At 63.2% G+C, this 223,990-nt stretch carries 215 protein-coding genes, 1 tRNA gene and 1 pseudogene (2 of these 217 running past the window's edge); 83 read left to right on the top strand and 134 right to left on the bottom strand.

Annotated features, from left to right (window positions below; translation table 11 throughout):
* The 5 genes in view from QYQ99_RS14830 to QYQ99_RS14810 are tightly spaced (at most 57 nt apart) and all read right to left on the bottom strand, a layout consistent with a single transcriptional unit that may run on beyond the window.
* Positions 1-142 carry the 5' end (the start) of an ABC transporter permease gene (locus QYQ99_RS14830; RefSeq protein ID WP_003068629.1) on the bottom strand. Its footprint begins 629 nt before the window's first position, so the window shows 142 of its 771 coding nt (coding positions 1-142); it begins with the start codon at positions 140-142; the stop codon falls past the left edge of the window.
* 8 nt (positions 143-150) lie between these two features.
* The gene (locus tag QYQ99_RS14825) at positions 151-999 is read right to left on the bottom strand and encodes an ABC transporter ATP-binding protein (RefSeq protein WP_302088870.1); all 849 of its coding nucleotides are present in this window, start codon (positions 997-999) and stop codon (positions 151-153) included.
* Positions 1,000-1,056: 57 nt separating this feature from the next.
* The gene (locus QYQ99_RS14820) at positions 1,057-2,085 is read right to left on the bottom strand and encodes an ABC transporter substrate-binding protein (protein WP_302088869.1); all 1,029 of its coding nucleotides are present in this window, start codon (positions 2,083-2,085) and stop codon (positions 1,057-1,059) included.
* Positions 2,086-2,138: 53 nt separating this feature from the next.
* The gene (locus QYQ99_RS14815) at positions 2,139-2,639 is read right to left on the bottom strand and encodes a nucleoside deaminase (protein ID WP_302088868.1); all 501 of its coding nucleotides are present in this window, start codon (positions 2,637-2,639) and stop codon (positions 2,139-2,141) included.
* A 13-nt stretch (positions 2,640-2,652) separates the two neighbouring features.
* Complete coding sequence (locus QYQ99_RS14810) at positions 2,653-3,669, bottom strand: ABC transporter substrate-binding protein (protein ID WP_302088867.1); 1,017 nt, start codon at positions 3,667-3,669, stop codon at positions 2,653-2,655.
* A 474-nt stretch (positions 3,670-4,143) separates the two neighbouring features.
* Between QYQ99_RS14810 and QYQ99_RS14805 the strand changes: the two genes are divergently transcribed.
* On the top strand, positions 4,144-5,142 hold the full coding sequence (locus QYQ99_RS14805; protein ID WP_302088866.1) for an isopenicillin N synthase family dioxygenase: 999 nt from the start codon (positions 4,144-4,146) through the stop codon (positions 5,140-5,142).
* Positions 5,143-5,334: 192 nt separating this feature from the next.
* On the opposite strand, the gene QYQ99_RS14800 is transcribed toward QYQ99_RS14805, so the two are convergent.
* The 6 genes from QYQ99_RS14800 to QYQ99_RS14775 all read right to left on the bottom strand — a co-directional run bounded on the left by QYQ99_RS14800 (position 5,335) and on the right by QYQ99_RS14775 (position 11,326).
* Positions 5,335-5,589 (bottom strand): acyl-CoA-binding protein, encoded by a 255-nt coding sequence (locus QYQ99_RS14800; RefSeq protein WP_003050754.1) that lies wholly within the window; start codon positions 5,587-5,589, stop codon positions 5,335-5,337.
* Positions 5,590-5,772: 183 nt separating this feature from the next.
* Positions 5,773-6,978: a porin gene (locus tag QYQ99_RS14795; RefSeq protein ID WP_302088865.1), complete on the bottom strand. Its 1,206-nt coding sequence runs from the start codon at positions 6,976-6,978 to the stop codon at positions 5,773-5,775.
* Between the two features lie 250 nt (positions 6,979-7,228).
* Complete coding sequence (locus QYQ99_RS14790; RefSeq protein ID WP_302088864.1) at positions 7,229-8,200, bottom strand: quinone oxidoreductase family protein; 972 nt, start codon at positions 8,198-8,200, stop codon at positions 7,229-7,231.
* A 106-nt stretch (positions 8,201-8,306) separates the two neighbouring features.
* The gene (locus QYQ99_RS14785; RefSeq protein ID WP_302088863.1) at positions 8,307-9,275 is read right to left on the bottom strand and encodes a Bug family tripartite tricarboxylate transporter substrate binding protein; all 969 of its coding nucleotides are present in this window, start codon (positions 9,273-9,275) and stop codon (positions 8,307-8,309) included.
* Between the two features lie 17 nt (positions 9,276-9,292).
* Positions 9,293-10,351 (bottom strand): 3-keto-5-aminohexanoate cleavage protein, encoded by a 1,059-nt coding sequence (locus tag QYQ99_RS14780; RefSeq protein ID WP_302088862.1) that lies wholly within the window; start codon positions 10,349-10,351, stop codon positions 9,293-9,295.
* Positions 10,352-10,477: 126 nt separating this feature from the next.
* Positions 10,478-11,326, bottom strand: a complete 849-nt coding sequence (locus QYQ99_RS14775; RefSeq protein WP_012840018.1) for a TauD/TfdA dioxygenase family protein — start codon at positions 11,324-11,326, stop codon at positions 10,478-10,480.
* 156 nt (positions 11,327-11,482) lie between these two features.
* On the opposite strand from QYQ99_RS14775, the gene QYQ99_RS14770 reads away from it, so the two are divergent.
* Positions 11,483-12,505 (top strand): AraC family transcriptional regulator, encoded by a 1,023-nt coding sequence (locus tag QYQ99_RS14770; protein ID WP_302088861.1) that lies wholly within the window; start codon positions 11,483-11,485, stop codon positions 12,503-12,505.
* On the opposite strand, the gene QYQ99_RS14765 is transcribed toward QYQ99_RS14770, so the two are convergent.
* Both QYQ99_RS14765 and QYQ99_RS14760 read right to left on the bottom strand, forming a co-directional pair.
* Entirely contained in the window at positions 12,492-13,703 is a 1,212-nt protein-coding gene (locus QYQ99_RS14765) for a M20 aminoacylase family protein (RefSeq protein ID WP_302088860.1), read from the bottom strand. The genes QYQ99_RS14770 and QYQ99_RS14765 overlap by 14 nt on opposite strands.
* 84 nt (positions 13,704-13,787) lie before the next feature.
* Positions 13,788-14,948, bottom strand: a complete 1,161-nt coding sequence (locus tag QYQ99_RS14760) for an ABC transporter substrate-binding protein (RefSeq protein WP_302088859.1) — start codon at positions 14,946-14,948, stop codon at positions 13,788-13,790.
* A 161-nt stretch (positions 14,949-15,109) separates the two neighbouring features.
* On the opposite strand from QYQ99_RS14760, the gene QYQ99_RS14755 reads away from it, so the two are divergent.
* From QYQ99_RS14755 to QYQ99_RS14735, 5 genes are all read left to right on the top strand, one after another.
* Positions 15,110-17,173, top strand: a complete 2,064-nt coding sequence (locus QYQ99_RS14755; RefSeq protein WP_302088858.1) for a molybdopterin-containing oxidoreductase family protein — start codon at positions 15,110-15,112, stop codon at positions 17,171-17,173.
* Between the two features lie 195 nt (positions 17,174-17,368).
* Complete coding sequence (locus tag QYQ99_RS14750; protein ID WP_302088857.1) at positions 17,369-18,928, top strand: sensor domain-containing diguanylate cyclase; 1,560 nt, start codon at positions 17,369-17,371, stop codon at positions 18,926-18,928.
* A gap of 302 nt (positions 18,929-19,230) precedes the next feature.
* A complete protein-coding gene (locus tag QYQ99_RS14745) occupies positions 19,231-20,826 on the top strand; it encodes a flavin monoamine oxidase family protein (protein ID WP_302088856.1) in 1,596 nt (531 codons plus the stop codon).
* A 30-nt stretch (positions 20,827-20,856) separates the two neighbouring features.
* On the top strand, positions 20,857-21,354 hold the full coding sequence (locus QYQ99_RS14740; protein ID WP_302088855.1) for a c-type cytochrome: 498 nt from the start codon (positions 20,857-20,859) through the stop codon (positions 21,352-21,354).
* 18 nt (positions 21,355-21,372) lie between these two features.
* The gene (locus QYQ99_RS14735) at positions 21,373-21,918 is read left to right on the top strand and encodes a RidA family protein (RefSeq protein WP_302088854.1); all 546 of its coding nucleotides are present in this window, start codon (positions 21,373-21,375) and stop codon (positions 21,916-21,918) included.
* Positions 21,919-21,982: 64 nt separating this feature from the next.
* On the opposite strand, the gene QYQ99_RS14730 is transcribed toward QYQ99_RS14735, so the two are convergent.
* The 5 genes from QYQ99_RS14730 to QYQ99_RS14710 form a co-directional block, all read right to left on the bottom strand.
* Positions 21,983-23,608, bottom strand: coding sequence for an MFS transporter (locus QYQ99_RS14730; RefSeq protein WP_302088853.1), 1,626 nt, complete (start codon positions 23,606-23,608; stop codon positions 21,983-21,985).
* A complete protein-coding gene (locus tag QYQ99_RS14725) occupies positions 23,598-24,005 on the bottom strand; it encodes a DoxX family protein (RefSeq protein WP_302088852.1) in 408 nt (135 codons plus the stop codon). The genes QYQ99_RS14730 and QYQ99_RS14725 overlap by 11 nt, the downstream gene beginning before the upstream one ends.
* 1 nt (position 24,006) lies before the next feature.
* The gene (locus QYQ99_RS14720; RefSeq protein WP_302088851.1) at positions 24,007-25,896 is read right to left on the bottom strand and encodes an amidohydrolase; all 1,890 of its coding nucleotides are present in this window, start codon (positions 25,894-25,896) and stop codon (positions 24,007-24,009) included.
* 150 nt (positions 25,897-26,046) lie between these two features.
* Positions 26,047-26,724, bottom strand: a complete 678-nt coding sequence (locus QYQ99_RS14715) for an isochorismatase family protein (protein ID WP_302088850.1) — start codon at positions 26,722-26,724, stop codon at positions 26,047-26,049.
* An 84-nt stretch (positions 26,725-26,808) separates the two neighbouring features.
* A complete protein-coding gene (locus QYQ99_RS14710) occupies positions 26,809-27,528 on the bottom strand; it encodes a pirin family protein (protein WP_302088849.1) in 720 nt (239 codons plus the stop codon).
* A gap of 177 nt (positions 27,529-27,705) precedes the next feature.
* Here QYQ99_RS14710 and QYQ99_RS14705 point away from each other — a divergent pair, with 177 nt between their 5' ends.
* Positions 27,706-28,608 (top strand): LysR family transcriptional regulator, encoded by a 903-nt coding sequence (locus QYQ99_RS14705; protein ID WP_302088848.1) that lies wholly within the window; start codon positions 27,706-27,708, stop codon positions 28,606-28,608.
* 109 nt (positions 28,609-28,717) lie between these two features.
* On the opposite strand, the gene QYQ99_RS14700 is transcribed toward QYQ99_RS14705, so the two are convergent.
* The 3 genes from QYQ99_RS14700 to QYQ99_RS14690 all read right to left on the bottom strand — a co-directional run bounded on the left by QYQ99_RS14700 (position 28,718) and on the right by QYQ99_RS14690 (position 31,921).
* Positions 28,718-29,692 (bottom strand): Bug family tripartite tricarboxylate transporter substrate binding protein, encoded by a 975-nt coding sequence (locus tag QYQ99_RS14700; protein ID WP_302088847.1) that lies wholly within the window; start codon positions 29,690-29,692, stop codon positions 28,718-28,720.
* A 99-nt stretch (positions 29,693-29,791) separates the two neighbouring features.
* Entirely contained in the window at positions 29,792-30,826 is a 1,035-nt protein-coding gene (locus QYQ99_RS14695) for a TraB/GumN family protein (RefSeq protein WP_302088846.1), read from the bottom strand.
* Positions 30,827-30,850: 24 nt separating this feature from the next.
* Entirely contained in the window at positions 30,851-31,921 is a 1,071-nt protein-coding gene (locus QYQ99_RS14690) for a fumarylacetoacetate hydrolase family protein (protein WP_302088845.1), read from the bottom strand.
* Between the two features lie 109 nt (positions 31,922-32,030).
* On the opposite strand from QYQ99_RS14690, the gene QYQ99_RS14685 reads away from it, so the two are divergent.
* From QYQ99_RS14685 to QYQ99_RS14675, 3 genes are all read left to right on the top strand, one after another.
* On the top strand, positions 32,031-32,822 hold the full coding sequence (locus QYQ99_RS14685; RefSeq protein WP_302088844.1) for an IclR family transcriptional regulator: 792 nt from the start codon (positions 32,031-32,033) through the stop codon (positions 32,820-32,822).
* A 25-nt stretch (positions 32,823-32,847) separates the two neighbouring features.
* Positions 32,848-33,993 carry a DUF3108 domain-containing protein gene (locus tag QYQ99_RS14680; RefSeq protein WP_302088843.1) on the top strand — a complete coding sequence of 382 codons (1,146 nt, stop codon included), beginning with the start codon at positions 32,848-32,850 and terminating at the stop codon, positions 33,991-33,993.
* 284 nt (positions 33,994-34,277) lie between these two features.
* Positions 34,278-34,577 carry a BTH_I0359 family protein gene (locus tag QYQ99_RS14675; protein ID WP_302088842.1) on the top strand — a complete coding sequence of 100 codons (300 nt, stop codon included), beginning with the start codon at positions 34,278-34,280 and terminating at the stop codon, positions 34,575-34,577.
* Positions 34,578-34,673: 96 nt separating this feature from the next.
* On the opposite strand, the gene QYQ99_RS14670 is transcribed toward QYQ99_RS14675, so the two are convergent.
* Both QYQ99_RS14670 and QYQ99_RS14665 read right to left on the bottom strand, forming a co-directional pair.
* On the bottom strand, positions 34,674-34,919 hold the full coding sequence (locus QYQ99_RS14670) for a hypothetical protein (protein WP_302088841.1): 246 nt from the start codon (positions 34,917-34,919) through the stop codon (positions 34,674-34,676).
* Positions 34,916-36,016 (bottom strand): AbrB family transcriptional regulator, encoded by a 1,101-nt coding sequence (locus tag QYQ99_RS14665; RefSeq protein ID WP_302088840.1) that lies wholly within the window; start codon positions 36,014-36,016, stop codon positions 34,916-34,918. The genes QYQ99_RS14670 and QYQ99_RS14665 overlap by 4 nt, the downstream gene beginning before the upstream one ends.
* Before the next feature lie 147 nt (positions 36,017-36,163).
* On the opposite strand from QYQ99_RS14665, the gene QYQ99_RS14660 reads away from it, so the two are divergent.
* A complete protein-coding gene (locus tag QYQ99_RS14660; protein WP_302088839.1) occupies positions 36,164-37,069 on the top strand; it encodes a ChaN family lipoprotein in 906 nt (301 codons plus the stop codon).
* A 25-nt stretch (positions 37,070-37,094) separates the two neighbouring features.
* Here the strand turns inward: QYQ99_RS14660 and QYQ99_RS14655 are convergent, their stop codons facing one another.
* On the bottom strand, positions 37,095-39,797 hold the full coding sequence (locus QYQ99_RS14655; protein WP_302088838.1) for a sensor domain-containing protein: 2,703 nt from the start codon (positions 39,795-39,797) through the stop codon (positions 37,095-37,097).
* Between the two features lie 51 nt (positions 39,798-39,848).
* On the opposite strand from QYQ99_RS14655, the gene purU reads away from it, so the two are divergent.
* The 6 genes from purU (at position 39,849) to QYQ99_RS14625 (ending at position 47,900) form a co-directional block, all read left to right on the top strand.
* Positions 39,849-40,697 carry a formyltetrahydrofolate deformylase gene (purU, locus tag QYQ99_RS14650; RefSeq protein WP_302088837.1) on the top strand — a complete coding sequence of 283 codons (849 nt, stop codon included), beginning with the start codon at positions 39,849-39,851 and terminating at the stop codon, positions 40,695-40,697.
* A 24-nt stretch (positions 40,698-40,721) separates the two neighbouring features.
* On the top strand, positions 40,722-41,624 hold the full coding sequence (locus QYQ99_RS14645; protein WP_302088836.1) for a LysR substrate-binding domain-containing protein: 903 nt from the start codon (positions 40,722-40,724) through the stop codon (positions 41,622-41,624).
* A 106-nt stretch (positions 41,625-41,730) separates the two neighbouring features.
* A complete protein-coding gene (locus tag QYQ99_RS14640) occupies positions 41,731-43,650 on the top strand; it encodes a UvrD-helicase domain-containing protein (protein ID WP_302088835.1) in 1,920 nt (639 codons plus the stop codon).
* 156 nt (positions 43,651-43,806) lie between these two features.
* Entirely contained in the window at positions 43,807-44,928 is a 1,122-nt protein-coding gene (locus QYQ99_RS14635) for an ABC transporter substrate-binding protein (RefSeq protein ID WP_302088834.1), read from the top strand.
* A 138-nt stretch (positions 44,929-45,066) separates the two neighbouring features.
* Entirely contained in the window at positions 45,067-46,614 is a 1,548-nt protein-coding gene (locus tag QYQ99_RS14630; RefSeq protein WP_302088833.1) for an FAD-linked oxidase C-terminal domain-containing protein, read from the top strand.
* 14 nt (positions 46,615-46,628) lie between these two features.
* The gene (locus QYQ99_RS14625) at positions 46,629-47,900 is read left to right on the top strand and encodes a PQQ-dependent sugar dehydrogenase (RefSeq protein ID WP_302088832.1); all 1,272 of its coding nucleotides are present in this window, start codon (positions 46,629-46,631) and stop codon (positions 47,898-47,900) included.
* A gap of 23 nt (positions 47,901-47,923) precedes the next feature.
* On the opposite strand, the gene QYQ99_RS14620 is transcribed toward QYQ99_RS14625, so the two are convergent.
* From QYQ99_RS14620 to QYQ99_RS14595, 6 genes are all read right to left on the bottom strand, one after another.
* Complete coding sequence (locus tag QYQ99_RS14620) at positions 47,924-49,246, bottom strand: D-serine ammonia-lyase (protein WP_302088831.1); 1,323 nt, start codon at positions 49,244-49,246, stop codon at positions 47,924-47,926.
* An 84-nt stretch (positions 49,247-49,330) separates the two neighbouring features.
* Positions 49,331-51,565, bottom strand: a complete 2,235-nt coding sequence (locus QYQ99_RS14615) for a phosphocholine-specific phospholipase C (protein ID WP_302088830.1) — start codon at positions 51,563-51,565, stop codon at positions 49,331-49,333.
* 25 nt (positions 51,566-51,590) lie between these two features.
* The gene (locus QYQ99_RS14610; RefSeq protein ID WP_302088829.1) at positions 51,591-51,791 is read right to left on the bottom strand and encodes a hypothetical protein; all 201 of its coding nucleotides are present in this window, start codon (positions 51,789-51,791) and stop codon (positions 51,591-51,593) included.
* A 228-nt stretch (positions 51,792-52,019) separates the two neighbouring features.
* On the bottom strand, positions 52,020-55,142 hold the full coding sequence (locus QYQ99_RS14605; RefSeq protein ID WP_302088828.1) for an efflux RND transporter permease subunit: 3,123 nt from the start codon (positions 55,140-55,142) through the stop codon (positions 52,020-52,022).
* A 162-nt stretch (positions 55,143-55,304) separates the two neighbouring features.
* On the bottom strand, positions 55,305-56,633 hold the full coding sequence (locus tag QYQ99_RS14600; RefSeq protein ID WP_302088827.1) for an efflux RND transporter periplasmic adaptor subunit: 1,329 nt from the start codon (positions 56,631-56,633) through the stop codon (positions 55,305-55,307).
* A gap of 15 nt (positions 56,634-56,648) precedes the next feature.
* Positions 56,649-57,911, bottom strand: coding sequence for a TolC family protein (locus QYQ99_RS14595; RefSeq protein ID WP_302088826.1), 1,263 nt, complete (start codon positions 57,909-57,911; stop codon positions 56,649-56,651).
* A gap of 147 nt (positions 57,912-58,058) precedes the next feature.
* Here QYQ99_RS14595 and QYQ99_RS14590 point away from each other — a divergent pair, with 147 nt between their 5' ends.
* Entirely contained in the window at positions 58,059-58,748 is a 690-nt protein-coding gene (locus tag QYQ99_RS14590; protein ID WP_302093183.1) for a heavy metal response regulator transcription factor, read from the top strand.
* 10 nt (positions 58,749-58,758) lie between these two features.
* Here QYQ99_RS14590 and QYQ99_RS14585 read toward each other — a convergent pair whose 3' ends face one another.
* Positions 58,759-59,100 (bottom strand): DUF5713 family protein, encoded by a 342-nt coding sequence (locus QYQ99_RS14585; RefSeq protein ID WP_302088825.1) that lies wholly within the window; start codon positions 59,098-59,100, stop codon positions 58,759-58,761.
* Between the two features lie 59 nt (positions 59,101-59,159).
* On the opposite strand from QYQ99_RS14585, the gene QYQ99_RS14580 reads away from it, so the two are divergent.
* From QYQ99_RS14580 to QYQ99_RS14570, 3 genes are all read left to right on the top strand, one after another.
* Complete coding sequence (locus QYQ99_RS14580) at positions 59,160-60,620, top strand: heavy metal sensor histidine kinase (protein WP_302088824.1); 1,461 nt, start codon at positions 59,160-59,162, stop codon at positions 60,618-60,620.
* 60 nt (positions 60,621-60,680) lie between these two features.
* Positions 60,681-61,085, top strand: a complete 405-nt coding sequence (locus QYQ99_RS14575) for a hypothetical protein (RefSeq protein WP_302088823.1) — start codon at positions 60,681-60,683, stop codon at positions 61,083-61,085.
* A gap of 100 nt (positions 61,086-61,185) precedes the next feature.
* Positions 61,186-61,617 (top strand): hypothetical protein, encoded by a 432-nt coding sequence (locus tag QYQ99_RS14570; protein WP_302088822.1) that lies wholly within the window; start codon positions 61,186-61,188, stop codon positions 61,615-61,617.
* A 113-nt stretch (positions 61,618-61,730) separates the two neighbouring features.
* On the opposite strand, the gene QYQ99_RS14565 is transcribed toward QYQ99_RS14570, so the two are convergent.
* From QYQ99_RS14565 to QYQ99_RS14555, 3 genes are all read right to left on the bottom strand, one after another.
* The gene (locus QYQ99_RS14565; protein WP_302088821.1) at positions 61,731-62,699 is read right to left on the bottom strand and encodes a siderophore ABC transporter substrate-binding protein; all 969 of its coding nucleotides are present in this window, start codon (positions 62,697-62,699) and stop codon (positions 61,731-61,733) included.
* Positions 62,700-62,780: 81 nt separating this feature from the next.
* Positions 62,781-64,802 carry a ligand-gated channel protein gene (locus QYQ99_RS14560; RefSeq protein ID WP_302088820.1) on the bottom strand — a complete coding sequence of 674 codons (2,022 nt, stop codon included), beginning with the start codon at positions 64,800-64,802 and terminating at the stop codon, positions 62,781-62,783.
* Between the two features lie 361 nt (positions 64,803-65,163).
* Complete coding sequence (locus QYQ99_RS14555; protein ID WP_302093182.1) at positions 65,164-66,489, bottom strand: DUF445 domain-containing protein; 1,326 nt, start codon at positions 66,487-66,489, stop codon at positions 65,164-65,166.
* Between the two features lie 152 nt (positions 66,490-66,641).
* On the opposite strand from QYQ99_RS14555, the gene QYQ99_RS14550 reads away from it, so the two are divergent.
* On the top strand, positions 66,642-66,887 hold the full coding sequence (locus QYQ99_RS14550; protein ID WP_003050615.1) for a DUF3297 family protein: 246 nt from the start codon (positions 66,642-66,644) through the stop codon (positions 66,885-66,887).
* A gap of 397 nt (positions 66,888-67,284) precedes the next feature.
* Here the strand turns inward: QYQ99_RS14550 and hmpA are convergent, their stop codons facing one another.
* Positions 67,285-68,463 (bottom strand): NO-inducible flavohemoprotein, encoded by a 1,179-nt coding sequence (gene hmpA / locus QYQ99_RS14545; RefSeq protein WP_302088819.1) that lies wholly within the window; start codon positions 68,461-68,463, stop codon positions 67,285-67,287.
* Positions 68,464-68,622: 159 nt separating this feature from the next.
* Here hmpA and norR point away from each other — a divergent pair, with 159 nt between their 5' ends.
* Positions 68,623-70,209 carry a nitric oxide reductase transcriptional regulator NorR gene (gene norR, locus QYQ99_RS14540; protein ID WP_302088818.1) on the top strand — a complete coding sequence of 529 codons (1,587 nt, stop codon included), beginning with the start codon at positions 68,623-68,625 and terminating at the stop codon, positions 70,207-70,209.
* On the opposite strand, the gene QYQ99_RS14535 is transcribed toward norR, so the two are convergent.
* The 4 genes from QYQ99_RS14535 to QYQ99_RS14520 all read right to left on the bottom strand — a co-directional run bounded on the left by QYQ99_RS14535 (position 70,210) and on the right by QYQ99_RS14520 (position 77,027).
* The gene (locus QYQ99_RS14535; RefSeq protein WP_302088817.1) at positions 70,210-70,620 is read right to left on the bottom strand and encodes an FKBP-type peptidyl-prolyl cis-trans isomerase; all 411 of its coding nucleotides are present in this window, start codon (positions 70,618-70,620) and stop codon (positions 70,210-70,212) included. It lies immediately after the preceding gene.
* Between the two features lie 89 nt (positions 70,621-70,709).
* Positions 70,710-71,852, bottom strand: coding sequence for an aminotransferase class V-fold PLP-dependent enzyme (locus tag QYQ99_RS14530; protein ID WP_302088816.1), 1,143 nt, complete (start codon positions 71,850-71,852; stop codon positions 70,710-70,712).
* Between the two features lie 211 nt (positions 71,853-72,063).
* Positions 72,064-75,360: an acetyl-CoA carboxylase family protein gene (locus tag QYQ99_RS14525; protein ID WP_302088815.1), complete on the bottom strand. Its 3,297-nt coding sequence runs from the start codon at positions 75,358-75,360 to the stop codon at positions 72,064-72,066.
* 68 nt (positions 75,361-75,428) lie between these two features.
* On the bottom strand, positions 75,429-77,027 hold the full coding sequence (locus tag QYQ99_RS14520) for an AMP-binding protein (protein WP_302088814.1): 1,599 nt from the start codon (positions 77,025-77,027) through the stop codon (positions 75,429-75,431).
* 252 nt (positions 77,028-77,279) lie between these two features.
* On the opposite strand from QYQ99_RS14520, the gene QYQ99_RS14515 reads away from it, so the two are divergent.
* On the top strand, positions 77,280-78,074 hold the full coding sequence (locus QYQ99_RS14515) for a TetR/AcrR family transcriptional regulator (protein WP_302088813.1): 795 nt from the start codon (positions 77,280-77,282) through the stop codon (positions 78,072-78,074).
* 47 nt (positions 78,075-78,121) lie between these two features.
* Positions 78,122-79,369 carry a branched-chain amino acid ABC transporter substrate-binding protein gene (locus tag QYQ99_RS14510; protein ID WP_302088812.1) on the top strand — a complete coding sequence of 416 codons (1,248 nt, stop codon included), beginning with the start codon at positions 78,122-78,124 and terminating at the stop codon, positions 79,367-79,369.
* Between the two features lie 130 nt (positions 79,370-79,499).
* Here QYQ99_RS14510 and QYQ99_RS14505 read toward each other — a convergent pair whose 3' ends face one another.
* Positions 79,500-80,222 (bottom strand): YggS family pyridoxal phosphate-dependent enzyme, encoded by a 723-nt coding sequence (locus QYQ99_RS14505; protein WP_302088811.1) that lies wholly within the window; start codon positions 80,220-80,222, stop codon positions 79,500-79,502.
* 37 nt (positions 80,223-80,259) lie between these two features.
* Between QYQ99_RS14505 and QYQ99_RS14500 the strand changes: the two genes are divergently transcribed.
* The 3 genes from QYQ99_RS14500 to QYQ99_RS14490 all read left to right on the top strand — a co-directional run bounded on the left by QYQ99_RS14500 (position 80,260) and on the right by QYQ99_RS14490 (position 83,634).
* Entirely contained in the window at positions 80,260-81,303 is a 1,044-nt protein-coding gene (locus tag QYQ99_RS14500) for a type IV pilus twitching motility protein PilT (protein WP_302088810.1), read from the top strand.
* A gap of 123 nt (positions 81,304-81,426) precedes the next feature.
* Entirely contained in the window at positions 81,427-82,563 is a 1,137-nt protein-coding gene (locus QYQ99_RS14495; RefSeq protein WP_302088809.1) for a PilT/PilU family type 4a pilus ATPase, read from the top strand.
* Positions 82,564-82,722: 159 nt separating this feature from the next.
* Positions 82,723-83,634, top strand: coding sequence for an NAD(P)-dependent oxidoreductase (locus QYQ99_RS14490; RefSeq protein WP_302088808.1), 912 nt, complete (start codon positions 82,723-82,725; stop codon positions 83,632-83,634).
* Positions 83,635-83,694: 60 nt separating this feature from the next.
* On the opposite strand, the gene QYQ99_RS14485 is transcribed toward QYQ99_RS14490, so the two are convergent.
* The 3 genes from QYQ99_RS14485 to QYQ99_RS14475 form a co-directional block, all read right to left on the bottom strand.
* Entirely contained in the window at positions 83,695-84,348 is a 654-nt protein-coding gene (locus tag QYQ99_RS14485) for a BON domain-containing protein (protein ID WP_302088807.1), read from the bottom strand.
* On the bottom strand, positions 84,345-84,953 hold the full coding sequence (locus tag QYQ99_RS14480; protein ID WP_043375490.1) for an SIS domain-containing protein: 609 nt from the start codon (positions 84,951-84,953) through the stop codon (positions 84,345-84,347). The genes QYQ99_RS14485 and QYQ99_RS14480 overlap by 4 nt, the downstream gene beginning before the upstream one ends.
* A gap of 89 nt (positions 84,954-85,042) precedes the next feature.
* Positions 85,043-85,444 carry a YraN family protein gene (locus QYQ99_RS14475; protein WP_302088806.1) on the bottom strand — a complete coding sequence of 134 codons (402 nt, stop codon included), beginning with the start codon at positions 85,442-85,444 and terminating at the stop codon, positions 85,043-85,045.
* On the opposite strand from QYQ99_RS14475, the gene rsmI reads away from it, so the two are divergent.
* Positions 85,444-86,367 carry a 16S rRNA (cytidine(1402)-2'-O)-methyltransferase gene (gene rsmI, locus QYQ99_RS14470; protein ID WP_302088805.1) on the top strand — a complete coding sequence of 308 codons (924 nt, stop codon included), beginning with the start codon at positions 85,444-85,446 and terminating at the stop codon, positions 86,365-86,367. The genes QYQ99_RS14475 and rsmI overlap by 1 nt on opposite strands.
* A 108-nt stretch (positions 86,368-86,475) precedes the next feature.
* On the opposite strand, the gene QYQ99_RS14465 is transcribed toward rsmI, so the two are convergent.
* From QYQ99_RS14465 to QYQ99_RS14455, 3 genes are all read right to left on the bottom strand, one after another.
* The gene (locus tag QYQ99_RS14465) at positions 86,476-87,726 is read right to left on the bottom strand and encodes an Hsp70 family protein (protein ID WP_302088804.1); all 1,251 of its coding nucleotides are present in this window, start codon (positions 87,724-87,726) and stop codon (positions 86,476-86,478) included.
* A 118-nt stretch (positions 87,727-87,844) separates the two neighbouring features.
* Complete coding sequence (locus QYQ99_RS14460; protein ID WP_302088803.1) at positions 87,845-88,666, bottom strand: VOC family protein; 822 nt, start codon at positions 88,664-88,666, stop codon at positions 87,845-87,847.
* A gap of 23 nt (positions 88,667-88,689) precedes the next feature.
* Positions 88,690-89,274, bottom strand: coding sequence for an OsmC family protein (locus tag QYQ99_RS14455; protein WP_302088802.1), 585 nt, complete (start codon positions 89,272-89,274; stop codon positions 88,690-88,692).
* Positions 89,275-89,495: 221 nt separating this feature from the next.
* On the opposite strand from QYQ99_RS14455, the gene QYQ99_RS14450 reads away from it, so the two are divergent.
* From QYQ99_RS14450 to QYQ99_RS14420, 7 genes are read left to right on the top strand one after another with little or no spacing between them, the layout of a single operon-like run.
* Positions 89,496-91,208 carry a TIGR04028 family ABC transporter substrate-binding protein gene (locus QYQ99_RS14450; protein WP_302088801.1) on the top strand — a complete coding sequence of 571 codons (1,713 nt, stop codon included), beginning with the start codon at positions 89,496-89,498 and terminating at the stop codon, positions 91,206-91,208.
* 27 nt (positions 91,209-91,235) lie between these two features.
* Positions 91,236-92,183: an ABC transporter permease gene (locus QYQ99_RS14445; RefSeq protein ID WP_302088800.1), complete on the top strand. Its 948-nt coding sequence runs from the start codon at positions 91,236-91,238 to the stop codon at positions 92,181-92,183.
* Positions 92,180-93,112: an ABC transporter permease gene (locus QYQ99_RS14440; protein ID WP_302088799.1), complete on the top strand. Its 933-nt coding sequence runs from the start codon at positions 92,180-92,182 to the stop codon at positions 93,110-93,112. The genes QYQ99_RS14445 and QYQ99_RS14440 overlap by 4 nt, the downstream gene beginning before the upstream one ends.
* Positions 93,109-94,797: a dipeptide ABC transporter ATP-binding protein gene (locus QYQ99_RS14435; protein WP_302088798.1), complete on the top strand. Its 1,689-nt coding sequence runs from the start codon at positions 93,109-93,111 to the stop codon at positions 94,795-94,797. The genes QYQ99_RS14440 and QYQ99_RS14435 overlap by 4 nt, the downstream gene beginning before the upstream one ends.
* A complete protein-coding gene (locus QYQ99_RS14430) occupies positions 94,778-95,884 on the top strand; it encodes a putative FMN-dependent luciferase-like monooxygenase (RefSeq protein WP_302088797.1) in 1,107 nt (368 codons plus the stop codon). The genes QYQ99_RS14435 and QYQ99_RS14430 overlap by 20 nt, the downstream gene beginning before the upstream one ends.
* Positions 95,881-96,576 (top strand): CMD domain protein, encoded by a 696-nt coding sequence (locus QYQ99_RS14425; protein ID WP_302088796.1) that lies wholly within the window; start codon positions 95,881-95,883, stop codon positions 96,574-96,576. Before QYQ99_RS14430 ends, QYQ99_RS14425 begins: the two co-directional genes overlap by 4 nt.
* Positions 96,573-97,163: an alkylhydroperoxidase domain protein gene (locus tag QYQ99_RS14420; RefSeq protein WP_302088795.1), complete on the top strand. Its 591-nt coding sequence runs from the start codon at positions 96,573-96,575 to the stop codon at positions 97,161-97,163. Before QYQ99_RS14425 ends, QYQ99_RS14420 begins: the two co-directional genes overlap by 4 nt.
* Positions 97,164-97,172: 9 nt before the next feature.
* On the opposite strand, the gene QYQ99_RS14415 is transcribed toward QYQ99_RS14420, so the two are convergent.
* Entirely contained in the window at positions 97,173-98,678 is a 1,506-nt protein-coding gene (locus tag QYQ99_RS14415; protein ID WP_302088794.1) for a DASS family sodium-coupled anion symporter, read from the bottom strand.
* 259 nt (positions 98,679-98,937) lie between these two features.
* Here QYQ99_RS14415 and QYQ99_RS14410 point away from each other — a divergent pair, with 259 nt between their 5' ends.
* Complete coding sequence (locus tag QYQ99_RS14410; RefSeq protein ID WP_302088793.1) at positions 98,938-99,255, top strand: hypothetical protein; 318 nt, start codon at positions 98,938-98,940, stop codon at positions 99,253-99,255.
* 84 nt (positions 99,256-99,339) lie between these two features.
* Here the strand turns inward: QYQ99_RS14410 and QYQ99_RS14405 are convergent.
* The 19 genes from QYQ99_RS14405 to QYQ99_RS14315 all read right to left on the bottom strand — a co-directional run bounded on the left by QYQ99_RS14405 (position 99,340) and on the right by QYQ99_RS14315 (position 110,315).
* Positions 99,340-99,416 (bottom strand) — tRNA-Met (locus QYQ99_RS14405).
* Between the two features lie 40 nt (positions 99,417-99,456).
* Complete coding sequence (rplQ, locus tag QYQ99_RS14400; RefSeq protein ID WP_003050544.1) at positions 99,457-99,840, bottom strand: 50S ribosomal protein L17; 384 nt, start codon at positions 99,838-99,840, stop codon at positions 99,457-99,459.
* Positions 99,841-99,977: 137 nt separating this feature from the next.
* Positions 99,978-100,976, bottom strand: coding sequence for a DNA-directed RNA polymerase subunit alpha (locus QYQ99_RS14395; protein ID WP_003050542.1), 999 nt, complete (start codon positions 100,974-100,976; stop codon positions 99,978-99,980).
* Between the two features lie 112 nt (positions 100,977-101,088).
* Positions 101,089-101,712: a 30S ribosomal protein S4 gene (gene rpsD / locus QYQ99_RS14390; RefSeq protein WP_003068426.1), complete on the bottom strand. Its 624-nt coding sequence runs from the start codon at positions 101,710-101,712 to the stop codon at positions 101,089-101,091.
* 89 nt (positions 101,713-101,801) lie between these two features.
* Positions 101,802-102,206 (bottom strand): 30S ribosomal protein S11, encoded by a 405-nt coding sequence (rpsK, locus tag QYQ99_RS14385; protein ID WP_003050538.1) that lies wholly within the window; start codon positions 102,204-102,206, stop codon positions 101,802-101,804.
* 17 nt (positions 102,207-102,223) lie between these two features.
* The gene (gene rpsM / locus QYQ99_RS14380) at positions 102,224-102,589 is read right to left on the bottom strand and encodes a 30S ribosomal protein S13 (protein WP_003050537.1); all 366 of its coding nucleotides are present in this window, start codon (positions 102,587-102,589) and stop codon (positions 102,224-102,226) included.
* A gap of 22 nt (positions 102,590-102,611) precedes the next feature.
* On the bottom strand, positions 102,612-102,725 hold the full coding sequence (gene rpmJ / locus QYQ99_RS14375) for a 50S ribosomal protein L36 (protein ID WP_003050535.1): 114 nt from the start codon (positions 102,723-102,725) through the stop codon (positions 102,612-102,614).
* Positions 102,726-102,843: 118 nt separating this feature from the next.
* Positions 102,844-104,157: a preprotein translocase subunit SecY gene (gene secY, locus QYQ99_RS14370; RefSeq protein ID WP_302088792.1), complete on the bottom strand. Its 1,314-nt coding sequence runs from the start codon at positions 104,155-104,157 to the stop codon at positions 102,844-102,846.
* Positions 104,158-104,181: 24 nt separating this feature from the next.
* A complete protein-coding gene (rplO, locus tag QYQ99_RS14365; RefSeq protein ID WP_003050519.1) occupies positions 104,182-104,613 on the bottom strand; it encodes a 50S ribosomal protein L15 in 432 nt (143 codons plus the stop codon).
* Between the two features lie 11 nt (positions 104,614-104,624).
* Positions 104,625-104,807, bottom strand: a complete 183-nt coding sequence (gene rpmD, locus QYQ99_RS14360; RefSeq protein ID WP_003050517.1) for a 50S ribosomal protein L30 — start codon at positions 104,805-104,807, stop codon at positions 104,625-104,627.
* A gap of 14 nt (positions 104,808-104,821) precedes the next feature.
* Positions 104,822-105,343, bottom strand: coding sequence for a 30S ribosomal protein S5 (gene rpsE, locus QYQ99_RS14355; protein ID WP_003050515.1), 522 nt, complete (start codon positions 105,341-105,343; stop codon positions 104,822-104,824).
* Positions 105,344-105,358: 15 nt separating this feature from the next.
* Complete coding sequence (gene rplR, locus QYQ99_RS14350; protein WP_003050513.1) at positions 105,359-105,724, bottom strand: 50S ribosomal protein L18; 366 nt, start codon at positions 105,722-105,724, stop codon at positions 105,359-105,361.
* Between the two features lie 11 nt (positions 105,725-105,735).
* Positions 105,736-106,269: a 50S ribosomal protein L6 gene (gene rplF / locus QYQ99_RS14345; protein ID WP_302088791.1), complete on the bottom strand. Its 534-nt coding sequence runs from the start codon at positions 106,267-106,269 to the stop codon at positions 105,736-105,738.
* Positions 106,270-106,293: 24 nt separating this feature from the next.
* Positions 106,294-106,689 carry a 30S ribosomal protein S8 gene (rpsH, locus tag QYQ99_RS14340; protein ID WP_034373822.1) on the bottom strand — a complete coding sequence of 132 codons (396 nt, stop codon included), beginning with the start codon at positions 106,687-106,689 and terminating at the stop codon, positions 106,294-106,296.
* Positions 106,690-106,709: 20 nt separating this feature from the next.
* Positions 106,710-107,015, bottom strand: a complete 306-nt coding sequence (rpsN, locus tag QYQ99_RS14335) for a 30S ribosomal protein S14 (RefSeq protein WP_003050509.1) — start codon at positions 107,013-107,015, stop codon at positions 106,710-106,712.
* Positions 107,016-107,023: 8 nt separating this feature from the next.
* The gene (rplE, locus tag QYQ99_RS14330) at positions 107,024-107,563 is read right to left on the bottom strand and encodes a 50S ribosomal protein L5 (protein WP_003050507.1); all 540 of its coding nucleotides are present in this window, start codon (positions 107,561-107,563) and stop codon (positions 107,024-107,026) included.
* Between the two features lie 10 nt (positions 107,564-107,573).
* Positions 107,574-107,891, bottom strand: coding sequence for a 50S ribosomal protein L24 (gene rplX / locus QYQ99_RS14325; protein ID WP_003050504.1), 318 nt, complete (start codon positions 107,889-107,891; stop codon positions 107,574-107,576).
* Between the two features lie 12 nt (positions 107,892-107,903).
* A complete protein-coding gene (gene rplN, locus QYQ99_RS14320) occupies positions 107,904-108,272 on the bottom strand; it encodes a 50S ribosomal protein L14 (protein WP_003050500.1) in 369 nt (122 codons plus the stop codon).
* A 447-nt stretch (positions 108,273-108,719) separates the two neighbouring features.
* Positions 108,720-110,315, bottom strand: a complete 1,596-nt coding sequence (locus tag QYQ99_RS14315) for a glycerol-3-phosphate dehydrogenase/oxidase (protein WP_302088790.1) — start codon at positions 110,313-110,315, stop codon at positions 108,720-108,722.
* Positions 110,316-110,815: 500 nt separating this feature from the next.
* On the opposite strand from QYQ99_RS14315, the gene QYQ99_RS14310 reads away from it, so the two are divergent.
* Genes QYQ99_RS14310 through glpK form a run of 3 tightly spaced genes read left to right on the top strand, consistent with a single transcriptional unit; the run spans position 110,816 to position 113,567 of the window.
* The gene (locus QYQ99_RS14310; RefSeq protein WP_003068405.1) at positions 110,816-111,580 is read left to right on the top strand and encodes a DeoR/GlpR family DNA-binding transcription regulator; all 765 of its coding nucleotides are present in this window, start codon (positions 110,816-110,818) and stop codon (positions 111,578-111,580) included.
* Positions 111,577-112,056: a GNAT family N-acetyltransferase gene (locus tag QYQ99_RS14305; RefSeq protein WP_302088789.1), complete on the top strand. Its 480-nt coding sequence runs from the start codon at positions 111,577-111,579 to the stop codon at positions 112,054-112,056. The genes QYQ99_RS14310 and QYQ99_RS14305 overlap by 4 nt, the downstream gene beginning before the upstream one ends.
* Before the next feature lie 14 nt (positions 112,057-112,070).
* Positions 112,071-113,567, top strand: a complete 1,497-nt coding sequence (glpK, locus tag QYQ99_RS14300) for a glycerol kinase GlpK (RefSeq protein ID WP_302088788.1) — start codon at positions 112,071-112,073, stop codon at positions 113,565-113,567.
* A gap of 106 nt (positions 113,568-113,673) precedes the next feature.
* Here the strand turns inward: glpK and aqpZ are convergent, their stop codons facing one another.
* Positions 113,674-114,372, bottom strand: a complete 699-nt coding sequence (gene aqpZ, locus QYQ99_RS14295; RefSeq protein ID WP_302088787.1) for an aquaporin Z — start codon at positions 114,370-114,372, stop codon at positions 113,674-113,676.
* A 100-nt stretch (positions 114,373-114,472) separates the two neighbouring features.
* Between aqpZ and QYQ99_RS14290 the strand changes: the two genes are divergently transcribed.
* Entirely contained in the window at positions 114,473-115,651 is a 1,179-nt protein-coding gene (locus QYQ99_RS14290) for an esterase-like activity of phytase family protein (protein WP_302088786.1), read from the top strand.
* Between the two features lie 70 nt (positions 115,652-115,721).
* Positions 115,722-116,561, top strand: coding sequence for a pyrroline-5-carboxylate reductase (proC, locus tag QYQ99_RS14285; RefSeq protein ID WP_302088785.1), 840 nt, complete (start codon positions 115,722-115,724; stop codon positions 116,559-116,561).
* An 83-nt stretch (positions 116,562-116,644) separates the two neighbouring features.
* Here proC and ubiA read toward each other — a convergent pair whose 3' ends face one another.
* From ubiA to recG, 5 genes are all read right to left on the bottom strand, one after another.
* Complete coding sequence (ubiA, locus tag QYQ99_RS14280; RefSeq protein WP_302088784.1) at positions 116,645-117,526, bottom strand: 4-hydroxybenzoate octaprenyltransferase; 882 nt, start codon at positions 117,524-117,526, stop codon at positions 116,645-116,647.
* A gap of 50 nt (positions 117,527-117,576) precedes the next feature.
* On the bottom strand, positions 117,577-118,425 hold the full coding sequence (locus QYQ99_RS14275; protein WP_302088783.1) for a phosphatase PAP2 family protein: 849 nt from the start codon (positions 118,423-118,425) through the stop codon (positions 117,577-117,579).
* Positions 118,426-118,524: 99 nt separating this feature from the next.
* The gene (locus tag QYQ99_RS14270) at positions 118,525-119,061 is read right to left on the bottom strand and encodes a Dps family protein (protein WP_302088782.1); all 537 of its coding nucleotides are present in this window, start codon (positions 119,059-119,061) and stop codon (positions 118,525-118,527) included.
* Between the two features lie 63 nt (positions 119,062-119,124).
* Entirely contained in the window at positions 119,125-120,093 is a 969-nt protein-coding gene (locus QYQ99_RS14265) for a LysR substrate-binding domain-containing protein (protein ID WP_302088781.1), read from the bottom strand.
* Between the two features lie 142 nt (positions 120,094-120,235).
* The gene (recG, locus tag QYQ99_RS14260; protein WP_437439036.1) at positions 120,236-122,431 is read right to left on the bottom strand and encodes an ATP-dependent DNA helicase RecG; all 2,196 of its coding nucleotides are present in this window, start codon (positions 122,429-122,431) and stop codon (positions 120,236-120,238) included.
* Positions 122,432-122,579: 148 nt separating this feature from the next.
* On the opposite strand from recG, the gene QYQ99_RS14255 reads away from it, so the two are divergent.
* From QYQ99_RS14255 to QYQ99_RS14240, 4 genes are all read left to right on the top strand, one after another.
* Positions 122,580-123,791, top strand: a complete 1,212-nt coding sequence (locus QYQ99_RS14255) for an HD-GYP domain-containing protein (RefSeq protein ID WP_304351809.1) — start codon at positions 122,580-122,582, stop codon at positions 123,789-123,791.
* Between the two features lie 87 nt (positions 123,792-123,878).
* Positions 123,879-124,967, top strand: a complete 1,089-nt coding sequence (gene queA / locus QYQ99_RS14250; protein ID WP_302088780.1) for a tRNA preQ1(34) S-adenosylmethionine ribosyltransferase-isomerase QueA — start codon at positions 123,879-123,881, stop codon at positions 124,965-124,967.
* Positions 124,968-125,094: 127 nt separating this feature from the next.
* Positions 125,095-125,949 carry a Wzz/FepE/Etk N-terminal domain-containing protein gene (locus tag QYQ99_RS14245; RefSeq protein ID WP_302088779.1) on the top strand — a complete coding sequence of 285 codons (855 nt, stop codon included), beginning with the start codon at positions 125,095-125,097 and terminating at the stop codon, positions 125,947-125,949.
* Positions 125,950-126,074: 125 nt separating this feature from the next.
* Positions 126,075-126,980: a DMT family transporter gene (locus QYQ99_RS14240; protein WP_302088778.1), complete on the top strand. Its 906-nt coding sequence runs from the start codon at positions 126,075-126,077 to the stop codon at positions 126,978-126,980.
* Positions 126,981-127,000: 20 nt separating this feature from the next.
* On the opposite strand, the gene QYQ99_RS14235 is transcribed toward QYQ99_RS14240, so the two are convergent.
* Positions 127,001-127,738: a uracil-DNA glycosylase gene (locus QYQ99_RS14235; protein WP_302088777.1), complete on the bottom strand. Its 738-nt coding sequence runs from the start codon at positions 127,736-127,738 to the stop codon at positions 127,001-127,003.
* 172 nt (positions 127,739-127,910) lie between these two features.
* Here QYQ99_RS14235 and QYQ99_RS14230 point away from each other — a divergent pair, with 172 nt between their 5' ends.
* Positions 127,911-128,315 (top strand): winged helix-turn-helix domain-containing protein, encoded by a 405-nt coding sequence (locus tag QYQ99_RS14230; RefSeq protein ID WP_302088776.1) that lies wholly within the window; start codon positions 127,911-127,913, stop codon positions 128,313-128,315.
* A 21-nt stretch (positions 128,316-128,336) separates the two neighbouring features.
* Here the strand turns inward: QYQ99_RS14230 and trpC are convergent, their stop codons facing one another.
* The 6 genes from trpC to trpE form a co-directional block, all read right to left on the bottom strand.
* Complete coding sequence (trpC, locus tag QYQ99_RS14225) at positions 128,337-129,137, bottom strand: indole-3-glycerol phosphate synthase TrpC (protein WP_302088775.1); 801 nt, start codon at positions 129,135-129,137, stop codon at positions 128,337-128,339.
* Entirely contained in the window at positions 129,130-129,291 is a 162-nt protein-coding gene (locus tag QYQ99_RS14220) for a hypothetical protein (RefSeq protein WP_302088774.1), read from the bottom strand. Before QYQ99_RS14220 ends, trpC begins: the two co-directional genes overlap by 8 nt.
* Positions 129,288-130,331, bottom strand: a complete 1,044-nt coding sequence (trpD, locus tag QYQ99_RS14215; RefSeq protein WP_302093179.1) for an anthranilate phosphoribosyltransferase — start codon at positions 130,329-130,331, stop codon at positions 129,288-129,290. The genes QYQ99_RS14220 and trpD overlap by 4 nt, the downstream gene beginning before the upstream one ends.
* Positions 130,332-130,442: 111 nt before the next feature.
* Complete coding sequence (locus tag QYQ99_RS14210; protein WP_302088773.1) at positions 130,443-131,024, bottom strand: aminodeoxychorismate/anthranilate synthase component II; 582 nt, start codon at positions 131,022-131,024, stop codon at positions 130,443-130,445.
* 4 nt (positions 131,025-131,028) lie between these two features.
* Positions 131,029-131,358, bottom strand: a complete 330-nt coding sequence (locus QYQ99_RS14205) for a chorismate mutase (protein WP_302088772.1) — start codon at positions 131,356-131,358, stop codon at positions 131,029-131,031.
* Positions 131,359-131,509: 151 nt separating this feature from the next.
* Positions 131,510-133,009 carry an anthranilate synthase component I gene (gene trpE, locus QYQ99_RS14200; RefSeq protein WP_302088771.1) on the bottom strand — a complete coding sequence of 500 codons (1,500 nt, stop codon included), beginning with the start codon at positions 133,007-133,009 and terminating at the stop codon, positions 131,510-131,512.
* A 438-nt stretch (positions 133,010-133,447) separates the two neighbouring features.
* Here trpE and QYQ99_RS14195 point away from each other — a divergent pair, with 438 nt between their 5' ends.
* On the top strand, positions 133,448-134,053 hold the full coding sequence (locus tag QYQ99_RS14195) for a chalcone isomerase family protein (protein WP_302088770.1): 606 nt from the start codon (positions 133,448-133,450) through the stop codon (positions 134,051-134,053).
* Between the two features lies 1 nt (position 134,054).
* Here QYQ99_RS14195 and speE read toward each other — a convergent pair whose 3' ends face one another.
* The 3 genes from speE to rpe form a co-directional block, all read right to left on the bottom strand.
* Positions 134,055-135,320, bottom strand: coding sequence for a polyamine aminopropyltransferase (gene speE, locus QYQ99_RS14190; protein ID WP_302088769.1), 1,266 nt, complete (start codon positions 135,318-135,320; stop codon positions 134,055-134,057).
* Between the two features lie 138 nt (positions 135,321-135,458).
* Positions 135,459-136,142 carry a phosphoglycolate phosphatase gene (locus tag QYQ99_RS14185; protein WP_302088768.1) on the bottom strand — a complete coding sequence of 228 codons (684 nt, stop codon included), beginning with the start codon at positions 136,140-136,142 and terminating at the stop codon, positions 135,459-135,461.
* 276 nt (positions 136,143-136,418) lie between these two features.
* Positions 136,419-137,099: a ribulose-phosphate 3-epimerase gene (rpe, locus tag QYQ99_RS14180; protein WP_302088767.1), complete on the bottom strand. Its 681-nt coding sequence runs from the start codon at positions 137,097-137,099 to the stop codon at positions 136,419-136,421.
* A 31-nt stretch (positions 137,100-137,130) separates the two neighbouring features.
* Here rpe and apaG point away from each other — a divergent pair, with 31 nt between their 5' ends.
* The 6 genes from apaG (at position 137,131) to QYQ99_RS14150 (ending at position 143,528) form a co-directional block, all read left to right on the top strand.
* Positions 137,131-137,538 carry a Co2+/Mg2+ efflux protein ApaG gene (gene apaG, locus QYQ99_RS14175; protein WP_302088766.1) on the top strand — a complete coding sequence of 136 codons (408 nt, stop codon included), beginning with the start codon at positions 137,131-137,133 and terminating at the stop codon, positions 137,536-137,538.
* Positions 137,539-137,558: 20 nt separating this feature from the next.
* Positions 137,559-139,526, top strand: coding sequence for a site-specific recombinase (locus QYQ99_RS14170; protein WP_302088765.1), 1,968 nt, complete (start codon positions 137,559-137,561; stop codon positions 139,524-139,526).
* Positions 139,527-139,588: 62 nt separating this feature from the next.
* A complete protein-coding gene (gene thiL, locus QYQ99_RS14165) occupies positions 139,589-140,566 on the top strand; it encodes a thiamine-phosphate kinase (RefSeq protein ID WP_302088764.1) in 978 nt (325 codons plus the stop codon).
* 185 nt (positions 140,567-140,751) lie between these two features.
* Complete coding sequence (locus QYQ99_RS14160; RefSeq protein ID WP_302088763.1) at positions 140,752-142,368, top strand: DUF4139 domain-containing protein; 1,617 nt, start codon at positions 140,752-140,754, stop codon at positions 142,366-142,368.
* Positions 142,369-142,389: 21 nt separating this feature from the next.
* Positions 142,390-142,983, top strand: coding sequence for a phosphatidylglycerophosphatase A family protein (locus tag QYQ99_RS14155; RefSeq protein ID WP_302088762.1), 594 nt, complete (start codon positions 142,390-142,392; stop codon positions 142,981-142,983).
* Positions 142,984-143,006: 23 nt separating this feature from the next.
* The gene (locus tag QYQ99_RS14150; RefSeq protein WP_302088761.1) at positions 143,007-143,528 is read left to right on the top strand and encodes a CinA family protein; all 522 of its coding nucleotides are present in this window, start codon (positions 143,007-143,009) and stop codon (positions 143,526-143,528) included.
* Here QYQ99_RS14150 and QYQ99_RS14145 read toward each other — a convergent pair.
* From QYQ99_RS14145 to QYQ99_RS14080, 14 genes are all read right to left on the bottom strand, one after another.
* A complete protein-coding gene (locus QYQ99_RS14145; protein ID WP_302088760.1) occupies positions 143,491-145,053 on the bottom strand; it encodes a pilus assembly protein TadG-related protein in 1,563 nt (520 codons plus the stop codon). The two genes, QYQ99_RS14150 and QYQ99_RS14145, sit on opposite strands and share 38 nt — an antisense overlap.
* A 21-nt stretch (positions 145,054-145,074) precedes the next feature.
* A complete protein-coding gene (locus QYQ99_RS14140; protein ID WP_302088759.1) occupies positions 145,075-145,500 on the bottom strand; it encodes a DUF3613 domain-containing protein in 426 nt (141 codons plus the stop codon).
* A 17-nt stretch (positions 145,501-145,517) separates the two neighbouring features.
* Positions 145,518-147,194: a tetratricopeptide repeat protein gene (locus QYQ99_RS14135; RefSeq protein ID WP_302088758.1), complete on the bottom strand. Its 1,677-nt coding sequence runs from the start codon at positions 147,192-147,194 to the stop codon at positions 145,518-145,520.
* The gene (locus QYQ99_RS14130; RefSeq protein WP_302088757.1) at positions 147,191-148,144 is read right to left on the bottom strand and encodes a type II secretion system F family protein; all 954 of its coding nucleotides are present in this window, start codon (positions 148,142-148,144) and stop codon (positions 147,191-147,193) included. The genes QYQ99_RS14135 and QYQ99_RS14130 overlap by 4 nt, the downstream gene beginning before the upstream one ends.
* Positions 148,144-149,112 (bottom strand): type II secretion system F family protein, encoded by a 969-nt coding sequence (locus tag QYQ99_RS14125; protein WP_302088756.1) that lies wholly within the window; start codon positions 149,110-149,112, stop codon positions 148,144-148,146. The genes QYQ99_RS14130 and QYQ99_RS14125 overlap by 1 nt, the downstream gene beginning before the upstream one ends.
* Positions 149,105-150,439, bottom strand: a complete 1,335-nt coding sequence (locus QYQ99_RS14120) for a CpaF family protein (protein ID WP_302088755.1) — start codon at positions 150,437-150,439, stop codon at positions 149,105-149,107. Before QYQ99_RS14120 ends, QYQ99_RS14125 begins: the two co-directional genes overlap by 8 nt.
* Positions 150,436-151,773 (bottom strand): AAA family ATPase, encoded by a 1,338-nt coding sequence (locus tag QYQ99_RS14115; RefSeq protein ID WP_302088754.1) that lies wholly within the window; start codon positions 151,771-151,773, stop codon positions 150,436-150,438. Before QYQ99_RS14115 ends, QYQ99_RS14120 begins: the two co-directional genes overlap by 4 nt.
* A 28-nt stretch (positions 151,774-151,801) precedes the next feature.
* Complete coding sequence (locus QYQ99_RS14110) at positions 151,802-153,166, bottom strand: type II and III secretion system protein family protein (protein ID WP_409815248.1); 1,365 nt, start codon at positions 153,164-153,166, stop codon at positions 151,802-151,804.
* 3 nt (positions 153,167-153,169) lie between these two features.
* Positions 153,170-154,162: a Flp pilus assembly protein CpaB gene (gene cpaB, locus QYQ99_RS14105; protein WP_302088752.1), complete on the bottom strand. Its 993-nt coding sequence runs from the start codon at positions 154,160-154,162 to the stop codon at positions 153,170-153,172.
* 48 nt (positions 154,163-154,210) lie between these two features.
* Entirely contained in the window at positions 154,211-154,747 is a 537-nt protein-coding gene (locus QYQ99_RS14100) for a TadE/TadG family type IV pilus assembly protein (RefSeq protein WP_302088751.1), read from the bottom strand.
* A gap of 18 nt (positions 154,748-154,765) precedes the next feature.
* A complete protein-coding gene (locus QYQ99_RS14095) occupies positions 154,766-155,230 on the bottom strand; it encodes an A24 family peptidase (RefSeq protein WP_302088750.1) in 465 nt (154 codons plus the stop codon).
* 13 nt (positions 155,231-155,243) lie between these two features.
* The gene (locus QYQ99_RS14090; protein WP_302088749.1) at positions 155,244-155,450 is read right to left on the bottom strand and encodes a Flp family type IVb pilin; all 207 of its coding nucleotides are present in this window, start codon (positions 155,448-155,450) and stop codon (positions 155,244-155,246) included.
* A 418-nt stretch (positions 155,451-155,868) separates the two neighbouring features.
* Complete coding sequence (locus QYQ99_RS14085) at positions 155,869-156,183, bottom strand: helix-turn-helix domain-containing protein (RefSeq protein ID WP_302088748.1); 315 nt, start codon at positions 156,181-156,183, stop codon at positions 155,869-155,871.
* Positions 156,184-156,395: 212 nt separating this feature from the next.
* The gene (locus QYQ99_RS14080) at positions 156,396-157,193 is read right to left on the bottom strand and encodes a UPF0149 family protein (protein ID WP_302093178.1); all 798 of its coding nucleotides are present in this window, start codon (positions 157,191-157,193) and stop codon (positions 156,396-156,398) included.
* Between the two features lie 180 nt (positions 157,194-157,373).
* On the opposite strand from QYQ99_RS14080, the gene QYQ99_RS14075 reads away from it, so the two are divergent.
* Together QYQ99_RS14075 and QYQ99_RS14070 are read left to right on the top strand one after the other, a co-directional pair.
* Positions 157,374-159,122 carry an FMN-binding glutamate synthase family protein gene (locus tag QYQ99_RS14075; RefSeq protein ID WP_302088747.1) on the top strand — a complete coding sequence of 583 codons (1,749 nt, stop codon included), beginning with the start codon at positions 157,374-157,376 and terminating at the stop codon, positions 159,120-159,122.
* A gap of 70 nt (positions 159,123-159,192) precedes the next feature.
* Positions 159,193-160,011 carry an RIO1 family regulatory kinase/ATPase domain-containing protein gene (locus tag QYQ99_RS14070; RefSeq protein WP_302088746.1) on the top strand — a complete coding sequence of 273 codons (819 nt, stop codon included), beginning with the start codon at positions 159,193-159,195 and terminating at the stop codon, positions 160,009-160,011.
* Between the two features lie 114 nt (positions 160,012-160,125).
* On the opposite strand, the gene QYQ99_RS14065 is transcribed toward QYQ99_RS14070, so the two are convergent.
* Positions 160,126-161,442, bottom strand: a complete 1,317-nt coding sequence (locus QYQ99_RS14065) for a dicarboxylate/amino acid:cation symporter (RefSeq protein WP_302088745.1) — start codon at positions 161,440-161,442, stop codon at positions 160,126-160,128.
* A 215-nt stretch (positions 161,443-161,657) separates the two neighbouring features.
* On the opposite strand from QYQ99_RS14065, the gene QYQ99_RS14060 reads away from it, so the two are divergent.
* The 4 genes from QYQ99_RS14060 (at position 161,658) to QYQ99_RS14045 (ending at position 166,005) form a co-directional block, all read left to right on the top strand.
* Positions 161,658-164,321, top strand: a complete 2,664-nt coding sequence (locus QYQ99_RS14060; protein ID WP_302088744.1) for a hybrid sensor histidine kinase/response regulator — start codon at positions 161,658-161,660, stop codon at positions 164,319-164,321.
* Positions 164,322-164,499: 178 nt separating this feature from the next.
* Complete coding sequence (locus QYQ99_RS14055) at positions 164,500-165,036, top strand: DUF2867 domain-containing protein (RefSeq protein ID WP_302088743.1); 537 nt, start codon at positions 164,500-164,502, stop codon at positions 165,034-165,036.
* Positions 165,037-165,148: 112 nt separating this feature from the next.
* Positions 165,149-165,562: a hypothetical protein gene (locus QYQ99_RS14050; protein ID WP_302088742.1), complete on the top strand. Its 414-nt coding sequence runs from the start codon at positions 165,149-165,151 to the stop codon at positions 165,560-165,562.
* A 41-nt stretch (positions 165,563-165,603) separates the two neighbouring features.
* A complete protein-coding gene (locus QYQ99_RS14045) occupies positions 165,604-166,005 on the top strand; it encodes a GFA family protein (RefSeq protein WP_302088741.1) in 402 nt (133 codons plus the stop codon).
* A 56-nt stretch (positions 166,006-166,061) separates the two neighbouring features.
* Here the strand turns inward: QYQ99_RS14045 and QYQ99_RS14040 are convergent, their stop codons facing one another.
* The 5 genes from QYQ99_RS14040 to QYQ99_RS14020 all read right to left on the bottom strand — a co-directional run bounded on the left by QYQ99_RS14040 (position 166,062) and on the right by QYQ99_RS14020 (position 171,180).
* Positions 166,062-166,700 (bottom strand): response regulator, encoded by a 639-nt coding sequence (locus QYQ99_RS14040; RefSeq protein ID WP_302088740.1) that lies wholly within the window; start codon positions 166,698-166,700, stop codon positions 166,062-166,064.
* Positions 166,701-166,807: 107 nt separating this feature from the next.
* On the bottom strand, positions 166,808-167,782 hold the full coding sequence (locus QYQ99_RS14035; protein WP_302088739.1) for a Bug family tripartite tricarboxylate transporter substrate binding protein: 975 nt from the start codon (positions 167,780-167,782) through the stop codon (positions 166,808-166,810).
* A 96-nt stretch (positions 167,783-167,878) separates the two neighbouring features.
* The gene (locus tag QYQ99_RS14030; RefSeq protein WP_034373951.1) at positions 167,879-168,145 is read right to left on the bottom strand and encodes a DUF2783 domain-containing protein; all 267 of its coding nucleotides are present in this window, start codon (positions 168,143-168,145) and stop codon (positions 167,879-167,881) included.
* 154 nt (positions 168,146-168,299) lie between these two features.
* Positions 168,300-169,970 (bottom strand): FAD-dependent oxidoreductase, encoded by a 1,671-nt coding sequence (locus tag QYQ99_RS14025; RefSeq protein WP_302088738.1) that lies wholly within the window; start codon positions 169,968-169,970, stop codon positions 168,300-168,302.
* A 253-nt stretch (positions 169,971-170,223) separates the two neighbouring features.
* Positions 170,224-171,180, bottom strand: a complete 957-nt coding sequence (locus QYQ99_RS14020; protein ID WP_302088737.1) for an MBL fold metallo-hydrolase — start codon at positions 171,178-171,180, stop codon at positions 170,224-170,226.
* A 146-nt stretch (positions 171,181-171,326) separates the two neighbouring features.
* Here QYQ99_RS14020 and QYQ99_RS14015 point away from each other — a divergent pair, with 146 nt between their 5' ends.
* Complete coding sequence (locus QYQ99_RS14015; protein WP_302088736.1) at positions 171,327-172,154, top strand: IclR family transcriptional regulator; 828 nt, start codon at positions 171,327-171,329, stop codon at positions 172,152-172,154.
* A gap of 8 nt (positions 172,155-172,162) precedes the next feature.
* On the opposite strand, the gene QYQ99_RS14010 is transcribed toward QYQ99_RS14015, so the two are convergent.
* On the bottom strand, positions 172,163-173,032 hold the full coding sequence (locus QYQ99_RS14010; protein WP_302088735.1) for an IclR family transcriptional regulator: 870 nt from the start codon (positions 173,030-173,032) through the stop codon (positions 172,163-172,165).
* 203 nt (positions 173,033-173,235) lie between these two features.
* On the opposite strand from QYQ99_RS14010, the gene QYQ99_RS14005 reads away from it, so the two are divergent.
* The 3 genes from QYQ99_RS14005 (at position 173,236) to QYQ99_RS13995 (ending at position 178,253) form a co-directional block, all read left to right on the top strand.
* Positions 173,236-174,222, top strand: coding sequence for a Bug family tripartite tricarboxylate transporter substrate binding protein (locus QYQ99_RS14005; RefSeq protein ID WP_302088734.1), 987 nt, complete (start codon positions 173,236-173,238; stop codon positions 174,220-174,222).
* 268 nt (positions 174,223-174,490) lie between these two features.
* Positions 174,491-176,842: a cytochrome P450/oxidoreductase gene (locus QYQ99_RS14000; protein WP_302088733.1), complete on the top strand. Its 2,352-nt coding sequence runs from the start codon at positions 174,491-174,493 to the stop codon at positions 176,840-176,842.
* 82 nt (positions 176,843-176,924) lie between these two features.
* On the top strand, positions 176,925-178,253 hold the full coding sequence (locus tag QYQ99_RS13995) for a hypothetical protein (protein WP_302088732.1): 1,329 nt from the start codon (positions 176,925-176,927) through the stop codon (positions 178,251-178,253).
* A gap of 90 nt (positions 178,254-178,343) precedes the next feature.
* Here QYQ99_RS13995 and QYQ99_RS13990 read toward each other — a convergent pair whose 3' ends face one another.
* The gene (locus QYQ99_RS13990; protein WP_302088731.1) at positions 178,344-179,174 is read right to left on the bottom strand and encodes an urease accessory protein UreD; all 831 of its coding nucleotides are present in this window, start codon (positions 179,172-179,174) and stop codon (positions 178,344-178,346) included.
* 167 nt (positions 179,175-179,341) lie between these two features.
* Between QYQ99_RS13990 and QYQ99_RS13985 the strand changes: the two genes are divergently transcribed.
* Both QYQ99_RS13985 and QYQ99_RS13980 read left to right on the top strand, forming a co-directional pair.
* Entirely contained in the window at positions 179,342-180,409 is a 1,068-nt protein-coding gene (locus QYQ99_RS13985; RefSeq protein WP_302088730.1) for a tripartite tricarboxylate transporter substrate binding protein, read from the top strand.
* Between the two features lie 27 nt (positions 180,410-180,436).
* On the top strand, positions 180,437-181,426 hold the full coding sequence (locus QYQ99_RS13980) for a TauD/TfdA dioxygenase family protein (RefSeq protein ID WP_302088729.1): 990 nt from the start codon (positions 180,437-180,439) through the stop codon (positions 181,424-181,426).
* 77 nt (positions 181,427-181,503) lie between these two features.
* On the opposite strand, the gene urtE is transcribed toward QYQ99_RS13980, so the two are convergent.
* From urtE to QYQ99_RS13895, 17 genes are all read right to left on the bottom strand, one after another.
* Entirely contained in the window at positions 181,504-182,196 is a 693-nt protein-coding gene (urtE, locus tag QYQ99_RS13975) for an urea ABC transporter ATP-binding subunit UrtE (protein ID WP_302088728.1), read from the bottom strand.
* A 207-nt stretch (positions 182,197-182,403) separates the two neighbouring features.
* Positions 182,404-183,279, bottom strand: a complete 876-nt coding sequence (gene urtD / locus QYQ99_RS13970; protein ID WP_302088727.1) for an urea ABC transporter ATP-binding protein UrtD — start codon at positions 183,277-183,279, stop codon at positions 182,404-182,406.
* Positions 183,276-184,484, bottom strand: coding sequence for an urea ABC transporter permease subunit UrtC (gene urtC, locus QYQ99_RS13965; protein WP_302088726.1), 1,209 nt, complete (start codon positions 184,482-184,484; stop codon positions 183,276-183,278). Before urtC ends, urtD begins: the two co-directional genes overlap by 4 nt.
* 165 nt (positions 184,485-184,649) lie before the next feature.
* A complete protein-coding gene (gene urtB, locus QYQ99_RS13960; RefSeq protein WP_302088725.1) occupies positions 184,650-186,263 on the bottom strand; it encodes an urea ABC transporter permease subunit UrtB in 1,614 nt (537 codons plus the stop codon).
* A gap of 105 nt (positions 186,264-186,368) precedes the next feature.
* The gene (gene urtA / locus QYQ99_RS13955; protein WP_302088724.1) at positions 186,369-187,637 is read right to left on the bottom strand and encodes an urea ABC transporter substrate-binding protein; all 1,269 of its coding nucleotides are present in this window, start codon (positions 187,635-187,637) and stop codon (positions 186,369-186,371) included.
* A 250-nt stretch (positions 187,638-187,887) separates the two neighbouring features.
* Complete coding sequence (locus QYQ99_RS13950; RefSeq protein WP_302088723.1) at positions 187,888-189,276, bottom strand: FAD-binding oxidoreductase; 1,389 nt, start codon at positions 189,274-189,276, stop codon at positions 187,888-187,890.
* A 91-nt stretch (positions 189,277-189,367) separates the two neighbouring features.
* The gene (locus QYQ99_RS13945; RefSeq protein ID WP_302088722.1) at positions 189,368-190,273 is read right to left on the bottom strand and encodes an ABC transporter permease; all 906 of its coding nucleotides are present in this window, start codon (positions 190,271-190,273) and stop codon (positions 189,368-189,370) included.
* Positions 190,270-191,082, bottom strand: a complete 813-nt coding sequence (locus tag QYQ99_RS13940) for an ABC transporter ATP-binding protein (protein ID WP_302088721.1) — start codon at positions 191,080-191,082, stop codon at positions 190,270-190,272. The genes QYQ99_RS13945 and QYQ99_RS13940 overlap by 4 nt, the downstream gene beginning before the upstream one ends.
* A 34-nt stretch (positions 191,083-191,116) precedes the next feature.
* Entirely contained in the window at positions 191,117-192,064 is a 948-nt protein-coding gene (locus QYQ99_RS13935; RefSeq protein ID WP_302093177.1) for an ABC transporter substrate-binding protein, read from the bottom strand.
* 89 nt (positions 192,065-192,153) lie between these two features.
* Entirely contained in the window at positions 192,154-193,011 is an 858-nt protein-coding gene (locus QYQ99_RS13930) for a creatininase family protein (protein WP_302088720.1), read from the bottom strand.
* A gap of 28 nt (positions 193,012-193,039) precedes the next feature.
* Positions 193,040-193,501, bottom strand: coding sequence for a RidA family protein (locus QYQ99_RS13925; RefSeq protein ID WP_302088719.1), 462 nt, complete (start codon positions 193,499-193,501; stop codon positions 193,040-193,042).
* The gene (locus QYQ99_RS13920) at positions 193,498-194,793 is read right to left on the bottom strand and encodes an amidohydrolase family protein (RefSeq protein ID WP_302088718.1); all 1,296 of its coding nucleotides are present in this window, start codon (positions 194,791-194,793) and stop codon (positions 193,498-193,500) included. The genes QYQ99_RS13925 and QYQ99_RS13920 overlap by 4 nt, the downstream gene beginning before the upstream one ends.
* 10 nt (positions 194,794-194,803) lie before the next feature.
* Positions 194,804-195,391, bottom strand: coding sequence for an NAD(P)H-dependent oxidoreductase (locus tag QYQ99_RS13915; RefSeq protein ID WP_302088717.1), 588 nt, complete (start codon positions 195,389-195,391; stop codon positions 194,804-194,806).
* Between the two features lie 9 nt (positions 195,392-195,400).
* Positions 195,401-195,703: a 2Fe-2S iron-sulfur cluster-binding protein gene (locus QYQ99_RS13910; RefSeq protein ID WP_302088716.1), complete on the bottom strand. Its 303-nt coding sequence runs from the start codon at positions 195,701-195,703 to the stop codon at positions 195,401-195,403.
* 119 nt (positions 195,704-195,822) lie between these two features.
* Positions 195,823-196,452 carry a TetR family transcriptional regulator C-terminal domain-containing protein gene (locus QYQ99_RS13905; RefSeq protein WP_302088715.1) on the bottom strand — a complete coding sequence of 210 codons (630 nt, stop codon included), beginning with the start codon at positions 196,450-196,452 and terminating at the stop codon, positions 195,823-195,825.
* A 47-nt stretch (positions 196,453-196,499) separates the two neighbouring features.
* Positions 196,500-197,231, bottom strand: a complete 732-nt coding sequence (locus QYQ99_RS13900) for a DUF4198 domain-containing protein (protein WP_302088714.1) — start codon at positions 197,229-197,231, stop codon at positions 196,500-196,502.
* Between the two features lie 15 nt (positions 197,232-197,246).
* Positions 197,247-199,358, bottom strand: coding sequence for a TonB-dependent receptor (locus tag QYQ99_RS13895; protein ID WP_302088713.1), 2,112 nt, complete (start codon positions 199,356-199,358; stop codon positions 197,247-197,249).
* A 246-nt stretch (positions 199,359-199,604) separates the two neighbouring features.
* Here QYQ99_RS13895 and QYQ99_RS13890 point away from each other — a divergent pair, with 246 nt between their 5' ends.
* The 5 genes from QYQ99_RS13890 (at position 199,605) to ureC (ending at position 203,411) form a co-directional block, all read left to right on the top strand.
* The gene (locus QYQ99_RS13890) at positions 199,605-199,907 is read left to right on the top strand and encodes an urease subunit gamma (RefSeq protein ID WP_003068240.1); all 303 of its coding nucleotides are present in this window, start codon (positions 199,605-199,607) and stop codon (positions 199,905-199,907) included.
* A 64-nt stretch (positions 199,908-199,971) separates the two neighbouring features.
* Positions 199,972-200,589, top strand: coding sequence for a HupE/UreJ family protein (locus QYQ99_RS13885; RefSeq protein WP_302088712.1), 618 nt, complete (start codon positions 199,972-199,974; stop codon positions 200,587-200,589).
* A gap of 54 nt (positions 200,590-200,643) precedes the next feature.
* Positions 200,644-200,967, top strand: a complete 324-nt coding sequence (locus QYQ99_RS13880) for an urease subunit beta (protein ID WP_302088711.1) — start codon at positions 200,644-200,646, stop codon at positions 200,965-200,967.
* A 6-nt stretch (positions 200,968-200,973) separates the two neighbouring features.
* Positions 200,974-201,645, top strand: coding sequence for a LysE family transporter (locus tag QYQ99_RS13875; RefSeq protein WP_302088710.1), 672 nt, complete (start codon positions 200,974-200,976; stop codon positions 201,643-201,645).
* Positions 201,646-201,668: 23 nt separating this feature from the next.
* Positions 201,669-203,411 (top strand): urease subunit alpha, encoded by a 1,743-nt coding sequence (gene ureC / locus QYQ99_RS13870; protein WP_302088709.1) that lies wholly within the window; start codon positions 201,669-201,671, stop codon positions 203,409-203,411.
* Here ureC and QYQ99_RS13865 read toward each other — a convergent pair.
* Positions 203,396-203,932 (bottom strand): gamma-glutamylcyclotransferase family protein, encoded by a 537-nt coding sequence (locus QYQ99_RS13865; protein ID WP_302088708.1) that lies wholly within the window; start codon positions 203,930-203,932, stop codon positions 203,396-203,398. The two genes, ureC and QYQ99_RS13865, sit on opposite strands and share 16 nt — an antisense overlap.
* 92 nt (positions 203,933-204,024) lie before the next feature.
* On the opposite strand from QYQ99_RS13865, the pseudogene ureE reads away from it, so the two are divergent.
* From ureE to QYQ99_RS13840, 5 genes and pseudogenes are all read left to right on the top strand, one after another.
* Positions 204,025-204,543 (top strand): annotated as a pseudogene (gene ureE, locus QYQ99_RS13860) (urease accessory protein UreE); the annotation flags it as partial.
* Positions 204,530-205,246: an urease accessory protein UreF gene (locus tag QYQ99_RS13855; protein ID WP_302088707.1), complete on the top strand. Its 717-nt coding sequence runs from the start codon at positions 204,530-204,532 to the stop codon at positions 205,244-205,246. The pseudogene ureE and the gene QYQ99_RS13855, both read left to right, overlap by 14 nt.
* Positions 205,247-205,259: 13 nt before the next feature.
* Entirely contained in the window at positions 205,260-205,592 is a 333-nt protein-coding gene (locus QYQ99_RS13850; RefSeq protein ID WP_302088706.1) for an antibiotic biosynthesis monooxygenase family protein, read from the top strand.
* A gap of 32 nt (positions 205,593-205,624) precedes the next feature.
* Positions 205,625-206,284 (top strand): urease accessory protein UreG, encoded by a 660-nt coding sequence (gene ureG, locus QYQ99_RS13845; protein ID WP_302088705.1) that lies wholly within the window; start codon positions 205,625-205,627, stop codon positions 206,282-206,284.
* A 625-nt stretch (positions 206,285-206,909) separates the two neighbouring features.
* Positions 206,910-207,425, top strand: coding sequence for a GNAT family N-acetyltransferase (locus QYQ99_RS13840; RefSeq protein WP_302088704.1), 516 nt, complete (start codon positions 206,910-206,912; stop codon positions 207,423-207,425).
* A gap of 100 nt (positions 207,426-207,525) precedes the next feature.
* On the opposite strand, the gene QYQ99_RS13835 is transcribed toward QYQ99_RS13840, so the two are convergent.
* Positions 207,526-208,662 carry a 3-deoxy-7-phosphoheptulonate synthase gene (locus QYQ99_RS13835; protein ID WP_302088703.1) on the bottom strand — a complete coding sequence of 379 codons (1,137 nt, stop codon included), beginning with the start codon at positions 208,660-208,662 and terminating at the stop codon, positions 207,526-207,528.
* Positions 208,663-208,811: 149 nt separating this feature from the next.
* Between QYQ99_RS13835 and QYQ99_RS13830 the strand changes: the two genes are divergently transcribed.
* Complete coding sequence (locus QYQ99_RS13830; RefSeq protein WP_302088702.1) at positions 208,812-209,474, top strand: hypothetical protein; 663 nt, start codon at positions 208,812-208,814, stop codon at positions 209,472-209,474.
* A gap of 21 nt (positions 209,475-209,495) precedes the next feature.
* On the opposite strand, the gene QYQ99_RS13825 is transcribed toward QYQ99_RS13830, so the two are convergent.
* On the bottom strand, positions 209,496-209,816 hold the full coding sequence (locus tag QYQ99_RS13825; protein WP_003080957.1) for a DMT family transporter: 321 nt from the start codon (positions 209,814-209,816) through the stop codon (positions 209,496-209,498).
* Between the two features lie 239 nt (positions 209,817-210,055).
* Here QYQ99_RS13825 and QYQ99_RS13820 point away from each other — a divergent pair, with 239 nt between their 5' ends.
* Both QYQ99_RS13820 and fos read left to right on the top strand, forming a co-directional pair.
* Positions 210,056-210,859 (top strand): SDR family NAD(P)-dependent oxidoreductase, encoded by an 804-nt coding sequence (locus QYQ99_RS13820; RefSeq protein WP_302088701.1) that lies wholly within the window; start codon positions 210,056-210,058, stop codon positions 210,857-210,859.
* Positions 210,860-210,913: 54 nt separating this feature from the next.
* Entirely contained in the window at positions 210,914-211,324 is a 411-nt protein-coding gene (gene fos, locus QYQ99_RS13815) for a fosfomycin resistance glutathione transferase (protein ID WP_302093176.1), read from the top strand.
* A 111-nt stretch (positions 211,325-211,435) separates the two neighbouring features.
* On the opposite strand, the gene QYQ99_RS13810 is transcribed toward fos, so the two are convergent.
* Together QYQ99_RS13810 and QYQ99_RS13805 are read right to left on the bottom strand one after the other, a co-directional pair.
* Positions 211,436-211,930 carry a PIN domain-containing protein gene (locus QYQ99_RS13810; protein WP_302088700.1) on the bottom strand — a complete coding sequence of 165 codons (495 nt, stop codon included), beginning with the start codon at positions 211,928-211,930 and terminating at the stop codon, positions 211,436-211,438.
* Positions 211,927-213,225 (bottom strand): THUMP domain-containing class I SAM-dependent RNA methyltransferase, encoded by a 1,299-nt coding sequence (locus QYQ99_RS13805; protein WP_302088699.1) that lies wholly within the window; start codon positions 213,223-213,225, stop codon positions 211,927-211,929. Before QYQ99_RS13805 ends, QYQ99_RS13810 begins: the two co-directional genes overlap by 4 nt.
* A gap of 179 nt (positions 213,226-213,404) precedes the next feature.
* Between QYQ99_RS13805 and QYQ99_RS13800 the strand changes: the two genes are divergently transcribed.
* The 3 genes from QYQ99_RS13800 to QYQ99_RS13790 all read left to right on the top strand — a co-directional run bounded on the left by QYQ99_RS13800 (position 213,405) and on the right by QYQ99_RS13790 (position 216,087).
* Entirely contained in the window at positions 213,405-213,743 is a 339-nt protein-coding gene (locus QYQ99_RS13800; protein ID WP_053283100.1) for a tRNA-binding protein, read from the top strand.
* Between the two features lie 57 nt (positions 213,744-213,800).
* The gene (locus QYQ99_RS13795) at positions 213,801-215,033 is read left to right on the top strand and encodes a DUF711 family protein (protein ID WP_302088698.1); all 1,233 of its coding nucleotides are present in this window, start codon (positions 213,801-213,803) and stop codon (positions 215,031-215,033) included.
* Between the two features lie 133 nt (positions 215,034-215,166).
* Positions 215,167-216,087, top strand: a complete 921-nt coding sequence (locus QYQ99_RS13790) for an aspartyl/asparaginyl beta-hydroxylase domain-containing protein (RefSeq protein WP_302088697.1) — start codon at positions 215,167-215,169, stop codon at positions 216,085-216,087.
* 175 nt (positions 216,088-216,262) lie between these two features.
* On the opposite strand, the gene QYQ99_RS13785 is transcribed toward QYQ99_RS13790, so the two are convergent.
* The 8 genes from QYQ99_RS13785 to QYQ99_RS13745 form a co-directional block, all read right to left on the bottom strand.
* The gene (locus tag QYQ99_RS13785; protein ID WP_302088696.1) at positions 216,263-217,864 is read right to left on the bottom strand and encodes an RNA polymerase factor sigma-54; all 1,602 of its coding nucleotides are present in this window, start codon (positions 217,862-217,864) and stop codon (positions 216,263-216,265) included.
* A gap of 145 nt (positions 217,865-218,009) precedes the next feature.
* The gene (gene lptB / locus QYQ99_RS13780; protein WP_003060565.1) at positions 218,010-218,792 is read right to left on the bottom strand and encodes an LPS export ABC transporter ATP-binding protein; all 783 of its coding nucleotides are present in this window, start codon (positions 218,790-218,792) and stop codon (positions 218,010-218,012) included.
* Complete coding sequence (lptA, locus tag QYQ99_RS13775) at positions 218,789-219,445, bottom strand: lipopolysaccharide transport periplasmic protein LptA (RefSeq protein ID WP_302088695.1); 657 nt, start codon at positions 219,443-219,445, stop codon at positions 218,789-218,791. The genes lptB and lptA overlap by 4 nt, the downstream gene beginning before the upstream one ends.
* A gap of 130 nt (positions 219,446-219,575) precedes the next feature.
* The gene (locus tag QYQ99_RS13770) at positions 219,576-220,226 is read right to left on the bottom strand and encodes a thiol:disulfide interchange protein DsbA/DsbL (protein WP_302088694.1); all 651 of its coding nucleotides are present in this window, start codon (positions 220,224-220,226) and stop codon (positions 219,576-219,578) included.
* A 112-nt stretch (positions 220,227-220,338) separates the two neighbouring features.
* Complete coding sequence (locus QYQ99_RS13765; RefSeq protein ID WP_302088693.1) at positions 220,339-221,034, bottom strand: SPOR domain-containing protein; 696 nt, start codon at positions 221,032-221,034, stop codon at positions 220,339-220,341.
* Positions 221,035-221,134: 100 nt separating this feature from the next.
* Positions 221,135-222,844, bottom strand: coding sequence for an arginine--tRNA ligase (gene argS / locus QYQ99_RS13760; RefSeq protein WP_302088692.1), 1,710 nt, complete (start codon positions 222,842-222,844; stop codon positions 221,135-221,137).
* 575 nt (positions 222,845-223,419) lie between these two features.
* Entirely contained in the window at positions 223,420-223,866 is a 447-nt protein-coding gene (locus QYQ99_RS13750; protein ID WP_302088691.1) for a DUF2214 family protein, read from the bottom strand.
* 84 nt (positions 223,867-223,950) lie between these two features.
* Positions 223,951-223,990, bottom strand: partial view of a LysR family transcriptional regulator gene (locus QYQ99_RS13745; RefSeq protein WP_034355246.1) — the 3' end only. Its footprint extends 896 nt past the window's final position; only the last 40 of its 936 coding nucleotides appear in the window; the start codon falls outside the window, past its right edge — the gene reads right to left on this strand; it ends in the stop codon at positions 223,951-223,953.

Here is a 223,990-nt window from a genome sequence, read left to right as displayed (position 1 = left end):
AGAGCTGATGGCCTATGGCCCAGGGGCTGGGAAAGATGAATTCCGAAACGCCGAGACCTGAACAGATGATCTGCCAGAGCAGGACGATCAGCAGCAACAGCAGCCAGGGAGCCCAGCGCTCAGCGGTTTTTTGATGTTTCATGGTGCGCCTTATTGAGGAATGGCAGCAGTGGTGTCGGAGCCGCTTTTCCGCAGGGCGCCGATATGGCCGCGCAGCTCGTAGACGATGTCCGAGAACTCGGGTGTGTAGGTAACCTCCAGATCACGCGGGCGCGGCAGATCGATGTCGCGGCGCACCACGAAGCGGCCCGGACTTTTGCTCATCACATATACGGTATCGGCCAGGAACACGCTCTCGCGCAGATCATGGGTGACCAAGATCACATTGAACTTCTGCTCGGCCTGAAGGTCGCGCAAGATGCACCACAGCTCTTCTCGGGTGAAGGCATCGAGCGCGCCAAAGGGCTCGTCAAGAAGCAGCATCTGCGGCTCGTGAATCAGGGCGCGGCAGATGCTGGCGCGCTGCTGCATGCCGCCGGATAGCTGCCAGGGGAATTTGCGCTCATAACCGGCGAGTCCGACCTTGCCCAGCAGCTCAATGGCACGCGCCTCGTATTCCTTGCGCTTTTGCTTGAACTGCGAACGGTGCGGCTCCACGATCTCCAGCGGCAGCAGCACATTGTCCAGCGTGGTGCGCCAGGGCAGCAACGAGGAGGACTGGAAAGCCATGCCCGAGATCTTGAGCGGCCCTGTCACACGCTGGCCATCGACCGTGATGCGCCCCATGGACGGCATCTTCAGGCCCGTGGTGAGCTTCATGAAAGTGGACTTGCCACAGCCCGACGGACCGACGATGGCGATGAACTCGCCGCGCTGCACCGTGAGGTCGATGGCCTCCACCGCAAAGTGGTTGGCCTGCAGCAGCTCTTCGTTATAGGCCAGCCAGACGTCTTTGAATTCGACAAATGGCCGGACAGCTTCTGTATCTGATGACTTCATAAAAGCAGGCTGTAGCGTTTGTCACACAATCGCATCCAGCTATAAATCAATGGGCAATTACTTCTTGGGAAAAACGTCGAGATCCGCTACGGGCGGCAGGAGGCGGCCGTTCCAGAGCGTCTCGGGATTCACGCGTGTCTTGGTCGCATAGACATCCGAGATCTGGGAAGCCATCAGCGCCATGCGTGTGGGGCTGACCTGACCAAAGCCTTCGCCGCGCGCATCGGCGGTGTTGATCACCGTGTCGATCGCCAGCTGCAAACGGCGGCTTTCCAGAGCGGTGTTGACGATGCCGTCGCGCTCCTTCACATGGGCAATGGCAGCACCGGGGTTGGCCATGACTTCCTTGGCACCCTTGCTGAAGGCCTTGAGGAAGGCACGCACGGCTTCCGGGTTCTCACGCACCAGCTTGGCGCTGGCGATGATGGCGTTGCCATAGAGCTTGACGCCGTTGTCGGCAAACGGCATGACCGTCACATCGGCCGCCTTCACGCCACGCGCCTCCAGGTTCAGCAGCGAAGTAAAGGTAAAGCCCGTGATGGCATCGATATCGCCGCGCACCAGCATGGTCTCGCGCAGCGGCGGGTCCATGGTGGTCCATTGCACATCGCCAACCTTGTTGGCCTTGGCAAACAGCGGAAAGCCGCGTCGGCCTGCATCAAAGACCGGCGCTCCCAGCTTCTTGCCCGTCAGGTCCGCAGGCTTGGCGATGGCGCTCTTCTTGAGCGCCATGACCGAGGCCGGCGTGTTGTTGTAGACCATCATCACGGCCACGGGCTTGTCCTTGACTTCGGGATTGTTGGCATGAAACTCCATGAGCGCGGCCAGATCGGCAAAGCCCATGTCGTAGGAGCCCGACGCCACGCGCTGGATGGCGCCGCCGGAGCCGCTACCGGCGTCCACCGTCACATTCAGCCCTGCGGCCTGGAAGTAGCCCTTGGCGACAGGCTGCAGAAACAGCGCCGCAGGCCCTTCGAAACGCCAATCGAGCTGGAATTTGATGGGCGTGGCGGCAAAGGCAGCCGTGGCGCTGGCAAAGCTGCCCAGGGCCAGAACGGATTGCAGGAACAGGCGCTTGGTTTGCATGGTGGATTCCCTCTCTCTATGTCAACGAGTTGTGGTTGGATTCATGTCGGCGCTCAGACCTTCCAGGCGCCCTGGTGCGAGCTGCTGGCCTCTTCGATCAAGGCCGGCCCTATGCATTCGATGGCGTGCGAAGCGGCCTGAAACACATCGCGACAGGACAGCTCTGCATCCTTCTGGTCGAGCCGCTCGCCACGGAACACGCGCAGCCGCTCGGCATCGATGCCATAGACCACTCGGCCGATGGCGGACCAGAAGATCGCGCCGGCACACATGACGCAAGGCTCGGCAGACGAGTACAGCGTGGCGCCCGCCAGTTCATCGCGTGAATGCAAGGGACTGGCCAGGCGGATGGCGGACAGCTCGGCATGGGCCGTGCAATCACCGCTCTCGCCGTTGGCATTGCTGGCCTCGGCCAGAACGCGCCCGTCGGCAGCCACGATCAGTGCACCAAACGGCCGGTTGCCGCGCTCGCGCGCCGTATCCGCTAGCGCAATGGCTTCGCGCAAGTAGCGGCCATCGGTGTCATTCAAGGCATGGGCTTGAGGTAAGGACATGGGCCAACCCTCCTCAGGCCTTGAGCATGCGCGCCGACCTGGCGGGCAGCATGCTGCTGTTGAACAGCGCATCGGCAGATGGCGTGGTCTTGAGCGCAAAGGTCTGCACCACACTGTCCAGTTGCTGCTCCAGCAAACGCTTGCTGAAGTCGCCCAGTCCATGGCTTTTCGTGTCTGCTGCGGCCACGTACTGTGCGGTGATGGACCAGCGCTCCAGCTCCAGCTTCTCATCGAGAATCGGCTCGCGCCGGCGCACGGCGGCAATGCCTGCGGCCGGGTTGGCAAGACATTCCACAATCGCACGGTTGGTGGCGCGCAGGAAAGCGGCCACAACCTGCGGCTTCTCGGCGATCAGCTGGCTGGACGCCAGGATCGCATTGCCATACAGATGAACGCCTGCATCGCTGTAGCGCAGTATGGAAAGCTCCTCGGGCTTGAGGCGCGCAAACAGTGATACCGCCGAATCATGGAAATAGGTGGCGGCATCCACATCGCCACGCACTATGACGTTGTCGCGTGCCGAAAACTCCGTCGTGGACCAGGCAAACAGATCGGCGGGCAGATTCTTGCGCCGCGCAACCATGGGCCAGGCACGGCGCGTGGACTCCACTGCCGCTGCGGCCACCTTCTTACCCTTGAGACTGGCGAAATCCGAGGTGATGTCTCTGTCCTTGCGCCCGATGATCACAAAGGGCGCGCGGTTGTAGTACTGGTAGACGGCCTGCACGCGAGGTGTGCCGGCGTTCTGCGCATTGAACTCGATCAGCGAGCTGATATCGCCCAGTCCGAGCTGGTAGGCACCGCTGGCGATACGAGTAATCGAAGCCACCGAGCCCGACCCTACGTCCAGACTCACATCCAGCCCCTCATCGCGGTAGTAGCCGTTTTGCTGGGCCAGAAAGAACGGCGCCGTCTGGCCGTTGACGCGGAAATCCAGCGTGAATTTCAGTGGAGTCAGCGACTTGCCCTGGGCATGGACCCAGGGTGCACCGCAAAGAGGCAGAGCAGCAAGGAAATGGCGTCGTAGCATGGTGGAACTCTCAGGTCTCTGGCGACAGGAACGCCAGCAGCAGCCGCTGCTGACAGGACTTGAGCAATTTCCGGGCACTGCACGCGGATGCAGGCTGAACGCTTCTACTCGTTCAACCTTCTAGCAATTGGCGTGCCTGCTTTGGGTTGCCCCTTGCCTGGTATCAACAAAGTGCATGCAAAAGAGATGGATGCATGGATTCATGCACAGCAATGCACCAGATTGAAGCCATGCACCAAAACCAAGGGTGCCGGCGCCCTGCTCAATGGCTGGCACGCTGTTTGCTGCACTCAAATCAAGAGTAGAAGCGTTCAGCACGGCGCTCTGACCTTCCCCCGGTCAGCAGCTTCGCGGGTCATTGCTCTTGAAGTGGGTGCGGCAGCCGGCCGCGCCTGGTATCCACACTTCAGATGCCCGCAGCCCAAAGTCTCACTGGCAACGTCGGTGTCTGAAGTCATCGCAAGAGAAATTCTTATGCAGACTATGACCAGCCACTCTTACAGCCTTGGCGAACTGGACAAGGAAGCCCGCATGGGCGGGCAAGGCGCAGAAACCTCGGCGCGCGAAGTTCGCGTCATAGACATCAGCGACTTCGAGAAGCGCAAGCAGGAGATTGCCGAGCAGATCTGGAGCGCTTCGATGGAAATCGGCTTCTTCCAGGTTTCCGGCCACGATATTGCCCAGGCCGATATCGACGCCGCGTTCGGCAGGGCCGAACAGCTATTTGGCTTGCCGCCCGAAACCAAGGCGCAATGGCCGCTATCGCGCAATGCAGGCTGGGAGCACAAGGCGCAGATTCGCCCTTCCACGCGCACCCCCGACCAGAAAGAGTCCTATCAGGTCACACGCCCGCGCATGCAGGGCCTGTGGCCCAGCGAGCAGGAGCTGCCCGGCTTCAAGCAGGCCACGCTGGCCTTTGAGCATCAATGCTGGCAGGTAGGCATGCAGTTGCTGTCCTGCTTCGCCTACAAGCTGGGCTTTGATGAGGAGTTCTTCATCCGCGCACATGACCCCGCCGTGCCCAGCTACCAGAGCACCCTGCGCATGCTGCATTACTTTGCCGTGGACCCGGCACTCAAGGACGAAATCGGCCTGTGGCGCGCAGGCGCACATACGGACTTCGACTGCCTGACGCTGTTGTTCCAGCGCGCTGGCCAGGGCGGGCTGCAGGTGCTGCCCGGCAAGGAGGCCGAGGCCCAGCAATGGACACCCGTGAAGCCCGTGGATGGTGTCATCACCTGCAATATCGGCGACATGCTGATGCGCTGGAGCGACGATCAACTGCCCAGCAACTTCCACCGCGTGCGCAACCCGCAGCCCCATGAGTACCAGGGAGCCCGCTACAGCCTGGCCTTCTTCTGCCAGGCCAATGAGGACACGGTGATCGAAGGGCCGGCCAAAAAATATCCGCCCATCACAGGGGCGGAATATTTGCGTCAGCGCATCAGCGCCAATTTCTCGAACAAGTACTGACCCCCTGAGCAGCCCTGCCGCGTCCCCCTAGGGGGACGACACCTTCGGGGCGGGGTAGCGCTTCCTCGGTGCCCCTGGCTTCGGGGTGCGCCAGTTTCCAGCCCCCGTCTTTGGCGCAGTGTGATGTGGTCTGAATTGAAACGACAAGGCTCCGGGTCCCGGAGCCTTGTCGACAATCAGGGCTGGCGCAGATCAGCGCAGCGACTCGATGAGATCGATGTACTGCTGCTTGGCCTCATCCGGCGTCGTGCCTTCCAGCTTGGCCCACGCATCCCACTTGGCACGGGCCACCATGTCGGTGAAGCTGGGCTTCTTGGCTTCGTTGTCACCCTCGGTCGCTTGCTTGTACAAGGCATAGATCTTAAGCAAGGTGGCGTTGTCGGGACGCTCGCCGAGCGAGGTGGAATTCTTGACGGTCTCTTCAAACCGGGCGTTCAGATCAGACATGAAAGGTCTCCTGGGCTTTAGTAATCGAGGCCAGTGTAGCCAAAAATCCGCCAAATTAGAACGACCGTTCTTTTTATTTCGCAAAGTACTGCGACGTCGGCAAGCAAGCAGCCCTTTGCGGCACGCGCGCCCTCTGATCCGCCTCTTCGTGATTCGCCTTGCGGCAGCAGCAACGGACGGCCTTCAGAACATCATGCGCAGACCCGCATCAAAGCCCAATGCGCTGCGCGGCTGCATGCCGGGGCTGTTGCTGTAGGCCGGCTGCGGCATGATGACCGGGCTGCTGACGGCCAGCGGCGTCACACCCATCACCGCAGGATTGTTATGTCCATTACTCGCGCTGATACGTGACACCGTGGTGTAGAGCGCCGTACGTTTGGAGAGGTTATGCACATAACCCAAGGCCAGCTTGTTCACCGATGCGTCGCCAGTTCCCTGCCCATTTTTGAATTGCACCCTGGCCACCGACGCCCTGAGCTGATGCAGTCCGACAGGGATTTGCACACCAGCCAAAAGCCCGTCATAGCGGTCTGTGGCCCGCACATCGCTGCGCGCATTGCGCACCTGCGACCACTCGCCCAACACGCGGACCGGACCGAAGTTGTACGAACCTCCCAGGTTCAGGGACTTGATAGTTTCCTTGCGGCCATTGAAAGTTCCCAGCATGCTTTCGCCATAGCCCAGCGCAATATCGGTGGGGCCGCTGGCCCAGCCTATGCGGCCTCCCGCATAGCTGCCGCGCCTGGCATCATTTTCCGGGAAGGCATACATCAGCTGACCATAAAGTCCGTCCGGCCCTGTCGGAAGGTGGTAGCCGATGGAATTGTTCGCGCGCAGATAATTGTCCGTGCCTGCCGACAAACCGTTTCCCAGCAAGCGTTCGGGCAGCGTGCCGCTGGTCTGCATGCTCAGTGCACGGTTGATGGCCAGGTTGCTGCTGACCACCGCCAGCAAATTGACGCCCACGCCGTTGACTGAATAGGGATCAAAAGCCCAGTCATTCAGAAACGACGGCGTGTGATCGCGCCCAAGGCGCAGCTCGCCCCAGCTGCCCGCCAGGCTGACGGTGGAGCGTCGCCCAAAGTTCAGCGCGCCGCCGCCCGTGTCGTTGCTCACAGGCGCTTCCAGCCACATATTGGCAGACATTCCAGCCCCCAGATCTTCAACGGCACGAACACCCAGACGGCTGGCCAGATTACCCGATGGTGACAGCGCCCAGATACCTTGGCTGGCCGTGCGACCGGAGCCATCCCAGGAATTGCTGCGTACCATGTAGCGGCTGACGCCTGCATCCATGACACCAAACAGCGTCACAGATGACTGAGCGCTGGCCAGACTGCTGGCGAACAAGGCAAAAAGACTCCAGATGTAGCGTGAAATACGTGGCATTTCATGTCTCCTTTTCGTTATGAATTCGCGGTCTTGATCCGCGAAATCACTCTAGAAAAGGAAGGCTGCAGCTCTTGTGCAGTTGATGCCATTCATTGCTTATTTGGTGCCATGTTCCCAAGGTGAAATCCCTAGGAATGTCGCCCCGTCACATAGCCAATGTCAGACAGAAAAAAGCCGGCGCCTTGGAAAAGGTGCCGGCACAGATCTTCGCAATGGCTTTACGCGCCCGACATTTGCACCCAGCAGCTCATGGCACGAGTACCGTGGCCCCCACGGTCTTGCGCGCTTCCAATGCACGATGGGCTTGTGCCGCATCGGCCAATGCGAACTCCTGCTGCGGCTCGCTCACAATGCGCCCTGCCAGCACGTGCTCGAAAAGCTCTGCAGCCATCTCCAGCATATGTGGGCGAGGCTGGATGTAATGCATCATGGCCGGCCGGGTCATCCAGATCGAACCCTTGGCGGCCAGCAGCGACGAGTCCACCACCACGGAGCCGGAAGAGGTTCCGTTGCTGACCAGCGAGCCACGCGGCTGCAGGCAATCGAGCGAGTCCATCAGTGTGTCCTTGCCTACCGAGTCATAGACCACGGGAACGCCCTTGCCTGCCGTGATTTCCTTCACTCGCTCGACGATGTTTTCGCGCGAAGTCACGATGGTGTGTGTGCACCCGTTCGCCCTGGCCAGTTCGGCCTTCTCATCCGTGCTGACCGTACCAATCATGTTGACCCCCATGGCGCGGGCCCACTGACAGGCAAGCAGGCCTACGCCTCCGGCAGCTGCGTGGTAGAGAATGGTTTCACCGCCCTGCAGCGGATAAACCTGACGAAACAGATACTGAGCCGTCATGCCCTTCATCATGAGCGTGGCTGCAGTACGGTCTGAAATTCCGTCGGGCAGCGGAATCAGCACTTCTGCAGGCATCACACGTGCCTGTGCATAAGCGCCTTGCGGACCGATCAGATAGCCAACGCGGTCACCTACCCGAACATCCGTCACACCCGTTCCGACGGCCTCGACCACACCGACGGCATCCGAGCCGAGCCCGTTGGGCAAGGCCAGCGGATAACGCCCGGAGCGGAAGTACACATCGATGAAGTTGAGCGCGATATAGCTATGCCGCACACGCGCCTGGCCTGGGCCAGGGTATCCCACGGCAACGTTTTCCAGTCGCAGAACTTCTGGACCGCCAGTCTCGTAAAAGCGAATGGCCTGAGTCATGAAATGCTCCTGTCTCTATTGTTCACAGCAAGGTGCAGCAAGCGCTGCAAAGCAAAAGTCCGAGCATCTCAGTCGCAGACATGCCCGGGCCGATTGACGAGCCGACTCAGTTCAGCTTGATGCCGAAACTCTTGACGATCTCACCGTTGCGCTGGTATTCGGCCTGCAGATCGGTAGACAGCTGCTCCAGAGTGCGCTCCTGGCGAATCGGCTCAAAGCCTGTGGCCACATAACGTGCCTGCACCGCCTGGCTGGCGTTGACCTTTTGCAGCGAGGCATTGATCTTCTCCAGCAACGGCTGTGGCGTCCTTGCCGAAGCAAACACACCCGCCCAGTTGCTGAAATCAAGCTCCGGATAACCGAGCTCGCCCATCGTCGGCACATTGGGAAAATCGGGCAGGCGGTTCTTGTAAGCAACGGCCAGCAGCTTGACCTTGCCACTTGGAACCAGCGGTTTGGTAGTCACGGAGCCGTCGAACATCAGCGGAACCTGATTGCCCATGATCTGTGCCAGTGCCGGTGCAGAGCCTGGAAACGGCACATGTTGCATATCCAGGCCGGCCTTCTGATTCAGGATCACTCCGGCGTACTGCGATGCCGTCCCCTGACTGTAGGAGGCAAAAGACAGCTGACCCGGATGGGCTTTCACATAGACAATAGCCTCCTTGGCATCCTTGGCCGGAAACTGAGGCGAAGCAATGAAGACCATGACGGAGCGTGCCATCTGCGAGACGGGTCTGACATCCTTCATGGCATCAAAGCCCCCCTTGAGCACATGCGGAACCTCGGTCAGGATATTGGTCACCGTCACCAGCAGGGTATTGCCGTCCGAGGGCTGGGACAGCATGTATTTCACTGCCATTGCTCCGCCGGCACCGGGGCGGTTTTCCACAATCACAGGCTGTTTGAGCTCATGCGCCAGCTGATCGCTGATGATGCGAGCAAACACATCGATCGTGCCGCCGGGCGGGGCAGGAACAATGAGCTTGACAGGCTTGTCGGTAAAAGCGAAGGCGCTGCCAGTTGGCAAAGCTGCAGCCAGCGCAATGGACAGCAGGACTGGAATGCGTTGCATCGTGCGCTCCTTTGGACTCAGGCGACTTTGCGCAGAAAACCCTGCTGAGCACCGTTACGATTCGGAGCAAAGCCGTTCCTTGCCAGGCTCTCCTCCACCGTGTCGTAGAACACGCCGATCTGGCAGATCTCGCGCGCCTGGGCAGGAGTGGCGATGGGGCGGCTGCATTCCTTGGCAATACGCACCAGTTGCGCGATCTGCTCCACCGTGCCCATTTTTCGGGTTCGGGTCTGATTCCACAGGTTGTCTTCGGTGCCGCAGCGCACATGCAGACCCATGGCAATGCCCATGAGATTGATGGGCAGCACATTCAGCACCGAGGCCTCCACCGTGAGCACCGCGCCGTCTGGCACGGCGCGCACGAAATTGGCCAGGCTGTAGACGCTGGGCTGGTCCATGCCGCCGCCGATGGCCACCCAGTTCAGCACCAGCGGACCTTTGTAGATGCCGCGGCGCATCAGCCGCTCAACCGACTCGAAGCTGTTGATGTTGTAGCACTGGAAAGCACTCTGAATGCCGGCCGCACTCAGGCGGCGTATATGCTCTTCGGCCCAGCCCGGCTGTGCGGGAACGGTCATTTCCTTGTAGGCATTGAACACCGCAGGGTCCTCCATCGAAGTGCCCTGGATATCCCGCGCATCGAACTGCTCCAGAATATTCATCTGCGAGGTATTGATGGTCACCGTCACCTGATCGGGCTTGGGGTCCAGCTCGGCCAACATGTGGCGGGTATCGTCAGACAGCCATTTGGCGGCCGCGCCATCGGTTTCGGGGGCAAAGCTGATTGACCCACCCACCTGGATGATCATGTCCGGGACGCGGGCACGCACGCCGGCAATCAGCTCGTTGAACTTGGAAAGCCGCTTGCTGCCGCGACCGTCGAGCTCACGTACATGCAGGTGCAGCACCTGGGCACCGGCGTTGTAGCAGTCCACGGCTTTTTGAATCTGCTCCTCCATCGTGACGGGAATTTCGCCAGGGAAGTCCTCCGGCAGCCACGAAGGCGCATAAGGAGCTGCAGTGATGATGAGAGGCTGCTGATTTTCGGCAACCAGGTGACCGTCGAGAAAATTCATGATGGTGTCTCCGTTGTTATATGAAAGCCATTCCCGCACTTTGATCCTCGCGTACAGCCGTGCTTGTATCGCACGGCACGTGCAGGGCCAGTTTCTGCGCCTTGCCACGGGCGTCTCTTCCGATGCTCAAAAAGTCGGTGTGCCAATGATTCCGGCACGCTCCATCTTTCGATGGCTGGGCGGGTAATCCATCACCGCGTAATGCTGTGTCGCGCGGTTGTCCCAGATGGCGATGCTGCCGGGCTCCCAGCGCCAGCGGACCTGGTACTCGGGGATCGCGGCCTGGCTGATCAAGAACTGCAGCAGACTGGATGAGCCCTGGGTGAAGTCCTGGCCCACACGCACATTGGCGGGCGTGTGGAAGTTCGTGAAATGAGTGGTGAAGCCGCTGACAAACAGCACTTTTTCACCGGTTTCCGGGTGTGTTCGTACCACCGGATGCTCCGCATCGGGAAACTGCGCCTTGAGGGCCAGACGCTTTTGCGCAGGCATGGCAGCGCCAAAGGTGCACTCAATGCTGTGGCGTGCCCGCAGCGGGGCTATCACGTCCTTGATATGAGACGGAAGCATCTCATAGGCCAGCGCCATGTTGGCCCACATGGTGTCGCCGCCAACCGGCGGACACTCGACGCAGCGCAGCACGCAGCCCATGGGCGGTACCTCGCGCCAGGTCGCATCGCAATGCCAGGAGTTTTCATACCGGTCCAGCGGCTTGTCCGGCGTCTTGTAGATCTGCACCAGGCCGGGATGCTCGGGGTCGCTGCCGACCACCGGGTGGTCCTCCAGCTCGCCAAAGCGCCGGGCAAAGCCAACATGCTCGGCACGACTGATACTCTGGCGACGCAAGAACAGCACCTTGTGCTTGAGCAAGGCCGTCTTGATCTCGGCGAAAAGCCCATCATCGCGCAGCGCATCCGCCAGTTGCACATCGACCAACTCCGCGCCTATGGCACAGGTCAGAGGGTTTATCTGCATACCTGTCTCCTACCTTTTTTGAACCCGGGCTTGTTGCAGGTCTCTGCCGCCCGGTAAGTCCACTTTAGAAAACCTGTGTCACATAGGTTGTGCATTTCATGCCGAACCTTATGCATCTCATGCCAGAATTTCCACGCCTCTATGTATGGAGCAGTCATGGTCACTTTTGTGCGCGCGGCATCTCTGACAAATTTCTCGGAACTCTTCAGCGAGCTGGGTGGAGACCCCGACGCGGCATTGCGTCGCGCGGGGCTGCGACCCGCCGTGGTGCGCGAACAGGACCAGCTGATTGATGCGATGACGGCCGGGCGCTTGCTGGAAGAAGCTGCAAGCATCACGGGTTGCGAAAACTTCGGCCTGCGCATGGCGCAATCGCGGCAGGTCTCGAACTTCGGTGTCGTCAGCCTTTTGTTGCTGCACCAGCCTACCTTGCGCAAGGTGCTGAGTACGCTGATCGAACATGTGCACATGCTCAATGAGTCACTGGTCCTTCATATGGACGACGCCAATGGCGTCGTGGTGCTGCGCGAAGAGTTCACCCTGCCTGAGGCGCTTCCGCAATCCATGGAGCTGGCAATCGGCGTGCTGTTTCGCACCTGCAATATGCTGCTGCATGAGAAATGGCGTCCGCTGCGGGTCTGCTTCAGCCACCCCGCGCCCGGCGACACCAGCCTGCACAAGCAGATGTTTCGTTGCCGCGTGGAGTTTGATGCGGACTTCAACGGCATTGTGTTTCGCACCGAGGACCTGGATGCTTCCAACCCCTTGGCGGATCCGGTTCTGGTGCGCTATGCCAAGACCATGGTGGACACCACGCAGCAGGGCCGTCAGGCCTCCATCGGCCAGCAGGTGCGCAAGGCCATCTACCTCATGCTGCCTTCGGGCAATGCAACCTGCGTCTGCGTGGCCCAAGGTCTGGGGCGCAGCGTACGGACCCTGCAGCGCGAGCTTGACAGTGAAGGTCTGAGCTTTACCAACCTGCTGCAGGAGGTTCGCTCAGATCTCGCCCAGCGCTATGTGCGCAACCCTGGCTACCCCGTGGGCCAGATCGCCGCCATGCTGGGCTACAACAGCCACAGTGCCTTCACACGCTGGTTCAGCACGCTCTTTGGCTGCCCGCCCGAGGTCTGGCGTGAAAGAAACCTTCCACCCAGGGCCCAAGCCTTCAGTCGCGTGTAGGCTGGGCCAGCCAGCGCTGGGCCAGCTTGACCCAGAAGGTCGCTCCCAGCGGAATCAGCGCATCGTTGAAGTCGTAGCTGGGATTGTGCAAGGTGCAGGGACCGCCGCCATGCCCCATGGCGCGATGATCACCATCGCCGTTGGCGATAAAGCAGTAGGCACCGGGCTTTTCCAGCAGCATGAAGGCAAAGTCCTCGGCCCCCATGGATGGCTCTTGCGGCACCACACCGGCATCGCCCAAAATCTCGCGCATCACGGCCTGGGCAAACTCGGCCTCGGGGGCAGTGTTGATGGTGGGAGGGTAGTTGCGCACGAACTCGAACGAGCATTGCGTGCCATGCGCGGCACAGACAGCCTCGCTGATCTGCTGCATGCGCTGCTCGATGAGGTCCAGCACTTCCAGCGTGAAGGTACGCACCGTACCCTGCAGCTCCACGCTGTCCGGCACGACGTTGGTAGCCTCGCCGGCATGAACCATGGTGACCGACACCACGCCCGCCTCAATGGGCTTGACGTTACGGCTGACAATGGTCTGGAAAGCCATGATTAGCTGGGCCGCCACAGGTACCGGGTCCACCACCATATGCGGCATGGCCGCGTGGCCGCCCTTGCCGCGCACCACGATCCTGAATTCGTTGCTGGATGCCATGGCAGGACCTGCACCCACGGCCATGGTGCCGGCCTTCATGCCCGGCCAGTTGTGCATACCAAACACGGCCTGCATGGGGAACTGCTCGAACAGTCCGTCGTTGACCATCTCGCGAGCACCGCCACCGCCTTCCTCGGCAGGCTGGAAGATGGTATAGACCGTGCCCTCGAAGCTGTCACGATGTGCGGCCAGATATTGCGCCGCCGCCAGCAACATGGCCGTGTGACCGTCGTGACCGCAGGCATGCATCTTGCCCGCATGGCGGCTGGCATGGTCAAAGGTGTTGAACTCCTGCATGGGCAAGGCATCCATATCAGCGCGCAGGCCGATGGCTCGACCGCTCTTGCCGCCGTCACGGCCTTGGATGATGCCCACCACACCGGTCTTGCCCAGACCGCGATGGATTGCGATGCCCCATTGCTCCAGCTTCGCCGCGACCAGATCCGAGGTCCGTATTTCCTCGAAACACAGCTCGGGGTGGGCGTGGATATCGCGACGCAGCGCGGCAATGTCAGGGGCGCTTGCTTGAAGTTCGGGCAGCAGGGCCATGCGCTCTCTCCTTGGGGTCATCAATGGCAAAGATGCCATGATGGCCCAAAGCGAGAGAGCTTGCGCCCTGCGCACCTCAAAGCCTCACACCCGGACCTTTCCGTCGCCCGTGAGCATGGACAGCTCCACAAAACGGGGCTTGCCCGCCTGTGCACGAAATGCGATAGGAAAGCCCGCAACCTGTTGGCCATTCATAGCCTCCAGCGCCGCCACCAGGCCATCGCGCTGCAGGCGACCTGCGGCAGAGGCAGATTTCAGCGCTTCGCTCACGACACGGGCAGCCAGATAGCCTTCCATGCTGGAGTAATCTGGCTGCAGGGACGCACCGCCTTTGTGCAGTGCGGCCTGAAATTCACGCGCCAGGGGATGCGAGGTCTTGAAGGGCGAGGGAACGACCTGGGTGACCACCACACCCTCGGCCTCCTTGCCAAGGGCCTGTGCCAGTGCAGAAGTGCCCACGAACGACACGTTGTAGAACTGACCGCCATAGCCTGCCTGGCGTGCCGCTCGCACAAACGCAGCGCTGGCCGCATAGGTGCCGACCTGCACGATGACATCGGCACCCAGCGGCACCAAAGTCTTGACGGCCTTGGCCACATCCTGGGAATTTCGCTCCACCGTCGCGGTGCCCACGGGTTTGAGGCCATGGCCTTGCAGCGCCTGCATCACCCCCTCAAGACCTGACTGGCCATAGGCGTCGTTCTGGTGAAACACCGCGATCTTCTTGAGGCCCAAAGAAACCAGTTGTCTGACCATGAGTGCGGTTTCATCGGCATAGGAGGCACGCAGATTGAAGACCGTCTGCGCCAGCTTGGGGTCGCGCAGGCCGGCCCCGCCCGTCAGTGGAGCAATCAGCGGCAGCCTGGCTTTCTGCAGCAAAGGCAGTGCGGCCATGCTGGTGGAAGTGCCCAGATAGCCGAACAAGGCCATTACATCGTCGGCAATGAATTTCTGGGTATTGGCCACGCAGCGCTCTGGCTCATAGCCATCGTCCAGCGTGCGCAGCTCCACCTGGCGGCGGCCAATGCCGCCCTGGGCGTTGAGCTGATCGAAGTACAGCTTGGCACCCTGCACAAACTGTATACCCAGCTGCGCTGAAGGGCCGCTCAGCGCACAGGACTGCCCGAGCACAATGGGTCCGCTCGAATCCTGGGCATAACTGGCGCCGGTCCAACTCCCGGCTGCCACAGCTGCACCTGCAGTCATGAATTGACGACGATTCCACTCCACTCGCTTGTCCTGCATTGCTCTCGATCTCTTTCTACGGGCTACTCATTGGTACGGGCTGGATCGACCCGTTTCTGGGGTCTTGCATCTCAGGTTTTTTGACATGGATGCGCGCCGCATAATAGGCCCACAAAACGGTCTTCAGCCGCAAACCGGCCCAGATTTTTCGAGCCCACGACATGCCTCATATCGTTCAAGTACGCGGCGCCTGCCCGCATGACTGCCCGGACACCTGCGCCCTGGTCACCACGGTGGTCGATGGCACCGCCACCAAGGTGCAAGGCAATGCAGAACACGCTCACACGGGCGGCGTGCTCTGCGCCAAGGTCAGCAAGTACACCGAGCGCACCTACCACGCCGGGCGAGTGCTGCAGCCTCTCAAGCGCAGCGGCCCCAAAGGCAGCGGCCATTTCACCCCCGTGAGCTGGGACGAAGCGCTGAGCGATATTGCCCAGCGCCTGCACGGCATTGCCCAGCGCGCGCCCGAAGCCATACTGCCCTACAGCTATGCCGGCACCATGGGACTGGTGCAGAGTGAGAGCATGGACCGGCGATTTTTTCACCAGTTGGGCTCCAGCCTGCTGGATCGCACCATCTGCGCCAGTGCCGGCAGCGAGGCGCTGACTGCCACCTATGGCGGCAAACTGGGCATGCGTGTGGAGTTCTTTGCCGAAAGCAAGCTGATCCTGATCTGGGGCAGCAACAGCATTGCCAGCAATCTTCATTTCTGGCGCTATGCGCAGGAGGCCAAGCGCCAGGGTGCCAAGCTGATCTGCATAGACCCGCGCAAGAGTGAGACTGCCGACAAATGCCAGGAGCACCTGCAACTGCTGCCCGGCACCGATGCGGCACTGGCTCTGGCGCTGATGCACGAGCTGATCGTGCACGACTGGCTGGACCATGACTACATCGCCCAACACACCCAGGGCTGGGACGCACTCAAGGCCAGAGCATTGCAATGGCCGCCCGAGCGCGCCGCCAGTGTCTGTGGTCTGAGCGTGGAACAGATTCAGTCCCTGGCACGTGATTACGGCACGACCAGACCAGCCGCCATTCGCCTCAATTACGGTATGCAGCGAGTGCGCGGCGGCGGCAATGCCGTGCGCGCCGTGGCCTGCTTGCCGGCTCTTGTCGGCGCCTGGCGCCACCGCGCTGGCGGGCTGCTGCTGTCCGCCTCGGGGGTCTCGCCTTTCAAGCGGGCTTCTCTTCAGATGCCGCAGTTGCTGGGTGAGCGTCGCCCACGCACGCTGAACATGAGCCAGATTGGCGATGTGCTGCTGCATGAGGGCGATACCAGCTTCGGCCCCAAGGTGGAAGCCGTCGTGGTCTACAACAGCAATCCCGTGGCAGTGGCGCCAGAGTCAACCAAGGTGGCCGCGGGCTTTGCGCGCGAAGATCTGTTCACCGTCGTGCTTGAGCATTTCTTGACCGACACCGCAGACCATGCCGACTATGTGCTGCCCGCCACCACGCAGCTCGAGCATTGGGACATCCACGGCAGCTACGGCCATACCGATGTGCTGCTGAATCGCCCCGCGATCGAGCCCCAGGGTCAGGCGCGCAGCAACGCGCAGATCTTTCGCGATCTGGCCAAGCATATGGCCAGGCTGGATTCCGCTTTTGCGGCAGCATGTTTTGCTGAGTCTGATGAAACTCTATGCCGCACAGCGGTCTCGGACACAGCTATTGATTTTGAAGAGCTGCTGCAACAGGGCTTTGCCCATATCCCGCTGCCCGATGCGCCGTTTGCCGAAGGCGGCTTTGCCACGCCATCGGGCAAATGCGAATTCGACAACCCCGCCCTGGCGCGGCTGGGCATCAACACCTTGCCCGACTATCTGCCCAATTACGAGCCGCCCACGACGGTCTACCCGCTAGCCATGATCTCGCCGCCCGCACGCAACTTTCTCAACAGCAGCTTTGCCAATGTGGCCAGTCTAGCCCGCATGGAAGAGCGCCCGCTGCTGGAGATGCACCCCGATGACGCCACTGCGCGCGGCATTGCCGACGGTGACCAGCTGCGCGTCTTCAACCGGCGCGGCGAGCATGTCTGCCACGCCGCCATCAACGGCCGCGCTCGCGCCGGCGTGGTGGTGGGCCTGGGCATCTGGTGGCGCAAGCAGGGAGCCAACGGCACGAATGTGAACGAGCTGACACATCAGCAGCTCACCGATATTGGCCGAGCGCCCTGCTTCTACGACTGCGCAGTACAGGTGGAAAAGTTCAAGGAGTTGTCAGCCTGACACAGCTGCATTGTGGTTGACCGTGAGCAGGACCACGGCGCGAGCAACCATAATGCAGACACTCAATGAATATGCGGCCGGTGTCTGAGCCTGTCAGAGCACACAGGTACAGCGCAGAGCCGCCCTGCTCTCGCGACATCATCTGTGAAGAAATCTCTCCCCTGGCACCGCCGGCTTGCGCCTGAGCGGCTTGATTTGCGTCGACTGATACTGGCCCTGACCATCTGCAGCGCGCTGATCCCGTTTCTCAACACCTTCTATGCCGGCTATCTGGTGCAGCGCCAGCAGCTGATAGACAACACGCTCGAAGACCACCACGCCTATGCGACCAAGCTGGCGCAGAGCACGGATGATTTTCTGCAATCCGCCCTACAGCAGCTGGAATACAGCGCCAATCTGATGGGCGCGCACATGGATGACATGGACTATCTGGCCAGGGAGGCCACACGTCTGCGCTTGCAAACCAAGAGCTTCAACTCCGTCACCATCATCGACCCCACGGGCTATGTGCTGGCGACATCGCCCGAAACCCTGCAGATCAAGGGTAAGACGCTGCAAAGCGCCGGAGTGGCACAGACATTGAGCACTCGAGGGCCCGTCATCAGCCAGCCCTATATGTCCACGGCCGGCAACTACATCGTCTTTGTCTCCCAGCCCATTTTTGGTCCTCAGGGCGAGTTCCTCGGTGCGGTAGGCGGCAGCATCTACCTCAAGGAAGACAGCATTCTCGACACCCTGCTGGGCTCGCACTTCTACCAGGACGGCACCTATGTCTATGTAGTGGACAGGAACAAGCACATCATCTATCACCCCGACAACCACCGTATCGGCGATCAGGTGATCAACAACGATGTCATCAACGCTGTGATCCGGGGCGAGTCGGGTACGGCGCCGGTGGTCAACAGCAAGGGCGTGGAAATGCTGGCCGGCTATGCCATCATCCACGCCTCGGGCTGGGGCATTGTGGCCCAGCGTCCTAAGGCGGCCACGCTGGCCCCGCTCAACAAGCTGATGCGCTCCGTGCTCTACAAGACCCTGCCCATCGCCCTGCTGATGCTGGTGGTCATCTGGTGGAGCGCGCGCCGCATTGCCAGCCCGCTGCGCCAGCTCGCCAACGGCGCGCACGATATGGACAAGCCCGAGACGGCGCAGAACATCCAGGCCGTCAAGTCCTGGTATTTCGAGTCCTACGAGCTCAAGAAAGCCATGCTCAAGGGCCTGGGCCTGCTGCAGCGCAATATCACCAAGCTGCGCGAGGATGTGAACACCGATCCGCTGACAGGCCTGGGCAATCGCCGCCATCTGGAGGCTGCTATCAGCGCCTTTCAGACGCAAGCGCTGCCGTTCTCGGTGATTGCCATCGACATCGATCACTTCAAGCATATCAACGACGGCTTTGGCCACGATACAGGCGACGAGGTGCTCAAACAGCTCGCGCGCACCATGCGCGAGGTCTCGCGTGTCGATGACCTGCCTTGCCGCGTGGGTGGCGAGGAGTTTCTGCTGCTGCTGCCCGGCACGGCGCTGGTGGCCGCCGCCCATGCCGCAGAGCGTCTGCGTCAGTTGGTCGAGAAGATAGAGATGCCGCCAGTGGGCCATATCACGATCTCGCTGGGCGTGGCCCACTGGCCCGACAGCGATCCCGATATCAAGGCCGTCTTCCAGCAGGCCGATGCCATGCTCTACGCAGCCAAGCGAGGTGGACGCAATCGTGTCATGGTCAGTGAGGCCAGCGAGCCTCCCAGCGAACTCTGAACCCGGCAGCAGCGTAGTTCAGGCACCCTCTCAAGGCGTATCCGCTGTCACAGCAGATACGCTTTTTTTCAGATCATTGTGTGACTCCTCTGCACCAATTTGGCCATTGATGCTTCAAATTAGTGAGCATGCACCATACGTTTCAAGAGGATTGAACGCAGATCGATCTGAATTACATAACAAGTGACTGATTTCATTGAACTAAAGCCTTGAGCCCCCTGCCCTGGCACAGCTCTTGCTGAAAACCCTTGCCCCGCAGCCCCGGATGGACAGCGGAATACACAACAGCAAAGGAATTTCAGATGCCAGAGCCAAGCAAGCATGTCAGTCGCAGACAACTGCTCTCGATGATCGGAAAGGTCGCGGGCGGCAGTGCCATGTATCAAGCCATGAGTTCACTGGGATATGCTGCCGAATCGCATTACAGCGGTCCGGTCAGGCTCGGCAACGCCAGACCTGGTGCATCGGTTCTGGTGCTGGGCGCTGGCCTGGCAGGCATGGTGGCAGCCCACGAGTTGCGTGCGGCCGGCTACAAGGTGCAGTTGCTTGAATACCAGAGCCGCGCCGGAGGCCGCTGCTGGACGCTGCGCGGCGGTGATGAATTCAGCGAACTCGACGGCACGCGCCAGAAAGTGGGCTTTGCCAAGGGCAACTACTTCAACCCCGGCCCCTGGCGCGTGCCCTACCACCACCATGCGATGCTGGATTACTACAAGCGCTTCGGCATCAAGCTCGAAGCCTTCAACCAAGTCAACTACAACGCATATCTGCACAACAGCAAAGCCCTGGCTGGCAAGCCTCAGCGCTTTCGCCATGTGCAAACCGATGTCTACGGCCATGTGGCCGAGCTGCTGTCAAAGGCTACCAATCAGGGCGCACTGGACCAGAACGTCAGCCGGGAAGACAAGGAACGCCTGCTGGAGAGCCTCAAGGCCTGGGGCGTGCTGGACAAGGAGTACCGCTACCGTGCCAGCAATGCGGTCAGCGATTTCCGTGGCTACGACATCGACCCCGGCGGCGGCATGATGGCGCTGGCTAAACCTTCAACGCCCATGGGCCTGCACGAGCTGCTCGAATCCAATTTGTGGCGCCAGATGGGCGTGGGCAATATCTACGAATTCCACAGCGCCATCTTCCAACCCGAAGGCGGCATGGACATGCTGGCCCAGGCCATGGCGCGCGATCTGGGCTCTGCCATCCGTTACAACGCCAAGGTCACCAGGATCGCCCAGAACGACAAGGGCGTAACCGTGGACTATGTGGACGCCCTCAAGCCCGGTGCCACGCTGCAGGCCCGCGCCGACTGGTGCGTGTGCACGATTCCGCTGTCCATCCTGAGCCAGATCGAAGTGCAGGCCGGCAGCGCCATGCAGAACGCGATTGCTGCCGTGCCCTACGGTAGCTCCATGAAGGTCGGACTGGAGTTCAAGCGTCGCTTCTGGGAAGAGGACGAGCGCATCTACGGCGGCATCAGCTACACCGATCTGCCGATCCAGCAGATCTCCTACCCCTCCACCGGCTATATGGGCACCGGCCCCGCCGTGCTGCTGGGCGCCTATGCATTCGAGAACTCCAACAGCTACCGCTTCTCCTCGCTCAAGCCGGCCGAGCGCGTTCGTCTTGCGCTGGAGTATGGCGCGCAGATCCATCCGCAGTACAAGCAGGAGTTCCTCAACGGAGTGTCAGTGGCCTGGCATCGCATGCCCTGGATCAACGGCTGCTTCGGCAACTGGACCGATGCGCTGCGCGAGCAGCACTACAAGGATCTGGCCCAGATCGACGGTCGCCTGGTGCTCGCGGGCGAGCATGTCTCGTACATCCCCGCCTGGCAGGAAGGTGCCGTGCTGTCCTCGCTGGACGCCATCCAGCGTCTGCACGCCAAGGCCTCCAGCCTCTGATCGCTCATGTCTGCCACAAGGAACTTCACCATGCACACATTGCACCGTCTTTGCGCCGCTTGCGCCCTGGCCCTGGGTCTCTCCGGCGCCGTCCTGGCCCAATCACAGGGCATGAAAACCCAGGATGTAAAAAACCTGCAGACGCTGCAATCTGCCGCCGTTCTTTCCATCTCGCCCGCTGATACCCAGGCGCTGATGCAGAACTTCTCTGCGGTCCGCCCACGCTTCAGCCAGAGCGGCGGAGAGACCCTGTACCAGGCCATCTGCCAGGGGTGCCACATGGTCAAGGGCGAAGGTGCCAAGGGCGCGGGCTTCTACCCGGCGCTGGCCTCCAACCCCAAGCTGGCAGCGGCTGCCTACCCGGCCTCTGTTGTCATGAACGGCCTGCACGGCATGCCGTCCTTTGCCAGCAAGCTGTCCGATGAGCAGATTGCCGACGTCGTGAACTATGTGCGCAGCAACTTCGGCAATCAGTACGCGGACAAGCTGTCTGCCGCCGACGTCAAACCCTTTCGCGTCACCCCATAAATCCATTCAGGAGATCACATGAACGTTCCATCCATCTTCAAGACCGCCGCTACCGCCGCCCTTCTGGGTACGGCAGTCCTGCTCACCGGCTGCGCTGCCACCACCTCCGGCAGTGGCGATGTCCTGCGTTACAGGACACCGGGCTCGACCTTCCCCATCGCCGCAGCCGTGGAAATCCCCACCGACGCCCGCACTGTCTACCTCTCGGGCAAGGTGCCGCCCGTAGTGGACAAATCCAGGCCCGCCACTGATCCTGCTGCCTACGGCGGAGATACCGAGGGCCAGACCGTCGCCATCCTCAAAGGCCTGGAAGAGCAACTCAAGAGCATGAATCTCGGCATGAGCGATGTGGTGAAGATGCAGGTCTTCCTTGTGGCCGATCCCGCCAAGGGCAACAAGATGGACTTTGCCGGCTTCATGCGTGGCTACACCCAGTTCTTTGGAACGGCTGCCCAGCCCAACCTTCCCGCACGTTCAGCCTTCCAGATTGCAGCCCTGGCCAACCCGGCCTGGTATGTGGAAATCGAGGTAGTGGCCGTGCGCGCCGCCAAACCGGTCAAGTAAGTAACGCACCTGCCTTGCATTCATCGCCTGCTGCGTCAGCGATGAATGCCGGCTTCAGAGACGCTCAGTGGGCAGGGGAATCCGTTTCCTGCTGGGCGCTGCGCGCATCAAGCGCCAGGAAGTGGTGGACCACGGGCTTGTCCGGCCCCTGGTGGTAGCGCAAAGCAGCGGCCTGCAGATCGGCGTCGGCCTTGGACACGCGACCGTGCTGTCGCAGGTGCTCGGCCCAGGACTCGACCAGGAACCACTCGATCACCCGGCCCGGCTCGCCGGTGTGCTCGGCCACGCCCCAGGCATAAGCCCCATCGCGACGGCGCTCCTCGGCCACTTGCTGCATGGCCTGGGAAAAGGCGGCCAGGTCTTGATGCGCAATCCGGTACTCGATCTGAATCATGACCGGGCCACGGTCGTGGGCCACGGGTTCTGCCAGAAGGGGCTCGGGCCAGTGGTTGGACGGCTGCAGATCGGCTTCGCCGCCAGGCAACTTGACGCGGTGGAAGACCAGGGACACCAGCACCAGGCCCACGGCTCCGATCAGCAGCGTGACCGGCAGGCCCAACTGGCCAGCTATCAGGCCCCAGCCCAGGCTGCCCAGGGCCATGGCGCCGTTGAACACCATGAGGTAGATGGCGAGACCTCGGCCGCGCACCCAGTTGGGCAGCACCGCCTGGGCCACGCCGTTGAGCGTGGTCAGCGCGACAATCCAGCCCAGACCCAGCACCAGCATCAGCGCCACGGCAGCCCACTGGGGCGGCGCCAGGGTCAGGACGCCCATGACCAAGGCCGTCACCACAGAAGCCAACAGCACCAGACCGTCGGTGTCGAGGCGCTTGCGCAGCTTGGGCAGCAGCACGGCGCCCAGGATGGCACCGGCACCGACGGCGCCCAGCATCACACCGTAGAAACCGGCCGTGCCGCCCAGCATGCGGCGCGCCACCAGGGGCAGCAGGGCCCAGACCGAGCTGGCGAACAGGAAAAAGACCGCAGCGCGCAGCAGCACCACATGCAGCTCGCGACTGGCACGGGCATAGCGCACGCCGGCCCGGAAGGCGCCGAAGAACTGCTCGTTGAGCGCCGAGGCCTCGGCCTTGGGGCGTTTCCACCAGACGAGGGCGGCGATCACGAACACATAACTGAGCACGTCCAGACCGTAGGCCGCCGCAGCGCCGAAGCTGGCCAGCAGCAGACCACCGGCGGCCGGGCCGATGGCACGCGCGATGTTGATGCCCAGGGAGTTCAGCGCAACGGCGCTCTTGAGTTCGCTGCGCGGCACCAGCTCGGGCACGATGGACTGCCAGGTCGGGCCCATGAGGGCGGCACCGATGCCGCCGACAAAGGTCAGGGCCACCAGGTATTCCACCGTGAGGGTGTTGCTCTGGGCCAGCACCAGCAGCGTACCGCTCACGGCTCCCAGCAGCACCTGCACGCCGATGAGGAAACGACGGCGGTCCAGGATGTCGGACAGCACGCCGGCCGGGATGGCCAGCAGGAAGACCGGCAGCGTGGCCGCCGTCTGAATCAGAGCCACGGCCGTTGGGCTGGACGAGAGCTCGGTCACCATCCAGGCGCTGGCCACATCGCGCATGAAGCTGCCGATATTGCCCAGCACCGTGGCGGCCCACAGCACTGCAAAGACGGGAATGGCCAGGGGCGCAAAGCTGCCCGAGGCTGCTTTTGGGTTATCCGGCATGGGAGCCTCCGAGATCGTGCCAGGCGACGAGCAACATGCCGCCGACCAGGCCCCAGTGTTCAAAAAATGCGTTGGCAGCACGCTGGCGCTCGGCCTGCGGCGCTACCCAGAAACGGTCGGCCAGCAAGGCCGCCAGCACCGTGAAACCTGCGAGGGCCAGCGCACCCAGCCAGCGGTACCAGCCCGTGAGGATCAGGGCCGAGGCCGCTAGCTGCAGCACCAGGACGGCCGCTGCAATGGGAGCAGCCGGAGTCAGGCCCAGGGCCTTCACCTCGGCCACTGCCCCGCGGAAATTCAGGGACTTGTACCAGCCACCTTGCAGGTAGGCCGCACACAGGCACAGCAGGGCCAGCGACTGCACCCAGGGGGCGGTGGCAGCAGCGTGCAGCGCACCCATATCACACCGCCCAGCAGGCGCAGCCCAGCGCGCCCCAGAAGCCCTTGAGATCGGCCACGGGCAGCTTGCTGCTCCAGGCCGTGGCATGGGCGTGGCCGTGCATGCTGCAGTTGCTGGCGCAGCCGCAGTTGGCTGCCGCGTTGCGCATCACGGACTGCAGCGGTGCACCTTCCTGCACACCCCAGGCGCCATAGCCCTTGAAGGTGCGCACGGGGGACCAGTCAGGCATTGCCAGGGGCGGGGCCGATTCGTCGAAGTCGGCGAAGGCACCGACGCCGTAGACCACCTTGCCACCCACCACGGTGAGCAGGGCCGAGGTGTCGGCGATGTCGGACTCGGGGCAGGCGAAGAAGTCGCGGTCGGGCACGATGAGGTCGGCCAGCTGGCCCACCTGGATACGGCCTTTCTTGCCCTCTTCATTGCTGAACCAGGTCACGTTTTCGGTCCACATGCGCAGCGCCTGGTCGCGGCTCAGGCAGTTGCGCTGGGGCGTGAGCTGCAGACCGCCAACGGTCTTGCCCGTGATCAGCCAGGACAGCGAAACCCAGGGGTTGTAGCTGGCGACGCGGGTGGCATCGGTGCCGGCTGACACGTTGACACCTTTTTCCAGCATGCGCTTGACAGGCGGCGTGGCTTCGGCCGCAGCGGCGCCGTAGCGCTCGACAAAATACTCTCCCTGGTAGGCCATACGGTGCTGCACGGCCACACCGCCGCCCAGGGCCGCGATGCGGTCGATGGACTTCTCGGAAATGGTTTCGGCGTGGTCGAAGAACCAGTTCAGGCCGGCCAGGGGAATGTCTTCATTGACCTTCTCGAACACATTGAGGGCGCGGTCGATGGTCTCGTCGTAGGTGGCGTGCATGCGCCAGGGCCAGCGGTTCTGGGCCAGGATACGTACCACTTCTTCGAGCTCGCCTTCCATGCCGGGGGCCAGCTCGGGCTGGGGCTGGCGGAAGTCCTCGAAGTCGGCTGCCGAGAACACCAGCATTTCGCCTGCACCGTTGTGGCGGAAGTAGTCCGTGCCCTGCTTGTACTGCGAGGTGGCGGTCCAGCGCAGAAAGTCGTCCTTCTCTTCCTGGGGCTTTTGCGTGAACAGGTTGTAGGCCAGACGGATGGTGAGCTGATCGGCATCGGCCAGCTCCTGGATCACGCCGTAGTCGTCGGGATAGTTCTGCATGCCACCGCCCGCGTCAATGGCGCCGGTCACACCCAGGCGGTTGAGCTCGCGCATGAAGTGGCGTGTCGAGTTGACCTGGTAGTCGCGCGGCAGTTGGGGGCCCTTGGCCAGTGTGGCGTACAGGATGGATGCATTGGGTTTGGCCAGCAGCAGGCCCGTGGGGTTACCGGCGCTGTCGCGCAGGATCTGGCCGCCGGGGGGCTCGGGCGTGTCTTTGGTATAGCCCACGGCGCGCAGGGCGGCGGCGTTGAGCAGGGCACGGTCGTACAGATGCAGGATGAAGACTGGGGTATCGGGCGCCACGGCGTTCAGCTCGGCCAGCGTGGGCAGACGCTTTTCCACAAACTGGTGCTCGCTGAAGCCGCCTACCACGCGCACCCACTGGGGCGCAGGAGTCACATCCACCTGGGCCTTGAGCATGGCCATGGCATCGGCCAGGCTCTTCACGCCGTCCCAGCGCAGCTCCATGTTGAAGTTCAGACCACCGCGGATCAGATGCAGGTGGTTGTCGATCAGGCCCGGCAGCGCACTGCGTCCGCCCAGATCGATGCGTTGGGTCTGCGGGCCGGCCAGGGGCAGGACTTCGCGGTCGCTGCCGACGGCGCTGAAGCGCCCCTGGCTTACTGCCACGGCCGTGGCTGTGGGCTTGCTGCGGTCCAGCGTGGTGAAACGGCCGTTGAACAGGATCAGATCGGGGGTGGAGGGCTGGGTCATGGAGGTCTCCATTGGTTCAGCGGCGCGAAGAGTGCGCCAGATTTCTTGGCGAGCAGACCAAGGTCACATGGAGAACCTAGCCGTACATGGGTACGGGGAGAACCACAGGTGCGAGATCGGTCTGCGCTGGGGAAAGATGATGTGCTCTTTTTAGCCTTCGTGGGCGCCGAACATGGTCTTGGCGTAGGTGATGCCGATGCCGTAGCCGCCACCCAGCTTCTTGGCGATGCCCGTGGTCATGTCATAGGTCTCGGTGCGGGCCCAGTCACGCTGCATTTCCAGCAGATATTGCAAGGACGTGATGGGCTGGGCACCGGCCTGCACCATGCGGTCCATGGCGCGGTTGTGCGCTTCTGTCGAAATGTCGCCACAGGCATCGGCGATCACAAAGACCTCAAAACCCTGGTCCAGAGCCGACAGGGCCGGTCCGACGATGCATACGCTGGTCCAAAGGCCGGCCAGCACGATGCGGGGCTTGCCGATCTCGTTGACCTTCTTAATGACTGCCTCGTCTTCCCAGGTGTTCATCGAGGTGCGGTCCAGCAGGGTCTGGCCGGGGAAAGGCGCGGTCACTTCCTCGAACATGGGGCCGGAGAAGCTTTTTTCGGCCACCGTGGTCAGGATGGTGGAGGCACCGAAGCCTGCTGCGGCCGAAGCGACCAGGGCAGCATTGGAGCGCAGCTGCACGGGATCGATGGAGTGCGTGGCAAAGGCCATCTGCGACTGGAAGTCGATCATGATCAGTGTGTGGTCATGGGGGTTGAGCAGCTTGGCACCTGGCTTGGCGACGGCGACGGGACGGGCGATGGAAGCGTTGGCGTTGGACATGGTGAAACTCCTGGGTAAAAGGTGAGCGAGAGGCTGCAGGGAAACAAGAAAGCCGAATGAAAACCGGGGTACGAAAACTGTTGCTTACAAGGTGGGCAGTTCACGGGGGCGCAGGTCAAAGACCAGCACCTCGGCGCCTTCGCCGTGATCGAAGCGCAGGGCCCCGGCGTTGCGGATGCGGGCACCGTCGCCTTCGGACAGGCGCTCTCCGTTCACGCTGAGGCTGCCGCGGGCCACATGCACATAGACATGGCGGTTGGAGCCCACATCGAGTTCGGCAGACTCTTCGCCGTCGAACAGGCCGGTATAAACCCGGGCGTCCTGGCGCACGGCCAGGGTGCCGTCTGCGCCTTCGGGGGCGATGATCAGGCGCAGGCGGCCGCGCTTGTCGGCATCGTCCACATGAACCTGCTGATAGCGTGGAGCAGCGCCGCGTTCGGCGGGCACGATCCAGATCTGCAGAAAGTGCACGGAATCCTGGGCCGAGTGGTTGAACTCGCTGTGCTCCACGCCGGTGCCGGCGCTCATCATCTGCACGTCGCCGGGACGGATCACCGAGCCCGTGCCCATGGAGTCCTTGTGCTCCAGGGCGCCGTCGAGCACATAGGAGAAGATTTCCATGTCGCGGTGACCGTGGGTGCCGAAGCCCTGACCGGGGGACACATGGTCGTCATTGATGACCAGCAGATCCGAAAAGCCTTGCTGATTGGCGTCGCGGTAGTGGCCGAAGGAGAAGGTGTGGCGCGATTGCAGCCAGCCATGGTTGGCGCGACCGCGGTGGTTGGATTGGCGAACTTCAAGCATTTTCATCTCCAAAAAAATCGATCGGTTTCACACTTCCTGCTGCAGGCATGTTTGCCTTGTTTCGCTGCGTTTCGTGTTGCGATGGATGAAGTATCGGCGGCCAACAAAGGTCAAATATTGAAAGAAAAATGCTTTAATCATCGAAAATTTCGATGATTGTTTTTTACGCACATCACCATGCTCAAACTCTCTCTGGAAGCCATTGAACTCGTGGATGCCATCGCGCGTTATGGTTCTTTCGCCAGCGCAGCCGAACGGCTGCACAAAGTGCCATCAACCATCTCCTATGCCGTATCCAAACTCGAGGAGCAACTGGGCCTGAACCTTTTCGTTCGCAACGGCCCGCGCGTAAGCCTCACGCCAGCGGGCGAGGAACTGCTCAAGGAAGGGCGCTGGCTGCTGGCAGCCGCGCGTCAGCTCGAATCGCGGCTGCGCCAGATCGCCACAGGCTTCGAGACCGAGGTGCGCCTGGTGCATGACTCGCTGATCCCCACCAGCGCCTTCGGCGCCGACATTCAGGCCTTCGAGGCGCTGAACAGCGGCACGCGCCTGCGCATCGGCAGCGAGACGCTGACCGGCACCTGGGAAGCCCTGCGCGAAGGCCGGGCCGACCTGATCGTGGCGGCAGGAGAAGGCCCGGCCGGCGGCGGCCACAAGGCGGTGGCCGTGGGCCAGCTCGATTTCGTCTTCTGCGTGACGGCCAGCCACCCGCTGGCGCGATTGGGTCGGCCACTGGCGCGCAGCGACCTGCTGGAACACACCGCCGTGGTGGTGGGGGACGGCGCGCGCTCGCTGACCGACCGCACCGTGGGCCTGCTCACCGGCCAGCGCCGCATCACCGTGCCGAGCATGCAGGCCAAGATCGAATGCCAGGCTGCCGGGCTGGGCCACGGCTTTGTGCCGCGCGCCTGCGTGCGTGTGGAACTGGAGACCGGGGTGCTGGTGGAGCTGGCGGTGGAGGAACCTCGTCCGCCCGAAACCTTCTGGCTGGCCTGGCGCAGCGATGCCCGCGGCCGGGCCCAGCAATGGTGGCGCGAGCGCCTCAGCCGCCCACTGCTGCCCGGCGTACTGCCCTACTGAAACGGCCCTGCAACTCAAGGTGGCAGGGCCGTGGTGATATGAGCCGACGAGGTCTGCGCAAAGGCTTCAAGCCATGCTCAGGATCGCATGTAGCTCAGAGGAAAGACGATCAGTCCAGCTTCACGCCAGCCGTCTTGATGACCTCACCCCAGCGCTTGGCTTCGGTGCGTGCCAGCTGGTGGAACTGCTCGGGCGTGCCGGGCAGGGCTTCCATGCCGAAGTCGGCCATGCGCTTGACCACGTCGGGGTCCTTGAGGGCTTTTTGCAGGTCTGCATTGAGACGCTGCACGATGGCTGGCGGCAATCCCTTGGGACCCAGAATGCCCTGGAAGGCATAGACCTCGGAATCCTTGAGACCCAGCTCGGCCAGCGTGGGCACATTGGGCAGATTGGGGACGCGCTTGGCCGTGCCTATGGCCAAAGCCCGCACCTTGCCGGACTGAATCACCGGCAGGCCCGATGCCAGATCCAGGAACATGCAGGGCACCTGGCCGCCCATCACATCGGCCAGCGCGGGCGCAGCGCCCTTGTAAGGGATATGGGTCAGACTCGTGCCAGTGCGATTCTTGAACAGCTCCATGGCCAGATGGTGGGGCGAGCCATTGCCGGGGGAGGCGTAGTTGAGCTTGCCGGGGTTGGCCTTGGCATAGGCCAGGAATTCCTTGAAATCCTTGGCTTCGAACGCGGGGTTGACCACCAGCGCCATGGGGAAGCGGCTGATGCCACCCACATAGGTGAAATCCTTGTCGGGGCTGAAAGGCAGCTTGCTGAACAGGTGCTCGTTGAACGCCAGGATGGCATTGTCGGCCGACATGATGGTGTAGCCATCAGGCTTGGCCGCAGCAACGAGCTGGCCGCCGATATTGGTCGAAGCGCCGGGACGGTTGTCCACCACGATGGTCTGGTTCAGCGTCTTGCGCATGGACTCGGCCACAGTGCGGGCCAGCACATCGGTACCGCCTCCGGGTGGGTAGGGCACAACCCAGCGCACGGGGTTGGCGGGCCAGTCCTGCGCCATGGCGAAGGGGGATGCGGCAGCAGCCGAGCTGGCTGCCACGGCAGCCAGGAATTGACGACGATCCATCGTTTGTCTCCTTGAGGGTGATGTAGAGGGTTGTGGAATGATTTTTAGACCCCGCCAGGCGCGCTCTTTCTATTAATTGATAGCTGCCTGTGCTTGTCTCTATTCGGTTTGAATCGGCTTTGACTCCGATTTCTGCATGGGTGGCAGTTTGAAGCTCACGCGCTCGACCTGATAGCCTTTCTGACGTAGCAGCTCAGGCAGGCCCTTGGGCCCGACCATGTGCAGCGCACCCACGGCAGCAAACACGGTCTTGCCCTGCTGGAGCTGACGAACAATGCCATCTGCCATGCCCGGATTGCGTCCATCAATGAGGCGCGCGTACTTGAGCCGGTCACGCTCGGTCTTGATGCAGTCGCACCAGTCGGCATAGTTCTCCAGCTGTTTTTCATTGCCGCTGGCCCAGATATTCGCCAGCTGCTGCAGGATTTCCGGAGCCTTGGGGTCATCAAGCTGGTCCAGCCCGTCGCGCACGCTTTCCTGCACCTCCAAGGGGTCATCGGAAAGCAGCTCCTCGAGCTGGGTCTGCGCCGACTCCAGCCCCAGCACGGGCTTGTGCAATGCATGGGCCATGCCTGCCAGCAGCAGATCGGCACCAAGCTCGGCCACCAGCCCCTGCTTGCGGCCCAGTTGGCTGACCAGCCCCAGCAGTTGGGCGTCCGGACGTTGTGTGCTCAGATGCTCGGCACAGGCCTGCTTTCGATGCTGCGCCAGCCGGGCCTCCAGCTCTGCGGGCAGCGCAGGGGCGTCGACACGGGCCTGAAAACCTTCAATCAACTGCTGCATGACCTGCGGATTCAGCACATCGAGCTCCAGCGCCAGCAGGTCCGCCCCATACATGGAGCGCACGATGGTGCGGCCGGGCAATATCCACTCCCGCTTGCCCACATGCAAAGTGCCGTAAAGCCAGCTGGTGCGCTCGCCGTCCTGCACGCGCCAGAGCAGGCCTCTGTCCTGCATCTGGGGGGCCATGGCCTGCACTTCAGCCGGCGTCGGCGGGCTGAACGGCGGCGGGCAACTGGCAGCAGGTTCGGCGGCTGGCTCTGCAGCCATGGACAGGCCCGTCAACAAAGCGAGCGCCATGGCCGGCACGGCCTTCAGAGGCAAAATCCAGCGCGAGAGATTAAGACTTGGCATGGGCATGGCGGCTGGATCGAGGGTTCAGTCTTCGGAGCCATCCAAGGACTTCCCCTCTGGCTCCTCATCCCTGCTGCCGCCGGGCGGCGCAATGTTCTGGTCGATGGCACCGAAGATGCTCTGACCGTCCTTGCCCTTCATCTCGATGCGGATGGTGTCGCCGAACTGCATGAACTCGGTCTTGGGCGCACCGTCCTGAATGGTCTCTATGCAGCGCTTTTCAGCGATGCAGCTATAGCCCTTGGGCCATTCCATGCGCTTGTTCTTGCCGCTGCCGGTCTCCACGCCCTTGTTGCTCACCGTGCCGCTGCCCACGATGGAGCCGGCGCGTACATTGCGGGTCTTGGCGATATGGGCGATCAGCTGGCCGAAGTGAAAAGTCATCTCCTCGCCTGCATCGCACATGCCGACCTTGCGGCCGTTCCAGGTGCTCTGCAGCGTCAGATGCAGGCGGCCGCTCTTCCAGGCATCGCCCAGCTCGTCCAGCGTCACAGCCACGGGGCTGAAGGCCGTGGCGGGCTTGCTCTGGAAGAAGCCGAAGCCCTTGGCCAGTTCGCCAGGTATCAGATTGCGCAGGCTCACGTCATTGGCCAGCATGACGAGTCGGATGCCGTCCAGTGCATCCCTGGCATCCGTGCCCATCGGCACGTCGCCGGTAACGACGGCGATCTCGGCCTCGAAGTCTATGCCCATGGCCGTGCTGGGGACGATCACATCGTCGCAGGGGCCGATGAAATCATCGCTGCCACCCTGGTACATCAGCGGGTCGGTGTAGAAGTTGTCCGGCACCTCGGCATTGCGCGCCTTGCGCACCAGCTCCACATGGTTGATGTAGGCCGAGCCATCGGCCCACTGATAAGCTCGCGGCAGCGGTGCCATGCAGCGCTGGGGATCGAAGGGAAACGCGTGGCGGGCCTTGCCGTGATTGAGTTCGTGCGACAGATCCTGCAGCTGGGGGGCCATGTAGCTCCAATCGTCCAGCACCTGCTGCATGCGGTTGGCAATACCGGTGGCATAGCAGGCCTGGCTCAGGTCACGCGAGACCACGACCAGTTGCCCGTCGCGCGAGCCATCCTTATAGGTTGCCAGTTTCATTCTCTGTCCCTCTGCTCACGGCGGCGGTGCTGGCACAATGCCAGACAACGCTAGCCAAAATTACGATTGGTTAAATTGATTTAACTAAACAAAACACGATTCTATTGCAATGGAAAAGGAACGCGCAGGGATTCAGTCGGTCGAAGTGGGTTTCTCCCTCGTCGAGGCGCTGGCACAGGCCAGCGGACCGCTGATGCTCAAGGATGTCGCCGCCGCCGCCGGCATGAGTGCCGCCAAGGCTCACCGCTACCTGGTGAGCTTTCAGCGCATCGGTCTGGTGACGCAGGACGAACGCAATTCGCGCTACGACCTGGGCCCCGCAGCGCTGAAGATAGGCCTGGCCTCGCTGGCCCGCCTCGACCCGGTGCGTCTGGCGCGTGAACGCATCCCGGCACTGCTTGAGTCCCTTAATCACACGCTGGCCATCGCTGTCTGGGGCAATCATGGCCCGACCATCGTGCATTGGGAGGAATCGGCGCAGTCCGTCACCGCCAACCTGCGCCTGGGCGACGTCATGCCCATGCTGGCATCGGCCACGGGGCGCTGCTTCGGCGCCTGGCTGCCGCGCGAGGCGACGGCCGCATTGCTGGAGCCCGAGATCGAGCGCGCACGCAAAGCCCGGCGCCAGGACCTGCCCCAGACCGAGGAAGCCGTGGCGGCCATGCTGGCCGAGGTGCGCGGTCGTGGAACAGCCCGCGTGGTCGACACCGTGCTGCCGGGCATCGTGGCTTTTTGCGTACCGGTCTTCGACGCATCCGGCCATATCGTGCTGGGTCTGATGACCCTGGGCTCGCTGGCGACTTTCGACCCGGACTATGGTGGCGCCATAGACGCGCCGCTGCAGGCGGCTGCCCGCCAGCTCTCCAGCGATCTGGGCTGGCGCGCCGATCCCAACCACTGAAACCCGCAATCTCCGAATCACGCTCATGGGCCGCTCCCCTCAGGCAAGCCAGGCACACAAGACTCTGCTGCCCATCACCGGCTTGGTGCTGGCAGCCCATGGACTATTGCTCTGGGGTCTGCCCGAACTGAGCCCGCCGGACAAAGCAGCAGACGACCAGATCGTGATGGAGACGCGTATGCTGCAAGCGCCCCCTCCTCCGCCTCCTGCACACGAAGCGCCCAAACCGGCCCCAGTTCCGGCGCCCAAACCCCAAGCTGCACCCCGGGCGCCAGCGCCGGCTTCTGCTCCCGTGCCGGACGAACAGGAATCTGCGCCCAATCAGCCTCCAGCTCAGGAACAACAACCGCAAGATGCTCCTGAAGCAGAAGCATCCACCAATACAGAGCAGCCCGCTGCTGCAGCAGAGCCGGCTCCCGAGCCCATGGCCGAGCCTCCCGAAGCCAATGGTGCCGACACGGCCCGCCCCATCCAGGTCACGCCCGCAGGCAGCGCGCCGCTGCCGCCTGGCTCTGTGCTGCCCGTCACATTGCCCAACTCCGCAACGCTGGAGTTCAATGCCTCGGGTCAGGTCAAGGGTTTTCAATACTCGGCCGACGCCCAACTGCGGTGGCAGCATGACGGCCAGTATTACCAGGCCAGGCAGTCGATCAGCATGTTCTTGCTGGGCGAGCGCGCCCAGACCAGCGAGGGGCTGATCACACCCAAGGGCCTGCAACCACTGAACTTCAGCGACAAGGGTCGCAAAACCCAGTCCGCAGCCTTTGATGTGTCCAGCGGCAAGGCGCACTACAGCGGCGGCCAGACCGATGCGGCCATTGGCGATGGCGTGCAGGACCGCCTCAGCGTGTTTCTGCAGCTCTCGGCCCTGATAGCTGCCGCCCCCGAGAAATATCCGCCAGGCACTCTGATAGAGCTGACCACCAGCAGCGCACGCTCAGCCGTGCGCTGGCAGTTCCGCGTGGGTGCCAGCGAGGCGCTGGAGCTGCCATTTGGCAGCGTCATGGCGCTGCGCCTGGACAAGCTGCCCGGCAAAAGCAGCAGCGACCAGCACGGTTCGGTCTGGCTGGCTCCGTCCATGCAATACCTGCCCGTGCGCATCAAGCTCACCCAGGGACAGGACGACTTTGTCGATCTGCAGCTCAAGAAATATCTGCCCGCGCCGCAATAGCCTCCATGTCGCACCCTGGCGTAAACCCCAGGAGCACCGCACCCAAAGCGCTCACTCACCTCCCAGCCAAGGCCTGCAACCTGCATCGACTCGGGCTGAACGCTGTCGCGCCGTTCAAGGACTTGCCTACTACAGATCGGGAAAGCCGGTTGCCCACAACCATGTCAAATCCGTGGAATACTGTGCTCAAGTGCCAAGAGCAGGCATTTCCACCTTGAAATGCGGCACCCTGTCGCCATATCCATGGCAGGCATGCTCATAACGGAAGTGAAAGGGGGAACACCATGCAAATGCTTTACGACTCTGAATCCTTTGCGGTGCTCCATCTGCGTCCCGATATGGAAGCAGACGCTCCGGCAGGCAAAGCCAAGGCCGAGACCAAGCAAGCCCATCAACTGCCCCGCCACGGCTTCGAGATCGTGGACAAGCGCTCGGGCAAGGAGGTGTATCTGGATGGCTCCTGGGCCGAAATGTTCCAGAAGCAGATCCTCGCCTGGCAGCAGGACGCCCCCACCGAGGAAGAGGTAGAGGAAATTCTCGACACCTACACGGGCCTGGCCCAGCAGCCGGTCATCATTCACTGAACCACGTACCCAAAGCCACTCGACAAAAGCCACTCGAAAGAGTGGTTTTTTAATGTCTGAAGACGGCTACATCGCTGATCTCCCGAGCGCCTGCCGCTATGACCTTCTGCACAACAGCAGCAACACCCAGGCAGTCAGCATGCCGCCCAGAAAGCCCAGCAGCCACCATCCCGCCCCCAGCGCCAGCCAGTAGCCCCAGTCAATGCCTTGCTCTGCGCAGTGAATCTCGCACTGGGGGTTGTGCTCCCAGGCCATCCACATCAGAAGTCCGGCCACCACAAAGCCGGCGCAGGCGCTGATGATCAGGACCGACTTCCAGGGGTTTCGCCTAATGCGGATCATGGCCTCGCCCCCGGCAGTGCTTTGTTCAGCCACCGGTACAGCGGCGCCACCAGCAGCAGTACGGCAATCAGCCGGCAGACCTGGAAGGCCGTGACCACAGGAACGCCCAGTTGCAGCACCTTGGCGGTGATGGCCATCTCGGTAATGCCTCCCGGCGATGTGCCCAGCAGCAAGGTCACCCAGGGCAGGCCTGTGCCCCAGTGCAGCAGCCAGGCAAAGCCGGTGCAGACGGCCATCAAGCCCACGGTACCCAGCGCCACCATGCCCAGCCAGCGCGGAGCCGTGTGCAGGAATTCACGTCGAAAACGCACCCCCAGGCTGACGCCGATCACCAACTGGGCGGCATTTATCAGCCATTGCGGCACGGCGGACAGCTCCAGGCCTGCCATGGTCAAGCCCATGGATACGGCCAGCGCGCCAAGAAACCAGGGATTGGCACGCCCGAGCTTGAGCATCAGCAATGCCCCCGCGCCAGTGGTCAGCACCAGCCAGGCAAAGCCGGGCCATTGCACGGTACGCACGCTGGGCAGCGTCAGGCTAGGATCGCCCTGCAATCCTGCCCATTGCAGGGCAAAAGGAATGCTCACCGTCACGATCACCAGCCTCAGGCTGTGCGCTGCAGCCACCAGATCGGTGCGCGCATGCTCGCGCTCTGCCAGCAGCGTCATCTCCGAGGCCGCGCCTATCGCGCCCGAGAAATAGGTTGTGGCGCGCAAGCGCTCTTTATCCATGCCCGGCTGCGCCAGCATGGAGGCGGCCTGCACGCGATACAGCCAGCGCCCGAAGGCCCAGCCCAGCAGCAAGGCCCAGGCAATGGCCAGCGCAATCGCCCACCACAGGCCTGCCACCAGCTCGGTCACGGCAGGAGTGAAATACAGGCCCAGTGCTCCGCCTATCGTCCACTGCCCCAGATCGCGCAGCCTGGCCCAGCTTTGGGTGGGAGCTCCGCCAATCGATAGCAGCGAGACGGAAATCAGTGGCCCCAGCATCCAGGGCAGCGGCGTATGCAGCATCAGACAGAGCTGGGCAGCCAACCAGGCCAACAGCAAGGTGGCGGCCACACGAGCCAGAAACGCGGGGGGAAGCAATACGGACATGTGCACGGGAATCCGGCAAGGCACGACAATGGACGCGCGACAGGGGCAATGCCCCGCAGTATCGCGGCAAAACTCGGTGGGCAAAGCCGGTACGAAATCTACAGCTACGAAGCCATGCCCCGTCTTAGACGAATGCAATCAGCTCATATGTGGACTTTCATTTCTGCGGCGCGGCCGCGCCAGCGCTTCAATCGTTTCAATCCCTTGGCCCTTACGGCGCTTGCCGGCGCCCTGCTGCTGGGCGGCTGCGCCCATCAAAGCGCTCAGCGAACCACCGATGCCGAGTGGCTGCAGACACTGGACCAGTGGGCAGGAACACCGGTCATCCTGCTCGGCGAGCAGCATGACCAGATTTCCCATCACCAGTGGGAAGCCGCTACCGTGCGCCACCTGGTATCGCAAGGCAGGCTCGCGGCATTGGTGGTCGAGATGGCACCTGCAGGCGGCAGCACCCGGAGCCTGCCAGCATCGGCCAACGATGAGGAGGCGAAAACCGCTCTGCAATGGGCTCAGGGCGGCGGCCCGGGCGGCTGGCCCTGGCAGGACTATGGCCCGGTGGTGATGGCTGCCGTGAAAACCGGCGTGCCCGTGCTCGGCGGCAATCTGCCGCGCATCCGGATGAAGCAGGCCATGGGCGAGTCCCGCTACGACGCACACCTGCCGGCTGCGGGCTGGCAGCTGCAGCTCGATGCCATCAAGGACGGCCACTGCGGCCTGCTGCCCGAATCGCAGTTCGCGCCCATGGCCCGAATTCAGCTGGCCCGCGACGAATCCATGGCCAGAGTGTCAGAAGCAGCCTTACGTGAGCTGGGCCAGCCCGGCAAAAGCGTGCTGCTGGTGGCAGGCCGCGGCCATGTGCGCAGCGATATCGGCGTTCCGACCTGGCTGCCAGCAGAATTCAAGCCCAAAGTGGCAATAGCTCAATCAGATAAAGCGCAGACTGCTATCACGATGAAGGCAGACAAACAGCTGACGCTAGAAGGCAATGCCTCCGAGGACCCATGCCAGCAACTGCGCGAACAATGGAAAAACAAACCAGCGCCCAAGCCTTGACGGGCTGATGCAGCGCTGGCGCTCCTCAGTGCGCGGTTGCGACAGACACCAGCGGCAGCCCCTCGCGCGTCTTTTCCAGCAGGCGCGTGAAGTCTTCGGCCGGCAAGGGCCGGCTGCAGAAATAGCCCTGAAAGTAGTCACAGCCTTTTTGCTGCAAGAACGTCAGCTGCTCCTGGGTTTCCACGCCTTCGGCCAGGACCTTCAGGCCCATGGCATGACCCAGGGCAATGACCGAGCTGCTGATGGTCATATCGTCCGCGCTGTGCGGAATGTCGCGGATAAAGCCTTGATCGATCTTGAGCAGATCGAGCGGAAAACGCTTGAGGTGCGCCAGTGAGGAATAGCCGGTGCCAAAGTCATCAATGGCAAGGCGCAGGCCCAGTTCGCGCAGGCGGTTGAGCACGGCCAACGCCTCTTCGGGCTTTTTGGCCAGTGCACTTTCGGTGATTTCCAGCTCCAGCAAGCTGGCCGGAAAACCCGACTTGTTGAGCGCATCGGCCGTGGCACCGGCAATATCGGTCAGCAAAAACTGATGCAGCGAGACATTGACCGCAATCGTCAGATCAGGCAGGCCCGCAGCACGCCATTGCTGGCCCTGACGGCAGGCCTCACCCAGCACCCACAGACCCAGCGGGCCGATGACGCCCGAGTTTTCCGCCACGGGAATGAAACGCGCCGGCGAGATCAGCCCTTCCTCTGGGTCCAACCAGCGCAACAGGGCTTCCGCCCCCATCAGGCGCCCCGTTGCCAGCTCAATCTGTGGCTGGTAATACAGACGCATATGGCCCAGCTCCAGCGCACGGCGCAGACGCGCCTCCATGGCCAGGCGCTCGCGCGCAGCCTGGGTCATGTTTTCATGGAAGAAGCACCAGGCATTGGAGCCCCTGGCCTTGGCTCCATACACCGCCGCATGGGCGCCCTGCAGCAGATCGTCGGCCGTCAGCGCATGCTCGGGGTACAGACAGATACCGGCACTGACACTCACCACAACAGACAGCCCGTCTGGCGTGGTCCAGGGCTGGCCGGCTGCGGCCATCAGACGCTCGGCCACTTCCACCGCGCTGTTGTGGCCGCATATGGATTGGGCCACCACGCAGATTTCATCGCCCGCCAGGCGGCCAATGATGTCGCCGTGCCGCAAAGCACCCTGCATCTGCACAGCCACATGCCTGAGCACCTCGTCGCCGATGGAGTGGCCATAGCTGTCGTTCACGTCCTTGAAGCGGTCGATATTAAACAGCAACACGGCCATGCGACGGTTGGTGCTCTGACTCAGCTCCACCGCCTCACCCAGCATGCGCGTGAACTGAGAGCGGTTGGGCAGACCGGTCAAGGTGTCGCGATGGGCCAGAAACTCCAACTGCTGCTCGCGCGCCTTCTCGGCCGAGATGTCGGTGAACATGCAGACGTAATGCGTCACCTTGTCGTTGGCATCCTTGACCGCGCTCAGCGACATGCGCTCGGGAAAGATCTCGCCGTTCTTGCGCCTGTTCCAGATTTCGCCCTGCCAGTGGCCCGTGGCGTGCATGTTGGTCCACATGGCGTCGTAGAAGGCCTTGTCATGCCGGCCGGACTTGAACATGCGCGGCGTCTTGCCCAGCATCTCCTGCTCGGAAAAGCCCAGCAGCCGCGTGAACGCGTGGTTGACCGAGAGAATGCGGCTGTGGGCGTCGGTTACCACCACGCCCTCGATGGTGTTGTCCACCACCGTGGAGGCCAGGCGGCTGCGCTCATCGGCCTCTCGACTCGCAGTCTGGTCGGAGAGCAGGCCCGAGATCCGTATCAGACGTCCGCTCTCATCCTTGTAGGCCTGGCCGCGTGCGCGGAACCAGCGATACAGACCGTCAAAGCACAGCAGACGTGCCGTCAGCACCAGCATGCACCCCTGCTCCAGCGCCTGCTGGGCCTGGGCACGCGCAGCTGCGGCATCCTCGGGGTGCAGGCGCTGCTGGAAATCGAACTCGCGCGCTAGATCCTGGCCCTGGTAGCGCAGCAAGGCGCTCATGCCCGTGGAGAAATTCAGCCGCTGCTCCAGTGCATCCCATTCCCACACGCCATTGCCGCTGCCCTCCAGCGCCAGGCGCAACATGGTCTCGCTGCGCACCATGGCCTTGCGGGCACTCACCATCTCGCTGAGATCCTGCAACACGCAGACCAGGGCCACCGGCCCGTCCACACCCGATGCCGCCACGCGGCTGGTGGTGCACAGCACGGGTGTAACCTTGCCGGTTTCGGCATGCACGCATTGGCGCAGCACCTGGAAGTAATCAGTGCTGCCGTCCAGAAGGCGCTGCAGCTGCAGAGCAACTTCATCCTGGTCATTCACCGGCACCAGAACGCGAAAATCCTGACCGCGCAGCGACTCCAGGCTGCGGCCCAGCCAACCCGCCAGCTTGGCATTGGCCCAGACGATCTCTGCCCCGCCCACATGCACGCGAGCCATGCCGGCCGGCGCGTGACGCACCACCAACGCCAGCTCCTGCGCCGTCTCCCGGCCACGCTGGTCGGCGCGCGTCTTTCGCTGCATAAACCAAAGTGCAACCAGCGCTGTCGCCAGCAACCAAACAATGAACAGGCCTATCTGCCAGCGCAGCGACTGTCGATTCAGCGATACATCAAAATGGCCGAGCACGCCAGCCTGCGCCCCCAACCAAAGCATCCCCACGCACAAATAGAGGGCGACAATCACCCAGGGTGTGAGCGGAGAATGCCCCTCCTCGCTTTTCATGAATTTCCTTTGTCCGCAGGGTCCTCGCCTTGCTGCGACAATTGCCGAGCTATGACCCAAGCCTATATTTTGACTTTATCCTGCCCAGACCGACTGGGTCTGGTGCATGCCGTTTCCGGATTCTTGCTTGAACAAGGCGGCAATATTGAAGAAGCAGCGCAGTACAACGACCCGGTAACCGGTCTGTTCTTCATGCGCGTGCAGTTTGCCTGCGATGGCAAAGACGCCGCCTCTTTAAAGGCATCCGTTGCCGAATTAGCTGATCAATATCAAATGCAGTGGAGTTTGCACTCCAAAGCCGAGCGCATCAAGACAGTCATCATGGTCAGCAAGGAAGGCCACTGCCTCAACGACCTGCTGTTCCGCTGGAAGTCGGGTCTGCTGCCTGTCGAGATCAAGGCCATCATCAGCAACCACCGCGAGTTCTATCAGCTGGCGGCCAGCTACAACATCCCCTTTCATCACATTCCCGTGACTGCCGCGACCAAGGCCCAGGCCGAAGAGCGCCAATACGAGATCATTGAGGAAGAAGGTGCCGAGCTGGTGGTGCTGGCGCGCTACATGCAGGTACTGTCCAACGACCTGTGCAAAAAGCTGTCCGGCCGCGCCATCAATATCCACCACAGCTTCCTGCCCAGCTTCAAGGGCGCCAAGCCCTACTACCAGGCGCATGACCGCGGCGTGAAGCTGATCGGCGCCACCGCCCACTATGTGACGGCCGACCTCGACGAAGGCCCGATCATCGAGCAGGACGTGGCGCGCGCCGACCACACCGACACCGTGGAAGACCTGACGGCCCGCGGCCGCGACACCGAGAGCCAGGTTCTGGCCCGCGCCGTGAAGTGGCATAGCGAGCGCCGCGTCATTCTCAACGGTCACAAGACCGTTGTGTTCCGCTAAATCCCTGGGCTTGGGATTGATCATATGACCCGCAGCCCCGGCGCCTTGAACAGCATTACGGCCAGGCGGATTCCGCCGATACAGTGCCTGCTCACCTTCGAGGCTCTGGCGCGGCTGCGCTCAGTCACGTTGACGGCGGAGGAGCTGTGTGTAACGCCCAGTGCAGTCAGCCACCGGGTCAAGCAGCTGGAGCAGATTCTGGGGACTCGCCTGTTCGGCCGAACGGATTTCTCCCTGACCACGGACGGCAGCTCCTATCTGGCCCATGTGCGTGAAGGCCTGGGCGCCTTGCAACGCTTTCCAGGAGCGTCGGCCTCGCCTGGACGCAGGCGCCTTAAGCTGGCCGTCACCCCCACTTTTGCACGCGTGATCCTGATCCCGCGCCTGCGCCAGTTCACCGAGGTCTATCCGGAGATCGACATTGCGCTGCAGGTATCGATTCCGCTGCTGGACGTTATCGGCGAGGATGCCGACCTCATGGTGCGCTTCGGCGCCGGCCACTATGCCGATGTGGAGCACATCGAACTGGCGCGCGACACGGTCACGCCGCTGGCCTCGCCCAGCTTCATCCGCGAACATGGCCCGTTCGAGCGCCCGGACGACCTGGAAGGCATGCCGCTGCTGCGCAGCCCGCTGGAGCCCTGGCGCACCTGGTTCGCCGCGACCGGCCTCGACATGGCCGAGCCCAACGAAGGCTCGCAGTTCAACGACATCGGCCTGATGTGCGACGCCGCATCGGCCAGCATGGGCATTGCCCTGGTACGCCACAAGCTCGGCGCCCCCTGGCTGGAAAACGGAACGCTGGTGCGCCTTTTCGATGTCGATGCACCCAGCCCGCACGCCCACTACCTGTGCTGGAAGACCGGCATCATGGACCGCTGGGAATGCGCTGCCTTCGCTGAGTGGCTGCGCAAGGCGATGGGCTGAGCTGCAGGCTTCGCTGTGGCGCAGCTCTTGCTCGCACTTCCCTGGCCCGGCGAGCAGCTCGTGACACGGGCTGCTCGATGGATAACGAAAATGGAGCACTCACGGCATGAACCTGCAGCCCAGGCTTTACCCCGGCCTTGACCAGAACCAGGCACTCAACAGCGAAGCGTCTTCGCTGCTCATCCGCGCCCTGGCCGGCACGGGCAAGACGACCACGCTGGCCATCAAGGCCACCGACCTGATCCGCACCCAGGGCGCGCGCAACGTGCTGATGCTGGCCTACTCGGAGGCCGGCATCAAGGCCATTCAGGCGCGCCTGGACCGCCTCTCCTCTGTGCGCCTCGACGGCCTGCATCTGCTCACTCTGGAGCATTTTTGCGCCCGCCTGCTCGAAGAGCAGGGCGACCCTGTCCCCATGCTCTCCTCCGGCCTGGAAAAGAACCTGCTCATCCAGCAGGCGCATGAAGCGCTGTCGCAAGAGGCCGAGCGGCATGCCGAGCTCGACATACCCGAGCTGGCGGACTACTTCGCACGGCCTCTGGACATCAGCGCCTTCCTCGCCTTTGAGGCCCAGGCCAAGCAGTGCATGCTGGAACTCGACATCGACAGCAGCGGCCTCGGCGCGCTGGCATATTGCCGCGACAACGCTCTGGACTACGGCCTGTACCGGCTGCTGCGCAGCTATGAGCGGCTGCGCGCAGGCCCCACCCAGGAGCCGCTGTTCTATGCGCCCGGCGACTGCACCTACGCGCTGGCCTGCCAGCTGGCCGCACTGGACTTCGATGCCGGCTTCCCGCAGCTGCAGGGTCGCTTCGAAGCCGTGCTGTTCGACGAACTGCAGGATCTGGACGAGGCAGCTTTGCTGGTGCTGCGCCATCTGGCGCGCGGCAACGGGCGCTTCATCGGTGTCGGCGACTTCAACCAGCACATCCTGCCGGGCGCCTCCTCCATCTTTGGCGACAGCGCCCAGCGCATCCTGCAGGAGCTGCCCGCTGGCACCGGCCAGGCCACGCTCAACACGACCTATCGCTTCGGCCCCGTCATCTGCCAGGAACTCAACCAGCGCTTCGGCGTGGAGTTCGACGCCCATTACCGCAACGCCTCGGCCTGGTTCGAACATCGCCATGGCGATGACGAGGACTGCGCCCGGCAATTGCTGGACATTCATGCCGCCGTGGCCCGCCTGCCCCGCAAACCGCAGGACCCGCCCGCCGTGCTGCGTGTCATCCTGCATTCGCCCGAAGATTCGGTGCTACTCGAATGGCTGTTCGCCCACGAGGGCGTGCACTATGCCTGCAAAGGCATGCAGCGCTTCTACCAGCGCCGCGAAATCGCCCTGGTGCTGGCCATGCTGTGGGCCATGCAGGGCTGCAGCGGCGGTGCGCTGCTCTCACAAGGCATTCTGAACAGCGCTGCCGAAGGTCTGATGCGCTATGTGCGCCATGCCAGCCCGCCCGACCGGGATCTGCTGGCCAACGGCCTGTTCGACATGACTGCACTGGGTGACGCCCCGCCGGAGTCCGACACGCTGCGCATTGCCGCCGAACTCATGGGACAGCAAGCCGCCATGCGCCGCTTCCTCGCCGCCTACATCGCACCAGACTCCCCCTGCGCGCGGTTGCTGGCCCTGCCCGCCGACCAGTGCGCCGATGCGGGGCAGTTGCTCCAGCACCCTCTATTGCGACAGTTCTTTGCCCTGGCCCCCATCAGCCAGGAAGAACTGCGCCAGTGCCTGACCAGCCTGCAAGCGCTGTCGCGCATCTGCACCGGGCTTTCCGTCGATGAATTCCTTGGTCGCCTCAGCCTCATGGTCCAGTCGAGCATCGCGCAGCATCAGCGCCATGAAAAACCCAGCTTGCAACTGCTCACGGTAGAGCGCAGCAAAGGCCATGAATACGAGTATGTGGCCGTACCCTTCGTCAATCCCAGGCACTTCTCGCCCAATGCGAGCGACCCACAGCGCAACATGCTCTACGTCGCCATGACCCGCGCCAGCAAGCGCCTGTGGATACTGGAAAGCAGATGACGACGCAAGGCCATGGGGCGATGCAGATCAAGCCCGTATCTCATAAGCGGGTCAAAACACCATAACGTCGCCCCCAGCCGACATAGCCACAGTTGCCCTCTCCCACCCTTGTTGCAGCCCTCCCACCATGGACTCGCAACAACGAAGAGGAGACCCATGCAAACCCCATTGCGCTGCGCCTGGCTACTGGCCGCCGGCATCACCGCCAGCCTGCCCCTGCATGCGCAGGAGAACAACCTCACCATAGGCGCCAGCTTGCCGCTGTCAGGCTCGCAGGCCGAGGCCGGCAAGGAAGGCCTGAGCATCATGCAGGCGCAGGTGGAGGCATTCAACAAGCAGGGAGGCCTGGGCGGCAAAGCCTTGACACTCAAGGTGCTGGATGATGGCTACGAGCCACAGCGCGCCGCCAGCAATGCACGTCAACTGATCCAGGAAGGAGCCCTGGCCCTGCTCAACTGCTGGGGCACGGCCAGTTGCACAGCCATGCAAGCCGAGGTCCAGCAAGGCCAGACGGCCCTGGTGGGCGTGATTGCCGGAGCCGGCAGCATGCGCCAGCAGCCGGGCCGCTTCATCTATCCGCTGCGCGCCAGCACCCAGGCTGAAATCGCGGCCATGCTGCAGCAGATGCAGACCATAGGTCTGCGGAGGATCGCCATCGTTCACCAAAACGACGGCTTTGGCAAAGACAGCCTGCAGATCGCCTTGGCCGCCTTTGCCGCCAAGGACCTCAAACCCGTCATCACGCTGGCCGTGGAAGCGTCGGGCAGCAACACCCCGGACCTGGCCAGGCAACTGGCCGCCCTGCCCGATCTCCAAGGCGTCATCGTGCTGGCGGGCGCCCCTGCCACCATAGGTCTGATCACCATGGCCAGACAGGCCCATGTCATGACGCCTTTCTACAACCTGGCCGCCCAGGCCAACCGTGCTGTGGTGCAAGGGCTGGGCCCTTATACGCGCGGCATTGCCTTCACCACCCTGGTGCCCAGTCCCTGGAAAGGCGCGGTTTCGGCCATCAAGGACTACCAGCAGCTCCTCGCCCACGGCGGAATGCCGCCTGCCTCCTATCTGGGCCTGGAAGTCTTTCTCAACACCCGAACCCTGCTGGATGCGCTGCGTAAAGCTGCGCCCACAAACAGTCGAGCGGGCCTGCTGACCGCCCTCGACGCCATGGGCGAGATTCGCTACGGCAGCATGCATCTGCGCTTCACACCGCCACGCACCGGCTCCAGCTATGTGGGGTTGACCATGATTGATGCAAGCGGCCATTTCAGGGAATAAATCAACTCCAAGCCTTATTCATCAATCGTCGGTAGCTATCGCTTCAAGAGCAAATCTCATCATCGACTCAACGCATTTCAAGCAGCGTTGCAATAAAGCTCACACCAATACGCGGGCGCATCCCATACATTTGCAGGCATGACGTCCGCCAGCACTTTTACCGATCTCGTCGCCACCTCCAGCACAGCGGCCAACGCCGCGCATCACCTGCCCGAGCCGTCCGAGCGCGCCAGGCGCCAGGCCGAGGTGCTGGCAGCACTGCGCCCCCATGTGCCGGCGCATGCCCTGCTCTATCAGAGCGAAGACACCACGCCCTATGAGTGCGACGGACTGACGGCCTACCGCCAGCGCCCTCTGCTGGTCTGCCTGCCCGAGACTTATGCACAGGTGCAGGCCGTGCTCAGGGCCTGTCACGCCATAGGCGCCCCTGTCATTGCACGTGGCGCGGGGACGGGGCTTTCGGGCGGCGCCATGCCTCACCCCATGGGCGTGACGCTGTCGCTGGCCAAATTCAACAAAATCCTCAAGGTCGATGCCTACAGCCGTACCGCCCTGGTGCAGTGCGGCGTGCGCAACCTCGCCATCAGCGAGGCCGCTGCCCCCTACGGTCTGTACTATGCGCCCGACCCCAGCAGCCAGATCGCCTGCACCATCGGCGGCAATGTGGCCGAGAACTCGGGTGGCGTGCACTGCCTCAAGTACGGGCTCACGGTACACAACGTGCTCAAGGTCAAAGGCTTCAGCATCGAAGGCGAGCCCGTCGAGTTCGGCGCGGATGCACTCGACACCCCCGGCCTGGACCTGCTGGCCATCATGATCGGTAGCGAAGGCATGCTGGCCGTGGTGACCGAGGTCACGGTCAAGCTCGTGCCCAAACCCCAGCTGGCGCGCTGCATCATGGCCAGCTTCGACGATGTACGCAAAGCCGGCGACGCAGTGGCTGCGGTGATCGCGGCCGGCATCATTCCCGCCGGACTGGAAATGATGGACAAGCCTATGACGGCCGCCGTGGAAGACTTCGTGCGCGCCGGCTACGACCTCACGGCGGAGGCCATTTTGCTTTGCGAGAGTGACGGCACGCCCGAGGAGGTGGAGGAAGAGATCGCCCGCATGAGCGAGGTTCTGCGCCACGCCGGGGCCACGGCCATCACCGTCAGCGAAAGCGAGGAAGAGCGTCTGCGTTTCTGGAGCGGGCGCAAGAATGCCTTCCCCGCCAGCGGCCGCATCAGCCCCGATTACATGTGCATGGACTCCACCATTCCCCGCAAGCGTCTGGCCGACATCCTGCTGGCGATTCAGGATATGGAGAAGAAATACCAGTTGCGCTGCGCCAATGTGTTCCATGCAGGAGACGGCAATCTGCACCCTTTGATCCTGTTCGATGCCAACAACCCCGACGAACTGCACCGCTGCGAGCTGTTCGGCGCCGACATTCTGGAAACCAGCGTCGCCATGGGTGGCACGGTGACGGGCGAGCATGGCGTGGGCGTGGAAAAGCTCAACAGCATGTGCACCCAGTTCACCACGGCCGAAAACGCCCAGATGTTCGCGCTCAAGGCAGCATTTGACCCTCAATCGCTGCTCAACCCCGGCAAGGTGATTCCCACGCTCAACCGCTGCGCCGAGTACGGCAAGATGCTGGTGCGCGGCGGACAGATTGCTCATCCCGATCTGCCGCGCTTTTAACCGCCAGCCGATCCATGCAGCGCAAATACCGGTTGATTCTGAGTCTGTCTGCGCTGCTGCTCATGGCTGCCAGCCCAGGTGCGCATGCGCGCGGCTATGCCTCCACTGGCAAATGCGGTATCTATCCGCGCCTGGCCATCACCACTCCCCCAGGCACCTGCGTGGGGCTGATTGCCGACGAAGCCCACGGCCTGCGCTTTCCGCGCCGCGTATTGGAGATTGAGCCGGGCCGTATCTGGGTGCTGGACATGGGCAACTGGGTGCCCCAGGTGGGCCAGTTGGTCGAGCTGCGGCTGCCGCCCGATGCCGCCACTGCCGCCAATGCCAACACCACGGCCAGGGCCGTCGAAGCCAGAGTGTTGCTGAGCAAGCTCAACTATCCTTCGGGAATGGCGCGCGGGCCGGACGGCAAAATCTACATCGGCGAGGCCGACAAGATATGGCGCGCTGCGGTGCCTGCACTCGGACAGACACCTCAGCCCGAGATGCTGGCCAGCGGCCTGCCGGCCGACGGTGCGCACCTGCTCAAGGAGCTGGCGTTTGCGCCGGACGGCAGCCTCTACGTCAATATGGGCTCGGCCACCGATGCCTGCCGGGGTGAAGACCAGAAGCAACCCGTGCCCTACCCCGAACGCAGCACGGCCATGCCGCGCGCTGCCGTCTGGCGCATGCTGTTGCAGGCTGGCAAGCAGCCCGTCAAGGAATTCAAACCCTTTGCCGGGGGGCTGCGCAACTCCATGGCGCTGGCCGTGATGCCCGACGGCCCTGCGGCAGGCACCGTCTGGCAAGGCGAAAACAATATCGACTACCGCGACCCCAAACAGCCGCCAGAAGAGCTCAACCTGCTGCGCGCGGGTGCCGACTACGGCTGGCCCTACTGCACAGGTGCACGCCAGAACGCGCAGGGCTATGAAAAGCGCTTTGATTGCAGCAAGACCGAGGTGCCGCATATGCTCTGGCCCGCCCATGTGGCTCCGCTGCAAATGCTGGCCACTCCAGTGGGCAGCGCATTTGGCGGGCAATTGCTGGTGGCCTGGCACGGCCAGCGCGCAGACGGTCAACGCCTCGTGGGCTTTGCGCGCGACGACAAGGGCCGCCCCTCTGGCAAGCCCATCCAATGGCTGAGCAAATGGGACGCCAGGCCCGGACTGCGTCCCGGCGGCCGCCCCACGGGCATGGACATCGATCATGCAGGCCGCCTGCTGGTGGTGGAGGATTTCAACCGCACCCTGCTGATCCTGATGAGTGAAGCGGGCACGGCGCCAAAACCCACTCAACCCAGGTAGCCCAGATAACCCAGGTGAGGTGCTCAGTTCAGCAGATCGCGTCCACGCGCCAGAAACCTCGCGTACTCCTCGTCAGGGACAAACAGACCGCCCGTGGTCCAGACGATATGTGTGGCGTTTGCCATGTGCGGCAGCAGCTTCTGGCGCTGCAGATAGTCCTGACCCGCAGCGCTTTCCAACAGGGCGCACGGACCGCTAAATCCCGCTGCGGCCGATGGCTCGATCTGCAGCCCCTCTCTATCCTGCAGCAGGCACAGATGGCGAAACAGGGTTTCGTCCTCCACCGTGAACACTCCGCCGAGAAAGCCACGCACCACGTTAGCAGCCAGCTCCGATGCACGCGGTACTGCCAGACCATCGGCCTCGGTCTGGTTGTTCAGGCCCAGCTCATAGACCGAAGGATGGGCGTCCAGACCCGGCAGCGCTGCAGCGCCGGCCAGCATCTCCACCATGAAGCAGGGCGACTGCACAGGCTCGGCAAAAAAACAATGCACATGCGGCCCGAATGCCTGCTGCAGACCCAGCGCCACGCCGCCGGGCGCCCCCCCCACGCCGCAGGGAATATAGACAAACAAGGGATGCGTTTCATCCACGGCAATCTTGCTCTCTGCAAGTTGCGCGACCAGGTGCGGAGCCGCCGCCGCATAGCCAAGCAGCAGCGAAAGCGAATGCTCGTCATCCACAAAGTGACAGTGCGCATCCTGGTCGGCCAGCGCGCGGCCTGCAGCGACGGCCTGGGCATAGTCGCCGGCATGCTCCACCACCTGCACGCCACGGGCTCGCAGGCGCTGCTTTTTCCACTCCTTGGCATCGGCAGACATATGCACCGTCGCCTTCAAGCCCAGGCCCGAAGCCATGACGCCAATCGACAGGCCCAGATTACCCGTGGAGCCTACCGCCACCTGGTACCGGGCGAACACCGCACGCGCAGCATCGGAGGCCAGCTGCAGATAGTCGCCATCGGCCAGCAGGCCATGCTGCAAAGCGATCTGCTCCGCATACTCCAGCACCTCATGCACGCCACCGCGCGCCTTGATGGAACCCGCTACTGGCAGGCTGTGATCGGCCTTGAGCCAGAGCCGGCCCAGTTGCTCGGGCAGCTCCAAAGCCTGCTGCATCTGCGGCACGTGCAGCAGCGCCGACTCAATACGTCCGCCAGACGCCTGCAGCTCTGGAAACAGCCGCGCCAGCAAGGGTGCAAAACGCTCAAAACGCTGTACAGCCTGCTGAACCTGAGCGGCGTCTATGAAGTGTGTGGACCGATCCCCACTGCTGCGCCCGGCCCATAGCGCGGGCCGGGCATGACGCAGGTCGTCAACAAGGTCGCGCAGTGCGAAGAAAGTCATGGCTGGCATCCATCGTCATAAAAGAGCGCCATATTAGGGCCAATGGTGCATGCCAGACAGGTCCGCAAAGGCGCGGCATGGTCGCTATACCTCGCCCATGGCGGGGTCGCTGATCGTGTGCTGACCGGTTTCCACGCGACCGGCAAAGCGCCGGTAGTACGCCGGATCGCTGTTGCAGGTTACGGCAAAGTCATACCACTGGCCACTGGCCTTCAGCTCCCAATGCCTCTCGGCGCTGGCGGCCGCGGCCACGCTAACCGTCCATGGACCGTCGCTCAGGTAGGCCATGGGGGTGATGGTGAACACCGCAGCCTGAGCGCCCTTGTTCATCAGATCCACGTAGACATTGCCATTGGCGATGTCGTAGCAGACACGCACCTCGGGGGCGGCCTGTGTACTGCCCAGGCGATTCAGATCGCCCTTGAAGTGGCGGTGAAAACCGTTGGGGCCCAGCACCCAGAGGTCGTACTTGCCGAAATTATCACGCACGGCATCCCAGGTATCGGACAGAGTCTTGCCCGCCTCCACCATATAGCGGCGCGGCGTGCGATCCAGCTTGTAGCGGTCATAGACATGGAAGACTGCCGCCTGCGTACCGGTGTTGGCAAACACCAGCTCCACCTGGCTGTTGGCCTGACAGCGCGCACTGGTGTGCAGCTCGTAGGGCAAGGCCCGTGACGGACGCGTACCGCCTGCCTGCAAAGGCAGTTGCATATCGCGCGGCACCGGCACCGCAGGCAGCTTTTGCTGATCGGCACGCAGCTGGTCGGCGACATCGCGTGTGGACCGCCCGGCCAGCACGGGCAGTGTCTCGTTGTTCGGCGTCTTGAAGTTGAAGGTGCTCAGAAGATCTCCACATACCGCACGGCGGAACGGGCTGATATTGGGCTCCTTCACGCCGAAGCGGGCCTCCAGAAAACGCAGCACCGACGTATGGTCGAACACCTGCGAGTTGACCCAGCCGCCACGGCTCCAGGGCGAGATCACATACAGCGGAACGCGCGGACCGGGACCGTAGACACGGCCATCGGGGGCGGGCTGGCTACTGCTGCCGACCGGTGCGCCATGCGTGAAGTACTCGGCCTGCAGATCGGCTTGCGGCAGCGTGGTCTTGCCTGCATAGGTCTTGTCAGCGTTCTGCGATGGTGCCGAGGGAGAAGGCATATGGTCGAAGTAGCCATCGTTCTCGTCGAAGTTGACCAGCAGCACGGTCTTGCTCCAGACCTCGGGGTTGGCCGTTAGCGCGTCCAGCACCTCCTGCAGAAACCAGGCGCCCTGCACAGGGCTGGATGGGCCGGGGTGTTCGCAATAGATGGACGGAGCATTGACCCAGGACACCTGCGCCAGCTTGCCTTCGCGGATATCGCGCTTGAAGGCGTCCAGATACTCCTCTGGCTGGTTGCCGGGCAAGGTGTTGGCAACGCCCTTGTACAGCGGGTTGGCCGCATCGTCGCTGGCCGCGTCATAGGCGTGGTAGGGCAAGGCCTGGCCGGTGTTGGTATAGGGCGCATTGGGCGCGCCGCCGCTGGAGACAGGAAAGCCCGAAGCCAGATTCGCTCGGCGAAAGTTCTGGAACGCCCCCAGCATGTTGTCGCCCCACTCGTCGGGCATGTTCTGGTAGCTGATCCAGCTCACCCCGGCTTCCTGCAGCCGCTCGGCATAGGTCTTCCATGTGTAGCCGGTGTTGGCATCGCTGGGCACGCCGTTGATGGCATCCCACTCGTTATTCACGAAGGCCACGTTCTGGGGCATGGCACCGTTGGTGCCCGTCATGTGGAATGACCGGTTGGCGTCGGTGCCGGTATGCATGGCGCAGTGGTAGGCATCGCAGATCGTGAAGGCATTGGCCAGCGCGAACTGGTAGGGCAGCTCCTGCTCCTTGAAATAGCCCATGGAGGTGTCCGTCTTGGCCACGGGCCAGCGCGACATGCGGCCGTTGTCCCAGGCCTGCTGGCTGTCCAGCCAGGAATGGGGAGTGCCGGAAACGCGCTGCGCGTTGTTGGCCGTTCCATCCAGATGGTAGGGCGTGATGACCGTACCGTTGGCTCGCTCCTGCTGCCAGACCTTGCGGCCGTTGGGCACGGGAATCGTCATCCGGTCGCCAAAGCCGCGCACTCCCTTGAGCGTGCCGAAGTACTGGTCGAAGGAACGGTTTTCCTGCATCAGGATCACCACATGCTGCACGTCCATGACGGTGCCCGTGACGTTGTTGGCAGGAATGGCCAGCGCACGGCGGATGCTCGGAGGAAAGGCTGCCAGTGCGGCAGCGGAAAAGGCGGCGTTCTTGCCGGCCTGCAGAAGGTTGCGTCGCGAAATCATGGTGAAGCCTTGTCTGTCACCGCGCTCAGGGAGCACAGCGCATCTCCGGCTTGGCCGGCTCGGTGGGGTTCGTGGGGTTCGTGGGGTTCGTGGGGTTCGTGGGGGTCGTGGGATTGGTCGGATTCGTTGGGGCAGGCGGGCTGTCATCGCTGCCACCACAGGCGGCCAGCGTGGCGGCCGTCAGACAGGCGAGCGCCAGCGCCTTGATCAAACGCTTGTTTTGCATGGAGTCTTTCGCTTTGATGTCGACAGGTTTCGACCGGCAAGAATCTAGGTAAAACTCATGTCATCCCGATGACGTCCGTGTTTCAGTCCGTTGCCTCGCATCGCGCCAGCGCTCGAAGCTCGCGAGCCCTCTTCAGCGCGAAGCGCCATGAAAAAAGGGCCGACGCACCCACGTCGGCCCTCTGCAAAAAACATCACAACGCCAGTCAGAACGCTGGCGCTTGCGCGGCTATTTCCGCTCTCCATATCCCAGCCGGTACAGCAGCGGCAGCACCAGCAGCGTCAGCACCGTGGACGAGAGAATGCCGCCAATCACCACCGTGGCCAGCGGCCTTTGCACCTCTGCCCCCGTTCCGGTGGCAATCGCCATGGGCACAAAGCCCAGCGATGCCACCAGAGCCGTCATCAGCACGGGACGCAGACGCGTGAGCGCCCCTTCGGTGACTGCCTGCTCAACGCCCATGCCCTGCTCGCGCAGCGAACGGATATAGGCAATCATCACCAGGCCGTTGAGCACGGCCACGCCGCAAAGTGCGATAAAGCCGATGGCCGCCGAAATGGACAGCGGAATGCCGCGCAGCCACAGCGCCGCAATCCCGCCCGTCAACGCAAACGGAATGCCGGTGAAGACGATGAGGCCGTCGCGCACATTGCCGAACATGGCAAACAGCAGCGTGAACACCAGCGCCAGCGCCACGGGCACCACGATCATCAGGCGCTTGCGGGCCGACTCGAGGTTCTCGAAGGTTCCGCCCCAGCGTGTCCAGTAACCTGCCGGCAACGCAACGCCTTCGAGTTCCTTCTGAGCCTGCGCCACGAAGGAGCCAATATCGCGCCCGCGCACGTTGGCGCTGACAACGATACGGCGCTTGCCATCCTCGCGGCTGACCTGGTTGGGCCCCGGTGCCAGCTCCACCGTCGCCACCGATGACAGCGGCACAAAGCCCAGACGCCCGTTACCGCCGCGCGGCAGCGCAATCGGCAGGCGGCCTATGCTGTCCACATCGCTGCGCATGGCCTCGGGCAGGCGAACCTGGATGGCAAAACGTCTGTCGCCCTCGAATACCGTACCGGCTTCACGCCCGCCAAATGCCGTGCTGATGGCATCTTGCACATCGCCCATGTTCAGACCGTAACGCGAGGCTTTCTCGCGGTCGATCTGCACCGTGAGCATGGGCAGGCCCGTGGTCTGCTCGACCTTGACCTCGGAGGCACCAGGAATCTTTTGCAGCATGGCAGCCACGGCCTGTGCGGACTTTTCCAGCTGGGCCATGTCATCGCCGAAGATCTTGACGGCCACATCGCTGCGCACGCCAGAGATCAGCTCATTGAAGCGCAGCTGTATCGGCTGCGAGAACTCGTAGTTGCTGCCCGGAATCTTTTCTACAGCCTCTTGTACGGCAGCCAGCAGATCGTCACGCGAGCGCGCCGGATCGGGCCATTGCTCACGCGGTTTGAGCATGATGTAGCCGTCCGAAATATTGGGCGGCATGGGGTCGGAGGCGATCTCCGCCGTGCCGGTGCGCGCAAACACGCGCTCGATTTCAGGGAACTGCTGTTTGAGCGCTCTCTCGATCTGCATCTGCATCTGCACCGACTGCGTCAGGCTGGTGCCCGGTATGCGCAACGCCTGAATCGCAAAGTCGCCTTCATTGAGATTGGGCGCAAACTCGCTGCCCATGCGCGTGGCCAGCAACAGACTCAGGGCGACGATGACGCTGGCCGCCGTCAACACCACTGCCGGTGCATGCATGACCTTGTCCAGCACCGGCGCATAGGCACGGCGCGCCCACTCCATCAGACGGTTTTCCTTCTCGGCCACCTTGTCGCCCATGAACAGCGCAATCGCGGCAGGGATGAAGGTGATAGACAGCAGCATGGCCCCCAGCAGCGCGATCACCACCGTCAGCGCCATGGGGTGAAACATCTTTCCTTCCACACCGGTGAGCGCAAAGATGGGCAGATAGACCACCATGATGATGAGCTGACCGAACAACAACGGACGCCGAGCCTCCTTGGCTGCCGCAAACACTTCCTCGAAACGTTCGCTGCGGCTCAACGATCGACCTGCTGCGGCCTGCGCATGGGCCAGACGGCGCACGCAGTTCTCCACGATCACCACCGCACCGTCGATGATGATGCCGAAGTCCAGCGCCCCAAGGCTCATCAGATTGGCGCTGACGCGCATCTGCACCATGCCCGTGAAGGTGAACAACATGGACAGCGGAATGATGAGCGCCGTGATCAGCGCTGCCCGCAGATTGCCCAGAAACAGGAACAGAATCGCCACGACCAGCGCCGCACCTTCGATCAGGTTCTTCTTGACCGTGGCAATGGCTTTGTCCACCAGATGGGTGCGGTCGTACACCGTCACGGCCTTCACACCGGGCGGCAGGCTTTTGTTGATCACCTGCATGCGCTCATGCACCGCCTGCGCCACTGCGCGGCTGTTCTCGCCAATCAGCATGAACACCGTACCCAGCACCACTTCTCGACCGTTGTCCGTGGCAGCCCCCGTACGCAGTTCACGGCCCAGGCCCACATCGGCCAGATCACGCACGCGAATCGGCTGGCCTTGCGCAGACCCCACGATGACTTCGCGAATATCGGCAATGCCTCCCACCTGCCCCGGTGCGCGGATCAGGTACTGCTCGCCCTGGCGTTCGATATAGCCGGCGCCCACATTGGCGTTGTTGCGCTCCAGCGCCGCGACGATATCGGCCAGCGTGAAACCATAGGCCGCGAGCTTTTGCGGCTGCGGTGCCACCAGGTATTCCTTGGCGAAGCCGCCGATGGAGTTGATCTCGGTCACGCCCGCCACATTGCGCAGCTGGGGCTTGATGACCCAGTCCTGGATCTCGCGCAGATCCATAGGCGTATAGGGCGTGCCGTCGGGCTTGGTGGCGCCGTCATCGGCCTCCACGGTCCACAGATAGATCTCGCCCAGCCCCGTGGAAATAGGCCCCAGCGCAGGCGCGACGCCCGCCGGCAGGGCGTCGCGCGCCTGCTGCATGCGCTCGTTCACCAGCTGGCGCGCAAAGTAGATGTCCGTGCCGTCCTTGAACACCACGGTCACCTGGGACAGGCCGTAGCGCGACAGCGAGCGGGTCTGCTCCAGCTGCGGCAGGCCGGCCATCACGGTCTCTATGGGGAAGGTGACGCGCTGCTCGGTCTCCAGCGGCGAATAGCCGGGCGCCGAGGTATTGATCTGCACCTGCACATTGGTGATGTCGGGCACGGCATCGATGGGCAGGCGCTGGTAGTTGTAGATACCCAGTCCCACCAGGGCCAGTGTGGCCAGCATGACCAGCCAGCGCTGGGCAATGGCAAAGCGGATGATGCGCTCAAACATTCAAACTCCAAATATCTTCATCTGCCCTGTCACACTGGCGCAATCCAAACCAGAGACACCGAGCAAGAGCCGCCTCGCGGCGGGGCCGCCCAGGCGAGGGTGTCGTCCCCCTTGGGGGCGCCGTGCAACGGGAAGGCGCGCCGCGCCTCAGGGGGTGGCTAATCAATGCACATGCTCGGCCGTGGCCTTGCCCAGCTCGGACTTGAGCACGAAGGCCCCGTCCTTCACATAGCGCTGGCCTGTACTCAGGCCCTGCAGCACTTCGGTGTTCTGGCCATCGGTCTTGCCCAGCTTCAGGGCCTGCGCCTTGAAGCCGCCGTCCACCGGCACAAACACCACGGGCTTGTCGCCGTCGATCTTCTGGATCGCCGCACTGGCCACCGTCACCGCCGCCTTCTGGCCGGATCCCGTCAGATCCACATTCACGAAGAGGCCCGGACGCCAGATACCATCCGGGTTGTCCAGGGTGATGCGTGCCGGTGCCGTGCGGGTTTCCTGTCCTATCAAGGCGCCCACATAGGCCACCGTCCCCGTGGCTTTCGATTCAAAGGCTGTCGCATGCACAGTGGCCTGTTCGCCCACGCGCACAAAGGGCAGGTCGCCAGCGGCCACCTTCATTTCGGCCCAGACCGAACGCAGATCGGAGATGGTGAACACGGCCGTGCTGTCCTGCACGGCCTCGCCCACGGAGAGATGCTTTTCCACCACCACCCCGTCGAAAGGCGCGCGCAGCTCGAAGCGGTTCAGCGCCCCGGCAGAGCCTGAGCCGGCACCGATCGCAGCCAGCTTCTGCTGCGCATTGGCGGACGCGATCTCGGCCTCGCGCAGCACCTGCTGGGCCTGCAGATAATCCTGCTCGGCCGAGATCTTTTCCTGCCACAGCTGCTTCTCGCGCTGATAGGTGGTGCGCGCCAGTGCGAGACGCTTTTGCGCGGCCATCAGCTCGCTGCGCTGCTCGGATACCGCAGGGCTGGTCAGGGTGGCCAGCAACTGGCCCTTCTTTACCACCTGCCCCAGATTGGCCGCCACGCTCTCAGCCACGCCCGCCACCCGCGGCACCACATGGGCCGTCCTGTCCTCGTTGAAGCGAATCTCGCCCGGCAACTGCAGCATGCTGGCGATCAACGCCGGGCCGGCCTCGGCCAATGCCACGCCCGCAGCCCTGGCACGCTCGGCATCGAGTTTGAGCAGGCCTTCATCCTCGTCATCGGCATGAGCGGATTCCGGCTTGACTGCGGGTTTTCCGGTGCTTGCTGCCTGTTCATGCCCAGGCTCGCTGCCATGGTCATGCTCCTCTTTTTCGTCATGCTCATGCCCGCTCTTTTCTTCATGGGCATGACTCTTGTCTGCAGCGCCGTGACCATGGCCTTCGGCGCTTGCAGCTGCTGGCTGCGTACCGTAGACAATGGCTGCAGCAGCGGCCGCACCCAGCGCCAGAATGATGGCGATGGCAATCGCCGTGCGGCGGGGCTTAGGGGATGTGGAATTCATGATATGTGCTTGCTCTTACTCAAGACCGGGCACATCGCCCAGTTGGCGGGTGATGTCGGCAGCCGCCTGATGGGTTGCCACCAGTTGCTCCAGATAGAGGCTGCGTGCCTCGGCCAGCGTGCGCTGGGCATCCAGCACTTCCAGGTAGCTGAACTTGCCCATGGCAAAGCCCTTGGCAGCCACTTCGTAAGCGGACTGGGCCGCCGGCAGGACCTGCTGCGCCAGTTGCTCGGCCTGGGCCCGGCTGGTCTGCAGCTGCTCGCGTTGCTGCTGCAGCTGTGCGTGCATTTGCTGGCGCGTGGCCAGCAGCTCGTCCTCGGCCTTGTCTGCCAGACGCAGTGCCTGCAGCTGATTGCCGCGGTTGCTGTCCAGAATCGGCAGCGGCACCGAGATACCCACCACCAGCTGATTGCGGCCCACTTCCTGCGCACGCTTCATGCCCAGGCTCACGCTGGGGTCGGGCAGGCGCTTGGCGCGCTCGAGCTCGGCGACGGACCTGGCCTGAAAAACGGCCTGCTGCGCGCGCAGCATCTGCGGTGAATGCTCCAGCTTTTCCAGCATCAGGCTTTCATCGGGCAGCACCGGCAGTTGCGCCAGCTCCCCCACCGCGCTGCCAAATGCCGCAGGCTGCGCGCCCCACAGCGCCGCCAGTTGATGACGCGCCACACGCAGACCGGAGCGCGCTTGCGCCAGCGCCAGCTCGGCACTGCTCTCGGCCACGCGAGCCTTAGTTTCCTCCAGCGGAGCCACCTTGCCTGCCAGCACGCGCTTGGCTGCGGCATCGCGGGCACTGCTGGCAATCTCCAGCGTCTTGAGATGCAGCTGCACGCGTTGCTGGCCGGCCAGCACATTGGCAAATGCCGTGCGCACATCGGCACGCAGACCGGCCTGCGCGGCGTCCAGCTCGGCCCTGGCCAGTTCGCGGCCATGCTCGGCCGCCTTCATGCGGGCCTCGCGCTTGCCGCCGATCTCTATGGACTGGTTCCACTGCAGCGTCATGGAGCGGGTTTCGCGGCGCGTGTCTTCCTGCGAATAGGCCAGCTCGGGATTGGGCCTGGCGCGACTCTGGATCAATGCCCCTTCGCTGGCCGCCAGGGCCTGGGCTGCCGCCCGCAGACCGGGGTTGCGCTCCATGGCCAGTGCCAGCGCGGCCTGCAGGCTGATGGGGGCGGCAGCCGCCGCCGTGACGGGCGCAGGCTGCTGCGCCCAGGTGCAGGGCACGAAAAGGCCCAGGCTGCTGCCCAGCAACGCAGCGGCCGCCTTGGTAATGAATGTCATGGTGATGCTCCGCCTGCATGCCAGCCCCTGGGTTGGCACTCCTGTACAGGCGGGGCAAATCTAGCGTGGCGGCCCCCACAGGGTTCTGACCTGAAGATGACAAATTTGTCATCTTCGCCAGCGGCCGACTTGCTCGACAATCTGCGCATGAAGCTTCTAGTCATCGAGGACGAAACCAAACTTGCCGAGTACCTGCAAAAAGGCCTGGGCGAGGAAGGCTTTGTGGTCGATACCGCGCACAACGGCATTGACGGCCTGCATCTGGCCACCGAGCAACCCTGCGATCTCATCATCCTGGACGGCATGCTGCCCGGCATAGACGGCCTGGCCGTGCTGGCGGCTCTGCGCCAATCCCGCCAGACGCCAGTGCTCATGCTCACGGCCCGCGCCCAGGTGGAAGACCGCGTCAAAGGCCTGCAGGCCGGGGCCGATGACTATCTGGTCAAGCCTTTTGCGTTTTCAGAGCTGGTGGCCCGCATTCATGCACTGCTGCGCCGCGGCCCGCAGGCTCAGGCCACGCCCGAAGCCACGGTGCTGCGCATGGCCGATCTGGAGCTGGATCTGCTGCGTCGCCGCGCCACGCGTGCGGGCCAGCGGCTGGACCTGACGGCCAAGGAATTCAATCTGCTGAGTCTGCTGCTGCGGCGCCAGGGCGAAGTGCTGTCGCGCACCGAGCTGGCCTCCCAGGTCTGGGACATGAACTTCGACAGCGAAACCAATGTCGTCGAGGTCGCTGTGCGCCGCCTGCGCCTCAAGCTCGACGCGCCGTTCGAGCTGCCCCTGCTGCACACAGTGCGCGGCATGGGCTATGTGCTGGAGCTTCGCCTTGATGCCTGATAGCCGGCGCCTACCATTCGCGTAGAGCGATCAGCTCCTCCAGATCCGCTTCTTCAAAACCATAAGCCTTGGCAATGGCCTCGAAGTCAGCCGCAATGCATTCACGTGCCGCCGTTTCTATCTCGCTGCCCTGCTCTTCGAACTCCTGCTGCAGATCGTTGAAACGCTCGGTCGCAGCGTGGCTCAAGCGATACAGCTGCTCCAGATTCTGCGGCGTTTGCTGCTCGATCTGCAGACACAGTTCTCTCAGAATATCCTCGCCCTTGCGCACCAGTTCTTCGGGGAAATAGCTGTCCTCGTACATCTCCAGCAAGAAGGCGTAGTTGTTCATGATGGCGTTATCAAGACTCATGGTCCGTTCCTTTTCCCAGCAAACCGCAAACGATGAATCGTCCAGCATAGCAGCCACTCATGACCGCTGATCACTCCTCTCCAAGCACTCCTCAGATCCCGAACCTGAGCCGGCGGCTGTCGCGCTCGCTGGCCCTGCAGACCATGCTGGGCCTGGGCCTGGTCTGTGTGGCCGTGTACTGGGGCAGCTGGCTGGCCCTGGCCCAGCGCCAGCAGGAAAGCCTGGAGCAAAAGCAGGTCACGGTGACGCATCTGCTGCAACAAGCGCGTGCCAACCGCTCCGCGTCCAGCATGCAGCACATGCTGTCCGACTTTCTCACGGGCCACGAGGATATGTCGATCCGCGTCAGCTATGCCAGCGGCGCGCTGCTGTTCGAGAAACTGCACCAGCCCCTCGACGATCTTCACAGCGCCCGGCGCAGCTTCAGCGTCGTGCTGCCAGCCCATGTGGATCAGCAGGAGCAGCAGCGCGTGCAGGTGCTGCTGATGCTGGACCGCCGCCCCGACGATGCCCTGCTGCGCCAGCTGGCCTGGATTCTGGGCCTTGCTGCCGTCAGCGGTGCGCTGCTGGTGTCGCTGTTCAGCGCCTGGCTGGTGAGGCGCGGGCTGGCACCTCTGCATTCGCTGGTGGAGCAGACCCGGCAGCTGGGCGCCAAGGATCTGAGCCGCGACTGGCAGACCAGACTTGACGACAGCAACCAGCCCCAGGAGCTGCGCCCGCTGATTGCCCAGTTCAACGCGCTGCTGGAGCGGCTGGCCGTGGCCTACCGCCAGATGGAGGCCTTCAACGCCGATGTGGCCCATGAGCTCAACACTCCGCTGACCACGCTCATCAGCAGCTGCGAGCTGGCGCTGCGCAAGCCCCGCGATGCGGGCGAACTGCGCGACATCCTGGCCTCCAATCTGGAGGATCTGCAGCGCATGGCCGGCATCGTGGCGGACATGCTTTTTCTCTCTCACGCCGATCGCGGCGAGAGCGCGCACCGCATTCAGGTGGCCAGCCTGGCCAGCCTCGCGGACGAAGTGGTGGACTACCACGAAGCCGCGCTGCAGGAGGCCGGTCTGCAGGTGCGGGTGCAGGGCGATGCACAGGCCCAGGTCGATGCGCGATTGCTGCGCCGGGCACTGTCCAATCTGCTGGGCAATGCCACCCGCTATGCCACGCCGGGCAGCTGCATAGAGATACAGATCAGCACGCCGCAGGCCGGCCAGGTCACGCTGGCGGTGCAGAACCAGGGTCAGGCCATTGCGCCCGAGCACCTGCCCAGACTGTTTGACCGTTTCTACCGCTCGGACGCTGCCCGCAGCCAGGCCGATCGCAACCACGGCCTGGGCCTGTCCATCGTGGCCGCCATTGCACGCATGCATGGCGGACAGGCGTTTGCGCACTCCGAACAAACCGTCACCAGCATCGGGCTGAGCCTGCCTGCGGACCAGGACCCATCAGCCCAGGCCCCTGTTTCCGCAGGCAACCAGGCGTCAATGCCGGGGATGCCCACAAGCAGCAGCGCGCGGGGATGACACGCAGCGGCGCGTCCGGGCCGCAAGATGGCCGCCCGTGCATCGCCGAAAGGAAACACCATGCATTGCTTGAGACATGCGGCCTGCCTGGCCTTGGCCGCCCATGCAGCTCTTGGCCTGCCCGCTACGGCTCAGGGCCGGATTCCCGATATGCAGCAGGCTGGCGCCCTGCGCTACAGCTGCGGCGGCATAGGCGAGAACGAATCCACGCTCATGCGCGCCGCGATGAAGGACTACCCGCTGTCGCTGCTGTTTGCGCAAAAGGAAGGCGCCTACCTGGCCAATGTGGCGGTCGAGGTCAGCTCCGCCAAGGACATCAGCCGCTTCACGGCCAACGGCCCGGTCTGCCTGATCCAGCTGCCCGCCGGCAGCTACAAGATCACGGCCACCACCAGCGAAGGCCGCAGCCAGACCCAGTCGGCAGAGATCGGCAAGGGCCCGCATCAGCTGGACTTCCGCTACTAGCGACAAGCCGCTGGCAGGCGGCGGCAATGTCCCGGGGCCGTCCAGGGGAGATGCGCGCGGTCGCGCTCCTCAAGGCCAGGCAATGAGGACAATATGAACCATGTCCCAAGATCAAGACGCATCCACCTATCAGACCCATCTGCAGGCCGGCAACGCGCTGGTGCAGCAGGCCCAGAATATTGCCACCCAGGACTTCGAGCAGGCCCGCGCGTTCTGGCAGGCCGCCGGCAAGGAGTTCTATCTGGCGCACAAGGCCGATATGAGCGAGCCCGAAGCCGCCTTTCGTCTGGCACAGGCCTGGATGGCCGAGGCCCACGCCTTGCAAAAGGAAGAGGACAGGAACGCGCTGGTCATGTGGGCCAACGCTGCTGCGCAATGCGAGCTGGCCTTTGACCTGGAGCCCGAGAACGGCCGTATCGCCATGACTGCCGCCAGCTGCCATCTGTTTGCCGGCCAGGCCGATGCCGCCAAGGCCTGGCAGCTGATCGGCAAGCAGTTGCTGCCGCCCGAGCCTTCCGCGCCCAATGCCTGATATTTTTTGATAGCACTAATCACATGAAAATAAAGGGTTTCAATGTATAAATGCATTGAAACCTTTTATTCATTGGCGAAGGCAGCTATTAAATTTACGATTTCCCACGGAGACTAGCGCTCGAGTGCGGCGCGGATCTGCTGCGCATTGGCCCGCATGGCCTGGGGGCCGCTGCTGCCCAGCAAATACCAGAGCTGCGGATCGACGAACACCAGCTGCTGCTTTCGGCCCGCTCGCGTGCTCCGGATGATGTCGTTGTCAAACAGCAGCCGGGACGGCAGGACCGGCTGGCCGTCCTTGTCCCTGGTGCTGCCCGTGCCCGCATTGCGGTCGATCACGAACAGCCATTCTGGATCGATCCTGGCGATATCTTCCATCTTCAGCGCAATGCCGCGCGCCTGCGCCGGATCGGCAGGCAAGGCGGGCTTGACGCCCAGCACGTCATGCAGCAGACCGAAGCGCGAGCCCGGCGTCTGCGCGCTCATGTTCTTGTTGACGGCCAGCACCAGCAGGCCCGGTGCGGCCCTGGCTGCGGCAGCGCGGGTGGCCTGCACATCGCTGCGCACCTGCTGCATGAGCTGCGCGCCCTCAACCTGCTTGCCCCAGAGGCTGGCCAGTGCGGTCACATTGCGCTGCATATCGCCGAGCAAGTCCTTGCCCGAGGTGCTCAGATCCAGCGTGGGCGCGATCCGGCTCAGCGCTTCGTACTTGCTGGCCGAGCGGCCGGCCACCACGATCAGATCAGGCCGGATGCGGCTCAGCGCCTCGTAGTCGGGCTCGAACAGCGAGCCTGCCACCTGGTAGCGGGCATCGGCATAGCCGGCCAGATAGGCGGGGAAATGAACCTTGGGCACTCCCGTCACCGGCAGCTTGAGCGCCTGCATGGTGTCCAGCGAAGCCAGGTCGTACACCACCACGCGCCGGGGAGCCAGGGGCAGCTCGCTCACGCCCCGGGCATGCTCGACCTGGATGCGGGCGGGCTGGGCCGCAGACGACAGGGCCTGCGGCGTTTGCGCCCAGGCGGCGCCGGCCATCATCAGCAGGGCCACGGTGGTGGCGCGACGGCTGTTCAGTGCTTGCATGAAGTACCTTGAAAAGCGGAAACAGTAGAAGGAGTGGCAGCCCTTGCCGCGCATTGCGGCAACGGGCTGCGATGACCAGGATCAGAACTTGACGTTCATGCCCAGCCAGTAGCGGCGGCCGTCGAGCACGGTGTCGTAATTGACGCCGTCATAGATGACCTGCTTGTCCAGCAGGTTGTAGATGCCCGCGTACAGCGTGACGGTCTTGTTGAGCTTGTAGGAGCCGCCCAGATCCAGCATGGTGTAGCTCTTCTGGGTGAAGCTGCCTGAGGAGGCCCCGCCCGTGGGCGCGCTTTCCTTGCCGCGGTAGGACGCCTTGAGCCAGCCGTTGAGCTGGGCCGTCGGGCTCCAGTCCAGCGAGACATTGAACAGATGGCGCGGCAGCTGATTCAGCGGCAGGCCGGCAAACTCGCCGCTCTTTTGCTCGGACTTGGTGAAGGTGTAGTTGGTCTTCAGGCGCAGCGCCCGGCTCAGCTGGGTGCCCAGCGAAGCCTCCAGGCCACGCGTGATGGCGTTGTCCACATTGATGTTCGTGGTGGGCACGCGGCCCGAGCTGTTGAGCGGGCCGCAGCTGGGGCAGGCCACGCGGGTGATCTTGTCCTCGAACTCGTTGTCGAACACTGTCAGCCCTGCCGTGGTGCCCGCGCCGCTGTCGTAGAGCACGCCGATTTCCTTGGTCAGCGAGGTTTCGGGCTTCAGATCGGGGTTGCCGTAGATATTGCCGCCACGGCTGCTCTGACCCCAGTCACCCACGGTCTGGCGCAGCGACGGCGCGCGAAAGCCCGTGGAGACTCCGCCCTTGATCGTCCACTGCGCCGCCAGATTCCACACGCCATACAGGCGCGGGCTGACCTGGCCGCCGGCCTGGCTGTCATGGTCGTAGCGCAGGCCGCCGGTCAGTGCAAAGTCCTTGAGCAGACGCCATTCGTCCTCGGCAAACACGGCCCACTGGCTGCGGTTGATGCTGGTGCGGCTGGCATTGGGCAAGGTGTTGGTGGTGGTGTCCTTCAGATCCTGCTCGTTGTAGCCCACGCCCGTGGTCAGCAGATGGCTGGCCCCCAGCGGCGTCACCCAGCTGCTGTTGAAGACCGTGTTCTTGATGGTCATGTCGCGCGACAGATTGCGCGTCTTCTCCTGCTGCAAATAGGTGTCAGAGGACGCCCAGCCCCAGCGTCCCTTGTGCTGCAGCGAGAAGTTGTCGCGCTCGAACTTTCGGTCGCTGAGTGCAGCCGTGGCAGCCAGCGTCTTGCCCGGTGTCGAGGTGTAGTGCTGCTTGCCCGTGCCCAGTTCGGCAATGATGTCGTGGTCCTTGTTGGGCGTCAGCGCCAGCTTGACGTTGAGTGCGCGGTTGTCGTAGTCGTTGTAGCCGTTGAGGATGTTGTCCTCGCCGCGCCTGTTGTAGTTGCCGTAGATGCTCAGGCCCAGCAGATCGGTCTGTATGGGGCCGGACAGATAGAAATTGCTCTGGTAGATATTGCCCGAGGACGAGCGCTCCTGCAGCGTGGCCTCGGTGCGGATGGAGCCCATCCACTGTTTGGCCACCTTGCGCGTGATGATGTTGATCACGCCGCCCATGGCGTCCGAGCCGTAGAGCGAGGACATGGGGCCGCGCACCACCTCGATGCGCTCTATCGCCTCCAGGGGCGGCACCCAGCTCTGGTCGGTTCCCGTGGAGCCGTTGGCCTGGGTTTCGCGCGTGTTGGTGCGCTTGCCGTCCACCAGGATCAGCGTGTAGTTCACGCCCATGCCGCGCAGGCTGATGTCGTTGGAATTGTTGTCCGAAGGCACCAGGTTCACGCCGGGCACGTCGCGCAGCGCATCGTGCAGATTGTTGTAGCTGCCTTTTTCAAGCTCTTCGCGCGTGATGACCGAAATCGATGCGGGCGCATCCTTGATCTCCTGCTCGAAGCCCGAGGCCGTCACCACCACGGTCTCCAGAGATTTCTCCTGAGCCGCCGTCAGCCCGTGAGTCAACAGGCCGGCAGCCGCCAGCGCCATGCCCAGCATGGGGCGCAGCGACCGGCGGGCGGTGGACAAGGGACGGGAAGACGAAGAAACGCAGGCCGTGGCGAAGCCTGCAGCAGCGGCTGCATGAATTGGCATGATGAGTTTGGAAAAAGAGGCACATCGACCAGGCAAGGCTGCGCCCCATGGCCGGAGCCACGGACAGCAGGTGCCGGTCAGCGAAGCATTCGCGCTGTTGGAGTGATGAAGAAGGCAATCACGATCTGCACATGAGATCGCCCCTGGCTACACCATGCAGCTGGGCATGGCGGCATGCGGCCATTCAATGGGCATGCCTGGCTGAGTCAAAGATTGCAGCAAGGTCTTCTTGTTGCGAATAATTCTCATTGTAAACGTAACCAACAGGCCTTCCAAAGAATTTTTACGGTTAAGTACTTTGGCAAGACCTCAAACCAGCATCGCCCGGCAGCGGCATGCGCGGCCTGGTCGTGAACAGGCTTTAGCCCAGCCAGGCCAGCAGGCTGCGCCACAGGGCCGCGGCATGCGAGATGAGAAACAGCAGCAAACCGATGGCGCCGCCCACCAGCGTGCCGTTGATGCGTATGTACTGAAGATCCTTGCCGATATGCGCCTCGATCAGCGTGGCCAGTTGCTCGGCATCCCAGCGCTGCACCGTGTCGGCAATATGTCTGGCGATGAACTGCGAGACATCGGGGGCCAGCGTCGTCGCCCAGCGCTTGAGGCGCTCGTTCATGGAGCTGCGCAGCGCCTCGTCATGCGCCAGCGCCTGCCCCAGCCAGCGCCCCATCACGGCAGCGCGCCGCGCCATGGCCGAGTTTTCGTCGGCCAGATCACGCTCCAGCCGGGCACGCCAGCCGGCCCATAGCTCGCGCAGGTAGACGGCCAGCTTCTCGTCATGCAGCAGATAGTTGCGCAGCTTTTCCACACGCTCGGCGTAGGCCGGGTCGTGCTGCAGGCCGTCGATCAGGCGCTGTATGGAGTTGTCGAAAGCCTCGCGCAGACGGTGGCCGGGGTTCTGGGCCACGTCCTGCAGCAGGCTGTCGAGAGCGCCGGCAATCACGCTGGCGCCCTTGTCGCTGAGCCAGTCCGTGGGCAGCATTTTTTCCTTGATCGGATGCTCGCGCTTGAGCCAGACCACGATGGTCTGCGCGATCATCACATGCGTCTGCTCCTGGCGCAGCACGCGGCTGATGCGCGCCAGCACATCGTCGAGCACCTCCTGGTGACGCCCGCCCGCCGTCAGCCCCGACAGCAGCGAAGCGGCCGCACGCGACAGGTCCACATGCTGCATCACGGCCTTGAGCGACTGGGTCAGAAACTTCTCGACCTGCTGGTCCTGCACCATCTCCAGCGCGGCCAGCGCCAGCCGCGCCACCTGCCTGCCAAGCAGCTGGCTGTTGGCGGCAGCCGTCAGCCAGTCGGCCAGCGCCTGGGCCGGGTTGTTGCGCTCGATCAGCGCCACCAGCGAAGGCGCATCGAGAAACTTGTCGCGCACGAAAGTGGCCAGGTTGCGCCCTATGCGGTCCTTGTTGCGCGGGATGATGGCCGTGTGCCGCCCCACCAGCGGCAGCGGAATATGGCGAAACAGCGCCGAGACCGCAAACCAGTCGGCCAGCGCTCCCACCATGGCGGCCTCGCAGATGGCCCGCAGACACACCAGCCACAGCGGCACGGCCTGGCCCTGCAGCCCCCAGCGCGAGCCCGCCAGCGCCGTGGCGATGAAGCCGGCCGTCACCAGCAGCAGCAAAATCAGCGGCAGCCGCTTGGCGCGCTGCAGGGACAGGCGTTGTTCTTCGGTGAGCATGGCGCAAGGATAGGCGAGTCGGGCCTGCTCGCCTATGCCTGCGGTACGGATGACGGCGCATTGCCTGTCATGCGCCATTGCGACAGCAGGCGGCAGGCTTTTGCAATTGCACCGAAAATAGCGCTCTTGTATTGCCTGACTCTCGAAAAATCATGACCGAAGCCACCCGCCCCGAACTGCCCGACCACCTGTCCGTTGACCCTCGCAGCCCCCACCATGTGGCCGCCGTGTTCGAGCACGATATCGGCATCCGCTTCAACGGCAAGGACCGCTTTGACGTCGAGGAATACTGCGTGAGCGAAGGCTGGGTCAAGGTGCCCGCCGGCAAGACCCTGGACCGCAAGGGCAAGCCCCTGCTGATCAAGCTCAAGGGCACGGTCGAAGCGTACTACCGTTGACCGCCTGAGGCGCTTTGCGCCTGGGCGGTGCCGCCCACCAGGCCCTTGCTCGATGTCTCTCACTGGGCGTTCGCCCAGTTCAAAGAGCAATGAGCCCAATCGCCGCCTCAATAAAGATAGCTGCTTGCGCTTTATTTACATGGATTTCAAATGCTTTAAGCACTGAAACCTAGTAATAACATGCGCTAGCAGCTCTTTTTTTATGAGCATCCATTGGTTTGCAGATCACAGCGCTCAAAACCGGCGCGCCCAAAACGAGGGACACCGAGCAAGGGCCGCCCCGCAGCGAGGGCTGCCCCAGCGACGGTATCGTCCCCCTCCCCTAGCGCGCAGCGCGTAGAGAGAGGGGGAAGCGGTGGGGCCGCCTAGGCAAAACCGCTCAGGAGGTGCGATAACGTCAAGCCAGAGCTTCGGCCGGTCCGAAGAACTCGTAATGTACCTGGGCATCGGGCACGCCCAGCTCGCGCAGCGACTGCTTGACGCTGCGCATGAAGCCGCGCGGGCCCAGGAAGTAGACATCGGCATCGCGCGATGCGGGCAGCCACTGGGCCAGTCGGTCGGTGCTCAGCAGGCCCTGGGCATCCACCTCATCGCCCGCGTCCGCCTGGTCGTAGCAATAGCGGCGCGTGAGCTGCTCATGGCGGCTGGCCAGCGCATCGATCTTCTCGCGAAAGGCGTGCACGCCGCGATCGCGCGCGCAGTGGATGAAGGTGATCTCGCGCCCCGTGGGCAGCGCGGCCTGCAGCATGGGCAGCGTGGGGGTGATGCCCACACCGCCGCTGATCAGCACCAGGGGCCTGGCGCCGCCCTGCAAGGTGAAGTGGCCGGCGGGCGGGAACAGCTCCAGCGTATCGCCCACTTGCAACTGGTCGTGCAGATGGTTGGAGACCTTGCCGCCGGCCTCGCGCTTGACGCTGATGCGATAGCTCTTGCCATTGGCAGGCGCCGACAGCGAATAGTTGCGGCGCTGCTCCACGCCGTCGACCACCACGCGCAGGCCGATGTACTGGCCGGGCTGATGGGCGATCACCGCACCGCCGTCCGCAGGCTCCAGATAGAACGAGGTGATCTCGGCCGATTCGGCCTGCTTTTGCACCAGCTTGAAGGCGCGCGCACCGCGCCAGCCGCCTTCGGCGGCAGCCGTCTGATCGTAGGCGCTGCGCTCGGCAGCAATCAGGATATCGGCCAGCTGCTGATAGGCCGCAGCCCAGGCGGCGATCACCTCGTCCGTGGCGATCTCGGCGCCCAGCACCTCGCGAATGGCACGCAGCAGGCAGGCGCCGACGATAGGGTAATGCTCGGCCTGCACCTGCAGCGCCACATGCTTGTTGATGATCTGGGCGGGCAGATTGCCCAGGTTCTCCAGGCGGTCGATGTTCTTGGCATACATCAGCACGCTGTGGGCCAGAGCGCGTGGCTGGGCACCGCTTTGCTGGTGCGCCTGGTTGAACAGCGGGCGCACCTCGGGGTATTCGCCCAGCATGGTCTGGTAGAAATGCGTGATCAGCGCCTCGCCGCCGGTTTCCAGCAGCGGCACGGTGGCCTTGACGATTTCGCGTTGACGTTCGGTAAGCATGCAAATCTCCTGGTTGCTGCCTTGCCAGCTGCAAGGCTTGAACGGATAAATGCAAACGGCATGCCAGCATCAAGACCATTGCAAAACAATGGCTTGCAAAAATATGAGTCAATATGACATTGCTCAATTGATGTCTTTTTGACACAAAGCGCTGTCGTTATGACAACATCCCACATTCTCAACGCCGTCAGCCCGCTGATCGCCGATCTGGCCCAGGACCTGTCCGAGCGCGAACGTCTGCGCCGTCTGCTGGCCGCACTGCGCAACCTGCTGCCCGCCGATGCCGTGGCCTTGCTCAAGCTCGAAGGCGAATGGCTGCGCCCCATGGCGATCGACGGCCTGATGCCGGACACGCTGGGCCGGCGCTTTCGCCTGGGCGAGCATCCACGCTTTGCCCAGTTGCTGGCGGCCGGCCAGGCCATGCGCTTCGAGCCCGACAGTCCCCTGCCCGACCCCTATGACGGGCTGGTGGCGCACAAGGGCCAGGCCATCAGCGAGCTGCATGTGCATGACTGCATGGGCTGCGTGCTGCAACTGGGCGGCCTGCCCTGGGGCCTGCTGACGCTGGATGCACTGGAGCCGGGCCGGTTTGCCGACCCTGCAGCGCTGGCCATGCTGCAGGCCTTCAGCAATCTGGCTGCGGCCACCGTGGCCACGGCCGAGCGCGTGCACCAACTGTCCCAGCTCGCGCGCGGCGCCACCGGCGCTGCCACAGCGGCCGCGCCGCAGGAGCGCGCACTGCAGGGCGCAAGCCCCGTCATGCGCCAGCTGCAGAAAGACATTGCCCTGGTCGCCGCCAGCGATCTTTGCGTGCTCATCACCGGCGAGACCGGCACCGGCAAGGAGCTGGTGGCGCAGGCCGTGCATGCGCAGTCGGGCCGTGCCGGCAAGCCCATGGTCAGCATCAACTGCGCGGCCCTGCCCGACAACCTGGTCGAGAGCGAGCTGTTCGGCCATGTGCGCGGGGCCTTCACGGGAGCGCTGAGCGAGCGCAGCGGCAAGTTCGAGCAGGCGCATCAGGGCACGCTGTTTCTCGACGAGGTCGGCGAGCTCTCGCTGCCCGTGCAGGCCAAGCTGCTGCGCGTGCTGCAAAGCGGCCAGCTGCAGCGCCTGGGCTCGGACCGGGAGCACCATGTGGATGTGCGCGTGATCGCCGCCACCAACCGCGACCTGGCTGCGGAAGTCCGCGCCGGGCGCATGCGCGCGGACTTCTATCACCGCCTCAATGTCTATCCGCTCAATGCGCCGCCGCTGCGCGAGCGCGACAGCGACGTGCTGCAGCTGGCGGGTTATTTCCTGGAGGAGAACCGCTCCCGACTCAGGCTCGGCGGCCTGCGCCTGGATGCGGCCGCACAGGCGGCCTTGCTCAATCGCAGCTGGAGCGGCAATGTGCGCGAGCTCGAGCACTGCATCAGCCGTGCCGTGCTCAGGGCCCTGAGCCGCAATGACGGCAGCGCCAGCCGCCCCGGCGCCAGGCTGCGCATCGTGACGCTGGGGGTGGCGGATCTCTGGGTGCGGAGCGAGGCGCCTGCCGCCGAACAGGCGGCAGCGTCCCTTGAGCCGGCCACCGCAGCAGCAGCGCCCGAGGGCGGCCTGCGCGCCGCTGTCAGCGCCTATGAACGCCAGCTGGTCAGCGCCAGCCTGGCCCGCCACCAGGGCAGCTGGGCCGCCGCAGCGCGCGAGCTGCAGCTCGATCGTGCCAATCTGCAGCGCCTGGCCAGGCGGCTTGAGATCGACAGGCCCTGATCAGCGGCCCTGGATGCCCAGCAGCTCCACATCGAAGTTCAGCGTGGCATTGGGCGGCACGGCACGGCCCGCGCCGCGTGAGCCGTAGGCAATGGCTGGCGGGCAGGTGAACTTGGCCTTGCCGCCGACCTTCATCTTCTGCACGCCCTCGGTCCAGCAGGGGATCACGCCATTGAGCGGAAACTCGATGGGCTGCTTGCGGGCATAGGAGCTGTCGAACTCCTTGCCGGTATCGGGGAAGTAGCCTCGGTAATGCACCTTGACGGTATCCGTCGCCTTGGGATTGGGCCCGGTGCCTTCAACCTGGCTTTCATAGATCAGCCCGCTGGCGGTGGTGACCGGCGCAGCATGAACCACTGTGCCAGCACCCATGGCCCATACAAGACCGATCACGGAGATTGCTTTTTTCATATCGGATGCGCTGAATGAACAAAACCCGACTTTAGTACGAAGTCGGGTCGAAAAAATGTCACGGCAGCAATGCTGCCGGCCCCCCTGACTCAGGTCCGGGCAATGCCGATATCGTCCAGCGCCTTGGACAGATGCGCCACGGAGCGATCCGAGTCATGCCATTTGTCCAGGCCGAACAGGCCGATGCGGAAGGTCTTGAAGTCAGGGCCTTCATCGCATTGCAGCGGCACGCCCGAGGCGGTCTGCAGGCCGACCTTGAGAAAGGCGCTGCCGCTCTGGATTTCCGCGTCCGTGGTGTAGCTCACGACCACGCCGGGAGCCTTGTAGCCCTCGGCGGCCACGCTGGGAAAGCCGCGCGACTGCAGCAGCTCGCGCACCTTGCGCCCCAGCTCCATCTGCTCTTCGCGCACCTTGGCAAAGCCGTACTCGCGCGTCTCCAGCATCACGTCGCGCAGGCGCAGCAGCGCATCCGTGGGCATGGTGGTGTGATAGGCGTGCTGGCCTTTTTCGTAGCCCTCGGCAATCTGCATCCATTTCTTCAGGTCGCAGGAGAAGCTGGAGCTTTGCGTGTGCTCTATGGCCTCGCGGGCGCGCGCCGAGAGCATGACCATGGCGCAGCAAGGCGAGCTGCTCCAGCCCTTTTGCGGTGCCGAGATCAGCACGTCCACGCCGGTTTTCTCCATATCGACCCACATGGCACCGGAGGCCACGCAGTCCAGCACGAACAGCGCGCCGACCTCGTGCGCAGCGTCGGCGACGGTGCGCAGGTATTCGTCGGGCAGCATGATGCCGCTGGCCGTCTCCACATGCGGGGCAAACACCACCTTGGGGCGCTCCACGCGAATGGTCTCGGCCACATCGGCTGCCGGGCATGGGGCCCAGGGGTCCTGGCTGCCCTCGCCCTGCTTGCGCGCCTTGCAGACCACGGAGCCGCCGCCCAGGCCCGCATCGGCATCGAAGATCTGCGTCCAGCGGTAGCTGAACCAGCCGTTGCGCACGATCAGCACCCGCTCACGGTTGGCGAACTGGCGCGCCACGGCTTCCATGCCGAAGGTGCCGCTGCCGGGAATCAGCACGGCCGTGTGGGCGTGATAGACATCCTTGAGCATGCCCAGGATGTCCTGCATCACACCCACGAACTTCTTGGACATGTGGTTGAGCGCTCTATCGGTGTAGACCACCGAAAATTCAAGCAGGCCATCGGGATCGACGTCGGGCAAAAGTCCGGGCATGGGATATCTCCAATCGCAAATACTGGGCAGTCAAAAACACCCAGCAGCAGCCGTTGGGCCGCCGGGGCGCTGGTGCAAGACAATCAGCTTAGCATGAGCCGGAATATGGTTTTACGTATGCAGTTCATATCAAAAACATGAGCTGCAAGCGCTTTGTACATCAAAGATTTTGGCCGATAAAACGCTGCAGATGCGAAATCTCCATCCGCGTTTACCATGTGTCCACGAAGCGGCCTTCACCCTCGCGCAGGCGCGCACCGGCCAGGCCGCGCACCAGCCAGGCGCGGGTCTCCGCAGGGTCGATAACGGCATCGACTTCCAGCGTGGCCGCCATGTGCATGGCCTCGCCATGCGCGTATTGCTGGGCCAGCAGCTTCTGAAACAGCGCCTCGCGCTCAGCCCCCTCGTGCAGGGCTTCGAGCTCCTTGCGAAAGCCCAGCCGCACCGCCCCCTCCAGCCCCATGGCGCCGAACTCGCCCGTGGGCCAGGCCACATTGAAGATGGGCGCATGAAAGCTGCCCGCCGTCATGCCCATGGCGCCCAGGCCATAGCCCTTGCGCAGCACCACGCTGAAGTATGGGACGCGCAGCTTGGCCGCCATGACGAACAGCCGGCTGACATGGCGCACCTGGGCGGTTTTCTCGATCTCCGGCCCCACCATGAAGCCGGGCGTGTCGACCAGGCTGACGATGGCGATGCCGTGGGCATTGCACAGCTGCATGAAGCGCGCCGCCTTGTCGGCTGCGTCGGCATCGATGGCGCCGCCCAGATGGCCCGGGTTGTTGGCCATCAGCCCCACGGGCCGGCCCTCGATGCGCGCCAGCGCCGTGTGAATGCCGACGCCGAAGCCGACTCTCAGCATCAGCAGACTTCCCTCGTCCACCAGCCCGGCCATGGCGGCGCGGGTGTCGTAGGCGCGCAGACGGTTCTCGGGCACGACCTGGCGCAGCAGGCGCTGATCGGGCTCGGACCATTGGTCGATGCGCCCCTGGAAGAAGGACAGATAGTGCCTGGCCGCAGCCACGGCCTGGGCCTCGTCGTCGACCAGGATGTCGATCACGCCATTCGCATGCTGCACGCTGGCGGGGCCGACTTCCTCGGGCATGAAGACGCCCAGGCCGCCGCCCTCGATCATGGCCGGTCCGCCCATGCCGATATTGCTGCTGCGCGTGGCGATGATCACATCGCTGCAACCCAGCAACGCGGCATTGCCCGCAAAGCAGCGGCCATGGGTGATGCCCACCACGGGCACCTGACCCGAGAGCGCCGCATAGGCCGCGAAGGTATGCACATGCAGGCCCGCGACCACGGGCGTATCGGTATCGCCGGGCCGGCCGCCACCGCCTTCGGCAAACAGCACCACGGGCAGCTTCTGCTGCAGCGCGATGCCCAGCATGCGGTCGGTCTTGGCGTGATTTCGCGCCCCCTGGGTGCCGGCCAGCACCGTGGCGTCATAGGACATGACCACGGCGCGCGAGCGCTCTGCGCCGAACTGCGCGGCATTGATGGAGCCCATGCCGGTGACCATGCCGTCGGCCGGCGTGTTGGCCACCAGATCGTCGAGGCTGCGCCTGCGTGTCTGCGCGGCAATCGCCAGCGCCCCGTATTCGATGAAGCTGCCTGCATCGCAGAGATCGGCGATATTCTCGCGCGCGCTGCGGCTGCCCTGGGCATGGCGTCTGGCCATGGCGCCTGGCCGCGCCGCATCGAGCGTGAAGCCATGGCGATCCCTGACGCGCCGCAGATCGTCCCGGATATGGTCCGGATCCTGCAACTGCGCCTGCACCTCGGCATGCGCCGCCTCGCCCTGTGCGGGCGCGAGCACCAGCAAGGCCTGGTCCTGCGCCACATAGCTGCCGGGCTCTGCCAGCAGTTGCAGGACATGGCCTGCAGCCTGGGCCAGCAGCACATGCTGCATCTTCATGGCTTCGAGAACGCCCAGCTCGGCGCCCTTGGCCACCGTCTCGCCCACGGCCACGGACCATTGCACGACCCTGGCTGGCATGGGGGCCAGCACAGCATTTTCAGGAGCTTGATGCGCTTGATGCACCTTGTTTTCAGCATCAAAAGTATTTGAATTCTTTGAATCACTTGCGCTTGAAGCTATCTTTTCTGCAGCATCCACCAACTGCGGCAGGACCTCTTCGAGCCAGCGCGTGTGCACCGTCTGATCCAGCATCTCGGGCCGCTGGGCCAGGGCCTGCAGCAGCGGCACATTGGTGGCCAAGCCCGCGATGCGGCAGTCGGCCAGCGCGCGCCGGGAGCGGCGCAGCACATCCTCGAAATGCGGCGCGTTGCTGTGCACGACAAGCTTTGCCAGCAGCGTGTCGTAGTGCGGCGACGGGCTGGCACCCTGCTGCGCGTGGCTGTCCATGCGTATGCCCGGCCCTTGCGGCCACTGCAGCTCGCCAATGCGGCCGCTGCCGGGGCGGGAGTGGCCCTGGGCATCCAGGGTTTCGGCATTGATGCGCCACTGCATGGCATAGCCGCGCGGCCGGGGCGGGGCATTCACGTTCAGGCCCAGATCGGCGAAATGCTCGCCCGCCGCAATGCGGATCTGGGCCTGCACCAGGTCGACGCCGAAGACCTCTTCGGTAATCGTGTGCTCCACCTGCAGGCGCGGGTTGGCCTCGATGAACACATAGGGCAGGGACTCGGACTGCAGATCGACCAAAAACTCGAACGTGCCCAGGCTTTCGTAGCGCAGCCTGGCCGCCATGCGCAGCGCATCCTCGGTGATGCGCTCGCGCAGCGGCTGCGTCAAGCTGGGGCTGGGCGCAATCTCCACCAGCTTCTGAAAGCGCCGCTGCAGCGTGCATTCGCGCTCGCCCAGCGCCATGGGCCATTCGCTGCCGTCGCCCAGCAACTGAATCTCGATATGGCGCGCGCCGCTCATCAGCCGCTCGACATAGACGCCGTCCACGCCGAAGGCTGCCTGCGCCTCGCTGCGGCAGCGCTGGTAGGCTGCCGCCACATCGCCCTCCTCGGTGACCGCCCGCATGCCGCGCCCGCCGCCGCCGCCAATCGCCTTGATCATGATGCCGCTGGCCCCGTCGGCCTGCTGGCGCGCAAAGAACTGCTGGGCCTGCTCCAGCGTCACGGCCTCGGTGCTGCCGGGCATCAGGGGCACGCCGCATTGCTGCGCCAGCGCACGGGCCCTGGCCTTGTCGCCAAGCAGCGCCAGTTGCTCGGGTGTCGGGCCGATAAAGCGCAGCCCGGCTGCCGCGCAGGCGCGCGCAAAGTCCGCGTTCTCGCTCAGAAAGCCATAGCCCGGGTGCAGCGCGTCGCAACCGTGCTGCTGCGCGATACGCAGCAGATGCGCGCCATCGAGATAGGCTGCCGGGCCGCTGGCGCCCAGTGCCTGCGCCTCGTCTGCAGCCTGCACATGCGGGGCCTGTGCATCATCGGCGGCGTACACCGCCAGGCTGGCAATGCCCAGCTCCTGCAGCGCTCGGATGATGCGCAGGGCGATTTCACCGCGGTTGGCGATCAGGACTTTCTTGAACATAGGACTCTCGTTTGAATAGCTTCTAGCACTCACCAGCCAAGGGGTTCACCCACTTTTGGCGCAATGACTCAGGGAATGTCTCTGAGCAATCTGCGCAATACCTTGCCTGCGCCGGTGGCCGGCAAGGCATCGATGAAGCGCACCTCGCGCGGAGCCTTGTAGCTGGCCATGTTTTCCTTGCTCCAGGCCAGCAGCCCGTCCGCCTCCAGGCTCTGCCCCGGCTTGCGCACGATGAAGGCGCGCACGACTTCGCCCTTCTGGGCGTCGGCAACACCGATCACGGCCGCCTGAGCGATGGCCGGATGCTTGATCAAAATCGTCTCCACCTCCTCGGGGAAGACGCTGTAGCCCGAGACCTTGATCATTTCCTTGAAGCGGCCGATGAAGGTCAGATAGCCGTCCGCATCGAACTTGCCCATGTCGCCGGTATGCACCCAGCCGTCCTTGAGCGTCCTGGCCGTGGCCTCGGGCTTGTTCCAGTAGCCCTTGAAGTTGCCCGGGCCGCGAATGATGATCTCGCCCACCTCGCCTGATGCCAGCGGCGCGCCGGTCTCCGGATCTATCACCCGGATCTCGTTGCCCGGCGCGGGCTTGCCATGCGTGCCCCAGCGGATGGCATCGCCGGGCATGAAGGTATCCATGGTGTGGGTTTCGGACAGGCCGTAGGCCGCCTCGCTGGAGACGGCGTTGGGTGCGAACCGGCGCCACTGCTGCGCCAGATCCTCGGTGTAGGTGATGCCGAAGCTGGTGACGGTGTTGCGGCGCAGCGCGCTGAAATCCATCTTCTCCACGCCGGGCACCTGCATCAGCGCCACATTCATGGGTGCGATGCTGTACCACCAGCTGACGCGATAGCGCTCCAGCGCCTGCGCCACGGCCAGCGGATCGAAGCGATGCAGCAGCACGCAGGGCGCCCCCGAATGCACGGGCATGTTCACGCCCATGGACATGCCGGCGATGTGATAGAGCGGCGCCACGGCCAGCAGGACATCCTCGGCGCTGACCCCGGTCACCCGGGACGCACCGGCGGTCTTGTACGCGGCCGCGCCAAAACTCAGCATGGCGCCCTTGGGCAGGCCCGTGGTGCCCGAGGTATAGGTCATCAGCGCCACATCGTCCATGTCCACCTCGACAGGGGAAGGCCTGGCAGCGCTGTGCATGAGATCCCAGAACGACGTCACATCGGCGGGCAGCTGCTGCACGGGAGCCTGCAGCTCGGCAGGCAGGGGCAGCGTGGGCACTGCCGGAAGCCAGTCGCCATAGCGCACGGCCAGCACATGCTGCAGCGCCGTGCTGCTGCGCACCTTGTCCACCACGGGCAGCAGCACATCGGCTGCGATAATGATCCGGGCCTGCAGATCGTTGAGCTGGTATTCGAGCTCGTGCTCCTTGTTCAGCGGCCCGCAGGGGCAGACGATGGCACCGATCTTCTGCACCGCGTAATGCGCAACGATGTACTGCGGACAGTTGTTCATGAACAGGGCGACGGGCTCGCCCCGCTTCACGCCCAGCTGCTGCAGGTGCGCGGCCACGGCATCGCTGGCCTCATCCACCTGGCGCCAGCTGATGTGCTGCCCGTACCAGATATAGGCATCGCGCTCGGGATGCTGGCGTGCGTTGCGGCGCAAGGCCTCATGCAGGGCAATGAGGATCTCGGATTCAGCCATGGTTGTCTCCTGGGTGTCTCGTGCACGACTTACGCAAATCAAACTCAGGCAAACGCCTTGTCTCAGGAAGACGGTCCTGATGAATCCTTGTCTGCGTAAGTCCTATCGTGAAAGCCGGGCAACGGCGCCACTTTGCGGGCGTTCTCAGGGATTGCCTTAGGGCAATCTGCTGCTCGGCGTCTTGTCAATGTATACCTGCCGGTAGAACAATGCTACCCATTGGTATAACGAATGCGACACGCGCAAACCCTCATGTCCGCCCCATCCAGAAAGACCGTCAGAAAGCCGGCTGCCCCCGTGGCGCCGCGCGGCCGCCAGCGCCTGCCCACGGCCGGCTCCGACGAGAAGCGCGAGCGCATTCTCAAGGCCGCCGAAGCCTTGTTCGATCGCTATGGCTATGCCAACACCACCATCGAGCAGATCGTGCAGGCGCTGGGCGTGACCAAGCCTTTCGTCTACTACTACTTCCGCAACAAGCAGGAAATCTTCGAGACCCTGTGCTGGGCTCCGACCGAGGCCTGCTTTACGGTGCTGGACTTTGCGGCCGACGACCCGCGCCCCGCGCATGAAAAAGCCATCGACGGCCTGCAGCGGCTGATCGCCGCCACCATTGCGCACTATCCGGCGGGCTTTTTCCCCTACCGCGAGCCGCAGGCCTTCAGTCCCGCCTATCTCAAGGCCTCGCGCAATGTGGCCCAGCAGTTCTACAGGCAGTTCTGCGCCCTGCTCGACGAAGGCCGCGCCAGCGGGCATTTCGATTTCCGCGACACCCGCATCACGGCCCAGGCGGCCTGCAGCCTGCCCGGCTTTCTCTACAACTGGTACCAGCCCGGCGGCAAGCTGGGCCCGGCCGAGATGGTGGTCGAACTGACCGATCTGGCCTCGCGCGTGCTGGGCCTGCGCAACCCTGCCCCTGCACCCGCCCCTGTCCCTGCGCCTCGCAAGCGCGCGAGCCGCACTGCGTCGCCGCCACAGCCACAGCCACAAGACCCTTCGCCCCCCAGGCGCCGCAAGAGCGCTTCCTCCACCAGCCACAGCGCCAGTTGAGAGCCCCAGAGGCCAAGGCGCCATTCCAACTCCCTGGAGACAAAACCATGCCCGTTCGCTTCTCAGCCCTTGCGCTGGCTGCCGGTCTTTGCGCCGGCAGCGTATCCGCCCAGACGGCAGAGCCGTTCAAGATCGCATTCATCGACCCGCTCTCCGGCCCGTTTGCCAATGTGGGAGAAGTCATGCGCAACCATGTGCTCTATGCCGTCGATGACGTGAATGCCAAGGGCGGCCTCTACAACGGCGCGAAATTCCAGCTGCTGCAGTTCGACAGCAAGCTCTCGGCCCAGGAGAGCCAGAGCGCGCTGCAGGCGGCCATTGACCAGGGCGCACGCGTGGTGGTGACGGGGGGATCGGGCTCCTCGGTGGTCACGGCGCTGGTACAGGCGGCATCGCGCTACAACCAGCGCAATCCGGGCAAGGAGGTGCTGATACTCAACCACAGCTCCATCGATCCCGAGCTGACCGGCAAGTCCTGCAGCTTCTGGCATTTCATGTTCGATGCCAACACCGCCATGCGCATGCAGGCCATTGCGAACTACATCAAGACCCAGCCCGAGATCGGCAAGGTCTTTCTGCTCAACCAGGACTATGCCCACGGCAAGCAATGGGCCAGCTTCGGTCGCAGCATGGTCGGCAAGGCAAGACCAGACGTACAGTTCGTGGGCGAGACCCTGCACCCCATGGGTCGCATCAAGGACTTTGCCCCCTACGTGGCCAAGATCAAGGAAGCCGGAACCGATTCGGTCATCACCGGCAACTGGGGCCAGGATCTGGCTCTGCTGCTCAAGTCCGCCGGAGACTCGGGCTACAACCTGCGCTACTTCAACCATAGCGCAGGCGGCTTTCCAGGCACCGTGACCTCCATTTCCCAGGCAAAGATAGGCCAGGTGACATGGGTCGCGGAATGGCATCCCGGCATGGCCGACCGCGCCCAGGCCGACGCCCGCGCCAGGGAGTACAAGGCCAGGATGAACCAGGACTTTCTGGCACCGCGCATGGACCTGGTGCCACGCATGCTGGCCGCTGCCATGGCCAAGGCCCAGTCCACCGAGCCCGTGAAGATCGCCAGGGCCATGGAGGACATGTCCATGGACACCGTCTTCGGCCCCGTCAGGATGCGCGGCAAGGACCATCAGTTGCTGCTGCCCCAGGTCGTCAACACCATCGCCCCCGTGGACGGCAAGCTGGTCAAGACCGGCTGGGAAGGCACGAACTACGGCTTCAGAACCGACGCCGTCTACTCCGCCCAGCAGCTTGATCTACCGACCGACTGCCAGATGAAGCGACCTTAAGCCAGAGCGAACATCTGAAACTGGCGCGGCCCCAACAGGAGACAGCAAGCAAGGGCCGCCCCGCAGCGAGGCTGTCGTCTCCCTCCCTTAGCGCACAGCGCGTAGAGAGAGGGGGAAGCGGCGCAGCCGCTCAGGGGGTGTAGCTCCGCTTTCCAAAGATCCCGCTGCCCACGCGCACCATGGTGCTGCCTGCGGCCACGGCCGCCTCCAGATCGCCGGTCATGCCCATGGACAGCGTGTCGAAATGCTCCAGCCCCGCGAGAGCGCTGGACTTTATGGCTTCAAAAATGGATGCAGCCCTTCTGTGGACTGCGCATTTCGCTTCGAAATCAGGAGTGTCGTCAGGAATGCTCATGATGCCGCGCAGCTGCAAATTGGGCAGTTTCACCATGGCTTCGGCCAGCTCCAGCGCTTGCTCGGCCATGACGCCGGACTTGGTGCTGCCGCCATCCACATTGACCTGGATGCAGACATTGAGCGGTGCCATGCCCTGCGGACGCTGGGCCGAAAGGCGCTCGGCGATCTTGAGCCGGTCCACGGTCTGGGCCCAGTCGAAATTCTCGGCCACCAGCCGCGTCTTGTTGCTCTGGATGGGGCCTATGCAATGCCATTGCAGCGCCTCGCCGCCTGCCAGCTGCATGGCGCGCACTGCGGCCATTTTCTCCACGGCCTCCTGGATATAGTTCTCGCCAAAGCTGCGCTGGCCGGCCAGCACGGCCTCGCGCACCGCATCCGCGCCGAAGGTCTTGGAAACGGCCAGCAACTGCACCGATGTCATGGGCCGGCTTGCACTGGCGCAAGCGGCTGCGATGCGGGCATGAATCTGCCCCAGATTGTTTTCAATCGTCGTCATAATTGGCGCCAGAGTATCAAACCAGAGAGGGATCTCCGTGGATATCACGCAATTGCTGGCATTCAGTGTCAAGAACAAGGCTTCGGACTTGCATTTGTCGGCAGGCCTGCCCCCCATGATTCGCGTCCACGGTGATGTGCGTCGCATCAACATCGATCCGCTGGACCACAAGACCGTGCACGCCATGGTCTACGACATCATGAGCGATGCCCAGCGCAAGCAGTACGAAGAGTTTCTGGAAGTGGACTTTTCGTTCGAGATCGAAGGCCTGGCCCGTTTTCGTGTCAATGCCTTCAACCAGAACCGCGGCGCGGCGGCCGTGTTCCGTACCATTCCCAGCAAGATCCTGACGCTGGAGCAGCTCAACGCCCCCAAGATCTTTGGCGAGCTGGCCCTGAAGCCGCGCGGCCTGGTGCTAGTGACCGGCCCCACCGGCTCGGGCAAGTCCACCACGCTGGCGGCCATGGTCAACTACCTCAACGAGACCGAGTACGGCCATATCCTGACGGTGGAAGACCCCATCGAATTCGTGCACGAGTCCAAGAAATGCCTGATCAACCAGCGCGAAGTCGGCCCCATGACGCTGTCGTTCGCGGCAGCGCTGAAGTCCGCGCTGCGTGAAGACCCGGACGCGATTCTTGTTGGCGAAATGCGCGACCTGGAAACCATCCGCCTGGCCATGACGGCGGCCGAAACCGGTCACCTGGTGTTCGGCACGCTGCACACCTCGTCGGCGGCCAAGACCATCGACCGTATCATCGACGTGTTTCCGGCCGAGGAAAAGGAAATGGTGCGCTCCATGCTCTCCGAGTCGCTGCAGGCCGTGATCTCGCAGACGCTGTGCAAGACCAAGGATGGCCAGGGCCGTGTGGCCGCGCACGAGATCATGCTGGGCACACCCGCCATCCGCAACCTGATTCGCGAGGCCAAGGTGGCACAGATGTACTCCACCATCCAGACCAGCCAGAACATGGGCATGCAGACCCTGGACCAGAACCTGACCGATCTGGTGCGCCGCAACCTCATCAGCCCGGCCGAAGCGCGCAGCAAGGCCAAGATTCCCGAGAACTTTCCGGGATAAGGCTCCCCCTGAGCGGCGTTGCCGCTTCCCCCCAGGGGGACGACGCCCTCGCCGCGAGGCGGCTCTTGCTCGGCGTCTCTCACTTGGGCTCTGCCAATTTTGACGCTGCCTCAAGGAACGATCATGGAACGCGATCAGGCCAGTAAATTCATCAACGATCTGCTCAAGCTCATGGTCAGCCGCAACGGCAGCGACCTGTTCATCACGGCGGAGTTTCCGCCCGCCATCAAGATTGACGGAAAAGTCACCAAGGTCTCGCCCCAGCCGCTGAGCCCGCTGCATACGCTGGCCCTGGCGCGCTCCATCATGAACGACAGGCAGGTGGCGGACTTCGAGCACACCAAGGAGTGCAACTTCGCCATCTCGCCGGCCGGCGTGGGTCGCTTCCGCGTCAATGCCTTCATGCAGCAGGGCAAGGTCGGCATGGTGCTGCGTACCATTCCCACCACCCTGCCCACGATTGACGGCCTGGGCGTGCCGCAGGTGCTCAAGGAAGTGACCATGACCAAGCGCGGCCTGTGCGTCCTGGTCGGCGCGACGGGCTCGGGCAAGTCCACCACGCTGGCTGCCATGGTGGACTGGCGCAATGAGAACTCCTTCGGCCACATCATCACGGTGGAAGACCCCGTGGAATTCGTGCACCCCCACAAGAACTGCGTAGTCACGCAACGCGAGGTGGGGCTGGATACGGACAGCTGGGAAGCGGCACTCAAGAACACGCTGCGCCAGGCTCCCGATGTGATTTTGATGGGCGAAATCCGCGACCGCGAAACCATGGAGCACGCGATTGCGTTCTCTGAAACCGGTCACCTGTGCCTGGCCACACTGCACGCCAACAGTGCCAACCAGGCGCTGGACCGCATCGTCAACTTCTTCCCCGAAGAGCGTCGCCCGCAACTGCTGATGGACGTTTCGCTGAATCTGCGGGCCATCATTTCCCAGCGCCTGATCCCCAAGCAGGACAGCAAGGGCCGTGTAGCGGCCATCGAGGTGATGCTCAACTCGCCGCTGATCGCCGACCTGATCTTCAAGGGCGAGGTCGTCGAGATCAAGGAGATCATGAAGAAAAGCCGCAATATCGGCATGCAGACCTTTGACCAGGCGCTGTTCGACCTGTTCGAATCCAATCTCATCACCTACGAAGATGCGCTGCGCAATGCAGACTCGGTCAACGACCTGCGTCTGCAGATCAAGCTCAACAGCCAGCGCGCCCGGACTCTGGACCTGGCGGCCGGCACCGAGCATCTGACTATCGTTTAAGCCCTCAAGGGCGCTGGTACGCCCTTGCCCGGGACACTGCAGGGATGCGGTGCCCCCCAGGCTCTTGCAAGCAGCCGCTACCATGCGCCGCGCCACCGGAGCCATGCACTGCGGCGCTACCATGATCGAACTATTCCGCACCAAGTCTTAGAGGATTTCATGAGCACAGCCACTATCGCCTCCCGCAGCTACGCTGCTTGCGCTTCCACTCCTGTGGCCTTTCTGGGCCTGGGTGTCATGGGCTCTCCCATGGCCGGGCACCTGGCTGCGGCTGGCCATCAGATCACGGTCTACAACCGCACGGCGGCCAAGGCCGAGGCCTGGGCCCAGGAGTTCCCCGGCGGCAGCCATGCGGCCACGCCCCGTGAAGCCGTCAAGGGCGCACGCATGGTCTTTTGCTGTGTGGGCAACGATGACGACCTGCGCTCGATTGCGCTGGGCGACGACGGTGCCTTTGCGGGCATGGAGCCTGGCGCCATCTTTGTCGATCACACCACGGCCTCGGCCCAGGTGGCACGCGAGCTGTATGCCGAAGCACGCAAACGCGGCCTGCACTTCATGGACGCCCCTGTGTCGGGCGGTCAGGCCGGGGCGGTCAACGGCCAGCTCACCGTCATGTGCGGCGGCGATCAGGAGATTTTCGATCAGGTTGCCCCGGTGGCCGACGCCTTCTCGCGCGCCTTTACCTATATGGGCGCATGCGGCAACGGCCAGCTGACCAAGATGGTCAATCAGATCTGCATTGCGGGCCTGGTCCAGGGGCTGTCCGAAGCCATTGCCTTTGGTCTGCGTGCCGATCTGGATGTGGAGAAGGTCCTCGACGTGATCGGCAAGGGCGCGGCCCAGAGCTGGCAGATGGACAATCGCGGCAAGACCATGGCCGTGGGCAAGTTCGACTTCGGCTTTGCCGTGGACTGGATGCGCAAGGATCTGGGACTGGTGCTGGCCGAGGCCCAGCGCAATGGCGCACGCCTTCCCGTCACCGCGCTGGTGGACCAGTTCTATGCCGATGTACAGGCCATGGGGGGCAATCGCTGGGATACCTCCAGCCTGATTCAGCGCTTGCGCTGAGCCGCTGCACCATGAAAAAGCCGGACTCGAGTCCGGCTTTTTTGTGCCCCTCAACTCGCCTCAGTTCATGCTGGAGCGATCCTCGACCACAGGGGCGGCCTTGGATGTTGCAGCAGCCAGTTCCTCTTCGGAGATGACCTCAAACAGGCGCACAACCTTGCTCACATCGTTGACGCCACGGGCAATCTCGGCAGCCCGCTTGGATTCGCGCGGCGTGACTATGCCCATCAGATAGACCACGTTGTTCTCGGTCACGACCTTGATGGCCGAGGATGAAATGTCCTTGGCATTGACCAGACTGGCCTTGACCTTGGTCGTGATCAGAGAGTCCTGGGAGCGCTGACCCAGAGTGGCCGTGAAAGGCGCGACCTCGATCTCGTTATAGACCTGGCGTACGGTGGATTGTTCGCGCACCAGCTTCTCGATGGTCGCCTTGTCCGTCGCATTGCCTGCCTGGCCGGTCAGCAGCACTACACGGTTGTAGCTGGTGGCACTGACGCGGGCCTTGTCGCCCATCACCTCGCTGATGCGATTGCCGGCACGCAGCTCGATGCCCTGGTCCTCAACCTGAGTGCCGGTGGTGCGCCTGTCCACTGCCGACATGCCCGCCACAGCGGCACCGCCACCCACCAGAGCCACGCAACCGCTCAAGGCACCGCCCAGAGCGGCAACGGTCAGGGCCGCACATGCAACACGGGTCCACTTCAACTTCATAAAGGCATCTCCTGGTCACCAAGCAGTTGAGAGTCCACACCGTCGGCGAGACAGTGCAGGATCAAGGTATGGGTTTCGCGCACGCGCGCCGCACGGTCGTGGGGCACGCAGATCAGTACATCGGTCTCGCGCACGGCGGTGGCCAGATTGCCGCCGGTGCGACCTGTCAAGACCACGGCCATCATGTCGCGCTCGTGGGCGGCCTCCAGGGCATCCAGCACGGCCGTGTCGTTGCCGGTCACCGACATGAGCAGCAGCAGATCGCCGGGCTGCCCCAGCGCCCGCACCTGACGCGCCAGGTACTGGCTGGCATTGCCGCCCGAGCCCGTGGCTCCCACGCTGCCCAGCAGGCCGCCATCGGAAGTCAGGGCCACGGCCGCCAGCTCGGGACGATCGCGCTCGAACCCTGTCACGCACAGGGAGGCAAATAACTGGGCATCGCTGGCCGAAACACCCGTACCGCAGGCCAACACCTTGCCGCCGCCCGTCACGCAGGCCAGCATGGCCTGTACGGCGGAAGCAATAGGTTGACTCAGCGCTTGGGCGGCCTGGTACTTCAGGTCGGCACTGTCGATGAAATGCTGTTGAATTCGTTGCTCTAGCATGGAGGCCCGATGATACCCGCCACCTGTTATCTCTTTGGTAGCAAACCGTTATTTGCGCATCAGTGTTGCGCACAACTATGACGCGGCGACTAAAGCGCCTCGAATGCCGCTTGGAGCCACTCGATGCGCATCTGGTTCCCGGAGCTGTCGACCAGCACCACATCAAAGCGGCACGGCGGCGCTGCCGCAAGCCTCATCAGATAGTGCCTGGCGGCCAGCACAATGCGTTGCTGCTTGAGGCGGCCGATGCTGGCGCCGGCACCGCCGAAGCGCTCGGTGTTGCGGCTGCGGACTTCCACGAACACCAAAGACCCGTCGCGGTCACGCAGGATCAGGTCGATTTCGCCGCCACCACGGCCCGGCGTCCGATAATTGCGCTCGACAAGCTTAAGGCCCCGTGCCTGCAAATGGGCCAACGCAGCATCCTCGGCCTGTTGCCCGCGTGCGGTTGTGCTTTGCGCCGGCTTGGGCCGCTTTCCAAGGAAATCCATTGACTACCTCTTTCGCCTCTGCACTGACTGCCGCACATGACGCGGCCGCTTCCCAGCATTATCCGCAGGCAGCCCTGTATGTGGTGGCGACGCCGATTGGCAATCTGGCCGACATCAGCCTGCGCTCGCTGCATGTGCTGCAGATCGTGGACTGCATCGCCTGCGAAGACACGCGCCACACCCAGGGCATGCTGCGCAGCTACGGGCTGGAGCGCCCCGGCAACCAGTTGCTGGCCGTGCATCAGCACAACGAGGCAGAAGCCGCCCAGCAGGTGATCGAGCGCCTGCAGCAAGGCCAGCGCGTCGCCTATGTCAGCGATGCAGGCACGCCCGGCGTCAGCGACCCGGGCGCGCGCCTGTGCGCGGCGCTGCAGGCCGTGGGGCTGCGCAGCATTCCGCTGCCCGGCGCCAGCAGCGTGACATCGGCCATCAGCGTGGCCGGTGCCGTCACGCCGGCACAGGGCGAAAGCGGTTTTGTGTTTGCCGGCTTCTTGCCCACCAAGAATGCCGAACGACTGGCCGCCGTGCAAAAACTGGCCGACCAGCCGCGTTGCACCGTGCTGCTGGAAGCCCCGCACCGCATCATCGAGCTGGCCCAGGCACTGGCCTTGCTGGGCGAGCGTCGCGTCACGCTGGCGCGCGAAATCACCAAGCAGTTTGAAGAGATCGCGAGCATGCCGGCCCACGAGCTGGCAGCCTGGCTGCAGGCCTCGCCACAGCGAGTCAAGGGCGAGTTCGCCATCGTGCTGCACCCCGTAACGGTGCAACAGGAGTCAGGCGAGGCCGAGCGTGTGCTCAAGCTGCTGCTGGCCGAGTTGCCGACCAAGACGGCCGTGAAGCTGGCCGCCGAAATCACGGGAGCCAGTCGCAACACGCTCTACGACCGTGCCCTGGAGCTCAAGCGAGCCGCCGAAGAAGAATAAGCACTTCAACCGGGCGCGGTACAAACCGCAAACGCCTGGCAAGGGCCGCCTCGCAGCGCAGTTATCCCCCACGGGAGAAGCCGCGCAGCGGCTCAGGGGGCTTCAAGCTCAGGCATAGGCCAGACCGGTTGCCACACCACCAAACAGGTCGCCTTCGACCTGCGGCACATCCGGGAAAGCGACGCGCAGCGCATCGCGCAGGGTCCGCAGGGCCGACGAACCGCCGGTCAGATAGATGGCGTCCGGTGCCGCCACGCCGGCCTGGCGTACACAGTCCTGCGCACATTCAACGACCTGCAGCAGCAAGGCCTGCAACTGCTCCTGCAGCACCTCCGGGGAGATGGCCGCAGGCAGGTCTTGCTCCAGCCAGTCCAGCGCTATGGCCGAGGCCGCATGGCTTTGCGAAGCCGCAATCTTGGCCTGCTCCACCGCATCGGCCAGCCTGTGGCCTTCACGCCAATCCAGCACCTTCATCAGGCGCTGGTGCAGTTGCAGATCGCTGTAATCGCTCTTGAGACCGCGTGCCGAAGCCAGGGCCTTGGCCGTGTACAGCCACTGGATCAGATGCCAGGTGGAGAGATCGAAGAACACGCTGCTGGGTACCTCACGCCCGCTGGGGCCGATGTGCTTGTAGCCCAGCAGCGGCATGACCTGGGCCACATTGAGGCGATGGTCGAAATCCGTGCCCCCGATATGCACGCCGGTGGTGGCAAGAATGTCCTGAGTACGGTCTGCATGTCCGGCCTGTTGCGGGCCCAGACGCACCACCGTGAAGTCCGAGGTGCCACCGCCGATATCGACCACCAGCACCAGTTGCTCCTCGCTCAGGCGCTGCTCGTAGTCCAGTGCTGCCGCAATCGGCTCCAGCTGAAAGCTGACTTCGCCCAGGCCGGCGGCGCGCGCCGCAGCGGCCAGGGCGTCCTGCGCCTGACGGTCTCGCTGCGGGTGCTCGTCGACAAAATGCACGGGACGCCCCAGCACCACACGCTCGGGCAGACGTCCGTCCAGCGCCTGACGCGCCTGATCGGCCACGCGCTTGAGAAAGATCGCGATGATGTCCTGGTAGCTGACAAGCTGCTCGTGCACTGCGGTCTTTTCCAGCAACAGGCTGCTGCCCAGCAGGCTTTTGAGGGAGCGCATCAGACGCCCTTCCTCGCCGGCCAGATACTGCTGCATGGCATCGCGGCCGAAATGCGTGCTGTGCTCTTCGGTATTGAAGAACAGCGCCGTGGGCATGCCGGTGGCCGCCCCTTCCAGGGGCAGCAAAGCGGCGGTCTTGCCAGGCAGGCGATAGGCAGCGGCAGAGTTGGACGTTCCGAAATCGATGCCCAGAGTGGCAGGCGTGAGAGCTGTGGTCATGAAAGGCAGCGCTGCACCGCGCCGGCCCGGAAAGGCTGCCGCGGCCGCAACGAAAACGCCCACCGAAGTGGGCATGGGTGTCAGCGGGGGCGCTATTCTAGCGCCCCTGTTATTGGACCTAGGCGGCGGCGGTTTCCACCTCGATCCCGGAATGCTGTTCCAGTTCAATGCGCACCCCGTGGGTAGCAACTTCGTCCAGTCCCCCTGCTGCTGCCTGCTGCGGCACTGACAGCACGACCGCATAAGGGCCTTCGCCGCGCGTGGCCAGTCTTTGGGCCAGGGGGCCCGCAGCCTGTATGGGTGCGGCCAGCACCAGCTCGGTGGCGCCCAGACCCAGCGACACCTGCTGCGTGCTGCCGTCGGCCGAGACCCGCAGCGGGCCGACGCTCACTGCATCGCCGAGCAATGCCCGCCAGCGCGCCAGGCTGGCCTGCAGGTCCTGCACCGCCACCTCCAGACGGGCCACTCCGGTCGCGCCATTGGGATGCACACGGGCCTGGCCTTCGGGCACGCGCAGGGCACGCGGCGTCAGGTCGCCGCACAGAAACGGCAGATCCTGGCTGTGGGCGCGTGCACTGCGCCAGCGCAGTTGCTCTCCATCGGGACGCAGACGTCCGCCCTCATAAGGGGCTTCATAGTCCAGGCCGCGCGCCCGGGCCGCCGCCACCACGGCGCCAGTCTCAGTGGGCAGCAGCGCGAAGTCGACCAGCCCTTCGCCGTGCTGATGCAGTTGCTGCCACCAGCGCTCCTCGGGCGCGGCGGCACGCCAGGCAATGAGTTCGAAATAGGCGCCGTCGGCAAAAACCACCAGGGCGTTGTGCGTGGAGCGGCCCGGGTGCTCGCCGCCGCGCAGCACATTGAAACCCAGGGACTGGTAGTCGGCAATCGTGCGTTCCAGGTCCTGGACCGCGATGACGATATGGTCGAGTGGCAAGCTCATGCAAAAGTCTTTCCAAAAGGTTCTCAGGCCGCCAGGCGCTCGGGCGCGCTGGAGTCGGTATGGCGCACCTCGGCGCGGATGGACTGGGGGTTGCGCAGCAGGTTCAGGATGGGGCAGGTTCTCTCCACGGCCTCGAACAGTGCATCGATCTCGGCACGGCTGGCCGGCGAATCGATATGCACGGTATAGCCGATATCGTGCGGCCAGATCGGCGTCGCCTCGTGGCCGGGCTTGCCCCCGCGCGGGTCGATGACGCCCGTGACCTCGACCTCCAGGCTCTCCAGCGGTACCTGACGCTCGGCCGCCTGGATCAAAAAGATATGAGTGACGCAGGTGCCCAGCACGCCCAGTTGCAGCTCGGGCGAGCTCGGCCCCAGGTTGTAGCCTGCGAAGTCGGGCGGGCTGTCGCTGATGACCTGGTGCTCGCGGATGCGCAGGCGGCGCACGCCGCTGCGCCCCTCGGCACGCACGCTGGCCTTGAGTCTGGCGGCCTGGGCCGTGCCCGCCGCAATGGCGGCGCTGCGTGCCAGCACGGCCGCGCGTTTTTCGGATAGATATTCGTTGAGATGACTCATGAGCGGGCTTTCGATGAAGGAATGCCTGGCCATTGTTGTGAGAGCGGCCTGCCGGACCAACAAAGGAATTCGCCTGCGCTTATGCGCTCAGCAAATATGCAGGCGCCAGCCTCTTAGTTGTTTTTCAAATAACGATGCTACTCAATATATGAACACGAATATTTGGCGTCGATAGCATGAGAGCCATGAATCCGGACAGCCGCTGCGGCAATGCGTCCGGAACCTGAGTTTTCAACGCCATGTGGCGACGAGGTATGAACGTGTTTTTCCCTTCGCAGACGGATCCGTCGATCAAACAGCCAGTGAACAAGTCGGCCAAACGCCAGACTCTATGGGCCGCAGTGGCAGTGCTGACGGGCAGCATGCTGCTGGCTGGCTGCTCCAGGCAATCCGGCACGGCCCAGGCCGATGCCTCGGCCAAGCCGGCTCAGGGCGGCACCCTGGTCTACCTGGAACAGCAGGCACATACCAACCTCTATCCGCCTGCCGGAGGCTTTTATCCCAACGGTGGCGTGCTCAACCAGATCACGGACAAGCTGACCTACCAGGACCCCGAAACACTGGAGATCCAGCCCTGGATCGCCGAGTCCTGGACCGTGAACGCCGATGCCACCGAGTACAGCTTCAAGCTGCGCTCCGGCGTGAGCTTCTCGGACGGATCACCGCTGGACGCAGCCGCCGTGGCGCGCAACTTCGACACCTACGGTCTGGGCAACAAGGCGCTCAAGCAGCCGGTTTCCGAGGTCATCAACAATTACGAGCGCAGCGAAGTCGTCGATCCGCTGACTGTGAAGTTCTTCTTCAAAAAGCCCTCACCGGGCTTTCTCCAGGGCACTTCGGTGATCGGCTCGGGCCTGGTCTCGCCGGCCACGCTGGATCGTCCATTCGAGGAGCTGGGCGACGCCACGCGCATCATAGGTTCGGGCCCCTTCGTGGTGGCCAGCGAGACCCTGGGCAAGGAGCTGGTACTCAAGGCGCGCCAGGACTACCGCTGGGGTCCGGCCAAGCTGGCCCATCAGGGCCGCGCACGCCTGGATGAAGTCAAGTTCATCGTCACCCCCGAGGACAGCGTGCGCATAGGTGCGCTGCTGGCCGGCCAGGCCGGCTTCATCCGCCAGGTCCAGGCCTATGACGAAAAGCGCGTGGAGCAGCAGAAGTTCACCATCTACGCACCATCCACGCGCGGTGTGAACAACAGCATCGCGATCCGCCCCGACAACGCCCTGGTGGCCGACCTCAAGGTGCGCCAGGCCCTGCTGCATGGCACCAATACCAAGGAGATTGTGGAGACCCTGTTCTCGCCGCGCTACCCTCAGGCACGTTCGGTGATCGCCTCCACGGCAGCCGGCTATGTGGACCTGTCGGCCAAGCTGGTCTTTGACGAGGCCAGGGCCAGGCAATTGCTCGACGAGGCCGGCTGGAGCCTGGGCGCCAACGGCCTGCGCCAGAAGAACGGCCAGGACTTCGTGCTCTCGACCTACGAGTCCCTGCCACAGCCGCAGAACAAGGAGACCTTGCAACTGGTGGCCCAGCAATGGGCCAGGCTGGGCATCAAGCTCAATGTGCTGGCCGGAGACTCGGGCAGCCGCACGGTGGATACGCTGGACCCCGACAAGACCGGCGTGCTGCCGGGCATGGTGGGCCGCGCCGATCCCGACGTGATCAAGAGCAATTACTACCCGAGCAATCGCAATGTGCTGCTGCAAAAAGGCGGTGTGAGCCAGAAGGTCAAGTCCTTCGAGGACAGCAAGCTCAACCACCTGTTCGATGCCATTGCTGCCGAGACCGATGCCAACCGGCGCCTGGCGCTGACCGGCGAGGTGCAGAACTATCTGATCGACCAGGCCTATGTGATCCCGATCTTCGAGGAGCCCCAGGCCTTCGCGGGTGCGACCTGGGTGCGTGAAGTGGGCTTCGAGGCCGTGGGCCGCCCCAGCTTCTACAGCACCTGGCTGGCCAAGCGCTGAGCGCGCACCGACAAAGGAGGCGCACCCATGTCACGCCGCTATCTGCTTGGCCGCATCGCACAGGCCGCCCTGGTGCTGTGGGCCGCTTTCACGGCTTCTTTCATCCTGCTGCAGCTGCTGCCGGGCGACGCCGTGCTGATCAAGTTCCTGAACCCCGAGCTGGGCCTGGGCCCGCAGGAGATCGCCGACATCCGCGCCGCCTATGGGGCCGATCAGCCCGTCTGGCAGCAATACCTGCACACCCTGGGGCAGTTCCTCACGGGCCACTTCGGCTACTCCTTGCAAGCCGGCGTTCCCGTGAGCCAGGGCCTGGCCACCAGTCTGCCGCCCACGCTGCGCCTGGCAGGCCTGGGCTTTTCCACGGCGGCGCTGCTGGCCATAGCGCTTGCGGCGGCGGCCAGCCTCGCGCCTCTGGCCTGGCTGCGCAATGCCCTGCAAGCCCTGCCCTCGGTCTTCGTCTCCGTGCCCGTTTTCTGGCTGGGCATCATGCTGATCCAGGTGCTGTCCTTCCGTCTGGGCTGGATTCCCGTCATCAATCCCGGCCCCTGGGAAGGCCTGGTCCTGCCCACGCTGACGCTGGCCGTCCCAATTTCGGCGCCGCTGGCCCAGATCCTGCTGCGCAATATCGACACCGTGCTGGCCCAGCCTTTCGTGGCCGTAGCCCGCGCCAAGGGCGCCTCTCGCGCCTGGGTGCTGCTGCACCATGTGGCGCGCAATGCCTTGCTGCCGGCATTGACGATTGCCGGCGTGCTGTTCGGCGAGCTGCTGGCCGGTGCCGTGGTGACGGAGGCCGTGTTCGGCCTCAACGGCCTGGGCACGCTGACCCAGCAGGCCGTGGGCAACCAGGACACGGCCGTGCTCCAGGCGGTGGTCGTGGTCTCGGCCGCCGCCTTCGTGCTCATCAACCTCGCCGTGGACCTGCTCTACCCGCTGCTCGATCCTCGTTTGCGTCATTCTGTGGAGAACCGGGCATGAACACCGCCGTCTCGACCATCATTCCCAAGTCCCAGGCTTCCAGCGTCGCGTCCTCCGCAACGCCCAGGCAAGCCCCCTCGCCGGCAGCGGCCGCCAAAAGCCTTCGCCCCGTCCTCATCGATCTGCAAAGGCTCAGGCGCCTGTCGCCCACGCTGGCCCTGGCCTGGCTAGTGATTGCCGCGGCCGCACTGTGGGCACTGGTTCCGGGCTGGTTTGCACATCAGAATCCCGTCGTCGGCCAGGCCGGTCAACAGTTGCTGGCGCCCGGCCTCGCACACTGGCTGGGCACGGATGCGCTGGGGCGTGATCTCTGGGCCCGCGTGGTGCATGGCTCCGTGCACTCACTGTCTGGCGCTTTCCTGGCCGTGGCCGTGGGCCTGGTGGCGGGCACGCTGATCGGCCTGCTGGCCGGAGCCACGGGCGGCCGCGTCGATGACGCGCTGATGCGCCTGGTCGACGTGCTGCTGGCCGTGCCCTCGCTGCTGCTGTCGCTGACCATCATCATCTTGCTGGGCTTTGGCACCATCAATGCGGCCATCGCCGTGGGGGTGGCATCCGTGGCCGGCTTCGCGCGCCTGGTGCGCTCCGAAGTGGTTCGCGTGCGGCGCTCTGACTATGTGGAGTCGGCCTTCGGCAGCGGCGGACGCTTTGCCGCCGTGCTGTGGCGCCATGTGCTGCCCAATTCGCTGACTTCGGTGGTGGCCCTGGCCGCACTGCAGTTCGGCTCGGCCATCCTGTCGATTTCCACGCTGGGCTTTCTGGGCTACGGAGCGCCACCGCCCACGCCCGAATGGGGCTTGCTGATCGCCGAAGGGCGCAACTACATCGCCACCGCATGGTGGATGACCACGGCACCGGGCCTGGTCGTGGTGGCCGTGGTGCTGGCAGCCAACCGCATCGGCACCTCATTCGCGCGGAGGCCGGCATGAGCGCCCTGCTGCAAGACCGCCCCACCACGACAATCCCTGCCGCTGCTGCCGCCCCGCTGCTCGAAGTCCAGGACCTGATCATCGCCTACCGTGACCACGGCGGCCAGGAGCAGCGCGTGGTCCACGGCCTGTCGTTTTCGATAGCACCAGGCGAGGTCGTGGCCCTGGTCGGCGAATCGGGCTCAGGCAAGACCACCACGGCCCAGGCCGTGATCGGCCTGCTGGCGGACAACGGGCGCCGCGAGCAAGGCAGCATCCGGCTGCAGGGCACCGATGTTTCGGACTGGAGCCCCGCGCGCTGGAACAGCATTCGCGGCCGCGTGCTCAGCCTGGTGCCCCAGGACCCGACCACCTCGCTCAATCCCGTGCGCACCGTGGGCGATCAGGTAGGCGAAATACTGCGCATTCACGGCCTGCGCGACCGCGCTGCCGTCGAGGCGCGCGTGATCGACCTGCTGACCCGCGTGGGCCTGTCCCAGCCCGCCCTGCGGGCGCGCCAGTATCCGCACGAGCTGTCGGGCGGCATGCGCCAGCGCGTGCTGATCGCCATCGCCATCGCGCTGCGACCTGCGCTGATCATCGCTGACGAACCCACCAGCGCCCTGGACGTCACGGTGCAGCGGCGCATACTGGATCTGATCGATGAGCTGCGCCGCGAAACCGGCACCGCCGTGCTGCTGGTCACCCACGACCTGGGCGTGGCCGCAGACCGCGCTCATCGCCTCATCGTCATGCAGGGCGGTCGCATTCAGGAGCAAGGCCCGACACTGGAGCTTCTGCGCAATCCACAAAGCGCCTATACGCGCCGCTTGCTGTCCGACGCTCCCTCGCTCACGCCCGCGCCCCGTCGCACTGCGCCAGCGGCGGCTGCGGCCGCTACCGAGGATTGGGCCATCGAGGTCGAGGACCTGGTACACGATTTCCATGCCCCCGGCCGCGGGCGCGGCGTTTTCCGCGCCGTGGACGGCTTGTCGTTGCGTCTGCGCCGGGGCTCCACGCACGCCATCGTCGGCGAGTCGGGCTCGGGCAAGACCACGACCATACGCGACATCGTGGGCCTGGGACGTCCCACATCGGGTCGCATCCGCATCGCCGGCACCGAACTCACGGGCCTGCGCGGCGAGGCCCTGCGCCAGTTGCGGCGCAAGGTCCAGCTGGTCTATCAGAACCCGTTCAGCTCGCTGGACCCGCGCCAGCGTGTCTTCGACATCATCGAGGAGCCGCTGCTCAACTTCGAGCCGCTACCGACTCAGGAGCGCCGCCAACGCGTGCTTGACATGCTGAAACGCGTGGACCTGCCGGCCGCCGTGCTCGAAAGGCGCCCGCATGCGCTCTCGGGCGGCCAGCGCCAGCGCGTGGCGATTGCACGCGCCCTGGTGCTGCAGCCCGAGGTGGTCGTTCTGGACGAAGCCGTCTCGGCATTGGACGTGACCGTGCAGGCCCAGATCCTGACCCTGCTCGCGCAGTTGCAGCAGGACCTGGGCCTGAGCTATCTCTTCATCTCGCACGACCTTGCCGTGGTGCGCCAGATCGCCGACACGGTGTCGGTGCTGCGCGCAGGCAAGGTGGTGGACGCGGGCAGCGTCGAGGACGTATTCCTGCGCCCCACCAGCGACTACACGCGCGAACTCATGGACGCCATTCCCGGCAAAAGGAGCATCGATTTTGTCCCTCACCCCGCCTGACAATCTTCACCAACCTCGCCTGGGCTTCTTCAGCCGCCTGCTCGATGAGGTACCGGCCGCCGAACGCTACCGCCTGGTCACCGAGCAGATCGCCCATGCCGAAGCCCAGGGCTTCGACTCGGCATGGATCGCCCAGCACCATTTCCACGAAAGCGAGGGCGGCCTGCCCTCACCCTTTGTCTTTCTCTCGCATGTGGCGGCCCGCACGCGGCGCATCCGCCTGGGCACGGGCGTGGTCACGCTGCCGCTGGAAAATGCGCTGCGCGTGGCCGAGGACGCAGCCGTGCTGGACCTGCTGTCGGGCGGCCGGCTCGAAGTGGGTCTGGGCACGGGCGGCACGGCAGAGTCCTTCGAGGCCTTCGGCGTCGCAGGCAGCGAGCGCGGCGCGGTCTTCGCACGCAACTTCGCCGTGCTGCAGGATGCCTGGGCCGGGCGCGAGCTGGCAGGCGGCGTGCGCCTGTACCCCGCAGCCCCGCAGCTGCTGGAGCGCGTCTGGCAAGCCACGTTCTCGGTCGAAGGCGGGGCACGCGCCGGCGCCAACGGGGACGGGTTGATGCTCTCGCGCACCCAGCCCCGACCCGAAGGCCGGCCTCAGGCCACGCTGTCCGAGATACAGAACCCCATCATCGATGCTTATCTCGCGGCCCTGCCCGCGGGTCGCGCACCGCGCATCCTGGCTTCACGCACCCTGCTGGTATCCGACAAGCGCTCTCAGGCGCTGCAATGGGCCGAGGCCGGGCTGCGCCGCTCGGCCCAGCGTCATGCGGCCCAGGCTTCATCCGCATCCACGCAATGGGCAACACGCGTCGATCCACAGGCGCCGCTGCAGCAGCTCATTGAAGCCTATGACGTGCATGTGGGCACTCCCGAGGAGGTGATCGCCTCGCTGCGCGCCGACACGGCGCTGGCGCAAGCCACCGACATCGTGTTCCAAGTCCACTCCATCGACCCGCCGCACCTGGCCATTCTGCGCTCCATCGAGCTGACTGCGTCCGTCGTGGCACCGGCTCTTGGCTGGCGCCGCAGCGAGGCCCCCACAGGCGCTTCCCACCCCCCAGTCCGGACCCAACTGCTTCAAGCCGCATGATCATGAGCATCACCGCACAGACCCGCTTTCCCAAAGATGTGATCGACCATCTCGCCGATATCGCTGCCGGGAGCACACTGGATCAGGTCCGCCGCCACCGCAGCGAGGCTCGCTCCCAGGCCCAGCAAAGTTTTGCCGCGCTGTTCACCCCTGCCGAGCCCGTTGCGGGAGCCGTCTCGCTGCGCGAGCGCCTGACGCTGGCCGCCTTCACAGCAGGCCTGCATGGCGAGCCACGCAGCACGGCCTTCTACACACGCGCCCTGGCGGCCGAGGATGCCGATCTGGCTGCTGCCGTGAGCTCGGAAGTGGTGCGCGGGCGCGCTGCCAGCCTGCAGGCCGGCAGCGGCCCGCACGGCCCCTACGGAATTTATCCGGCCGGCCCCTTGAGCCGCGAGGACCAGAGCGGCCCCAGCTACGCCGTGGATCCGGCTCATGCGGCCTTGCTAGGCCCGCGCCTGAGCGCCGCACTGGCCCACGCCCATCTGCTGGCCTACCACCCACGCGATGCGAGTGCCCAGGCTTTGCTGGCGCTGCAGCAGGCCGGCTGGAGCGAGACCGATATCGTCATCCTCTCCCAGCTCGCCTCTTTCCTGTCCTTCCAGATCCGCCTCGTGGCGGGGCTGCGCGTGCTCGGCGCACGGGCTTCAGTCACCACGGCATCTTCCACCATCGCCCTGCAAGCCCAGCCATGACCACTACGCACAACACCTCTGTCCAGAGCTTCACCCAGGAACAGCTCGACTGGCAGCCATGGATAGCTCCGCTGCAGGAGAGCGAGCTGAGCGAGCGCCACTATGCGGGACTGATGGATGCGGCGCGCGCGCATTCAACCTATTTCCGGCTGCTGGCGCGCGACCCGGACACGCTGGGAGCACGCACACGCACCGACAAGGACATCTTCTACAACCCCGATGCCGGCCTGCCGCGTGCCGAGCGTGAACTGGCAGCAGCTGCAACCTCACGCACCAACGGCTGCATCTACTGCGCTTCGGTACATGCGCGCTTTGCCACGCATTTCTCGCATCGCGCTGCCGATGTGCAGCGCCTGCTCGATGAAGGTCCGGGCACCGACCTGGGCCCTCGCTGGAATGCCATCGTTGCCGCTGCCGTGGCCTTGACGCAGACACCGCCCGCACTGGAGTCCAGTCATATCGATGCGCTGCGTGCCGCCGGCCTGGACGACGCCGCCATCTCCGATGCGCTTCACGGCACGGCCTTCTTCAATTGGGCCAACCGACTCATGCTGTCCCTGGGCGAGCCCCTGCATACCGCCACCTGACGCCACAGCTCACCACAGCCCCAGCAGCTTCCACCAGGCTGCTCCGACGACAGCGAAGATCAGCAGCTCCAGCACGCACATGACAGCACCTACACGCCACCAGACACCCAGAGTCACATAGCCGCTGCCGAAGATGATGGGCGATGTTCCGGTCGCGTAGTGCGTCAGCGTCATCATGATGGCCGAGCCGGCCGTCATCATCAGCATGAAGGGGACGACGTAGTCGGCCGGGATTAGTTGCACGCCCACGGTCAGAAAGGCCAGCATCATGGCGCTGATATGGGCAGTGGTGCTGGCAAACAGATAGTGCGAGAAGACGAAGACGCCCACCAGAATGGCGGCCACGGGCAGCCAGTCCAGGCCGCTGGCGACAATGGCATTTTTCAGGCCCTCGGCAAACCAGGCGACCACCCCGAGTCTATTGAGCTGCTCGGCCAGCATCACCAGGGCACCGAACCAGATCAGGGTGTCCCAGGCGCTTTTCTCGGACAGCACGTCATCCCAGTCGATGGTCCCCGTGATGATCAGGGTGAACAGACCCAGAAAAGCCACCACGGTCGGGTCCAGCGTGAGAGCCGGGCCGAACAGCATCTGCGGCACATTCGCCCACAGCAGCAGCATCATGCCGAAGGTCCCGAGCATCACCCGCTCCTTGCCCGACAGCGGGCCCATGCGGGCCATCTCGGCACGCGCGTACTCCACGGCATTGGGCGTGGCCTTGAGCTCGGGAGGCGACAGCAGATAGACCGCCAGCGGCATCAGCAGCAGACACAGCAAGCCCGGCAGCAGCATGTACAGCGCCCAGCTTGTCCAGCTCAGATGCAGGGACTGACCCGTGGCCTTGGCCACCAGGTCCACGACCAGAGGATTGGGTGCCGTCGCGGTCAGGAACATGGCCGAAGTGATCGGATTGGAATGGTAGTTGACCAGCGCCAGATAGGTCCCGACCTTGCCCTGGGTTCCCTTGGCCGGGTCCGATTCGAAGGCGTTGGCAATGGACTTCATGATCGGATGCACGATACCGCCGCCGCGTGCCGTGTTGCTGGGCGTGAACGGGGCCAGCACCAGCTCACAGATCGCAAGTCCGTAACCTATGCCTATGGTGCGCTTGCCCATCAGCGCAATGAACAGCAATCCGATGCGGTTGCCGAGCCCCGTTTTCTTGAGGCCGCGCGAGATCAGAACAGCCACCACGATCAGCCAGATCAAGGGGTTCGCAAAGCTGCTCAGCGCATCCGTGATCGCCCCCTTGGAGGAGCTGGAGGTCACCTGAGACAGCGACACGATGACAATCGCCATCAGAGCCATCACGCCTATGGGCATGACCTTGAGAATGATCGCCACGATGGTCGTCAGAAAGATGGCCACCAGCTGCCATGCCTTGGTATCCAGCCCAGCCGGCACCGGCGTCAGCAGCAGACCGATCAGCACCAGGGTGGCAATCAATGCAGGCACCAGCCGAAACGGCACGGCCGATTTGAGGTAGCGGAACATCGAGACGATTTTCTCGAACATACAAGTCCTTTTCTTTACCTGCAGCGCATCGAGACACCATACCTCAGCTCGGAGAAATCCAGGAGACACGGACAGGCATTGGCGGTCAGGTCGCAGACTGGCATCATGATGCAGTGCCGCACGGCCTCGACCCCAGGCCGACGTTCACCTTATCGACATTTGACAAGCATCAAGACTTGTAGGAGCAAAACCGACGGCCAGACCCGGGGTATGCCAGCATTCGAGTCTGTCCATGAATTGAGCAGGAGAGCCACCCTACATGCCAGCGAATCGATTCTTGTCCGATGAATGGGAAAACCGCCTTGAGGAAATAGACCTGGAGATCCTGCATCAGGCAGCTATCTGCAAGATCCGGCTGCTTGAGCACGGTGCCGTGGAGCGCGTGCTGGCCAACGATGCCGCCATCTGCGGAGCCGCGCATGAGACGGCATTCAAGACCTTGCGCGGCCTGCTCTATCTGCATTACACCGAGGTACTGCATATCAGCGAGGTGCTGAGCCCGGAGATCGCACAGGTGATCGCCAACCGGGTACGCGAACATCTGCGCCGTCGCTCAGGCACCCTGCCAGGGTTATGACGAGCCGAGGCGGGCACAGCCTTATGGTCTATGGAAAAAATGGACAAAAAAAAGGTCACGACATTGTCGTGACCTTTTTCAATTTGGTTGCGCGAGAAGGATTTGAACCTCCGACCTTTGGGTTATGAGCCCAACGAGCTACCAGACTGCTCCATCGCGCGGTATTTCCAAATTATAGCAGGCTTTGCAGCCTGCCATGGCTTATTCAGCTGCTGCAGCGGCTTCTTCAGCGCGCTCGACCAGTTCCACATAGGCCATGGGAGCGTTGTCGCCCACGCGGAAGCCCATCTTCAGGATACGTGTGTAGCCGCCGGGACGCTGAGCGTTGCGGGGACCCAGTACGTTGAACAGCTTGGTCACGCTGTCGCGGTCGCGCAGACGGTCGAAAGCCAGACGGCGGTTAGCCACGGTGTCAACCTTGGCCAGAGTGATCATGGGCTCGATCACGCGACGCAGTTCCTTGGCCTTGGGGACCGTGGTCTTGATGGCTTCGTGCTCGATCAGCGAGTTCATCATGTTCTGCAGCATTGCCTTGCGGTGTGCAGAAGTGCGGTTCAGTTTGCGGAGGCCGTTGCCGTGACGCATGGTGCTTTTCCTTTGCTCCCCGTTTTTATCCGGAGATCTTTTTTAAATTAAATCAGGCAGCCGTATCAGGTACTGCCCGAGGCACTTGGACTTTGCCCGAACCAAAGCGGATCAAGCAAAGTCCTCTATTGTAGCGATTAACGCTTTTCCAGGCCAGCAGGTGGCCAGTTTTCGAGCTTCATGCCCAGCGTCAGACCACGGGAAGCCAGAACTTCCTTGATCTCGTTGAGCGACTTGCGACCCAGGTTGGGAGTCTTGAGCAGCTCGTTTTCGGTACGCTGGATGAGGTCGCCGATGTAGTAGATGTTCTCTGCCTTGAGGCAGTTGGCAGAACGCACGGTGAGCTCGAGCTCGTCCACGGGACGCAGCAGGATGGGATCGAACGATGTGGCAGCGCCGCGGCCACCGGCAGGAGCGTCGAACACGCTGGCGATATCGCCACCGTCGAGCTGGGCAAATACTGCCAGCTGCTCCACCAGGATCTTGGCGGATGCGCGCACTGCGTCTTCAGCGGTGATGGCACCGTTGGTTTCGATTTCCAGAACCAGCTTGTCCAGATCGGTACGCTGTTCCACACGTGCGGATTCGACAGCGTAGCTCACGCGCTTGACGGGCGAGAACGAAGCGTCGAGCACGATACGGCCGATCGACTTGGTCGATTCGTCACCGTAGCGGCGCACGTTGCCGGGCACATAGCCGCGGCCCTTTTCCACCTTGATCTGCATGTCCAGCTTGCCGCCTTGCGACAGATGGGCGATCACATGATCAGGGTTGACGATTTCTACGTCGTGGGGGGTCTGAATGTCACGGGCAGTGACAACACCTTCGCCATCCTTGCGCAGGCTCAGGGTGACTTCGTCACGATTGTGCAGCTTGAACACCACACCCTTGAGGTTCAGCAGGATGTTAGTCACATCTTCCTGGACACCGTCGATGGAGGAGTACTCATGCAGCACCCCAGCAATCGTCACTTCCGTCGCTGCGTAACCCACCATGGAGGAGAGCAGAACACGGCGCAGGGCATTGCCCAGCGTATGACCGTAGCCACGCTCAAACGGCTCCAGAACAACCTTGGCACGGTTGTGACCAAGTTGCTCGACATTGATTGTCTTGGGCTTCAGCAAATTCGTTTGCATGCAGACTTCCTCTCAATACCCTCGGCTCGTTACACCGGTAAGGCTGGTGAAGCACCCACGGCGCGATGCCTCGCGCCGTGGGGACGGTTTACAGAAATGTCGCTGCTAAAGATTAACGCGAGTACAACTCAACGATCAGGGATTCGTTGATGTCAGCTGCGAATTCATCGCGGTCAGGAGACTTCTTGAAAGTACCTTCTGCCTTGTCAGCAGACACTTCAACCCATGCGGGGAAGCCCACTTGAGCAGCCAGTTGCAGAGCCTCGACCACGCGAGCTTGCTTCTTGGACTTTTCACGCAGAGCAACCACGTCGCCTTCCTTCACGGAGAAAGAAGGAATGTTCACGGACTGGCCGTTCACAGTGATAGCCTTGTGCGACACCAGCTGACGTGCTTCAGCGCGAGTGGAGCCGAAGCCCATGCGGTACACGACGTTGTCCAGACGCGATTCCAGCAGCGACAGCAGGTTGGCACCAGTGTTGCCACGCTTGCGGTCAGCAGCTTCGAAGTAGCGGCGGAATTGCTTCTCCAGCACGCCGTACATGCGCTTGACCTTCTGCTTTTCGCGCAGTTGCAGACCGTAGTCGGAAGTGCGCTGACCGGAAGTGCGGCCATGCTGACCAGGCTTGGTGTCGAACTTTGCCTTGTCTGCGATGGAGCGACGTGCGCTCTTCAGGAACAGATCGGTGCCTTCGCGGCGGGAGAGTTTTGCCTTGGGGCCAATATAGCGTGCCACTTGATTTCCTTTGTGTCATCTACCGTGCGCAAACACGGGAGCCGCCCTCGATGCAAAAGCACCTGGGCGGCGGTGGGCTTGATAAAAAATTAGATACGACGGCGCTTTTGAGGGCGGCAGCCGTTGTGGGGAACCGGAGTCACGTCCGAGATGGAAGTGATGCGGATACCCAGAGCACCCAGGGCGCGAACCGAGGATTCACGGCCAGGACCGGGACCCTTGATTTCGACTTCCAGGTTCTTGATGCCCTGTTCGATAGCAGCACGACCGGCCACTTCCGAAGCAACCTGGGCAGCAAAGGGAGTCGACTTACGCGAACCCTTGAAGCCCTGGCCACCCGACGAAGCCCACGACAGAGCGTTGCCTTGACGGTCGGTGATGGTGATGATCGTGTTGTTGAACGAAGCGTGCACGTGCGCGATACCGTCAGAAATATTCTTACGGACCTTCTTGCGAACGCGAGCAGCTGCGTTGTTTGCGGGAGACTTAGCCATAATGATCTTTCAATCTCTTATTTCTTCAGAGCCGCTGCACCCTTGCGCGGACCCTTGCGAGTACGAGCGTTCGTGCGGGTACGTTGACCGCGCATGGGCAGGCCGCGACGATGACGGAAACCGCGATAGCAACCGATGTCCATCAAACGCTTGATGTTCATGGTGGTTTCGCGACGCAGATCACCTTCCAGAGTCATGGGATTCAGGAAGTCACGGATCTTTTCCAGATCAGCGTCCGTCAGGTCCTTGACCTTCTTGGAATACTCGATACCGCATGCTTCGCAGATTTTGCGAGCTGTAGTGCGACCGATGCCAAAGATGGCTGTCAGGCCGATTTCAGCATGCTTGTGCGGCGGGATGTTAATGCCAGCAATACGTGCCATATTAGTCCTCTAATGCTTTCAATCAACCTTGGCGCTGCTTGTGGCGCTGGTCAGTGCAGATCACGCGCACAACACCTTTGCGGCGGATGATCTTGCAGTTACGGCAGATTTTTTTGACCGAAGCCGAAACTCTCATTCTTTTCTCCTAAAACGTTCCATCCACTATCGGCCTATCGACCGGGAAACAATGCCCGCGATAGATCGATGGGCGTCTACTAACTTTTGGCAGGCTGCCCCCTTGGGCAGCCTTGTCATCAAATACCAGCCTTAAAGTTCGCTTTTTTCAGGAGCGACTCGTATTGCTGCGACATCACGTAGTTCTGCACTTGCGCCATGAAGTCCATTGTCACGACCACGATGATCAGCAACGATGTACCACCGAAGTAGAACGGAACGTTGTACTTCAGGATCAGGAATTCGGGCAACAAGCAAACGAAGGTAATGTAGATCGCGCCAGCCAGGGTCAGGCGAACCAGAATCTTGTCAATGTAGCGGGCTGTCTGTTCGCCAGGACGAATCCCGGGGATGAAAGCGCCACTCTTCTTCAGGTTGTCGGCAGTTTCCCGGCTGTTGAAAACCAGGGCCGTATAGAAGAAGCAGAAGAAAATGATCGCGGCAGCATAAAGGATGACATAGATTGGCTGACCAGGGGTCAACGTGCTCGAAATATCCTTCAGCCAGCGCATGGATTCTCCTGCACTGAACCAATTCACCACCGTAGCAGGCAGCAAGATGATCGACGAAGCGAAGATGGGAGGAATCACACCTGCCATGTTCAGCTTCAGTGGCAAGTGCGAAGACTGACCACCGTACACCTTGTTGCCGACTTGTCGGCGTGCGTAATTCACCAAGATCTTGCGTTGACCTCGTTCGACATACACGACGAAATACGTCACGGCTGCCACAACGAGAACAATGAAGATTGCCGCCAGAATGCTCATGGCACCGGTGCGCACCAGCTCCAGCAGACCGCCGATAGAGCTCGGCAGGCCTGCGGCGATACCGCCAAAAATCAGTATCGAGATACCGTTGCCCAGACCACGTTCAGTGATCTGTTCACCGAGCCACATCAGGAACAGGGTACCGGCCGTGAGACTGACCACCGCAGTCATGCGGAAGCCAAAACCAGGGTTCAGAACCAAGCCTGCGGAGCTTTCCAGGGCAACAGCAATTCCCAAGGACTGAAACAGCGCCAGGCCCAGAGTGCCGTAGCGGGTGTACTGGGTAATCTTGCGACGACCTGCTTCACCTTCCTTTTTCATCTGCTCGAATGTCGGGACCACGTAGGTCATGAGCTGCATGATGATCGATGCCGAGATGTACGGCATGATCCCCAGTGCGAACACTGTGAAGCGCGAGAGCGCTCCACCCGAGAACATGTTGAACAGATTGAGAATGCCGCCCTGCTGGCCAGAGAACAGCTGCTGCAGCTGCGCTGGATCGATGCCCGGAACGGGGATATGTGCCCCGATGCGGTATACGACCAGCGCAAGCAACAGAAAAACCAGACGACGACGCAGGTCGCCGAATTTTCCAGTCTTTGCAATTTGAGCTGCGCTAGTAGCCACGGATGTCTTCTTTCAGAACTTTAATCAGGCGATGCTGCCACCGGCAGCTTCGATGGCAGCCTTGGCACCGGCGGTAGCGCCGATACCGTTGAGCTTGACAGCCTTAGTCAGTTCACCGCTCTTGATGATCTTCACCACCTTAGCGATAGAGCCAACCAGACCGGCTTGCTTCAGAGCAGCCAGATCGACTTCGGCCAGGCCGAGCTTATCCAGCTCGGACAGGGTCACTTCTGCATTGAACTTCAGCAGATGCGACTTGAAGCCACGCTTGGGCAGGCGACGCTGCAGAGGCATTTGACCGCCTTCGAAGCCCACCTTGTGGTAGCCACCCGAACGCGACTTCTGACCCTTGTGACCGCGACCGGCGGTCTTACCCAGACCAGAACCGATACCGCGACCCACGCGACGCTTGGCGTGCTTGGCGCCGTCTGCAGGCTTGATGCTATTGAGTTCCATCATCAATCCTTTCAGAGAACCTTCACCAAGTAGGCGATCTTGTTAATCATGCCGCGCACTTCAGGAGTGTCCTGCAGTTCGCTGACGCTGTTCAGCTTGCGCAGACCCAGGCCACGCACAGTCGCACGGTGCGACTCTTTGGTGCCGATGGGGCTACGAACCAGCTGAATCTTGACAGTTTGTTGTGTTGTCATGTGCTGGACTCCGATCAGGCGGTGAAGATGTCTTCGACCGACTTGCCGCGCTTTGCTGCCACGTTCGCAGGGGTCGTGGAGTTCTTCAAAGCGTCGAAAGTTGCGCGAACCATGTTGTAGGGGTTCGACGAACCGTGGCTCTTGGCCACGATGTCGGTGATACCCACCACTTCAAAAACAGCGCGCATAGGGCCGCCAGCAATGATGCCAGTACCCTTAGGAGCTGGGTGCAGCTCGACCTTGGCAGCGCCGTGATGGCCCTTCACCGAGTGGTGAATGGTGCCGCTCTTCAGTGCAACCTTCATCAGGTTGCGACGGCATTCTTCCATCGCTTTTTGCACGGCAGCAGGCACTTCCTTGGACTTGCCCTTACCCATGCCAACGCGACCGTCACCGTCGCCAACCACGGTCAGTGCAGCGAAGCCGAGAATACGACCACCCTTCACAACCTTGGTGACGCGGTTGACCGCGATCATTTTTTCGCGCAGACCGTCGTCACGACCTTCGTCTTGCACTTTGGGGGAAAATTTAGCCATTTGTATCCGCTCCGCTTAGAACTGCAGGCCCGCTTCGCGAGCGGCTTCTGCCAAAGCCTTCACGCGGCCGTGGTATGCAAAACCGGCGCGGTCGAAAGCCACTTTCTCAACGCCAGCAGCCTTAGCCTTCTCAGCAATGCGCTTGCCGATCAGCGTGGCGGCGGCCACGTTGCCACCCTTGCCAGCGGCGCCGAGCTGCGAACGCACTTCGACTTCTGCAGTGGAGGCCGAAGCCAGCACGGTAGTGCCGTCTTCCGAAACCACGGAGGCGTAGATATGGAGGTTGGTGCGGTTCACGCTCAGACGTGCAACGCCTTGCTGGGCAATGCGAATGCGAGTCTGACGGGCACGGCGCAGACGCTGCTCTTTCTTGTTCAACATCATGCAGCTCCTTACTTCTTCTTGGTCTCTTTGATCACGACCTTCTCATTCGCATAGCGAATGCCCTTGCCCTTGTAAGGCTCGGGAGGACGAACGGCACGGATCTCAGCAGCCAATTGACCGACCACTTGACGGTCAGCACCCTTGATCACGATTTCAGTCGGAGTGGGGGTAGCGACACTGATGCCGGCAGGCATCTCGAAGTTGACGGGGTGCGAGAAGCCCACTGCCAGGTTCAGCTTGGAACCTTGTGCAGCGGCCTTGTAGCCCACGCCAATCAGCGTCAGCTTCTTCTCGAAGCCTTCAGTCACGCCCTTGACCATGTTGTTGACCAGCTGGCGGATGGTACCGGCCAGAGCGTCAGCTTCACGGGAGTCGTTGGCGGGAGCAAAGGACAGCTTGCCGTCGTTGTTGCCGATGGTCACCAGGCCGTTCAAAGACAGCGACAGATCGCCGCCCTTGCCCTTGACCTTGATGGTTTCAGCGTTGATGGACACATCCACACCTGCGGGGATGGTCACAATAGCTTTTGCTACGCGAGACATTTCAGTATTTCTCCTTAATGTCCGTTAGGCCACATAGCACAGCACTTCACCGCCGATACCGGCAGCACGTGCTTTGCGATCAGTCATCACGCCCTTGGGAGTAGTGACGATGGCCACACCCAGGCCGTTCTGGACCTGAGGGATTGCGTGACGACCCTTGTACACGCGCAGGCCGGGACGGCTCACACGTTCAATACGTTCGATCACAGGGCGACCGGCGTAGTACTTCAGGGTAATTTCGAGTTCGGACTTGCCACCTTCGGACTTCACTTCGAAGCCGTCGATATAGCCTTCTTCCTTCAGCACTTGTGCGATGGCAACCTTGACCTTGGAGGAAGGAGCCGACACAGTGGCCTTGGAGACCATTTGTGCATTGCGGATGCGGGTCAGCAAGTCAGCGATGGGATCACTCATGCTCATGTTTAATCTCTCCTGCTTGCTTACCAGCTGGCCTTGGTGACACCGGGGATGTCGCCAGCAAAGGCCAATTCACGCACCTTAGCGCGACCCAGACCGAATTGGCGGAAGGTACCGCGAGGACGGCCAGTGATCTCGCAACGGTTACGCTGGCGAGTGGGGTTCGAGTTACGGGGCAGCTTCTGCAGACCCAGACGAGCGGCGTCGCGCTCTTCGTCGGAACGCTTCACGTCGCCGGCGATTGCCTTGAGTTCTGCATACTTGGCAGCATACTTGGCTGCCAGCTTTTCGCGCTTCAGTTCGCGCTGAATCATTGCTACTTTAGCCATGCGCCACCTCAGTTCTTGAAGGGGAATTTGAAAGCGGCGAGCAGTGCCTTGCACTCTTCGTCGTTCTTCGCTGTTGTCGTGATGCTGATGTTCAGACCACGCAGAGCGTCCACCTTGTCGTACTCGATTTCGGGGAAGATGATTTGTTCTTTGACGCCAACGTTGTAGTTGCCGCGACCGTCGAACGAACGACCCGAGATACCACGGAAGTCACGCACGCGGGGCAGAGCCACAGTCACGAAACGGTCCAGGAATTCGTACATCTGAACGCCACGCAGGGTCACCATGCAGCCGATAGCTTGGCCTTCGCGGATCTTGAAACCAGCGATAGCCTTCTTGGCCTTGGTCACCACAGGCTTCTGACCAGCAATCTTGGTCAGGTCAGCCACGGCGTTGTCCATCACCTTCTTGTCGGCCACGGCTTCGCTCACACCCATGTTCAGAGTGATCTTGGTCAGACGGGGCACTTCCATAGCGGAGGTGTAGCCGAACTTTTCTTTCAGTTCAGCCGCGATCTTTTCGCGATAGAGTTTTTGCAGTCGTGCCATGTGTTACTCCTTAGGCGGCGATTTCAGCGCCATTGGACTTGAACACGCGAACACGTGTGCCGTCGGCGTTCACCTTGATGCCCACGCGATCGGCCTTGCCGGTCGCTGCATTGAAGATAGCCACGTTGGATTGGTGGATAGGCATAGCCTTTTCCACGATACCGCCGGTGGTGCCCTTCATGGGGTTAGGCTTGGTGTGCTTCTTGACCAGGTTGATACCGTCCACGATTACGTGGGAGTCATCCTTGCGCAGAGAAACCACGCCACGCTTGCCCTTGTCACGGCCGGTCAGCACGATAACTTCGTCGCCCTTGCGAATCTTGTTCATGGTGCTATTCCTTTAGAGAACTTCAGGGGCCAGCGACACGATCTTCATGAACTTTTCGGTACGCAGTTCACGAGTCACGGGGCCAAAGATGCGGGTGCCGATAGGCTCCAGCTTGGCGTTCAGCAGCACGGCGGCATTGCCGTCGAACTTCACGAGCGAACCGTCTGCACGACGGATGCCCTTGGCGGTGCGCACAACCACAGCACTGTAGATCTCGCCTTTTTTGACGCGACCACGAGGAGCTGCTTCCTTGACGCTCACCTTGATGATGTCGCCAACACTTGCGTAGCGACGATGAGAACCGCCCAGCACCTTAATGCACTGAACAGACTTCGCGCCGGTGTTGTCGGCAACCTCTAACCGAGATTCTGTTTGGATCATTTCAATATTCCCAACTTGCTCCAGCAACGCTCGACAGCCCCAGAGTCTTCTCAAGGGCTGATCAAGCAGCCGGTCAGTCTTGGGCCCGTCGTCCACCTTCCGGACCATTCCGGAGGGCTTCCCGCTGGGCAGAAAGTTCCACGCTTTTAAACGTGAAGCAGGAGATTGTCGCAGGAAATCCCTTGTACGTCAAGCTCTTAGCCTGCAATACCCGCACTGATTTCACTGGCGCAAAGCCTGGCGGACAGGCCTCTCGCACTTGCAACTAAAACAATAGCGCATAGCGCTTGCAATACATTGATTTCAAATAGAAAGTCATCTGAAATCAATAGATGGCAAGCGCATCAAGCTCACATTTTCAATAGGTCTGAGGAGCGCAGCCTGTTGCCCGCACGCCACGCCCCACAGAGCGCACCACAGAGCGGCCGCGCAGAGCAGCCACGCAGATCAGCCCTGAGCGGGCAGATATTGGCGAGTCAGGGCCAGGAAGTCGTTGAGATGCACATCCTGCCCCAGCTCCTCGGTCAGGATGGCGGCGACGCGGGGCGCAATCTCGGCCGCCTTGCGGGCATCGAGAAAGAGCAGCCGGCTGCGACGCGCCAGCATGTCCTCGACGGTGCGCGCGTACTCGAAGCGCGCGGCAAAGCGCACCATGGCCTCGGAAAGACCGTCCATCAGCCAGTTCTGCGCCCCCGGCAACGCCGCCACGGCGGCGGCATCCGTGCCGTAGGAGTGCAGACCCTGGCTCTGGTTCATGCGGTGCGTGACTGCGGCTTCGGCCGGCGCACCGACCAGGGGCAGGTTCACGGTCACGCCGGCAGGGCGGCTGGGCAGTCGACCGATCTGGAAGCATTCGGCCAGCACATCCTCGGACATGGCCCGGTATGTTGTCCATTTGCCGCCGGTGACGGTCACCAGACCCGTCCTGCTGGACATCACCGTGTGCTCGCGGCTGATCTTCTTGGTGTTCTCGCCATCATCGTCCTGCGGCTTGACCAGCGGGCGCAGACCCACCCACATGCTGCGCACATCGGCCAGCGTGGGCTGGCGATTCAGATACTTGCCGGCCTCGCCGAGAATGAAATCCAGTTCTTCAGGGAAAGGCAGGGGCTCGCGCGCCAGGTCATGACGCGGCGTGTCGGTGGTTCCCAGAATGACCTTGCCCAGCCACGGCACGGCAAACAGCACGCGGCCATCGGCCGTCTTGGGGATCAGCAGCGCGTGATCGGTGGGCAGAAACTCGCGGTCCACCACCACGTGCACGCCCTGGCTGGGCGCCACCATGGGCTTGACGGGCTTGCCCTGGGCCTCGGCATCCTGCTGGCGGAACAGATCCACCCAGGGCCCCGTGGCATTGACCACGCACTTGGCGCGCACGGTGAAGTTGCGACCCGATTCCGCATCGCGGCAGATCAGTCCGGCAATCTGCTGGTTTTCATAGATCAGCTTTTCTGCCGGGCAGTAGTTGATCAGCAAAGCGCCCTTGGCCGCTGCGGTACGCGCCAGCGCCAGCGCCAGACGCGCATCGTCAAACTGGCCATCCCAGTACTTGACGCCGCCCTTGAGACCTTTTTGCTGCACGGTCGGCAGGTATTTCACGGTCTTGGCGCTGGAGAGGAATTCGGTAGCCCCAAGGCCGGCCTTGCCGGCCAGCGCGTCGTACATCTTGAGGCCGATGCCGTAGAACGGCGTATCCAGCAGCTTGTACGAGGGCATCACAAAGGCCAGAGGCTGCGCCAGGTGCGGTGCGTTGTGCAACAGGGTCGTGCGCTCATGCAGTGCTTCGCGCACCAGGGAGATGTTGCCCTGCGCCAGATAGCGCACGCCGCCGTGCACCAGCTTGGTGGCACGCGAGGAGGTGCCCTTGGCGAAGTCCAGCGACTCCAGCAGCACGACCTTGAAGCCGCGTGCCGCCGCATCCACCGCCACGCCCAGCCCCGTGGCACCGCCACCCACGATGGCCAGATCGAAGCTTTCGGTCTGCGCCAGGCGCTCCAGCAGTTGTGCACGCGTTGTAGCCAAGGGTTGAGTGGACTGGTTCATGGAACGACTTCTGCGGTGATCGCCACGCCGCCATCATCCAGCGATGAGACGCGCACAGCAAAGAACAAATTTCAGATCGAATATTTTCGCTCTTTTTCGCTTTTCGCGCATTACAACGCCCAAATATCGATTCGTTTTTGCGCGATTCAAGCCACAACCGCCGCCCCGGCGCTGCTCCGGCCTGGCTGCCACATCGGCAACCAACGCGCTTGCACACACTCAATGCATGAACTGCATTCTTCTTGCCGTGCCAATTGTTACTGCTGCAACAACTCGCCACGATGACATACAACCGCAGCTTGCTGTCAGACTTCGGACTCGGCGCGGATTCATTTTTGTTTTTTACCGGGCAATTCCATAGAAAATCACCCTATTAGAGGTTCGTTTGGATTCGCTCACAATCCCTGCACTGCCCGCTGCGGCTAGCGCGCTTCCCTATAGAGCGCTTCGCCTGCAGCACGTCCATGCGCCAATAGCACCTATATAACCAGTCACCAGTCATGAACAGCAATCCCCGCCAGTTGCAGCTTGTCGAAGAAGTCCGCGCCCGCCAATCCACTTCGGTGGAGCAACTGGCCGAAATCCTCGGGGTCACGCTGCAGACCGTGCGCCGCGACATCCAGAAGCTGGCCGATGCCGGCTTGCTGGTGCGCTTTCATGGCGGCGTGCGCGTGCCCAGCGCCACCGTGGAGAACCTGGCCCATACCCAGCGCCAGGTATTGCATGCCGAAGGCAAGATGCGCATTGCGCGCGCCATCGCCGAGGCCATTCCCAACGGCTGCTCGCTGATTCTCAACATCGGCACCACCACCGAAGCGGTGGCCCAGGCCCTGCTGCAGCACAAGGGGCTGCGCGTCATCACCAACAATCTCAATGTCGCCGCCATCCTCAGCAGCAATGCCGATTGCGAGGTCATCGTCGCGGGCGGCGTGGTGCGCACCCGCGACCGCGGCATCGTGGGCGAGGCTGCCGTGGACTTCATGCGCCAGTTCAAGGTGGACATTGCGGTGATCGGCATCTCGGCCATCGAATCGGACGGCAGCCTGCGCGACTTCGACCTGCGCGAGGTCAAGGTGGCCCAGACCATCATCGGCCAGTCGCGCGAGGTCTGGCTGGCGGCCGACCACAGCAAGTTCAGCCGCCAGGCCATGGTGGAGCTGGCCCGACTGAACCAGATCGACCGCCTGTTCACCGACGTTGCACCCTCCGCTCCCTTCGATGCCCTGTTGCGCGATGCCGAGGTGCAATGCACCATCGCCCAATGAACGCTGCCCCCTATCTGATCCGCCCCGCACTCCCCGAAGATGCAGCAGGCATTGCCGGGTTACTGCACGACATCGGCTGGTTCAAGGCCTATGAAACCCATTCCGCCGCCCAGAACACCGAGGCCGTGCAGGCGCTGCTGGACGAGCTGCAGACCGGGCCGGAGCGCTCTCTGATGCTGGTGGCGCAAGACGGCCAGCACCGCATTCACGGCTACTGTGCCGTGCACTGGCTGCCGGTCGCCGTGCAGCAGGGCTGGGAGGCCTATGTCAGCGAGCTGTTTGTCGCCGAAGCGGCGCGCGGTGCCGGCCTCGGCCAGTTGCTGCTGGATGCGGCCACACAGGCTGCGCGCGAGCGCCGCTGCCTGCGCATCTGGCTGGTCAACAACCGCGAGCGTCCTTCCTATGTGCGCGGCTTTTATTCCAGCCGGGGCTGGAGCGAACAGGCCGAAATGGCGCGCTTTGTGCTCCCCCTCTGAATCACTGACAACCCATGACAACCTATCTGCTCGCCCTGGACCAGGGCACCTCCAGCTCCCGCTCCATCGTCTTCGACACGCAAGGCCGCATCGTGGCATCGGCCCAGCTGGAGCTGCCGCAGATCTATCCGCAACCGGGCTGGGTAGAGCATGACCCGCGCGAGATCTGGCGCACCCAGCTGAGCACCGCCAAAGAGGCGCTGGCCAAGGCGGGCCTCAAGGCAGCCGACATCCGCTCGGTGGGCATTACCAACCAGCGCGAAACCACCATCGTCTGGAACCGCAAGACCGGCGCTCCCATTCACCACGGCATCGTCTGGCAGGACCGCCGCGCCGAACCCACCTGCGTGCAGTTGCGCGAAGCCGGTCACAGCGACGCCATTCTGCGCAAAACCGGCCTGCGCATCGATGCCTATTTTTCAGGCACCAAGCTCAAGTGGCTGCTGGACAACGTGCCCGGCGCACGCGCCGCAGCGCAGGCCGGCGAGCTGGCCTTCGGCACGGTGGATTGCTGGCTGATCTGGCAGCTGACGGGCGGCAAGCGCCATGTCACCGATGTGAGCAACGCCAGCCGCACCATGCTCTTCAATGTGCACAGCAACCAGTGGGATGCCGATCTGCTGGCCCTGCTGGACATTCCCGCGTGTCTGATGCCCGAGGTATTGCCTTCGGCCGCCGATTTCGGCCAGACGGCTGACGAGGTGCTGGGCGGCTCCATCAACATCGGCGGCGTGGCCGGCGACCAGCAAAGCGCACTGTTCGGCCAGGCCTGTTTTGATGCAGGCATGGCCAAGAACACCTACGGCACGGGTTGCTTCATGCTCATGCACACGGGTACCAGCTTCCAGACCTCGAGCAACGGCCTGCTGACCACATCGGCCGCCCAGGCGAGCCGCCAGCCCCAGTTTGCGCTGGAAGGCAGCGTCTTCGTCGGCGGTGCCGTGGTGCAGTGGCTGCGCGACGGCCTGCAGGCCATCGAGCACAGCGGCCAGGTGCAGCAACTGGCCGAAAGCGTGCCCGACAGCGGCGGCGTGATGCTGGTGCCGGCCTTTACCGGCCTGGGCGCCCCCTACTGGAAGCCTGACGCGCGCGGCACCATCACCGGACTGACGCGCGGCACGACGATGGCCCATATTGCGCGCGCGGCCCTGGAATCGATCGCCTACCAGAGTGCGGCCCTGCTCGGCGCCATGAGCCGAGACGCCGTGGCCACGGGCGGCACGCCGGTCAGCGAGCTGCGCGTGGACGGCGGAGCCTGCGTGAACAATCTGCTGATGCAGTTCCAGGCCGACCTGCTGGGCATTCCCGTGGTACGCCCGGCCTGCGTGGAAACCACGGCCCTGGGTGCGGCCTATCTGGCCGGCCTGTCCAGCGGCGTCTATCAGAGCACCGAGGAGCTGTCTGCCTTGTGGAAGGCCGAGCGCCGCTTCCTGCCCACGCTGGGCAAGGGCCGCGCCGACGAGCTGATGCAGCGCTGGGAACAGGCCGTGCGCCAGACCACGGCACAGTAAAGCGGCCCCTCCTGTACCCGGGCTGGCGGGCCAGCAAAAGCCATCAAAAAAGGGATGCCACGGCATCCCTTTTCTCTTTTCTCGTCGGCAGCGACAGCCGCAGCGCTCAGTCTTCGTCGCCCAGCAACGCCTTGTGGATCACGGCTCCGATGACGGCCCCCACGATGGGCGCGAGCCAGAACAGCCACAGCTGCTCCAGCGCGATGGCCGGCCCGAACAGCGCCGGGCCGGTGCTGCGGGCAGGGTTGACCGAGGTATTGGTCACGGGGATGGAGATCAGATGGATCAGCGTCAGACACAGTCCGATGCTCATGCCCGCAAAGCCCACGGCGGCCTTCTTGGTGGTGGAGCCCAGAATCACCAGCAGAAACACGGCGGTCAGCACCACCTCGGTCACCAGCGCCGCCGCCATATTGAACTTGCCCGGCGAGTGGTCGCCATAGCCATTGGTGGCCAGATCGGTCACCTGGGCGCCGGCCTTGCCGCTGGCAATGAAGTACAGCGTGGCTGCCGCCACGATGGCGCCCAGGACCTGGGCAATGATGTAGCCGGGCAGCTCGGCAAAGCGAAAACGCCCCGCCACCGCCAGACCGACGGAGACCGCCGGGTTGAAGTGGCCGCCGGAGACGGGGCCGAAGGCGTAAGCGCCCGTCAGCACCGTCAGGCCGAAGGCAAAGGACACGCCCAGCAGGCCGATGCCCACTTCTGGAAAGGCCGCTGCCAGCACCGCGCTGCCACAACCGCCAAACGTCAACCAGAAAGTACCCAGAAACTCCGCCGACCATTTTTTGACATTGGATGCCATGATTGCCCCCTATTTCCGATGGCGTCGTCCGTGCCGCCCCGCGCGGCACAGAACCGCTGGCATCTTAGAAAGCGATCGGCGAAAAATACAAGGCACAAATGTGAACAATCCACGACAGCTCCGGCTTTGGGGCCTCTCGCTGGTCTGCGCCAGCCTGGCTGCCTGCACGACGGCGTCGCTCTCACCGCACCACATCTGCAGCACATCCCAGGCCCGGCCCTGGTCCCTGCTTGGGGAAATCCGCTGGCAGCATGACAAGCTGTTTGCCGGCACGGCTGTGGGCGGTCTGTCATCGATCGACTACGACGCGGGCAGCAATCTGTACTACCTGGTCAGCGACGACCGCTCCGCGCACGGGCCGGCGCGCTTTTACACGGCGCGCATCGACTACGACGCCGGCGGCCTGCATCAGGTCAGGCTGCACGATACGCGAGCGCTGCTCAGCCCCGCCCAGGCCCCCTATCCCAGTCTCCGCCAGCCCCTGCCCGGCATCGCGACGCCCGATGCGGAAGCCCTGCGCGTGCTGCCAGGAGGACGATCCCTGCTGTGGAGCAGCGAGGGCGACTTCGCGCGTGGCTTCGGCCCGCAACTGCTGCAATCAGGCACGGACGGACGCTGGCAGCGCGAATGGCCGCTGCCGCCCGAGCTGCGCCTGCCGGCCAGCAAGTCAGAGGGGCCGCGCAGCAACTTCACGCTCGAAGCTCTGGCGCTGAGCCAGGATGGCCGCACGCTCTGGCTGGCCATGGAGGCGGCGCTCAGGCAAGACGGGCCCCTGCCCGCAGCCGGGCAAGCGGGCGGCCCGGTGCGCATCACCGCCTATGACATGGGCACGCAGCAGCCGATGCGCCAGCTGGCCTACCAGCCCGATGCCCTGCCTGCCGACCTGTGGCTGCAACGCGGCGCCATCAACGGCGTCAGCGCCGTGCTGGCCGACGACGCCGAGCATCTGCTGGTGCTGGAGCGATTCTTTGCGCCGCCGCTGCGCTTCGGTGCCCGCATCTACCGCATCAGCACCCGTGCCGACGCAAGCAGCGATACGCTGGGCCAGGCCCGGCTTCTGCCGGGCAACTACCGGCCTGCGGACAAGGAGTTGCTGCTGGACCTGGCCGATGCCAGCCTGCGCTCCGTGGACAACCTGGAGGGCATGAGCTGGGGGCCGCCACTGCCCGATGGCCGGCGCGTGCTGCTGCTGGTCAGCGACAACAACTTCAATCCCGCCGAAGTCACCCAGTTCGTCGCCTTGAGCGAAGAGCGCGGCCGCTGCGGCGCGGGTTTATAGTGCCGCTGTGCGCCTGGAATCCGAAGCCGGGCCTGCCCACTTGCTGCATTGCAAAGCGAATCGAACCATCATGAGCCAGACCGACCACTCGACCTCCGTCTTCCCTCCCATCGCCTTTATCGGCGGCGGCAATATGGCCAGCGCCATCATCGGCGGCCTGATCCGCCAGGGTGTTCCAGCCAGCAGCATCACCGTGGTCGAGCCTTTTGACGCCACGCGCGCCGCGATCAAGACCAGCTTCGGCATCGACGCCCTGCCCGCCGCCACCGAGGCCCTGCAAAGCGCCCAGCTGGTGGTCTGGGCCGTCAAGCCCCAGAGCTTCAAGGAAGCGGCCGCTCCCGTTGCCGCCCACACCCGCAATGCCCTGCACCTGAGCGTGGCCGCAGGCATCACCACCGACAGCATTGCGGCCTGGACCGGCACCCACCGCATCGTGCGCGCCATGCCCAATACCCCGGCCCTGGTGGGCAGGGGCATGACGGGCCTGTTCGCCCGCCCCGAGGTCGATGCCCAGGGCAAGGCCCTGGTCGAGACCGTGATCGGCAGCACCGGCGAACTCACCTGGGTGAACCAGGAAGCGCATCTGGATGCCGTGACCGCCCTCTCCGGCTCCGGCCCGGCCTATGTGTTCCTATTCCTCGAAGCCATGACCCAGGCGGGTGTCGACATGGGCCTCAGCGCCGAGCAAAGCTACAAGCTGGCCGTGGCCACGTTTGCGGGCGGCTCGGAACTGGCCGCTCGCTCCAGCGAGAGCGCCCAAGTGCTGCGCCAGCGCGTGACCAGCAAGGGCGGCACCACCTATGCGGCCATCACCCATATGCAGGAGCAAAAGCTGCCCGAGCATTTCATCGAGGCCATGCGCAAGGCCCAGATCCGCGCACAGGAGCTGGCCGCCGAGTTCGGCAAATAAAGAAAACCGGCTTCGGCCGGTTTTTTGAGTCTTTCAGGCATGAATCGCTCGCCATTCAAGCGATCCATGCTATCAAAACAGGTCTATTTCAAGGCAAACCCTAGCGCCACGCCCGCAAAGATCGCGGCGCCAATCCAGTGGCTCTTGCTGAAGGCGACAAAACAGCCTTCGCGTGTGCGATCCTTGATCAGGCTGAAATGCCAGAAGATCTGGGCCGCCGCCACGCCCATGCCCAGCCAGAAGGGCCAGCCCAGCCGATAAGGCGCCAGCACCCAGGCGATCAGACCCCAGCACAGGGCAAAGAACAGCATGATGGCCGTGACATCGAAACGGCCCAGGGTGATGGCCGAAGTCTTCATGCCGATCTTGAGATCGTCATCGCGGTCCACCATGGCGTATTCGGTGTCATAGGCCAGCACCAGAAACATATTCGCCAGCCACAGCGTCCAGGCCGTGGCACTGACCTCACCGGTCACCGCCGCAAACGCGATCACGATACCGAAATTGAAGGCAATGCCCAGAAAGGCCTGAGGCATGGCAAAAAAGCGCTTGGTGAACGGATAGAGAATCGTGAACAGCACGGCAGGCACCGACCAGGCCACGGCCTCCCAGCGGGTGGACAGCACCAGACCGAAGGCCACCAGCGTGAGCACCAGGCCGACCAAGGCGGCCTCCCTGACCGAGATCTGGCCGCTGGTGATGGGGCGCTGGGTGGTGCGTTTCACATGCCTGTCAAAGTCGCGGTCGGCAATATCGTTGATGGTGCAGCCCGCGCTGCGCATCAGCACCGTGCCCAGCACAAAGACGATCAGCAGATGCCAGCCCGGAAAGCCCTGAGCGGCTACCCACAGCGCCGCCAGCGTGGGCCAGACCAGCACCAGCCAGCCCGCGGGACGGTTGAAGCGGATCAGATCCAGATACAGCGACAGCTTGGAGCGCGGCGAGGCAGGAATGGAGGCGGACATGAGAGAGGTTCCGGAAGGCAGGAGATCACGACCGGGCTCCCAGGCCGCGGTCAGCGCAGCGGCAATTGTGCCTCGGCCTGGGGCGACCCGATGGTGCCGCCCCCATGCTCGACACGGTCTGTCAACCAGAGCACCAGGGCCGTCCAGCTCAGCCCCAGGCACAGGCCCGCCAGCACATCGCTGCCATGGTGCACGGACAGCAGCACGCGGCTCAAGCCCGTGCTCAGGGCCAGCAGCGCGGCCGCCGCAAAGGTCCCAGCCCGCCAGCGCGGCGGCAGGCGACGCGCGACCAGCCAGGCCAGCATGCCGAAAATCGCAGCCGTGCCCGCACTATGGCCGCTGGGAAAGCTGAAGCCGGCCTCATGCACCAGAGCGTCCAGCGGACGCTCGCGTCGCATGGCCGCCTTGATGAAGCGCACCCACAGTCCCGTGCCGGCCACGGCCACCACCCAGCCCAGCAGCTGCAGGCCCTGGCGCTGCCACAGCAGCCACAGGCCCACGGCCAGGCTCAGCAGCCCCATGACGCGCAAATCCCCGAGCATGGTCCAGCCACGCACCAGGGGCTGCAGACTGGGCGGCAGGCCTGCGCTCACCGCGCTCTGTAGCTTCAGGTCCAGGGCCATCAGCCCCTGAGGCGGCTGAAGGGGCTGAGACTGCTGCACGCCGACGATCAGCAGGGCCAGAACAGCGCCAGCCAACCCCGCCAACGCCAGCAGCCAGTTGCCGCCAGGCCTGAGATCCGCGCTGCGGTCCTGCCACAGCCACGCGGCCCTGCCCTGCGCACGCCAGCGCAGCATGCCGGCCGCGAGCAGCAGCAACAGCACCAGCACCCAGATGGCATGGCGGTCCACCCACTGCGCCAGCAGGACCACGGGAGTCGCCGCAGAAAACACAGGCATTCCTTTCAGGAGCAAAAGCGAAAAAGCCCTGACGGGCCTCTGGAGGCGGGCCCGTCAGGGCTTGGGGAGTCCGCGCGAACGACGGCCTGGGTGCGCGCCTCACTCCTCGAGCAGGGAGCGCAGCATCCAGGCGGTCTGCTCGTGCACAGCCAGGCGCTGGGTCAGCAGATCGGCCGTGGGCTCGTCGCCGGCCTTGTCGGCACGGGGAAACAGCTGGCGGGCCGTGCGCGCCACGGCCTCGTGGCCTTGCACCAGGACGCGCACCATCTCCAGGGCCTTGGGCGGCTGCGCCGGTGCATCGGGCAGGCTGGTGAGCTTGCCGAACTGGGCATAGGAGCCGGGCGCATGGTGGCCCAGTGCGCGGATGCGCTCGGCCACGGGATCGACGGCATTCCACAGCTCGGTGTACTGCGCCATGAACATGGTGTGCAGCGTGTTGAACATGGGCCCCGTGACATTCCAGTGGAAGTTGTGCGTGGTCAGGTACAGCGTATAGGTGTCGGCCAGCAGCGCCGACAGCCCCTTGGCAATGGCGGCGCGATCCTCGTCGCTGATGCCGATGTGGATGCCTGCGGGCACCTGCGGCGCGGCGTCCGACTTTTGTTTCTGCGATTTGTCCTTGCCTTGCTTGGTCATGCACTCACCTTTCAGGTTTAACGAATCCAGACTCCGGCCCTCTTCGAGCCGCTGAAGCCATGCTTACTGCGTCAGGCGCTGCACTCCCGGCAGCGGGCAGGCGTAGACGGCATTGCGCAGTGCGGCAATCGCCTCATAGCGCGTGAAGCTGCGTCGCCAGGCCAGCACCACACGGCGGGTGGGCGGAGCAATGCCGTCTTCCTCATGAATCGGAAGATAGCGAATATGAGGCTCATCGGCGCGGCGACGGCGCTCAGTGGGAGCCAGCGCATCCTCGGGCACGGACAGGCGCGGCACCAGGGTCACGCCCATGCCGGCGGCCACCATGTACTTGATGGTCTCCAACGAGGAGCCTTCGAACGTGCGGCGAATGCCTTCGGAGTTGCTGGCATAGCGCGCGAATTCGGGGCAGACCTCGAGCACATGGTCGCGGAAGCAGTGACCCGCGCCCAGCAGCAGCATGGTCTCGTTCTTGAGATCCGTGGTGGACAGGCTTTTCTTCTGCGCCAGCGGGTGGGCGCTGGGCACGGCGGCCATGAAGGGCTCGTCGTACAGCGGCGCCAGTGCCAGACCGGTATCCGGGAAGGGCTCGGCCATGATGGCGCAGTCGATCTCGCCCGTGCGCAGCATCTCCAGCAGCTTGACGGTGAAGTTCTCCTGCAGCATCAGCGGCATCTGCGGCGTCATGTTGATGGAGTTGCGCACCAGATCGGGCAGCAGATAGGGGCCGATGGTGTAGATCACGCCCAGGGTCAGAACGCCGGACAGCGGGTCCTTGCCGCGCTTGGCGATTTCCTTGATCTCGTTGGCCTGCTCCAGCACGCTTTGCGCCTGGCGCACGATCTCCTCGCCCAGCGAGGTCACCGAGACTTCACCGGCACTGCGCTCGAAAATCTTGACATCCAGCTCCTCCTCCAGCTTCTTGATCGCCACGGACAGCGTAGGCTGGGACACATAGCAGGCTTCGGCGGCACGGCCAAAGTGCTTTTCCCGCGCAACGGCCACGATGTACTTCAATTCGGTAAGAGTCATAAAGAGTGGGTCATTGGGATCATCAACAACAGCATTGATTCATCCTGTTTTTGCATTCAATCACAAATTGCCAAGGCAAAAGATTACATATATTCCTGCAAAAACGTAACTTTTTACGTCTTCGAACGCATGATTCGGTATTTCAGGCTTTCAGATACTCGGCCTTTCCACCCAGCCAGCGGCTGACATGGCGTGCAGCCAGCGCAGGAAACTGCTCAAGCATAAGCGGTGCCAGCTCGCGTGCCCAGTCCAGCAGCAGCACATCCTGCTCCAGATCGGCAAAGCGCAACATGGGGGCGCCAGACTGCCGGGCACCAAGAAACTCGCCCGGCCCGCGAATCTCCAGATCCCGCCTCGCTATCTCGAAGCCGTCATTGGTCTCGGCCATGGCACGCAGGCGCTCCTTGCCGGTATCGGACAAGCGCCCGTTGTCATTGACCGAATACAGCAGCACGCAGGCCGAAGCTGCGGCACCGCGCCCCACTCGGCCGCGCAGCTGGTGCAGCTGCGAGAGGCCGAAGCGCTCCGAGTGCTCGATGACCATCAGCGAGGCATTGGGCACATCCACTCCCACCTCGATCACCGTGGTGGACACCAGCACGCCCATGACCCCGGCTGAAAACAGCTCCATCACGGCCTTTTTCTCGACCGTGGGCATGCGCGAGTGCAGCAGACCCACCATGACACCGGGCAGCATTTCGCTCAAATATTCATGGGTGGCCGTGGCATTCGACAGATCCAGCGCTTCGCTCTCCTCGATCAGCGGGCAGACCCAGTAGACCTGGCGCCCGCTGGCAACCTGGGCACCGATGCGCTCGATCACCTCCTCCTTGCGGCTGTCCGAGATCAGCTTGGTGACGATGGGCGTGCGCCCGGGCGGCAGCTCGTCGATGGTGGAGACATCAAGGTCGGCGTAATAGCTCATGGCCAGCGTGCGCGGAATCGGCGTGGCGCTCATCATCAGCAGATGCGGCTCCATGCCCGTGGCCGCCAGCTTTTGCCGCAGCGCCAGACGCTGGGCCACGCCAAAGCGGTGCTGCTCGTCGATCACGGCCAGGGCCAGGTTCTTGAACTGCACCTGCTCCTGAATCACGGCATGGGTGCCCACGACCAGCGCCGCTTCGCCGCTCGCCACCAGCGCCAGCATCGCGGCGCGCTCCTTCTTTTTCTGGGCACCGGCCAGCCAGGCGACCTTTTTGCCCAGCGGCGCCAAAATCGGCTCCAGCCAGCCAACCAGCTTGCCAAAATGCTGCTCGGCCAGAATCTCGGTGGGCGCCATCAAGGCGCATTGCCAGCCGGCTTCGATACAGGCCACGGCAGACAAGGCCGCCACCACCGTCTTGCCCGAGCCCACATCGCCCTGCAGCAGCCGGTGCATGGGAATGCGGCGCTCCATATCGGCCCGAATTTCGCCCACCACGCGCTGCTGCGCCCCCGTCAGGCCAAACGGCAGCTGCGCGAGAAACTGCTGCGTCAAATCCGCCATGCCGGCCTGCGGCCTGAGCACGGGCGCGCGCAAGCGGGCACGCTCGCGCTTGGCTTCATACTGGGATAGTTGCTGAGCCAGCAGCTCTTCGGCCTTGAGCCTTTGCCAGGCCGGATGGGAATGGTCCTCCAGCGTGACGAGTGCCACATCGGGCGTTGGGTGATGCAAAAAAGTGAGCGCATTGCGCAAGTCATATATGGGTTGAATCCCATCCTGACCATAGAACTGCGCAATGGGAGGTGACTGCCCCGGTGGCAGGGTCTCGGACAGGTCTGCGCGCAGCAGCGCCGAGGCGATGGCCCGCCGCAGATAGGCCTGCGGGAGGCTGGCCGTGGCGGGATAGACAGGCGTCAGCGCCGTGGGCAGCTCTCCGCCCGCCACCCGGAATGCGGGGTGCATCATCTGCCGCCCCCAGAAGCCGCCCTTGACCTCGCCACGGATGCGCAGGCGCGCGCCGGGCGCCATGGTCTTTTGCTGCGACGGATAGAAACTGAAGAAGGTCAACAGACAAGTGCTGCTGCCATCATCCACGGTGACCTTGAGCATGCGCCGCGGGCGCAGTTGCACCTCGCTGTGCGTGACCGTGGCCTCGATCTGCACCGTCTCGCCATCGCGCGCGTTCTTCAGCGGCACGATGCGGGTTTCGTCCTCATAGCGCAGCGGCAGATGCAAAGCCAGATCGATATCGCGCGTCAGCCCCATCTTCAGCAAAGCCTGCTGCGCAGGGCTGATGGTCTTTTTGGGAGCGGCATCCAAATCCGTGCCTGCGTTTTTTTCACGAGTCCCAGCGCGAGTCCCTGCGCGCTTGGCAGCAGACTTCGGCTCGGCAACAGGCTTTTTTGACACAGACAAATAGGACTCCTTGACTACACTCCCCGCGACCAGGAAAGCAATGTATTTATATACAGCATATTCAGGTTTGCAAACAACTGCCTCCAGCGCAACAACGTCAAAATCGCTACCATCCTCAACTTGTTACTTTGTGTTTCCGTAGAAATTCATGTTGAAGCGAGTTGATGTCGAGCACCTTCGCCCGGGAATGTTTGTGCACGAGTTCTGCGGCTCTTGGATGGAGCATCCCTTTTTACGTCCCCGCCTCCTGCTCGATCAGCCCAGGGACCTGGAGCGTCTGCTTGCCACCACCATCCGCCAGGTGTGGATAGACACCAGCAGGGGGGCCGACATTGCCCCCGACATCACGCCCGCAGAGGTCTCCGAGTCGCCAGTCGACGACACTGTGCCGTGCTCACCGGCACGGCTGACCAGAACCAGCGTCGAGTTGCAGCAGGCCCATCAAATCATCGGGCAGGCACGTGATGTGCTCAAGACCATGTTCAACGACGTTCGCCTGGGCCGTCCGCTGGACCTGCCGGCCTCAAGCCTGCTGGTCGACGAGATGGCCGAGTCGATCAAGCGCAACCCCCATGCCCTGATCAGCCTGGCACGCCTGAAGACTGCGGACAACTACTCCTATATGCACAGCATCGCGGTGTGTGCCCTGATGATCGGGCTGGCGCACCGCATGGGCCTGGACGAACACCAGGTGCATCTGGCCGGTATCGCGGGCCTGCTGCACGACATCGGCAAGAGCAAAGTGCCTCTCGAGGTTCTCAACAAGCCTGGGCCGCTGGATGCCGAGGAATGGGTCATCATGAAATCCCACCCTCGCTGGGGCTATGAACTCCTGTTGCCTCAGGGGCTGGACGACACCGTTACCGACGCCTGCCTGCATCACCACGAAAAAGTCGACGGCACGGGCTACCCCGACGGGCTGAAGCAGGACGACATCAGCCTGATGGCGCGCATGACGGCCGTCTGCGACGTCTATGACGCCATCACCTCGGATCGTCCCTACAAGCAAGGCTGGCACCCGGCCATCGCGCTGCAGCGCATGGCGCAATGGGCGCCCCATCATTTCGACAAAGCCATCTTCGAGCAGTTTGTCCAGACAGTGGGCATCTACCCGCTGGGCTCGCTGGTGCGACTGCAGTCGCAGCATCTTGCCGTAGTGCTGGATGTCTCGCCAACCTGTTTGCTGACCCCGAAAGTGCGGCGCTTTTACTGCCTCAGCCAGCAGCGCCGCATAACGCCCGAGATTCTCGACCTGGCTTGTCCCCATGCCAACGACAGCATCGTCGGTCGCGAAGACCCCGCCGACTGGCCCTTCAGGAATCTCAACGAGCTCTGGAACCCCGCCACTGCTCAGCCCTGAAGCCGGCAGCCCTAATGGCGATTTGCGACAATCGCCCACTTGTTTGATTGAACTTGGAACGGGCCTCGTACGGCCCTCAAGCACCGCATGTCTTCCTGCACCCGTGAATTCACACTCAGCGATTTCGACTTCGACCTGCCCGAATCCCTGATTGCCCAGCATCCCACCGCTGTTCGCAGCGCCTCGCGCCTGCTTGATGGCCGCAGCCTCCCTGCCACCGACCGCATCTTCCGCGAACTGCCCGATCTGCTGCAGCCCGGCGACCTGCTGGTCTTCAATGACACCAAGGTCATCAAGGCACGTGTCTTCGGTGAAAAGGCCAGCGGCGGCAAGATCGAACTGCTGGTCGAGCGTGTGCTGCAGAACAACGAGGTCGTGGCCCATATGCGCGTGAGCAAGAAGCCCTTGCCCGGAGCCAAGATCCATCTTTGCGGCGGCCTCAAGAACGGCGGTTTCGAAGCCACGCTGCTGGGCCGCTGGCCGGACGAGAACGGGCCGCTGTTCCAGCTTTCCGTCAAGGGCAACCAGGGCGAGTCGCCCTATGAATTGCTGGAGCAGTTCGGCCACCTGCCGCTGCCGCCTTATATCGAGCGCCAGCAAAACGCCGACCACGACCCGGATGAAAAGGAAGACAGCGAACGCTACCAGACCGTGTTCGCGGCCCACCCTGGTGCCGTAGCCGCACCGACCGCAGCCCTGCATTTCGACGAAACCGTGCTTGCCGCCCTGCAAGCCAAGGGCGTGGAGCGCGCCAGCGTCACCTTGCATGTAGGTGCCGGCACCTTCCAGCCCGTCAAGACCGAAAACCTTGCCGACCACATCATGCATAGCGAGTGGTATGACATTCCCCTGCCCACATTGGCCGCCATGGAGCGCTGCCGCCAGCGCGGCGGCCGCATCATTGCCGTGGGCACCACCACGGTGCGCACGCTGGAGTCCTGGGCCAAGTACGGCAATATCAGCGGAGACACCAGCATCTTCATCACCCCGGGGTTTCAATACCAGGTGGTCGACATGCTGATCACCAACTTCCATCTGCCCAAAAGCACGCTGATGATGCTGGTCAGCGCTTTTGCGGGCTATGAGCACATCATGGCCATGTACCAGCATGCGATTGCCCAGCATTACCGCTTCTTCAGCTATGGAGACTCCATGCTGCTGGAGCGTCAGCGCTGATCTGCAACACATTGGAGCCGCTGCGTCGGCTGCTGGCATAAGGAGTTACAGAAACACTGGGTCCAATCTTGTCTTGGTGGTAGATTTCATCGTTTTGTCAAAGTGCTTATTCATTTAGAAAAAATCAATGGAAGTTCAAACCTCACAAGATGAAGAGTTGGATCTGCTGGATCTATTGGTCACTCTCGCGGAAAACTGGAAAATTCTGATTTTCGGCCCGCTGCTAGCCGGCATCGCGGCCTATGGCATCGGTCTGGTGATCCCCAAGACCTATGAAAGCAGCTCATCGGTTCAGGTGGAGCGTACTGGCTCCAGCTTTACCGCCCCCATGGCCGCCAGCCTGGCCATGTCTGCAGACGTGCTGCACCAGATTGCCCCCATTGCGGGACTGACCGAAGGTCAGACCAAGGAAGAGATCTATAAAAAGCTCAGCAAGCGCATCACCGTCAATGTCGGCAAGCAGGACAAGCTGCTGAATATTGCAACGCAGGCCAAATCGCCTGAAGCGGCTCAAAAGCTCAACCAGGCACTGCTGGACACCTTGTTTCCCCTGAGCAAGCCGCGCGGAATGGAAAAAAAGCAGCTGGAAGTGCAACTGACCTCCGAAAAGACGCGCCTGGAGGAGTCACTCAAGCTCGAGCATGACACTTCTGCCAATCTCTCCTCCGGCAAAAGTGTCACCGAAGCGACCAGCCGCCTCTACGGCGAGCTGCTGACCGCTAACAGCAATCGCCAAAAGGGGATTCTTGACATGGAGCGCCGCCTCGAAGGTCTGGACAATGACGATGTGATCCAGATGCCGACCCTGCCCGAGCTCTCCATCAAGCCCAATAAGTCCATGCTCGCCATTGGTGCGGCTGTGGGCACCGGCTTCATCCTGCTGCTTTTTGTGTTCATCCGGCAAGCGCTGCGCACCGCCAAGGAATCCTCGACCGAGCAGGCCGAAAAAATTGCGCGTATTCGTAACGCCATGCCCTGGTAATCCTTCATCGCCTCATCCAGCGCCCGCACCGAACAGTGCGGGCATTTTTATGGGCGTCGCGACCAGAGTCGACAACCTCATCCACCTAGAATTCTGCGACTCTCTGGTCGCAAATCGCTACGGACATGCTCTCCCGCTGGCTATCTCCCACACTTTCCCAGTCAGCGCAGTCTGCCATCCGCGGTGTTCTGCTCACCATATTCGCCTGTGCGCTTTTTGCGGTTCTGGATAGCGCCACCAAATTCACGGGCACGCTGCTTCCGGTTTTCATGGTTCTGTGGCTGCGCTTCATGGCCCAGGCCATGGTCACCAGCGTGCTGGTTTTGCCTCGGCACGGCTTTTCGGCCCTGAGAACCAGGAACTTGAGGTTTCAGCTTCTGCGGGCAGTTTCAGGGCTTTTGACTACGGTTTGCGCCTTTTTTTGCATCAAAAATATGCCTTTGGCCAATTTCACAGCCATCTGGTCAGCAGCTCCGCTCTTTATCGTGGTCGCATCGGCACTCTTCTTCAAGGAACAGGTCAGCCCTGCCCGCTGGTCGCTGCTGGTGATCGGTCTGCTGGCCGTGATTGCCATCGTCCGACCGGAAAACGATGGACAGCCCTTGGGCCTGGCCGCCCTGTGGCCGGTGGGTCTGCTGGTATCGGGCACCACCTACCAGGTCCTCGGAAGTCGCCTCTCGCGCCTGGATTCACCTCCGACCACCCAGCTTTACTCGACCTGGCTGCCCTTGCTGCTGACCACTCCTGTCATAGGCTTTGTATGGCAGCCCATCGATCAGTGGCAGATCTACGCGGCGGCAACGGTGATGGGCCTTTGCAGCGGCATTGGCCACCTGATGCTGCTGCAGGCGTACACCCACGCCACGCCCGCAACCGTGGCGCCTTTTCTCTACAGCCAGATCGGCTTTGCCATGCTGATGGGCTGGCTGTTTTTCGGACAGCGTCCCGACAGCACATCGCTGATCGGCATGGCGGTGGTGACGCTCAGCGGCCTGACGGGCGTCTGGCTGGGGATCCGGGAAAAGCGCTGAGACAGCCCAGTCCGGCCATCTCAATAGCCGTGTCTGAGCTTGAACTCCCTGGCCTTGCCGAAGTGTCCGTTACCGATAAAGGGCACGGGAGGCCTCAGAGCCGATAGCGGTGAAGGGTGGTTGCTCATCAGCACCAGATGGCCACGATCCTGAGGAATGAACACACGCTTGGACTGGGCGTGCGAGCCCCAGAGCATGAAGACCGTGGGCCGCCCCTGCTCGGCGACATGTCGGATGATGGCATCGGTCAGCTCTTCCCAGCCTTTTTTGGCATGGCTTGCGGCCTGCCCTTCTTCCACCGTCAGGCTGGTGTTGAGCAGCAGCACGCCGCGCTGGGCCCAGCTCACCAGGCTGCCGCCGGGCTGGGGAAAAGCCGGAAACGGCGTGCCCAGCTCGCGTTGCATTTCCTTGAAGATGTTCTGCAGCGATGGCGGCACGCGCACCCCGGGGGCGACAGAAAATGCCAGGCCCTCGGCCTGCCCACGACCATGATAGGGGTCCTGCCCCAGGATCACGACCCGCACATCCTCGGGCGGCGTCAGCTCCAGGGCCCTCAAGGGAGCCGGGGGAAAGATCACGGCGCCGGCGTCCAGTCTTTGCTGCAAAAACTGCAGCAGCTTCTGACCTGTGCTCCCTGCAAAGAAAGGCTCGACAACGGCTTGCCAGTCTGACGAGACAGGCCAGTCCTGTGGATCTGCACTCATCAACTGGGTAGGCGCAGCGGTGTTAGCACCCATGCTCTGGCTAGTGAAGTTCATGCGTGGATTCTCTCAACTTCCACGGCCCCCTCGAAGGATTTCCTCAAGGGTTCTCACCTATTTCGAGGCTCAAAATACCTGATTTCAGTGAGTGACACATTCTGACATTTTGCAAAGAATCGACTCCAACATAGCTGACCACTTGGCGGCTCAGGCTCACAAGGAGTTATTCATGCACACATCTTCTGCCACTCACTCACAAGCCTCTGCCGTGCAGGCCTTCTTTTCCTGCACCCGTCCTGCGTTCACCTTGAGTCCACAGGGCTTCAAGTTTGCCGACTGGGAGTTGAGGCTGCGCTCGCGCAGCCTCATCAGCGCTGCCGGGCATGAGGTGGGGCTCACAAAGAGCGAGTTTGCGCTGCTGCTGGCCCTGCTCAAACGTCCCAGGCAAATCATGAGCCGTGAGCAGATCATGGACATGACACAGGCCCAGGACGATGTTTTTGACCGCGCCATTGACGTACAGATGCTGCGCTTGCGCCGCAAGGTCGAAGCATCGAGCCGCGCACCCACGCTGCTCAAGACCAAGCGCGGTGCCGGTTATTTTCTGGATGCCGATGTACAGGTTCTGCGCTGAACCTGCACCTGAGCCAGTCCTTTATTGAAACAGCTGGGCCAGGGCCTCGCCCGGCTCGCGGGCACGCATAAAGGCCTCTCCCACCAGGAAGGCGTCAATGCCGGCATCACGCATGGTCTTCACATCGTCGCGGCTCAGGATGCCGGACTCGGTCACCAGCAGGCGGTCGGCGGGCACATCCTTCTTGAGCGCAATCGTGGTCTGGATATCGACCTCGAAGCTGCGCAGATTTCGGTTGTTGATGCCCACCAGCGGCGTCTTGAGCTTGAGAGCGCGCTGCAACTCCTCGGCGTCATGCACTTCCACCAGCACATCCATGTCCAGGCTGTGCGCAATCTGCTCCATCTCGGCCATCTGCGCATCGTCCAGGCAGGCGGCGATCAAGAGCACGCAGTCAGCGCCCATCACCCGCGATTCGTAGATCTGATAGGGGTCGACCATGAAGTCCTTGCGCAGCACCGGCAGCAGCGTGCTCGCGCGGGCCTGCTTGAGATAGTCGGGTTGCCCCTGGAAGAACTGACGATCGGTCAGCACCGACAGGCAGGCCGCACTGATCTTGCCGTCGCCCACCATATAGCTCTGGGCGATATCGGCAGGATCGAAGTCGGGGCGGATCACGCCCTTGCTGGGGCTGGCCTTCTTGACTTCGGCAATCACGCCGGCTTGTCCCTTGGCGATCTTGGCACGGATGGCTCCCACGAAATCGCGCGTGGAGACACGGCTTTGCGCATCGCGGCGCATCTCGGCAAACGGCACGGCCTTCTTGGCAGCGGCAACTTCCTGGACCTTGACGTCGCAGATTTTCTTGAGAATGTCAGACATGGTTTTCCTTGTTGGTGGCGGCATCTGCTGGGGCACGCAAGACCTTCACGATGACGCGGTGCATGCCTATGCCCACCACGATGAACAGCAGAGAGATGCCCAGCACGATCCAGGTGCCGGCATCACTCCAGATGGGCGCGTCGAGCAGGCTCATGCCGCTGTCTGGCCGAGCTTTTGCGAATAGGCCACCAGCTCCTGGAGCTTGGCCAGTGCCGCGCCGCTGTCGATGGCCTTCTGCGCACGCTCCAGGCCCTCTTCGATCGAGCTGGCCACATTGGCGGCATACAGGGCAGCGCCGGAGTTCAGACAGACGATATCGCGTGCCGGGCCAGGCTCGCCCTGCAGCACGCCCATCAGCATGGCTTTGGACTCCTCGGGATTCTCGACCTTGAGCGAGCGCGTGCCCGCCATGCGCAGGCCAAAGTCCTCGGGATGGACTTCATACTCGCGCACCACGCCGTCCTTGAGCTCGCCGACCAGCGTGCCCGCACCCAGACTGATTTCGTCCAGGCCATCGCGGCCGTAGACGACCAGCGCATGCTCGGCGCCCAGGCGCTGCAGGGCACGCACCTGGATACCGACCAGGTCTTCGTGGAACACGCCCATCAGGATATTGGGGGCGGATGCCGGGTTGGTGAGCGGGCCCAGGATGTTGAAGATGGTGCGCACGCCCAGTTCCTTGCGCACGGGGGCCACGTTCTTCATGGCCGGATGATGGTTAGGCGCAAACATGAAGCCGATGCCCACATCGCGTATGCAATCGGCGATCTGCGCGGCGTTGAGGTTGATGTTGACGCCCAGCGCCTCCATGGCATCGGCGCTGCCCGACTTGCTGCTGACGCTGCGCCCGCCATGCTTGCTGACCTTGCCGCCCACCGCTGCAATCACAAAGGTCGAGCAGGTCGAGATGTTGAAGGTGTTGGCGCCATCGCCGCCGGTGCCGACGATATCGACCAGATTCCTCTTGTCGTGCACGTTCACCTTGTTGGAGAACTCGCGCATCACCTCGGCCGCAGCCGAGATCTCGCCAATGGTTTCCTTCTTCACGCGCAGGCCGGTGATGATGGAGGCCGTCATCACGGGCGAGAGCTCGCCGCGCATGATCATGCGCATCAGGTGCAGCATTTCGTCATGGAAGATTTCACGATGCTCGATGGTTCGCTGCAGCGCTTCCTGGGGAGTGATCATTGCAATATCTCTCTATGTTTTTAATAGCTGTCTGCGCTTATCAGCAATCGATTTCCTATTGTTTTCATTCTGAAATCAAGCATTGACATGCGATGACAGCTATCAATAAATCAACAGCTATTTCTGGTCGAGAAAGTTCTTCAGCATGGCATGACCATGCTCGGTCAGAATGCTCTCGGGGTGGAACTGCACGCCCTCGATGGCCAGCTCGCGGTGGCGCACCCCCTGGATTTCACCATCTTCGCTGGTCGCCGTGATTTCAAGGCATTCGGGCAGCGTGCTTTGGTCGATGACCAGGGAGTGATAGCGGTTGACCGTGAACTGCCTGGGCAGATCGGCAAACACGCCCTTCTGGTCGGTGCTGATCACGCTGGTCTTGCCATGCATCTGCTGGCCCGCCCGGATGATGTCGCCGCCAAAGGCCGCGCCAATGCTCTGGTGACCCAGGCAGACGCCCAGAATCGGCAGCTTGCCCGCGAAATGCCGGATCGCCGCCACCGAGATGCCCGCCTCGTTGGGCGAGCAGGGCCCGGGCGAGATCACCAGCCGCTCGATGCCTTCGCGCGCGATCAGCGCCTCGACTTCGGCCACCGTGGTTTCGTCGTTGCGCACCACGGTCACCTCTGCGCCCAGCTCGCCAAAGTACTGGACGATGTTGTAGGTAAAGCTGTCGTAGTTATCGACCATCAGCAGTTTCATGGTCTTACTCCCCTGATTTCTTGGGTTCACGCAGGCGCGCAAATTCCTGGTGCTCGTAGGCGATGCAGGCTTCCATCAGCGCGCGATAGACGGTCTCCATCACATCGGGCTGGCCGCCCTCCTGCGCCGTGCGCTCACGCACGCGGCTGACGATGGCCTCGATGCGCGCCTCATCGCGCACCTGGCCCACGTCCCCCTTGATGCGCGCCGCCTGCTGCATATAGCCGATGCGCGTGACCAGCAGCGGCACCAGCACATCGTCGAGCGCATTCACATTGCGGCGTACATCTTCCATGGTGGTGCAGTGCTGCACCTTCTCAATGGAACGATTCATTGCATTTCTCCATCGCGTGGCAGGTCAGTCACTGCACTCAAAGCTGTTGCAGCTCCTTGCAGGAGACGGCCAGCAAGGGCCGCCCCGCAGCAAAGGCCGTCGTCCCCCTTCAAGGGGGAAGGTGCGCAGCGCCTCAGGGGGTAGTCGTTTTTCATTCCAGACCTTCCTCAACGAGTTCTGCAGCGCGCAGCAAGGCGCGGGCCTTGTGCTCGGTCTCTCTCCACTCCAGCTCGGGCACGGAGTCGGCCACCACGCCGGCAGCGGCCTGCACATAGAGCACGTTGTCCTTGATGACGCCGGTACGGATCGCGATCGCCAGATCCATGTCGCCGGCAAAGCTCAGATAGCCGCAGGCACCGCCATAGATGCCGCGCTTGCTGGGCTCGAGCCGGTCGATGATTTCCATGGCATGCACCTTGGGAGCGCCCGTCAGCGTGCCGGCGGGGAAGGTGGCCTTGAACACATCCATGTTCTCCATGCCGTCCTGCAAGATGCCTTCCACATTGCTCACGATATGCATGACATGGCTGTAGCGCTCCACGGCAAAGGCTTCGGTCACCTTGACGCTGCCGGTCCTGGCAATGCGGCCGATATCGTTGCGCGCCAGATCAATCAGCATCACATGCTCGGCACGCTCCTTGGGGTCGGCGATCAGCTCCTGCTCGGTGGCCTTGTCGGCCTCCACCGTATTGCCGCGCGGACGGGTGCCGGCCAGGGGGCGAATCGTGACCTTCTGACCATCGGGCGTGCGCTCCTGACGCACCAGAATCTCCGGGCTGGCTCCCACCACATGGAAATCTCCGAAATGGTAGAAGTACATATAGGGGCTGGGGTTGAGCGAGCGCAGCGCGCGGTACAGCGACAGCGGCGAGGCCGTGAAACGCTTGTGAATGCGCTGGCCTACCTGCACCTGCATGAAGTCGCCCGCCGCAATCAGCTCCTTGGCCTTTTGCACGGCGTCCAGATAGTCCTGCTTGTCGAAGCTGCGCTCTGCGGGATAGCTTTCGCCGGCACGAATCTGCGGCGCGCTGACGGAATAGCGCAGCTGCTCCTTGAGCTGGCGCAGGCGCTTCTTGGCACGTGTATAGGCCTCGGCCTCGCCGGGATTGGCATAGACGATGAGGTAGAGCTTGCCCGAGAGGTTGTCGATGACGGCGACTTCCTCGCACTGCAGCAGCATGATGTCGGGCGTGCCCAGGCTGTCGGGCGGGCAGCTGTTTTCGAGCTTTTTCTCGATATAGCGCACGGCGTCATAGCCGAAATAGCCGGCCAGGCCGCCACAAAAGCGCGGCATGCCGGGTGTGACGGCCACCTTGAAGCGCTGCTGATAGGCCGCAATGAAGTCCAGCGGATTGCCGCCGGCCGTCTCCACCACCTTGCCATCGGTCACCACCTCGGTCCTGGCCTGGTCACCAAAGCCCGAGGCGCGCACAAAGCTGCGTGCCGGCAGACCGATGAAGCTGTAGCGGCCGAAGCGCTCGCCGCCGACCACGGATTCCAGCAAGAAGCTGTACTTGCCGTCGCCATTGGCATGGGCCAGCTTGAGATAGAGGGACAGCGGGGTTTCGAGGTCGGCAAAGGCCTCAATTAACAGCGGGATGCGGTTATAGCCTTGGGCCGCAAGCGATTTGAATTCCAGTTCCGTGATCACGGCAGAAGCTCCGGGAGTCATGGCGCATGGTGCATCTGCACGGTTGGATTACAGGGCAGATGACGCGTTTGAAGAGAAGATGCGCCGGTTCATTCCAATTGGCCCGAAGTATGCAATGCATGGGGCCGCGGGGTGCACGCCGGGCTCGTGCCGGGTGCTTCAGCAGTTCAGATGTGCAGGCTTACGCCAGGGCCAGGCTCCCCGGTCTCCACAACCTGCATTGAACGTGCGATGAATGAACATGATGCCGGACAGTGTAGCGCATGAACTGCGGAATTTCTCCGCAAACCAGATCCCCGGGGAAAGACCCATCTCAAAGCCCCATGCTGGGGACAGTCCTTATTGCGACGAAATCCGGCAGACACAAATATGCACGACCGTTCGCAATTCAAGGCCTCCTGCAGAGCGGCCAGGAACAACCAACACGAGGAGACATTCATGCCCAGCCTACGTTGGCCACAGGCTTTGCTGCTGGCCGCTGCGCTTTCCAGCTTTGCCCCCCATGCTCAGGAGCGCCCGACTGAACCCGTCAAGTTGCATGGAGTGAACTACGCACCCAGCTTGCAGTTGCAGGGTCAGGCCCTGCAGCTCAACGGCGCAGGCACCCGCTACAAGGCCGTGTTCAAGGTCTATACCGCCGGCCTGTACCTGGAAAAGCCGGCGCGCAGCCTGCAGGAAATCGCCGCCCTGCCCGGCCCCAAGCGCATCAGCGTGACCATGCTGCGCGATATCGACTCGGCCGAGCTGGGCAAGCTGTTCTCACGCGGCATGGAAGACAATATGGAGCGGGCCGCCTTCTCCAAGCTGATTCCGGGGGTGATGCGCATGAGCGAGATCTTCACCCAGCACAAAAAGCTGCTTGCAGGCGAGAACTTCTCGGTGGACTGGCTGCCCGGCCAGGGCTCCATCGTGACCGTCAAGGGCCAGCCACAGGGCGAGGCCTTCAAGGAGCCCGAATTCTTCAACGCCCTGCTGGGCATCTGGCTGGGCTCCAAGCCCGCCGATCAGCAGCTCAAGAAGGCGCTGCTGGGCGAGGCACCCTGACTCACTTGAGCAGCTCGCGGTAATAGTTGGGCAGCGCAAACAGCGCGCCGTGTACCTGCTCGTTGTAGTACTGCAGATCCCGCACCTTGCGCTGCTTGAGGCGCTCGGCCAGTTGCGGTGCCTTCAGCTCCAGCGGATCGAGCTCATCGGAGGCCACGGCCAGTCCCCAGTAAGCGCCGTAAAGCGGAATATAGAGGCCGTAGCAACGCACCACGGCAAATTGCTGACGCAGGCTGCGCACCAGCTCGGCCACCTGCGCGCCGTGAAAGACGGGGCTGCCCAGATGCAGCACCAGCGCGCCGCCCGGCGCCAGCACGCGCTTCATGCGTGCCAGCGAGGCCGGTGCATACAGGGCGCTGGCCGGCGTGTCAGGGTCGGTCAAATCCATGAGTGCCAGATCGAAGCGCTCATCGGTTGCCTCCATCAAGGCCAGACCGTCGCCTATGCGGACCTCAACACGGTCATCATCGAGCGCGCCGCGATGCACGGCTTGCAGATGCTGGCGCGAGAACTGCACCACGGCCTCGTCCAGCTCGGCCAGCACCACGCGCTCGATGCTCGGGTGCTTGAGCAGCTCCTCGGCGGCTCCGCCATCTCCCCCACCCAGAATCAAGGCCTTGCGCGGCGCGGGGTGGGCCATGGCGGCCGGGTGCACCAGAGCCTCGTGATAGAAAAACTCCTCGCCCTCGGAGGTCATGAAGCAATCATCCAGACGCAGCACCTTGCCGAACTGCGGCGTCTGCAACAGCTCCAGCTTCTGATACGGGGTCTGCTGCGTCTGCAGCACTGCGGCGCGATAGCCAAAGCGGGCATGGGGCGTGAGCTGCTCCGTGGCCCAGCCGGATTCGGACATGGGTGCAGGGTCCACGCCATGGTCTACCGGCTGCGCCATGCCGATGTCGCCGCGCATCAATTGCTGGCGCAGCACCTGCCCGGGAGCATAGGCCTGGATCACGCCGTCCATCAGGCGTCGAGCCTTTTCCGAGTTGTCCTCGGAAAAATTGCACACATAGACATCGATGGTGACACTGTCCGTCTCGGGCCAGGTATGTATGGCCAGATGGGACTCCGCCAAGAGCACCGTACCCGTCACCCCCCCGGGCTGGCCTTCATAGGGCGGAAACTTCACCCAGGTGTCATCCACCAGGGTCAGGCCGCTGGCTGCAGTCTGGTCGCGGCAAAGCCCGGCGATGGCGTCGGCATCGAGCATGTAGCGCTCATGGCCTGTGCATTGGTAAAGGTCGGCAGTCAGGTGCAGTCCGTGCATGTGGTGCGAGTCCCCCTTTGTTCTCTGCCGACCACACAGTGATGCAGGAGCCGGCATGGATTCAGACAAAGCGACTGACTCTAGCAAATATGCTTATTCGCACTCTTTCATGCCAGATATGCGAACAAAAACACCGGATCACGCAACAAGCTGCTCCAGTGAATCCAGATGCGCCCTGGCCTTGACAGTCGTGATGGGCTGGCCGTGGTTGTAGCCGTAGGTCATCAGCACCACGGGGCAGCCTGCGGCATGGGCGGCCTGGGCATCGTTGCTGGAGTCACCCACCATCAGCGTGCGCGCGGGCTCGCTGCCCAAAGCCTTGCAGGTCTCGACCAGCGGCATGGGGTCGGGCTTTTTGCGCGGGAAGGAGTCGCCACCGAACACGCAGTCGAAAAATCCGTCCAGTCCCTTGGCGGCCAGCAGGGGCTGGGCAAAGGACAAAGGCTTGTTGGTCAGGCAGGCCATGCGCAGCCCCAGGGACTGGAGTGCCTGCAGGCCTTCGGCCACGCCCGGATAGACATCGGCAAACTGGCCATTGATGGCCAGGTAATGGTGCTCGTAACGCTGCCAGGCCTGGGGATACAGGGCATCGATGTTCGGCGCCTCCACATGCGCCAGCACAGAGCGGATCAGATGCTCGCTGCCCTTGCCCACCATGTTCTCGATGATTTGCGGCGCTATGGCCGGCAATTGCAGATCGGCCAGCATGCGGTTGAGCGCCTCGGCAAAATCGCCCAATGTGTTGACCATGGTGCCGTCCAGGTCGACCATCACGGCATCAATTTCGAGGGCTTGGGCGGGTGCAGGCAGAGTCAGCTTCATACAACTATCAATTCAATAGCTGCATGCGCTTTTCAATATTGGGCCTGCAGCCAAAAATAAAAAATATCTACATTGACTGGTACAGGAATCCAACGGCAAAAAAGGCCGGTTGCAGACCAGGGCACCGAGCAATAGCCGCCTCGCGGCGGGGCCGCCCAGGCGGGGCCACCAAGGCGGGGCCACCAAGGCGAAGGTGTCGCCCCTCTCCCATGGCGCGCAGCGCGTAGAGGGAGGGGGAAGGCGCGGGGCCGCCCAGGCAAAGCGCCTCAGGGGGAGTTACGCAAGGTTCTTACGCATGGTGTCGATGACAGCCTTGTAATCGGGCTTGCCGAAGATGGCGCTGCCAGCCACAAAGGTGTCGGCACCGGCATCGGCCACGGCGCGGATATTGGCTTCCTTGATGCCGCCATCAACTTCCAGGCGGATGTCCTTGCCACAAGCATCGATCAACTTGCGGGCCTTTTCGATCTTGCGCAGCGTGCTGTCAATAAAGCTTTGACCACCAAAGCCTGGGTTCACGCTCATCAAGAGGATCAGATCGATGTCTTCGATCATCCAGTCCAGCACCTCCAGCGACGCTGCGGGATTGAACACCAGACCGGCCTTGCAGCCGTGGGCCTTGATGTTCTGCACGCTGCGATGCACATGCTGCGACGCATCGGGGTGAAAGCTGATGTAGTCCGCACCTGCCTTGGCAAAGGCCGTGGCGAGATCGTCCACAGGCTGCACCATCAGATGCACGTCGATGGGCACGGGCTTGCCATCGGGTGTGACCGAATGGGGCTTCAGTGCCTGACAGATCATGGGGCCGAAAGTCAGATTGGGAACGTAATGGTTGTCCATCACGTCAAAGTGGATCCAGTCGGCGCCGGCCGCAATGACATTACGCACTTCTTCACCCAGACGGGCGAAGTCGGCTGACAGGATGGAGGGGGCAATACGGTAGGTGGGGCTCATGGATTGCAATTGTCGCAGTTACCATTAGCTCATGCCAATGAATGAGTTTCTGGTTCAAGTCCAGCCCGCCTACCTGCCCGAGCAATCCGCCCCGGCCGCCGGCGTCTATGTGTTTTCCTACACCATTACCGTCACCAACACGGGTGAGGTGCCGGCGCAGCTGATTGCGCGGCACTGGATCATCACCAACGAGCTGGGCCATGTCGAAGAGGTCAAGGGCCTGGGCGTGGTGGGTCGACAGCCGCTGCTGCAGCCCGGTGAATCCTTCGAGTACAGCAGCGGCTGCCAGCTGCGCACGCCCACGGGCACCATGCGCGGCAGCTATCTCTGCGTGAATCACGAGGGCGAGACCTTCGAATGCGAGGTTCCGCTCTTCGTGCTGCAGGTGAATGAGTCCGGGGACCCCATGCCCATGCCCGAGAAACGCGTTCTGCACTAAGGCAGCCACCCCACATTTGCATGAAGAAAAGCACTCTTGACCTGCCCGGCCTGCTGGCCTCCCTGGATCCCGGCGCAGGCCTTGCGCAACGCCATCTGTGGCTGATCCATCTGGCCGAATGGATACGCGCAGCCGAGCCCTCTGTCGAAGGCGCCGTGCAGCGCGTGAAACAGATCGTCGAGGCCTTCGAGGCCGACCCCGAAGCTCTAGCCCGGCTGCGCCGCTGGAGCCAGACGCTGATGGAGACGGTGGACATCACCGCCCTGCTGGCCGATTTCGGCTTTGCCCCGCGCACGGCCATGGCCAGCGAAGTGGCCGAGCGCCTGCGCTACAAGCTGCTGCCCAGCACGCCCGAGACCGAGGATGCCTCCGAGCTGTTCATGCTGGTCTTTCCCGAGCGTTTCGACGCCCGCTGGCTGCATGCGCTGGACAGCCAGCTCATGGCCCGCATCACCACCTTGCTGACCCCGCAGCAGCTCGAAGAAGGCGTGAGCTTCTGGGAGCGCAACCTGCTGGACGCCATCACCTATTGCGCGGGCCAGATTCTCTCCACCGGGTTTGCCCCCGAGCTGCGCCTGCGCATGAGCGAGCAGGCACGCGAGGAAAAGCCGTTTCATGCGCTGATCCACGATGTGGAAAACCTGCGCGTGGAGGTCATGCTGCCGCTGCGCACCACCGACAGGCGCGACGCCGCTGCAGCGCAGTTGCGCGAGCGGCTTGAGGCCTGCCGCGCCGCCGTGTCCTCGGTCTACTCCTACGTCGAGGCCGAAGGCATTTCCGTCGGCTTGATCTTCCGCCTGCGCCAGGTGCGTGCGCGCATTCTGCGCATTCGCCGCCTGCTCGATTGCCTGCTGGCAGAAGACCGTGCCTACGAGACGTCCGAGCTGCTCTCCAACCTCGTGGCCGTGGGCATAGAGCGGCGCAGCGTGCGCGCGCTGATGTCCACCAACTCATCGCTGCTGGCGGCCAAGGTGGCCGAGCGCAGCGCCGAAACCGGCGAGCACTACATCACCCGCGACGGCAGCGAATACCGCAAGATGGTGGCCAAGGCTGCGGGCGGCGGCTTGGTGATGGCCTTCACCACGCTGGCCAAGTTTGCGCTGTATGCGCTGGGACTGTCCGTCTTCTGGTCGGGACTGGCTGCGGGCTTCAACTACGCCATCAGCTTTGTGCTGATCCAGATGCTGCACTTCACGGTGGCCACCAAGCAGCCGGCCATGACGGCGCCGGCCATGGCTGCCAAGCTCAAGGACATCCAAAGCGATGGATCCATCCAGGAGTTCGTCGATGAGGTCGCCCATCTGGTGCGCTCCCAGGTGGCGGCCATTCTGGGCAACGTGCTCATCGTCTTCCCCGGGGCGTTGCTGCTGTCGCTGGGCTATGCCTATCTTGTCGGTCATCAGGCGCTCAGCACCCCGCATGCGCGCCAGGTGCTGGACTCGCTGAGTCTGCTAGGGCCGTCCGTGCTCTTCGCCGCCTTTACCGGCGTGCTGCTGTTTGTCAGCAGCCTGATTGCCGGCGGTGCGGAAAACTGGTTTGTGCTGCGCAATATCGATTCGGTGATTCGCTACAACCCGCGCATCACACGCTTTCTGGGCACGGGCCGCGCGGATCGCTGGGCAAGCTTCTTGCGCAAGAATGTCTCCAGCCTGGCATCCAATATCTCGCTGGGTTTCATGCTGGGTCTGGTGCCTGCATTTGCGGCCTTCTTCGGCCTGGGACTGGAAGTGCGCCACGTCACCCTGTCCACGGGCCAGATCGGCGTGGCCGTGGCATCGCTGGGCTGGGAAGTGCTGCATGACGATCTGCTGTGGTGGGCCGTGGCCATGCTGCCCTTCAATGCGGCGCTGAATGTGGGGGTGAGCTTCTACCTGGCATTCCGTGTCGCCCTGCGCGCCCATAACGTCAGCGGCGTGGACCGCTCGCGCATCTACAAGGCCATACGCCAGCGTTTCTGGCGCAGGCCGCTGAGCTTTTTCTGGCCTTGACCTTTAACCGCCGCCAACCAGCGGCCCACCAGGCCGCAGCATCGCGGGCGGCCAGAGACCTTATGGGTGAATTCGATCTGATCCGCCGCTATTTCCAGCGCCCCGTGCGTCGCGCCGCCCTTGGCGTGGGCGACGACTGCGCACTGCTGGCCCCGGCCCCCGGCATGCAACTGGCCATCTCCAGCGACATGCTGGTCGAGGGCCGCCACTTCTTTGCCGATGTGAACCCGCGCCTGCTGGGCCACAAGGCTCTGGCCGTCAACCTCAGCGATCTGGCAGCCAGCGGTGCCAGGCCTCTGGCGTTCACGCTGGCCCTGTCCCTGCCCGGTGCCGACGAAGACTGGATCAGCGAATTTGCGGCCGGCCTGCTGACCCTGGCCGATGCCCATGAATGCGAGCTGATCGGCGGCGACACCACGGGCGGCCCGCTCAATATCTGTATCACCGTGTTCGGCGAAGTCCCTGCCGGCCAGGCCTTGCTGCGCAGCGGCGCCAGGGCCGGCGATGAGATCTGGGTCAGCGGCACTCTGGGCGATGCACGCCTGGCACTGGAGGCCATGCTGGGCCGCGTGCAATTGCCTGCCGAGCTGCTGCTGCAGGCGCGCCAGAGGCTGGAAGCACCGACGCCGCGCGTGGCCCTGGGCCTGGCGCTACGCGGCCTGGCCAGCAGCGCGCTGGATGTCAGCGACGGCCTGCTCGGCGACCTCGGCCATATCCTGGAGCTGTCCAGCGTCGGTGCCACGGTAGACAGCCGCTGCACCACGCCGTTGATGGCTGCAGCTGCCTATCCGCAAAGCGGTGCTTGGCAGTTCGATTCAACGCTGCAGCAGCAATGCACGCTGGCCGGCGGCGACGACTACGAGCTGTGTTTTACCGCCCCCGCAGCGCGGCATGCCGACGTGCTGGCAGCAGGCGCTGCCAGCGGCACGCCGGTGCATCGCATAGGCCGTATCGATGCCGAGCCGGGCCTGCGCGTGATCGGCGCTGACGGTGCGCTGCTGCAACACCGCTGGAAGTCCTTCGACCACTTCGGCGGATGAACGCAAGGAGCGCGGGCCGGACACACGATGCGCCAGCATAGGGATAGGAAACCGCCTGGGTTAAGCTCAAACCCTTAGGACTTACGCAAACAGGAATAACAAGGGCCGGCCTGCTGAGGCAGTCGTCTTGCCTGAGCCCGTTTTGCACAAGTCATGTCCCTGTCCACTGCCCACAAGAGCCGCCAATGCGTTCAAGCCGTCTTCTGCCTGTGTCCATGGTCTATGTCGCAGCTGCTTTGCCCGGGCTCGCCCTGGCCGACGCCGGCAGCCTCAGTGTCTCCGGCAATCGCGCGCCCATCACCGAAGTCATGCTCTATCCCGGCATCGCCGCCGTACAGCGCGAGGCACGCATCGACGCCCAGACCCGCCTGCTCAGCTTTGAATGCCTGCCCGCCAGCGTGGATACGCAGAGCCTGCAGATCAGTGGCGACGAAGGCGTGCGCGTGGGTGAAATCAAGACCCTGATGCAGTCCAGGCAGGTGGCGGCCAAGGAATGCACCAGCCCGCTGGATCAGCAGATTCGCGCCCTCGAAGATCAGCTCGCGAACATCGAGGCCGAAGAAGGGGCAGCCCGGCTGGTGGGCGATTTTCTGCAGGGCATGAGCAAGCCCGGCGACCAAGCCAGAACCAGCCCCGCTCAGATCGCCGGCACCAGCCAGGCCCTGCGCCAGACCAGCCGCGACAACAGCCTGCGTGCTCACCAGATTCAGCGCCAGAAGCAGGATCTGCTGGCACAGCTTCAGCCCCTGCGCCAGGAGCGCGACCGCACGGGCTCCGAGCAGTCTCAGGTCATGAAAGTCAGCGTGCAGCTGGCCAGCCCGCGCGCGGCCAATGTGCGCCTGAGCTACCAGGTGCGCGGCCCCAGCTGGCAGCCCAGCTACCGCGCTCAGCTGAACACCGCCAGGCAGCAGGTGCAGCTGGAGCGTCAGGCCCTGGTCGTGCAGGCCAGTGGCGAGGACTGGAGCAATGTGCGCCTGCGCCTGTCCACCGGACAGCCCGGCCGCAACACCCAAGGTGTCATGCCGCGCCCCTGGACGGTGGATATCGCTCAGCCACTGCCCCCTGCCGCACCGGCACCGGCCCCCGTCGCCATGATGGCGCGCAGCGGAGCCAGGGCGATGCGCGAAGAGGCAGCGGCACCGGACTTGCCAGCACTCGATGTCTCCAGCATCAATACGGCCTACAGCACGCAATTCATCGTGCCGTACAAGATCAGCGTGCCCTCCAGCGCCGAGCGCATCACGCTGTCGCTAGGTCAGGAAAATCTGGCCACCAGCTTGCTGACCCGCACCGCGCCGGCCATGGAAGAGGCAGCCTATCTGATTGCCACGCTGCAGGCTCCGCCAGGCATCTGGCCGGCGGGCCCGGTAGCGCTGTTCCGGGACGAGGCGCTGGTTGGCAATGGCAGACTGGACTTTGGCAACGCTCAGGCGCTGGCGCAAGGACTGTCTTTTGGTCGCGATGACAACGTCGTGGTGCGCCGCCTGCCTGCGCAAAGCCATACCGGCAGCGGCGGCTGGGCCAGCAGCAAAACCGAGCGCAGCATCGCACGCAACTACGCCGTGGAAAACCGCCACAACCAGCCCATCGCGCTGCAGGTGCTGGACTCGGCTCCTGTTTCGCGCAATGAGCAGATCAAGGTGCAGTCGCAGTACAGCCCGCAGCCTGCCACCACCAGTTGGAATGCGCAAAACGGCATGGTTGCCTGGGAGCAGAATCTGGCCGCCCGCAGCACCGCCCAGTTCCAGGCCACGCACCAGATCCGCTTCCCCGAAAACCAGCCCATCTCCGGCCTGCAATAAGGCAGCGCGTATCATCACGCCATGACGGATGATCTATCAAATAGCGCCGCAGCGCATACAGATATTGCGCAGGCAGCTATCAATAACAAAGCACGCAACGGCATGAGTGCGGCAGCAATCGCCCACCCCAGCGTGGGGTTCATGCTGCAGCATCCGGCCCATTTGATTGCTCTGGGCTTTGGCTCCGGCCTGCCCCGCGTCGCCCCCGGCACGGTGGGCAGCCTGTGGGCCTGGCTGGCCTATCTGGTGCTGGCACTGTGGCTGAGCCCGGCACAGATCGGCTGGCTGATTGCCGCCAGCATTCCCCTCGGCTGGTGGGCCTGCACCGTCACCGCAAGGCATATGCGCGTGGCCGACCCCGGCCACATCGTCTGGGACGAAGTGGTCGCCATGTGGATTGTTCTGTGGCTGTGCATGCCCATGGGCTTCTGGGGGCAGCTGGCCTGCTTTGCGCTGTTCCGCTTTTTCGATGCCGTCAAGCCCCAGCCCGTCAAATGGGCCGACCGCCTGTTCAAAGGCTTCGGCCCGCGCGGCGGCTGGGGAATCATGTGGGATGACCTGGTTGCTGCCTTCTGCACCCTGCTGGTCGTGGCCCTCTGGCGGCATTTCTTCTGACCGCGTGAGTCCTGGAGGAGACGATGAGCAAACAAGAAGCCCATATCGAAGAACTGGTTCAGCAACTGGCAGCCAGACTGAGCGACAAAGGCTGGATGCTGGCCACCGCCGAAAGCTGCACCGGCGGCATGATTGCCGCAGCCTGCACCGATCTCGCAGGCTCCAGCCAATGGTTCGAGCGTGGTTTCGTGACCTACTCCAACGAGGCCAAGACCGAGATGCTGGGTGTGCCCGCCGAGCTGATCGCCAGGCACGGAGCCGTCAGCGAGGAAGTCGTGCGCGCCATGGCCGAGGGCGCTCTCCGTCACTCGCGCGCCCAGGTCAGCATTGCCGTAACGGGGGTTGCGGGCCCAAGCGGAGGCTCTGCCGAAAAGCCTGTGGGCACGGTCTGGGTGGGCTGGGCAGTCCAGAACGCCATCCATAGCCAGTTGCTGCAGTTGAGCGGCAGCCGCAGCAGCATCCGCCTGGCCACCACCCGCCGCAGTGTTGAGCACCTGCTGTCCGCCATCACTCCACCAGCACCACATTGCGCCCAATGCAATTGAGCTGTGCGCCGATATCTGTCTGGGCCAGATTCAGGCCCAGCAGATTCAACACCAGGTTCAGCACGGCATCGAGCACCAAGGTCAACGGCGCAAGAACCACGGCCAGCAAAGAGCCAAGCAAGCCCAGCTGATCCGTCAATGACTGGATCAAGCTCTCCACCAGATTGCTCTGGTAGATGGTTGCCCATTTGGCCGGCTCGCTCAGGTTCGGAGGATTCTGATAGTCAAGCCTCTGGGTTTTCGAGAGCAGCGGTATCTTGACTTCTACAGGGATCGACAACTTGGGGATCAATGGCAGCGGAAGAATGTCGACCGCGCCTTTCAAGGCCACCGTTCCCACTCCCGTGACGCCATTCACGCTCATGCTTTTCTGAGGCGAGCACATATGGTCGGTCAGCAAGGCGCTGCCTTGCGCCAGCTTGACATCCAGAGACAGGCTGGCGGCGACCAGTGCCAGATTCAGCTTCAGCCCGGTCACCAGATCGATCTGGGATGTCTTGGCTTCAATCCTGTCCCTGACCGGATCACCGATCGCACTTTGCGGCGGCTCAATCACCTTCAGGTTCAATCCAACCTCGACCAGACCCAGATTGAGATTGACGCCCACCTTGGCCGCATTCTGGCTGTTGGCCAGTTGCGCAACCGTGCTCACCAGGTCCAGAACATTCACGTCCGTTCTCAGAGCCGCCGACCCGAGGCCCGTGCCCAGCTTGAGAATATCCTGCAGCGCGATCTGAATATTGCCGACCCCCAGCGCCAATGCATTGAGCGCATTGACAGCCGCCAGACTGCCTTGCTGCGGCAAGGCATCCAGCATTGCCAGCATGACCTTGTCCAGCGTGACCTTGGTCTTTACGACCTGATCGTAATCACCGACATTCAGACCGGCCCTGACGGCCAGGGCATCGAAAAAACTCAACAAGCTGATGTTCGCATTGGCGATGCCCTGCCATCCGGCAACGCCCAGATTGATCTTGCCTCCGAGCATCCCGCCGACGACCGCATCCAGAAGGGCTGACTTTTCCGTATCCAGTGTCAACAGGGTCGAACGCACGGATAGTCTGGCGATCCTGGCCGACTGCATTGCTGTGGCCTGGGCCGATATCTGGCGCCCTCTTTCGGCTCCGGCGGCAAAGACAAACAGGAACGGAACTGTCCTCTGAAAAGACACCCTGCATGCATTGATTTCGCTGGCCTTGCTGGCGCTGCCAAAGAAGGGGCTGGCGCTTTTGTCCCAATGCCCGGCCTGTGCAGTCACAAGCTCGGAGACCACACTACCGTTGAGCGTCAGATTTCTCTCTGCATTGGTGCGACAAGAGTTCTGATCCAGAGCACCACTGGCCCCCGCCAGAGCTGCCAGATCCGCAATCTTCTGCAACTCGCGCTTCTGCCAGAACACATTGCCGATATCGATGGTTGCCAGGCAGATCACGGCAATCATCAGCCAAATCGCACCCAGCATCGCCACGGAACCCGATTGGCGACGAATGCGATCACGGCACAGGCCTTTGGCAAAAGACTGCATGCACAGAGCCGCTGTGAGCGATTAGCGACTACCGCCCGTTGAACTGCCCACCTGTGTTTCAGAGCTCTCCGGGATTTTGTGGGTAAAACTCTCCAGATAGCGCTGATAGGTGCGCTGGGCCACATCGCTTGTCACGGGATAGGCATTGCGCGATGCGTACTGACCGCTGGCCTGCAGCGCCAGCAGATAGCTGGTGGCCTCGCCCACACGATTGCTTGCCGGCGGTGTCAGGGACGCATTGCCGGGGGCCGGTGTCTGTGTCACCGCGGCCTGCGCAGTTGCTGCAGGCATCGCTGCCGCACTTCGGGGTGCACTCATATTGCTCACGCCCGTGCCGGAGCCGGTATTGCTGCCGGCCTGCGCCAAGGCGACCGAGGCCATGCCCAGTGCCATCAACGCCAAGGTGAATGTTCGGGCCCGCTGGATGAATGCTGTCTGCGTATTCATGAGAACTCCTTGAAGGTTCAGGGCCAGGCACGCTCGGGCGCACCCTTCTTGGCAGAAGCTGCCGGCTTGCTGCCGGCATCTTCATCGGGCGTCTCGAAAAACAAGCCGCCCGCCGCCGCGCGCTGGGGCAGCATGGCTTGCACGGCCTGCTTGCCACCGGATTCACCGCTCTGACGCACTGCGACAGGGTTTGCCGCAGCCATCACCACGGCAGCGTCTGGCACCGATCTTGTCGGGCGCACGGGCTGGCGCGAGATCACGGGCTGCGGTGCAGGCTCGGCTTGCAAAGCCGTTGCTGGCCGCGTCTGCTGCACTTTGGCGGGCATCGCCTCGGTAAGCAGAGGCTGTGCAGGCTTGGGCGTCTCCTGCTTCGCGGACCGAGAAGCCGTCGCCATGGCCGCCTCCGGCGGCGGTGCCGTTTTTGCTATTGATACAGGAGCTTTTTGCGCTTTATCTACAGTGATTTCAGACTGTTTTATATCTGAAATCCTTTCCAATGAAGCGGTAACTGCTACATTGACAGGAGCATCCATTGCCTGCACAGGCACAGGCGGCGCGTAGGCATAGGTTTGCGCAGCCGCCGGCATCAATGGGCTCGCGCCCTGGCCGGGGTGACGCGGCCGCCCTGCATCGAAGCTGCCTCCAGAGACCATCCACTGACCACCGCCGGACGCCCGCTCCACACTCTGCGCCACCATAGGTTGAGCCTGGGGCAGCGGCAACAGAGTCTGGGGCACATGGGAGCGAGACGACACCGACCCCGGTGCCTTGACTACCACTACCGGAGCCTGTGCGGCTTCAGGCTCCGGTGCGGGCTTTTTTGCGGCGGGCACCTCCTGCACTGCAGCAGGCTCTGGCGCTTCGGCGGATTTCCCGGAGCTGGCCACGGCCTCGGGGGCGGTCTTCACTTCCGGACGAGAGAGGTTGACGACCTTTCCGGTCGCAGCCTCAGCAGGCTTTGCGGCGGCCAGACTGGCAGCCCTCAGCCACTGCCCGGCCTGCTCCTTGACCAGTTGCTGGGTCTGTGCGTCCAGCTTGCGCTGGCGCATGAATTCCTCAGCCTGCGCGCTCTGGCCGCTGACCATCATGAACAGGCTCAGGTTGACGTTGGCCTGTGCGTCCTCGGGGTTGAGCTGCGCCGCCTGCATCAAGGGAATGCGCGCTGCGTTCAGATCATGCGCACGCAGATAGGCATAGCCCAGATCGGTCAGCAGGCGCGAGTCCACGGGATTGCTCATGCGCGCCTGCTCCATCTGCTGAGCAGCACTGCGAAAGTCGCCCTGCTCGGCGGCCACACGGCCCAGGCCGTAGCGCGCGGCACCATCCTTGGCACTGCCCAGCAGGCTCTGGTAGATGGGGATGGCCGCACTGAGCTGGCCCACCTGACGCAATGCATCGGCGCGCAACAGCCGCGAGTCGCTGGAAGCGCCCCATTGCTTGTCCAGTGCGTCAAGGTGAGCGATGGAGGCATACCAGAGCGACTTGGACTGCATCTGCTTGACCAGAGAAAGGTAGGTGTCCTGCGTGTCGACCACCGCCTCCTTCTCCAGCGGCCTGTCTGCCGCAGCCTTGGCCGCAGGCGAGAGCACGGGCTGACTCTGCCCCAGCAGATTGCCCATGCTGGAGCAACCCGACAGAAGGGCTATGCTTGCAGCCGCCAATGGCAGCATCAGATATCGGCTTTCTTTTTTCATTTTGTCATCCCTCCCAATGCCCGAATCACGGCCAGGAACCCCGGTCCGGCGGTAATGATGATCAGGGCCGGAAGCAGCGTCACCACCATAACGCCAGTCATCTTGACCGAGATCTTTCCAATCATCTCTTTCATCTTGGCCTTGCGCTGCTCGCGCAGACGTTCGCCAAACACGCGCAGCGGCTCCTGCACGGCTCCGCCGTATCTGTCGATCTGGGTCATCAGCGATGTCAGGTTGGCCAGGTTGTCGCTCTGATAGACCTCGCTCATGCGAGCAAAGGAACGCTCGCGCGTTCCGCCCCGGCTGTACTGCTGGTTGGCCAGTTGTATCTCTCGCGAGAGCACGGGCATGACATTGCCAAAGTCAGAGCCGATCACCTGCAGGGTCTGGTCCAGACTCATGCCCGTGCCTTGCAGCAAGCCCAGCAAGTCGACGAGCAAAGGCAGCTCGCGGGCCACGCTGGCCCTGCGGCGGCGCGCCACGCTGCGCAACACCCATTTGGGAAGCAAAAAACCGATGGTGAAAGCGGCAAACAGATACAGCAAAAATTGCTTGCTGCCCGAAAAAACAAAGGCAGCAAGCAGCGAAAGCAAGACCGAAACAACGCAGCGCGCTATCAGGTATTGCAGCTGCGCGCGAGTCGATCCCCAGCCGCATTTGCTCAGCAAAATGCGGTCTTCCTGTGCAACCAGCGCCTTGCCCAATGATGTATTGAGCCAGTGCGCTGGCAGCTCGCCGTCGCCATTGAGCGAGCGCAGCAGATCTGCGGGCCTGGCAGGCAACGTCGTCTCTTTCGCCGCAGCCGCACCGCTGCGGCTCAGCGCATCCTGCACGACCCGACTGCTACGTTCACGACGCTGATGCGCATAGGCAATCAAAGCCGCGCCGACCAGCGCCGCCAAGGCCAAAAATGCAACACTCAACATCAGCAAAAGACGGGATGTCTCCATCAGTCAGCCCCCTCATCGAGCTTGGCCATGCGGTAGAGCAACACAACACCAAAGACCTGCAGTGCCGCCGCTGCCCAGATGATGTTGCGGCCACTGGCGTCATTCCACATATTCAGAAAATAGCTCGCGTTGAAGGAAATGATCAGACAGCACACAGCCACCGGCAGCAGGCTCAACACCCAGGCGGACATGCGCGTTTCGGCCGTCATGGCCGAGAGATCCTGCTCGGCCTGCTCGCGGTCACGCATGAAGTGGGCCACACGCTCCAACAACAAGTCCACCCGGCCGCCATAACGCACGCTGATGCGCAGAATAGCTGCCAGCAGGTGCAGCTCGTCCAGCCTGGTCTGCCTCGCTACATGGGCCACCGCATTTTCCAGATCCATGCCCGCGCGGGCCAGACTGGCGGCTTTTTCCATGACCGACTGCAACGGGTCTTTGGTGCTGGCTGCTGCCATCTGGAACGCTGCCTGAACGGAGTTGCCAATGGTCACCAAGCGCACCGTGTTGTCGAGAAAGCCGGGCAACTGCTGCGTGAGCCTGGCGCGGTACTTCTGTGCCCGCGTGTAAAGCAAAAAGAAGAAGCCAATCCCCAGCAGCACCAGCGCGGCACTACCGGCCAGCCAGCCGACCGCAAGGCCAACGGCCAGAAAAGTCGCAGCAATCAAGACCAGCCCGCCATAGAAAAGCCTGGCACCGACCGTCCCCAACAAAATCGCGGGAACCGGCCAGCCCGTTCTCTTTTCATTGCCCAGCAAGGCATCCGCCACGGAGCCGTCAAAAGCCGATGCCGCTGCATCCTTGGCGACAAACCCGGCGGCAGCTGCAGCACTTTTCTCCAGACTCTGCTCCAGATGCCGGGTCATACGGCGCGTCTTTTGCTGCCGGCTGACAACCATCCACAGCACCATGGCAGCTGCAGCCATCAGCAGCGCCAGACTCAGGAGTAAAAACGCATGGCTAGCCATGGCGCAGCCCCACTTGGCTTGCGCCGTTACCTCCCGCGTGCTGCAGCACCGCGCGATAGCGTGCCAGCTTTGGCGTATGAGGCACCATGCCCAGCGTGGTCCAACGCTCCAGATCCTCGCCGTCGGGCTGGGGCAGCAGCTCGTGACGATAGAGCTCCTGCGTGGCAATCACGCTATCGATAATGCCCGTGACTTCGGTGATCGATGTGATGCGCCGCTTACCATTGGGCAGGCGGCTGATCTGCACGATGAAGTCGAGTGCATTGGCAATCTGGCGGCGCAGGCTGACCTCGCTGCCCTGAAAGCCCGCAAAGCCCGCGAGCATCTCCATACGGTGCAGACACTCGCGAGGAGAGCTGGCATGGATGGTGGCCATGGAGCCGTCGTGACCGGTGTTCATGGCCTGCAGCATCTCCAGCACTTCCGCGCCGCGCACCTCGCCCACCACAATGCGATCCGGGCGCATGCGCAGGCTGTTGCGCAGCAGGTCCCGAATGGAGACCACCCCCGCTCCTTCAAAGCCACCGGGGCGGCTTTCCATGCGCACCACATGAGGGTGAGGCAGCGTCAGCTCGGCCGTATCCTCAATCGTCACCACCCGCTCATTGGCGGGGATAAAGCCCGCAATCGCATTGAGCATCGAGGTCTTGCCGCAACTGGTGCCGCCGCTGATGAGAATATTGCAGCGCTCGCGCACCGCCAGCTCCAACAAGCGGGCCATGCCTTCGTCCATGGTGCCGAAATCAACCAGATCCTGGACCCGCAGCGGATCATTGCGAAACTTGCGTATGGATACCGCCGGCCCGTCCAGCGACAACGGCTCGATCACCACATTGATACGGCCACCGTCCGGCAAGCGCGCATCGACCATGGGCGTGGATTCATCGAGGCGGCGGCCCAGCGGGGAGATGATGCGACGCACGATGCGCAGCACATGGGCGTTGTCGGTGAAGTGCAAGGCCTCCTGCTGCAAAATTCCCTTGCGCGAGACAAAGACGCGCTGGTAACCGTTGATCAGAATGTCTTCCACTTCCGGATCTGCCATCAGGTCATCCAGCGGCCCCAGCCCCGACAGTTCCTTGTTCAGGGCCTGTGCAATCCATTGCACCTCCTCGTCGTTGACGGGAAAGCGCTGCTGACGCACAAACTGCTCCAGCTCCTGGTGCACAAACTGGCGCACACGGCTGGTTGACCATTTGGCAAACACCGCGCCGAGCTCCTCCACACGCGTGAGCAAATGCTCGTGTGCGACGTTCTTGATCAGCAGCAGCTGCTTGGAGTCCGAAAAATGACTGCTTTTTTCGGCGAAAACAATGTCCATGCTCATTCGCCTCTCCTCAATCGCTTGGCCCATTGCCCCAGAACGCCCGGCGCTGGCACCGCGACCTTGTCGGCTGCAACCGCTCCGCTCAGCAATGCTCTGGCCATGCTTCTGACACAGGTCACATAGGGATCACCGCGCAGCGACTGCGACAACAGCTGACCGCAGCTGGCCGCATTCAGCAAAACCGTGGATCGGTCCGGAACCACGTGCAGCAGCTCCAGACCAAGGCGCTGCGCAACCTCTTTGGCGGGCAGGCCGGCTTGTGCATTGAAGCGGTTGAGCACCAGCTTGAGCGTGCTGCGATTCACGCCCTTGGCATCAAGCTCCTTGAGCATCTGAGCCGTAGACACGATGCCTCCCAGCGACTGGTCACAAACCACCCAGCCCTGTCCGCTCTCGCGCAGCAAAGGTGCCAGAAAATCAGCCTGTACCATACCGCCCAGATCGATCACCTGCACCCCAAGCAAGCTCTTGAGCGTGTTGACTACGCCCGCTGCAGCCGCAGGGCTGACTTCGCGCAACATGCCCAGATCGGAAGGCCAGGCCAGAGTCACAGCGCCGGTGGAGTGCTTTGCAAAGGCCGATTCGATCAATGTCGCGTCCAGGCGGCGCGTATTCTGAACCGCATCCACAAAGCTGAAGTCACCCGCGATGCCCAGATACAGCAAGCCATCGCGTGCAGGCAAACCCAGATCCAGCAATGCCGCATGTGCGGATTCATCCTGCGGCAACTGACTTGCGCCAAACGGCCTGGCAACCTGCTTTCTGTTCTTGCTGCCTCGCACGTCATAGGCATGCATTTCCTGGAACATCACGGCCAGATGCGTTGCCAGCGTAGTGACACCCATCCCGACACGTGCACCCAGCAAAGGCAGGGAGAAACCTTTGGTTTCCGGCTCCAGTGCTACAGCCGCAGGCAGTTGACTGCGTGCATGCATCTGATGCCTGACGGCTGCATTGGCCTCGCCTTCGGACGCATCCCAGTCAATGAATTCGGCCACACCGCAGCGCAGGGCTGCACGCATGGAAGCGGGCTCGGCAGCAGATCCAGCGCCCATGATCACCACACTGGGGAATGCGGCACGCAGTTCGCCGACCAGGGCGATGGCAGCCCCCGTCATGGGAGCAGAGAAATCCACCACCACCACGCCAAGCCCTGGCACCGAAATCGCAGCGTGAAGCGCTGCCAGATCGCCCGCCACCGGTATCACTTCCGCATCGCTACCCAGGGCACTCGCCAGCCAGAAAGCGTGCGATGACGACTGCGTTACCAACACCACGCGTGCATTGACGTGCACAGACCCTGGCTGCGCCGTATTGAGCTGGGAGGAGTCCATGCGCATATTCATGTCTCTACTCTGGCGCTCAGCGCGAGAAGCCCGGCGCCACGCTGGACGACAGACCACCCGCCACCCATGGGCCCCACACCGCAGGATCACGCTGCTCGGTGCGCCCGGGCAGCAGCGGCTCCACATTCACATCGCGGGCCAGCGGCTTGACCAGGCGCGGCGTCACCACAATCGCCAGCTCGCTTTCCTTTTGCTGGAACTCCTGACGCTTGAACAGCACACCCAGAATCGGGATATCGCCCAGCAATGGAACCTTGTCGGTGCCCGATGTGGTGTTGCGGCTGACCAGGCCGCCAATCACAAAGCTTTCGCCGTCGCCCAGCTCCACCGTGGTATCGGCACGGCGAGTGGTGATCGAAGGGACGGTCGCGCTGTTCAGGACAATGGTGTTGGCATAGTCCAGTTCGCTGGCCTCGGGCGCTACCTTGAGCACGATGCGATCGTTGGACAGCACCGTGGGAGAGACCGTCAAACCAATGCCGTAAGGCTTGTACTGAATGGCCACCATGCCCGTGCCCGCAGGCACGGGAACCGGCACTTCGCCGCCCGACAGAAAGTTGGCGCTTTGGCCGGACAAGGCCACCAGGGTCGGAGCCGCCAGCACCCGCGCCAGGTTGTTGCCTTCGAGCATGCCGATATTGACCCCGATGCCGGCCTTGTCGAATTGCATCAGCAGGTTGAAGGCCTGGGTCAAAGGATTCGCTGTGGCCCCCGTCGTGGAACTCCCACCGCTTGAGCCATAGGAGCCGCGTCCAAAAATACCAAAGCTGAAGCCCGAGCTGTTGGGAGACGTGCTGAAGAGGTTGAGCCCCACCTTCTTCATCTGGGTCTTGTTGAACTCGACTACCTTGACATCGACCTGCACCACATTGCTCTTGAGCTGGACGCTGGAGAGGTCCACTGTCTTTGCCTTGTCGGCGGACTGCGCGTTCGCCAGCTCGCCGGCAAACTGCTGCTCTATCAGGCTGGAAGCCTTGGCCGTGCGCAGTTCCACGCGCTGCTGCACATTGAGCATATAGGTCTGCGCCTGGGCTTCACCGCGCGGCCAGACCATGAACGATGTACTGCCAGGCTTGAGCGGGCTCAGCAGGATCTTGGCGGCAGCCCCCTTGCCCGCACGTTTGATATGCACAGCGGCGATCGTGTCGTCGCCGATGGCAATGCGTTCCACACCGCCGGGCAGGTTCAGCTCATGCTGAGCGCCCATGACCAGCTTGATTTCCCTGGCTGCTGTTGCTTGCTGCGCTCGGCTTTCGCCTGCATTGGGCGCCTGCTGCGCAAGGGCCAAGCCTGTGACGGCGCTCAATGACAGACCGCAGAGCAGATACAGCGGCTTCATTGACAGGGTGCGGGGCGAGATCATAGACGTCTTGTTATTCATAGCTCAGTACCGCACGGTTTGGGAATTGGCGCCACGCACGAATTCAACGGGCAGGGAAGGATCTGCGGATGCTGTACGTGTGCGCGGCACGGCAGGCTTGGCGACACCAGCGGTCATGGGCCTGGCCGCAGTCGTGCGGGCTGCCGAAGTGCCTGCAGAACCAGCCAGGCTGCTCATGGCCACACCGGCCTGCGCTGCGTCGGCACCTTCCAGCGCAGCGGCAGCAGAGCCCTTGGTCATGGCGACGGTCAATACGCCAGGCAGCGGAGCAAACTTCTCGCTATCCGGCTCGGTCATGTCCGTGGGATTGCGCAGTGCCAGCAGCAAGCTGCCATTGGAGCCGCCCAGCAGCAACTGATTGACCTCGGCCACCGGCACCGCAAGTACCGCAGTTCTGGCGTTGTCGGGAGCCTTGGCCGGCTGCTTGCCCTCTGTTTTCTCCGCCGAGCTCAGAGCATCCACCGATGCCGCACCATAGGCCAGCACGCGCTTGCGCGAAAGCAGCAAACGCGCCTGGCTCTGGTCGATTTCATTGCCATCGCGGCGCAGCGCAAAGAACACATCGACAAAGTCACCAGGTCTGATGCGATTGCCGGCGCCAATGCTTTCATCGACCTTGACCGCGACTGCACGCTCCCCTTCAGACAACTTGAGCGCCAGGCCAGTCACCATTTGCCCTTGGAATACGGGCGCGCCCTTGGGAATGTCCACCGCAGGAACGGCGCCAATGGCTGCCTGAATCTCGCCATAGGCACCATCGGGTTTGGCAGGCAACTGCGTGAGCTGCAGATCCTCGGCCTTGAGTGCCTGGCCTGCGGGAATGGCCTGCGCAGCCACCACCACGCTCATGCTCGCATTGGATTTGTTGTCGCTGGCGAAAGCTTGATCCTGCGGGGCCGGCGCCTGAGGTGCCCTGGCGAGCATCCATCCATAAACGCCCAGGGCCAAGGCCACCGCCAGCAAAACCCCGACCGCGATCTTTGCGACATTCACCATAACGTTCCCTCTTCTTACTGGGCCTCAAGGAGCAAGGCTTTATCGTTCTCAGTCAAGCAAGCTAATTTGAGCGACCGCTTGTCCCCGCAAAAGACTGGGAGTGGGCAGACTCAACACAGACCCCAGCAACCTTGGAATCAGCGGTGCAGAGGCATAGTTGTAATTCACCTGCATGGTCACGCAGTTCACCAGGCTGGCATCGTTGGAGGCAGTGAAAGATGCTGAGCCCGTGCCACACAGACCAGGCGTGGCATGCAGACCCGCAGCATTGCTGACTCCTGCGCTGCAGCCTGCAGAGCCCAAGCCGGTGCCCATTCTGGAGAGCCAATCCGTCGACAAGGCCGCCGTGGCGCAGGCTGCAGCCAAGCGGGCCTGCAACTGCGCTGGCTTGGTCATCGCGCTGCCGGAGGGAGCCGAGGGATATCGCACTGCGGCTCTTGCTCCTTCGGCGGCAGCCAAGGTCAAGGTCTGCTGTGCAGCAAAGATTAGGCCGTAAGTGATGATGGCGTAGAAAATCAGAAAGAAGATGGGAAAGACAATGGCAAATTCAATGGCTGCCGCACCTTGCTGTTGCTTTAATTGCATGCCCCTCCTTTCTTCTTGCTATTTATTAAGCATCAGAACAACTACCGTCGCCAACGATAGATAGGTAACATAAGGAATGAATCTTCTCCTATTCTCCTGGTGACTATCACTCCAATTTACTACCGGAACATGAAAATACTTCAAATCACTTCGCGCCACTAGGCCATGAACCACCGCAAATACGCAACTCAATGCCCATATAGACAATAATAAACTCCAGCCTACCCAAACTCCGAGAACAGTTGCAAATTTAACATCGCCAGCACCCATCATTCCTATTGAATAAAAAATCAAAAGAATAACAAATGCCGAACCTGCCCCTATCAATCTATCTTTTACAGATATATTTATGAAATCGTATTCAAAATTAGTCAACAATATAATTATTATTAATAAAAAACCAGCAAGCACAATCCAGTTAAAACACTTTCTATAGACAACATCACCTGCTGCGGCTATGCAAAGCCACAGCAGAAATGTCATGCCAACTAACACGTTAGTTGCCTCCAGAGCCAGCCCCCCCATTGGTGACAGCAACAGTTCCTAAAACATCGGTGATTCGCGTAAAAAGATTACCAATTGCATTACGAACTCCCTCCAAGGAGACGATCAAACCGACTGCAATCAGCCCTGCGATCAGGCCGTACTCAATCGCTGTTGCACCTTCTTCATCACGCCAGAATTTGATGATTTGGTCTTTCATGACTAGCTCCTTCAACAATCAGGTTTGTAGATCGCTGTGGCTGTTTTCGACCACCGCGGAACCTATCTTACGAAGCAAGAAACATCTTGAAATATTTGAAATAGCTATCAACAAATATGCAGCATAGCCCTCAACAATTTCACCCCTCGGGCAAGCAGGCACTGCCGCACAAAAAACCCCAATAAAAACAATCACTTCACAAACTGAAAGAGATCATCTGCAATTTTCCCGACGAATCCCTCACGTGTAGCTTCCGGTTCAATCTACGCAATCTTCATTCATTTCCTACAAGCTATTGGATTTCATCCTACATTCAGCAATCGGGTTAACCCTTGTTCTTGAATGAAAAAACAAAAAGGCCTGTCGTTAACAGGCCTTTTTGAAACAAAAGAGATCGCTCAATACAGCGACTCGGAAATCATTGCAGAGCTTTAATCAGTTTGAGAGCAATGTCCTGCAGCGGTGGCTGCAGTTTTCTATAGCAGTCGAGCAAGCGCTGCTCATCGCAGGGTAGCGATGCGGTCTCGGAATGCAGACCGGCCATCAATTCCAGCGCCGTGGTCTGCAGGGCGACGGCCAGTCTTGCCAGCGTGTCATTTTTGAGAGTGCGAATGGCTCCCGACTCGATCTGCGAGATGGCGGATGCAGTGACATCCGCCATCTGCGCCAAGCGTCCCTGGCTCAAACCCAGCGCCTGTCGCCGGGCGCGTATGCGCTCACCTAAATGCGTCATCTATCCCACCCACTCACACGACACGGCAATGCCTGCGCAAATGCTACGCGGCCTTTATTGAGTTTGAGCCTCCCGACGACCGAGACGCCTTGGCACAGGGCTTGGCAACGCAGCGCCCCCTGACTCGGAGGCAGCACGCAAAGACCGCCCTGCGGCGGTGCTCCCGCCCCTTGGCGGGAAAGCGCTCAAAGCGCCTCAGGCGGTGGCCCTGGTCAGGCCCCGTGGCACTTCTTGAACTTCTTGCCGCTACCGCAGGGGCAGGGGTCATTGCGGCCGGGCTGCTCGCCCTTGACGATGGTTTCCTGGCGGGGGCCCATGCTCTTCCACAGGCGGTACAGGTCATACACGGCCCAGATGGCTTCGCCAAAGGCATCCACACGTTCCTGGCTGGTCGAGGCGGGGCCGGCTTCGTCGTACAGATTCAGAGCCGGCTCGTCGGTGTCGTCTTCGGTCAGGTTGACGATGAACTCCATGGCCGCATCCAGCAACTGGGCCGCTTCCTTGTCGCGGGGCGCCGCCCATTCGTCGGCCCAGTTCTCCACCACGAACATGAAGCCCAGCGCCCACACTTGCGAGAACGAGGGCACTTCTTCGTCAGCCAACTCAGCCTGCTCGGCTTCGGGCAGGATGGCGATGGCGCCACGCGTGTCCAGAGCTTCGGGCTGGAAGGCGGCGTCATCTGCCAGGGACTTGATGTCGGCATCGAGCTGCTCGCGCACTTCGGCCAGGCGCAGCTCGAACAGCTCCATGAAACGTGCCTGCTGGGCCTCGTCCTTGAAGACTTCCAGCTTGGGCAGGGGCTGGCCTTCGGCCACTTGCAGGGCTTCGCCATCGCCCAGCAACATGGGCATGTATTCGGCTGCGGCGATGGGGCGGCGCGTGCAGACCAGAGCGGTCAGGAAACCGTCACAGAATTCCCACTGGGGAATTTCTTCGCCGCGAGTGCGCAACTCATCGAGCAGCGCATCCAGCTCTTCGAGCTGATCGTTGCTCAGTGCGCCCTCGGGCATGTCGACGAGGACCGAGTCTTCTGCTGCGGAGTTAGGTGCTTGTTCTTGCATAGGGAAAGGCTTTTATGATGGCCCGGACCGTTTCATCACTATCGAAGTGCAGGGCCGGAAGATGGAGCTGGGGGCAGGATGCTCCCGTACAGGCTGGATTTTAGCGGGCCACCATCAACACACCCTGCCATGGGAGTATCTGCAGTGCATCGCTTCTTCAACAGTCTGCCTCTGCGCTATAGCGCGCTAATCATTTCGGTGGTCGTACTGGGCATCTCGCTCTACACGCTGACGACAGCAGACAGGGGGCTTGGATGGTTGATTGCGTCGACCCTGCTGGTGCTGCTGGGCATCTGGGATCTGCTGCAAAAGCAGCATGCCATTCTGCGCAACTATCCCGTCATGGGACATTTGCGCTTCATCTTCGAATTCATCCGTCCCGAGATTCGCCAGTACTTCATCGAAGGCGACACCGAGGCCCAGCCTTTCTCGCGCGCCCAGCGCTCGCTGGTCTATCAGCGTGCCAAGGGCCAGGTCGACAACCGGCCGTTCGGCACCCAGCTTGACGTGAGTCAGCAGGGCTATGAGTGGGTCAACCACTCTCTGCAACCCACCAAGCTCAGCTCGCACGACTTCCGCCTGTGGATTGGAGGCACGCAGGAACAACCCGCTGAAGGAGTGGATCCCTGCACCCGCCCCTATCACGCCAGCGTCTTCAATATCTCGGCCATGAGCTTTGGCGCGTTGTCGGGCAACGCCATCCAGGCGCTGAACCAGGGCGCGAAGATGGGCGGCTTCATCCACGACACGGGCGAAGGCTCGATCAGCCAGTACCACCGCATGCATGGCGGCGATCTGATCTGGGAGGTGGCTTCGGGCTACTTCGGCTGCCGCAATGCGGACGGCACGTTCAGCGAAGAGAAATTCATCGCCAACGCCACTGATCCGCAGGTCAAGATGATAGAGATCAAGCTCAGCCAGGGCGCCAAACCCGGCCATGGCGGCATGCTTCCCGGTGCCAAGGTCACTCCCGAAATTGCAGCAGCACGCGTTATACCCATTGGCGTGGACTGCATTTCGCCGTCCAGCCACAGCGCATTCTCCACCCCTGTGGAGCTGATGCAGTTCATCGCCAGGCTGCGCCGTCTTTCAGGCGGCAAGCCCACGGGCTTCAAGTTCTGTGTCGGTCATCCCTGGGAATGGTTTGCCATGGTCAAGGCCATGCTGGAAACCAATATCACGCCCGACTTCATCGTCGTCGATGGTGCCGAAGGCGGCACGGGCGCTGCGCCGGTGGAGTTTGTCGACCATGTGGGCGTACCGCTGCAGGAGGGCCTGCTGCTGGTGCACAACACGCTGCTGGGAGTGAACCTGCGCCAGCGCATCAAGATCGGCGCGGCCGGCAAGGTCATCACGGCCTTCGACATTGCCCGCATGATGGCCCTGGGTGCCGACTGGTGCAATTCGGGGCGCGGCTTCATGATGGCGCTGGGCTGCATCCAGGCCCAGAGCTGCCACACTGGCACCTGCCCCACGGGCGTCACCACGCAAGACGCCGTGCGCCAGCAGGCGCTGGTCGTGCCCGACAAGGCCACGCGCGTGGCCAACTTCCACAAGAACACCTTGCATGCGCTGCAGGAGCTGGTTCAGGCCGCCGGCCTCAGGCATCCCAACGAGATCACGGCCCACCATATCGTGCGCCGGCTGGACGACACCCAGGTCAGCCTGCTGTCCAACCTGATGCTGCGCGTGGAGCCGGGCTGCCTGCTCAAGAGCCTGGAGCGCCAGCACAAGGTCTTCCAGAACTACTGGCCGCTGGCCACGGCACAGAGCTTTCAGCCGCTGCACGAGCCCGTGTTGCGCCCCTCTGCTGCGGGCAGTTCCGACAACGCGGCACAATCGCAGGCTTTTCCCCAGCGCAACGGCATCTGGACCTGAGAAGCCAGAGCCTCGCGCGCCTGACAGACCCCACGCCGTGCCATCTCAGGATATTTCCGCCCCAGAGCAGATGCCATCTGCGCAGACCGCCATCGATTACCAGGCATTCCTGCGCGAGCATCTGGACCAGCCTCATAGCATCATGCGCTATGAACTCGCGCATGAAACCCTGTGGGTCAAGCGCGCCAACAAGGGCAACCCGGCCCTCAACTACTGGCTGCTGAGCACGCTGGCCAAGCTGTTCCGGGCCGCCGTGCTGCAGCCCGTGCCCAACCCCGGCGGTCCCGAATCCCTGCAAACCGAAGTGCGCCGCCTGCGCAGCTTCATGGCCAAGGGCCTGCGCGTGCCGCAAGTGCTGGCCACGCACGAGCAGGCCTTTGTGATGCGCCATCTGGGCCGCCCGGGCGAAGAGGCGCCGTCCCTGAGCAATGCCATCGAAGATGCGATTGCCCGGGGCGCGCAGCCTACGCTGCAGCTCTGGCAAAAAGGCCTGGAGGCCATCGAGCAGGCGCATGCCCGCGGCGAGGTGCTGAGTCAGGCCGTGGCGCGCAATATGGTGGTCTGCGCCGACGGGGTCATAGGCTTCATCGACTTTGAAGACGACCCTGCGGCCCATTTGCCGCAAGCCGTCTGCATGGCGCGCGATGCGCTCAACTACGCCCAGTCCACAGCGCTGTTCCTGCAGCAGGCAGGTGCGCTGGAGCAGGCCCGACAGGCCTGGCAGCAGTTTGTGCAGCAGCTGCCCGCCGAGGCCCGGCAGGTACTGGAGCGCACCGTCAACAAACTGAGCTGGGTGCGCTTTCTGCCCCGCAGCAAGAGCCTGGGGCGCGACACCCTGCGGGTGCTCGCAGCCCATGACTTGCTGGCGCCTCCCCCGCTCTCCGCCTGAATGCCCTAAAAACAAGAGACGCCAGTACTGTCCTCGACTGGACTGGAAGCCTGAACGCCATGAAAAAAGCCCCGACCGTCAGGTCGGGGCTTCTTGATTCAGGCGTGGGTGCGCTCAGGAGTGAGCGGACACCGCCTCGTTTTCTTCCTGGCCTGCCAGAGCCGCATCCAGCTTGTCGTGGTCCAGCGCGTCTTCCCACTTGGAAACCACCACGGTAGCGACGGCGTTACCGATGAAGTTGGTCAGCGAACGGCATTCGGACATGAAGCGGTCCACACCCAGAATCAGAGCCATGCCGGCCACGGGCACCTCGGGCACCACGGCCAGGGTCGCGGCCAGGGTGATGAAACCAGCCCCCGTCACACCCGCCGCGCCCTTGGACGACAGCATGGCAACCAGCAGCAAAGCGATCTGGTGGCCCAGGGTCAGATGGGTATCGGTCGCCTGGGCAATGAACAGCGCAGCCAGCGTCATGTAGATATTGGTGCCGTCCAGGTTGAAGGAGTAACCGGTAGGCACGACCAGACCGACGACGGACTTGCTGCAGCCGGCTTTTTCCATCTTGTGCATCAGCGAAGGCAGAGCCGATTCGGAAGACGATGTGCCCAGCACCAGCAGCAATTCGTCCTTGAGGTACTTGATCAGCTTGAACACGGAGAAGCCGCACAAGCGCGCCACCGCACCCAGGATCACCAGCACGAACAGGGCCGAGGTGATGTAGAAGGTCAGCACCAGCTCGGCCAGGTTGACCAGCGAGCCCAGACCGAACTTGCCGATGGTGAAGGCCATGGCGCCAAACGCGCCGATGGGAGCGAACTTCATCACGATGTTGACCAGCTTGAACACGGGCTTGGTCAGGGCTTCAAAGAAGCTCAGTACGGGCTTGCCAGCCTCGCCGACCATGGCCAGGGACACGCCGAACAGCACGGCCACCAGCAGCACCTGCAGGATGTTGTCGCCCACGAACGGACTGATCAGCGTCTTGGGGATGATGTCCATCACAAAGCCGGTCAGCGTCATCTCGTGCGACTTGGCCACATAGCCCTTGACGGCCGTCTGGTCCAGATCGGCGGGGTTGATATGCATGCCGGCACCGGGCTGCATCACATTGGCCACGATCAGGCCCACAACCAGCGCCAGCGTGGAGAAGGTCAGGAAATACGCCATGGCCTTGCCGAACACACGACCCACGGCGCTCAGGTGCGTCATGCTGGCGATGCCGGTGACGATGGTCAGGAAGATCACCGGCGCGATGATCATCTTGATGAGCTTGATGAAGGCATCGCCAAAGGGCTTCATGGCCTCGCCATAGGCGGGCTCGAAATGCCCCAGCAGCACGCCCACGATGATGGCGAACACCACCTGGAAGTAGAGCTGACGGTAGAACGGCAAGTGCTCGCGCGGAGCAGATTCGGTGGGCAGAGTGTGCACGCTGCATCTCCAAGATTGCAGGCGCACCACCGTGGTGCGCCGAATTGCTGCCGTTTGTACTCCCGCGCCCTTTTTGTGCCGATAACCCATTGGTATTAGGTCGGGATGCGCTCCTAGGGAGAGCATGCACCAACTCAGGGAAATCCCTAGGCGTCACAATCCGCACTGAACCTGCTCCAGAGCCACACTGGGCTCCTTGATCACCCCACCTCGTCATGCGTCTTGCGCGAAACCTTGCCCGAAACCGACTGTTTCTGACCCTTGTCATCGTGCTCAGCGGCATGCTGCTGAGCATGTGGGCCGCCAGTCGCGTCGCGCTGCAGACCTCTTTGCACGATGAAAGCGAGAGCGTGCAGCGCCAGCTCACGCTCTATGCCCAAGCCATGGTGCAGCGCGTGGATCGCTACCGCACCCTGCCCGAAGTGCTGGCGCTCGATGCCGAACTCAAGAGCGCGCTCAGCCATCCACTCAGCGCCACCGAGGTGGACAGGCTCAACCACAAGCTGGAGCAGGCCAACGGCGCCAGCCAGGCCTCCACGCTGACTCTCATCGACAAAAGCGGCAAGGCCCTGGCCGCCAGCAACTGGCGCGACTCGCACAGCAATGTGGGCGAGGACTACAGCTTTCGCCCCTATGTGACCCAGGCGCTGAGCCAGGGCAGTGGCCGCTTCTATGGCATCGGCCTGACCACAGGACTGCCCGGCTACTTTCTCTCTCAGGCCATTCATGATGAAGACGGCTCGGTGCTTGGACTCATCGCCATCAAGATCCTGTTTCAGGAGCTGGAAGGCGAGTGGAGCCAGTCGCCCGACATTGTTTTCGCCACGGACGAGCATGGCGTGGTCTTTCTCTCCAACCGCGACGAATGGCGCTACCGCCTGCTGGAGCCGCTGTCCAGCAGCGACCAGCAGGTAGTGCGCGAAACCCATCAATACGCGGGCCAGGCCCTGATCGCGCTGGGCTATCGCACCAGCCGGCAGCCTGCCGGCATCGGCATGCTGGCTCACTTCAGTCAGCCTCCGCTGGTCGACCCCATGCTCTGGCTGCGCATGGAACTCCCTGAAAGCCAATGGCAGTTGCACCTGCTGCACGACATCGTCCATAGCCAGACGGCCAGCCACTGGGCGGCAGTGGCCGCCGGCGGCCTGTGGCTGGCCGCATCGCTGCTGGTGCTCTATATCCGACAGCGCCAGCGCCTGGCAGCCCTGCGCCAGCGCAGCCGCAAGGAGCTGGAGACCGTTTTGCACCAGCATGCGCAGGAGCTGCGCACCGCGCAGGACGGCATTGTCCAGGCCGCCAAGCAGGCAGACACCGGACTTTCGCGCAGCCTGCAGCACCTGCCGCAAGGCGTGGTGGTGGTGGACCCGCAGTTGCGGCTGGTGGCCTGGAACTCGCGCTATGTGGAGCTGTTCCGCTATCCGTCCGAGCTGATGCATGTGGGCCAGCCCATTGAGGCCCTGATACGCCACAACGCCAAGCGCGGCCTGCTGGGCAAGGGCGATGTGGAGCCTGCGATCCAGCGCCGGCTCCAGCATCTGCGCAGCGGCAGCCCCCATCTGCACGAGAGCGCCAAGGGCGACGGCACGGTGCTGGAGATTCGCGGCAACCCCCTGCCCGACGGCGGCTTTGTCACCAGCTATGCCGACATCACCAGCTACAAGAACACGGCACGCGAGCTGCGCAATCTGGCCGATACGCTGGAAAAGCGCATTGCCGATCGCACCCGAGACCTGGCCCAGGCCAAACAGGAGGCCGAGCGCGCCAACCGCTACAAGACCCGCTTTGTCGCCTCGGCCGTGCATGACCTGCTGCAGCCGCTGAATGCGGCGCGCATTTTCACCAGCCTGCTGCCCACCTATCTGCACGATGAGGCCGGCCGCCAACTGGCCCAGCGGGTGGACAAGGCGCTGGCCTCTCAGGACGCCATCCTCACCAGCCTGCTCGATATCTCGCGCATGGAATCGGGCCAGCTCGAAGTCCGCGTGCGTGACTTCGCGCTCAGCTCTTTGCTGGAAGTGGTGCACAACAATTTTGCGCTGCAGGCCGAAAGCGAGGGCCTGAGCCTGCACTGCATGCCCAGCCGGCTGATCGTGCGCAGCGACGAGGCCTTGCTGCGTCGCATACTGCAGAACTTCGTCTCCAACGCCATTCGCTACACGCGCAAGGGCCGAATCGTCGTGGGCTGTCGCCGCCAGGGCGACCAGGTGCGCATCGAGGTGCATGACCAGGGACCGGGCATTCCTCTGAGCCTGCAAAAGGAAATCTTCGAAGAGTTCCGCCGCCTCGACGAAGGCCATGCCGACGACCGCGGCACCGGCCTGGGCCTGGCCATTGTGGAGCGCCTGGGCAGATTGCTGGACCATGAGATCGGCCTGCGCTCCACCCTGGGCAAGGGCAGCGTCTTCTGGGTCAAGGTTCCACTGGGCCAGGCCGCCGCATTGACACCGGTCTCCAAGGAGCCTTCTCCCAGCGCCCGTGTGGACAGCCCGCTGCAGGGCCGCACCGTCTGGTATGTGGAGGACGATCCCGCCACCCGCGACGCCACCTGCGCCTTGCTCGAGCGCTGGGGCTGCGATGTGCCGCTGGCCGCCAATGCCCCCGAGGCCCTGGCCTATGCAGCGCCCGGCAATGCTCCGCAACTGGTGCTGCTCGATGTGCATCTGGGCCAGCTCTACGGCCCCGATGTCTATGCCCAGCTCTGCGAGCGCTGGGGCCGACAGCCTCCCGTCATTCTGCTGACCGGCGAAGGCGACAGCACACTGCGCCGTCAGGCGGCCGAACGCGGTTGGGGGTTTCTCGCCAAGCCGGTCAGACCGCCGGCGCTGCGGGCACTGATGAGCCAGACTTTTCTGCGCGGACGAGAAGGCGGCAGCGCCTGAAAACCAAAGTCATTTCCAGCTGCGGCGATTTCAGGGCATCGCACTCTCGCCATGAATTCAGAACCAGCGCCGATCTGCACGCCACGACTGCGCAAGCCCAGTGGCGGATTCTTCGCTATGCTGCAACAGCCTTTGCGGCTTTCAGGCACGCGGGCCGCTCAACCCTGACAGAGACAGCATGCACCATCATCCCGTTGAATCCGCCGTTCCACCCGGCAGCCGCATCGCACAACAATTGGCCGGCTCCAGCTTTCACGACTCCTGGAGCATCGTCTCGGACGCCACAGGCCTGTCTGCACTGGACCACTTCATTCTTGCAGCGCGCAAAACACCGCGCTGGATTGAAATCTGCATGCGTGCGCGCAATCTGATCGGCGGTCTGGCGGGGCTCAAGAACCTGGGCACCTTGTCGGCCCTGCAGCCCGGAAAACCAGCAGCCAGCTACGGCCTTGGCGACAGGGTCGGCATCTTCACGGTGTTCGAGAACACCTTTGACGAAGCCCTGATCGGCGACGACGACAAGCATCTGAAGGTCGTGCTCAGCATTCACCGCAAGAGCGACATCAGCTCCCCGGACGCCGTCATCACTATCACCACCGTCGTGCATGTCAAGAACGCACTGGGCCGCCTCTACATGCTGCCCGTCAAACCCATGCACAGGCTGATCGCGCCCGCCGTGCTGTCCTCCCTGGGAGGACGAACCCATGCCGCATGAGGGAACGCACCTCTGCATGCCTGCTCTTGCTTAGACAGTGGCAAAAGACATGCGCGACTACGACAGCCTGGCTCATCGACACTGCAGCCAAGACATGTGCGTGGAGCCGCCCATGTCACTCATTGCCAATCTGATTGGCTTTGTGCCTGCAGAGGAAGACTTGCACTATGCGCTGGGCTTTTATGCCGGAGGCAGCGGCATTGACGACCGCCTGGCTGTGCGCTGCCGAATCGATCTCGCGCATTGGCCCGATGTGGTCGGCAGACTGCGCCTGAAGTCCGTGCATGACGTATTGTGCGACGCCGGCTGGCAAGAGGATTTCCTCTGGCTGATCGATGCGCAAGATGTAGAAGGCCCGCTCCAGGCCCATTGCCATCGCTTCATCAATGCGGCAAGACAGGATTTTCAGGACGAAGTCGATCATCGCTGGGAGATTTTTTTCTCCCACGGAAGCGATATCAATGCATGGTGTGCCGTCTGGCGTAGCCAGGAGCATCTGAACTATCTAAGCTTCGACCAGGGCTGACATGCCGATGGCAGCCCGTCTCAACACAGGGGGATCGCCAGATGCTGAAGTCCTATCGCGCCAGTTGCCATTGCAGCCGGGTCCAGATTGAAGTCAGCCTGGACCTGAGCCAGCCCAGCTATCGCTGCAACTGCTCCATCTGCAGACGCAGCCGGTTCTGGCCCGCCATCGCCAGCCCCGAAAATTTCCGCCTTATCACGGGCGAGAAGGAGCTCACCCTCTATGTGTTTGGCTCGCAGAAGAACCAGCATTTCTTCTGCAAGCGCTGCGGCATCCGCGTCTTTGGCGTGGGCCACAACACGCCGACAGGCCAGATGTACGGCATCAATATCGGTTGCCTGGAAGAGATCTCGGAGCAGGAGCTGTCGCGAATTCCCGTCACCTATGTCGATGGCATGCACGATCGCTGGGACGCGACGCCGGAGTTTTTTGCGCACTTGTAGCCATCGAACTGCAACGCAAGCTATCAAAACGGAGAGCCCGTGAGGCACCAGGGCGATCAAACCTCGTGATCGTTTTCCAGGCTCTTGACCAGCACAGCGGCCTGGGTGCGTGAATAGCATTCGAGCTTCTTGAGAATTGCCGTCACATGCACCTTGACGGTGTTTTCGGCCAGGCCCAGCTCGTGCGCGATCTGCTTGTTGAGCAGTCCGTCGGCAATGCACAGCAGCACGCGAAACTGCTGGGGCGTGAGCTGGGCCAGACGAGCGGCCAGGGCCGCATCGGCCTCCGAGCGCTCGGCCACCATGGAGGGAAAGCTGATATCCCCGCTCAGCACATCGTCAATCGCGGCACTCATATCGTCTGCAGCCGCAGACTTGGAGATAAAGCCTGCCGCCCCGAACTGCTGGGCGCGACGGATGATGCGAGGGTCGTCATTGGACGAGACGATGATCACCGGCACCTGCGCATATTCGCCGCGCAGATGCAGCAGGGACGAGAAGCCGCGCGCGCCGGGCATGGCCAGGTCCAGCAGCACCAGCTCGATCTCGGGATGCTCCTGCATCGCTGCGCCCAGGGTCTGAGCGCTGGCCGCCTCCACAATGCGGAATTGCGGAAAGCGGTCGTGCAGCACCTGGATCAACGCTGCGCGAAACAGCGGGTGATCGTCGGCAACGAGAAGAGTGGACTCGGACATGGCTCGGAGTCTGCCACGGCTGGCACGGCGCCGCATCTGCAAAAACGCATATCCCGCAGTGCCCGGGCCTGTCCGTCACCGAGGCTGCGGCCCACCGAGTCCGGTTCTCAATCGAGCTTGATGTTGTTGGCCGTGATCACACGACCCCATTTGCTGCGCTCGGTGCTGACAAATTTCTCCATCTGCTCGGAGCTGCCGGGCATGGGCTCGACCCCCATGGCCGCCAGACGGGCCTTGGTGCGCGTGTCGGCCAACGCAAACTGCAGCGACTGGCTGAACTTCCTGACCACCTCGGCCGAGCTGCCCTTGGGCACGACGATGCCCTGCCAGGCATAGCCCTCGAATCCCTTGAGGCCTTGCTCCTGCAAGGTGGCGACTTTGGGCAGCACATCGATGCGGGCCGGGCTGGCCACACCTATGGCCTTGAGCTTTTTCTCGCCGAGGAAGGGAATGATGGTGGCGCTGTCGGCCCACATGGCGGGAATCTGGCCGCCGATCACATCCTGCACTGCGGGCGCGGCCCCGCGATAAGGAACATGGGTCATATTGCCCAGACCGGCTTCTTCGCGAAACAGCTCGCCAACCAGATGATGGGGGCTGCCCAGGCCGGCCGAGCCCCAGCTCACGCCGGTCTTCTGCTGCTTGGCCCAGGCGACAAACTCGGTCAGATTGCTGACCGGCACATCGTTGTTGACCACCAGCAGCATGGGAAAGCGCACCAGCATGCCCACGGGCTTGAAGTCTTTCTCGGCGTTGTAGTTGAGCTTGCGGAACAGAAAAGGATTGGCCGCCAGCGTGGCGAAGTCGGCCGTGAACATCAGGTTGCCAAAGTCATGCGAGCGCGCGCTGTATTCGGCTGCGATATTGGTTCCCGCGCCGGGCTTGTTGTTGATGACGATGGGGCGCTCCAGATTGCGGCCCATGGCCTCTGCAATCACGCGGGCCACCACGTCGGAGCCCCCGCCTGCGGCGTAGCCGATGACCCATTCCAGGGGTTTTTCCTGCGCCATGGCGGCAGGCCCTGCCGCCCAGGCCAGCGTCGAGCAGGCCAGTGCGGCCAGAAATTGTTTGCGTTGCATCATCCTTGTCTCCTTGATTCATGGCCCCTTGAATAGATTTTGGTGACGGGGCCTTTAGGGGATGGCGCAGCTGCCGCCAGGCTGGCGGCGTGCTGCATCTCAAACGGCAGCGTGTACCGGGGCAACCGGTGTCACGGCGCCGCGCTCGGCCGGGTCTGCGCCGGCAGGAGCGAATCCTGCGCTGGCGCGGGCCAGTTCGAGCGCATGCAGCAAGGTCTCTTGATGGCCAATGTGATTGGCCAGCAGCAGCACCAGGCGGGCATTGAGGGCATGGCTTTGCGCGGTTTCCAGGCCCTGATGCGTGGCGATCAGGGCCTCATAGAAATCGTCGCAGGCCTGCAGGTTCGGGTGGGTGGACAGCAGCATGGCAGTCTCCTAAAAAAGGGGGAATCTTCTGAGGGTGTTGCACTCCACCAGGGACAGCGAGCAAGAGCCCAGGCCGGCCGCGCCGCGCCGCAGCGAGGCTGTCGTCCCCCTCGCAAGGGGGAAGGCGTGCAGCGCCTCAGGTGGTGCCTTCATGTCAGCCGCCGGCACGCTGCAGCGCGGCACGCACGGCGGCTTCGTCGGGACGGCGCCAGCGCGCGCAGACATGCTGGTCGGGGCGCAGCAGATAGCTGGTGCCCGGTCGCGCATCCAGGCGCTGCGCCGCCAGGCCTTGTGCATCCAGCAGATCGGCCTGGTCGGCATGCACATCGCCCTCGGCGGCTATCGAGAGATTGAGCACGCCGCCAAGCTCTCGCGCCCAGGTCGGCGTGGCACCGAAATGCAGCAACGTGAAATCGCTGCCAAGTGCGCGCAGCAGCCAAGTTGTGGCAGCGTCGCCGGGACGTCGCATAGGCGCGTCGCTGAGTACAGCGCCAGGCAGTTGCGAACCCGCGAACTCCTCACTGTCCGGGGTGTTGAGCGGCGAGTGATGCAGCGTGGCCGGCACCGACAGGCGCCCGCTGTTGACGATGCGACGCGCAAACTCATGCTCGCGCGCCAGCTCCAGCGCCGCATCGCGAAACAGGCGACTGATCTCGCTCTTGGGCGTGATGAAGTCGGTGGCGCGCGTGGAGTTGCGGATGTTCTCGTCGGCCGCGTATTCGCGCTCGGCGCCGTAGGTCGCGATCAGCGCAGCATCGGCCTGGCCGCGCAGCACGCGGTCGAGCTTCCAGGCCAGGTTCTCGGCATCCTGCACGCCGCTGTTGGCACCGCGCGCGCCGAAGGGCGAGACGCCATGCGCGCTGTCGCCCGCGAAGACCACGCGGCCGTGAACGAAGCGGTCCATGCGCAGGCAGGCAAAGGTGTAGACGCTGGCCCATTCGAGCTCGAAGTGCGCGTCCTTGCCCAGCAGTGCGCGGATGCGCGGCAGGATGTTCTCGGGCTTTTTCTCCTCTTCGGGATCGGCCTCCCAGCCCAGCTGGAAGTCGATGCGCCAGACATCGTCGGGCTGGCGGTGCAGCAGCACGCTCTGGCCCGGATGAAACGGCGGATCGAACCAGAACCAGCGCTCGGTCGGAAAATCCGCATGCATCTTCACATCGGCAATCAGAAACCGGTCGCGGAAGATGCGGCCATGGCTTTCCTGGCCCAGCAAGCCGCGCAAGGGCGAGCGCGAGCCGTCGCAGGCCAGCACCCACTGGGCATCGATCCGGTACTCGCCCTCGGGCGTTTCCACGCTCACCAGGGCACCGTCGTCGCGCGGCACCAGCGCCGTGACTTTGTTGTGCCAGCGCAGATCGATCAGCGGCAGCTGCAGGGCGCGCTCGACCAGATAGGCTTCGGCGTAGTACTGCTGCAGATTGATGAAGGCCGGGCGCTCGTGACCGGCTTCGGGCAGCAGGTCGAACTGGTAGAGCGACTGATCCCTGGCAAACACCTTGCCCAGATTCCAGGACACACCCTTGTCCACCATGGGCTGGCCCACGCCCAGGCGGTCCCAGATCTCCAGCGTGCGTTTGGAAAAGCAGATGGCGCGCGAGCCTGTGGACAGCTTGCAGTCGTTGTCGAGCACCACCACCGGCTGGCCGCGCTGCGCCAGATCGATGGCCAGAGACAGGCCCACGGGCCCGGCACCGACGACGACCACGGGGTGGCGAGCCGGCACATCGGCATCCTGGTCCGCATGCCGCCGATAGGGAATCTGGATGGACTGAATGTCGGCGGCGCTGCCGCGCAGGGCCTCAGGAGCAATGGCTGGGGTGGACATGGAGTTCATCGGTGCGCAAACCTTGAAAAGCGTGGATCTGTTCTTTGGGGCAAAAGCCACCCCTCCGGCTCTTTGCGGCCGGATTTAGACTGTGTTTTTTGATAGCTACTACCGCTTGTCAGTCAACGAATTCAATATCTTTTCCACTTGAATTCCTTGTACTAAAAGCGCAAGCAGCTCCTGTTTTTGAAAGCTTTGCCGCAGACCGCCGCACCTGCGCAGGAAACTGTCAGCCGGGCGGCCCGGGTGGCGACTAGCCTTCCAGCGCCAGCCACATCTCGCGGTCGCGCTCGGCGGTCCAGATGCGCGGGTCGGCATGGCCCGATGCCTCGTCATAGGCGCGCGTCACATCAAACGGCATGCAGTGGTTGAAGATCACCCAATGGCCGTATTTGGGCTGCAGCTTGGCAAAGGCTGCCTCGTAGACCTTGCGCAGGTCCTGGCGCGCATCGGCGCCGGCCTTGACCTCGGCCCACAGGTCGCTGATGAAATTGCGCGTGCCCGCCAGACCGGCCTGCACTTCGGCTGCGTTCTGCAGTGCCGCACCGCGGCCGGGCACCAGCTTTTCGGGCTTCAGCGCGGCGATGGCATCCAGCGTCTGCGGCCAGTCCTGGAAGTAGGCGTCGCCGGCATAGGGCGTGGCATCGAACTCGACCAGATCGCCACTGAACAGCACCTTCTCCTGCGGCAGCCAGACCACGGTATCGCCCTTGGTGTGGCCACGGCCCAGCTGCAGGATCTGCACCTCGAGCTTGCCCAGCCACAGCGTCATCTTGCCGGTGAAGGTCATGGTCGGCCAGGTCATGCCCTCGGGCACGCTCTCGACGTTCTGGAACAGGCGCGGAAAGCGCCCGATCTCACTGGCCTTGTCCTGCTCGCCGCGCTCGACGATGAGGTCGTAGGTGTCCTGGCTGGCAATGATGTGCTCGGCGCCGTAGGCCGAGGCACCCAGCACGCGCACCGCGTGGTAATGCGACAGCGTGACGTATTTGATGGGCTTGTCCGTGACCTCGCGAATGCGGCGGATCACGTCCTCGGCCATGACGGGCGTGGCCTGGGTGTCGATGACCATCACGGCATCCTCGCCAATGATGATGCCGGTGTTGGGGTCGCCCTCGGCCGTGTAGGCATAGGCATGTTCGGAGAGCTTGTCGAAGCTCACCTTCTTGACTTCAAGGTCGGCGGCGGAGGCAAAGGTCTTGGTGTTCATCGTTGCAATCTCTTTGTTTTAAACAAATGCATTCATCTTTATCGAATTTCTGAATGCTAGATATAAATTCAACATTGCACAATTGATTTGTCATAGTGAAAAACCCTGGAGGGTTTCCAGCCACCGTTCCCCGTCACAATGCCGTCATGCCTCACGCCAACACCTCTTCGACCGACGCCCGTTTGATGCTTGAATCCAGTGACGACGAGCCCACGCGCGCACCGCGCGGCATACAGAGCGTGGAGGTCGGCGGCCAGCTGCTCAAGGTGCTGGCGCGCACGGGCCGGCGCATGGCGCTCAAGGATCTGGCACGCGAGGCCGAGATGACGGCGGCCAAGGCCCACCCCTATCTGGTGAGCTTTTGCAAGCTGGGCCTGATGGAGCAAGATCGCGTCAGCGGCCATTACGGCCTGGGGCCGCTGGCCATTCAGATGGGGCTCATCAGCCTGCAGCAGGCAGACCCTGTGCGCATGGCGATTGCTGATTTGCCCGCCCTGGCGCAAGAGGTGGGCTACACCGTGTCGGTGTCCATGTGGAGCGGCCAGGGGCCGACCATCATCCGTGTCGAGGAAGGCCCGACCCATGTCTATGTGGCCATGCGCCACGGCACGCCGGCCTCCTTGCGCCATACCGCCACGGGCAAGATTTTTGCGGCTTTCGGCGACCCGGCCCGTATCGCACCGCTGCTGCAGGCCGAAGGCCACAGCTTGGACGAGCCGGCGTTTGCCAAGGAGCTGGACTCCATTCGCAGCAACCACCTGAGCGTGGTCGAGAACCAATTGCTCTCCGGCGTAAGCGCGCTGGCGGTGCCTGTGTTTGACGGCTTCGGCCACTTGGTGCTGGCGATTGCCGCCATCGGCCCTTCGGTCACGCTGACGCTGGACCCCGCCGGTCTGCCAGCCCGCAAGCTGCAGGCCCAGGCGCGTCAGCTGTCCCAGCGCCTCGGAGCCCCGGCTGCGCTGACCGGGGCCTGATCACAGACCTAGGTTCTGTAACCCAGCGAAGCGCTGATACTGCGCGCCTCCTGGCATACAGCCTGGGCAATGCGGCCCTGCGGATCGGGGTCGAAGCCGCCGCTGGCCCCCAGCGCGCAGAGCACGGCCACCACGTGGCCGTGGTAGTCAAACAATGGGGCAGCAACGGCGCTGATGCCGGGCAGGTTCAGGTCCCGGATCGACGCACAGCCGGCTGCGCGAATCTCGCTGCGCAGCTGCTCCAGAGGCTTGCTGGCATGCAGCAGGCGGCGATGCTCGGGGCTGGCGGCCTCCAGCTCACGCGCCAGCAGCGCCTGGACCTCTGGCTGCGGCTCCATGAAGGCAAAGAATGCCCGCCCCGTGGCCGACCACAGCATGGACATGACCGAGCCCACACGCACATTGACGGTAATGGGCAGGCTGGGCTCCTCGAAACGCACGATGGTGGGCCCCATATTGCCCATGACCGCGACAAAACTCGTGACCTGCAAGGACTCGCGCAGATGCTGCAAAGCGGGCTCGGACATGCGCACAGGATCGTTCTGGCGCATCGCAGCCAGGCCGATATGGATGGCCTCGCGTCCGAGCGCGTACTGGGTGCCACCACGATCCTGCTCCACCAGACCTTCGGCCATGAGACTGGCCAGATAGCGATGCACCTTGGCCGGGCTTTCATCGACGGCAGCTCCGATGGCCGTGAGACTGGCACGCCCGCCCAGCCCGGCCAGAGCCTTGAGCACGGCCAGACAGGTCTCTGCTGCCTGCACACGCTGGCGACGCTGATCCGGCTCTTGCCGGGCATTGTGCGACGCCACTGCTGCTGCTGGGCTGGCTGCTTGCCGCTTGGCCATAGCCAAGGTCTTCTTCTCGATTTTCATAGCTGGTTGCGCCTGTCTCGTAAGCCGTTGAAGACATTTTCACGCATGTCTCATGCTGGCTTTCGGGTAATCCCTTGAAGCATATTTACGCTATGCGTATAAAAATTACGCAAAATAATTTCCGTATTAAAGCGGAACCGCAGGCGGAGTGAAGCTTGGTTAACCCGCAGACAAACAACACCACAGCCCAGGAGACACCCTCAATGAAAAAACGCCTCTTCACCGCCTCGGTTCTGGCCACCAGCATGCTCTGGCTGGCCGCAGCCCCTGGCACCGCCGTGGCCCAGGACAAGTACCCGAGCAAGAGCGTGCGCTGGATCGTGCCCTACGCCGCAGGCGGCGGCTCGGACTTCCTGGCCCGCACCATAGGCCAGGCCTGGGGCGCACAGGCCCATCAGCCCATCGTCGTGGACAACCGCCCGGGCGGCAACACGGCCATCGGCGCCTCGGAGACCGCGCGCGCACCGGCCGACGGCTATACCGTGCTGTCGGCCGACAACGGCACGCTGATCTTCAATCCCGTGCTCTACAAGAGCCTGAGCTACAACCCCGGCAAGGATCTGACGCCCGTCACGCTCATGGGTCGCTTTCCCATGATTTTGGTGGCCGGCCCCGCCGAGAAGGCCAAGACCGCCAAGGAATTCATTGCCGCCGCCAAGGCCAGTGCAGAGGGCGTGAACTACGGCTCCGCCGGTGCGGGCAGCCCCCATCATCTGGCTATGGAACTGCTCAGGTCCGAGGCCGGCCTCAAGCTCGCCCATGCGCCCTATCGCGGTGCGGCTCCGGCGCTGGCAGATGTGGCGGGCGGTCAGATTCCCGTGATGATGGTGGACCTGGCTGCCGGCGCCGGCTTCATCAAGGGCGGCAAGGTGCGCCCCCTGGCCGTGGCCAATGCCACGCGTCTGCCCCAGCTGCCCGATGTACCCACCTTCGGCGAGCTGGGCCTGCCCGGCGTGCAGGCTGCGGCCCTGGTCGGCATGGTGGCCCCGGCCAAGACACCGGCCAATGTCGTCACGGCGCTGAACAAGCAGGTGGCCGCCGCCATCAACGAGCCTGCCGTCAAGCAAAAGCTCATCGACTTCGGCGTGGAGCCCGTGGGCAACACGCCCGAGCAGTTCCAGGCACTGATCCACAGCGAAAGCGCACGCTGGCAAAAGCTGATCAAGGATCTGAACATCACGCTGGACTGAGACTGCCTCCCCTGAGTCGCTTCGCGCCTTCCCCCAATGGGGGACGACAGCCTTGCCGGGGCAGCCCTCGCTGGGGCAGCCCTCGCTGGGGCAGCCCATGCTGCGAAGCGGCTCTTGCTCGCTGCCTCTCTTTAGCGAGCGCGCCCGTTTTGCAGACCAGGAACGACGTTCGTAGCGCAAGCTTTGCAAGCGCAGAGGCTGGCGGCAGGCCGCCTTTGCATGCCCTATGGATGGTTGCCCCGTCCACCTGCCACTCCATGAGATAGCCATGACCATTTCCACCCCCAGCCGTTGCCCCATCGATCACAGCCAGTTCGGCAAGCCCACCGGCCAGAGCGGCCCCACGGGCTGCCCCATCAGCCACGGGGCCGCCAGCTTCGATCCCTTTGCCGACGGCTACCAGCAGGACCCGCCCGAATATGTGCGCTGGGCACGCGAGCAGGAGCCGGTGTTCTACAGCCCGCAGCTGGGCTACTGGGTGGTCACGCGCTTTGACGACATCAAGGCCATCTTCCGCGACAACCTGACCTTCAGCCCCTCGATTGCGCTGGAGAAGATCACGCCCACGGGCGACGAAGCCAACGCCGTGCTCGCCAGCTACGGCTTTGCGCTGAACCGCACTCTGGTCAACGAAGACGAGCCCGCCCACATGCCGCGCCGCCGCGCGCTGATGCAGCCCTTCACGCCCGAGGCACTCAAACACCATGAGCCCATGGTGCGCCAGTTGGCACGCGAATATGTGGACCGCTTCATCGACGACGGCCGCGCCGATCTGGTCGATCAGATGCTGTGGGAAGTGCCGCTCACCGTGGCCATGCATTTCCTGGGCGTGCCTGCAGACGATATGGACACGCTGCGCCAGTACAGCATTGCCCACACCGTCAACACCTGGGGACGCCCCCGGGCCGAAGAGCAGGTGGCCGTGGCCCATGCCGTGGGCAATTTCTGGCAGCACGCAGGCCGGATTCTCGACAAGATGCGTGCCGATCCCGAGGCCGAGGGCTGGATGCAATACGGCATTCGCAAGCAAAAGGAGCTGCCCGAGGTCGTCACCGACTCCTATCTGCACTCGATGATGATGGCCGGCCTGGTCGCCGCGCACGAGACCACGGCCAACGCCACGGCCAATGCCGTCAAGCTGCTGCTGCAGCACCCCAAGGTCTGGCAGGAGATCTGCGCCGATCCCTCGCTGATCCCCAACGCCGTGGAGGAATGCCTGCGCCACAACGGCTCGGTGGCCGCCTGGCGGCGTCTGGCCACCAAGGACGTGGTGATCGGCGGCCAGGCCATTGCGGCCGGCAGCAAGCTGCTCATCGTCACCTCCTCGGCCAACCACGACGAGCAGCACTTTGTCGATGCCGACCTGTTCGACATACACCGCGACAATGCCAGCGATCACCTGACCTTCGGCTATGGCTCCCACCAGTGCATGGGCAAGAATCTGGCGCGCATGGAAATGCAGATCTTCCTCGAGGAATTCACACGCCGCCTGCCCCATATGCAGCTGGCCGAGCAACGCTTCACCTATGTGCCCAACACCTCGTTCCGAGGCCCCGAACACCTGTGGGTGCAATGGGATGCAAGCCGCAACCCCGAGCGCGCCAACCCCGCCGTGCTGGCCGAGCAGCAGCCCGTGCGCATCGGCGAATCCTCCCAAGGCGGCGTCAGCCGCAGCATGCTGGTGGAGAGCACCGAGCTGATTGCGCAGGACGTGCTGCGCGTGCGCCTCAAGGCACCCGACGGGCGCGATCTGCCGCGCTGGACGCCGGGCTCGCATATCGATCTGCACTGCGGTGACACCGGCATCTCGCGCCAGTACTCGCTATGCGGCGATCCGCAGCAAGCGGATACCTACGAGATCGCCGTGCTGCGCGAGGAGCACAGCCGTGGCGGCTCGGCCTGGGTGCATGGCGTGCTGCAGGCCGGCATGAAGGTGCAGATGCGCGGCCCGCGCAACCACTTCAAGCTCGACGAAGGCGCGCAGCAGCTGATTCTTGTCGCCGGCGGCATCGGCATCACGCCGATTGCGGCCATGGCGGCTCGCGCCCAGGCCTTGGGCATTCCCTATGAGATTCACTACAGCTGCAGCCAGCGCGAGCGCATGGCGCTGTTGAATGCCTTGCAGGCACGGCATGGCGAGCGTCTGCAGATCTATGTGGGCGCGCAGGGCCGGCGAGCCGACTACCCGGCGCTGCTGGCCCAGGTCAGGCCCGGCGCACAGATCTATGCCTGCGGTCCGCAGCGCATGCTCGACGGGCTGGCTGAGGCCAGCCGTCACTGGCCCGAGGACAGCCTGCGCGTGGAGCATTTCTCCAGCACTTTGGGAGCCCTCGACCCGGACAAGGAGCACGGCTTTGAAGTCGAGCTGCGCGAATCCGGCATCACGCTGCAGGTGCGCAACGATGAAACCCTGCTCGATGCGCTGCGCAGCGCCAATATCGATATCGAGTGCGACTGCCGCGAAGGCCTGTGCGGCTCCTGCGAGGTGCCGGTGCTCGAAGGCGATATCGATCATCGCGACATGGTGCTGACCCGCGCCGAGCGCGCGGCCTGTAACAAGATGATGAGCTGCTGCTCGCGCGCCAGGACGCAGGAGTCCAGAATCGTTCTGGCGCTGTAGCGCCCCAGGCGGGTAGCCCCCGGCGGGTAGCCCCCGGCGGGCAGGCACCGGCAGGCCGCTGCCGCCAGGCCAAGCATGGCTTGTGCCTAGAATCACTGCCCATATGGGCCTGTTGCAAATACTGCTGATTCTTGTGTGGGCGCCGACTGCAGCGCTCATCGCCTTCGTGCTCACCAGCTGGCTGGGCCATGGCGCGCAAGCCATCTGGAACGCCGTGACTCGCGTTCAAGCCGACGAGCGCTCGACCTGGCCGCTGCTGCTGGGCGGCGTGGCGGCCCTGGCTGGCATGGTGGGGGCCGTCATCACCTTTCCGAACCAGGCCGTCATGCGCCATGCGTTTGACAAGCTGCTGGGCTATGGCTCCACACGTGTGGAGATCACGCTGCGCCAGGACGATGCCGCCACGCGCCAGGCCCTGGTGCAGACGCTGCGCCCCTTCATGGAGATCGGCGGGCGCGAGATCCGCTACCGCATCTCCACGCGCCACGGCAGCCATACCGAGACCGACGAAGTGCCCAGCTACTACCGCTTCGAGAACGGGCGCCTGGAGATCGCCACAGGCGGCATCGTCAGCAGCGACAGACTGTCCGTGATGCAGCCCGGCTTCAAGGCCCTGGCGCAATTTCCCACGGTCGCCACCATCGACGCCAGCGTGGCGGCCACCGTGAGCCTGGGCAAGGCACGGATAGCCGTGGAGATGCTGCCGCGCACGGCAATGCTGGTCCACGGTGACGCCGCCAAGGATTTGCCAAGCCTGCTGCGCCCCGCCGCCCCGGCCCGCTGTCATCTGGAGGTGCAGGCGCTGTTCTCCACAGATGCCTTCAGGCTGCTGATGTTCGCGGGCCGGGTCTCGGGCGAGGTCCAGATCCATGCCGGCCCCGATACCGCCCTGCGCGACACGCAGTACCCACTGGTCGGCATGGGCCTGGTGCCGGGCAGCAACGGGCGCAGCGTCAAGGAGCTGGAGACCGATGCCACCCGCATCTATGGCGTGCTGAGGCTGTTGCCGCCGGGCCTGAATCCCGATGTCATGGACTGCGATACCGCCCTGGGACGCATGAGCGACCCGGCCCTGATGGCTGCCGCCATGCTGTCCACATTTCCCGGCCTGCAAGGACGGGTGAATGGCATAGAGATCACGCCTTCAGGCTCCTTCTCGCCCTGGCACAACCGCGGCTGGACGGCCGTGCCGCCTGGCACGCGCGCGCAAGGGGGAACACGCGCCGAGGCCGGCACGCGCAGTTGCTCGCAGGAGCAATACCGCCACACACGCGCCCGCCTGACCATGGTCGAGGAGCGCTGCATGGAACGCGACCCGCAAGCCGGCGATGCCGCCTGTGCCCGCGTGCGCGAGCGACTGGACTGGAGCCGGGCGGAGCTGGCCCGGTGCACCGGCCGATCGGCGCCTTGAAACCCGGCCCTGCCGCAGCGCCAGGCCTTTGGGGATGCCGGGATGCCGGGATGCCGGTATGCAGCAGTCGCAGATCGGGCCGGCGCTGGCTCACATGGACCAGATTCTCGGAGTGCTGCCCTGCAGGCCCCAAAGTTCTTTTCTCCAGAAACTCCACACGGTTTTCCACAACATCATCACAGGCTCAACCACAGGTGATACACAGCGCAGAACCAGCATGCTTTCATTGGGAGCAGTGACCCCGCTCAACACCGCCGGGGCGGCCTGTGCAAGCAGCTCCTGCGTGCCCTCCAGCAAGGCTTCGCGCTGATGGCGCGTCATGGCTGAGCCACTGGCAAAGATCAGACTGCCCAGGCAGCGATGCCCGGCCAGCCCCAGATCGCCATCGAGCAGCAGCGCATCCTGCGCGTTGACCACGCCGCGCTCCAGAAAACGGCCCGGCCACTCAATGTGCTGCTCGAAGATGCCGGACTCATAGGGCTGGGCGGCCAGTGGCAGACCCAGCGCCGTCACATCCCAGGTCAGCAGCTGCGCGTCTTCGGCAAGCTCGAACTCCAGATGGTTGACCGCATCGCAGGCGTTGTACGCGATTGCCTCCAGCGGCAGCCACTCCAGCCTCGCACCGGGATCCAGGCGCAGCCGGGTGCGCTGCATGGCCTGCTTGCCGTTGCTTTTGTAAAAGCGCGTGGCACCAGGCGTGGTGACCAGCACATGTGCACCTTCTGCGACATGGACATCAATGTCCAGCACATCGCCGCCCACCAGACCGCCCGGCGGGTGCACCAGCACGTTGTGGCAGATGGCTGGCCCCTCGGGATACAGACTTTTGAGGATGCGCAGCGGACCATCGTGGGTGAAATGCACCGAGGTCTTGCCAGCCTGCAGGGAATAGTTCAGCGCCAGTTGCGCATGCCAGGTCATTGTCGTTCTTGCCTCTTCAAGCAGGCCTGCCGCTCAGGCCCGGGTAGCTCAGCTCTTTTGCTTACTAACTCATGAAAATTCATTCGTTGTTGCAAGGCTGCCGCACTTCTACAGTGCTTCAGCACGCCAGCGCGCAAAGCGCATGGCGATTGATTTCAGGAGCTTTCATGTCGGCCAGTACCGTAACTCATTCCCGCCTGCCTCGCACTCTGGCCCCATGGCTGACATCGATGGCGGTGCTGTGCTGCACGCTGGCAACGGGCCCTGCTGCCGCGCAATCCGGCGGTGCAGCGACCCCGACCTGGAAGCCCGGCAAGTCCACGGAATTCATTGTCCCCAGCGGTGCCGGCGCGGCGCTGGATCTGGCGGCCCGCAAGCTCACCGAGTTGCTGGCACGCGATGGGCATGCACCGCAGTTCGTGGTCAGCAACAAATCTGGCGCGCATGCGATCTCCGCGCTGGAGAGCCTGCACCGCCACCCTGGCGACGCCCACACGCTGATGACGCTGAGCACCAGCTACGGCAACAGTCTGGCGCAGAACGCCCTGCCCGCGCATCTGCAAAAAGGCACACCGCTGGTGACCTTGCTGCGCGAGTTCACCACGGTGGTCGTGCGTGCGGATTCGCCGCTGCGCAATGCCCAGGACCTGATCGCTCAGCTGCGCCAGGACCCCGAGAAATACTCCATCGGCATCGCTACCACGCTGGGCAATCACATCCATCTGGGCGTGGCCCAGCCCTTGCAGCAAGGCGGCGTGAACATCCAGAAGCTGCGCATCGTGCCCTACAAGTCCTCCGCCGAATCCATGGTGGCGCTGGCCGGCGGCCATCTCGATGTGGTCTCGGCCACCACGCCGAACCTGCTGCCCTATCTGCAGTCGGGCCGCGTGCGCGTGCTGGCGATTGCCGCCGACAAGCGGCTTGAAGGCGTGTTCGCCCAGTCGCCCACCTGGAAGGAGCAGGGCATCGACTATGTCAGCGACTCGTTTCAGGGCGTGATGACGGCACCCGGTGCCAGCACCGCTCAACAGGCCTACTGGGTGAACGCGCTGCGCAAGGTTTCCGAAACCCGGGAATGGAAGGAGTTTGTGGCGCTGAACCAATGGGAGCCGGTGTTTCTCGGCCCGCAGGACACGGCTCGCGCACTGCATGCCCAGGTCGAACGCAACCATGCGCTTCTCTCCGAGCTGGGTCTGCTGCCGGCCAGCACCTCCCGTATTGCCCAGGCGCGCTGAAGCACCGCGCCCATCAGGAAAAATCCCATGAACATGCCCCTGCCCCACGCTCCGCTGCAGCATCTGGACGAACGCCTGAGCTCCGCAAGCCACATCACTCCACATATCAGCATCGCGCCGCAATCGGCGCATATCGGCGCGCTGATCAGCGGCGTCAATCTGAAGCAGGCCTTGAGCGCCGCCGAAGTGCACACCATTCGCTCGGCATTGCTGCGCTGGAAGGTGATCTTCTTTCGCGACCAGCACCTCAGCCACGCGCAGCAGATCGCCTTTTCGCGCCAGTTTGGCGAGCTGACGCCCGGCCACCCCGTCTTCGGTCATGTCGAAGGCTTTCCCGAGCTGTATTCGATTGCCAAGCACCGCAAGGCCAACCGCCACAGCGGCCAGTCCGAACAGCGCCCCTGGACCGGCTGGCATGCCGATGTGACGGCCGCCCACAACCCGCCTGCCGCGTCGATTCTGCGCGGCGTGACGATTCCGCCCTATGGCGGCGACACGCAATGGACCAATCTGGCTGCCGCGTACGAAGCGCTCTCCAAACCGCTGCAGGCCTTCTTGCAGGGCCTGCGCGGCGAGCACCGCTTCAGCGCACCGCAGGGAGCCACGGCATCGCAGGAATATCTGGATCTGGTGCGCGACAACACCCTGATCAGCGAACACCCGCTGGTCACCATTCATCCCGAGACCGGCGAGAAAGTGCTCTACATCAGCCCCGGCTTTCTCAAGTCCATCGTGGAACTCTCCACCCGCGAATCGCGCGTGCTGCTGGAGCTGCTCTGGGAGCATGCCGTGAGCAGCGAGTTCACCGTGCGCTTCAAGTGGGAGCCCGGTTCGCTGGCCTTCTGGGACAACCGCTCCACGGCCCATGTGGCACCACAGGATATTTTTGCGCTGGAGTTCGATCGCCAGCTCTACCGCACCACGCTGGTGGGCGAAGTCCCCCGGGGTGCCGACGGCCGCGCCAGCACTGCCATACAGGGCCATCCGGTGCTGGCCGCGCACGGCGCAGCGTATTGACGAAATGAGTTGTCCTGCAGGCATGGCCTGAGGCTTTGAGGTGCCGCTTGCGGCACCTTTTTTTCTTCGCCCGCTGTTCAAATCGCCACCAGCGAGCGCACATTCTTCTCCTGCATCTCGCTGCCCGGGCCCGATGCGATCACCTCGCCGCGCTCCATCACCACATAGTGGTCGGCCAGCTCCTCGGCAAAGTCGTAGTACTGCTCGCACAGCAGGATGGCCATATCGCCGCGATTGGCCAGCATGCGGATCACGCGGCCGATGTCCTTGATGATGCTGGGCTGTATGCCCTCGGTGGGCTCATCCAGGATCAGGATCTTGGGCTGCGGTGCCAGCGCTCGCGCAATGGCCAGTTGCTGCTGCTGGCCACCCGAGAGATCGCCGCCACGGCGGTGCAGCATCTGCCCCAGCACGGGGAACAGCTCGTACAGCTCGCCCGGAATCCGGGTGCCTGCCGAGCAATAGGACAGGCCCATGCGCAGATTGTCTTCCACAGACAGGCGCGAGAAGATTTCGCGCCCCTGGGGCACATAGCCGATGCCGCTGCGCGCGCGCTCGTAGGGCGTCTTGCGCGCGATATCGCGGCCCTGCCATTCAATGCCGCCGCTTCTGATCGGCACCAGCCCCATCAGGCTCTTGAGCAAGGTGGTCTTGCCCACGCCGTTGCGGCCCAGCAGCACCGTGACCTTGCCGATCTCGGCCGTGAAATTCACGTCACGCAGGATGTGCGAGCCGCCGTAGTACTGATGCAGGTTCTGAACTTTAAGCATTTTTGACCTCTAACGCTTACACAGCAAGCGCAAGCAGCTATCTTTTTTCAATAGCCCGCTTCGATAAACATGGCGCACAAAACTGGCGCGGCCCATCGGCGGACGCCGAGCAAGGGCCGCCCCGCAGCGACGGTGTCGTCCCCCTCCTGCGAAGAGAGAGAGAGAGGGGGAAGGCGCGGGGCCGCCCAGGCAAAGCGCCTCAGGGGGTCATCTCCCAAGGTACACCTCGATCACTCGCTCGTCGGCCTGCACCTGGGCCAGCGTTCCCTCGGCCAGCACCGAGCCATCGCAAAGCACCGTGACCTTCTCGCTGATGGTGTCGATAAAGCTCATGTCGTGCTCCACCACCATCAGCGAATGCTTGCCCTTGAGCGTCAGAAACAGCTCGGCCGTACGCACCGTTTCCTCGTCGGTCATGCCGGCCACGGGCTCGTCGAGCAGCAGCAGCCTGGGCTCCTGCACCAGCAGCATGCCAATCTCCAGCCACTGCTTCTGTCCGTGACTGAGCAGGCCGGCCTGGCGCGTGACGCTGGCCGCCAGATGAATGGTGTGCAGCACCTCGGCAATGCGGTCCTTGTGCGCGCCGCTGAGCTTGAACCGCATGGAGGAGGCAATGCCCTTGTGGGTCTTGAGCGCCAGCTCCAGGTTCTCGAACACGCTGAGCTGCTCGAACACCGTGGGCTTCTGGAACTTGCGGCCTATGCCCATGGCGGCGATCTCGGGCTCCTTGTAGCGCAGCAGGTCGATGGTGGAGCCGAAGAACACCGTGCCGCTGTCGGGCCGGGTCTTGCCGGTGATGATGTCCATCATCGTGGTCTTGCCCGCGCCGTTGGGGCCGATGATGCAGCGCAGCTCGCCGGGCGCGATATCGAGACTCAGACCGTTGATGGCCTTGAAGCCGTCGAAGCTCACATGCACGTCTTCGAGATAGAGAATTCGGCCGTGAGTCACATCCACTTCGCCGGCAATCACGGGGCGCGCCAGACTGGCGTTGCGTCCGCCGGATTCGGTGCGCAGCGCGGCTTCGCGCTGCTGGTAGGAGGCCAGGCGCTGCTCGCCTTCCTGCATCAGATCGGGGGTCATGCGCGGGCTCCTTTCAGCGGGTCGGCGACAGCGCGTTCGCTGGCTTTGCGGGCCAGGGCAGCAGCGGCTTGGTTCAGCTCGGATTGCGTCTGCGCATTGCGCTTCTCACGCCACTGGCGAAGCTGCTGCGGCAGGCGAATCAGGCCGCCCGGCATGAACAGCGTCACGACGATGAACAGCGCACCCAGCACATACAGCCAGTACTCGGGCGCGGCCACGGTGAGCCAGCTCTTGCCGCCGTTGACGGCAAACGCGCCGATGATGGGACCGACCAGCGAGGCACGTCCGCCCACGGCCGTCCACACCGCCATTTCGATGGAATTGCCCACGCTCATCTCGCTGGGGTTGATGATGCCCACCTGGGGCACATACAGCGCGCCCGCCAGGCCGCACATCATGGCCGAGATGACCCAGATCGACAGCTTGTAGGGCAGCGGGTTGTAGCCACAGAACATGGTGCGCGATTCGGCATCGCGCACGGCCTGCAGCACGCGCCCATACTTGCTTCGTATCAGCCAGCGCGAGAACAGAAAGCAGCCCAGCAGCGCCAGCCCCGACAGCGCGAACAGCAGCACATGCATGGCTTGCGAGTTGACGGAAAACCCCAGCAGGGTCTTGAAGCCCGTGAAGCCGTTGTTGCCGCCAAAGCCGGTCTCGTTGCGAAAGAACAGCAGCATGGCGGCATAGGTCAGGGCCTGGGTGATGATGGAGAAATACACGCCCTTGATGCGCGAGCGAAAGGCAAAGTAGCCGAACAGCCCGCCGATCAGGCCCGGCACCAGGAACACCAGCAACACGGTGGCGGCAAAGCTGCCCGACAGCGCCCAGTGCCAGGGCAGCTCCTTCCAGTCCAGAAACCCCATGAAGGCGGGCAAGGCATCGGGGCCTGCGGCCTCGCGCATCAGGTACATGCCCATCACATAGCCGCCCAGCGCGAAGAACAGGCCGTGGCCCAGGCTCAGGATGCCGGTATAGCCCCAGATCAGGTCAATCGCCAGCGCGCAGATCGCATAGCACATGAACTTGCCCAGCAGGCCCAGCATGTAGTCGGACAGGTGCAGCGCACTGTCCTCGGGGACCCACAGATTGAGTGCAGGAGCCACGGCGCAGACCATGGTCAGGGCCAGCAGAAACGCCGTCCAGCCCTTGGCGGATAGCAGCGGCGCGGGCTTGGGCAGTTCGATGGGTATGAATTGGGTTGTCATGTCAGTTTTCCCTCAAGTCGAGCAAGGCACATGGCCTGCGCAGCTGGCGCGGCCCAGGTACGAGACACCGAGCAAGGGCCGCCCCGCAGCGAGGGTGTCGTCCCCTGCCCGCAGCGCGCAGCAATGCGAGAGCGGGGGAGGTCGCGAAGCGACCCAGGGGGTGTTTCATGTTTCCGCACTGCGGCCCTTCAAGGCAAAGATGCCTTGCGGACGCTTTTGAATAAAGACCACGATGAACAGCAGCACGGCGATCTTGGCCAGCACGGCGCCGGTCCAGCCTTCCAGCAGCTTGCTGAGCACGCCCAGACCCAGAGCCGCGTAGACGGTGCCCGCCAGTTGCCCCACACCGCCCAGCACCACCACCAGGAAGCTGTCCACGATGTAGTTCTGCCCCAGATCCGGGCCCACATTGCCGATCTGGCTCAGGGCGCAGCCGGCAAGACCGGCGATACCGGAGCCCAGTGCAAACGCATAGGTGTCGGTGCGTGCCGTGTTGACGCCCACACAGGAAGCCATGGCGCGGTTCTGCGTCACGCCGCGCACGAACAGGCCCAGCCGCGTTCTGGCGATCATGAAGGCCACGCCCGCCAGCACGGCGAACGCAAAGACGATGATGGCGATGCGGTTGTAGGGCAGCGTGAGATTGGGCAGCAGCGCGATCCCGCCGCTCATCCAGACGGGGTTTTCCACGCCCACGTTCTGCGCGCCGAAAAGGCTGCGCACGGTTTGCTGCAGCACCAGGCTGATGCCGAAGGTGGCCAGCAGGGTCTCCAGCGGGCGGCCGTAGAGGAAGCGGATCACGCCGCGCTCCAGCACCGCGCCCACCAGCGCCGAGGCCAGAAAAGCCACGGGAGCCGCCACCACCAGATACCAGCCAAACACGGCCTCGGGCAACCAGCGCTGGAATGCGACCTGCACCAGATAGGTGGCATAGGCACCGATCATGATCAGCTCGCCGTGCGCCATGTTGATGACGCCCATCAGGCCGTAGGTGATGGCCAGACCCAGCGCCGCCAGCAACAGCACCGAGCCCAGGCTGATGCCGCTGAAAACAGCACCCAGTCTGTCCCCCCAGGCCAGGCCTTCGGCGATGCTGGCCAGCGCGGCCTTGATGGCTTTTTGCACGCCGGGATCGGACTCTTCGGACAGGCGCTGGTTCAACAGCAACTGCGTCTCCGGCGTCTGCTGGCGCGACAGTTGCTGCACCGCCTTCAGACGCTGCTGCACGTCGTCGCTGCCCAGCAGGCTGGCAGCCAGGCTGCGCTCCAGCAGGGCTCTGACCTGCCCGTCCTGTTCAGCGGCCAGCGCTTTTTCGATCAGGGGAAGCCGCCCAGCATCAGGCTCGGAGGCCAGCTGCTCGGCAGCCTTGCGGCGCGCCTGCACATCGCTGCTGCCCAGCGCCAGCGCGGCCTGCGCCGTGTCGATGACCGAGCGCAGGTAATTGTTGCTGACGACCTCCTCGGCATCCGCCGGGAGTTGGGCGGCCTGACCGGTCACCGGGTCGGTGACCGCGTCGCCGCTCATCACATAGACCTTGCCCTGAGAAACGCGCACTTCATCGTTGGCGAGCGCGCCCAGATAGGCCGACAGGCGACCGCCGTCGGTCTGTGCATCCGGCGCCAGCACGGCCTGATTGATCGCCAGCACGCGCTGCTCGGAGTCGTCTGCCGCAGCCATGGCATAGGCCTGCTCGGTCGTCAGTGCGTGACTGGCAAAGCTCAGCAACGAGCCCAGCCCGGCGGCCAATGCCAGCCTCAATGACTTGCGCAGTATGTTCATAGGAATTTCAGGTTTCTAGCGCTGCAGCCCTTGTCAATAAAGGGCAAGCAGCTATCTCTTCAGGACTGGAGAGCCCACCAGACCTCTCCAGTCCGAGGGAGCGAATCAGGAGCTCTTGCCGTTGGGCTCGTCTTTCTTCTTGTCGTTACCTTCGATATACGGGCTCCAGGGCTGGGCCTTGACCGGACCCTTGGTCTTCCAGACCACGCTGAACTGGCCGTCGGCCTTGATCTCGCCGACCATCACGGGCTTGTGCAGATGGTGATTCTTCTCGTCCATCTTCAGCGTGAAGCCACTGGGTGCGGCAAAGGTCTGGCCGGCCATGGCGGCAATCACCTTGTCTGTATCCGTGCTCTTGGCTTTCTCCACGGCCTGCTTCCACATGTGGATGCCGACCCAGGTGGCCTCCATCGGGTCGTTGGTCAGCGGCTTGTCCTTGTGGCCGGCGATGTTCTTGGCCTTGGCGTAGTCGCCCCACTGCTTGATGAAGGCCGTGTTGGTCGGGTTCTTCACGCTCATGAAGTAGTTCCATGCCGCCAGGTGGCCGACCAGAGGCTTGGTGTCCACGCCACGCAGCTCCTCCTCACCCACGCTGAAGGCCACGACCGGTACATCCTTGGCCTTGAGGCCGGCATTGCCCAGCTCCTTGTAGAAGGGCACGTTGGAGTCGCCGTTGATGGTGGAGATCACCGCCGTCTTGCCACCGGTGGAGAACTTCTTCACATCGGCCACGATGGTCTGGTAGTCGCTGTGGCCGAAGGGGGTGTAGGTTTCCATGATGTCGGAATCCTTGACACCCTTGGACTTGAGGAAGGCACGCAGAATCTTGTTGGTGGTGCGCGGGTACACATAGTCCGTGCCCAGCAGCACAAAGCGCTTGGCACCGCCGCCTTCCTTGCTCATCAGGTACTCGACAGCGGGAATCGCCTGCTGGTTGGGCGCGGCGCCGGTGTAGAAGACGTTCTTGGAGAGTTCCTCGCCCTCGTACTGCACGGGGTAGAACAGCAGGCCGTTGTTCTGCTCGAACACCGGCAGCACAGATTTGCGCGACACGCTGGTCCAGCAGCCGAAGACCACGGCCACCTTGTCCTGGGTGATCAGCTGCTTGGCCTTTTCGGCAAACAGCGGCCAGTTGGAGGCGGGATCCACCACCACGGGCTCCAGCTTCTTGCCCATCACGCCGCCCTTGGCATTGATGTCCTCGATGGCCATCAGCACCGTGTCCTTGAGCACGGTCTCTGAGATGGCCATGGTGCCCGAGAGGCTGTGCAACACTCCCACCTTGATGGTGTCTGCAGCCAGCACCTGAGAAGTCAATCCCAGGCCCAGAGCCATGGATGCAGCCAGTGTTGTGAGGGTTCCGCGACGATTCATTTCAGCACTCCCAGGAGGTTTTGTTCGGTCACATTGACCGCAAAACCTGAAGTGCAATTACCGTGCCAGCACCCCGCCCCCCTGGCCCGGGCACTGCGGCCATCGGCGCCGCTGCCTCTTTTGGGCCAGGCGCGGCCCGAATGCCTCTTCCTGCGCTCAGCGCCGGCCGCCTGCGAGCACCATTGCAGTGCCGCATGCACCAGATACAGACCGCACCGGGCCGCAGGCACTATTGAAGTGCATGTCCGCCTCAGTCGGCCTGAATGCAGGCCGGCAGCGCTGCGCTGCGAAGCTTTCCGGGATTGAGCAGATTCAGGGGATCGAGATCGGCCTTGGTCTGCAACAGCACGGGATCGAGCTGGTTGTTGGCCTTGCCGTCTTCCACCACATAGACATGCGGATTGTTGATCTGCACGCCATGCTTGCGATAGATATCCATGATCGCGTTGAGCCGCTCGGCCGAGCTGAAGCGCACCAGCTCCAGCCCGCTGCAGTTGAACTGTCCCTCCTTGGTGCGCAGAAACTCCAGATGGAACAGGACCTCGTCACCGAGCTCGCTGCGCAAGGCCTTGAGCTGCTCGCCAAACCTGGCGGGGTTGTAGCCGGTCTGCAGATAGGTCAGCTCCCGGTCCAGCTTCAGCGCATGCAGGGTCGTATGGTTCCAGCAATACTCGATCAGCGATTTGTAGCCCGCAGCCGGCTGCTCAGACCAGCGCCCGCGCTCGCAGTAGCTGAGTGTGCCGCCGCTGCGCTCCAGCAATAGCTGCATGGCCTCCTCGGCTTCGGGTGCCACCAGCGCAATGACCGCGTGGCAGCCCGGGGGCAGATGCTCGGCCAGACTGGTGAAATAGGCCGGCACCGGAGCCGCCATCAGGCTCAGTTCCTTTTTACGGATGCCCGGTGCATTGCCCAGTTGCTGCGCAAAGCCCAGCGCCTGGTCAAAACCCGTGAACGTGGCAATGCATTCCGTCCAGTTCGTGGCATCTGCCAGCGCCACTTCGAGCTCGAGCACGATGCCGGTCGTGCCATAGGTATGGTGCAGACGCATGGCGTCGGCACCGCGCAGCTCCAGAATGCGCGGCTCGGCCTCCACCGTCATCACGCGCGCAGCCAGCACATTGCCCGCAGAGGCGAGCGGCCCGTAGGTGATGGAGCCCGCGCCGCCGAAACCACCGCCAAACAGGCCGCCCAGGGTGGCGCTGCGGTAGGTGGACGGCAGCCAGCGCAACTCCTGCCCCTGCTCGCGCGCGCGCTGGTCGAAGTCCGCCAGGCGTATGCCGGCCTGTGCCCGGCCCACGCTGCCGCGTACCCAGCACAGGCTGTTATAGCCGCTCAGATCCAGGATCACGCCGCCATGAAGCGGCGTGCTCTGGCCGTAATTGCCGGTGCCGCTGCCGCGCAGCGTGATGGGCACGCCCCGGCGCGCGCAATGGGCCACGATCTGGGCAATCTCGGCCTCGGTGCGCGGACGCACCGCAATGTCGCCGCGCTTGCCCTGCAGGGCCTGCTTCAGAACCGGGCTGAACCAGGAAAAATCCTGGGACAGGCGCGACACTTTCAGGGAGTCGGTGATCCAGTCCAGCGCAGGCAAGGCGCTGGCCAGCTGGCTGCTGTTCTCGGCAATCGGATTGGTGTTCATGGTCGTGGCGCAAAAATGCAAGGCATGAGTCGGCCCATATGCCGCGCAGTGCGGGCATGACGGGAGCAGAAATGAGCAAAGGGGTGAAGCGCTAGTCGCTACCGGATTCGCTGGCATGCCAGCCGCCCAGCGCCCGGCGTGTACACCAGGCCATGAGCACGAACAGCGCCACGCCGGTCAGCGAAATCAGCAGCAGCGCAGCGAACATGCGCGGGATGTTGAGCTGAAAACCCGCTTGCAGGATCTGGTAGGCAAGACCCGCCCCCTGCCCGCCGGTACCGGCCACGAACTCGGCCACCACGGCACCTATCAGTGCCAGGCCGCTGGAGATGCGCAGCCCCCCGAAGAAATAGGGCAAGGCACTGGGAATGCGCAAGCGCATCAGCACCTGCAGCCGCGTGGCCCGGTTGAGCTTGAAGTAGGCCAGCAGATCCGGCTCCACACTGCGCAGGCCCAGCGTGGTGTTGCTGATGATGGGAAACAGCGCCACCAGCGCTGCACAGATCACCATGGACAGCACCGGGTCCTTGACCCAGATGATGATCAGCGGAGCCACGGCCACGATAGGCGTCACCTGCAGCAGCACGGCATAGGGAAACAAGGCCATCTCGATCAGCTTGCTCTGCACGAATACAAAGCTGATCAGCACGCCAGCCACGGTGGCCAGCGCAAAGGCCAGCAAGGTGATCTTGACGGTGACCCACAGGGACAGGCCGAGTGCAGCCCAGTCCGTCATTAAGGTCTGCAGCATCAGCAGCGGCGAAGGCACCAGATAAGGCGGCAACTCCAGCCCGCTCACCAGGGCCTGCCAGAGCAGCAGCAGCACAAGGCCCACCAGCGCCGGCAAAAGTACGCGCTGCACCTTGGGCTGCAGCAGCCAGGGGGTGGCCGCCTTGGCGGACTTGACGGTAGCCACTACACGCGCGCCGGTCGCGGCCGACCTGTTGTCGGCGGCCCTGGCCGCATCATCGGGAATGGAAGCGGGCAAGGCGCTCATGACAGACTCTCCTCCACCATGGCACTGGCGCGCAGCAGGCTCGATTGCAACTGCTGGGCATGGCGGGCGAACTCGGGGCCGAGCATGAAGTCGGCAGGCCGCGGATAGGGGGCATCGATGCGAAACTCCTCCACCACACGCCCCGGCCTGGCCGCCATCATCACCACCCGGCTGGACAGAAAGACGGCCTCGTGGAGGGAGTGGGTGACAAAGATCACCGTCAGCTTCTTCTTGCTCCAAAGCTCCAGCAACTCCGCGTCCAGCTTGTGACGCGTGATCTCGTCGAGCGCGCCGAAGGGCTCGTCCATCAGCAGCAGATCGGGCTCGGTGACCAGGCCGCGGGCAATCGAGACCCGCATCTGCATGCCCCCGGACAATTCGCGCGGCAGGGCTTTGGCAAAGCGTGCCAGGCCCACCAGTTGCAGTGCCTCCGCGACGCGCGCATCGGCCTCGGCGCGCGGCACGCCAGCCAGATCCAGCGGCAGCCGCACATTGGCATGCACGCTGGACCAGGGCATGAGCGTGGGCTGCTGAAAGACAAACGCCATCTTCTTGCCGCCGGCATGCAGCTGCGGCACCGGCTTTCGCCACAGCAGCAATCTGCCGTCGCTGGGCTCCAGCAGACCCGCCACCATCTTGAGCAAGGTGCTCTTGCCGCAGCCCGAAGGGCCGAGCAAGGTCACGAACTCACCCTCTTCGATGCGTAGATTGACGGGCAGCAACGCCTGCGTGCCGCCGGGATAGGTTTTCTCTGCAGACAACACCTCCACTGCGGGAATTGCTGCTGCGGGAATTTCAGAGCCGCTCATAGTCACCTTTCGCTGTCGCTGCCAGCCCATGCCATCAGGGCAGGACCTTGATGTTTTGAATCAGGCTCAGGTTGTAGGCATCGGCCTGCCTGACCTTGGCCGGATCGATCAGCTTGGCGCTGACCAGGAAGTCATAGCTGGCCTTGACCCGCGCATCGGTCATCACGCCGATGCCCAGCCTGGCGGCATCGCCGCCGGCGACCATATTCATTTCCTTGAGCTTGCCCACGCTGTAGGCCAGCTGTTCGTCGGTCATGTTGGGGTTGTCTTTCTTGATCAGGGCATTGGCCGGCGCGGGATCGGCCAGATAGCTCTTCCAGCCTTCCATGGAGGCGGTGACAAAGGCCTGCACCGCCTTGCTGCGCTCCTTGACCGTCTTGTCCATGCAGGAGATGGTCGTGGCATAGGCCGGGAAGCCCTGATCGCTGAACATCAGCGTGTTCGCCTTGACGCCAGCCTTCTGAATCGCAAAGGGCTCGGACGTCAGATAGCCTTGCTGGGCCGAATTCTTGTCCACCAGAAACGGCTGGATATTGAAGGTGTAGGGCCGGGTCTGGGAGTCGGTGAAACCATATTTGGCCTTGAGCCAGGGCCAGTAGCCGCGCTGCGCGGAGGCGGCGATCAAAATGGTCTTGCCCTTGAGGTCCTCGAACCGCTTCACGTCCTCATGGGCGATCAGCACCTGTGGATCCTTCTGGAACACCGCGGCCACCGTGGTCACGGGAACGCCGCCCTCGCGCATCTGCACCATCTGCAGATCGCTGGAGCCCATGACACAGTCGGCCTGACCGGCAGCCATCATCTGCGTGATATTGACCTGGGGGCCGCCCATCTTGATGCTGACTTCCAGACCATGCTTTTTGTACAGCCCTGTGGCCACGGCCTGGTAGAAGCCACCATGCTCGGCCTGGGCATACCAGTTGGTCATGTAGACGAATTTTTCCTCGGCGTGGCCGAGGCCGCTCAGACCACAGGCCAGCATGGCCGCGCAGGTCAGGGGTTTGAGGAGTTTGGCAGTCTTCATCGTGGCGGATCTCCGAAGGTTTGAAACAGGCAAGGCGAGAGAGGGCATCAGGCCAGGGCAGGCTCCACATGCCCCTGATGCTGGGCTCGACCCCAGGTGGCTTCGTCGCGGCTGGCCCATTGCAGCTCGTGCAGCTCGGCAATGGCGGCGGCCCAGCTCCGGGCCAGGGATTGCAGGATCTCCTGCCCCTGTTCGGCGGTGGCGGGTGTCGGATCACCGATCACGCCGCTGGGTCCGAAGTCCCGTGCGGTCCAGGCGCAGGCGGGACGGCCATCGGGCGACAGCAGGCTGGAGGGGAACACGGGCGGGTAGTTGATGACGGCCCGCTCCATGTGCACCGTCTGCGGCGCCAGCGCCAGCATCAGCGCGGTCTCGGCATGGCCTGCATGCATGGCCAGCTTTTTCTCCAGGTTCGACAGATATTGGCCCGCGACATGCGGCACGCGCCAGGTAAAGCTCGGCACCACGATGAAGTCGCCATGGCGCAGGCGCAGCTCGCGCGCCGCGATCTCCAGCACCTGGGGCTGGCCGCCGTGGCCGTTGACGAACAGCAGCTTGCGAAAGCCTGCGCGATACACCGACTCGCCGATTTCATTGATCGTGGCCAGCAGGGTTTCGCCGCTCAAGGTCACCGTGCCGGGAAAGTGCAGATGCTCCTCCGACTTGCCATAGACGATGGGGGCCATGGCGAATGCAGGCACGGCGGCGGGCAGCTGCGCCATGGCGGCGCCGACCACGCCCGCCGCAATCGTTGCGTCCACGGAGCAGGGCAGATGCGGACCATGCTGCTCCATGGCGCCCACAGGCAGCACGATCACGGTATTGGCCTTGTCCGGCAGGGCCGCAACCTCGGTCCAGCTCAGATAGGGCAGAAAGCGCTCGGCAGGGGTGTATCCGTGCAGCATGGGTTCTCCGGGGTGAGTGGTGAATGGGTCAACGCAAGGGCAGATAGGCCGTGGCCTCCACCTCGATCAGAATGTCCGGCGTGGGCAGCATGCCCGCCACCTCGACCACCGTGGAAGCCGGTGATTCGCCGGGAAAAAACAGCTTGCGCACACGGCTGTACTGCGGGAACTGGTCCAGATTGCGGAAGTACTGCACCAGCTTGAAGACATCCGACATCTGGCCGCCGGCGGCCTCCACCGTCTGGCGGATGCGGTCCAGCACCCACCAGCTCTGCGCCAGGATGGGGCCCTCCTTGATGTCGGTGCTGAACTCACCGGTACGCCCGATCAGCGCTGCCGCTTCAGCAGGAATGTCGGCATAGCCGCGCACGATGCGATTGGCGCCCGGGTCCACGGCGATCACGCCCGACAGGAACACCAGATCGCCCGCCCGCCGCCAGGGCGCATAACGAGCCAGGGGCTGGGCAATGCCTGTGGTATCTGTGCTCATGCAACGCTCCGTTCAATGCAGGGGCTGAACCAGGCAGCCAGCGGCTCGCCGTTGCTGACGCGCCCCTCGCGCATCACCACGCGGCGCTGGCTGCGGGATGGAAAGCCGCTGACGCTGGACTGAGGAAGGATCACCAGATCGGCTGTCGCGCCAGGCTGCAGCGGCAGGCGGCCGACACCATGACCCAGCCAGTCGCGGCGACAGACGCTGTCGCTCCACTCGTCAAAGGCCGAAGTCAGCTGCGCTGCCGCCACGCCGGTGGTCAGCGCCTCCAGCGGATCGAAACTGCCCAGCGGACAGAAAGGGTCCTGCACGTTGTCGCTGGAGATCATCAGCGGTATGCCGCGCGCCCTGGCCTCCTTGAGCAGCGTCAGGCCTCGCTGGCGCGGCGTGATACCGGTTTGCGCGTCCTGCAGCAGCAGGTTCGTCACCGGCAGGCTGACCATGGTGATGGGAGTGCTGGCCACGGCATCCAGCGTGCGCAGCGCCTGCTCCAGCGGTTGCGCCGCCAGCGCGCAGGTATGGCCGCAGACCACACGTGCTTCGAAGCGCAGCTCCTTGAGCAGCGCGGCCGTGGTGGCCAGTCCCTGGGCTGCGGGGTTGAGCTCCTCATCCACATGCAGGTCCACGTCCAGGCCGTGCTGCTGCGCGGCCTCAAGCAGATTGCGCAAGGCCTGCGGACTCCAGTTGGTGGAATGGACAAAGCCGCCGAGCAAGGCTCCCGCGCCACTGAGCGCCACCTGCTTGGCCAGGCGCATCGCCATGCCGCGTTCCTCATACAGATGCAGGGGAATCAGGCTGACGCGCTCGAGCAGCACGCGCCCGGCCCATTCCTGCGCCAGCTCGCGCAGCACTTCCCAGGCCACGGGCACCGAGTCCGGCTCCCACCAGTCGCAATGACTGCGTGCATGCGAAACACCGGCTTCATAGGCCCATTGCAGGCCCTGGCCCGCACGGCGGCGCACATCGGCCGCCGTCCAGTTCTGCTTGTCCACCATCATGGCCTCTATCGCGGCCAGCAGGCCCGGCTTCACCGCTCCCATGCGCTCCAGTGTGAACGCCTTGTCCAGATGCAGATGCGCATCCACCATGGTCGGCAGCACCAGCGCTCCTTGCAGATCCCAGACCTGGGAGCCGAAGCTGCGCGGCAGGCCTGGAGTTTCTGCCCCGATGGCCGCAATGCGCCCGTTGGCGATCTCCAGGCGCGACAGCAGCATCTCGCTGCGCTGTCCCAGGGCCGCGAGCAACCAGCGCGGCAGCCGTGCATTGCAGAGTGTCAGATGTGAGGACATGGAGGCTCTCCTAGGCAAAGCGGCGCATGGCCCGGCCGACATGGGCCTTGAAGGACTGCAGCCGAGATGGCGTGGCCACGTTCATGTGGTAGCAGGCGTGATAGTCGATACGCGCCTTGCCGCCCGTGAGGATGCGCAGATAGCGCGTGATGCATTTGCGCGGTGGGTCGCCCATGAAAAGCGCGGTCCAGCGCGGACGCCCGTAAGTCACCACCGCCGCAATGCGCTTGAGATGGGTCAGCGCCGGTTTGACGTTCTGCGGATCGCTGATGTCGAAGGCCACCCCGGGCATCAGCACGCGGTCGAAGAACCCCTTGAGCATGGCCGGCAGGCCAAAGCACCAGGTCGGGAAGCAAAAGACCACGGCCTCGGCCCACAGCAGACGGTCCACATAGCGCTGCACCGGTAGCCGGTTGTGCGGCACCTCGTGATAGCCCAGGCGTTCCTCGCGGGACATCACGGGATTGAATCCTTCCGCGTACAGGTCGCAGTCATCGACCTCATGCCCGGCGCCGCGCAACTGCTGCACCACCTCGGCATGCAATGCGGCCTGATAGCTGGTTTCCACAGGATGGGAGAAGATCACAAGCACTCGCATGACAGCCCTTCAAAGATCCAGGGTCAGCGTCGCGCCGCGATTGCGTGCGCAGCACAAAGCCACATGCGTGCTGCGCTCCTCGGCGGTCAGGCAGCGGTCATGGTGTTCTGGATCGCCAGCCGTCCAGCGCGTGACGCAAGTGCCGCAAATGCCTTGCTCACACACCGTCTCTATGGCCACACCGGCCAGTTGCAGCACATCGGTGATGCGCTCTGCAGGCTCCACCGGCAAGCGCAATCCCTGACGCAGCAATACCAGCTCAAAGCCTTGTTCTACGGGCGTTTCCAGAGTATCCGGGGCAGTGTTTGGCATGATTGACCATCCGATTTGATCGACTGGTCAAATCTAAGCAAACGGTGTGCCAAAACACGCCAGAGAGAGCTACCGGCCTGCCGCCCCTGCCATCTGCACCAGGCTTGCGCAGACCGTCTTCAAATTGGTGCCAGACCGCAGCTCAGCAGCACGGAAGTGGTGAGCTCCCGGGCGATATGCTCGCGATCCAGCGGCTGGTCGTCGGCGCACTCCAGCATGACCCTGGCCTGCACTGCATAGTCCGCATAGTGCTGGGTCATGCCCCAGATCTGCATCAGCAGCACGCGCGCATCGAGGCTGCGTATGCGGCCCTGCGCGATCCAGGCGTTGATCAGATCCACCTTCTGCGCCGTGGAACTCAGCGCGACAGGCCAGTATTGGTTCAGACGCAAGCCGCCACCCAGCACCTCGTTGGTGAAGATGCGTGACAGGGCCGGATTGTCCAGCGCATAGTCCAGCTTGCGCCGCACATAGTTGCCGATGATCTGCGCCGGATCGTCGAGTGCCGGATCGAACGCAAATGCCGCCGACCAGGCCTCCAGCAAGGCATAGAGCAGCTCGTCATACAAGGCCTGTTTGCTCTCGATGTAGTAATGCAGCTGGGGCTTGGTCAGACCCGCTCTTTCCGCGATCGCCTGGGTGGATGCCCCCTTGAAGCCATGGCTGCTGAACTCCGCAATCGCCGCCTCGCGGATGGCTTGCAGAATCTGCTCTCGGGTGCGGCGGACAACAGGCGTGGAATCGGTCATGGCAGCAGGCTGTGAAACGGATCTTGAACTGGCGGAATGCAGCTTCATCAATGCACGGCAAAGCGCAGCAGATACTCGTAGCTGTTCTCTGTTGTCATGGGATCGCCCTGCACCGGCTGACGCAATATGGCCTGCAGCGTATTGCTGCCGACAGCAGGCGTCATGCTCGCCTGCCCTTGAGCGTCCGTCATCGTGGGAGAGCCTCTCTCTCCCCAGGACAGCCTGACGCCGGGCTGCGGCTTGCCATGCAGCAACACCAGCAGCTTGAGCGGCTGACCGGCATGGGGAGACTGCCCCTGCAGCGGCACCACCTCGAACATCTGGCCCAGCGGCTTTTGCGTGACGGCGCCCCACTGCACCACGGTCTTGTGGAACTTGCGCGCATGCACGCCGCGCACCGCACCGGGGTTCTTGTCCATGGGCAAAGGCAGCATCTCGCCCTCGGGTCTGGCACTGCTGAAATAGCCGTTGTCCAGCTCCACGGCTATCAGCGCAGCCTTGGCATCGGGCTTGACACGGATACCGCCCTGCACATTCTTTACATCGCTGGACACCTCGCGGCCGCGCAGGTCATAGGCATGCACGCGCTGCAGCTTGGCCGGGTCAAAGACTTCGGTCCTGCCTTCATGACCGCCAAACTGCATGACATAGCCGCCCTGGGCATCGGGCTCCAGCCAGACGTTATGGGCAGAGACCGGTTGGGCGCATAGCAGCCAGGCGGCGGCCGTGGTGCACAGAATGCGCGCGATGATGTTGTGACGTGTGCTGCAAACAGACATGGAGGCTCCGAAAAATCATAAGGAAAACTGCAGGCCCAGCTGCACGCTGCGCGGCGCGCCGGGCGCGACCAGACGCTGGCCGGCAATCATGGTGGTGGTACTGGCATAGCGGGTGTTGGCGGCATTGCGCAGCCACAGGCTCAGGCGGGCGTTGCGCGCAATGTTGGCGGGCAGGCGGTACTGCAGGCCCAGGTCCAGCCAGCGATAGCTGCCTGCCCATTCGGTATTGCCGTTGTTGATGGGCGCGCGCCCCACATGGCGCAGCAATCCATGCACGGTGACATCGCTGCGCGGCATCCAGCGCGCATGCAGGGTGCTGGTGTACTCGGGCACGGCCACCACACGCCTACCAAGCAGTGCGGTGTTCGCGTTCTGCGTGACTTCGGAGCGATTGCGGCCATAGGCCCATTCCACATGCCAGTGGCGGCTGGGCAGCCAGTGCAGCTGCAGCTCGGCGCCCTTGCGCACGGTCGCTCCCAGGTTTTCATACTCGCCGGGGGCCGTGTTGCGTATTTCATGGCTGGAGCCGATGCGGTAGAGCGAGGCATCGATCAGCCACTGGGCCGATGGCTTCCACTCCACGCCCAGCTCGCTCTGGCGAAAGATATTGGCATGCAGATCGCTGTTGCGCAGCGCGTATTTGGCAAAGTCGCTGGGCAGCGCAAAGCCTTGCGACCAGCTGGCCCGCACGGCTGTCAGTGCATCGAGCTGCGCCAGTGCCCCCAGCTTGGGGCTGGCATGGCTGCGGCCCTGCATGCGATTGCATTCATCGCCACCGGCCTCTGCCCCCAGCAGGCGGCAGCGGCCGTCAAAGTGGTCCCAGCGCAAGGCCGCCGTGGTCTGCAACCAGGCCGTTGGCTGCCAGCCAGCCTGGCCGTAGAGCGCCGTGTTGTCGAGCCGCGTATTGCGATCATTCAATGCAGGGCCGGTGCGCCGGCGATCGAGCAATCCATCCCAGTAGCCATAGTCGGTGGACTCACGCACCTGCTCCAGACCCAGCATCCAGTTCAGCTCGCGCGCCGCAAGAAGGGACTTGCCGCTGAGATTCAGCCCTGCTCCCAGCACGCTGCGGTCGTAGCGCTCCTCGCGCTGCATCCAGGTGGCGCTGCGCGGGCGGGTGAACCAGCGCACAAAATCCTGCTGCGTGCCGTAGACAAAGCCCAGCAGCCGGGTCTCTGCATCCAGTGCGTACTGCGCATCCAGACGCAGCGTGCCAAAGTGCTTGTCGGCACCATCGCCCACCACACGGCTGTCCTTGCCCTGAGGGTTCTCTCGCCATTGCGCTTCGCTCAGATAGCCGGGCGAGTCGCCACGCGCCTCGTGCCAGCGGCCCGACAGCGAGATATCGAGTTTTTCGTGCACCTGGTGCTTCCAGGTGCCGCTGATGGCGCTGCGCTCATAACGAGAGACAGGCCGCGCCCCGTCACCGCGCGAATGCTGGGCCGCCAGATTGAGCTGATCGCCCCCCTCCAGCCCGCGCCCGAGAGCGGCCTGGGCATCGAACATGCCGCGCGACCCCGCGCTGACATCCAGCTCCGTATAGCTGCCGCTGCGCCGCGTGCGCAGCTCCAGCAGTCCGGCGCGGTTGTAATTGCCCTGCAGCACCGACACGGGACCGCGATAGACATTGAGCTGATCCAGCTCCAGCGGCACCACCACATTGAGATCGAAATAGCCATCGGCATGCGACATGGCTTCGTTGAGCGGGATGCCGTCCAGTGTGGCTGCCACATCGCCGCCATGGCCTCCGCCGCCAAAGCCGCGCAACACCAGCGCATTGGCCACACCGCTGAGCTGGTAGTGATTGACATGCATTCCAGGCACCAGATTCCACAGCGACTCCACTTCCTGCCTGGGCTGCTCGCGAATCTCGTCGCGCCTGAACTCGGTGACGGAAAACGCGCGTTGCGCATCGTCCAGCGCCTGGCCTTTGACCTGGGCATTCACCCTCACCTCGGGCAATACCTTGTCGCCGTCCTTGGCTGTTTGCGCTTGCACGGCTGAAGCCATCCACAGCGTACCGCCCAAGGCCAGCACTCCGAGCCTTGCCGTGGTACCCAGGCACTGAGCGCCTCCCCTATTGAATGGTCTTTTGTACATGCACCAGAACAGCAAAGTTCGTGCCATGCAATGCACCGCTACGGCTCGACAATGCACCACAAAGCACCATCGCTGCCTCTTCGATACACCGTGGTGCACAACCGCATGCCGAAGGCACCAACAAGGTGCAGAACATCTGCAGCGGCTTGCCTGCTGGCTGGCAACAAAGGCTTGCCTTTGGCATGGCACTTGCTACATAAAGGGGCATGACACTGACTCATCGCGTTCATTCAGCCCTGCCGGATGCGCGCGCCGACTGAGGGATGGAAGAAGATGGAACTGACACCGCGCGAAAAAGACAAGCTGCTGATCTTCACCGCGGCCCTGCTGGCCGAGCGGCGCATGGCCCGCGGCCTCAAGCTCAACTACCCCGAGGCCGTGGCGTTGATCAGCGCCTTTGTGATGGAGGGCGCGCGCGATGGCAGGACCGTGGCCCAGCTCATGAGCGAAGGCCGTAGCGTGTTGACCCGCGCCGATGTGATGGAGGGCATCCCCGAGATGATTCCCGACATCCAGATCGAGGCCACCTTCCCCGATGGCACCAAGCTGGTCACCGTGCATGAGCCCATCGCCTGAAGCGGCATCCAGAGACTTCAAGCCTTTCAGCCATCAAACCCTTATCCATCAAGCGCAGACAGCTATGAAATTCAATAAGCTCCTTGCCACCACAACCGCTGCAGCGACTGCACTGCCCCTGTCCGCCCTCGCTCATATGGGCACCGATGCAGGCGGCCATCACCACTTTCTCGACAGCCTGGTTCATGCCTTTGCCCACCCGTTTACCGGAGCAGACCATCTGGCCGCCATGCTGGCCGTAGGCGCCTGGAGCGCGCTGACCCTGCCCGAGTTGCGCACGGCCTGGCGTGCACCAGCGGCCTTTGTGGCCCTGCTGGTGGCGGGCGCCGTGGCCGGCTTTGCCGGCCTGTGGGTGCCGGGCGTGGAGCCCATGATTGCCGCATCCGTGCTGGTGCTGGGCCTGCTGGTGCTGGTCCAGCAAAAAATGCCCTGGGCCGCTGCCGCCGCACTGGCTGCGGTGTTTGCCTTCTTCCACGGCGCAGCGCACGGCTTTGAGCTGGCCGGAGACAGCGGCCTGGCTGCCGTCGGCGCGCTGGTGGGCATTGCGCTGGGCTCGGCCTCACTGCATATCGCCGGCATGGTGCTCGGTCATGCCGTCATGCAGCGCCACCAATGGACTGCCAGGCTCGGCGGAGCTGCCACCGCCGCGCTCGGCGCTTTCATGCTGACGAAACTGGCGTGATATGCAACACCCCGGCACGGCCCAGCACAGGGCTCTAGCGCAAGGAGACGATAGATGATCCCCGGTGAACTGATTCTTGACGAGGGCAGCCATGCACTCAACCCCGGCCGCCGCACGCTCACGCTGGTGGTGAAAAATGCCAGCGACCGGCCGATTCAGGTCGGCTCGCACTACCACTTCGCCGAAACCAATGCCGGCCTGGATTTCGACCGCGCCGCCGCCCACGGCATGCGCCTGAATATTGCCAGCGGCATGGCCGTGCGCTTCGAGCCGGGCCAGCAGCGTACGGTGGAGCTGGTCGAGATCGGCGGCGACCGCCAGATCTATGGTTTTCGCGGTCTGCTCCAGGGTCCATTGCCCGCAGTTGCCAGGGACTGACCGGTCATGCTGATGCTGTTTGCTTCTGCTTTCGTGCTGGGCCTGGTGTTCAATGCTGCGCCCGGCGCGGTGTTTGCAGAGACCGTGCGCCAAGGTGTGCGCGGCGGCTATCGCCCCGCGCTGGCGGTACAGCTGGGCTCCCTGGTGGGCGACGCGAGCTGGGCCTTGCTGGGCCTGGCCGGCATTGGTCTGGTCATGCAGATCGACGCCTTGCGCTGGCCGGTTGGCCTGGCGGGCGCCGCCTACCTGCTCTGGCTGTCCTGGGACAGCTGGCAGGCAGCGCGCACCGAACACCGGCTCGATGCCTCAACCGCCGCCGCCGCCACGCAGAAGCAGGCCCTGCGCCGCGGCATGGCCCTGTCGCTGAGCAACCCGCAGAACCTTGCTTACTGGGCCGCCATGGGCAGCGCCCTCGGGGCGGTGGGAGTGACCCAGCCCAGCGCTGGCGATTACGGGCTGTTCTTCGCGGGATTCATGACTTCATCCCTGCTCTGGTGCTTTGTCTGCGCAGCCTTGGTGGACCGGCTTTTCCGCCGCGCTGCTGCGCACTGGAGCCGTTTTACCTACCGCTGCTGCGCCGCACTGTTGCTGGCCCTGGCGCTGGGCACCTTGCGCGACCTGCTCGTCACAAGCCCCGCAGCCCTGCCACCGGCAGCCCAGCAGCAGTCCCTGCGCTGAATACCTGAATCGGAGATTCCTCAATGGCCACCATGGACCGACGAGCCTACGCAGAAACCTTTGGCCCCACCGTGGGCGACCGCCTGCGCCTGGCCGATACCGAACTCATCGTCGAGGTCGAAAAAGACTACACCCTGGCCGCCGGCGGCTATGGGGAGGAAGTGAAGTTCGGCGGCGGCAAGACCATCCGCGACGGCATGGCACAAAGCCAGCGCACGCGCGACGGGACGGGGACAGGGCCTGACGGAGGTGGCGCGGTCGATACCGTGCTGACCAACGCACTGATCCTGGACCACTGGGGCATCGTCAAGGCCGACATCGGCCTCAGGGACGGCCGCATCGCGGCCATAGGCAAGGCCGGCAACCCGGACACCCAGCCGGGTGTGAACATCATCATCGGCCCGGGCACGGAAATCATCTCCTGCGAAGGCCATATCGTCACCGCAGGCGGTATCGACACCCATATCCATTTCATTGCCCCGCAGCAGATCGAGGAAGCACTGACCAGCGGCGTGACCACCATGATCGGCGGCGGCACCGGCCCGGCCACCGGCACCTTCGCCACCACCTGCACGCCAGGCCCCTGGCATATGGAGCGCATGCTGCAGGCCGCCGACGCTTTCCCCATGAATCTGGGTTTTCTGGGCAAGGGCAATGCCAGCCTGCCTGGCGGCCTGCACGAGCAGATCAGTGCCGGCGCCATCGGCCTCAAGCTTCACGAGGACTGGGGCAGCACGCCGGCCGCCATCAGCAACTGCCTGGATGTGGCCGAAGACACCGACACCCAGGTCGCCATCCACACCGACACGCTCAACGAGTCCGGCTTTGTGGAGGACACCGTGGCCGCCTTCAAGGGCCGCACCATTCACACCTTCCACACCGAAGGTGCGGGTGGCGGCCACGCGCCCGACATTCTGAAAGTGGTGGGCGAGGCCAATGTGCTGCCCAGCTCCACCAACCCCACCCGCCCCTACACCATCAACACGCTGGACGAGCATGTGGACATGCTCATGGTCTGCCACCACCTGGACGCGGGCATTGCCGAAGACCTGGCCTTTGCCGAAAGCCGCATTCGCAAGGAAACGATTGCGGCCGAGGACATCCTGCACGACATCGGTGCCATCAGCATGTTCAGCTCCGACAGCCAGGCCATGGGCCGCGTGGGCGAAGTCATTCTGCGCACCTGGCAGACCGCGCACAAGATGAAGCTGCAGCGCGGCCCCCTGAGCGGCGACGGCGCGCGCAACGACAACTTCCGCATCAAGCGCTATATCGCAAAATACACCATCAATCCCGCGATTGCCCATGGCATCAGCCACGAGGTGGGCAGCATCGAGGTGGGCAAGTGGGCCGATATCGTGATCTGGAAGCCCGCCTTCTTTGGCGTCAAGCCTTTTTGCATCCTCAAGGGCGGCAGCATCGCCATGGCGGCCATGGGCGATCCGAACGCCTCCATTCCCACGCCTCAGCCCGTGCATTACCGCCCCATGTTTGCAAGCTTTGGCGGTGCGGTTGCCAGAACTTCTCTGACCTTTGTCTCCCAGGCAGGACTTGCCGCCGGCATCGGCCAGCGCTTCGGGCTGCACAAGACCCTGTCGGCGGTCAAGGGCATACGCAAGGTGAAGAAGCAGCACATGATCCACAACGATCTGGCGCCGCATATGGAGGTGGACGCCCAGACCTATGCCGTGCGCGCCAATGGCGATCTGCTGACCTGCGAGCCCGCGGTCAGCCTGCCCATGGCACAGCGCTACTTCCTGTTCTGAGCGGTGTTGAGCTGAAACTCCGTATCCGGATGCTGCACGCCCTTGCCCTCAAACCAGGCCAGCCAGTCGCTGACGGCAAGCTGCGGCGCAGCGCTCACGGTGGCGGGCAAGGCCTCGTACACCAGCACCGTGATGGACTGCTGAGCGCCCTGGATCAGCATCACGGGCAGGGTCAGAATGCGCTTGGCGTATTCGCCCAGGTCTTCGGGCCAAAGGCCTTCGATGCGATCCATGGCCCGCTCCAGCGCTGCGTCCATGGGGTAGACCTCGGCCAGCACGGTCTGCGAGCCTTGCAGCCTCAGGCCCGGGTACCAGCCCAGGTCATGCAAAGTGCCGGTCAGCAGGGTCCTGCCAACACAGGCGATGCCCGGCTGGAGCCTGGCAATATCGTTGATGCCACCGGCACGCAAAGTGCCATACACCGCCACATAGGCTGCGCCACAGCCCTGCCAGTCAGCAGGCGCATCATGCAAAGAGGTCGGGGCTGCCATTTCTGCCGAAGTTTCCAAAATAGTGGTCATCTTGCTCGAACCATCAAAATCACTGAGATGCGCAGCACATGCAACATGCGCGCCAACCGGGTTCGGGCCTTTTATTTCATTGTGAATTCACCATGCTGACTGCCAACAAGCTGCTGCTCCAGGGCCAGGGCCTTTCCACCGTCATCCTCAAACGCGCAGCGTCCGTGGAACTGGACTGGGATGTGCGTCAGAAAAGCCGCTTTGCCGCCACCGACAGCCAGGGTCGCGAGCTGGCCGTCTTTTTGCCGCGCGGCCAGGCCGTGCGCGGCGGCGATGTGCTGGTGGCCGAAGACGGCAGCCTGATCCGCGTGCTGGCCGCACCGCAAAAAGTGCTGCACATCACTGCCTGCGCCGAGCATGGCACGCCGTTTGACCTGATGCGCGCGGCCTACCATCTGGGCAACCGCCATGTGCCGATCGAGCTGCAGCCCGACCATTTGAAGATCGAACCCGACCATGTGCTGGCCGATATGCTGCGCAGCATGCATATGACGGTCGTCGAGACCGATTTGCCCTTTGAACCCGAAGGAGGCGCCTATGGCGGCCATGTGACCAATGACGGCCACAGCCACCATCATCATGGCCATGGACACTCGCATGACCACGCCCACTGAGCCACTGCTGGCTCTTGGCGCGCAGAGCTTTCTGCAGCTGATGTGGCTGGCCTCGCCGGCGCTGCCCATCGGCGGTTTTTCCTATTCTGAAGGGCTAGAAGCGGCCATCAATGCAGCGCTGGTGACAACGGAAACAGAGGCCGCCGGCTGGCTGGTGCAGCAGCTGCATCTGACCCAGTCGCGCGGGGACATGGCCGTGATTGCGCAGGCCATGCAGGCCTGGAAAAGCGCGGATCTGGCGCGCATTGCCAGCCTCAACCAGTGGGTAAGAGTCACGCGCGAAACCAGCGAGTTGCGCCTGCAGACCGAGCAGATGGGCCGCTCGCTGACCGAGTGGCTGAAAAACCGCTACGCCGATGACACAACCCTGCTCGCCCCCATCCGCTGGCTGGCCGCGCAGGATGCCAGCTACCCCATCGCCTTCTCGTTTGCGGCGCAATGCACCGGCGCCACGCCGCGCGATGCACTGCTGGCCTATGCCTTTGGCTGGGCAGAGAACATGGTTCAAGCCGCCATCAAGGCCGTCCCCCTGGGCCAGAGCGCCGGCCAGCGCATTCTGGCTCGACTGACTTCCGAGATTCCCGCCGCCGTCGAATACGCACTGGCATTGCCGGACAGCGCAAGACAGGCTTTTTCGCCCATGCTGGCCATTCTCTCGGCCCAGCATGAACACCAGTATTCTCGACTTTTCCGTAGCTGAACCTTCATCCGCCATGTCTGCATTGTTTGCCGCCACACCCCAGCCACCGTACTACGCCGCCATCTTCACCTCCCTGCGCACCCAGGCGGACCAGGGCTATGGCGAGATGGCCGAGCGCATGGTGGAGCTGGCCGGCCAGCAAGCAGGCTATCTGGGCGCTGAAAGCACCCGCGATGCCCAGGGCTTCGGCATCACCGTGTCTTACTGGGAAAGCGAGGAAGCCATCCGTCAATGGAAGCACAACGCCGAGCACCAGATCGCCCAGGAAAAAGGCCACACCACCTGGTACCAGCATTTCGAGCTGCGCATTGCCAAGGTGGAGCGTGTCTACGGCAAGGCCCGCTGATCGCAACCCTCTCATTCCCGAAAGAACTCACCATGTCGACCGCACTGCACCATATCCCCAACCGCACCAAGAAGCTGCCACCGCTGCGCGTGGGCATAGGCGGGCCCGTGGGCTCGGGCAAGACCACGATTCTGGAGATGCTCTGCAAGGCCATGCGCGGCAAATGGGACCTGGTCGCCATCACCAACGACATCTACACCAAGGAGGACCAGCGCCTGCTGACCATCAGCGGCGCGCTGCCCGCCGAGCGCATCATGGGTGTGGAAACCGGCGGCTGCCCGCACACGGCGATTCGCGAAGACGCCTCCATCAACCTGGAGGCCATTGACCGCATGCTCAAGGACTTTCCCGATGCCGACATCGTCTTCATCGAATCGGGCGGCGACAACCTGGCTGCCACCTTCAGTCCCGAGCTGTCGGATCTGACCATCTACGTGATCGACGTGGCGGCAGGCGAGAAGATTCCGCGCAAGGGAGGCCCCGGCATCACCAAGAGCGATCTCTTCGTCATCAACAAGACCGACCTGGCCCCCCATGTGGGCGCCAATCTGGACATCATGCGCAGCGACACCATCAAGCAGCGCACCACGCCCAAGGGGCTCAAGCCTTTTGTGATGACCAACCTCAAGACACTGGAAGGTCTGGACGAGGTAGTGGCCTTCATCGAGAAGCAAGGCCTGCTGACAGCCTGATCACCTCTTTCGGGACGAAAAAAAGCCGCCTTGAGCGGCGGCTGTTTCTCGAACCAGTGCGTGATTACTGGTTGGCCAGATCCAGATGGAACTCGCGAGCTTCTTGGATGAATTCGATCAGGGAGTTGATAGCTTGGCGCATGATGAGCTTTCTATGAAATCAAGAGATGCACTTCAAGCGATGGACAGCACGCATCTCATGTACTGTCATTCGCGGGTTTCACCTTAAGGGTTAACCCTTGGCGCTAAGTATAAACCACTAGCTCCATTTTTGCAAAGCCCATCCTGCGCAAAGAACGTCAGGCTCGTCAGTGCACTGCCCTGAAGTGCTCGCTCACGCAGTTGCAAGGCCTGTGCAGATCAATGTTTGCGAGATTCCTGCATCAAAATTGCCGCAGAATGCTGTACTTTTCACCAGTACGTCACCGAATTTGCCCTCCGACTGCTACGCTATGGCCTGTTGACAATATTTGTGGCGGGATCACAACTCCCGCAGGTGGAAAGTGGAAATGGCGCGAGATTGTGGTTTGAAGCAGATGGACGGGCTCTCGTCCCATCGAGTGAATGCCGACATCCAGCCCGGCCGATATGCAGCGCCCGCCTTCCGCGGCAAGGGAGTGCGCGCATGAGCTCCACACTGGCCGGCCCCGGCACGACCGACTCCTGGCATATCACCACCATGAACCCCGCAGAAGCCCCCTGGCATCTGCTGCTGCTGGCCGACCCCTCACGCGAGCGCGTCAAGCGCTATCTGCCCGGCTCCACCTGCTTCGCAGCGCGTCAGACGGAACAGTTCACGCCCAGCGGCCTCGGCGCCCTGATTGGCGTATGCGTGCTGATCCCCGAGGGCGACGGCCTTCACCGGTGGGAGCTGATGAACGTGGCCGTGTCCACGGCCTGGCAGAGCAAGGGCATAGGTTCTGCCCTGCTGCAGCGCGCCATCCGCGAGATGCGCGAACGCGGCGTGCAACAACTGGAAGTGGGAACTGGCAGCTTTGGCGACCAGTTGCTGTTCTATCAACGCCTGGGGTTTCGCGTCACCGATATCGAGCGCGACTTCTTTTTGCAGAACTACACCACCCCGCTGTGGGAGCGCGGCGTACAGCACAAGGACATGCTCAAGCTGACGCTGGAGCTTTGAAGACAGGGGCGGCCCCGCCCAATGTCCAAAAGAACTACCCTTTGAAAAGCACAAGAGGCGCCTTGGCACCTCTTGTTCATCTCGCTTCGTTTGCCCGGCGTCAGGCCGCCTTGAGGCGACGCGCACGCACGGCGGCTGCCAGTTGCTCCAGCACCGGAGTGGTCTGCTCCATGCTGATGCAGGCATCGGTGAGCGAGACCCCGTACTGCAGCTCCTGCCCTTCGACAATGTCCTGACGGCCTTCGCGAATATGGCTTTCGATCATCACGCCGGTGATGCGTGTGTCGCCCCCGGCAATCTGCTGGGCCACATCCGCTGATACATCGATCTGTCGGCGATGTTGCTTGCTGCTGTTGGCATGCGAGAAGTCGATCATCACCTGTGGATGCAGGCCCGCTTTTTCCAGCACTTCGCATGCTGCCTGAACATGGGCCGCGTCGTAGTTGGGAGCCTTGCCGCCGCGCAAGATGATGTGGCAGTCCTGATTGCCGCGTGTCTCGAAGATCGCACTCTGGCCCATCTTGGTCATGCCCATGAAAGCATGAGAGGACTGGGCGGCCAAAATGGCATCGCTGGCCACCTTCACGCCGCCGTCGGTGCCGTTCTTGAAGCCCACGGGGCAGCTCAGACCGCTGGCCAGCTGGCGATGGCTCTGGCTCTCCGTGGTGCGCGCGCCAATCGCGCCCCAGCTGACCAGGTCGCTGATGAACTGCGGCGACAGCAGGTCCAGGAATTCGGTGCCGGCCGGCAGGCCCAGCGCCAGCACATCGAGCAGCAGGCGGCGCGCCAGCTCCAGCCCTTCGTTGACGGCAAAGCTGCCGTCGCGGTACGGGTCATTGATATAGCCCTTCCAGCCCACGGTGGTGCGCGGCTTCTCGAAGTAGACCCGCATCACGATCAGCAGATCGTCCTTGAGCGCATCGGCCTGGACCTTGAGCTGGCGCGCGTAATCCATGGCCTGGTCGTGGTCGTGAATGGAGCAAGGCCCGACCACCACCACCAGCCGGTCATCCTGGCCATGCAGCACGCGCGAGATGGCGGCACGGCTGGATTCGACCAGTTGCTGCGCCTCTTCAGTCACGGGCAGCCACTCTTCCAGCAGTGCCGGGGTCAACAGCGGGCGCACGATCTTGATGCGTGTGTCGTCAATGCGGGTCTTGTCCAGCGTGGTCAGTTTGGGCTGGGCCTTGCGGGCCGAAGCTGCGCTGGGATGCAGGGGCGTCGTGGAGGATGTCATCCCGTTATTGTCGCGCCATGCGCTTTAACCCGCGCGCTCGCCCCCTTCGGCGGCTGCGGTAAGCGGCCTGCAGCGGCCAGCCAGGCAAGGCTGGACGGCGCCCCGCCCCGGTAGACTGGCGGCCCCTAGAAGACCGGACGCCAACGCCCATGGAACTGCTGTTCACCATCACCCCGGCCCACACCGACTGCCGGCTGCAGGCCGCGCTGCAACGCGAGATGCAGCAGCACGCGCAACAACAGGCCGCCCTTCAGGCCCGGATATTGGGCTGGCAGGAGCGCTGGCTCGCCCCGCTGGTGCTCTGCCTGGGCCTGGGCGGCGGCCTGCTGGCCATCGCTCGGCCGGGCCAGCCGCTGAGCCCCGAAAAAATCATCGCCATGCTGGTCTCGACCGTGCTGTGCATCCTGCTGTGGAAGCGCTACTCGGCGCGCCTGCTCGGCGCGTTGCGTCAGCACCAAGCCATGCGCCAGGCACCGCTGCAGGGCCTGCTCCGGAAGCTGGTGCGCGCAGGCCTGCGGGCCCGCCTGCGGCGCATGGAGGGCGGCTACCGCCTGCAGCTGGACGATCAGGGCTTCACGCTGATCCACGACCGGGGTGCGCGAGAGCGGCTCGAATGGGCGCAGATCGCGCGCCTGCAGGCCACGCCCGACTTCTACAAGGTGGCCAGCGCCCGGCTCGCGGCCGAGGGCAAGGCCTACCATATCCCCCGCCACAGCGATGCCATGGACCCGGCCGCCTACCGGCAGGGATTGGCACTGTGGCTGAGCAAATGCCCGATGGAGCCGGAGACCCCAGCCGCCCTGGAGCGCTGATTCAGCCGTACGGGCGGTGCTTTATTCCCCGGCCGAAAGCTTCATCAGCACCAGGCCGCTGACGATCAGGACCGCCGCTCCCACGCGCATGGCGCTGAGCTGCTCGCCCAGCACCGTGACGCCCACCAGGAATGCACCCACAGCACCGATACCGGTCCAGATCGTATATGCCGTGCCCAGGGGCAGCGAGCGCATGGCCACCGACAGCAGGCCAAAGCTGGCGATCATCGCCACGATGGTGATGGCGCTGTATTTGAGGTTGGTGAAACCATGGGACTGCTTCATGGTGAAGGCCCAGACCACTTCCAGAACGCCAGCCACCAGCAGATAAACCCAAGCCATAGAAAACCTCTTTGAAGATTGAATGGCCAGGCCGTCCCGGCAGGAATTCAGGCCATGCATGGCATCGCCCGGCAAGGTCGTCCCTGCGGCATGAATCCTAATCCGCACGGGCAAATCCGGGCCAGCCATGGGTGGTTCGGCCGCCACAATCATGGGCCGATTTCTCGTCCGATTCGACGATGTCGCAACGCCGGTAACGCCGCACAGTGACTCGTCCATCCAACGAGAAAATCTGAACAATGAACCGACTGCAAGACCGCGTAGCCCTGATCACGGGCGCAGGTGCCGGCATTGGCAAAGGCGTGGCACGCCGCTTTGCGGCAGAAGGGGCCAGCCTGTGGCTGGCCGATATCAATGCCGAAACCTGTGCCAGGGCCGCCGCAGAAATCCGCGCCGAATTTGGCGTTCAGGTTGCTCATGCCGTGGCCGACGTGAGCGAGCACGCCGCCGTGCAGAACATGGTCGATGCCGCCCTGGCGCGGTTCGGCCACATCGACATCCTCGTCAACAATGCCTGGGGCCGCCGCCCCGCCAGCGCGCCCGGCTTTGCCAGGGTCGAAACGCTCAACGACCTCGATTCCGACTGGGCCTGGCGCATAGGTGCGCAATCGGCGCTCTGGGCCATGCAGGCAGTGTTCCCCGGCATGCGGGAGCGGCGCTGGGGCCGGGTCATCAATATGTGCTCGCTCAACGGCGTCAACGCCCACCCTTATTCGGTGGACTACAACATGGCCAAGGAAGCGCTGCGCACGCTCACCCGCTCTGCCGCACGCGAATGGGCGGCCTTTGGCATCTGCTGCAACGCCCTGTGCCCCGGTGCGGCCACCGAGGCCTATCAAAAATTTGCGGTGAGCCAGCCCGATAACGCCGCCGACATGCTGCGCCTGAACCCCATGGGCCATATGGGCGATCCCGAGCGGGACATTGGCGGCGCGGCCCTATTCCTGGCCAGCGAAGACTGTCGCTATGTCACGGGCAACACGCTGTTTGTCGATGGCGGCAGTCATATCAACGGCGTGCCCTGGTTGCCCAGAGCGAAGTGATGCATGGGGCCATGGCACACTCGACGCCTTGAGCTGCCCATGCCCCTCGCCACCATGCTTTGCGGATTGAATCACCTCACGCTTGCCGTAACGGACCTGCAGCGCAGCATGGACTTCTACGTGCGCGTGCTGGGCTTTCTTCCACGCGCGCAGTGGGATAGGGGAGCCTATCTGGGACTTGGCGATCTGTGGCTGTGCCTGTCCTCAGACGAACAGCGAAGTCAGGCCAGCACCTCTGACTACACCCACTACGCATTCACGATTGCCCAGCGGGACTTCGCGCACTTTGTGGAGCATGCCAGGTCATGCGGTGTCCGGCAGTGGAAGAGCAACCACAGCGAAGGCGATTCCTTCTACTTTCTGGACCCGGATGGCCACCAGCTCGAAGCCCATGTGGGTTCGCTGGAAAGCCGCCTGGCGCAATGCCGCTTGCGGCCTTACGCAGGCATGCAGTTTTTCGACTGAATCGGCGGCCAGGCAACGACGGCAAGAAAAGGTGCAAGAGCCTGCTAGATACAGCCGCGCTCCAAGAAGCGCCGCCAGTCGACGCTGGGGAGCACGCCTGGCTGCGCCACGCTAGGCGGCCAGCCGCTCCTCTTCTTCCATCACCACCACATTGCCAACCGTCGCGCCATAGTGCGTTGCCACGCGCTTGCGCTGCTTGAGCACGGCCCTGTCCTTGCTGACCAGCAAGGCCTTGTGCTGGCTGGCCAGATCGAGGAAATGCTGGTCGTCGGGATCGGTGCAGGTAAAGCGGATCTTGGGGGCAGCGGACACATATTCGACGGCTGCGTCAAAAGCGGCCATCACGCCTTCGGGCGTCTTGCCGTAGTAGCTGACGCGCGGCGCAATCTGGCTGTAGTGCAGCACGCGCCCCAACTCGATGCGCTGGGCTTCGTCGGCAATCCAGCGTACCTCGCCACGGGCGACCAGATCGCGGATGGCGGGGATATCCGGGTCGTCAAAGATCAGCATGTCCAGCACCACATTGGTATCCAGAATCATGGGGCGCGGCAAAGGGCCGTCGTAGCCGGCGTTGCAGGCCGGCCAGCGCAGGGGGGCGATCTTCATTCAGGCCGGCCTTCCGGCTTGCCGCTCTGCTCAGCATCGTCCGCAGGCTTGCGTGGCTTGACCACACCCTTGATCATGTCGAAGCAGAACAGACGGCACTCGATGGGCCCGTTCCACATGGGCGTGCGGCGCGACTCCTTGAGGCGCATCTTGCTGGGCAGCTTGAGGTCGGGCGTCAGCATCCAGGCGCTCCAGCCGCTGTAGTTCTTTTTCCAATGGCTGGCCAGCTGACTGAAGAATTCGCCGCCGTCCTCGGTCTGCGCGGTTTCACGGCCTGCGCGTTCGACCTGGCCCATGCGCTCGGCCGCATTGCGGCCCGCGCTGCCGGCGGCCGCGATACGCTCGCCATAGGGCGGGTTCAGCAGCATCATGCCCGGCTGCTCGCTGGGCGGCATGCGCTGCAAGGCATCACCGCCGCGCAGGCTGACCGTGTCGGACACACCCGCACGCTCGGCATTGCGCTGGGCAAAGTCCACCATGCGGAAGGCGATGTCCGAGCCGTAAATGCCCACCGGCGATTCAGGCAGGATCTGGCTCTCGGCCTCATCCAGCATGGCTTCCCATACATGGCGCTGAAAAGGCACGAGCTTCTCGAACGCAAAGCGACGCAGAATGCCGGCCGGAATCTTGCGCGCGATCTGCGCGGCCTCGATCACCAGGGTACCGCTGCCGCAGCAGGGGTCGTACAGCGGCTGGGGGTTGTCGCCATGCGGGTTCCAGCCCGAGGCAGCAATCATGGCCGCGGCCAGGGTTTCCTTGAGCGGGGCATCGCCCTTGTCCTCGCGCCAGCCGCGCTTGAACAGCGCCTCGCCCGAGGTGTCGATATAGAGGGTGGCGCCGTCGGTCGTCAGGTGCAGGTGCACGCGCACATCGGGGTGATGGGTCTCAACGCTGGGGCGCACGCCGTTGCGCTTGGCGCGAAAACGGTCGGCAATCGCGTCCTTGACCTTGAGCGCCGCAAAGTTCAGGCTGGTCAGCGGGCTGTGCTGGGCCGTCACTTCGATCTTGAAGGTTTCCTTGGGGCTAAACCAGATCTCCCAGGCCACCTCGCTGGCGGCCCGGTACAGATCGTTCTCGCTGCGGTACATGGTGTGCGACAGCTCGATCAGCACGCGCTGAGCCAGGCGGCTGTGCAGATTGAGCAGCATGGCATCGCGCCACATGCCGCGCAGCATGACGCCGCCCCGGCCCACGAGCAGATCCTGCCCGCTGGCGCCGGTGATGGCGTGGACCTCGTCGGCCAGAAAGCCCTCGACGCCGGCGGCGCAGGGCAGAAACAAATGCAGTTGGTTCATAGAAATCAGTGCGCGCCAGCAGTGGCGCAGGCGCCGGACGCTCACGGGAGCCTGTTGTGCGCTTTACAGGGCATAAGCATACGCGCTAGGCCTTTTCCGGTGCCCGCGCACGACAAGCGTTGCTCTACAGATACACGCAGGGCCCGAGGCATGATGCCAGGCCAAGGAGCGATGAGGACATGGAAGAAATCAGCTGGAACGACTTTATGAAGGTGGAACTGCGCGTGGGCCGCGTGCTGCAGGCCGAGGTCTTTGCCGAGGCCCGCAAACCCGCCTACAAGCTGCTGGTGGACCTGGGTCCCGAGCTGGGCCAGCGCAAGTCCAGCGCGCAGATCACCGCCCACTACCAGCCCGAGGAGCTGATAGGACGGCTGGTGGTGGCCGTGGTCAACTTTCCGAAGAAGCAGATTGGGCCTTTGATGAGCGAATGTCTTGTGACCGGCTTTCACGACGCCACGGGAGCCGTGGCCCTGTGCGTGCCCGACAAGGAGGTGCCGCTGGGCACGCGTCTGCTGTGATCGGCATATTCAGAGGCAAAATGGCAGCCGGCCATTCTCCCGCCTACGGATACTGCTATGAATATCAGCTTCAACCCGCTGGTGCGCGTGCGCACCGTCACCGCCTTTGTCAACCTGAGCGCTGATGAGGCGCAGTGGCAGGCGGGCCTGACACAGGCCAAGCAGCAATGCGATGCCGTGGCCGATGCCATCGAGGCCCGGGGCTATCAGGTGCAGTCCATCCGCATCGTGAGCAACCCGTTTGGCGAATATCTGGACGTCCGCGGCATAGACGGCGCCCTCGCCGGCCTGCAGCGCATTGCCGAAACGCTCAAGGCCATCAACACCGGCAAACGCCGCATCCGCTTTGCCGTGGGCGAAGCGCGCAATGCGCAGGAAGTGGCCCTGCTGCCGCAGCTGATTGCCGCCTATGGCGACCTGTGCAACGCCTGCGTGAATATCGATCTGGATGAACATGGCTTTGTGCAGACCGGCTTGCTGGCCCAAAGCGTGCAGGCAATTCAGCAAATCGCGCGCACCACGCCGCGCGGCGAAGGCAATTTCAACTTCACGGTCAACTTCAACTGCGCGCCCGGTATTCCCTATTTCCCGGCCAGCTACCACCGCGGCCAGCACCACGGCGCCCTGGTGCTGGGTCTGGAAACGCCAGACCTCATGGTGGCTGAACTGCAGCAGCTGCAGCAGCAGCGCCTGCAGCTCGATCACGCGGCGTGGTTCAGGCTCGCATTCGAGCGCCTGAGCCAGACCCTGAACGAGCATGCCACCACCATCCAGCGCTGCGCCGACGGTGTGACGCTGGCCGAGGGCTGGCATATCGCGGGCATGGACACCTCGGCTGCGCCTTCGAAATCCTGCGCCTCCATGGTCGATGTCTACCAACTGCTGGGCGTACCCCATTTCGGCGCCAGCGGCACGGTGGAGGCCTCGGCCCTGCTGACGCGAGTCTTCAAATCGGTCAGCGGCGTCACGCAAATCGGCTTCAGCGGCCTGATGCTGGCAGTCACCGAGGACGAGGGCCTGGCCCAGGCCAGCCTCGATGAGGAGTTCGATATCCGTGCCCTGCTGACCTACAGCAGCGTCTGCGGCATCGGCCTCGATACCGTGCCCGTGCCGGGCGACAGCAGCGCCGAGCAGATCGCCGCCGTCATGCGCGATACGGGCACCATGGCTTTTCGCCTCAACAAGCCGCTGACGGTACGCCTGTTCCCCGTGCCGGGGCTCAAAGCAGGCGACACCACGGCCTTCGAGAGCGCGGATCTGTGCAACTGCGCCGTACTGGCTCTGCCTTGAGCACCTGACAAGCGGGCAGCTGCGCTTGACCATCAAGCGCCTGCAGCTATTGCTTTTGATATTCCCCTACCCCGGTTCTGTTTGACCTGCCCCCATGGTGACCGCCGGGGTGCCCCCGGTAAAATTGGCCCTTATGGCAAAAATTATCGTTCTGGCACTGGTGCTGCTTTTCTTTGGCTGCGGGCTGTACATGCATCTGCGCGGCAAGGTGCGCCACAAGGTGCTGCGCCAGCTGTTTGACCACTCCACATTCACGGCGCCGTTCAACGTCTTCATGCTGATGTTCAGCAAGGTGCCGCGCACGCCCTATCTGCCCACCAGCACCTTTCCCGAACTGGCACCGCTGCAGGCCAACTGGCGTGAAATCCGCGAGGAAGCCGTCAATCTGCAAAAGAACATGCAGATCAAGGCCGCCGCCAACAACGACGACGCAGGCTTCAACTCCTTCTTCAAGACCGGCTGGAAGCGCTTCTACCTCAAGTGGTACGGCGACGCCCACCCTTCGGCCATGGAGCTGTGCCCCAAGACCACGGCCCTGGTGAAGTCGATTCCCAGCGTCAAGGCCGCCATGTTTGCCGAGCTGCCGCCCGGCGCCAAGCTCAATCTGCACCGCGACCCCTATGCAGGCTCGCTGCGCTATCACCTGGCCGTGCTGGCCCCCAACGACGACCGCTGCATGATCGAGGTCGACGGCCAGCCCTATAGCTGGCGTGAAGGCGAAGGCGTGATCTTCGACGAGACCTTTATGCACTGGGCCGAGAACCGCAGCGAGGGCAACCGCATCGTGCTGTTCTGCGACGTGGAACGCCCCATGACCAATGGCTTTGCCCAGTGGCTCAATCACTGGCTGGGCAAGAACGTGGTGGCCGCCGCCAGCTCGCCCAACAACGAGGGCGATCCGCGCGGCATGATCAGCAAGCTGTTCAAGATTTCCTTCTATGCCGGCAAATACCGCCGCGCCTTCCGCGACTGGAATCCGACCTTCTACAAGGTCCTCAAGTTCGGGCTGATGATTGGCGTGCTGGTCTGGTTTATCTGGTGGTTGGTTTCTTGATAACCCCCTGAGGCGCTTTGCGCCTTCCCCCTTTCTCTTCGGAAGGGGGACGACATCTTCGCTGCAGGGCGGCCTTTGCTTGCTGTCCCTCACTTGGGTCTTGCTTCATCAAGACATATGGCTCTAAACAAAAAGCCGCTGAATACATCAGCGGCTTTTTTGTGGCTGAGGCGCCCTACAGCGCCTTGCGCAGCGTGGTCGTCGGTATCTTGAGCTGCTCGCGGTATTTGGCGACGGTGCGGCGCGCGCACTCGATACCCTGCTCCTTGAGCATGTCGGCTAGTTTTGCATCCGATAGCGGCTTTTTGGCATCTTCGGCATCGACAAACTGCTTGATCAGCGCACGCACGGCCGTGCTGGAGGCACTGCCGCCGGTTTCCGTACCCAGGCCCGAGCCGAAGAAATACTTGAGCTCGAAGGTGCCTTGGGGCGTGGCCATGTACTTGGCCGTGGTCACGCGGCTGATGGTGGACTCGTGCAGGCCCAGCGTGTCGGCGATATCGCGCAGCACCAGCGGCCGCATGGCCAGCTCGCCATGCACAAAGAAGTTCTTCTGCCGCTCCACGATGGCTTCGGAAACACGCAAGATGGTGTCGAAGCGCTGCTGGATGTTCTTGATGAACCAGCGCGCCTCCTGCAGCTGCTGCTGCAGCGCCGCATGACCGTCGCTGTTCTTGTGGCGACGCAGCACGCTGGCATAGATGTCGTGCACGCGCAGACGCGGCATGACATCGGGGTTGAGCTGCACGGAAAAGTCCGCCCGGCCCGAGCCTGCCCGCACCGGACGCACGATGACATCGGGTATCACGATATGGCGTTCCACGTCGACAAAGCGGCGCCCCGGACGCGGCTCCAGCCTGGCGATCAGGGCCATGGCTTCGCGCAGTTGCTCCTCGCGTGCGCCACACAGGCTGGTGAGCTTGCGCAGATCGCGCCGCGCCAGCAGGTCCATGGGCTGCGCGCAGATGGATTGCGCCAGCAGCAACCGGTTCATATGCGCCTCGGTCGTGCCCTCGTCCTCGGCGTTGCGGATCAGGTCGCGCAGCTGCAGCTGCAGGCACTCGGCCAGATCACGCGCCCCCACGCCCACGGGCTCCAGGCTTTGCAGCAGCTTCAGAGCAATGACAAAGTGCTGCTCCAGCTCCTCGCGCTCTTCCAGGTCGTCGCCGGCCAGGCTCTGCGCCAGCTCCTCCAGGGAATCCTCGAGATAGCCGTCCTCGCTGAGCGACTCGATGAGAAAGCGCAGTGCCGCCATGTCCGCCGCGCCCAGATGCAGGCTCAGCGCCTGACGATGGAGAAAGTCGGTCAGGCTCTGGTGCTCGCACGCCAGATCGATGGCATCGGTTTCGTCATCGCCATCGCGGTTGCGCGTGGAGCTGCTGGCCGAGGGCGCATCCCACTCGCTGCTCGATTCACCGCCCCACTCCCCGTCCTGGCCGTCCATGCCGTCGGCCTCCCAGTTCAGCGTTTCAGGGGTTTCGGGGGTTGACGCCTCCGCTACCGTTTCAGTAGCTGGTTGCGCTTGCAATGACTCCTTTTCAGCATGAATACTATCTGAAGTGCTGTATTCACCGGCGCTAGCAGCTACATCTACAGGAGCATCTCCTGCGGTTTCGGCCTCATCGCCCGCACGCTCCAGAAAAGGGTTGTCGACCAGCATCTGCTCGACTTCCTGCGCCAGCTCCAGAGTGGAGAGCTGCAGCAGCTGAATGGATTGCTGCAGCTGCGGCGTAAGCGACAAATGCTGCGAAACGCGTAGCGAGAGACCTGGCTTCATCGAGACGCGGCTCCCAGACAATCATTGCCAACGCGCGCAGTGCCATGGGTTTGCCGCCGGGCCGCCCCAAGGCAAACCTCGGCGCAGCCGGTCAGGGTCCCTTCCGGGGGCAGCGACCACACAAAGTGGGGGAGCGTAGGGGTCATCACATTCTGAAATGTTCGCCCAGATAGACGCGGCGCACATCGGCGTTCTCCACGATCTCCTCGGGCGTGCCTTCGGCCAGCACATGGCCGTCGCTGATGATGAAGGCGTGGTCACAGATGCCCAGCGTCTCGCGCACATTGTGGTCGGTAATCAGCACGCCGATGCCGCGCTCCTTGAGGAAGCCGATGATGCGCTGGATCTCGATCACCGCAATCGGGTCGATGCCGGCAAACGGCTCGTCAAGCAGAATGAAGCGCGGTTGCGTGGCCAGGGCTCGGGCAATTTCCACGCGACGGCGCTCACCGCCGGACAGGGCCAGCGCGGGCGACTGGCGCAGATGCTCGACGCGCAGCTCCTGCAGCAGGCCGGTGAGGCGCTTTTCGATCTCGCCCTGCGTCAGCGCCTTGCCCTGCTCGTCCTTTTGCAGCTCCAGCACGGCGCGCACATTGTCTTCCACGCTGAGCTTGCGAAAGATGGAGGCTTCCTGGGGCAGATAGGACAGGCCCAGGCGCGAACGCTGGTGAATCGGCATGCCGCCCACCGGCTGACCGTCGATGAAGATCTCGCCGCCGTCGCTGCGCACCAGGCCCACGATCATGTAGAACGATGTGGTCTTGCCCGCACCGTTGGGGCCGAGCAAACCGACCACCTCGCCTTTTTGCACGGACAGGGACACATCCTTGACCACCTTGCGGCTGCCGTAGGACTTGGCCAGATGCTTGGCCTCCAGGCGGCTGTCGGACTCGCCGCTGCGGCTGCTGGAGAAAGTCGGCTCGCTCATTTCTTCTCGTCAGCTTTCTCGCCGCCCAGCGTCATGCTCTGGCGCAGCTGCGTGGCAGGTGTTGCAGGCTTGGGCTGGGCTCCCGGCGTTCCGTCCTTGGGCGCCATGATGGCGCGCACACGACCGCCCTGCCCCACGGAAGAGCTGGGCAGGCCACCGCTGGTCTTCTGACCATCGACCGTGTAGACGTCTGTGATGTTGTTGTAGATGATGATGGAGCCCGTGACCTGATCACTGAGCTGACCGCCACGGTAGCGGCGCATCTCGCCACGACGGATGAACTTGACGATATCGGCCTTGCCGTCGTACTCGATGACTTCGCCTTCGCCCTCGATGAACTCCTCGGGCTGACCGGCCACCGTATCGCGCTTCTGACGGAAGAAGGCTCGCTTGCCAGCCTCGGCCTTGACCACGCCGTACTGATAGCCCTCGGCGTCCTGCCGCACATCGAGCTGAGCACCGCGCAGCACGATGGTGCCCTTGGTCATCACCACATTGCCGGTGAAGACACTGGTCTGCTGCAGCTCGTCGTGGCGCAGCGCATCCGCCTCGATATTCATGGGCTTGGCGCTGTCGGCTTTTTCGGCATAAGCAATGCCGGTCGCTGCTGCCAGGGCGCAGGCCAGCGCAAGAGGTAGGAGTGTTTTTTTCATGGAAGGCACGTTTCTTGCATCCATTGTAGTCATTCCCTTTTTGCAACTTGCGTAAAAAACACCCATAAAAAAGCCCGCACGGCGGCGGGCTCGTTGGGCGTCAAACGTCACTGGCGTCTGCCGCCTGATCTCAGGCCTTGCGACTGGAGGCGACCAGCGCATTGACCACGCGCAGCACATTCTCCATATTGCCGGCCTTGGTGCCGTCCGTGTAGTAGCGGCCGGCCACGCCCATGGCGGGCACGCCTTCGACGTCATATTCGTTTTGCAGCTGAGCGGCCTTGCGCGCCTGATTGGCCACGGTGAAGGAGTTGTAGACCTCCTTGAACTTGGCCAGATCCACGCCCTGCTTGCCGACCCAGTCAAAGATGGCGTCATCGTTCTTGAGCAGGTTGCGATCCACGTGAATGGTACGGAACACCTTGACGTGCAGCTGGGGCAGCAGGTTCATGCCCTCCAGGGCGTAGTACAGCTTTTGCTGGGGCACGAAAGAGGCATTGAAAGCCACGGGCACGCGGCGCACCACCACATCGGCAGGCTGGCCCTTTGCCCAGGCTTCGAACTGGGGCTCGAATGCATTGCAATGCGGGCAGCTGTACCAGAAGAACTCGACCACCTCGACCTTGCCGGCCGGCGCGCTCACGCTGGCGGGCTTGCCGAGCTTGATGTAGTCCTTGCCTTCCTTGGGCGCAGCGCCCTGGGCCCAGCTGGAGGAGGCACCCAGACTCAGGGCACCGGCAGCAGCTGCCGAGGCAGCCAGAGAGAATTCGCGACGTTTCATCTAAACAAACTCCTGTATCAGGTCTGCAGTATCAGAGCCAACAGGCCCAAAAAAGTTCAGCTTTGTCAAAACTACCAATGGCACCAGCCTGAAATCTCAAGCAAGGGCCTTGTTATCTGGCCGCACGCACGAGCGTCGAGTCCACGCCCGCGCCATCGAGCTTGCCCTTGAGCTGCTCGGCGTCGTCACGCTTGCTGAACGGCCCCACGCGCACGCGGAAAACGGTGATGCCGTTCTGCTCACGCTCGCTGATGCGAGATTCCCAGCCCAGCATGGCCAGCTTGGCACGCTGCGCTTCCGCTTCGCTCTGACCGCGGAAAGCACCGGCCTGCACAAAGTAGTTGAATGCAGAGTCCGAAGAGGATGCAGTCTGCGCGGCCGCCTTTTCCTTGTCTGCACGCGACTTTTCAGCCTTGTCGGCGGCGGCGGAGCGCTCCTTGACCAGATCACCCAGCGGATCACCTGATGCAGGCTTGTCCGGCGTAGAGGGTGGCGGCGGCGTGGTGACTCCGCCGGTTGCAGTAGGTTGTACCGCCGGCGTGGGCGGCGACACCGTCACGTCGCTCGGAGGAACTGGTGGTGTCACTGGGGGCGGTGCAGGCTGGCGGCTCTGCAGCGGTGCGTTGGGGTCCCAGTTCTTGTTGCGCTCGGCCTCAGCCGCATCGCGCTGAGTGTTGTTTCCACCCTTGTTGAGGAAAGGCACCGGCACCTTGGTCACATAGATGGCCACGGCCAAAGCCGCAGCCAGACCGATGACCATGCCAAAGATAAGCCCCAGGATGGTTCCACCGCGTTGCTGGTTCTTCATATCAGTCGCTTAACGCTTTCTGCTTCAGTTATTCCATTCTCAGATCCATCGCCCCCTGACAGGCAGGCCGGCAGGGCGAGCGATGGACAGGAAACTGGGATTACATGCGCTCGGGTGCGCTCACACCCAGCACCGCCAGACCATTGTGCAACACCTGGGCTGTGGCAGCGACCAGGGCCAGACGTGCGAGCTTGACCTTTTCGTCGTCCACCAAAATACGCTCTGCGTCGTAGTAGCTGTGATAGCTGGAGGCCAGATCGCGCAGGTAGAAGGTCACGTCGTGCGGCGCGTTGCCTTCGGCAGCAGCGGTCAGCATCTCGGGGTACTTGGCCAGCAGCAGCATCAGGGCCTGGGCCTGCGGGCCTTCCAGAGCGGACAGGTCCACATCCTTGAGCGTCGCCAGCCCTGCACCACCGGCCTCCTGCCAGGCGCGCAGCACGGACTGGATCCGCGCATGGGCGTACTGCACGTAGTACACGGGGTTGTCGTTGTTCTGGGCCACGGCCAGATCCACATCGAAGGTGTACTCGGTGTCGGGCTTGCGCGAGAGCAGGAAGAAGCGCACGGCGTCCTTGCTGGTCCACTCGATCAGGTCGCGCAGCGTGACGTAGGAGCCGGCGCGCTTGCTGATCTTGACCTCTTCGCCGTTGCGCACCACGCGCACCATGGTGTGCAGCACGTAGTCGGGGTAGCCCTCGGGGATGCCCACATCGGCAGCCTGCAGACCGGCGCGCACGCGGGCGATGGTGCCGTGGTGGTCCGTGCCCTGAATGTTCACCACCTTGGTGAAGCCACGCTTGAACTTCTGGATGTGATAGGCCACATCGGGGACAAAGTAGGTGTAGCCGCCGTCGGTCTTGCGCATCACACGGTCTTTGTCGTCACCGTAGTCGGTGGACCTGAGCCACAGCGCGCCGTCCTGCTCATAGGTCTTGCCGTTGGCGATCAGGCAGTTCACGGTCGCTTCGACATGGCCGTTTTCGTACAAGCTGGACTCGAGGTAGTACTCGTCGAACTTGAGGTTGAACGCCTGGAGGTCCTTGTCCTGCTCGTTGCGCAGATAGGCCACGGCGAACTGGCGGATATTGTCGTAATCCTCGACATCGCCGTTGGCCGTGAACTCACGGTCATCGGCCTTGATGGTTTCCTTGTTCAGGAAAGCCTTGGCGATGTCGGCAATGTAGTCGCCGTTGTAGAAATTCTTGGCCAGCGGGTTGTCGCTGTCGGTGGGCCAGCATTCGTCACCGGGCTTGAAGCCCTTGGCGCGCAGCTGTGTGCTCTTGGTCAGGGTGTCGATCTGCACGCCCGCGTCGTTGTAATAGAACTCGCGGTGAACCTTCCAGCCCTGGGTGGAATAGAGGTTGCTGATGGCATCGCCGATCGCCGCCTGGCGGCCATGACCCACATGCAGCGGGCCGGTGGGGTTGGCGGAGACGAACTCGACCAGGATGTTCTCGCCGCGATCGGCCTGGTAGCCGAACTTCTGGGCCTGCGCCAGCACTTCGCGCACCACCTCCTGCTTGGCAGCAGGCTTGAGGCGGATGTTGAGAAAACCCGGGCCCGCGATTTCAATCGCATCCACCCACTGCTGGAAGGCGGCGGTGCCCTCCAGCGCGGTCTTGAGCTGCTCGCCCAGGGCGCGCGGGTTGGCCTTCAGAGGCTTGGCCAGTTGCATGGCCGCTGTGCAGGCGAAATCGCCATGGGCTGCCACTTTGGGGTTTTCAAACGCAGCGCGTGCGCCGGCGCCGGGCGAGAGTGTTTCGAGCTCAGCAGCCAGGGCTGCGAGCAATTCCTGTTTGACGGAGAGCATCGTTGGATTTTACGTGCCGGATTCAAGTCCTGCCGAATCGCTGGCGCCACACCCTTGTTCCAGGGCCGGTTCACAGGCTGCGGGGGTATATCCGCATGTATCGCCGGCCGTACACAGCCCTTGCGCAAATGGCAATCGTTCTCGCCTCAAACCAGAATGCAGACCTTGCCCACGTTCAGCGGCGAGCTCAGTCGCGGCTGGAGCCTGTTTGCCGGCTACACCTTCAACCGCAACACCTACAAGCGCGGCATCAACAACCAGGGCCTGGACTTCAATACCTACACGCCCACGCACATGCTGCGCCTCTGGAGCACCTACCAGACGCCCGGCGCCTGGGCGTGCCGTCTGGAGCAGCTATGTCCGCTACCAGATCAACAGGCAGTGGCAGGTCTCGTTGAACTTCAACAATATGTTCAACAAGCGCTACTACACCTCGATTGGCAACCTGGTCAACAGCAGCCACTATGGCGATCCGCGCAATGTGATGCTGACTCTGCGCGGCACGTTCTGAATGCTGCAGACATGAAAAAGGCCGCTTTGCAGCGGCCTTTGCCTTTTGCAGGGTCTGGCGCGGACTACATGCCACGCGCCCAGAAGATCGCAATCACGGCGATCACCGGCACCACATGGCCCTGCCACATCACCCATTTGCGCGTCTGCCTGACCTCCTCGGGCGCCGGCAGCTGGCCGCTCGCATCCAGCGTCTTCTTCCAGCGGCGGAAGGTCAGCGTGGGCTTGAGCGAGAGCAAAAAGGCGATGACAAACAGCGTCATCTTGAGGTGGAACAGCGGCGAGGCCATATAGGCCCCCATGCCCTTGACGCCCCAGAGCAGTCGCGCAATACCTGTCAGCAGCAGGACGATGGCGGCAATGCCGTAAATCATGTCCAGCCTGGCCAGACGCTGCACCACGGCGGCATTCATCCACTCCACACGGCACAAGGCGGCCTGGCTGGTCAGAAACACCACCAGGGTCAGAATCGCCAGCAGATGGGCGCTGGCAAGAACAGCTTCAAAGGTCATGGCTTCACAGTAGAAAAAAGGACGGATTCAGCGGCCCACATGAGGCCACGGCGACCGATCCATTGTCTACCGTTTCAAGCCCGCTCAGATATCCACGCCAAGACGAAAGAAGTCCGGCTGGTTG

It is taken from the genome of Comamonas testosteroni (assembly GCF_030505195.1).
Taxonomy (GTDB): Bacteria; Pseudomonadota; Gammaproteobacteria; order Burkholderiales; family Burkholderiaceae_C; genus Comamonas; species Comamonas testosteroni_G.
The sequence above is the reverse complement of the archived record's forward strand: the minus strand, read 5'-3'. Positions and strand labels throughout refer to the sequence as shown.

Bases quoted from the DNA above. Each gene is read 5' to 3' on its own strand.
- QYQ99_RS14825 (WP_302088870.1), bottom strand. From the start codon at position 999: ATGAAGTCATCAGATACAGAAGCTGTCCGGCCATTTGTCGAATTCAAA.
- QYQ99_RS14820 (WP_302088869.1), bottom strand. From the start codon at position 2,085: ATGCAAACCAAGCGCCTGTTCCTGCAATCCGTTCTGGCCCTGGGCAGC.
- QYQ99_RS14815 (WP_302088868.1), bottom strand. From the start codon at position 2,639: ATGTCCTTACCTCAAGCCCATGCCTTGAATGACACCGATGGCCGCTAC.
- QYQ99_RS14810 (WP_302088867.1), bottom strand. From the start codon at position 3,669: ATGCTACGACGCCATTTCCTTGCTGCTCTGCCTCTTTGCGGTGCACCC.
- QYQ99_RS14805 (WP_302088866.1), top strand. From the start codon at position 4,144: ATGCAGACTATGACCAGCCACTCTTACAGCCTTGGCGAACTGGACAAG.
- QYQ99_RS14800 (WP_003050754.1), bottom strand. From the start codon at position 5,589: ATGTCTGATCTGAACGCCCGGTTTGAAGAGACCGTCAAGAATTCCACC.
- QYQ99_RS14795 (WP_302088865.1), bottom strand. From the start codon at position 6,978: ATGCCACGTATTTCACGCTACATCTGGAGTCTTTTTGCCTTGTTCGCC.
- QYQ99_RS14790 (WP_302088864.1), bottom strand. From the start codon at position 8,200: ATGACTCAGGCCATTCGCTTTTACGAGACTGGCGGTCCAGAAGTTCTG.
- QYQ99_RS14785 (WP_302088863.1), bottom strand. From the start codon at position 9,275: ATGCAACGCATTCCAGTCCTGCTGTCCATTGCGCTGGCTGCAGCTTTG.
- QYQ99_RS14780 (WP_302088862.1), bottom strand. From the start codon at position 10,351: ATGAATTTTCTCGACGGTCACCTGGTTGCCGAAAATCAGCAGCCTCTC.
- QYQ99_RS14775 (WP_012840018.1), bottom strand. From the start codon at position 11,326: ATGCAGATAAACCCTCTGACCTGTGCCATAGGCGCGGAGTTGGTCGAT.
- QYQ99_RS14770 (WP_302088861.1), top strand. From the start codon at position 11,483: ATGGTCACTTTTGTGCGCGCGGCATCTCTGACAAATTTCTCGGAACTC.
- QYQ99_RS14765 (WP_302088860.1), bottom strand. From the start codon at position 13,703: ATGGCCCTGCTGCCCGAACTTCAAGCAAGCGCCCCTGACATTGCCGCG.
- QYQ99_RS14760 (WP_302088859.1), bottom strand. From the start codon at position 14,948: ATGCAGGACAAGCGAGTGGAGTGGAATCGTCGTCAATTCATGACTGCA.
- QYQ99_RS14755 (WP_302088858.1), top strand. From the start codon at position 15,110: ATGCCTCATATCGTTCAAGTACGCGGCGCCTGCCCGCATGACTGCCCG.
- QYQ99_RS14745 (WP_302088856.1), top strand. From the start codon at position 19,231: ATGCCAGAGCCAAGCAAGCATGTCAGTCGCAGACAACTGCTCTCGATG.
- QYQ99_RS14740 (WP_302088855.1), top strand. From the start codon at position 20,857: ATGCACACATTGCACCGTCTTTGCGCCGCTTGCGCCCTGGCCCTGGGT.
- QYQ99_RS14735 (WP_302088854.1), top strand. From the start codon at position 21,373: ATGAACGTTCCATCCATCTTCAAGACCGCCGCTACCGCCGCCCTTCTG.
- QYQ99_RS14730 (WP_302088853.1), bottom strand. From the start codon at position 23,608: ATGCCGGATAACCCAAAAGCAGCCTCGGGCAGCTTTGCGCCCCTGGCC.
- QYQ99_RS14725 (WP_302088852.1), bottom strand. From the start codon at position 24,005: ATGGGTGCGCTGCACGCTGCTGCCACCGCCCCCTGGGTGCAGTCGCTG.
- QYQ99_RS14720 (WP_302088851.1), bottom strand. From the start codon at position 25,896: ATGACCCAGCCCTCCACCCCCGATCTGATCCTGTTCAACGGCCGTTTC.
- QYQ99_RS14715 (WP_302088850.1), bottom strand. From the start codon at position 26,724: ATGTCCAACGCCAACGCTTCCATCGCCCGTCCCGTCGCCGTCGCCAAG.
- QYQ99_RS14710 (WP_302088849.1), bottom strand. From the start codon at position 27,528: ATGCTTGAAGTTCGCCAATCCAACCACCGCGGTCGCGCCAACCATGGC.
- QYQ99_RS14705 (WP_302088848.1), top strand. From the start codon at position 27,706: ATGCTCAAACTCTCTCTGGAAGCCATTGAACTCGTGGATGCCATCGCG.
- QYQ99_RS14700 (WP_302088847.1), bottom strand. From the start codon at position 29,692: ATGGATCGTCGTCAATTCCTGGCTGCCGTGGCAGCCAGCTCGGCTGCT.
- QYQ99_RS14695 (WP_302088846.1), bottom strand. From the start codon at position 30,826: ATGCCAAGTCTTAATCTCTCGCGCTGGATTTTGCCTCTGAAGGCCGTG.
- QYQ99_RS14690 (WP_302088845.1), bottom strand. From the start codon at position 31,921: ATGAAACTGGCAACCTATAAGGATGGCTCGCGCGACGGGCAACTGGTC.
- QYQ99_RS14685 (WP_302088844.1), top strand. From the start codon at position 32,031: ATGGAAAAGGAACGCGCAGGGATTCAGTCGGTCGAAGTGGGTTTCTCC.
- QYQ99_RS14680 (WP_302088843.1), top strand. From the start codon at position 32,848: ATGGGCCGCTCCCCTCAGGCAAGCCAGGCACACAAGACTCTGCTGCCC.
- QYQ99_RS14675 (WP_302088842.1), top strand. From the start codon at position 34,278: ATGCAAATGCTTTACGACTCTGAATCCTTTGCGGTGCTCCATCTGCGT.
- QYQ99_RS14670 (WP_302088841.1), bottom strand. From the start codon at position 34,919: ATGATCCGCATTAGGCGAAACCCCTGGAAGTCGGTCCTGATCATCAGC.
- QYQ99_RS14665 (WP_302088840.1), bottom strand. From the start codon at position 36,016: ATGTCCGTATTGCTTCCCCCCGCGTTTCTGGCTCGTGTGGCCGCCACC.
- QYQ99_RS14660 (WP_302088839.1), top strand. From the start codon at position 36,164: ATGTGGACTTTCATTTCTGCGGCGCGGCCGCGCCAGCGCTTCAATCGT.
- QYQ99_RS14655 (WP_302088838.1), bottom strand. From the start codon at position 39,797: ATGAAAAGCGAGGAGGGGCATTCTCCGCTCACACCCTGGGTGATTGTC.
- purU (WP_302088837.1), top strand. From the start codon at position 39,849: ATGACCCAAGCCTATATTTTGACTTTATCCTGCCCAGACCGACTGGGT.
- QYQ99_RS14645 (WP_302088836.1), top strand. From the start codon at position 40,722: ATGACCCGCAGCCCCGGCGCCTTGAACAGCATTACGGCCAGGCGGATT.
- QYQ99_RS14640 (WP_302088835.1), top strand. From the start codon at position 41,731: ATGAACCTGCAGCCCAGGCTTTACCCCGGCCTTGACCAGAACCAGGCA.
- QYQ99_RS14635 (WP_302088834.1), top strand. From the start codon at position 43,807: ATGCAAACCCCATTGCGCTGCGCCTGGCTACTGGCCGCCGGCATCACC.
- QYQ99_RS14630 (WP_302088833.1), top strand. From the start codon at position 45,067: ATGACGTCCGCCAGCACTTTTACCGATCTCGTCGCCACCTCCAGCACA.
- QYQ99_RS14625 (WP_302088832.1), top strand. From the start codon at position 46,629: ATGCAGCGCAAATACCGGTTGATTCTGAGTCTGTCTGCGCTGCTGCTC.
- QYQ99_RS14620 (WP_302088831.1), bottom strand. From the start codon at position 49,246: ATGACTTTCTTCGCACTGCGCGACCTTGTTGACGACCTGCGTCATGCC.
- QYQ99_RS14615 (WP_302088830.1), bottom strand. From the start codon at position 51,565: ATGATTTCGCGACGCAACCTTCTGCAGGCCGGCAAGAACGCCGCCTTT.
- QYQ99_RS14610 (WP_302088829.1), bottom strand. From the start codon at position 51,791: ATGCAAAACAAGCGTTTGATCAAGGCGCTGGCGCTCGCCTGTCTGACG.
- QYQ99_RS14605 (WP_302088828.1), bottom strand. From the start codon at position 55,142: ATGTTTGAGCGCATCATCCGCTTTGCCATTGCCCAGCGCTGGCTGGTC.
- QYQ99_RS14600 (WP_302088827.1), bottom strand. From the start codon at position 56,633: ATGAATTCCACATCCCCTAAGCCCCGCCGCACGGCGATTGCCATCGCC.
- QYQ99_RS14595 (WP_302088826.1), bottom strand. From the start codon at position 57,911: ATGACATTCATTACCAAGGCGGCCGCTGCGTTGCTGGGCAGCAGCCTG.
- QYQ99_RS14590 (WP_302093183.1), top strand. From the start codon at position 58,059: ATGAAGCTTCTAGTCATCGAGGACGAAACCAAACTTGCCGAGTACCTG.
- QYQ99_RS14585 (WP_302088825.1), bottom strand. From the start codon at position 59,100: ATGAGTCTTGATAACGCCATCATGAACAACTACGCCTTCTTGCTGGAG.
- QYQ99_RS14580 (WP_302088824.1), top strand. From the start codon at position 59,160: ATGACCGCTGATCACTCCTCTCCAAGCACTCCTCAGATCCCGAACCTG.
- QYQ99_RS14575 (WP_302088823.1), top strand. From the start codon at position 60,681: ATGCATTGCTTGAGACATGCGGCCTGCCTGGCCTTGGCCGCCCATGCA.
- QYQ99_RS14570 (WP_302088822.1), top strand. From the start codon at position 61,186: ATGTCCCAAGATCAAGACGCATCCACCTATCAGACCCATCTGCAGGCC.
- QYQ99_RS14565 (WP_302088821.1), bottom strand. From the start codon at position 62,699: ATGCAAGCACTGAACAGCCGTCGCGCCACCACCGTGGCCCTGCTGATG.
- QYQ99_RS14560 (WP_302088820.1), bottom strand. From the start codon at position 64,802: ATGCCAATTCATGCAGCCGCTGCTGCAGGCTTCGCCACGGCCTGCGTT.
- QYQ99_RS14555 (WP_302093182.1), bottom strand. From the start codon at position 66,489: ATGCTCACCGAAGAACAACGCCTGTCCCTGCAGCGCGCCAAGCGGCTG.
- QYQ99_RS14550 (WP_003050615.1), top strand. From the start codon at position 66,642: ATGACCGAAGCCACCCGCCCCGAACTGCCCGACCACCTGTCCGTTGAC.
- hmpA (WP_302088819.1), bottom strand. From the start codon at position 68,463: ATGCTTACCGAACGTCAACGCGAAATCGTCAAGGCCACCGTGCCGCTG.
- norR (WP_302088818.1), top strand. From the start codon at position 68,623: ATGACAACATCCCACATTCTCAACGCCGTCAGCCCGCTGATCGCCGAT.
- QYQ99_RS14535 (WP_302088817.1), bottom strand. From the start codon at position 70,620: ATGAAAAAAGCAATCTCCGTGATCGGTCTTGTATGGGCCATGGGTGCT.
- QYQ99_RS14530 (WP_302088816.1), bottom strand. From the start codon at position 71,852: ATGCCCGGACTTTTGCCCGACGTCGATCCCGATGGCCTGCTTGAATTT.
- QYQ99_RS14525 (WP_302088815.1), bottom strand. From the start codon at position 75,360: ATGTTCAAGAAAGTCCTGATCGCCAACCGCGGTGAAATCGCCCTGCGC.
- QYQ99_RS14520 (WP_302088814.1), bottom strand. From the start codon at position 77,027: ATGGCTGAATCCGAGATCCTCATTGCCCTGCATGAGGCCTTGCGCCGC.
- QYQ99_RS14515 (WP_302088813.1), top strand. From the start codon at position 77,280: ATGTCCGCCCCATCCAGAAAGACCGTCAGAAAGCCGGCTGCCCCCGTG.
- QYQ99_RS14510 (WP_302088812.1), top strand. From the start codon at position 78,122: ATGCCCGTTCGCTTCTCAGCCCTTGCGCTGGCTGCCGGTCTTTGCGCC.
- QYQ99_RS14505 (WP_302088811.1), bottom strand. From the start codon at position 80,222: ATGACGACGATTGAAAACAATCTGGGGCAGATTCATGCCCGCATCGCA.
- QYQ99_RS14495 (WP_302088809.1), top strand. From the start codon at position 81,427: ATGGAACGCGATCAGGCCAGTAAATTCATCAACGATCTGCTCAAGCTC.
- QYQ99_RS14490 (WP_302088808.1), top strand. From the start codon at position 82,723: ATGAGCACAGCCACTATCGCCTCCCGCAGCTACGCTGCTTGCGCTTCC.
- QYQ99_RS14485 (WP_302088807.1), bottom strand. From the start codon at position 84,348: ATGAAGTTGAAGTGGACCCGTGTTGCATGTGCGGCCCTGACCGTTGCC.
- QYQ99_RS14480 (WP_043375490.1), bottom strand. From the start codon at position 84,953: ATGCTAGAGCAACGAATTCAACAGCATTTCATCGACAGTGCCGACCTG.
- QYQ99_RS14475 (WP_302088806.1), bottom strand. From the start codon at position 85,444: ATGGATTTCCTTGGAAAGCGGCCCAAGCCGGCGCAAAGCACAACCGCA.
- QYQ99_RS14465 (WP_302088804.1), bottom strand. From the start codon at position 87,726: ATGACCACAGCTCTCACGCCTGCCACTCTGGGCATCGATTTCGGAACG.
- QYQ99_RS14460 (WP_302088803.1), bottom strand. From the start codon at position 88,666: ATGAGCTTGCCACTCGACCATATCGTCATCGCGGTCCAGGACCTGGAA.
- QYQ99_RS14455 (WP_302088802.1), bottom strand. From the start codon at position 89,274: ATGGCCAGGCATTCCTTCATCGAAAGCCCGCTCATGAGTCATCTCAAC.
- QYQ99_RS14450 (WP_302088801.1), top strand. From the start codon at position 89,496: ATGAACGTGTTTTTCCCTTCGCAGACGGATCCGTCGATCAAACAGCCA.
- QYQ99_RS14445 (WP_302088800.1), top strand. From the start codon at position 91,236: ATGTCACGCCGCTATCTGCTTGGCCGCATCGCACAGGCCGCCCTGGTG.
- QYQ99_RS14440 (WP_302088799.1), top strand. From the start codon at position 92,180: ATGAACACCGCCGTCTCGACCATCATTCCCAAGTCCCAGGCTTCCAGC.
- QYQ99_RS14435 (WP_302088798.1), top strand. From the start codon at position 93,109: ATGAGCGCCCTGCTGCAAGACCGCCCCACCACGACAATCCCTGCCGCT.
- QYQ99_RS14425 (WP_302088796.1), top strand. From the start codon at position 95,881: ATGATCATGAGCATCACCGCACAGACCCGCTTTCCCAAAGATGTGATC.
- QYQ99_RS14420 (WP_302088795.1), top strand. From the start codon at position 96,573: ATGACCACTACGCACAACACCTCTGTCCAGAGCTTCACCCAGGAACAG.
- QYQ99_RS14415 (WP_302088794.1), bottom strand. From the start codon at position 98,678: ATGTTCGAGAAAATCGTCTCGATGTTCCGCTACCTCAAATCGGCCGTG.
- QYQ99_RS14410 (WP_302088793.1), top strand. From the start codon at position 98,938: ATGCCAGCGAATCGATTCTTGTCCGATGAATGGGAAAACCGCCTTGAG.
- rplQ (WP_003050544.1), bottom strand. From the start codon at position 99,840: ATGCGTCACGGCAACGGCCTCCGCAAACTGAACCGCACTTCTGCACAC.
- QYQ99_RS14395 (WP_003050542.1), bottom strand. From the start codon at position 100,976: ATGCAAACGAATTTGCTGAAGCCCAAGACAATCAATGTCGAGCAACTT.
- rpsK (WP_003050538.1), bottom strand. From the start codon at position 102,206: ATGGCTAAGTCTCCCGCAAACAACGCAGCTGCTCGCGTTCGCAAGAAG.
- rpsM (WP_003050537.1), bottom strand. From the start codon at position 102,589: ATGGCACGTATTGCTGGCATTAACATCCCGCCGCACAAGCATGCTGAA.
- rpmJ (WP_003050535.1), bottom strand. From the start codon at position 102,725: ATGAGAGTTTCGGCTTCGGTCAAAAAAATCTGCCGTAACTGCAAGATC.
- rplO (WP_003050519.1), bottom strand. From the start codon at position 104,613: ATGGAACTCAATAGCATCAAGCCTGCAGACGGCGCCAAGCACGCCAAG.
- rpmD (WP_003050517.1), bottom strand. From the start codon at position 104,807: ATGACAACACAACAAACTGTCAAGATTCAGCTGGTTCGTAGCCCCATC.
- rpsE (WP_003050515.1), bottom strand. From the start codon at position 105,343: ATGGCTAAATTTTCCCCCAAAGTGCAAGACGAAGGTCGTGACGACGGT.
- rplR (WP_003050513.1), bottom strand. From the start codon at position 105,724: ATGTTGAACAAGAAAGAGCAGCGTCTGCGCCGTGCCCGTCAGACTCGC.
- rplF (WP_302088791.1), bottom strand. From the start codon at position 106,269: ATGTCTCGCGTAGCAAAAGCTATTGTGACCATCCCCGCAGGTGTGGAT.
- rpsH (WP_034373822.1), bottom strand. From the start codon at position 106,689: ATGAGCATGAGTGATCCCATCGCTGACTTGCTGACCCGCATCCGCAAT.
- rpsN (WP_003050509.1), bottom strand. From the start codon at position 107,015: ATGGCTAAAGTAGCAATGATTCAGCGCGAACTGAAGCGCGAAAAGCTG.
- rplE (WP_003050507.1), bottom strand. From the start codon at position 107,563: ATGGCACGACTGCAAAAACTCTATCGCGAAAAGATCGCGGCTGAACTG.
- rplX (WP_003050504.1), bottom strand. From the start codon at position 107,891: ATGAACAAGATTCGCAAGGGCGACGAAGTTATCGTGCTGACCGGCCGT.
- rplN (WP_003050500.1), bottom strand. From the start codon at position 108,272: ATGATCCAAACAGAATCTCGGTTAGAGGTTGCCGACAACACCGGCGCG.
- QYQ99_RS14315 (WP_302088790.1), bottom strand. From the start codon at position 110,315: ATGAACCAGTCCACTCAACCCTTGGCTACAACGCGTGCACAACTGCTG.
- QYQ99_RS14310 (WP_003068405.1), top strand. From the start codon at position 110,816: ATGAACAGCAATCCCCGCCAGTTGCAGCTTGTCGAAGAAGTCCGCGCC.
- QYQ99_RS14305 (WP_302088789.1), top strand. From the start codon at position 111,577: ATGAACGCTGCCCCCTATCTGATCCGCCCCGCACTCCCCGAAGATGCA.
- glpK (WP_302088788.1), top strand. From the start codon at position 112,071: ATGACAACCTATCTGCTCGCCCTGGACCAGGGCACCTCCAGCTCCCGC.
- aqpZ (WP_302088787.1), bottom strand. From the start codon at position 114,372: ATGGCATCCAATGTCAAAAAATGGTCGGCGGAGTTTCTGGGTACTTTC.
- proC (WP_302088785.1), top strand. From the start codon at position 115,722: ATGAGCCAGACCGACCACTCGACCTCCGTCTTCCCTCCCATCGCCTTT.
- ubiA (WP_302088784.1), bottom strand. From the start codon at position 117,526: ATGTCCGCCTCCATTCCTGCCTCGCCGCGCTCCAAGCTGTCGCTGTAT.
- QYQ99_RS14275 (WP_302088783.1), bottom strand. From the start codon at position 118,425: ATGCCTGTGTTTTCTGCGGCGACTCCCGTGGTCCTGCTGGCGCAGTGG.
- QYQ99_RS14270 (WP_302088782.1), bottom strand. From the start codon at position 119,061: ATGACCAAGCAAGGCAAGGACAAATCGCAGAAACAAAAGTCGGACGCC.
- QYQ99_RS14265 (WP_302088781.1), bottom strand. From the start codon at position 120,093: ATGACTCTTACCGAATTGAAGTACATCGTGGCCGTTGCGCGGGAAAAG.
- QYQ99_RS14255 (WP_304351809.1), top strand. From the start codon at position 122,580: ATGTTGAAGCGAGTTGATGTCGAGCACCTTCGCCCGGGAATGTTTGTG.
- queA (WP_302088780.1), top strand. From the start codon at position 123,879: ATGTCTTCCTGCACCCGTGAATTCACACTCAGCGATTTCGACTTCGAC.
- QYQ99_RS14245 (WP_302088779.1), top strand. From the start codon at position 125,095: ATGGAAGTTCAAACCTCACAAGATGAAGAGTTGGATCTGCTGGATCTA.
- QYQ99_RS14240 (WP_302088778.1), top strand. From the start codon at position 126,075: ATGCTCTCCCGCTGGCTATCTCCCACACTTTCCCAGTCAGCGCAGTCT.
- QYQ99_RS14235 (WP_302088777.1), bottom strand. From the start codon at position 127,738: ATGAACTTCACTAGCCAGAGCATGGGTGCTAACACCGCTGCGCCTACC.
- QYQ99_RS14230 (WP_302088776.1), top strand. From the start codon at position 127,911: ATGCACACATCTTCTGCCACTCACTCACAAGCCTCTGCCGTGCAGGCC.
- trpC (WP_302088775.1), bottom strand. From the start codon at position 129,137: ATGTCTGACATTCTCAAGAAAATCTGCGACGTCAAGGTCCAGGAAGTT.
- QYQ99_RS14220 (WP_302088774.1), bottom strand. From the start codon at position 129,291: ATGAGCCTGCTCGACGCGCCCATCTGGAGTGATGCCGGCACCTGGATC.
- QYQ99_RS14210 (WP_302088773.1), bottom strand. From the start codon at position 131,024: ATGAAACTGCTGATGGTCGATAACTACGACAGCTTTACCTACAACATC.
- QYQ99_RS14205 (WP_302088772.1), bottom strand. From the start codon at position 131,358: ATGAATCGTTCCATTGAGAAGGTGCAGCACTGCACCACCATGGAAGAT.
- QYQ99_RS14195 (WP_302088770.1), top strand. From the start codon at position 133,448: ATGCCCAGCCTACGTTGGCCACAGGCTTTGCTGCTGGCCGCTGCGCTT.
- speE (WP_302088769.1), bottom strand. From the start codon at position 135,320: ATGCACGGACTGCACCTGACTGCCGACCTTTACCAATGCACAGGCCAT.
- QYQ99_RS14185 (WP_302088768.1), bottom strand. From the start codon at position 136,142: ATGAAGCTGACTCTGCCTGCACCCGCCCAAGCCCTCGAAATTGATGCC.
- rpe (WP_302088767.1), bottom strand. From the start codon at position 137,099: ATGAGCCCCACCTACCGTATTGCCCCCTCCATCCTGTCAGCCGACTTC.
- apaG (WP_302088766.1), top strand. From the start codon at position 137,131: ATGCCAATGAATGAGTTTCTGGTTCAAGTCCAGCCCGCCTACCTGCCC.
- QYQ99_RS14170 (WP_302088765.1), top strand. From the start codon at position 137,559: ATGAAGAAAAGCACTCTTGACCTGCCCGGCCTGCTGGCCTCCCTGGAT.
- thiL (WP_302088764.1), top strand. From the start codon at position 139,589: ATGGGTGAATTCGATCTGATCCGCCGCTATTTCCAGCGCCCCGTGCGT.
- QYQ99_RS14160 (WP_302088763.1), top strand. From the start codon at position 140,752: ATGCGTTCAAGCCGTCTTCTGCCTGTGTCCATGGTCTATGTCGCAGCT.
- QYQ99_RS14155 (WP_302088762.1), top strand. From the start codon at position 142,390: ATGACGGATGATCTATCAAATAGCGCCGCAGCGCATACAGATATTGCG.
- QYQ99_RS14150 (WP_302088761.1), top strand. From the start codon at position 143,007: ATGAGCAAACAAGAAGCCCATATCGAAGAACTGGTTCAGCAACTGGCA.
- QYQ99_RS14145 (WP_302088760.1), bottom strand. From the start codon at position 145,053: ATGCAGTCTTTTGCCAAAGGCCTGTGCCGTGATCGCATTCGTCGCCAA.
- QYQ99_RS14140 (WP_302088759.1), bottom strand. From the start codon at position 145,500: ATGAATACGCAGACAGCATTCATCCAGCGGGCCCGAACATTCACCTTG.
- QYQ99_RS14135 (WP_302088758.1), bottom strand. From the start codon at position 147,194: ATGAAAAAAGAAAGCCGATATCTGATGCTGCCATTGGCGGCTGCAAGC.
- QYQ99_RS14130 (WP_302088757.1), bottom strand. From the start codon at position 148,144: ATGGAGACATCCCGTCTTTTGCTGATGTTGAGTGTTGCATTTTTGGCC.
- QYQ99_RS14125 (WP_302088756.1), bottom strand. From the start codon at position 149,112: ATGGCTAGCCATGCGTTTTTACTCCTGAGTCTGGCGCTGCTGATGGCT.
- QYQ99_RS14120 (WP_302088755.1), bottom strand. From the start codon at position 150,439: ATGAGCATGGACATTGTTTTCGCCGAAAAAAGCAGTCATTTTTCGGAC.
- QYQ99_RS14115 (WP_302088754.1), bottom strand. From the start codon at position 151,773: ATGGACTCCTCCCAGCTCAATACGGCGCAGCCAGGGTCTGTGCACGTC.
- QYQ99_RS14110 (WP_409815248.1), bottom strand. From the start codon at position 153,166: ATGAATAACAAGACGTCTATGATCTCGCCCCGCACCCTGTCAATGAAG.
- cpaB (WP_302088752.1), bottom strand. From the start codon at position 154,162: ATGGTGAATGTCGCAAAGATCGCGGTCGGGGTTTTGCTGGCGGTGGCC.
- QYQ99_RS14100 (WP_302088751.1), bottom strand. From the start codon at position 154,747: ATGCAATTAAAGCAACAGCAAGGTGCGGCAGCCATTGAATTTGCCATT.
- QYQ99_RS14095 (WP_302088750.1), bottom strand. From the start codon at position 155,230: ATGACATTTCTGCTGTGGCTTTGCATAGCCGCAGCAGGTGATGTTGTC.
- QYQ99_RS14090 (WP_302088749.1), bottom strand. From the start codon at position 155,450: ATGAAAGACCAAATCATCAAATTCTGGCGTGATGAAGAAGGTGCAACA.
- QYQ99_RS14085 (WP_302088748.1), bottom strand. From the start codon at position 156,183: ATGACGCATTTAGGTGAGCGCATACGCGCCCGGCGACAGGCGCTGGGT.
- QYQ99_RS14080 (WP_302093178.1), bottom strand. From the start codon at position 157,193: ATGCCCGAGGGCGCACTGAGCAACGATCAGCTCGAAGAGCTGGATGCG.
- QYQ99_RS14075 (WP_302088747.1), top strand. From the start codon at position 157,374: ATGGGAGTATCTGCAGTGCATCGCTTCTTCAACAGTCTGCCTCTGCGC.
- QYQ99_RS14070 (WP_302088746.1), top strand. From the start codon at position 159,193: ATGCCATCTGCGCAGACCGCCATCGATTACCAGGCATTCCTGCGCGAG.
- QYQ99_RS14060 (WP_302088744.1), top strand. From the start codon at position 161,658: ATGCGTCTTGCGCGAAACCTTGCCCGAAACCGACTGTTTCTGACCCTT.
- QYQ99_RS14055 (WP_302088743.1), top strand. From the start codon at position 164,500: ATGCACCATCATCCCGTTGAATCCGCCGTTCCACCCGGCAGCCGCATC.
- QYQ99_RS14050 (WP_302088742.1), top strand. From the start codon at position 165,149: ATGTCACTCATTGCCAATCTGATTGGCTTTGTGCCTGCAGAGGAAGAC.
- QYQ99_RS14045 (WP_302088741.1), top strand. From the start codon at position 165,604: ATGCTGAAGTCCTATCGCGCCAGTTGCCATTGCAGCCGGGTCCAGATT.
- QYQ99_RS14040 (WP_302088740.1), bottom strand. From the start codon at position 166,700: ATGTCCGAGTCCACTCTTCTCGTTGCCGACGATCACCCGCTGTTTCGC.
- QYQ99_RS14035 (WP_302088739.1), bottom strand. From the start codon at position 167,782: ATGATGCAACGCAAACAATTTCTGGCCGCACTGGCCTGCTCGACGCTG.
- QYQ99_RS14030 (WP_034373951.1), bottom strand. From the start codon at position 168,145: ATGCTGCTGTCCACCCACCCGAACCTGCAGGCCTGCGACGATTTCTAT.
- QYQ99_RS14025 (WP_302088738.1), bottom strand. From the start codon at position 169,970: ATGTCCACCCCAGCCATTGCTCCTGAGGCCCTGCGCGGCAGCGCCGCC.
- QYQ99_RS14020 (WP_302088737.1), bottom strand. From the start codon at position 171,180: ATGAACACCAAGACCTTTGCCTCCGCCGCCGACCTTGAAGTCAAGAAG.
- QYQ99_RS14015 (WP_302088736.1), top strand. From the start codon at position 171,327: ATGCCTCACGCCAACACCTCTTCGACCGACGCCCGTTTGATGCTTGAA.
- QYQ99_RS14010 (WP_302088735.1), bottom strand. From the start codon at position 173,032: ATGAAAATCGAGAAGAAGACCTTGGCTATGGCCAAGCGGCAAGCAGCC.
- QYQ99_RS14005 (WP_302088734.1), top strand. From the start codon at position 173,236: ATGAAAAAACGCCTCTTCACCGCCTCGGTTCTGGCCACCAGCATGCTC.
- QYQ99_RS14000 (WP_302088733.1), top strand. From the start codon at position 174,491: ATGACCATTTCCACCCCCAGCCGTTGCCCCATCGATCACAGCCAGTTC.
- QYQ99_RS13990 (WP_302088731.1), bottom strand. From the start codon at position 179,174: ATGACCTGGCATGCGCAACTGGCGCTGAACTATTCCCTGCAGGCTGGC.
- QYQ99_RS13985 (WP_302088730.1), top strand. From the start codon at position 179,342: ATGTCGGCCAGTACCGTAACTCATTCCCGCCTGCCTCGCACTCTGGCC.
- QYQ99_RS13980 (WP_302088729.1), top strand. From the start codon at position 180,437: ATGAACATGCCCCTGCCCCACGCTCCGCTGCAGCATCTGGACGAACGC.
- urtE (WP_302088728.1), bottom strand. From the start codon at position 182,196: ATGCTTAAAGTTCAGAACCTGCATCAGTACTACGGCGGCTCGCACATC.
- urtD (WP_302088727.1), bottom strand. From the start codon at position 183,279: ATGACCCCCGATCTGATGCAGGAAGGCGAGCAGCGCCTGGCCTCCTAC.
- urtC (WP_302088726.1), bottom strand. From the start codon at position 184,484: ATGACAACCCAATTCATACCCATCGAACTGCCCAAGCCCGCGCCGCTG.
- urtB (WP_302088725.1), bottom strand. From the start codon at position 186,263: ATGAACATACTGCGCAAGTCATTGAGGCTGGCATTGGCCGCCGGGCTG.
- urtA (WP_302088724.1), bottom strand. From the start codon at position 187,637: ATGAATCGTCGCGGAACCCTCACAACACTGGCTGCATCCATGGCTCTG.
- QYQ99_RS13950 (WP_302088723.1), bottom strand. From the start codon at position 189,276: ATGAACACCAATCCGATTGCCGAGAACAGCAGCCAGCTGGCCAGCGCC.
- QYQ99_RS13945 (WP_302088722.1), bottom strand. From the start codon at position 190,273: ATGAGCGCCTTGCCCGCTTCCATTCCCGATGATGCGGCCAGGGCCGCC.
- QYQ99_RS13940 (WP_302088721.1), bottom strand. From the start codon at position 191,082: ATGAGCGGCTCTGAAATTCCCGCAGCAGCAATTCCCGCAGTGGAGGTG.
- QYQ99_RS13935 (WP_302093177.1), bottom strand. From the start codon at position 192,064: ATGCTGGCCTGTGGTCTGAGCGGCCTCGGCCACGCCGAGGAAAAATTC.
- QYQ99_RS13930 (WP_302088720.1), bottom strand. From the start codon at position 193,011: ATGCTGCACGGATACACCCCTGCCGAGCGCTTTCTGCCCTATCTGAGC.
- QYQ99_RS13925 (WP_302088719.1), bottom strand. From the start codon at position 193,501: ATGAGCACAGATACCACAGGCATTGCCCAGCCCCTGGCTCGTTATGCG.
- QYQ99_RS13920 (WP_302088718.1), bottom strand. From the start codon at position 194,793: ATGTCCTCACATCTGACACTCTGCAATGCACGGCTGCCGCGCTGGTTG.
- QYQ99_RS13915 (WP_302088717.1), bottom strand. From the start codon at position 195,391: ATGCGAGTGCTTGTGATCTTCTCCCATCCTGTGGAAACCAGCTATCAG.
- QYQ99_RS13910 (WP_302088716.1), bottom strand. From the start codon at position 195,703: ATGCCAAACACTGCCCCGGATACTCTGGAAACGCCCGTAGAACAAGGC.
- QYQ99_RS13905 (WP_302088715.1), bottom strand. From the start codon at position 196,452: ATGACCGATTCCACGCCTGTTGTCCGCCGCACCCGAGAGCAGATTCTG.
- QYQ99_RS13900 (WP_302088714.1), bottom strand. From the start codon at position 197,231: ATGTCTGTTTGCAGCACACGTCACAACATCATCGCGCGCATTCTGTGC.
- QYQ99_RS13895 (WP_302088713.1), bottom strand. From the start codon at position 199,358: ATGGCACGAACTTTGCTGTTCTGGTGCATGTACAAAAGACCATTCAAT.
- QYQ99_RS13890 (WP_003068240.1), top strand. From the start codon at position 199,605: ATGGAACTGACACCGCGCGAAAAAGACAAGCTGCTGATCTTCACCGCG.
- QYQ99_RS13885 (WP_302088712.1), top strand. From the start codon at position 199,972: ATGAAATTCAATAAGCTCCTTGCCACCACAACCGCTGCAGCGACTGCA.
- QYQ99_RS13880 (WP_302088711.1), top strand. From the start codon at position 200,644: ATGATCCCCGGTGAACTGATTCTTGACGAGGGCAGCCATGCACTCAAC.
- QYQ99_RS13875 (WP_302088710.1), top strand. From the start codon at position 200,974: ATGCTGATGCTGTTTGCTTCTGCTTTCGTGCTGGGCCTGGTGTTCAAT.
- ureC (WP_302088709.1), top strand. From the start codon at position 201,669: ATGGCCACCATGGACCGACGAGCCTACGCAGAAACCTTTGGCCCCACC.
- QYQ99_RS13865 (WP_302088708.1), bottom strand. From the start codon at position 203,932: ATGACCACTATTTTGGAAACTTCGGCAGAAATGGCAGCCCCGACCTCT.
- QYQ99_RS13855 (WP_302088707.1), top strand. From the start codon at position 204,530: ATGACCACGCCCACTGAGCCACTGCTGGCTCTTGGCGCGCAGAGCTTT.
- QYQ99_RS13850 (WP_302088706.1), top strand. From the start codon at position 205,260: ATGTCTGCATTGTTTGCCGCCACACCCCAGCCACCGTACTACGCCGCC.
- ureG (WP_302088705.1), top strand. From the start codon at position 205,625: ATGTCGACCGCACTGCACCATATCCCCAACCGCACCAAGAAGCTGCCA.
- QYQ99_RS13840 (WP_302088704.1), top strand. From the start codon at position 206,910: ATGAGCTCCACACTGGCCGGCCCCGGCACGACCGACTCCTGGCATATC.
- QYQ99_RS13835 (WP_302088703.1), bottom strand. From the start codon at position 208,662: ATGACATCCTCCACGACGCCCCTGCATCCCAGCGCAGCTTCGGCCCGC.
- QYQ99_RS13830 (WP_302088702.1), top strand. From the start codon at position 208,812: ATGGAACTGCTGTTCACCATCACCCCGGCCCACACCGACTGCCGGCTG.
- QYQ99_RS13825 (WP_003080957.1), bottom strand. From the start codon at position 209,816: ATGGCTTGGGTTTATCTGCTGGTGGCTGGCGTTCTGGAAGTGGTCTGG.
- QYQ99_RS13820 (WP_302088701.1), top strand. From the start codon at position 210,056: ATGAACCGACTGCAAGACCGCGTAGCCCTGATCACGGGCGCAGGTGCC.
- fos (WP_302093176.1), top strand. From the start codon at position 210,914: ATGCTTTGCGGATTGAATCACCTCACGCTTGCCGTAACGGACCTGCAG.
- QYQ99_RS13810 (WP_302088700.1), bottom strand. From the start codon at position 211,930: ATGAAGATCGCCCCCCTGCGCTGGCCGGCCTGCAACGCCGGCTACGAC.
- QYQ99_RS13805 (WP_302088699.1), bottom strand. From the start codon at position 213,225: ATGAACCAACTGCATTTGTTTCTGCCCTGCGCCGCCGGCGTCGAGGGC.
- QYQ99_RS13800 (WP_053283100.1), top strand. From the start codon at position 213,405: ATGGAAGAAATCAGCTGGAACGACTTTATGAAGGTGGAACTGCGCGTG.
- QYQ99_RS13795 (WP_302088698.1), top strand. From the start codon at position 213,801: ATGAATATCAGCTTCAACCCGCTGGTGCGCGTGCGCACCGTCACCGCC.
- QYQ99_RS13790 (WP_302088697.1), top strand. From the start codon at position 215,167: ATGGCAAAAATTATCGTTCTGGCACTGGTGCTGCTTTTCTTTGGCTGC.
- QYQ99_RS13785 (WP_302088696.1), bottom strand. From the start codon at position 217,864: ATGAAGCCAGGTCTCTCGCTACGCGTTTCGCAGCATTTGTCGCTTACG.
- lptB (WP_003060565.1), bottom strand. From the start codon at position 218,792: ATGAGCGAGCCGACTTTCTCCAGCAGCCGCAGCGGCGAGTCCGACAGC.
- lptA (WP_302088695.1), bottom strand. From the start codon at position 219,445: ATGAAAAAAACACTCCTACCTCTTGCGCTGGCCTGCGCCCTGGCAGCA.
- QYQ99_RS13770 (WP_302088694.1), bottom strand. From the start codon at position 220,226: ATGAAACGTCGCGAATTCTCTCTGGCTGCCTCGGCAGCTGCTGCCGGT.
- QYQ99_RS13765 (WP_302088693.1), bottom strand. From the start codon at position 221,034: ATGAAGAACCAGCAACGCGGTGGAACCATCCTGGGGCTTATCTTTGGC.
- argS (WP_302088692.1), bottom strand. From the start codon at position 222,844: ATGCTCTCCGTCAAACAGGAATTGCTCGCAGCCCTGGCTGCTGAGCTC.
- QYQ99_RS13750 (WP_302088691.1), bottom strand. From the start codon at position 223,866: ATGACCTTTGAAGCTGTTCTTGCCAGCGCCCATCTGCTGGCGATTCTG.